General features: G+C 56.5%; 202 protein-coding genes and 4 pseudogenes (1 of these 206 cut by a window edge). 41 read left to right on the top strand and 165 right to left on the bottom strand.

Features of this window, described 5'->3' with window-relative positions; all coding sequences use genetic code 11:
- The coding region (locus E6C55_RS05765; protein WP_230986558.1) for an IS66 family transposase at positions 1 to 241 on the top strand (241 nt) is incomplete at its 5' end.
- 347 nt (positions 242 to 588) lie between these two features.
- Here the strand turns inward: E6C55_RS05765 and dnaI are convergent.
- Together dnaI and E6C55_RS05775 are read right to left on the bottom strand one after the other, a co-directional pair.
- Entirely contained in the window at positions 589 to 1,539 is a 951-nt protein-coding gene (gene dnaI, locus E6C55_RS05770; RefSeq protein WP_136368843.1) for a primosomal protein DnaI, read from the bottom strand.
- A gap of 21 nt (positions 1,540 to 1,560) precedes the next feature.
- On the bottom strand, positions 1,561 to 3,123 hold the full coding sequence (locus E6C55_RS05775; RefSeq protein WP_136368844.1) for a DnaD domain protein: 1,563 nt from the start codon (positions 3,121 to 3,123) through the stop codon (positions 1,561 to 1,563).
- Positions 3,124 to 3,317: 194 nt separating this feature from the next.
- Here E6C55_RS05775 and E6C55_RS05780 point away from each other — a divergent pair, with 194 nt between their 5' ends.
- Positions 3,318 to 3,803, top strand: a complete 486-nt coding sequence (locus E6C55_RS05780) for a GAF domain-containing protein (protein WP_136368845.1) — start codon at positions 3,318 to 3,320, stop codon at positions 3,801 to 3,803.
- On the opposite strand, the gene E6C55_RS05785 is transcribed toward E6C55_RS05780, so the two are convergent.
- Genes E6C55_RS05785 through E6C55_RS05795 form a run of 3 tightly spaced genes read right to left on the bottom strand, consistent with a single transcriptional unit; the run spans position 3,794 to position 5,452 of the window.
- Positions 3,794 to 4,690: an alpha/beta fold hydrolase gene (locus tag E6C55_RS05785; RefSeq protein WP_168735481.1), complete on the bottom strand. Its 897-nt coding sequence runs from the start codon at positions 4,688 to 4,690 to the stop codon at positions 3,794 to 3,796. The genes E6C55_RS05780 and E6C55_RS05785 overlap by 10 nt on opposite strands.
- Positions 4,691 to 4,748: 58 nt before the next feature.
- Positions 4,749 to 5,168, bottom strand: a complete 420-nt coding sequence (locus tag E6C55_RS05790) for a GtrA family protein (RefSeq protein WP_136368847.1) — start codon at positions 5,166 to 5,168, stop codon at positions 4,749 to 4,751.
- Positions 5,168 to 5,452 carry a YuiB family protein gene (locus E6C55_RS05795; RefSeq protein ID WP_136368848.1) on the bottom strand — a complete coding sequence of 95 codons (285 nt, stop codon included), beginning with the start codon at positions 5,450 to 5,452 and terminating at the stop codon, positions 5,168 to 5,170. Before E6C55_RS05795 ends, E6C55_RS05790 begins: the two co-directional genes overlap by 1 nt.
- Before the next feature lie 192 nt (positions 5,453 to 5,644).
- On the opposite strand from E6C55_RS05795, the gene hemQ reads away from it, so the two are divergent.
- Positions 5,645 to 6,391 carry a hydrogen peroxide-dependent heme synthase gene (gene hemQ / locus E6C55_RS05800; RefSeq protein ID WP_136368849.1) on the top strand — a complete coding sequence of 249 codons (747 nt, stop codon included), beginning with the start codon at positions 5,645 to 5,647 and terminating at the stop codon, positions 6,389 to 6,391.
- A gap of 1,378 nt (positions 6,392 to 7,769) precedes the next feature.
- On the opposite strand, the gene E6C55_RS05805 is transcribed toward hemQ, so the two are convergent.
- Together E6C55_RS05805 and E6C55_RS05810 are read right to left on the bottom strand one after the other, a co-directional pair.
- Positions 7,770 to 8,051 carry a hypothetical protein gene (locus tag E6C55_RS05805; protein WP_136368850.1) on the bottom strand — a complete coding sequence of 94 codons (282 nt, stop codon included), beginning with the start codon at positions 8,049 to 8,051 and terminating at the stop codon, positions 7,770 to 7,772.
- Positions 8,051 to 9,244: an NAD(P)/FAD-dependent oxidoreductase gene (locus tag E6C55_RS05810; RefSeq protein ID WP_136368851.1), complete on the bottom strand. Its 1,194-nt coding sequence runs from the start codon at positions 9,242 to 9,244 to the stop codon at positions 8,051 to 8,053. The genes E6C55_RS05805 and E6C55_RS05810 overlap by 1 nt, the downstream gene beginning before the upstream one ends.
- 326 nt (positions 9,245 to 9,570) lie before the next feature.
- Between E6C55_RS05810 and E6C55_RS05815 the strand changes: the two genes are divergently transcribed.
- The gene (locus E6C55_RS05815; RefSeq protein WP_136368852.1) at positions 9,571 to 10,578 is read left to right on the top strand and encodes an NAD(P)/FAD-dependent oxidoreductase; all 1,008 of its coding nucleotides are present in this window, start codon (positions 9,571 to 9,573) and stop codon (positions 10,576 to 10,578) included.
- 131 nt (positions 10,579 to 10,709) lie between these two features.
- On the opposite strand, the gene sda is transcribed toward E6C55_RS05815, so the two are convergent.
- From sda to E6C55_RS05835, 4 genes are all read right to left on the bottom strand, one after another.
- Complete coding sequence (gene sda / locus E6C55_RS05820; protein WP_136368853.1) at positions 10,710 to 10,859, bottom strand: sporulation histidine kinase inhibitor Sda; 150 nt, start codon at positions 10,857 to 10,859, stop codon at positions 10,710 to 10,712.
- A 241-nt stretch (positions 10,860 to 11,100) separates the two neighbouring features.
- A complete protein-coding gene (locus tag E6C55_RS05825; RefSeq protein ID WP_136368854.1) occupies positions 11,101 to 11,781 on the bottom strand; it encodes a YheC/YheD family protein in 681 nt (226 codons plus the stop codon).
- A 227-nt stretch (positions 11,782 to 12,008) separates the two neighbouring features.
- Positions 12,009 to 12,365, bottom strand: coding sequence for an iron-sulfur cluster insertion protein ErpA (erpA, locus tag E6C55_RS05830; protein WP_136368855.1), 357 nt, complete (start codon positions 12,363 to 12,365; stop codon positions 12,009 to 12,011).
- Between the two features lie 189 nt (positions 12,366 to 12,554).
- Entirely contained in the window at positions 12,555 to 13,013 is a 459-nt protein-coding gene (locus E6C55_RS05835; RefSeq protein ID WP_136368856.1) for a hypothetical protein, read from the bottom strand.
- Between the two features lie 280 nt (positions 13,014 to 13,293).
- Between E6C55_RS05835 and mqnE the strand changes: the two genes are divergently transcribed.
- Both mqnE and E6C55_RS05845 read left to right on the top strand, forming a co-directional pair.
- The gene (gene mqnE, locus E6C55_RS05840; protein ID WP_136368857.1) at positions 13,294 to 14,397 is read left to right on the top strand and encodes an aminofutalosine synthase MqnE; all 1,104 of its coding nucleotides are present in this window, start codon (positions 13,294 to 13,296) and stop codon (positions 14,395 to 14,397) included.
- A gap of 115 nt (positions 14,398 to 14,512) precedes the next feature.
- The gene (locus E6C55_RS05845; RefSeq protein WP_136368858.1) at positions 14,513 to 15,568 is read left to right on the top strand and encodes an NAD(P)/FAD-dependent oxidoreductase; all 1,056 of its coding nucleotides are present in this window, start codon (positions 14,513 to 14,515) and stop codon (positions 15,566 to 15,568) included.
- Positions 15,569 to 15,578: 10 nt separating this feature from the next.
- Here the strand turns inward: E6C55_RS05845 and E6C55_RS05850 are convergent, their stop codons facing one another.
- Complete coding sequence (locus E6C55_RS05850) at positions 15,579 to 15,845, bottom strand: YuzB family protein (RefSeq protein WP_136368859.1); 267 nt, start codon at positions 15,843 to 15,845, stop codon at positions 15,579 to 15,581.
- A gap of 86 nt (positions 15,846 to 15,931) precedes the next feature.
- Here E6C55_RS05850 and E6C55_RS05855 point away from each other — a divergent pair, with 86 nt between their 5' ends.
- On the top strand, positions 15,932 to 16,177 hold the full coding sequence (locus tag E6C55_RS05855) for a NifU family protein (protein WP_126960134.1): 246 nt from the start codon (positions 15,932 to 15,934) through the stop codon (positions 16,175 to 16,177).
- A gap of 127 nt (positions 16,178 to 16,304) precedes the next feature.
- Here E6C55_RS05855 and E6C55_RS05860 read toward each other — a convergent pair whose 3' ends face one another.
- Positions 16,305 to 17,087, bottom strand: coding sequence for an SDR family oxidoreductase (locus E6C55_RS05860; RefSeq protein ID WP_136368860.1), 783 nt, complete (start codon positions 17,085 to 17,087; stop codon positions 16,305 to 16,307).
- Between the two features lie 35 nt (positions 17,088 to 17,122).
- The gene (locus tag E6C55_RS05865; protein WP_136368861.1) at positions 17,123 to 17,833 is read right to left on the bottom strand and encodes a Cthe_2314 family HEPN domain-containing protein; all 711 of its coding nucleotides are present in this window, start codon (positions 17,831 to 17,833) and stop codon (positions 17,123 to 17,125) included.
- A gap of 340 nt (positions 17,834 to 18,173) precedes the next feature.
- On the opposite strand from E6C55_RS05865, the gene E6C55_RS05870 reads away from it, so the two are divergent.
- Both E6C55_RS05870 and E6C55_RS05875 read left to right on the top strand, forming a co-directional pair.
- Positions 18,174 to 19,406, top strand: coding sequence for an ABC transporter substrate-binding protein (locus E6C55_RS05870; protein WP_136368862.1), 1,233 nt, complete (start codon positions 18,174 to 18,176; stop codon positions 19,404 to 19,406).
- 54 nt (positions 19,407 to 19,460) lie between these two features.
- Positions 19,461 to 20,768, top strand: a complete 1,308-nt coding sequence (locus E6C55_RS05875; RefSeq protein ID WP_168735482.1) for an ABC transporter substrate-binding protein — start codon at positions 19,461 to 19,463, stop codon at positions 20,766 to 20,768.
- A 62-nt stretch (positions 20,769 to 20,830) separates the two neighbouring features.
- On the opposite strand, the gene E6C55_RS05880 is transcribed toward E6C55_RS05875, so the two are convergent.
- The 18 genes from E6C55_RS05880 to E6C55_RS05965 all read right to left on the bottom strand — a co-directional run bounded on the left by E6C55_RS05880 (position 20,831) and on the right by E6C55_RS05965 (position 41,079).
- Positions 20,831 to 21,733: a COX15/CtaA family protein gene (locus E6C55_RS05880; protein WP_230986559.1), complete on the bottom strand. Its 903-nt coding sequence runs from the start codon at positions 21,731 to 21,733 to the stop codon at positions 20,831 to 20,833.
- 275 nt (positions 21,734 to 22,008) lie between these two features.
- Positions 22,009 to 22,362 (bottom strand): thioredoxin family protein, encoded by a 354-nt coding sequence (locus E6C55_RS05885; RefSeq protein ID WP_136368865.1) that lies wholly within the window; start codon positions 22,360 to 22,362, stop codon positions 22,009 to 22,011.
- A gap of 67 nt (positions 22,363 to 22,429) precedes the next feature.
- Positions 22,430 to 24,037, bottom strand: a complete 1,608-nt coding sequence (locus tag E6C55_RS05890) for a stalk domain-containing protein (RefSeq protein WP_136368866.1) — start codon at positions 24,035 to 24,037, stop codon at positions 22,430 to 22,432.
- A gap of 180 nt (positions 24,038 to 24,217) precedes the next feature.
- Positions 24,218 to 25,873, bottom strand: coding sequence for a putative polysaccharide biosynthesis protein (locus E6C55_RS05895; RefSeq protein WP_136368867.1), 1,656 nt, complete (start codon positions 25,871 to 25,873; stop codon positions 24,218 to 24,220).
- Between the two features lie 11 nt (positions 25,874 to 25,884).
- Positions 25,885 to 26,604, bottom strand: a complete 720-nt coding sequence (locus E6C55_RS05900) for a ThuA domain-containing protein (protein WP_136368868.1) — start codon at positions 26,602 to 26,604, stop codon at positions 25,885 to 25,887.
- 12 nt (positions 26,605 to 26,616) lie between these two features.
- A complete protein-coding gene (locus E6C55_RS05905; RefSeq protein ID WP_136368869.1) occupies positions 26,617 to 27,096 on the bottom strand; it encodes a DUF456 domain-containing protein in 480 nt (159 codons plus the stop codon).
- 4 nt (positions 27,097 to 27,100) lie between these two features.
- Positions 27,101 to 27,847, bottom strand: coding sequence for a Cof-type HAD-IIB family hydrolase (locus E6C55_RS05910; protein WP_136368870.1), 747 nt, complete (start codon positions 27,845 to 27,847; stop codon positions 27,101 to 27,103).
- A gap of 199 nt (positions 27,848 to 28,046) precedes the next feature.
- Entirely contained in the window at positions 28,047 to 29,003 is a 957-nt protein-coding gene (locus E6C55_RS05915) for an ABC transporter ATP-binding protein (RefSeq protein ID WP_136368871.1), read from the bottom strand.
- Positions 29,000 to 30,010 (bottom strand): ABC transporter ATP-binding protein, encoded by a 1,011-nt coding sequence (locus E6C55_RS05920; RefSeq protein ID WP_136369021.1) that lies wholly within the window; start codon positions 30,008 to 30,010, stop codon positions 29,000 to 29,002. The genes E6C55_RS05915 and E6C55_RS05920 overlap by 4 nt, the downstream gene beginning before the upstream one ends.
- Positions 30,011 to 30,057: 47 nt before the next feature.
- Positions 30,058 to 30,987, bottom strand: a complete 930-nt coding sequence (locus tag E6C55_RS05925) for an ABC transporter permease (protein WP_136368872.1) — start codon at positions 30,985 to 30,987, stop codon at positions 30,058 to 30,060.
- A gap of 3 nt (positions 30,988 to 30,990) precedes the next feature.
- On the bottom strand, positions 30,991 to 31,926 hold the full coding sequence (locus tag E6C55_RS05930) for an ABC transporter permease (protein WP_136368873.1): 936 nt from the start codon (positions 31,924 to 31,926) through the stop codon (positions 30,991 to 30,993).
- 83 nt (positions 31,927 to 32,009) lie between these two features.
- Positions 32,010 to 33,692 carry a peptide ABC transporter substrate-binding protein gene (locus E6C55_RS05935; protein ID WP_136368874.1) on the bottom strand — a complete coding sequence of 561 codons (1,683 nt, stop codon included), beginning with the start codon at positions 33,690 to 33,692 and terminating at the stop codon, positions 32,010 to 32,012.
- 871 nt (positions 33,693 to 34,563) lie between these two features.
- Positions 34,564 to 36,630 carry a peptidoglycan D,D-transpeptidase FtsI family protein gene (locus tag E6C55_RS05940; RefSeq protein WP_136368875.1) on the bottom strand — a complete coding sequence of 689 codons (2,067 nt, stop codon included), beginning with the start codon at positions 36,628 to 36,630 and terminating at the stop codon, positions 34,564 to 34,566.
- Between the two features lie 84 nt (positions 36,631 to 36,714).
- Positions 36,715 to 37,848 (bottom strand): transglutaminase domain-containing protein, encoded by a 1,134-nt coding sequence (locus E6C55_RS05945; protein ID WP_136368876.1) that lies wholly within the window; start codon positions 37,846 to 37,848, stop codon positions 36,715 to 36,717.
- Positions 37,845 to 38,300 (bottom strand): hypothetical protein, encoded by a 456-nt coding sequence (locus E6C55_RS05950; protein WP_136368877.1) that lies wholly within the window; start codon positions 38,298 to 38,300, stop codon positions 37,845 to 37,847. Before E6C55_RS05950 ends, E6C55_RS05945 begins: the two co-directional genes overlap by 4 nt.
- Positions 38,301 to 38,383: 83 nt before the next feature.
- A complete protein-coding gene (locus tag E6C55_RS05955) occupies positions 38,384 to 39,955 on the bottom strand; it encodes a hypothetical protein (protein ID WP_136368878.1) in 1,572 nt (523 codons plus the stop codon).
- On the bottom strand, positions 39,952 to 40,695 hold the full coding sequence (locus E6C55_RS05960) for an ABC transporter ATP-binding protein (protein ID WP_230986560.1): 744 nt from the start codon (positions 40,693 to 40,695) through the stop codon (positions 39,952 to 39,954). Before E6C55_RS05960 ends, E6C55_RS05955 begins: the two co-directional genes overlap by 4 nt.
- Positions 40,696 to 41,079, bottom strand: a complete 384-nt coding sequence (locus E6C55_RS05965) for a GntR family transcriptional regulator (RefSeq protein WP_136368879.1) — start codon at positions 41,077 to 41,079, stop codon at positions 40,696 to 40,698.
- 195 nt (positions 41,080 to 41,274) lie between these two features.
- Here E6C55_RS05965 and E6C55_RS05970 point away from each other — a divergent pair, with 195 nt between their 5' ends.
- The 4 genes from E6C55_RS05970 (at position 41,275) to E6C55_RS05985 (ending at position 43,773) form a co-directional block, all read left to right on the top strand.
- A complete protein-coding gene (locus E6C55_RS05970) occupies positions 41,275 to 42,525 on the top strand; it encodes an MFS transporter (RefSeq protein WP_136368880.1) in 1,251 nt (416 codons plus the stop codon).
- Positions 42,526 to 42,653: 128 nt separating this feature from the next.
- Positions 42,654 to 42,752, top strand: coding sequence for a sporulation protein YjcZ (gene yjcZ / locus E6C55_RS05975; protein WP_168735483.1), 99 nt, complete (start codon positions 42,654 to 42,656; stop codon positions 42,750 to 42,752).
- Positions 42,753 to 42,872: 120 nt separating this feature from the next.
- A complete protein-coding gene (locus E6C55_RS05980) occupies positions 42,873 to 43,361 on the top strand; it encodes a hypothetical protein (protein ID WP_136368882.1) in 489 nt (162 codons plus the stop codon).
- Positions 43,362 to 43,416: 55 nt separating this feature from the next.
- On the top strand, positions 43,417 to 43,773 hold the full coding sequence (locus E6C55_RS05985) for a toprim domain-containing protein (protein ID WP_136368883.1): 357 nt from the start codon (positions 43,417 to 43,419) through the stop codon (positions 43,771 to 43,773).
- Between the two features lie 267 nt (positions 43,774 to 44,040).
- On the opposite strand, the gene E6C55_RS05990 is transcribed toward E6C55_RS05985, so the two are convergent.
- Together E6C55_RS05990 and cyoE are read right to left on the bottom strand one after the other, a co-directional pair.
- Positions 44,041 to 44,736, bottom strand: a complete 696-nt coding sequence (locus E6C55_RS05990; RefSeq protein ID WP_136368884.1) for an SCO family protein — start codon at positions 44,734 to 44,736, stop codon at positions 44,041 to 44,043.
- Positions 44,737 to 44,742: 6 nt separating this feature from the next.
- Positions 44,743 to 45,600 carry a heme o synthase gene (gene cyoE, locus E6C55_RS05995; RefSeq protein WP_136368885.1) on the bottom strand — a complete coding sequence of 286 codons (858 nt, stop codon included), beginning with the start codon at positions 45,598 to 45,600 and terminating at the stop codon, positions 44,743 to 44,745.
- A gap of 254 nt (positions 45,601 to 45,854) precedes the next feature.
- Here cyoE and gerQ point away from each other — a divergent pair, with 254 nt between their 5' ends.
- Positions 45,855 to 46,340 carry a spore coat protein GerQ gene (gerQ, locus tag E6C55_RS06000; protein WP_407923689.1) on the top strand — a complete coding sequence of 162 codons (486 nt, stop codon included), beginning with the start codon at positions 45,855 to 45,857 and terminating at the stop codon, positions 46,338 to 46,340.
- On the opposite strand, the gene E6C55_RS06005 is transcribed toward gerQ, so the two are convergent.
- On the bottom strand, positions 46,327 to 46,611 hold the full coding sequence (locus E6C55_RS06005; protein ID WP_136368886.1) for a hypothetical protein: 285 nt from the start codon (positions 46,609 to 46,611) through the stop codon (positions 46,327 to 46,329). The genes gerQ and E6C55_RS06005 overlap by 14 nt on opposite strands.
- A 69-nt stretch (positions 46,612 to 46,680) precedes the next feature.
- Here E6C55_RS06005 and E6C55_RS06010 point away from each other — a divergent pair, with 69 nt between their 5' ends.
- A complete protein-coding gene (locus E6C55_RS06010) occupies positions 46,681 to 47,664 on the top strand; it encodes a metal-dependent hydrolase (protein ID WP_136368887.1) in 984 nt (327 codons plus the stop codon).
- A 173-nt stretch (positions 47,665 to 47,837) separates the two neighbouring features.
- On the opposite strand, the gene E6C55_RS06015 is transcribed toward E6C55_RS06010, so the two are convergent.
- Positions 47,838 to 48,041 carry an alpha/beta-type small acid-soluble spore protein gene (locus E6C55_RS06015; protein ID WP_136368888.1) on the bottom strand — a complete coding sequence of 68 codons (204 nt, stop codon included), beginning with the start codon at positions 48,039 to 48,041 and terminating at the stop codon, positions 47,838 to 47,840.
- A gap of 96 nt (positions 48,042 to 48,137) precedes the next feature.
- On the opposite strand from E6C55_RS06015, the gene E6C55_RS33685 reads away from it, so the two are divergent.
- A complete protein-coding gene (locus E6C55_RS33685; RefSeq protein ID WP_168735484.1) occupies positions 48,138 to 48,314 on the top strand; it encodes a DUF5325 family protein in 177 nt (58 codons plus the stop codon).
- A 25-nt stretch (positions 48,315 to 48,339) separates the two neighbouring features.
- On the opposite strand, the gene trpS is transcribed toward E6C55_RS33685, so the two are convergent.
- Positions 48,340 to 49,344, bottom strand: a complete 1,005-nt coding sequence (gene trpS, locus E6C55_RS06020; protein ID WP_136368889.1) for a tryptophan--tRNA ligase — start codon at positions 49,342 to 49,344, stop codon at positions 48,340 to 48,342.
- Positions 49,345 to 49,963: 619 nt separating this feature from the next.
- Here trpS and E6C55_RS06025 point away from each other — a divergent pair.
- Complete coding sequence (locus E6C55_RS06025) at positions 49,964 to 50,974, top strand: permease (protein ID WP_136368890.1); 1,011 nt, start codon at positions 49,964 to 49,966, stop codon at positions 50,972 to 50,974.
- Between the two features lie 81 nt (positions 50,975 to 51,055).
- Positions 51,056 to 51,283 carry an alpha/beta-type small acid-soluble spore protein gene (locus tag E6C55_RS06030; RefSeq protein ID WP_136368891.1) on the top strand — a complete coding sequence of 76 codons (228 nt, stop codon included), beginning with the start codon at positions 51,056 to 51,058 and terminating at the stop codon, positions 51,281 to 51,283.
- 86 nt (positions 51,284 to 51,369) lie between these two features.
- On the opposite strand, the gene E6C55_RS06035 is transcribed toward E6C55_RS06030, so the two are convergent.
- Together E6C55_RS06035 and E6C55_RS06040 are read right to left on the bottom strand one after the other, a co-directional pair.
- A complete protein-coding gene (locus E6C55_RS06035) occupies positions 51,370 to 51,777 on the bottom strand; it encodes an O-methyltransferase (RefSeq protein ID WP_211093531.1) in 408 nt (135 codons plus the stop codon).
- A gap of 291 nt (positions 51,778 to 52,068) precedes the next feature.
- On the bottom strand, positions 52,069 to 53,868 hold the full coding sequence (locus tag E6C55_RS06040; RefSeq protein WP_136368893.1) for a M3 family oligoendopeptidase: 1,800 nt from the start codon (positions 53,866 to 53,868) through the stop codon (positions 52,069 to 52,071).
- 126 nt (positions 53,869 to 53,994) lie between these two features.
- On the opposite strand from E6C55_RS06040, the gene E6C55_RS06045 reads away from it, so the two are divergent.
- Complete coding sequence (locus tag E6C55_RS06045) at positions 53,995 to 54,234, top strand: hypothetical protein (protein ID WP_136368894.1); 240 nt, start codon at positions 53,995 to 53,997, stop codon at positions 54,232 to 54,234.
- Positions 54,235 to 54,335: 101 nt separating this feature from the next.
- Here E6C55_RS06045 and E6C55_RS06050 read toward each other — a convergent pair whose 3' ends face one another.
- Both E6C55_RS06050 and E6C55_RS06055 read right to left on the bottom strand, forming a co-directional pair.
- Complete coding sequence (locus E6C55_RS06050; RefSeq protein ID WP_136368895.1) at positions 54,336 to 55,043, bottom strand: DUF2225 domain-containing protein; 708 nt, start codon at positions 55,041 to 55,043, stop codon at positions 54,336 to 54,338.
- 58 nt (positions 55,044 to 55,101) lie between these two features.
- On the bottom strand, positions 55,102 to 55,473 hold the full coding sequence (locus tag E6C55_RS06055; protein ID WP_136368896.1) for a globin domain-containing protein: 372 nt from the start codon (positions 55,471 to 55,473) through the stop codon (positions 55,102 to 55,104).
- Positions 55,474 to 55,926: 453 nt separating this feature from the next.
- Between E6C55_RS06055 and E6C55_RS06060 the strand changes: the two genes are divergently transcribed.
- Together E6C55_RS06060 and E6C55_RS06065 are read left to right on the top strand one after the other, a co-directional pair.
- Positions 55,927 to 57,087: a nucleoside recognition domain-containing protein gene (locus tag E6C55_RS06060; RefSeq protein WP_230986561.1), complete on the top strand. Its 1,161-nt coding sequence runs from the start codon at positions 55,927 to 55,929 to the stop codon at positions 57,085 to 57,087.
- A 139-nt stretch (positions 57,088 to 57,226) separates the two neighbouring features.
- Positions 57,227 to 58,054 (top strand): NAD kinase, encoded by an 828-nt coding sequence (locus tag E6C55_RS06065; RefSeq protein WP_136369025.1) that lies wholly within the window; start codon positions 57,227 to 57,229, stop codon positions 58,052 to 58,054.
- A gap of 134 nt (positions 58,055 to 58,188) precedes the next feature.
- Here the strand turns inward: E6C55_RS06065 and E6C55_RS06070 are convergent, their stop codons facing one another.
- Together E6C55_RS06070 and lipA are read right to left on the bottom strand one after the other, a co-directional pair.
- Positions 58,189 to 59,313 carry a YutD family protein gene (locus E6C55_RS06070; protein ID WP_136369026.1) on the bottom strand — a complete coding sequence of 375 codons (1,125 nt, stop codon included), beginning with the start codon at positions 59,311 to 59,313 and terminating at the stop codon, positions 58,189 to 58,191.
- An 80-nt stretch (positions 59,314 to 59,393) separates the two neighbouring features.
- Positions 59,394 to 60,281, bottom strand: coding sequence for a lipoyl synthase (gene lipA, locus E6C55_RS06075; protein ID WP_136368897.1), 888 nt, complete (start codon positions 60,279 to 60,281; stop codon positions 59,394 to 59,396).
- Positions 60,282 to 60,424: 143 nt separating this feature from the next.
- Between lipA and E6C55_RS06080 the strand changes: the two genes are divergently transcribed.
- Entirely contained in the window at positions 60,425 to 61,441 is a 1,017-nt protein-coding gene (locus E6C55_RS06080) for a M23 family metallopeptidase (protein ID WP_136368898.1), read from the top strand.
- Between the two features lie 73 nt (positions 61,442 to 61,514).
- Here the strand turns inward: E6C55_RS06080 and rbsK are convergent, their stop codons facing one another.
- The 6 genes from rbsK to yunB form a co-directional block, all read right to left on the bottom strand.
- Entirely contained in the window at positions 61,515 to 62,444 is a 930-nt protein-coding gene (gene rbsK / locus E6C55_RS06085; protein WP_136368899.1) for a ribokinase, read from the bottom strand.
- Between the two features lie 106 nt (positions 62,445 to 62,550).
- The gene (gene kduD / locus E6C55_RS06090) at positions 62,551 to 63,309 is read right to left on the bottom strand and encodes a 2-dehydro-3-deoxy-D-gluconate 5-dehydrogenase KduD (protein ID WP_136368900.1); all 759 of its coding nucleotides are present in this window, start codon (positions 63,307 to 63,309) and stop codon (positions 62,551 to 62,553) included.
- Entirely contained in the window at positions 63,293 to 64,051 is a 759-nt protein-coding gene (locus E6C55_RS06095) for a DeoR/GlpR family DNA-binding transcription regulator (RefSeq protein ID WP_136368901.1), read from the bottom strand. The genes kduD and E6C55_RS06095 overlap by 17 nt, the downstream gene beginning before the upstream one ends.
- Positions 64,052 to 64,088: 37 nt before the next feature.
- Entirely contained in the window at positions 64,089 to 64,922 is an 834-nt protein-coding gene (gene kduI, locus E6C55_RS06100) for a 5-dehydro-4-deoxy-D-glucuronate isomerase (RefSeq protein WP_136368902.1), read from the bottom strand.
- Between the two features lie 162 nt (positions 64,923 to 65,084).
- Positions 65,085 to 65,252: a hypothetical protein gene (locus tag E6C55_RS33690; RefSeq protein ID WP_168735485.1), complete on the bottom strand. Its 168-nt coding sequence runs from the start codon at positions 65,250 to 65,252 to the stop codon at positions 65,085 to 65,087.
- A 96-nt stretch (positions 65,253 to 65,348) separates the two neighbouring features.
- A complete protein-coding gene (gene yunB / locus E6C55_RS06105; protein ID WP_136368903.1) occupies positions 65,349 to 66,299 on the bottom strand; it encodes a sporulation protein YunB in 951 nt (316 codons plus the stop codon).
- Between the two features lie 447 nt (positions 66,300 to 66,746).
- Here yunB and E6C55_RS06110 point away from each other — a divergent pair, with 447 nt between their 5' ends.
- Entirely contained in the window at positions 66,747 to 67,238 is a 492-nt protein-coding gene (locus E6C55_RS06110) for a C40 family peptidase (RefSeq protein WP_230986562.1), read from the top strand.
- Positions 67,239 to 67,364: 126 nt separating this feature from the next.
- Here E6C55_RS06110 and E6C55_RS06115 read toward each other — a convergent pair whose 3' ends face one another.
- The 8 genes from E6C55_RS06115 to E6C55_RS06150 all read right to left on the bottom strand — a co-directional run bounded on the left by E6C55_RS06115 (position 67,365) and on the right by E6C55_RS06150 (position 75,177).
- Positions 67,365 to 67,895, bottom strand: a complete 531-nt coding sequence (locus E6C55_RS06115; protein WP_136368904.1) for a YceI family protein — start codon at positions 67,893 to 67,895, stop codon at positions 67,365 to 67,367.
- A 1,259-nt stretch (positions 67,896 to 69,154) separates the two neighbouring features.
- A complete protein-coding gene (locus E6C55_RS06120) occupies positions 69,155 to 69,439 on the bottom strand; it encodes a Fe-S cluster assembly protein HesB (protein ID WP_136368905.1) in 285 nt (94 codons plus the stop codon).
- Positions 69,440 to 69,534: 95 nt separating this feature from the next.
- Positions 69,535 to 70,395: a formyltetrahydrofolate deformylase gene (purU, locus tag E6C55_RS06125; protein WP_136368906.1), complete on the bottom strand. Its 861-nt coding sequence runs from the start codon at positions 70,393 to 70,395 to the stop codon at positions 69,535 to 69,537.
- 74 nt (positions 70,396 to 70,469) lie between these two features.
- Positions 70,470 to 71,261, bottom strand: coding sequence for an ATP-grasp domain-containing protein (locus E6C55_RS06130; RefSeq protein ID WP_168735486.1), 792 nt, complete (start codon positions 71,259 to 71,261; stop codon positions 70,470 to 70,472).
- Positions 71,262 to 71,403: 142 nt separating this feature from the next.
- Positions 71,404 to 72,228, bottom strand: a complete 825-nt coding sequence (locus E6C55_RS06135; protein ID WP_230986563.1) for an alpha/beta hydrolase — start codon at positions 72,226 to 72,228, stop codon at positions 71,404 to 71,406.
- Complete coding sequence (locus E6C55_RS06140) at positions 72,225 to 73,247, bottom strand: ABC transporter substrate-binding protein (RefSeq protein WP_211093532.1); 1,023 nt, start codon at positions 73,245 to 73,247, stop codon at positions 72,225 to 72,227. The genes E6C55_RS06135 and E6C55_RS06140 overlap by 4 nt, the downstream gene beginning before the upstream one ends.
- Before the next feature lie 42 nt (positions 73,248 to 73,289).
- Positions 73,290 to 74,492, bottom strand: coding sequence for a helix-turn-helix domain-containing protein (locus tag E6C55_RS06145; protein ID WP_230986564.1), 1,203 nt, complete (start codon positions 74,490 to 74,492; stop codon positions 73,290 to 73,292).
- A gap of 55 nt (positions 74,493 to 74,547) precedes the next feature.
- Entirely contained in the window at positions 74,548 to 75,177 is a 630-nt protein-coding gene (locus tag E6C55_RS06150; RefSeq protein ID WP_136368909.1) for a TVP38/TMEM64 family protein, read from the bottom strand.
- 242 nt (positions 75,178 to 75,419) lie between these two features.
- Here E6C55_RS06150 and E6C55_RS06155 point away from each other — a divergent pair, with 242 nt between their 5' ends.
- Positions 75,420 to 76,568 carry a glycosyl hydrolase family 8 gene (locus E6C55_RS06155; protein WP_136368910.1) on the top strand — a complete coding sequence of 383 codons (1,149 nt, stop codon included), beginning with the start codon at positions 75,420 to 75,422 and terminating at the stop codon, positions 76,566 to 76,568.
- Here E6C55_RS06155 and E6C55_RS06160 read toward each other — a convergent pair.
- The 9 genes from E6C55_RS06160 to E6C55_RS06200 form a co-directional block, all read right to left on the bottom strand.
- Positions 76,543 to 77,031, bottom strand: coding sequence for a hypothetical protein (locus tag E6C55_RS06160; RefSeq protein ID WP_136368911.1), 489 nt, complete (start codon positions 77,029 to 77,031; stop codon positions 76,543 to 76,545). The two genes, E6C55_RS06155 and E6C55_RS06160, sit on opposite strands and share 26 nt — an antisense overlap.
- Before the next feature lie 568 nt (positions 77,032 to 77,599).
- Positions 77,600 to 78,994 carry a glycoside hydrolase family 28 protein gene (locus E6C55_RS06165; RefSeq protein WP_136368912.1) on the bottom strand — a complete coding sequence of 465 codons (1,395 nt, stop codon included), beginning with the start codon at positions 78,992 to 78,994 and terminating at the stop codon, positions 77,600 to 77,602.
- A 952-nt stretch (positions 78,995 to 79,946) separates the two neighbouring features.
- Positions 79,947 to 81,104 (bottom strand): glycoside hydrolase family 88/105 protein, encoded by a 1,158-nt coding sequence (locus E6C55_RS06170; protein ID WP_136368913.1) that lies wholly within the window; start codon positions 81,102 to 81,104, stop codon positions 79,947 to 79,949.
- A gap of 67 nt (positions 81,105 to 81,171) precedes the next feature.
- Positions 81,172 to 82,803 carry a type 2 periplasmic-binding domain-containing protein gene (locus E6C55_RS06175; protein ID WP_136368914.1) on the bottom strand — a complete coding sequence of 544 codons (1,632 nt, stop codon included), beginning with the start codon at positions 82,801 to 82,803 and terminating at the stop codon, positions 81,172 to 81,174.
- Positions 82,804 to 82,860: 57 nt separating this feature from the next.
- Positions 82,861 to 83,760, bottom strand: coding sequence for a carbohydrate ABC transporter permease (locus tag E6C55_RS06180; RefSeq protein ID WP_136368915.1), 900 nt, complete (start codon positions 83,758 to 83,760; stop codon positions 82,861 to 82,863).
- A gap of 15 nt (positions 83,761 to 83,775) precedes the next feature.
- Positions 83,776 to 84,759, bottom strand: coding sequence for an ABC transporter permease (locus E6C55_RS06185; RefSeq protein WP_136368916.1), 984 nt, complete (start codon positions 84,757 to 84,759; stop codon positions 83,776 to 83,778).
- A gap of 198 nt (positions 84,760 to 84,957) precedes the next feature.
- Positions 84,958 to 87,246, bottom strand: a complete 2,289-nt coding sequence (locus E6C55_RS06190; RefSeq protein WP_136368917.1) for an AraC family transcriptional regulator — start codon at positions 87,244 to 87,246, stop codon at positions 84,958 to 84,960.
- A 53-nt stretch (positions 87,247 to 87,299) separates the two neighbouring features.
- Positions 87,300 to 88,121 carry a TrmH family RNA methyltransferase gene (locus E6C55_RS06195; RefSeq protein ID WP_136368918.1) on the bottom strand — a complete coding sequence of 274 codons (822 nt, stop codon included), beginning with the start codon at positions 88,119 to 88,121 and terminating at the stop codon, positions 87,300 to 87,302.
- A complete protein-coding gene (locus E6C55_RS06200; RefSeq protein ID WP_407923690.1) occupies positions 88,108 to 88,836 on the bottom strand; it encodes a potassium channel family protein in 729 nt (242 codons plus the stop codon). Before E6C55_RS06200 ends, E6C55_RS06195 begins: the two co-directional genes overlap by 14 nt.
- A 198-nt stretch (positions 88,837 to 89,034) precedes the next feature.
- Here E6C55_RS06200 and sspI point away from each other — a divergent pair, with 198 nt between their 5' ends.
- Complete coding sequence (sspI, locus tag E6C55_RS06205) at positions 89,035 to 89,256, top strand: small acid-soluble spore protein SspI (protein ID WP_330999604.1); 222 nt, start codon at positions 89,035 to 89,037, stop codon at positions 89,254 to 89,256.
- Between the two features lie 63 nt (positions 89,257 to 89,319).
- Here the strand turns inward: sspI and E6C55_RS06210 are convergent, their stop codons facing one another.
- Genes E6C55_RS06210 through E6C55_RS06225 form a run of 4 tightly spaced genes read right to left on the bottom strand, consistent with a single transcriptional unit; the run spans position 89,320 to position 93,469 of the window.
- A complete protein-coding gene (locus E6C55_RS06210) occupies positions 89,320 to 90,411 on the bottom strand; it encodes an RES domain-containing protein (protein WP_136368920.1) in 1,092 nt (363 codons plus the stop codon).
- Positions 90,408 to 91,340, bottom strand: coding sequence for a sce7725 family protein (locus tag E6C55_RS06215; RefSeq protein WP_136368921.1), 933 nt, complete (start codon positions 91,338 to 91,340; stop codon positions 90,408 to 90,410). Before E6C55_RS06215 ends, E6C55_RS06210 begins: the two co-directional genes overlap by 4 nt.
- A gap of 2 nt (positions 91,341 to 91,342) precedes the next feature.
- The gene (locus E6C55_RS06220) at positions 91,343 to 92,233 is read right to left on the bottom strand and encodes a sce7726 family protein (RefSeq protein ID WP_136368922.1); all 891 of its coding nucleotides are present in this window, start codon (positions 92,231 to 92,233) and stop codon (positions 91,343 to 91,345) included.
- Between the two features lie 57 nt (positions 92,234 to 92,290).
- Positions 92,291 to 93,469 carry an alpha-D-ribose 1-methylphosphonate 5-triphosphate diphosphatase gene (locus tag E6C55_RS06225; protein WP_136368923.1) on the bottom strand — a complete coding sequence of 393 codons (1,179 nt, stop codon included), beginning with the start codon at positions 93,467 to 93,469 and terminating at the stop codon, positions 92,291 to 92,293.
- A gap of 268 nt (positions 93,470 to 93,737) precedes the next feature.
- Between E6C55_RS06225 and cptIN the strand changes: the two genes are divergently transcribed.
- On the top strand, positions 93,738 to 94,244 hold the full coding sequence (gene cptIN, locus E6C55_RS06230; RefSeq protein ID WP_136368924.1) for a type III toxin-antitoxin system CptIN family toxin: 507 nt from the start codon (positions 93,738 to 93,740) through the stop codon (positions 94,242 to 94,244).
- 82 nt (positions 94,245 to 94,326) lie between these two features.
- Here the strand turns inward: cptIN and E6C55_RS06235 are convergent, their stop codons facing one another.
- From E6C55_RS06235 to E6C55_RS06335, 21 genes are all read right to left on the bottom strand, one after another.
- Positions 94,327 to 95,913 (bottom strand): peptide chain release factor 3, encoded by a 1,587-nt coding sequence (locus tag E6C55_RS06235; protein WP_136368925.1) that lies wholly within the window; start codon positions 95,911 to 95,913, stop codon positions 94,327 to 94,329.
- 144 nt (positions 95,914 to 96,057) lie between these two features.
- Positions 96,058 to 97,587 carry an MDR family MFS transporter gene (locus tag E6C55_RS06240; protein WP_136368926.1) on the bottom strand — a complete coding sequence of 510 codons (1,530 nt, stop codon included), beginning with the start codon at positions 97,585 to 97,587 and terminating at the stop codon, positions 96,058 to 96,060.
- Positions 97,588 to 97,727: 140 nt separating this feature from the next.
- Positions 97,728 to 99,287, bottom strand: a complete 1,560-nt coding sequence (locus E6C55_RS06245) for an MDR family MFS transporter (protein WP_269145537.1) — start codon at positions 99,285 to 99,287, stop codon at positions 97,728 to 97,730.
- A gap of 67 nt (positions 99,288 to 99,354) precedes the next feature.
- Positions 99,355 to 100,041 carry a hypothetical protein gene (locus E6C55_RS06250; protein ID WP_136368927.1) on the bottom strand — a complete coding sequence of 229 codons (687 nt, stop codon included), beginning with the start codon at positions 100,039 to 100,041 and terminating at the stop codon, positions 99,355 to 99,357.
- Between the two features lie 33 nt (positions 100,042 to 100,074).
- On the bottom strand, positions 100,075 to 100,758 hold the full coding sequence (locus E6C55_RS06255; RefSeq protein ID WP_136368928.1) for a hypothetical protein: 684 nt from the start codon (positions 100,756 to 100,758) through the stop codon (positions 100,075 to 100,077).
- A gap of 32 nt (positions 100,759 to 100,790) precedes the next feature.
- Positions 100,791 to 101,417 (bottom strand): YhbD family protein, encoded by a 627-nt coding sequence (locus E6C55_RS06260; RefSeq protein WP_136368929.1) that lies wholly within the window; start codon positions 101,415 to 101,417, stop codon positions 100,791 to 100,793.
- A gap of 266 nt (positions 101,418 to 101,683) precedes the next feature.
- The gene (locus E6C55_RS06265; RefSeq protein ID WP_168735487.1) at positions 101,684 to 102,496 is read right to left on the bottom strand and encodes an urease accessory protein UreD; all 813 of its coding nucleotides are present in this window, start codon (positions 102,494 to 102,496) and stop codon (positions 101,684 to 101,686) included.
- An 88-nt stretch (positions 102,497 to 102,584) separates the two neighbouring features.
- On the bottom strand, positions 102,585 to 103,319 hold the full coding sequence (gene ureG, locus E6C55_RS06270; protein ID WP_136368931.1) for an urease accessory protein UreG: 735 nt from the start codon (positions 103,317 to 103,319) through the stop codon (positions 102,585 to 102,587).
- Between the two features lie 37 nt (positions 103,320 to 103,356).
- The gene (locus E6C55_RS06275; protein ID WP_230986565.1) at positions 103,357 to 104,109 is read right to left on the bottom strand and encodes an urease accessory protein UreF; all 753 of its coding nucleotides are present in this window, start codon (positions 104,107 to 104,109) and stop codon (positions 103,357 to 103,359) included.
- Positions 104,058 to 105,770 (bottom strand): urease subunit alpha, encoded by a 1,713-nt coding sequence (gene ureC / locus E6C55_RS06280; protein ID WP_136368932.1) that lies wholly within the window; start codon positions 105,768 to 105,770, stop codon positions 104,058 to 104,060. The genes E6C55_RS06275 and ureC overlap by 52 nt, the downstream gene beginning before the upstream one ends.
- Positions 105,760 to 106,146, bottom strand: coding sequence for an urease subunit beta (locus tag E6C55_RS06285; RefSeq protein WP_136368933.1), 387 nt, complete (start codon positions 106,144 to 106,146; stop codon positions 105,760 to 105,762). The genes ureC and E6C55_RS06285 overlap by 11 nt, the downstream gene beginning before the upstream one ends.
- Before the next feature lie 17 nt (positions 106,147 to 106,163).
- Positions 106,164 to 106,466 carry an urease subunit gamma gene (locus E6C55_RS06290; protein ID WP_136368934.1) on the bottom strand — a complete coding sequence of 101 codons (303 nt, stop codon included), beginning with the start codon at positions 106,464 to 106,466 and terminating at the stop codon, positions 106,164 to 106,166.
- Between the two features lie 31 nt (positions 106,467 to 106,497).
- Positions 106,498 to 107,517 (bottom strand): HoxN/HupN/NixA family nickel/cobalt transporter, encoded by a 1,020-nt coding sequence (locus E6C55_RS06295; RefSeq protein ID WP_136369033.1) that lies wholly within the window; start codon positions 107,515 to 107,517, stop codon positions 106,498 to 106,500.
- Positions 107,518 to 107,567: 50 nt separating this feature from the next.
- The gene (locus tag E6C55_RS06300) at positions 107,568 to 108,452 is read right to left on the bottom strand and encodes a hypothetical protein (RefSeq protein ID WP_136368935.1); all 885 of its coding nucleotides are present in this window, start codon (positions 108,450 to 108,452) and stop codon (positions 107,568 to 107,570) included.
- Between the two features lie 95 nt (positions 108,453 to 108,547).
- Positions 108,548 to 112,870: a M20/M25/M40 family metallo-hydrolase gene (locus tag E6C55_RS06305; RefSeq protein WP_230986566.1), complete on the bottom strand. Its 4,323-nt coding sequence runs from the start codon at positions 112,868 to 112,870 to the stop codon at positions 108,548 to 108,550.
- Between the two features lie 384 nt (positions 112,871 to 113,254).
- Positions 113,255 to 114,829, bottom strand: coding sequence for an L-glutamate gamma-semialdehyde dehydrogenase (pruA, locus tag E6C55_RS06310; RefSeq protein WP_136368937.1), 1,575 nt, complete (start codon positions 114,827 to 114,829; stop codon positions 113,255 to 113,257).
- Positions 114,830 to 114,846: 17 nt separating this feature from the next.
- The gene (rocF, locus tag E6C55_RS06315; RefSeq protein ID WP_136368938.1) at positions 114,847 to 115,746 is read right to left on the bottom strand and encodes an arginase; all 900 of its coding nucleotides are present in this window, start codon (positions 115,744 to 115,746) and stop codon (positions 114,847 to 114,849) included.
- A gap of 38 nt (positions 115,747 to 115,784) precedes the next feature.
- Positions 115,785 to 116,984, bottom strand: coding sequence for an ornithine--oxo-acid transaminase (locus E6C55_RS06320; RefSeq protein ID WP_136368939.1), 1,200 nt, complete (start codon positions 116,982 to 116,984; stop codon positions 115,785 to 115,787).
- Between the two features lie 106 nt (positions 116,985 to 117,090).
- Positions 117,091 to 117,813 (bottom strand): amino acid ABC transporter ATP-binding protein, encoded by a 723-nt coding sequence (locus E6C55_RS06325; protein ID WP_136368940.1) that lies wholly within the window; start codon positions 117,811 to 117,813, stop codon positions 117,091 to 117,093.
- Complete coding sequence (locus E6C55_RS06330) at positions 117,810 to 118,457, bottom strand: amino acid ABC transporter permease (RefSeq protein WP_136368941.1); 648 nt, start codon at positions 118,455 to 118,457, stop codon at positions 117,810 to 117,812. The genes E6C55_RS06325 and E6C55_RS06330 overlap by 4 nt, the downstream gene beginning before the upstream one ends.
- Before the next feature lie 19 nt (positions 118,458 to 118,476).
- A complete protein-coding gene (locus E6C55_RS06335; RefSeq protein ID WP_136368942.1) occupies positions 118,477 to 119,295 on the bottom strand; it encodes a transporter substrate-binding domain-containing protein in 819 nt (272 codons plus the stop codon).
- 392 nt (positions 119,296 to 119,687) lie between these two features.
- On the opposite strand from E6C55_RS06335, the gene E6C55_RS06340 reads away from it, so the two are divergent.
- Positions 119,688 to 120,332: a GntR family transcriptional regulator gene (locus tag E6C55_RS06340; RefSeq protein WP_136368943.1), complete on the top strand. Its 645-nt coding sequence runs from the start codon at positions 119,688 to 119,690 to the stop codon at positions 120,330 to 120,332.
- A 148-nt stretch (positions 120,333 to 120,480) separates the two neighbouring features.
- Here E6C55_RS06340 and E6C55_RS06345 read toward each other — a convergent pair whose 3' ends face one another.
- The 8 genes from E6C55_RS06345 to E6C55_RS06380 form a co-directional block, all read right to left on the bottom strand.
- A complete protein-coding gene (locus tag E6C55_RS06345; protein ID WP_136368944.1) occupies positions 120,481 to 121,083 on the bottom strand; it encodes a YdeI/OmpD-associated family protein in 603 nt (200 codons plus the stop codon).
- Positions 121,084 to 121,101: 18 nt separating this feature from the next.
- Positions 121,102 to 121,512, bottom strand: a complete 411-nt coding sequence (locus E6C55_RS06350; protein WP_136368945.1) for an NUDIX hydrolase — start codon at positions 121,510 to 121,512, stop codon at positions 121,102 to 121,104.
- Positions 121,513 to 121,664: 152 nt separating this feature from the next.
- Positions 121,665 to 123,740 carry an alpha-L-fucosidase gene (locus tag E6C55_RS06355; protein ID WP_168735488.1) on the bottom strand — a complete coding sequence of 692 codons (2,076 nt, stop codon included), beginning with the start codon at positions 123,738 to 123,740 and terminating at the stop codon, positions 121,665 to 121,667.
- Positions 123,741 to 123,816: 76 nt separating this feature from the next.
- Entirely contained in the window at positions 123,817 to 126,399 is a 2,583-nt protein-coding gene (locus tag E6C55_RS06360; RefSeq protein WP_136368947.1) for a GxGYxYP domain-containing protein, read from the bottom strand.
- A 14-nt stretch (positions 126,400 to 126,413) separates the two neighbouring features.
- On the bottom strand, positions 126,414 to 127,724 hold the full coding sequence (locus E6C55_RS06365; RefSeq protein ID WP_136368948.1) for an alpha-L-fucosidase: 1,311 nt from the start codon (positions 127,722 to 127,724) through the stop codon (positions 126,414 to 126,416).
- A 972-nt stretch (positions 127,725 to 128,696) separates the two neighbouring features.
- On the bottom strand, positions 128,697 to 130,376 hold the full coding sequence (locus E6C55_RS06370; protein ID WP_168735489.1) for an extracellular solute-binding protein: 1,680 nt from the start codon (positions 130,374 to 130,376) through the stop codon (positions 128,697 to 128,699).
- Positions 130,377 to 130,564: 188 nt separating this feature from the next.
- On the bottom strand, positions 130,565 to 131,461 hold the full coding sequence (locus E6C55_RS06375) for a carbohydrate ABC transporter permease (RefSeq protein ID WP_136368950.1): 897 nt from the start codon (positions 131,459 to 131,461) through the stop codon (positions 130,565 to 130,567).
- A gap of 17 nt (positions 131,462 to 131,478) precedes the next feature.
- The gene (locus tag E6C55_RS06380; protein ID WP_136368951.1) at positions 131,479 to 132,432 is read right to left on the bottom strand and encodes an ABC transporter permease; all 954 of its coding nucleotides are present in this window, start codon (positions 132,430 to 132,432) and stop codon (positions 131,479 to 131,481) included.
- Between the two features lie 688 nt (positions 132,433 to 133,120).
- Here E6C55_RS06380 and E6C55_RS06385 point away from each other — a divergent pair.
- Positions 133,121 to 133,330, top strand: a complete 210-nt coding sequence (locus E6C55_RS06385; protein WP_136368952.1) for a hypothetical protein — start codon at positions 133,121 to 133,123, stop codon at positions 133,328 to 133,330.
- Between the two features lie 50 nt (positions 133,331 to 133,380).
- Positions 133,381 to 133,950, top strand: a complete 570-nt coding sequence (locus tag E6C55_RS06390; protein WP_136368953.1) for a dihydrofolate reductase family protein — start codon at positions 133,381 to 133,383, stop codon at positions 133,948 to 133,950.
- A gap of 123 nt (positions 133,951 to 134,073) precedes the next feature.
- Here the strand turns inward: E6C55_RS06390 and E6C55_RS06395 are convergent, their stop codons facing one another.
- Both E6C55_RS06395 and zwf read right to left on the bottom strand, forming a co-directional pair.
- Entirely contained in the window at positions 134,074 to 136,461 is a 2,388-nt protein-coding gene (locus E6C55_RS06395) for a helix-turn-helix domain-containing protein (protein ID WP_136368954.1), read from the bottom strand.
- 847 nt (positions 136,462 to 137,308) lie between these two features.
- Positions 137,309 to 138,862 carry a glucose-6-phosphate dehydrogenase gene (zwf, locus tag E6C55_RS06400; RefSeq protein WP_136368955.1) on the bottom strand — a complete coding sequence of 518 codons (1,554 nt, stop codon included), beginning with the start codon at positions 138,860 to 138,862 and terminating at the stop codon, positions 137,309 to 137,311.
- A 186-nt stretch (positions 138,863 to 139,048) separates the two neighbouring features.
- On the opposite strand from zwf, the gene E6C55_RS06405 reads away from it, so the two are divergent.
- The 3 genes from E6C55_RS06405 (at position 139,049) to E6C55_RS06415 (ending at position 140,994) form a co-directional block, all read left to right on the top strand.
- Positions 139,049 to 139,423: a hypothetical protein gene (locus E6C55_RS06405; protein ID WP_136368956.1), complete on the top strand. Its 375-nt coding sequence runs from the start codon at positions 139,049 to 139,051 to the stop codon at positions 139,421 to 139,423.
- A gap of 126 nt (positions 139,424 to 139,549) precedes the next feature.
- Positions 139,550 to 139,849 (top strand): hypothetical protein, encoded by a 300-nt coding sequence (locus tag E6C55_RS06410; protein WP_136368957.1) that lies wholly within the window; start codon positions 139,550 to 139,552, stop codon positions 139,847 to 139,849.
- Positions 139,850 to 140,064: 215 nt separating this feature from the next.
- Complete coding sequence (locus E6C55_RS06415) at positions 140,065 to 140,994, top strand: glucosaminidase domain-containing protein (RefSeq protein WP_136368958.1); 930 nt, start codon at positions 140,065 to 140,067, stop codon at positions 140,992 to 140,994.
- 260 nt (positions 140,995 to 141,254) lie between these two features.
- On the opposite strand, the gene E6C55_RS06420 is transcribed toward E6C55_RS06415, so the two are convergent.
- From E6C55_RS06420 to E6C55_RS06460, 10 genes and pseudogenes are all read right to left on the bottom strand, one after another.
- On the bottom strand, positions 141,255 to 142,943 hold the full coding sequence (locus E6C55_RS06420) for an SGNH/GDSL hydrolase family protein (RefSeq protein WP_136368959.1): 1,689 nt from the start codon (positions 142,941 to 142,943) through the stop codon (positions 141,255 to 141,257).
- A gap of 1 nt (position 142,944) precedes the next feature.
- Entirely contained in the window at positions 142,945 to 144,372 is a 1,428-nt protein-coding gene (locus E6C55_RS06425; RefSeq protein WP_168735490.1) for an FAD-dependent oxidoreductase, read from the bottom strand.
- Positions 144,373 to 144,397: 25 nt separating this feature from the next.
- Entirely contained in the window at positions 144,398 to 145,174 is a 777-nt protein-coding gene (locus tag E6C55_RS06430) for an SDR family oxidoreductase (RefSeq protein ID WP_230986567.1), read from the bottom strand.
- Positions 145,175 to 145,195: 21 nt separating this feature from the next.
- A complete protein-coding gene (locus E6C55_RS06435; RefSeq protein ID WP_168735491.1) occupies positions 145,196 to 145,975 on the bottom strand; it encodes a sugar phosphate isomerase/epimerase family protein in 780 nt (259 codons plus the stop codon).
- Between the two features lie 83 nt (positions 145,976 to 146,058).
- Positions 146,059 to 146,790: an SDR family oxidoreductase gene (locus E6C55_RS06440; RefSeq protein ID WP_136368962.1), complete on the bottom strand. Its 732-nt coding sequence runs from the start codon at positions 146,788 to 146,790 to the stop codon at positions 146,059 to 146,061.
- Between the two features lie 128 nt (positions 146,791 to 146,918).
- Positions 146,919 to 147,494, bottom strand: a pseudogene (locus tag E6C55_RS34570) (chitinase N-terminal domain-containing protein); the annotation flags it as partial.
- A 207-nt stretch (positions 147,495 to 147,701) separates the two neighbouring features.
- A pseudogene (locus E6C55_RS35320) lies at positions 147,702 to 151,952 on the bottom strand (right-handed parallel beta-helix repeat-containing protein); the annotation flags it as partial.
- Positions 151,928 to 153,451 carry an ABC transporter substrate-binding protein gene (locus E6C55_RS06450; RefSeq protein WP_136368964.1) on the bottom strand — a complete coding sequence of 508 codons (1,524 nt, stop codon included), beginning with the start codon at positions 153,449 to 153,451 and terminating at the stop codon, positions 151,928 to 151,930. The pseudogene E6C55_RS35320 and the gene E6C55_RS06450, both read right to left, overlap by 25 nt.
- Before the next feature lie 84 nt (positions 153,452 to 153,535).
- Complete coding sequence (locus tag E6C55_RS06455) at positions 153,536 to 154,432, bottom strand: carbohydrate ABC transporter permease (RefSeq protein ID WP_136368965.1); 897 nt, start codon at positions 154,430 to 154,432, stop codon at positions 153,536 to 153,538.
- Positions 154,433 to 154,443: 11 nt separating this feature from the next.
- The gene (locus E6C55_RS06460) at positions 154,444 to 155,364 is read right to left on the bottom strand and encodes an ABC transporter permease (protein ID WP_230986568.1); all 921 of its coding nucleotides are present in this window, start codon (positions 155,362 to 155,364) and stop codon (positions 154,444 to 154,446) included.
- 368 nt (positions 155,365 to 155,732) lie between these two features.
- Here E6C55_RS06460 and E6C55_RS06465 point away from each other — a divergent pair, with 368 nt between their 5' ends.
- The 3 genes from E6C55_RS06465 (at position 155,733) to E6C55_RS35325 (ending at position 158,889) form a co-directional block, all read left to right on the top strand.
- Positions 155,733 to 158,078, top strand: coding sequence for a helix-turn-helix domain-containing protein (locus E6C55_RS06465; RefSeq protein ID WP_168735493.1), 2,346 nt, complete (start codon positions 155,733 to 155,735; stop codon positions 158,076 to 158,078).
- A gap of 458 nt (positions 158,079 to 158,536) precedes the next feature.
- Complete coding sequence (locus tag E6C55_RS06470) at positions 158,537 to 158,725, top strand: cupin domain-containing protein (RefSeq protein WP_136368967.1); 189 nt, start codon at positions 158,537 to 158,539, stop codon at positions 158,723 to 158,725.
- Positions 158,726 to 158,745: 20 nt separating this feature from the next.
- Positions 158,746 to 158,889 carry a helix-turn-helix domain-containing protein gene (locus E6C55_RS35325; protein ID WP_407923691.1) on the top strand — a complete coding sequence of 48 codons (144 nt, stop codon included), beginning with the start codon at positions 158,746 to 158,748 and terminating at the stop codon, positions 158,887 to 158,889.
- 353 nt (positions 158,890 to 159,242) lie between these two features.
- Here E6C55_RS35325 and E6C55_RS06480 read toward each other — a convergent pair whose 3' ends face one another.
- Both E6C55_RS06480 and E6C55_RS06485 read right to left on the bottom strand, forming a co-directional pair.
- Positions 159,243 to 159,557 carry a hypothetical protein gene (locus tag E6C55_RS06480; protein WP_136368969.1) on the bottom strand — a complete coding sequence of 105 codons (315 nt, stop codon included), beginning with the start codon at positions 159,555 to 159,557 and terminating at the stop codon, positions 159,243 to 159,245.
- Between the two features lie 114 nt (positions 159,558 to 159,671).
- The gene (locus E6C55_RS06485; protein ID WP_136368970.1) at positions 159,672 to 161,066 is read right to left on the bottom strand and encodes a catalase; all 1,395 of its coding nucleotides are present in this window, start codon (positions 161,064 to 161,066) and stop codon (positions 159,672 to 159,674) included.
- 361 nt (positions 161,067 to 161,427) lie between these two features.
- Between E6C55_RS06485 and E6C55_RS06490 the strand changes: the two genes are divergently transcribed.
- Positions 161,428 to 161,718 carry a transposase gene (locus tag E6C55_RS06490; RefSeq protein WP_136368971.1) on the top strand — a complete coding sequence of 97 codons (291 nt, stop codon included), beginning with the start codon at positions 161,428 to 161,430 and terminating at the stop codon, positions 161,716 to 161,718.
- Positions 161,719 to 161,741: 23 nt separating this feature from the next.
- Positions 161,742 to 162,602: an IS3 family transposase gene (locus E6C55_RS06495; protein WP_136368972.1), complete on the top strand. Its 861-nt coding sequence runs from the start codon at positions 161,742 to 161,744 to the stop codon at positions 162,600 to 162,602.
- A gap of 26 nt (positions 162,603 to 162,628) precedes the next feature.
- Here E6C55_RS06495 and E6C55_RS06500 read toward each other — a convergent pair whose 3' ends face one another.
- Positions 162,629 to 163,012: a hypothetical protein gene (locus E6C55_RS06500; protein ID WP_230986569.1), complete on the bottom strand. Its 384-nt coding sequence runs from the start codon at positions 163,010 to 163,012 to the stop codon at positions 162,629 to 162,631.
- 252 nt (positions 163,013 to 163,264) lie between these two features.
- On the opposite strand from E6C55_RS06500, the gene E6C55_RS35330 reads away from it, so the two are divergent.
- Positions 163,265 to 163,465 (top strand): DUF6444 domain-containing protein, encoded by a 201-nt coding sequence (locus tag E6C55_RS35330; protein WP_168735494.1) that lies wholly within the window; start codon positions 163,265 to 163,267, stop codon positions 163,463 to 163,465.
- Positions 163,446 to 164,045 (top strand): IS66 family transposase, encoded by a 600-nt coding sequence (locus tag E6C55_RS06510; protein ID WP_168735495.1) that lies wholly within the window; start codon positions 163,446 to 163,448, stop codon positions 164,043 to 164,045. Before E6C55_RS35330 ends, E6C55_RS06510 begins: the two co-directional genes overlap by 20 nt.
- A 341-nt stretch (positions 164,046 to 164,386) precedes the next feature.
- Here the strand turns inward: E6C55_RS06510 and E6C55_RS06515 are convergent, their stop codons facing one another.
- The 20 genes and pseudogenes from E6C55_RS06515 to E6C55_RS06605 form a co-directional block, all read right to left on the bottom strand.
- Positions 164,387 to 164,809: a hypothetical protein gene (locus E6C55_RS06515; protein ID WP_136368974.1), complete on the bottom strand. Its 423-nt coding sequence runs from the start codon at positions 164,807 to 164,809 to the stop codon at positions 164,387 to 164,389.
- A gap of 22 nt (positions 164,810 to 164,831) precedes the next feature.
- On the bottom strand, positions 164,832 to 165,506 hold the full coding sequence (locus E6C55_RS06520) for a transposase (RefSeq protein ID WP_136368975.1): 675 nt from the start codon (positions 165,504 to 165,506) through the stop codon (positions 164,832 to 164,834).
- Positions 165,507 to 166,252: 746 nt separating this feature from the next.
- A complete protein-coding gene (locus E6C55_RS06525) occupies positions 166,253 to 166,996 on the bottom strand; it encodes an RHS repeat-associated core domain-containing protein (RefSeq protein WP_136368976.1) in 744 nt (247 codons plus the stop codon).
- A gap of 108 nt (positions 166,997 to 167,104) precedes the next feature.
- Positions 167,105 to 167,732, bottom strand: a pseudogene (locus E6C55_RS35600) (hypothetical protein); the annotation flags it as partial.
- Between the two features lie 359 nt (positions 167,733 to 168,091).
- Positions 168,092 to 168,709, bottom strand: coding sequence for a group II intron maturase-specific domain-containing protein (locus E6C55_RS06535; protein ID WP_136369037.1), 618 nt, complete (start codon positions 168,707 to 168,709; stop codon positions 168,092 to 168,094).
- A gap of 103 nt (positions 168,710 to 168,812) precedes the next feature.
- Positions 168,813 to 169,826, bottom strand: a complete 1,014-nt coding sequence (locus E6C55_RS06540; protein ID WP_230986571.1) for a site-specific integrase — start codon at positions 169,824 to 169,826, stop codon at positions 168,813 to 168,815.
- 166 nt (positions 169,827 to 169,992) lie between these two features.
- Positions 169,993 to 170,733, bottom strand: coding sequence for an IS21-like element helper ATPase IstB (gene istB, locus E6C55_RS06545; protein ID WP_230986572.1), 741 nt, complete (start codon positions 170,731 to 170,733; stop codon positions 169,993 to 169,995).
- Complete coding sequence (gene istA, locus E6C55_RS06550) at positions 170,733 to 172,214, bottom strand: IS21 family transposase (protein ID WP_136368978.1); 1,482 nt, start codon at positions 172,212 to 172,214, stop codon at positions 170,733 to 170,735. Before istA ends, istB begins: the two co-directional genes overlap by 1 nt.
- A gap of 134 nt (positions 172,215 to 172,348) precedes the next feature.
- Positions 172,349 to 173,350, bottom strand: coding sequence for a tyrosine-type recombinase/integrase (locus E6C55_RS06555; protein WP_136368979.1), 1,002 nt, complete (start codon positions 173,348 to 173,350; stop codon positions 172,349 to 172,351).
- Positions 173,343 to 173,522 carry a tyrosine-type recombinase/integrase gene (locus E6C55_RS35335; protein ID WP_211093534.1) on the bottom strand — a complete coding sequence of 60 codons (180 nt, stop codon included), beginning with the start codon at positions 173,520 to 173,522 and terminating at the stop codon, positions 173,343 to 173,345. Before E6C55_RS35335 ends, E6C55_RS06555 begins: the two co-directional genes overlap by 8 nt.
- Entirely contained in the window at positions 173,494 to 174,582 is a 1,089-nt protein-coding gene (locus E6C55_RS06560; RefSeq protein WP_211093535.1) for a tyrosine-type recombinase/integrase, read from the bottom strand. The genes E6C55_RS35335 and E6C55_RS06560 overlap by 29 nt, the downstream gene beginning before the upstream one ends.
- Before the next feature lie 128 nt (positions 174,583 to 174,710).
- Positions 174,711 to 175,433: a reverse transcriptase domain-containing protein gene (locus tag E6C55_RS06565; protein ID WP_136368980.1), complete on the bottom strand. Its 723-nt coding sequence runs from the start codon at positions 175,431 to 175,433 to the stop codon at positions 174,711 to 174,713.
- Between the two features lie 566 nt (positions 175,434 to 175,999).
- Positions 176,000 to 176,323, bottom strand: a complete 324-nt coding sequence (locus E6C55_RS06570) for a hypothetical protein (protein WP_136368981.1) — start codon at positions 176,321 to 176,323, stop codon at positions 176,000 to 176,002.
- Between the two features lie 16 nt (positions 176,324 to 176,339).
- The gene (locus E6C55_RS06575; RefSeq protein WP_136368982.1) at positions 176,340 to 176,906 is read right to left on the bottom strand and encodes a hypothetical protein; all 567 of its coding nucleotides are present in this window, start codon (positions 176,904 to 176,906) and stop codon (positions 176,340 to 176,342) included.
- Between the two features lie 240 nt (positions 176,907 to 177,146).
- Positions 177,147 to 178,379 (bottom strand): IS110 family RNA-guided transposase, encoded by a 1,233-nt coding sequence (locus E6C55_RS06580; protein WP_136368983.1) that lies wholly within the window; start codon positions 178,377 to 178,379, stop codon positions 177,147 to 177,149.
- Between the two features lie 156 nt (positions 178,380 to 178,535).
- Entirely contained in the window at positions 178,536 to 178,820 is a 285-nt protein-coding gene (locus E6C55_RS06585; protein ID WP_136368984.1) for a hypothetical protein, read from the bottom strand.
- Between the two features lie 230 nt (positions 178,821 to 179,050).
- Positions 179,051 to 179,575 carry a hypothetical protein gene (locus E6C55_RS06590; protein WP_136368985.1) on the bottom strand — a complete coding sequence of 175 codons (525 nt, stop codon included), beginning with the start codon at positions 179,573 to 179,575 and terminating at the stop codon, positions 179,051 to 179,053.
- Between the two features lie 351 nt (positions 179,576 to 179,926).
- The gene (locus E6C55_RS06595; protein ID WP_168735496.1) at positions 179,927 to 180,481 is read right to left on the bottom strand and encodes a helix-turn-helix domain-containing protein; all 555 of its coding nucleotides are present in this window, start codon (positions 180,479 to 180,481) and stop codon (positions 179,927 to 179,929) included.
- The gene (locus E6C55_RS06600) at positions 180,459 to 180,689 is read right to left on the bottom strand and encodes a hypothetical protein (protein ID WP_136368987.1); all 231 of its coding nucleotides are present in this window, start codon (positions 180,687 to 180,689) and stop codon (positions 180,459 to 180,461) included. Before E6C55_RS06600 ends, E6C55_RS06595 begins: the two co-directional genes overlap by 23 nt.
- Positions 180,690 to 181,215: 526 nt before the next feature.
- Positions 181,216 to 181,485, bottom strand: a complete 270-nt coding sequence (locus E6C55_RS06605; RefSeq protein ID WP_136368988.1) for a hypothetical protein — start codon at positions 181,483 to 181,485, stop codon at positions 181,216 to 181,218.
- Positions 181,486 to 181,652: 167 nt separating this feature from the next.
- Here E6C55_RS06605 and E6C55_RS06610 point away from each other — a divergent pair, with 167 nt between their 5' ends.
- The gene (locus E6C55_RS06610) at positions 181,653 to 181,877 is read left to right on the top strand and encodes a helix-turn-helix domain-containing protein (protein WP_136368989.1); all 225 of its coding nucleotides are present in this window, start codon (positions 181,653 to 181,655) and stop codon (positions 181,875 to 181,877) included.
- A gap of 94 nt (positions 181,878 to 181,971) precedes the next feature.
- Here E6C55_RS06610 and E6C55_RS06615 read toward each other — a convergent pair whose 3' ends face one another.
- The 20 genes from E6C55_RS06615 to E6C55_RS06710 form a co-directional block, all read right to left on the bottom strand.
- Positions 181,972 to 182,352 (bottom strand): hypothetical protein, encoded by a 381-nt coding sequence (locus E6C55_RS06615; RefSeq protein ID WP_136368990.1) that lies wholly within the window; start codon positions 182,350 to 182,352, stop codon positions 181,972 to 181,974.
- A 5-nt stretch (positions 182,353 to 182,357) separates the two neighbouring features.
- Positions 182,358 to 188,168 carry an RHS repeat protein gene (locus tag E6C55_RS06620; RefSeq protein ID WP_168735497.1) on the bottom strand — a complete coding sequence of 1,937 codons (5,811 nt, stop codon included), beginning with the start codon at positions 188,166 to 188,168 and terminating at the stop codon, positions 182,358 to 182,360.
- A gap of 126 nt (positions 188,169 to 188,294) precedes the next feature.
- Positions 188,295 to 190,100: an RCC1 domain-containing protein gene (locus E6C55_RS06625; protein WP_136368992.1), complete on the bottom strand. Its 1,806-nt coding sequence runs from the start codon at positions 190,098 to 190,100 to the stop codon at positions 188,295 to 188,297.
- 407 nt (positions 190,101 to 190,507) lie between these two features.
- Entirely contained in the window at positions 190,508 to 192,385 is a 1,878-nt protein-coding gene (locus E6C55_RS06630) for a glycoside hydrolase family 5 protein (protein WP_136368993.1), read from the bottom strand.
- A 94-nt stretch (positions 192,386 to 192,479) separates the two neighbouring features.
- The gene (locus E6C55_RS06635) at positions 192,480 to 193,391 is read right to left on the bottom strand and encodes a carbohydrate ABC transporter permease (protein WP_230986573.1); all 912 of its coding nucleotides are present in this window, start codon (positions 193,389 to 193,391) and stop codon (positions 192,480 to 192,482) included.
- On the bottom strand, positions 193,388 to 194,287 hold the full coding sequence (locus E6C55_RS06640) for a carbohydrate ABC transporter permease (protein WP_136369040.1): 900 nt from the start codon (positions 194,285 to 194,287) through the stop codon (positions 193,388 to 193,390). The genes E6C55_RS06635 and E6C55_RS06640 overlap by 4 nt, the downstream gene beginning before the upstream one ends.
- A gap of 5 nt (positions 194,288 to 194,292) precedes the next feature.
- Entirely contained in the window at positions 194,293 to 195,648 is a 1,356-nt protein-coding gene (locus E6C55_RS06645) for an ABC transporter substrate-binding protein (protein ID WP_136368994.1), read from the bottom strand.
- Between the two features lie 138 nt (positions 195,649 to 195,786).
- Positions 195,787 to 196,965, bottom strand: coding sequence for a response regulator transcription factor (locus E6C55_RS06650; protein ID WP_168735498.1), 1,179 nt, complete (start codon positions 196,963 to 196,965; stop codon positions 195,787 to 195,789).
- Positions 196,966 to 196,970: 5 nt separating this feature from the next.
- Positions 196,971 to 198,812 (bottom strand): sensor histidine kinase, encoded by a 1,842-nt coding sequence (locus tag E6C55_RS06655; RefSeq protein WP_136368996.1) that lies wholly within the window; start codon positions 198,810 to 198,812, stop codon positions 196,971 to 196,973.
- A 138-nt stretch (positions 198,813 to 198,950) separates the two neighbouring features.
- Positions 198,951 to 201,815, bottom strand: a complete 2,865-nt coding sequence (locus E6C55_RS06660) for a discoidin domain-containing protein (RefSeq protein WP_136368997.1) — start codon at positions 201,813 to 201,815, stop codon at positions 198,951 to 198,953.
- Between the two features lie 521 nt (positions 201,816 to 202,336).
- Complete coding sequence (locus E6C55_RS06665) at positions 202,337 to 204,007, bottom strand: beta-L-arabinofuranosidase domain-containing protein (protein ID WP_230986578.1); 1,671 nt, start codon at positions 204,005 to 204,007, stop codon at positions 202,337 to 202,339.
- A 25-nt stretch (positions 204,008 to 204,032) separates the two neighbouring features.
- Complete coding sequence (locus E6C55_RS06670; RefSeq protein WP_136368999.1) at positions 204,033 to 207,929, bottom strand: discoidin domain-containing protein; 3,897 nt, start codon at positions 207,927 to 207,929, stop codon at positions 204,033 to 204,035.
- Positions 207,930 to 207,977: 48 nt separating this feature from the next.
- Complete coding sequence (locus tag E6C55_RS06675) at positions 207,978 to 209,765, bottom strand: type 2 periplasmic-binding domain-containing protein (RefSeq protein ID WP_136369000.1); 1,788 nt, start codon at positions 209,763 to 209,765, stop codon at positions 207,978 to 207,980.
- A 69-nt stretch (positions 209,766 to 209,834) separates the two neighbouring features.
- The gene (locus E6C55_RS06680; protein ID WP_136369001.1) at positions 209,835 to 210,719 is read right to left on the bottom strand and encodes a carbohydrate ABC transporter permease; all 885 of its coding nucleotides are present in this window, start codon (positions 210,717 to 210,719) and stop codon (positions 209,835 to 209,837) included.
- Between the two features lie 27 nt (positions 210,720 to 210,746).
- Complete coding sequence (locus E6C55_RS06685) at positions 210,747 to 211,691, bottom strand: ABC transporter permease (RefSeq protein ID WP_136369002.1); 945 nt, start codon at positions 211,689 to 211,691, stop codon at positions 210,747 to 210,749.
- A 15-nt stretch (positions 211,692 to 211,706) separates the two neighbouring features.
- On the bottom strand, positions 211,707 to 214,223 hold the full coding sequence (locus E6C55_RS06690; RefSeq protein ID WP_136369003.1) for an alpha-L-rhamnosidase-related protein: 2,517 nt from the start codon (positions 214,221 to 214,223) through the stop codon (positions 211,707 to 211,709).
- Positions 214,118 to 214,780 carry a beta-phosphoglucomutase gene (gene pgmB / locus E6C55_RS06695; RefSeq protein WP_136369004.1) on the bottom strand — a complete coding sequence of 221 codons (663 nt, stop codon included), beginning with the start codon at positions 214,778 to 214,780 and terminating at the stop codon, positions 214,118 to 214,120. Before pgmB ends, E6C55_RS06690 begins: the two co-directional genes overlap by 106 nt.
- A complete protein-coding gene (locus E6C55_RS06700) occupies positions 214,773 to 217,262 on the bottom strand; it encodes a glycoside hydrolase family 65 protein (RefSeq protein ID WP_136369005.1) in 2,490 nt (829 codons plus the stop codon). The genes pgmB and E6C55_RS06700 overlap by 8 nt, the downstream gene beginning before the upstream one ends.
- 30 nt (positions 217,263 to 217,292) lie before the next feature.
- Positions 217,293 to 219,125, bottom strand: coding sequence for a sensor histidine kinase (locus tag E6C55_RS06705; protein WP_136369006.1), 1,833 nt, complete (start codon positions 219,123 to 219,125; stop codon positions 217,293 to 217,295).
- Positions 219,126 to 219,127: 2 nt separating this feature from the next.
- Complete coding sequence (locus E6C55_RS06710; protein WP_168735499.1) at positions 219,128 to 220,747, bottom strand: response regulator; 1,620 nt, start codon at positions 220,745 to 220,747, stop codon at positions 219,128 to 219,130.
- 402 nt (positions 220,748 to 221,149) lie between these two features.
- Between E6C55_RS06710 and E6C55_RS06715 the strand changes: the two genes are divergently transcribed.
- Positions 221,150 to 222,193, top strand: coding sequence for an RpnC/YadD family protein (locus E6C55_RS06715; RefSeq protein WP_136369008.1), 1,044 nt, complete (start codon positions 221,150 to 221,152; stop codon positions 222,191 to 222,193).
- Positions 222,194 to 222,262: 69 nt separating this feature from the next.
- On the opposite strand, the gene E6C55_RS06720 is transcribed toward E6C55_RS06715, so the two are convergent.
- The 11 genes and pseudogenes from E6C55_RS06720 to nirB all read right to left on the bottom strand — a co-directional run.
- Positions 222,263 to 222,916: a response regulator gene (locus E6C55_RS06720; protein WP_136369009.1), complete on the bottom strand. Its 654-nt coding sequence runs from the start codon at positions 222,914 to 222,916 to the stop codon at positions 222,263 to 222,265.
- On the bottom strand, positions 222,876 to 223,943 hold the full coding sequence (locus tag E6C55_RS06725; protein WP_136369010.1) for a sensor histidine kinase: 1,068 nt from the start codon (positions 223,941 to 223,943) through the stop codon (positions 222,876 to 222,878). The genes E6C55_RS06720 and E6C55_RS06725 overlap by 41 nt, the downstream gene beginning before the upstream one ends.
- 14 nt (positions 223,944 to 223,957) lie before the next feature.
- The gene (gene liaF, locus E6C55_RS06730) at positions 223,958 to 224,599 is read right to left on the bottom strand and encodes a cell wall-active antibiotics response protein LiaF (protein ID WP_230986579.1); all 642 of its coding nucleotides are present in this window, start codon (positions 224,597 to 224,599) and stop codon (positions 223,958 to 223,960) included.
- Positions 224,600 to 224,782: 183 nt separating this feature from the next.
- On the bottom strand, positions 224,783 to 225,484 hold the full coding sequence (locus tag E6C55_RS06735; protein WP_136369012.1) for a PspA/IM30 family protein: 702 nt from the start codon (positions 225,482 to 225,484) through the stop codon (positions 224,783 to 224,785).
- Positions 225,485 to 225,489: 5 nt separating this feature from the next.
- Positions 225,490 to 226,029 carry a PspC domain-containing protein gene (locus tag E6C55_RS06740; protein ID WP_136369013.1) on the bottom strand — a complete coding sequence of 180 codons (540 nt, stop codon included), beginning with the start codon at positions 226,027 to 226,029 and terminating at the stop codon, positions 225,490 to 225,492.
- Positions 226,030 to 226,032: 3 nt separating this feature from the next.
- Positions 226,033 to 226,710: a PspA/IM30 family protein gene (locus tag E6C55_RS06745; RefSeq protein ID WP_136369014.1), complete on the bottom strand. Its 678-nt coding sequence runs from the start codon at positions 226,708 to 226,710 to the stop codon at positions 226,033 to 226,035.
- A gap of 39 nt (positions 226,711 to 226,749) precedes the next feature.
- Positions 226,750 to 227,052: a LiaF transmembrane domain-containing protein gene (locus E6C55_RS06750; protein WP_136369015.1), complete on the bottom strand. Its 303-nt coding sequence runs from the start codon at positions 227,050 to 227,052 to the stop codon at positions 226,750 to 226,752.
- Between the two features lie 262 nt (positions 227,053 to 227,314).
- Positions 227,315 to 227,953, bottom strand: coding sequence for a DUF975 family protein (locus E6C55_RS06755; protein ID WP_136369016.1), 639 nt, complete (start codon positions 227,951 to 227,953; stop codon positions 227,315 to 227,317).
- Positions 227,954 to 228,053: 100 nt separating this feature from the next.
- Positions 228,054 to 228,813 (bottom strand): annotated as a pseudogene (gene cobA / locus E6C55_RS06760) (uroporphyrinogen-III C-methyltransferase).
- A 16-nt stretch (positions 228,814 to 228,829) separates the two neighbouring features.
- The gene (gene nirD / locus E6C55_RS06765) at positions 228,830 to 229,141 is read right to left on the bottom strand and encodes a nitrite reductase small subunit NirD (protein ID WP_136369017.1); all 312 of its coding nucleotides are present in this window, start codon (positions 229,139 to 229,141) and stop codon (positions 228,830 to 228,832) included.
- Positions 229,142 to 229,153: 12 nt separating this feature from the next.
- Positions 229,154 to 230,686, bottom strand: partial view of a nitrite reductase large subunit NirB gene (gene nirB, locus E6C55_RS06770; RefSeq protein WP_136369018.1) — the 3' portion only. It continues 906 nt past the right edge of the window; the window shows 1,533 of its 2,439 coding nt (coding positions 907-2,439); its start codon lies beyond the right edge, outside the window — the gene reads right to left on this strand; its stop codon occupies positions 229,154 to 229,156.

The following is a 230,686-nucleotide window of genomic DNA, read 5'->3' on the forward strand; positions in this document are numbered from 1 at the left end:
AGAGGCGATTCTCTTGTTTCTTCGGCGACCCGAAATTCCGTTTGACAATAACCAGGCGGAACGCGATCTGCGGATGGTCAAGGTGAAACAGAAAGTCTCGGGTGCGTTTCGAACGCAAGCGGGTGCCGTCACGTTTGCGCGTTTACGGAGCGTCATCTCCACGTTGATTAAACAAAAACTCCCCGTTCTCTCCTCGTTAACCGACGCTTTTCGCGGCACACTTGTTATCCCCGGTACCTAAGTAGTAACGATTTTTCACATTCGCGACGGGGATTGGCGGCCGTTTTGGGGCATTCTATGTGGTTTTTCACATTTATTGCCCTCTCAATGAGGGCCAACTCCTGTTTTTATGCGATTTTTGGCATATAAACCTTATTTGTGCCGATTAAGCAGCGTTTGTATGTGAAATTTCGCATTCGTGCAGCGTGCAGGGGGAGGATAGGGGCCAGTCGGGCAAAAAACGGCTATCGAGGAGGGCTAGGCGATACGTGCGTTGTCGGCAATGCCGCGCGAGCGCTGCCGGGTCGCCGAAGGCGGAACCCCGGCGCGCGGAGCGCGCGCGTGTCGTCGGAGGCCGGCGATGCGCGATCACTGCCCCCGATGGTTCCGGCCGCGAACGTGGACGACGTCGACGAATGGCCGGATGCGGTCCATCAGCCGCTGCCCCTTGTGCAGCTCCTCGCCTTCCTTGTGCGTGAAGCTGAAGTGCTTCTCGAGCGAGTCGAGGTCGTGGTTCGACGTGTAGAAGGTCGGCTTGCGGTTCATCCGGAAGTTGAGAATCGCACCCAGCACGTGGTCCCGCACCCAGGGGCTCAGGTTCTCCGCGCCGATGTCGTCGAAGACGAGAAGATCGCATTCCTTCATGAGCGAGACGGTCTCCTTCAGCTTCTGCGGCTCCATCATCATGCCCTTAGCGTCCTCGACGAACTCCGGCATGTAGACGATGACGCCCGAGAGCCCTTCCTTGGCGAGCTTGTGGAGCAGGTAGCCGGCCATGAACGTCTTGCCCGTGCCGAAGCTGCCCATCAGGTACAGCCCCTTCGTGCCGAGGCCGACGGTCTTGGTCGCTTCGACGTACTGCAGCACCTTGTTCACGGCCATGGAGCGTTCCCCGTCCAGGTCCAGCATCTCCAACTCGTTGAAGCGGTCGTCCGAAGCGTCGACGTCGGCGTAATAGCTTGTGATCTGGCGGCGGATGCGCTCCTGCTGCTCGTGCGCAGTCCACTTCGAGCAAGGCGCCTTGCTGTCGAACAACTGCCACTCGCCGTTCACTTCCTCGCAAGTCAGCCGCGTGGAGTGGCCCTGCATGTCGTTCGGGCAATTGGCAAGCCCCGGACATTCCTTGCAGTTGCGGTACTCGACCGACATCTGGTACAGCTTGTTCATGTTGATCCGCAGCGTGCGTTCGGTCAATTCCGGGTACCGTTCCCGGAACTTCGCGACGAGCGGGTCGCGCAGCACGCGATCGCCGATCGCTTGCGGGTCCTGCCCGCCGGCGGCCTGCTTCCAGCCGCGAAGCGCTTCTCCGAGCGATTCCATCCTGTCTCCTCCTTCCTGACGTTACTGCGGGTTCTTCCCCTGAAGCTTGCGGGCCAGCTCGCGCATCTTCTCCCGGTCCTCGGCGGATACTTCCTCCGCAGGCCCGTCTCCGACGACCGGCATCGCCGGCTTGCGCGAGCCGCCGATGCCGCCTGCGCCGCCGCGTCTTCCTCTGCCGCCCGCTCCGTAGCCGGACGGCTTGCCCGCTGCCGGCTCGTCCTCTTGGCCGCGGCGCCTGCGCTCGAGCGTCTCGTTCAGCTTCTCCTGGCTGCGGACATAAGCAACCGCCTTCTCGTACGTATCAATACCCTTCGCGAGCATGTTCGACGCGATCGAGTCGATGAAGTTGTTCGTCAGCCGCTGCGTGTCCTCCATGCCCATGAGGTAATGGAACAGCACGTTCACAACCGGGTCCGGCAGCCCGTAATTAATGCTGATCTTCTCAAAAATATTCGAGAAAGAAGCCGGGACCGCCCCCGGGAAGTATCGTTCCTGCATCCGCGTGTACGGTTCGGTCCGAAGCAACCTGTTGTATTGTTCCTTCGACACCTTCGCCGGGAAGCGCGCGGGCACATCGAGCATCGCGGCTCCTGCCGTGAGCTCGCCCCCTGCCTCTTCCGCCTCGCTTGCTCCTGCCGAGGCCGCGCCGGCGCCGCCGGGAGAGTTCAGCCGAGCCATGTATCGCTCGCGCTCCTCGCCCCGCTTCCGGGTCTGCCGGTAGATCAGATTGGCACGGGCCTGAAGCGCATCCCAGCGCAGCGTCCCGTCCGCCTCGAAGCTGCCGTCTTCGTCGAGCAGGCGGCAGATCTCCGGCACCTCCAGGTCGAACTTGTAGGCGAGGTAATTGATCTGCTCCATCGCCTCGTCCTGAAGCGGCAGCCGCTCCACGAAGGCGCGGTTCGCCGAACCGCGCGGGAAGCGTAGCAGCATGTCGCTGTGCCGGATCTTCTCCGGCTTGCGGATTCGCGGCGAGGCGACCGCCTCCACCGCCGAAGCGCTCTCGGAGAGCGCAGCTTCCAGCTCGGGATCGACGGGCCCGGCGCTTAACCGGAACAACTCGTAGAACGGCACGGTCGCCTCTTCGCGGTTCATGAAGCGTGCGAGGCCGACCGGGCGCTCCGGCGCGAAGCGGCTCTTCAGCTCAAGAAGCGCAGGCTTCCCGATCTTGTCCCTCAGCAGCAGGCTCAGGTGCAGATTGGTGAAGAATTCCGCCGCGGGCAGAGGGCGAAGAAGCACGTATTCGTACAGCGTCTCTTCGTTCGCGGGATCATATTGCCGATACACCTGCAGCAGACCGACGGCTTCGAGCTTCGAGGAGCCCTCGATAAGCTGCTTGCGCCCCGCGTCGTTCGGGTCGAGATCGAGTCCGAGGAACAGCCTGCGCTGCGGCTCGGGAACGGTATAGCCAAGCCGCTCCTCCTCCAGAAGGTGGTAGAGCAGCGTATAGAGACCGACGGCGAACGCTCCGACCATCGGCTGATAGAGATGAGAGAGAAGAGTCCGGTCGAGACCGCTGAGCGCGAAGTCCCGATAGGCCACGTAACGGTGGTTCTCCGTGAATTCCAGGCGATTCGACACTCGCATAACGTAGATAACACTCTTTTCATAGAGAAAGTCTCTCTATTGTAGCACAAAGCTCAGCGCAACTGGATAGGGAAAAGAAAGCCCCGAGATGGGAGTCGCTTGCAGGAGAAACGGGAATGGGAGCTTGGCGATTCGGCCGCGATTGTACTATTCTAGAGGGACCACCACTCCACCCAGAAAGAAAGGGAGCTTCCATGTCATTCGAACGCCAAACGCTGTCCGGCAGCCGGGAAGAGAACGAACGCCTGCTGCTCGCCCAGCTCGCCAGCCTGATCGAAGGCGAACCGAGCCGCATCGCGAATCTGGCCAACGCCTCCGCGCTGCTGAACGTCTACCTGACCGATATCAACTGGGTCGGCTTCTATCTGCTCGAAGACGGCGAGCTCGTGCTCGGCCCGTTCCAGGGGCTGCCCGCCTGCGTGCGCATCGCCCTCGGGCGCGGCGTGTGCGGCACGGCCGCGCTGCGGCGCGAGACGGTCCGGGTGGAGGACGTCCATGCCTTCCCCGGTCATATCGCCTGCGACGCCGCCTCCAATTCCGAGATCGTCGTCCCGCTGCACGACAAGCTCGGCGAGCCGATCGGCGTCCTCGACATCGACAGCCCGCTCCGCGGCCGATTCACGGACGCCGACCAGCTCCTGTTGGAGCGATTCGTCCGCACGCTCGGCAATCACCTGTAATCCTTGAAGGTCGAATTGTCCTCTTCGTCCGCCGGCTCGTCCGGGTCGAAGCCGATCCCGTACGTCTCGGAACGGAATCCGTCTTCCCCGATGCGAGCCGCAACCGGGCGCGGGCCTTCCTCCAGCGCGGCGATCCAGTCGCGAATAAGCTGGGCGCAAGCGCCGGAGGAATGAATCGGCAGCCGCTCGTCCGCTCCGGGAATCCACGCGGTCGAGGCGCGGCCGAGCCCCCGCTGCAGCATCTTGGCATCGGGAGCGGCCTTGCGATCATTCTCTCCGAACAGAAGCAGCGCCGGCTTCCCGATGCGTCCGAGCCGCTCCGTCGCCCGGCAGTCGAGGCAGGCGGACAAGTATTCCTTCCACTTGTCCGGATCTCCCGCCTTCGTCTCCGCGCGCAGCCGATGGAACGCTTCGGCGTTGTCGGCATGTCTCCAGCCTCCTGCAAGCGCGAGCAGTTCCTTCGCCTTGAAGGAGGCGGCGAGCTTCATCGCCTGCGCCTCCAGCCGGCGCCTGCGGTCCGTCAGCTCGGACACGCCCGACAGCATGGCCGCCCCGCGGAACCGGTCCGGGTAGGCGAGCATCGCCTCCAGCGCCACAAGCGAAGCGGACGAATACGAGACGAGGTAAGCTTGGCTCAACTCCAACTCGTCCAGCAGCAGCCGAACATCTTCGGCGAGCACGGGAATTGTGATGCGTTCCCGCGAAGATGCGCTGCGGCCATGGCCTCGGAAGTCGAAGGCCAATACCCGATGATCCTGGGCCAGGTCGTTGCGCAGGTACGTGAACACGCGGCTGCCCATGCAGGGCGGATGCAGCAAGACAAGCGCGCGTCCGCGTCCCTGCAGGTGATAATGCGTCTCTACTCCGTTAATATGCAGCAAGGGCACGGTCCCACCTCCGGTTTGGTCCCCGTTAGCGTTCCCGCACCCTCTATCTTCCCATACGTCAGGCTTCCTCCTGCTTCCGCTGCGGCTCCCGGAATACCCACAGCTTGCTGCCCGCATAATTCGCCGCGAGCGAGGCGACGATCGAGACGAGCTTGGCCGCCAGCGGACTGAAGCCAAGTCCCTTCTCCATCCCGAGCAGCACGGCCATCGACACGCCGAACGAGACGGCGTTCACGATGCCGAATCGGAGAAGCTCCCCCGCGCTGGCTCGCTTCCCGGTGCGGAACGTCCAGGAACGATTCCAGACGTAGCTGTTCAGGAAGCCGCACAGGTACGAGATCGTCTGGGCCAGAGCCGACGCAGCGCCGAGCCCGTACACGAGCGCGGAGAAAACGACGAGATCGACCGCCGTGTTCATAACGCCTACCGTCGCGAACTTCGCCAACTGGTTGATTTTCCCCCGGGACCCTGACGTCATCAGAACATCCGATACCCGTTCTTGCGAAGCGACCGGATCGCCCAGCCGCTAGACAGCGCGCCGCCGATTCCGGCGAGGAACGGCCACAGGAACACCCCGATGAACGCCAGCCAGCTCAGCTCCGGGTCCCAGAAGTGCCACACGCCGAGCGGCAGCACGATTATGACATAGAGCCAGGTCGGCATCCATGTCGTCTTGATAAGCATATTGAGAATAAAGCCGATCCCGAAGAACAACACGTAGAACAGCAGGGTACCGACAACTTCTTGAATCAACTCTGTCATAGCTGCTTCCTCCCGACATCATATCACCTTACAGTTTACAAGATCGTTTTCGGCCTAGTCAATGTTCACTCGATGTTCACCTGATGTTCACCGCGCGTTCTTCGCAACCGTTTGCCCCCCCGGGGGCCAATCCGCTAAAATATAGAAGAGATACGTGGAGACCAAGCTATAGCGAGGAGAGACGACAAGAAGATGAGCGAAGCTGCACAAACATTGGACGGCTGGTACGTCCTTCATGATTTCCGTACGGTGGATTGGGCCGCCTGGCAGGATGCGTCGGAGGCGGAGCGCGAGAAGGCAACGCGGGAGCTGCTGACGCTGATCGGCGGCTGGGAGGAGACGGAGGCGCGCAAGGAAGGCAGCCTGGCGCTGTACAGCATCGTCGGCCAGAAGGCGGACTTCGTCTTCATGCACCTCAGGGAGACGCTGCAGGAGCTGAACGCGATCGAGAATTCGTACAACAAGTCGGCGTTCGCGCGGTTCACGAAGCCGGTGCACTCGTACGTGAGCGTCGTCGAGCTGAGCAACTACATGGGCCAGCCGGGCGTCGATCCGATGCAGGTGCCGGAGATCGTCGCTCGCCTGAAGCCGATTCTGCCGAAGGCGGAGCACATCTGCTTCTACCCGATGAACAAGCGTCGTCTGCTCGGCGACAACTGGTACATGCTGCCGATGGACGACCGCAAGGCGATGATGCGCAGCCACGGCATGATCGGCCGAAGCTATGCCGGCAAGGTCAAGCAGATCATCAGCGGCTCGGTCGGCTTCGACGACTGGGAATGGGGCGTCACGCTGTTCGCGGACGACGCGCTGCAGTTCAAGAAGCTCGTGTACGAGATGCGCTTCGACGAAGTGAGCGCCCGCTACGGCGAGTTCGGCGAGTTCTACGTCGGCAACCGCCTGACGCGCGACTCGCTGAGCGAATTGTTGAAGGTGTAACGTGAAGCAATAAGGACAAGGCGCAGGCTATCGGTGAAAAGCGTAGGCTATCGGTGAAAAGCACAGGCTATCGAGATGCAATGCGAAGCTATGGTGCACGCGCCGGCTATTAGTGCATACGCAGGCTGTCGATGCCGAACTCAACCCGCTCGTGCAAGAGCCGCCGACCTTCCGGCCGGCCCTGCATTGAGCGGGTTTTGTTATATCCCGGCCCCGTCCGCGCGCCTGTTGCCACTTCAGTTGGGTCGTGGTTACTCATCTGCACCCACCATACCTGTTCGGACTCCCGCACTTGAGTAATGGTGACTCATCTCGGTTCCTCCGCGCGCCTATCGCCGCTTCGGTTTAGTCGTGGTTACTCATCTGCACCCATCATGCCCGCTCGAACGCCTGCACTTGAGTAATGGTGACTCATCTCGGTACCTCCGCGCGCCTATCGTCGCTTCGGTTGGGTCGTGGTTACTCATCTGCACCCATCATGCCTGCTCGAACGCCTGCACTTGAGTAATAGTTACTCATCTCGGTACCTCCGCGCGCCTGTCGACGCTCCAGTTGGGTCGTGGTTACTCATCTGCACCCACCATGCCTGCTCGGACGCCCGCACTTGAGTAATGGTGACTCATCTCGGTTCCTCCGCGCGCCTAATGCCGTTTCAGTTGAGTCGTGGTTACTCATCTGCACCCATCATGCCTGCTCGGACGCCCGCACTTGAGTAATGGTGACTCATCTCGGTACCTCCGCGCGCCTATCGCCGCTTCGGTTGAGTCGTGGTTACTCATCTGCACCCATCATGCCTGCTCGGACGCCTGTACTTGAGTAATAGCTACTCATCTCAGTACCTCCACGCGCCTATCGCCGCTTCAGTTGAGTCGTGGTTACTCATCCGCACCCACCATGCCTGCTCGGACGCCCGCACTTGAGTAATGGTGACTCATCTCGGCACCTCCGCGCGCCTGTCGTCGCTTCGGTTGGGTCGTGGTTACTCTTCCTCCAATCGACGCTTTATCCCGGCTGTGTGCGCAGTCTTCTTATGGGATAACTTCCTCGCCCCCGACAAGCGATTCGCCCCCATAGTCCGATGTCTGTTGCGATTTTATGTGATTTTTCACATTCGTCAGCGCTGGATTGGAGGGAATCGGAGCGTTTTATGCGATTTTTAGCATATATACGGTTTTTCCGGGGGCAATTTTCTCCATGTATGTGGTTTTTCACATATAATCGCGCAAAGTGCCCGTTATTGTGCTCGCCAATGTGAATTTTCACATATATTCCTGCTGTCCAGCAGTATTGCCGCCTCCGATACGCCAATGCGCCAACACAAGCAAAACCCGGCCAAGCCTGTTCAGGCTTGCCGGGCTGTTCCTTCAATCCTCGATCCTTAATCCTCGTCCGATTCCGCCAGCTTCCTCATCTGGGCTTCCCACTCGGAGCGGCGAAGCTCCTCAAGGTACTCCTGCGTCATCCGGTCGCGCTCGCGGCCCTTCTCCTTCAGCCGCTCGATGCCGGGCTGGATGAGCAGGTCGACCTCCGCCTGGACGATGGCCGACAGGTCGTAGCGGCTCTGCGACTCGAGGTAGCCGCCGACCTCCATGAGCGCGTTGTAGCGATCCAGCTCGGGCCGGGTGAGCAAGCCCCGGACCTGCACGCTGCAGTGCCGCATTAGAGGAACTTGCCCTTGCGCAGCACGAGCGAGATGCCGCCGATGATGAACAGGTAGCGCAGGTCGATCGCCTTCTTCAGCCATGCGGCGACGCGTCCCTTGTACTTCTTGCCGAAGGCAAGGCCGATCGCTTCACCCTTGCCGAGCGAGGCTACGGTGCCCTTGTTCGAGAAGACGAACGCCTTAGGCGATTGATTGCGGATCGACGCGACGAGGTTATGCGCGCAGTTGACGCCTTGCTGCATCGCGATCTGAGCCGTCGGCGGGTACGGGCGGCCCTGCTCGTTGAACATGAGCGAGTTGTCGCCGAGCACGTACACGTTCTCGTGTCCCGGCGCGCGCAGGAACTCGTCCACCTTGACGCGTCCGCGCATCGTCTCGAAGCCGGCATCCTCGATCAGGCGGTTGCCGCGCACGCCGCCCGTCCAGATGACCGTCTGCGACTTGATCTCTTCCCCTTCGCCCACAACGACGCCGTCCGGCGTGCACTCCTTGATCGCCGTTCCGATGCGGAACGTGACGCCCTTCTTCTGAAGCACCTGCATCGCGTACTCCACGAGCTCCGGATCGAAGCCCGGAAGCGCCGTCGGGGCCGCTTCGACGTTGACGATCTTCACGAGCGAAGGCTCCACGTCGAACTGCTTGCACAGGTCCGGGATGCGGTCGGCCAGCTCGCCGATGAACTCGATGCCGGTGAAGCCCGCTCCGCCGATGACGAACGTCAGGTAGTCCGTGCGATGCGGCTCCCTCTTGTAGCGGGCGAATTGGTACTCGATGTGCTCGCGGATGAGGCGAACCGAGTTGATGCTGCGGATCGTAAAGGCGTTCTCCGCCAGTCCCGGAATGCCGAACGTCTCCGACTCGCCGCCGAGGCCGATGACGAGGTAATCGTACGACAGAGTCCCGTCTTCGAGGATGACCTTGCGATCCTGAGGGCGAATCTGCACAACCGTGGACTTCACGAAGTCGATCTTGAACTCGTCGATCAGCTTCGAGATGTTCACGCGCGCGTTGTCGGGGTGGTCCGTTCCCGCCGCCGGCATGTGCAGATGCGTCGTAATATAGTGATAATCGTGCTTATTCACCAGGGTAACGTCCGCTTCGTTATAATTCAGCTCTTTCTGCAATCGAAGGGAAGTCAGAATACCGCCGTATCCTGCGCCTAGAATCACGATTTTTGGAATGCTACTCATGGTTAATCCCATCCAATCCGAGGTTGTGTTTATATCTATTTATCAATTGTGAAAAAAGACACAATTCCTCTCTGCCCGATCTGAACCTATGCCTCTTCATTTTGAATTCTATCGGCTTTGCGCGCTGTTTTCAAGTTTACATCCTACGAAATTGTTTGGACAACTCCACAAAAATCGGGGTGAAGTTTTGCCCCTTGTTCCAACAATCGTTCCCAAGCCGTGCTCGGCTATTCCTCTCTCCCCCATTCGGGATTATAATTGAGAAAGATTCTCTGAAGGATTCCCATCCCGATGGAAAATGTTAACAACAACGGAGGTTGTCATACATGAGTGAGAATACGATCGATTCGACGTCCGCATTGTCCGATGTCCTTATTATCGGCGGGGGCCCTGCAGGCATGTTCGCCGCCTTCTACGGCGGCATGCGGCAGATGTCCGTCACCTTAATTGAAAGTATGCCCCAGCTCGGCGGCCAGCTCGCCGCTCTGTACCCGGAGAAATACATTTACGACGTTGCCGGGTTCCCGAAGGTTAAAGCGCAGGAACTGGTCGACAGCCTGAAGAAGCAGATGAACCACTTCAGCAGCAACGTCGTTCTCGAGGAGAAGGTGCAGTCCGTTCGCAAGCTGGCGGAGCGCCACTTCGAGGTCGTCACCGACAAGTCCTCGTACCAGGCGAAGTCCATCATCATCACGGGCGGCGTCGGCGCCTTCGAGCCGCGGAGATTGGAACTTCCTGAAGCGCCGAAGTACGAGGGCGTCAACCTTCACTACTTCGTCAGCGATCTCGAGCGTTACCGCGGGCAGAAAGTGCTGATCAGCGGCGGCGGCGATTCCGCGCTCGACTGGGCGCTTATGCTCGAGCCGATCGCCGAATCGGTCACGCTTGTCCATCGCCGCGACAAGTTCCGCGCGCACGAGCACAGCGTCGAGCTGCTTGAGCAGTCTTCCGTCAAGGTGATCGTCCCGTCCGAGATCGTTCGACTGCATGGCGAAGAGCGCATCGAGCGCGTCGCGCTGTCCGACGTGAAGACGAAGGAGGAGACGCTGCTCGACGTCGATTCGGTCATCGTCACCTTCGGCTTCATCAGCTCCCTCGGCCCGATCGGCGAATGGGGACTGAACATCGACGGCGGCTCCATCGTCGTCGACTCCCGCATGGAGACGAACGTCGAGGGCATCTTCGCCGCCGGCGACATCACGACGTACCCCGGCAAGCTTAAGCTGATCGCCGTCGGCTTCGGCGAAGCGCCGACCGCCATCAACAACGCGAAGGTATACGTCGATCCGAACGCGAAGCTGTCTCCCGGCCATAGCAGCAATATGAAGCTGTAAGCCGCCTTCGCCGCCTCCACCCCGACAAGAAGGGCATCCTCTTCGGAGCGAACCCGACTCGTGCAGAGTCCGGCTCCTGGAAGGATGCCCTTTTTCCCAATATGATGCCTGTCATGCGTTTATCTGTCTCATCACCCTGCAAGATCTCCCTCGTTCGGAAGCGACAGCTTGCGTCTCTTGATCTCGCTCAGAAGAAGCTCCAGAAATTCCGGATCGAGCTGAAGAAGAGTCGCATGGGTGTACGCTTCCAACAAGATCTCGTCGGACAGAATCGGAAGCATCGATATCCCTCTCTCATCCCTGCTATTGATCGGCTGTTCGCATCATAGCATGCGCCTCCGGGAGGGACAAGGGAGCCCGCTATCAACAACAACCCGTGTATAAGCTGTTGGCAGAATGTGGGTAATCATCCACACACCGCCCATAAGCGAGGGGATATTGTGGACGGAATTATACACAGGGCGTTAACTCCAATGGATTATAAAAAAATATGATGAATTTCTCACCGGTGAACAATTATGCTTATTGGGGGCGAGTGTTGACTTCGAGGATCCAGATTCGTCCGTTGCGGTCGATTCCGTAGTCGTATCCGAGCTGCCCGATACCGGGGAACCTCGTCTCCATAAGCTGGGTCGCCACACGAGTCAAGTTCCGCATCTCGCCCTTCTTCCGGCGCACCGCCCCGGAGGACAAGGACCGCCGTATCCCCTGCGCAGCCGTAAGCTGCATGCCCCCGCGGCACAGGTTCGTCACGAACAGCCCTCTGCGCGCCACCCTGCCGACCATGGAGCGGATCGTCCACACTCCGTTCTCCTTCACGAACTTCACGCGGTAATCGATCGGCCGCCCGGCAATCGTCGCGAGCCGAATTCCCTTCTGGATCAAGTACCTTCTTCCCCTGCGCTTGCGGTCGATATGCGACACCAGGCCGGAGAACGAGCCGAACGAATGCGTCCTGGCCATGTACGTGCTCCGGTAACCGCCGCCGCTGGCGCTGATCTTCATGACGCCCATGCCGCCGCCGCCGCGAACCGGCTTGATCACGACCGTTCCGTGGCTTAAGAGCATCGACCGAAGATTCGCAGCCGAATAAAGCCGAGATGGGGGGATATGCCTGGCGATGTAAGGGTTGGATCTCAGCGCATTCGTCTTCAGCCACTTGCTGGCAAGCTGGCGTCCCGAGGCAATCGAAGCCATATCCATCCGCATGGTCTCCTTTCTCAATCGTCTACTTATACATACTCGGACAGAAGGACAGGTTCTTGGATGAATGCCGCCGGAGATACGCCCGAATCGGTTCGAATCGGCGAGCTGCGCCAATGTGGTTTTTCACATAAAATCATAAAAAATCCATAAAGTAACAAAAGATTGCAACACAAAAACACCGCCCCCCGGTTAAGGAGAACGGTGTTCGAAGTCTGATCCGACGATCAGCAATCGCTGTCCGGCTTGCCGGCCGCCGTCTCCGTACGGAACGACGAGCCGCAGCCGCAGGTGCGCGTTGCGTTCGGATTGTTCATGGTGAAGCCCCCGCCCATGGCGGATTCCTTGAAGTCGATCTCAAGGCCGCGCAGGTAGCGCATGCTCTCCGAATCGACGACAATCTTCAGGCCGCGCACGTCGAGCACTTGGTCATCCTCGTGCTGTTCGTCGTCGAAGCCCATTCCGTATGAAAAACCGCTGCAGCCGCCTTCCTGTACGCCGATGCGCAAGAACAGGTTCGGCAACTCCTCTGCCGCAAGCATCTCTTGAATCTTCTCTCCTGCCGATTCGGTAATGGCAATCATTCGGATTCCCTCCTTCGTGCTGATCGACAATTCGACCGTTATGTCTCTAGTATACTCCGCAGGCAAATCTCGCTCAAGGGCTGTTTGCAGCCGTAAGTCGGCCTGTACGGGCATGGAAGCGGTACATTCGGGCACATTCGCTCATTCGCTGCTTCCCCCCGGCAGAGAATCACAGAAAAACCCGGGCCGTCAGGCTCCGGGTTCCTCTTCCTTCCATTCGGCTTCGGCTTGATGCGGAAGCGCCTTCAGTTCGATGCGACAGCGGAAGCGGCCGTTCTCGCTCACCAGGAACTCCGACAGCTTGCGGAATACTTGCGCCAGCTCGGGGCCAGACGAGTCGGTATCGATGCCGTAGCGGAACTGGTCGGCCGGCAGGCTTTTGCCCGGATGCCGATCCTCCTCGCGTCCTTCCGTCTCCTTGAGCCGGCGCCATTCCTTCGAAGGCTCGAATTTGTCCGCCTTGCGGACGAGCTGTTCATAAATGTGCTGCTTCTTGAGCCACATGTAATATTGGATCGGATTGGTCAAGCCCCATGCGTTGCTCAGATCTTTTATGGTGTAAGCAGCTCGATACTTCTGCAGCGTTGCAATCTTGTCGGCTTGCTCCATCTGTTCCAGCTCCGAGAGCGGGAGAACTTCGGGTTTCAAGAGAACACACCTTCCTTTTTCTACGGATTTAATGTTACTTTAAACATAACCATAAAATGTTTAATATTCAAGTTGATTCCCCTTTTTCGCATAAAATATACCTGACAAACTTTAGAGTTGCCGCGCCTTAGTTAGAAGTTTATACTAACTACAGTTGTTTGCCGAGGGCTTGGGTTGCTAAGTTATATTTTTCACAATCAAATGACAGTCATGGAACAATTATGCACAGCGATCATGCAACGATTAATTCGTGATGCACTCATTCAGGAGGTATGCCAAGATGACTCTTCTCTCCACAGCTTCCGACAGCAGGATGGCGGAGATCGCGGATAAAGTCAGAGCCGGCCAGCGACTGAGCTTCGAGGACGGCGTGTTCCTCTATAAGACCGAGGATCTGCTGACTCTCGGACAGCTCGCGAACGAGGTGAATCTGCGCAAGAACGGCAAGAAGGTGTACTTCACCGAGACGATGAGCCTCTACTTCACCAACGTATGCGAATCCCATTGCGCGTTCTGCAGCTTCCGCAAGGACCAAGGCGAGGAAGGCTCCTATACGCTTACGCCGCAGGAGATGTTCGATTACGTCGATCAGCACATTACTCCGACCGCGCGCGAGTTCCATATCGTCGGCGGCCACAATCCGAATGTCCCGTTCGAGTATTACGTCGAGTCCATCCGGTCGCTGAAGGAGCGTTACCCTAACGTTACCATCAAGGCTTATACGGCCGCGGAGATCGACTTCTACCACCGCATCTCGGGTCTGAGCTATCGCGAGGTTCTGGAGCGGCTGATGGCGGTCGGGCTCGAATCGCTCACCGGCGGCGGCGCGGAGATTCTGTCGGATCAGTATCGGAACAAGATGCGGGTGGAAAAGGCGGGCATCAAGCAGTATCTGGAGGTTCATCGCACGGCGCATCAGCTTGGCATGAGGACACCGACGACCATGCTTTACGGCCCGGTGGAATCGGTCGAAGAGCGCGTCCAGCACTTGATGCAGTTGCGCGAGCTTCAGGACGAGACGAACGGCTTCCAGGTGTTCATCCCGCTCTCCATGCAGCCGACGAGTCCGAAGGCCGGCATTCGCCGCCGCAATTCCGCATACGACGATCTGCGGGCGATTGCGATCGGCCGTCTGATGCTCGACAACTTCCAGCACGTGAAGGCGTACTTCATCAATATCGGCACGCAGTTGACTCAGGTCGCGCTGACGATGGGCGCCTCCGACGCCCACGGAACGATCGTGCGCGAACGCATCAGCCACGCCGCGGGCGCCCTGACGCCTGCCGGCATTACAAGGGAAGATCTGGTATGGCTGATTAAAGGGGCCGGACGTATTCCGGTCGAACGCGATACCCTGTATAATGAAGTGAAGGTTTATGAGTAAAGCGTGAATTCCGGCGTGAGCGGCTCCGTGGCCGCTCTTTGTTGTGCGTGCAGAGCCGCGAATTCGTCAATAATACGACAAGCGAAGGTCGTTTGGCAGAAGGAGAAGTGACATAGTGAAGAACATCATCGTCCTGGGCGGGGGCTATGGCGGATTGACGGCCGTGCAAGAACTTCTGACAGGCATTCCCGCAGACGTCAGAGTTACCTTGGTGGACCGGATGCCCTTCGGCTCCCTCAAGACGGAATATTATGCCTTGGCGGCCGGCACGGTATCCGAGCTGGAAGTCCGCGTCGGCTTCCCCTCTCACCCCCAGCTTCAGATCGTTTACGGCGAGATTATCGGCATCTCCTTCGAGGAGAGGGCCGTTTATCTGCTGAACAACGACCCGTTATTTTATGATTCCCTTATCGTCGCGCTCGGGTGCACCGACAACTATCACGGCATCCCGGGAGCCGCCGAATATACGGCCAGCGTTCAGACGCTCGCTTCGACCCGCCGCACGTACCAGCTCCTGAACGATGTCCGCCCGTACGGGCAAGTGTCCATCATCGGCGGCGGCTTAAGCGGCGTCGAGGTCGCATCCGAGCTCCGGGAGAGCCGGCCCGACCTCAATATCCGCATTCTCGACCGCAGCAGCCTGATGTCCGCGTTCCCGACGAGGCTGCAGAAGTACGTCGCCGAATGGTTCTCGGAGCATCACGTCGAGCTTCGGTCCGGCATCCACACGAGCCGGATCGAAGGCGGAATTATTTACAACGGCGATGAAGAGATCGTCGGCGATGTCGCGGTCTGGACGGCCGGCATTCAGCCCGTGAAGCTCGTCCAGGACCTTCAGCTTCCGAAGGACAACCAAGGGCGCCTGATCGTGAACGAATTCCACGAGCTGCCGGACGCCCCCGACGTGTTCGTCATCGGCGACTGCTCGAGCCAGCCGTTCTCCCCGAGCGGCCAGTTGGCGCAGGCTCAAGCTCATCAGGTTGTCCAGGTGCTTCATGCCCGTTGGCACAACAAGACGATCAAGCTTCCCCGCATTCAACTCAAGGGGACGGTCGGTTCGCTTGGCAAGAAGTCCGGCTTCGCTCTTATGGGCAAGACATCGCTCATGGGCCGAATTCCGCGCATGCTGAAGAGCGGCGTCCTGTGGAAGAGCCGCCGCCACTTCGGATAAAGAACAACCGTCAGAGATCGTCGAGGAGCTTGTCGAGGGCGGAACGCTCCGACTCTTGCTCCTTGATCGCTTCCTTGATTCGATCGTACAGCTCATCCGCCTCCGCGGCGAAGACGGACTCCCCGTTCACCATCGCATACGGGGACAGATAACATTCGCCGCAGTTGCCGAGGCAGCCGTACTCGATAACGTCGACATCCCCCTCGAGCTCCAGCTTCTCCATGACTTTATCCGTCCCATGATGCATATTGCTGACGCAGAATTCCACGATGTTCATGAGGAATCGTCCTTTCTTTTGCCGAACGTCCGTTTTAATTCGAACGAATGTGTACTATAATAGGGTTATGAAAGGAGGGGATGGCGATGAGTGAAACCGCACAAGACACGATTTACGATGAAGTGCTCGAAGTGCTCGACAAACTTCGTCCGTTCCTGCAGCGGGACGGCGGCGACGTGGAACTGGTCGACGTTGAAGACGGGATCGTTAAGCTGCGCTTGATGGGAGCTTGCGGAAGCTGCCCAAGCTCGACGATTACGCTTAAGGCCGGCATCGAACGCGCGCTGCTGGAAGAAGTAGAAGGTATCGAAGAAGTCGTGCAAGTATTCTAATGCTTGACGATGGCTATACAAGCTCATTCGGCCGCCTTCGCGGCCGATGAGGCGGGCCTTGCCGCACGGAATTCGTTCCGGTCGGCAAGGCTTCTTCTTTTGCTCTCCGCTGCTTTCCCCCTCTCGCTTACCCTCTCCGTCTCATGAGCCGCACGATCGGATCGAACCCTCCCGAGATCTCGATCGCATTCCCCGTCACGAAGTCCGACTCCGGCAGGCACAGGAAGCCGATCACCCGGGCCACGTCCTCTCCGGTTCCGGGCCGCCCGCGCTTGGCTTCTTCGTCCGTCATCCCGTGCGCGTCGGCGATTCCCATCTCCTTGAGCTCTCCGCGAATGTCTCCCGGGCATACCATATTCACCGTAATGCCGCCGATCGCTTCCTCCTCGGCGAGCGTCTTCGTGAACGAGACGAGCCCCACCTTCGCAGCCGCATACACCGCCCGGTGCGGCCACGACCTCGTCTCCGCCGCGCGTCCGAACCCGAAGTGGATGATCCGCCCCCACTTCCTCGCCCTCATGCCCGGCAGCACCCGATGGTCGAGCAGCATCGTGCCGACCAGATTGCCGTTCATGAGATAATGTATGTCGTCTACGCTATAGTCTGCGAACAGCTTGCGTTCCCGAATGAACGGGCCCGCGTTGTTCACAAGAATGTCCACGCCGCCAAGCTCCGCTTCCGTCGACCGGACCAGGCGTTCCGCCTGCTCCGCGATCGCGATGTCGCCTTGAAGCGCGACCGACCGCCGCCCCATGGCGCGGATCTCCCGGACGAGAGCCTGCGCTTCCGCCTCGCTGCTCACGTAATTGACCGCGACGTCGCAGCCGAGTGAAGCGAGCTCCAGCGCGGTTCTCCGCCCGAGCCCCTTCGCGCTTCCAGTCACCAATGCCGTTCTTCCCTCAAGCCTCATGATCGGTCGTTGCCCCTCCCCATGAGCATGTCCTGTCACGATTTAACGATCGGATACGCATATCGGAACGAGAGCGCAAGGGAGCGATAAACCATCTCCCAGCCCTCCTCCAGGTCTCGCAGGTTAAGCGTGATGTTCTCCAAGTAAGGGTCGATCCTCATCTTCTCGGAGTGCAGGCTCTGGAATAGATCGTCTTGCAGTTCTGAATTCATATGATGAATCTCCAGGTTGCGCCGCTTGCGCAACCGGTTCATGGCATCCCCGTACCGTTCCTTGAGCTCCTGGAGCCCGTACGCCAGCCTCGTGTGCTGATTCTTCTGCCGCATCGCCCGCAGCACCGTGAAGTAGGAGAATTGACGCTTCACCCGCTCCGTGCGAAGCTCAAGCAGATCGTTGAGCAGCGTGCCCAGCTTGTCGAGCAGAGAGAACACCCGGATGAAAGCGTTCTTGTCATAATAGACATGACGGTAATAATCCAGCCTCTCCTCCGCCGACATCTCCTCCAGCGTGCTTCGCTTCACTCGTTCGGCGTACCGTCCGGCCGCATACACGCTCTGCTCCAGCTCGTCCAGGGAGCGCAGCAAGCCCTCCGCCCATATCGCATACGTTCTCCGCTTTACGACCTGATCCCGATTCTGCCGTTCCTGCTCCTGCAGTAGCCGAATAAACCTCTCGACGGCCTGTACCGCCTCCAGTGGCTGCCCCTCCCATTGCCTGGGCGGCTCGCCGAATATCGATCGCAGCATGCGTCGCCTCCCGCCTTACGGTCCATTCTTGTATTGTAACTCACCAGCGCCCGGGGCTCAACCGATGGAAGGACTGACGGGAGCAAGGAGAGGACGACTGCGGAGATAAGACCCGCTGGCACGCTGCTGAGGAAGCGCTCGGAAGGTGAACGGCCGGCATCCGTTCCAAGAACGCTCCCCCTCCGCCGCTTCTGCCGTTGAATTAAATATGAAATATAACGCTGAGTCTTAACGATTCGGATCAAACCGAGGGAATACCTGAATATCCCACAATACTACTTGAATTGACATTTTTATGTTTTTTAAATACAATTATAAAAAAGGAAAATAAGGTGGTAAAGTGAAAAAATTACTTATCATGCTTTTTGGAGTAGTCATTTCACTATCGCTTTGTTTGACAGGTTGCAGAGATAACCAAACTCTTCCTCCCTATCATACTGAACACCAAAACATTCGAATTGGTTACACTTCTGAACATAATTTTAATCAACGATTTGGCAATCTCATTCAACAACAATTCCCTGACTACCGAACTGAAGTTATTCCTTTAATGGAAGCAATCAAGAGCAGGACACCGATAGAGGATTGGCTAAAATCAAATTCTGTCGATCTGATTTATGTAAATTCAAGTCAATTCCAGAGCCTTATTGACGATAATCTTTTGTCCGATTTAGGCAATCCTTTATCGAAAGATCCTTCTATAGAAGAGAGCATCATTCCGCAAGTATTCGAACTCACAAAGCTATTTGGTCAAGGCAAGGTTTTTGGGTTGCCCTCCAATTTTTACAGTCAAGCTATTATCTATAACCAAGATCAATACGATCAAGCCTCATCTCCTTATCCGGGAGATGGAATGAGTTGGGACGAGTTTTTAACCACCATTCCCAAAGAGGGCGGACTGTCCGTTCATGCAACCAGTCCATTTCATTTTCTTACTATGATTGGACAGTCTTCTAATCTTAAGATGATAGACTCTGCAACAGGAGAAGTGACCATTGACACCCCTGCTTGGAACAGAATATGGAAGATGACCATCGATGCCGTAAAGAACGGAAGTCTGCATTTGGATGCGGCCAACGACAATCCGTTTATACAAGGGAATCGCTCTGCCGCTTTGATTTCTTATGAAGAATTTAAAATATTTGAACAAGCAATGCCCGATTTTCGGTGGTCCATGACAACGATTCCTTCGGCTTCCGCCTCAAATGAGACAAACTCATCGATCGTAGCCGATGGTTTCTGGGTAATTCCGTTTGATTCTCCACATCCGCAAGAGGCATGGAATATCCTCACGTTTTTATTAAGCGACAAGGTCGCGAGATGGGGATATCGTTCTGCCTATGGATTCTCAACCCTATCTCGGCTATTCTCGCAGGATTCAACCTATAGCGAGATAATATCGGCATTCTACAGAATGCGCCCGCGTCTGGCATCGGCGTCATCCTGGCCAGATTCGCTCCCGGAGATTGTTAACAAGTATTTTGAAGAGATAGTATCGGATTCAACTACATTGGAGGCAGGATTAAAATCCATCCAGAGCCAAGCGGAAGCGCTGAATGACTCCAGTCCGTGATGCTCCGTGCAGACAATCCCATGGAGAAGATTTTGTTTAAGGGGAGTCGATTTTTTGCTGCAACGTTCATTCTCTCTCGTCGTTCTCGGCACAGCAGCATTAATTGTAAGCGGGTGCAGCGCGACAGCTCCTCAGGAGCCTATCACCCTAACCGTAAACTATCCATCCGCCCAGCAATTTTATAAGCTGTACGGATATGCTTTCGAGAACGCTAATCCCAATATATCCGTACAAGTTATTCAAGATTCGACTATGGATACGACAATGGCTCCATCTACGGATCTTGTTTACCTTGCCAGCCTGCCCGACCTTGAGACAAGAATCGAACATGGCGAATTGGTCGAGCTGGACTCCTTCATTCGGCAGACCAAATTCGACATCGACTCCCTCTCCCCGATTGTCCTGACCATGCTGCGTTCGGCCGGAGATGGGCAATTGTTCAGCCTGGCTGCTAATTTTCAGAGTGAAGCGCTCTATTACAATAAATCATTATTCCAGCAATACAATGTTCCTGTTCCCCACGATCAGATGACCTGGGAGGAGGTTCTTCTTCTGGCCATGCGCTTCCCGCCCGAGACTCCGGAAGGCGCGCCGCTGTACGGGATGCACATGAACTTCTACAAGAACGTGGAGCTCAATTATATATTGGATATGGGAGCGACGGAGGGATTAACCTACCTGAATGCCGACACTTATCAAATAACAATGAACACCGAGAACTGGGCGAAAATATGGGAATTAGCGGTTCGAGCATTCCAGTCCGGAGCTATCTACGATAAAGAGGAAAGCACGGATGCCGACGCCATGTTAAATCCCCCCTTCTACATGGGGCGAGCCGCTATGACCAAATCTTCCTTCCTGACGGCCTACAACTTCGAGCCCTTCTCTAAATATCCGAATGGCCAAACCACCGACTGGGGGATGGTCACGGTTCCCGTCGATTCACACTCCCCCTCGCTGTCCCGTTCGTACTCGATATTCGAGAATTATGGGATTGCTTCGTCCTCCGAGAATAAAGAAGCGGCGTGGAAGCTTCTGTCCTTCATTGCAAACGATCCAACGAACAGTACATATTTGGCGCAAGCCGCTCCGAATCGAGGGCTGCCGGCCAATTTAACTTATATGCAGCCGATTGCAGGACACGATCTATCCCCGCTCATTCGACTGGACCCGGCGCCGTATACCGTCAATCCATATCTCGTTTTCCCTGCATCCATCCTCGATGCCTTCGCGGATACGACTCAGAACATTGTGGATGAAGCCATTGCCGGTCGCCTCTCGATCCCGCAAGCTCTGGCGGAAGTAGAGACGCGCGGCCAAGCGGCCGTCGACGAAGCCCGAAATAAACTACTCAATGAATAAAAAGAGCCCGCTGTTCCCCGTGTAAAAATAATGGGGAACAGCGGGCCTTTTGCATTACATTCTTATTGCGATGCTCTCGACAATTGCTTGGCCCGAATCATCAGCAGGGACATCGAGCTGAACAGCGCCGTGATGATGATCGTATGGAGCAAGCTCGTGAACACGTAGGCGTCTTCGTTGCCGAGCGTCGCCGTCAGCAGCCAGCCGCTAAGCACTTGCGCCAGCACGAGTCCGAAGGAGACGAGCGCGAGGCGGCTCAGCTCGTGGGTTCGGCTCGCTTGCTTGCGGACGAAGAAGAACAGCGCGAGGATCAGGAAGAACAGCAGCGCGCCCGCAAGCCGATGGGCGAATACGATGCCGGTCGCTCCGTTGATCTCGGGCACGAACTCCCCGTTGCAGAGGGGCCAGCCGATGCAGCCGCCGGCCGAGTCGGTATGGCGAACGTAAGCCCCCAGATAGACGACGCCGTAGCAGTAAACGATGACGGCGAGCGTCGCCCGGAAGAGGGAGCCCGGAATGGATGCTGCAGCGGCTGTCTGCTTCCGTGCGGCATTGCCCGCTTCCTGCTCCTTCACCCGTCTTCTCGCCCAGGCGCTCAGCAGCCAAGTGAAGGTGAAGGCGATCATCGAGATGCCGAAGTGAATGGCGAGAACCGCGTCCGAGGTCGGCCAGATGACCGCCATCATGCCGAGGATCGCTTGCGCGACCGTGAAGACCAGCGCCCCGCTGGCATGGAACATCGCCTCCCCCGTCTCCGGCTTCGGCTTCAGCTTGAACGTGGCGATGAACACAATAAGAACAAGAATGCCTTCCAGGCCGCTGACGGCCCGATGGGTATATTCAACCATGGATTCAAGCGTGTAGGCGGGAATGAACTTCCCGTGGCACAGAGGCCAGTCGGTGCCGCAGCCGCGGCCCGAGTCCGTATTCGTAACGACAACACCGGCCACAAGTACGAGAAACATGCCGATGCAGCTCCAGAGAGCCAGAAGACGATAGCGTTTAGAGGTCATGCCCATCCCCGATTTCTAAATGAAAGTAAGCTCAACACGGCCTTCTTCATTATAACCAACCCCCCTGCACAAAACCATGTTCAAAGTGTGACGGTTTGACCGGGGCGCAGGCGCGTGAACAAACGGCGAATTCCCGCATGATTTCCACACTAAAGAAGAAGCCCGCCGCAAGCTCTCTTACGGTGGGCCCTTCGCGCAATCTCCTGCTCGGCTCCGAGTCGAGCCGCTTACTCCGCCGAGGACGGCAGCACGTTCGCCACCTCGAGGGCGCGATCGAGGAATTGCTCGATCTCCTCGCGGGACTTGCGCAGCTTGTTCACGAACCGAACAAGCTCCTTGCCGTCCCGGAACGCGATAAAGCTCGGGATGCCGAGAATGTTCAGCTCCTCGCACAGGTCCGCCAGGTCGTCGCGGTCGATCTCGACGAACGAGATTCGGCCCTCATACTTCTGCTCGACATCCGGCATAAACGGCTCGATAAAATGACAGTCCTTGCACCATGTCGTCTTGAAGACGGCCACCGTCAGCCCGGGCTTGCCGATCTGCTCGCGGAAGGCCGCGTCCTCCGATATCTTGCGCATGTCGAATCCTCCCTGTTGCCAGTCGTTCTCGCTTCGCTGTCGTTAGCGGTTATCGACCATTATACGACTACAGATCGCGCTCGATCAAGACGCCATAGACCTCGCCCGACTCGTCGTCTCCTATCAAGCTGATCTGTGCGCCGAGCAGCCCGAGCAGATCGTCCGCATGCGCGTAAGCAAGCCCGTCGATCGCGACGACCGGATGGCTCCACGTCGTCCAGGCTCCGTTGACCTTCACCTGGTCGCTGCCCACCGACAGGGCCGCTTGCAGGTAAGTCGCCTCGTCGTAGAAGCCCACCTTGCCGCCGCTGTAGGTTACGCTCGCCTCGAAGTTCTCCAGCGTCTGGCGCACCGGCAGCAGAATCTCGCCGTTCTCGTCTTCGTAATACGGGGCTTCCCAGTTCCAGACATCGACCGGGTACAGCATAAAGCTCGTATCGTCGATCGCCAAGTCGTTCTTGAGCAGGTCATAGATCAGGGAATCGCTGTTGAACTGGCGAAGCGCGCGGACCGATGTCATGCCTGCCAGCTCGTCCGCCCCGAGGGAACGCAGCGGCTTCTCGACATCGGGAATCGGAGCCGCGTCCTCGTCGACCCAATTCTCCTGGTCGAAGCGAATCGTGACCGATTCGAGCGGCACCGCTCCATAGCCTGCTTGTTCCGGAATCGCGATCGTAAGCTCCGCGGACGCCTTGCGGATGCTCAGGCTCGAGTCCACGTACAGGTCGGCGACCAGTGTCGTCGACTTCTCGAACCCCATATCCGGGTCTTCTTCAAGCTCTTCGAGGTACGCTTCGAATTCCTCCTTCATCTGCCCGAAGCTGTCGATCATCTCGCCGGAAGTCTCCGCAATATCTTCCTCGGACGGGAGATCGCTCTCCGTCAGCCCGAGCGCTTCCTGCAGCTCCGGAGGCAGCTCCCCGAGCCATGCGGCGACTTCGGTCAGCAGCTTCTTGAGGCCCTCCTCGTCGCTCGCCAGCGCGTCCAGATAGACGGGAACGAGGTCCGCCAGATCCTTGCCGTTCAGCTCGGCATGAACGGCGGTCACGTTCGTCTGCGTTCCGTTAAGGTCGATGCTCGTCCCCTTCGCTTCGATCGAAGGCGGGTTCGGCAGGTGGCCGATAAAGTAGGTCGCGACGGAGCGAACGAGGGTCTTGCCTTCCTCCGTGCCGGCCAGACCCAGCCATGGCGATTCCCCGACCATGCCGCCGGATGCAATGCCTCCGAGTCCGTCCGCTTCGCCAAGATCGAGATACAGCGGACGCTTCGCCCCTTCTACCTCAATCAACAGCGCGGACTCATCCGCATGGAGGCGGAACGGAATCTCTCCCTTGCCGAACGACAGCACGCCGGTCGAGAGCAGCCGGCCATCCCCATCCGTCCTCGTCCCGTTCAGCTTCAAAGTAACCGAGGACAGCCACTCCGTCCAGCGCTTTAACTGCGCCGCGTCCTCCTCGCTCTCGCCAGCGAGGTCCTCCGCCAGCAGCTCGTCGTTCCAATCCAGGCTGAATCCGATCGTCGTCGACGTCGTTTGTTGCGCATCTACGGACACCGATGCCACCGTCTTCTCCACCAATACCTTGTTCAGGTCAAGTCCTCCGACCGATTCGCAGCCCGCCGGAACGGCAGCCAGCAGCACGGCCATCGAAGGAACAAGCCATCTCTTAAATCCCACGCCCATCGTTACTCCTCGCTCTCTACTAAGTTGAATCGTTCTTGCTCTCCACGACTCCTAACATGGTTAGTTCGACAGACGGGATGGATATCCTTCCATGGAAGGGGAGTTTTGGGATATGACAAAAAGCGATGCCGAGCCCCGATCGCTCAGGGACGACATCGCTTCAGCTCTTCCGGCTTAAGCCGCCGACGAGCGCCGTGCGCGTCCGAGACGCCGGACGAGCGGGCCGAGCAGCTTGCGAATGCGCGCAGGATAACCGTCAAGGTCCTCCACGCGAATGACGCGGAAGAGGACAAGCAGAACGAGATACGCGACGCAGACGAACAGGCCGAGCACAAGCGTAACGATAAGATAAGGCCACTTCCAGCCGAGCGGTTCCGTCCACTCCAAGCCGTAGTAGACGAGCGCCGAACCGGCTGCCGCAAGGATAAGCACCGTGGATGCGAACCCGAACCAACGGTCTCCGAGCGCCCGGATGCCCGTCGCCTTGCGGATTGTTGCCATGTTCCACGCCGTCACGAAGATGAAGCAGACGCTCGTCGCGGCGACAAGGCCGTAGATGCCGAAGAAGGGCGTCAATGCGAGACTTAGCGCAAGCTTGGCCGCGACGCCTGTCAACGTGTGGACCATGGCGATCCGTTGACGGCTGATTCCGTTCAGAATCGAGTTGGACGTCATCATCGTAATCTGGAAAATCGTCCCTCCGCACAGCATCGCAACAACCGCGCTTCCCGTCGGTTCGCTGAAGAGAAGGCCGTTGACCGCGTGGGCGCCGATCGTCAGCACGAGCACAACCGGCATCCCCGTGAAGATCGCAATGCGCATCGCGAGCGTTCCTTGATGGCGCACCTTCCCTTCGTCCCTGGATGCATAAGCGGCAGCCAGCACCGGCAGAATGGACGTGCTTAGCGCAATCGCAAGAACAGGCGGAATTCCCGCGATCGATTGGGCGTTCGTGACAAGCCATTTTAACCAGGCGTCTACCTTCTCGGGACCGAACTTCCATTCGGACAGCGGCCCCAGAAGCGTATTATCGATAATATAAATAAGCTGCACCGTCATCGCCGTCAGAAGAATCGGGATGGAGATTCGCAGAATCGCTTTGTAAATCTCCATCGTCTTCGTCAGCACCGGCGGACCGCCGAAGGAAGCGGCTGCGGCCTGCGGCTCCTTGCGAGCCGTGCGACGATCGCTCTCATCCAGCTTCCGTCCATACCACAGCATCACGGCCAGCGCGGCCAAGCCGCCCAAGACGCTGCCGAATGCGCCGCCGGCCGCCATCATTCGATTGCTGTATCCGAGCCCTTGCAGCAGGAAGACGAGGCCGACCGCCGTTATTACCCGGGCAATTTGTTCGACAACCTGCGAGATTCCGCCGGCGATCATGAACTGTCGTCCCTGGAAGTAGCCGCGCATCATGGCAATAACGGGGAAGACGAGCAGCGCCGGAGCGATCGCTTGTATCGCAAGAGCGGCTTCCGGTATCTTCGAGAAGGAAGCATAAGCCGGTGCAAGCAGCAGCAGCAGAATCGTCATGACGATCCCCATCAGCACCCCGAAGCGAACGGCTGCCTTGTAGATGCCCTTGGCTTCCTCTTCCCGTCCGAGCTCGTATCTCTCCGAGACCATCTTGGAGATGGCGCTCGGAATTCCTGCCGTCGAGAAAATCAGCAACAGCAAATAAACGTTGTTCGCAACCCCGAAGGAACCGTTGCCGATATCGTCCATGACATATTCCAACGGAACCTTCTGGAAGATGCCAAGCACCCGGGCGACAAGCGCCGCTGCGGCCAGAATAATTGTTCCTTTAATCAACGAGTCTTTCTTCACCATGTCTTATCAGCTCATCCCAACGATTCTAACGGTTTATGATTGCCGCGGACCGGCTTCGCCGCGCCCGAAGGAGCCGCCCAGCGCACACCGTTCGCGATAACGCGGCGCACGAGCGGATGATAATAGGTCGGATACGTCTCATGGCCCGGACGGAAGTAGAAGATCCTCCCTTGGCCGCGCTTGTAGGTGCAGCCGCTGCGGAACACTTCCCCGCCCTCGAACCAACTGACGAACACGAGCTCGTCCGGAGCCGGGATGTCGAAGTGCTCCCCGTACATCTCCTCCGGCTTGATCTCGAAGTATTCCGGGAGATCGGCCGCGATCGGATGAGCGGGATCAACCACCCAGACGCGTTCCTTCTCGCCCGCTTCCCTCCACTTCAAGTCGCAGCTTGTCCCCATTAGTTTTTTGAAAATTTTCGAAAAATGGCCCGAGTGCAGCACGATCAGCCCCATCCCGTCCATCACCCTGCGGTGCACCCGTTCCACAATCTCGTCGTCGACCTCATGATGCGCCATGTGCCCCCACCAGATGAGCACGTCCGTGCCGTCCAGCACCTCCTGCGTCAAGCCGTGCTCCGGCTCGGGCAGCGTTGCCGTGCGAACGGACAGTCCGTCTTCCGCCTCGAGACCGTCGGCGATCGCGCGATGAAGACCGTCCGGGTACACCTCGCGCACCTCTTCGTGAATGTGTTCATGCCGGAATTCGTTCCAGACCGTCACTTTAATCAATGCGAATCCTCCTTAGATCAGCCAGATGATGAACAGTACGATCATGACAAGCTGAAGGACAATCTTCATGAACGTGCTCGTGAACAGCCCGACAAGCGATCCCCAGCCGACCTTAAGCGCCTTGTCGAACGGGGAACCCGCGATGAGCTCGCCGAGCAGCGCTCCCGCGAACGGGCCGATGATGAGGCCGAACGCCGGAATGACGAAGGGACCGATAATGACGCCGATCGTGCTCCCCCAGACGGACGCCTTGGAGCCCCCGAACTTCTTGACTCCCCAGGCGTTCACCACGTAATCCGCCACGATCAGCGCCAGGACAATAAGCGTCTGAATGCTCCAGAACCAGAAGCCGAACGGTTCGAACGAGAAGAAGAGCCCGTACACGAAGAACGCCGCATAGATCGCGAAGACGCCGGGCAGAACCGGGTACACCGCTCCGGCCATGCCGACGACGAACAGCACGACAATGATAATCCAGCCGAGTATATCCATACTCTCACACCCTCAGCACGTATTGGCGAATGACCTGGGCGACCCCGTCCTCAAGATTCGAGCCGGTGACGACGTCGGCGCCCGCCTTGACCTCATCCTGCGCATTGCCCATCGCGACGCCGAGTCCGACCGCCTTGATCGCCGCCAGATCGTTCAGGCTGTCGCCGACCGCTACCGCTTCCGCCATCGTGCAGCCGATGAGGCCGCACACTTCTTCGATCGCCGTCGCTTTGGTAATGCCCGCAGGATTCACTTCGATGTTGAAGGGCGACGAGTTGCTCAGCTCAAGCCCTTCCCAAGCTTCCAATTCCGTACGGATGGCGGCGAGCGTCTCCAGGTTCTCGTCGTAGTACCCGAACTTGAGCCAGTCGACCGCATAGGTATCGCCGATCCATCTCTCCTTATTATAGATGCCTTGCGTGGAATAGGCCCAGAACCACGCCTCCGGGTGCCGTTCCGCCAGGCGATGGAGCTTCATCACCTTCTCGTGCGACAGTGTTGTCCTGCGGTGCAGCTCACCCGGCTTACGCCAGATCTCGCCACCGTTCACGACGATCAGCGGCGATTCGCCAAGCCCGAGCCATTCCGCGAACGGAAGCGCGCTGTCGTACCCTCTGCCGGTCGACACGCACACCGTCACCCCGGCTTCCCTCGCCTTCGCGATCCATTCCCGATTCGTCTCGCTGATCTCGCTCCGGTCGTTCAGTGTCGTTCCGTCCAAGTCCAACGCCAGCAGTCGATAGTGTCCCAAGACTCTCTCATTCCCTCCTTCTCTCTGTACGGCCCATAGCCCATAGCTCATAGCTCATAGCGATAGCCCATAACCGATGACCAACATACCAACGACATTTTAACACAAATCCGGGCGGAGCACGAAGAAAGCCTCGGAGGTCCGAAGACCTTCCGAGGCTGTGCGCCCGCGCGAAGCATGAGCGCCATCCGCGCGGCTATTAAGCATAATGACAGGCAGCCAGGTGGCCGGGACGCGTCTCTCTAAGCTCCGGCACCTCCGCCGCGCACTTCTCCGTCGCCGCCGGACAGCGGGTGCGGAACGGGCAGCCGCTCGGCGGATTGATCGGGCTCGGCAGATCGCCGGACAGCACGATTCGCTCCTTCTCGCGCGCCGCGCTCGGGTCCGGCTCCGGAATGGCCGACAGCAGCGCCTTCGTGTACGGATGCTGCGGGTAATCGTACAGCTCCTCGCTGGAGGCGAGCTCGACGATCTTGCCCAGGTACATGACCGCCACCCGGTCGCTCACATACTTGACCATCGACAGGTCGTGCGCAACGAACAGGTAGGTAAGGCCAAGCTGCTTCTGCAGATCGATCAGTTGGTTGATGATCTGCGCCTGGATCGAGACGTCGAGCGCCGAGATCGGCTCGTCGCAGACGACGAATTCCGGGTTGACGGCAAGCGCGCGGGTGATGCCGATCCGCTGGCGCTGGCCGCCCGAGAATTCGTGCGGGTAACGGGAGGCGTGCTCCGCGTTCAGGCCGACGAGCTCGAGCAGCTCTTCGACGCGCTTCTTCCGCTCCGCCTTGCCGTGGGCAAGGCCGTGAATGTCGAGCGCCTCGCCGACGATGTCGAGCACCGTCAGCCGCGGGTTAAGCGAGGCGTACGGGTCTTGGAAAATCATCTGCATCCGGCGGCGATACGCCTTGAACTGCCGCTTGGACAGCTTCGCGATGTCGACGCCGTCGTATATCATGGAACCGGCTGTCGGCTCGTACAGGCGCATGATCGTTCGCCCCGCCGTCGTCTTGCCGCAGCCCGACTCTCCGACAAGACCGACCGTCTCGCCCTTCTTGATATCGAGCGTGAAGTTCTGAACGGCCTTGAGCTCGCGGCCGCCCCCAAGCTGGAAGTGCTTGCTGAGGCCGTTAATATCCAGCAGCGACTTGCTCATGCGTGCACCTCCCGTTGCTCTGCGGCTTGCCCGGCGCGCGGGTCCTGAAGCCAGCATCTTACCTGGTGGCTGCCTCCGAGCTCGGTCACTTCCGGATGCGTTGTCCGGCAGATGTTCATCGCGAACGAGCAGCGGTCGCAGAAGCCGCAGCCCTTCGGCGGCGCGATCAGATCGGGCGGCGTGCCGTAGATCGGCACAAGCGGCTCGTCCTTGCGCTGCGACAGCTTCGGCAGCGAGTTCAGCAGCCCTCTCGTATACGGATGGCTCGGGTTCGCGAAGATCTCCTCCGTCGTCCCGCTCTCGACGATCTGGCCGGCGTACATGACCATAACCCGGTCGCAGACATCCGCGACGATGCCGAGATCGTGCGTGATGAGAATAATCGAGGTGCCGAGCTGCTCCTGAAGCCGCTTCATCAAGCGAAGAATCTGGGCCTGAATCGTGACGTCGAGCGCAGTCGTCGGCTCGTCCGCAATCAGCAGCGACGGATTGCAGGCGAGTGCGATCGCAATCATGACGCGCTGGCGCATCCCCCCGGAGAATTCATGCGGGTACTGCTTGTACCTCGCTTCCGGCGTCGGAATGCCGACGAGCTTCAGCATCTCGACCGCGCGTTCCTTCGCCTCGGACTTGGACATTCCCTGATGCTTGACGAGGCCTTCGGAGATCTGCTTGCCGACCGGCATCGTCGGATTAAGAGAGGTCATCGGATCTTGGAAAATCATGCCGATCTTGTTGCCCCGAATCTTCTGCATATCCTTCTCGCTGAGCTTAAGCAGGTCTTGCCCTTCGAACAGGATCTCGCCGTTCTTGACCCGGCCGGGCGGCATCGCGATCAGACGCATGACCGTCTGGGCCGTCACGCTCTTGCCGCTGCCGGATTCGCCGACTATCGCCACCGCTTCGCCGTGCTTCACGTCGAAGCTCACGTTGCGGATCGCCTGGACTTCCCCTCCGAATACGTCGAAGGAGACGCTCAGGTCTTTTACTTCGAGCATCGTTGTCATATCTGGCATGGTTGTCATATCTGGGCCACTCTCCTTCCTTCGCGGGATTATTTCTTAAGCTTCGGATCGAAGGCGTCGCGAAGTCCGTCCCCGAATACGTTGAAGGCAAACATCGTGAGACACAGGAAGAACGCCGGGAAGAACAAGCGCCACGGGAAGATCGTCATCGCCCCGATGCTGTCGCTGATCATCGTGCCCCACGAAGCGACAGGCGATTGAACGCCCAGTCCGAGGAAGCTCAGGAACGCCTCGGTGAAGATCGCGCTCGGCACGCTGAGCGTAACCGTAACAATGATCGGCCCCATCGCGTTCGGGATCAGGTGGCGGAACATGATGCGCATATGTCCGGCACCGAGCACCTGGGACGCCAGCGCATACTCCTGGTTTTTCAACGAGATGATCTGCCCGCGCACGATCCAGGCCATGTTGATCCAGCCCGTAATCGACATTGCGACGATAATGGTCGTCAGACTCGGCTCCATGACGACGAGCAGCAGAATGACGACGAGCAGATACGGAATCGCGTACAGAATCTCCGACAGGCGGTTCATGATCTCGTCGACCTTGCCGCCGAAGTAACCCATAATCGCTCCGTAGATGATTCCGATGAAGAAGTCGATGATCGCCGCCATGACGCCGACGAACAGCGAGATGCGCGCGCCCATCATCGTTCGGACAAGCATGTCCCGGCCCAGATCGTCGGTCCCGAACCAATGCCCCCAAGTGGGAGCCTTGTTCTTGTTCACCAGGTCGTTCGAATAGTGATCGTGCACAGACAGCCATGGTACCAATATCGCAAGCGCGACAACGACGATGATCACCCAGAAGCCGAACATCGCCAGCTTGTTGCCCTTCAGTCTGTATCGGATATCCTGCCAAGCAGTCAGACTCTTGCGTGTAATCTTCTCGCCGGCCCCAGCCTCTCGCTGAAGGGGCGCGAAGGGATTGTCGTCTCTAGTCACAGCGCGGTTGCTCACTTCTTATGCACCTGCCTTTCCGCCTTTGAGGCGAATGCGCGGATCGACAAGCACGTAGGCGATATCGGCAACGAAGCGGCCGATCAGCAGAATTACCGCATAGAAAATTGTCGTTCCCATAATCAGGGGATAATCTCGGTCAACAATGCTGGATACGAAGAACTTGCCAAGACCGGGTATCGCAAAAATTTGTTCCACGACAACAGAGCCGGTAATGACGTTGGCGATCATGAAACCCAGATACGTCACGACCGGCAGCATGGAGTTGCGCAGCGCGTGACGCCAAACGATCATATGGCCGGCCAGGCCCTTGGCCTTCGCCGTCTTGATGAAGTCGCCGTTCAGCACTTCGACCATCGTCGAGCGAATGAGGCGGGCGATAACCGCAATGGACGATGCGGACAAGGCAATGGTGGGCAGGATGTAATCGAGCGGCCTCTTGAGGCCCGCCACGGAGAACCATCCGAGCTTCACGGCAAAGATGTACTGCAATAGCGGACCTAAGATCAGGCTCGGGACCGCCAGGCCGATAACGGCCAATGTCATGGAGAAGTGATCGAGGAATCTTCGGTGATAGAGCGCCGCCAGAATCCCGAGCACGCAGCCGCCGATAACGGAAGTGACGATCGAGGCGAGGCCGAGACGCAAGGAATAACCGAAGGAGCTGGAGATCATCCGCTCAACCGTCTGATACTTCTTCTTCATGGATACGCCGAGATCGCCGTGGATCAGGTTGTCCATGTAGTTGATGTAGCGCTCGAACATCGGTTTGTCCAGACCGTAATACGCTTCCAAGTTTTTCTTGACCTGTTCGCTTGTCGCTTTCTCCGATTGCAGCGGGCTCCCTGGGATGACATTCATCAGCACGAAGGTCAGACTAGCCAAGAGGAACAGGGTTACAACCATAAAAGAGACTTTACGAAGCACAAAAGCTACCACTGTTTATACCCGCCTCTCAAAAACAAGGGTATATATAGGCAATCTATATATACCCTCGAGCTATTTGTTCTCCTGACTGCCTGTTACTTCTTGCTGCCGAACACCCAGTCGATATGGCCGGAGTAGTCGGACGTTACGCCTTCGATGTCGTCCTTGACCATCGTTACCGTCGTGTAGTAGTAGAACGGCAGAACGGCCATGTCGTCGATCGCTTGCTTCTCGGCCTTCGCAATCAGATCCAGTCGAGTCGCTTCGTCGGTTGCGGCAAGCGATTCGTCAAGCCACTTCCCGACTTGCTCGTTGTCGTACTTGCCGTCGTTGTTGCCGGACTTCGGATGGATCAGGTCGTACGTGAAGTTGATCGCGTGGTTGAAGTCGGCGCCCCAGCCTGCGCGGGCAACGTCGAATTGGCCTGCGTCGCGAGTCTCGAGGAACGTTCCCCATTCCTGGTTCGTGACGGCAACTTCAACGCCGAGGTTCTTCCTCCACATGTCGGCTGCCGCTTCGGCAATCGCCTTGTGGCCTTCGCTTGTGTTGTAGAGGAGGGTGATCTTCGGCAATTGGGCAATGCCTTCTTCCGCCATGCCTTCCGCCAGAAGCTTCTTCGCTTCATCGATGTCTTCGGAGAAGTAGCCGGTGTCCGGATACATCTCGCGGAACAGCTTGCCGTCCGTGCCCGCGATGCTCGGCGGCACGAGAGCGTAAGCCGGCGTCTGATTCGCTTGGGTAATGTTGTCGATGATCGATTGACGGTCGATCGCCATCGAGAATGCCTTGCGGATCTTCACGTTGTTGAACGGCGCCTTCTGCGTGTTGAACACGTAGTAGTACGACGATGCGATCGCTTTGACTTGAGCGCTGCCGTCGGCGATAACTTGAGCCGTGCGGTCCGTCGGCACTTGGCCCGCTTGCGCGCCGATCCAATCGATGTCGTCCGATTGGAACATATTGTAGACGGTGTTGTTGTCTTCCACCAGGCTGATCGTTACCTTGCTGAAGTTAACCTTGTCCTTATCGAAGTAGTTCGGGTTCGGCTCGAGAACAAGCTTGTCCTCATGCGCCCATTCCTTCAGCAGGAACGGCCCGTTGGAGACGATCGTCGATGCGTCTGCCGCCCATGCTTCATTCGCTTCAACCGTCGCTTCGTGAACCGGCAGGTAGGTATAGTGGGATACGAGGGACGGGAAGTACGGAGTTGCCGACTTCAGGGTCACTTCCAGCGTCGTGTCGTCGGTTGCCTTGACGGCGACGTCGTCTGCGGAGCCCGTTCCGGCGTTGTACTCTTCGGCGCCCTTGATGTAGAACAGCATATATGCGTATTCGGAAGCCGTCTCCGGCGCAAGCGCCCGCTTCCAGGAGTAGACGAAGTCATTGGCGGTTACTTTGTCGCCATTGCTCCAAGTCGCGTCGTCGCGAAGCTTGAAGGTATACACGAGTCCGTCGTCGGACACATCGTAACCTGTGGCGATTGCCGGTTGCGGCTCGCCGGCGGAATCAAGACGATACAGGCCTTCGTAGAGGCCGGCCGCTACGATCGACGATTGCGCGTCGGTCATGAGCGCGGGGTCAAGGCTTGGCGGTTCGCTTGCGAGCGTAAACCGGAATTCTCCGCCTTTCTTGACGTCTGCGGAAGAACTGCTGCTTGCGGAGGAGGATGGAGCCGCGTTATTGCCATTGTTGTTGTTGGAGCAAGCCGACAATACGGCTGCCAGCATCATAACGACAACGAGCGGAAGCAATAACCCCTTCTTTTTGTCTACCTTCACACAATTCAACTCCTTTTTGTAATAAAAAACGACACGACAAAAAACAACACGTCTCAATTCATGACCGGCGGATCGATTATGACCTACAGATCAATAATGACCGCTGAAGATCAATAATGACCAATAGGCTAAACATGACCAACAGTACATGAACGGATGTAAACATTTATAACATCGAAAATTTCAATAGTCAATGGCCTCATTTTACTAATAAAATGAATAAAAAAAGGAAAATATAATGATATACATTCTCCTTTCATAAATTTAGCTTATGCATTTGCCAAAAAACCTTGCTGTCATGCGGAATTATGACCGTTGGTACATGAACATTCGTGCATATATATAGATTCATTTGTAACAATATTCATTCGTGGCAATTTGATTTTTTTTGAACGGGAACCCGATAGATTTCCCCTTGCTTGCCTGCATCTGTAATATGCCCGGCAACCGGGGCCTTCATTCGCAGCCGTGCTCCCGCGCCTCTCCCCCGGTCTACCTGCCGAAAAATGCAAAAAAGACGGCCCAAGGATAAGCTCCTTGAAGCCGTCTTTCTGCAAACTTGTCATTTTATATGGTTTTTCACATTCACAGGCTCGAATTGAAGGGAATCGCGGCGTTTTATGTGATTTTTCGCATATATACGGCAATTCGATCCGGAATTTCCTCCACGAATGTGATTTTTCGCATAAAATCGTCCAAAGTCCCCGTTATCGCGCCGCGCCAATGTGATTTTTCACATAAAATCACGGAAATCATCGGCTTCGGCACCTTAATCGGCGGCCCAGTCCCTCCTGAGGGGCTCGAACGAGCCCCCCCTCGACTCCGCCTATGGCTGAAAGGATAGAGATGCCGGCCGCCATAGATCAGGGCTTCACTCTGCAAGCGCCGCGCCTGCGTCCGTGCCGACGTCTGCGGCAGTCGCATCCTCCGTGGAGGAGACGGCGGCCTTGCGCGGCGTTCCGGTGAGGCCGACCTCCTCGTCGTAGGCATCGAAGATCTTGCGCGCGATCGGCGCCGCGCCCCAGCCGCCGTAGCCGCCTTCCGGCACGACAACGGCAACGGCAAGCACCGGATCTTCCGCAGGAGCGTACGCGATAAAGACGGCATTCTCGACGATCTTGCCGGCAACCTCCTGCTGCGAGGTCCCTGTCTTCCGGTTGTAGTTGTACGGGAAGTCGTCGAAGCCTTGGACATTAACCTGCGACATCCCCTTCTCGATCGTCTCCCAGTACGCATCCGGGAAGTCGATCGTATTCAGCACTTCCTTCTGGTAAGGCTGAACGAGGTTGCCTTCCGAATCCTCGATTCGCTCGACGAATTGCGGCTTCAGCCTCGTTCCGCGACTGGCCAGTGTCGAGGCGTATTGAGCAAGCTGCAGGGCAGTGTAGCGCCCCTGCTGTCCGAAGGAGGCGTAGATCAGTGCAGACTGCGCGCTGCCCCGCTTCACTTCCTCGTAGTAGTTGATCGCGCCCTTGGACTCGCCGGGCAGACCGCTTCCCGTCGTGACGCCGAGACCGAATTGCTTCATGTAGCTGTCCCAGACGTCCAGTCCGTCGGAGCCGTCGCGCAGGTAGAGCGCGTTCCCGATCATCTTCGCCATGAAGGCGTTGGACGACTTCGCGATCGCCTTCCATGGGGTCAGCTCGCCATTCGCTGCGCTGCTCGCATTCCTGACTCTGGTCTCGTAGCCCTTGCGGCCGAACTCGAAGTAACCGGGATCGTTAAACGTGGAGCTCGTCGTGATCAGCTTCTCGTTCAAGCCGAGCAGCACCGTCAGCGGCTTCTGCGTCGACCCGAGATTGACGAGCGACGACGGATGCTTCAACCGTTCCTTGTCATCCTCGTAAGGGGCCTGCACCTCGCGGATCGCGCCATTGCCCATGAAGTACTTGACCGCTTCGTAATCCTTCGAGCTGATGCCGCCCTGCCACAGATTCGTATCGTAATCCGGCATGCTCGCCATCGCGACGACCTTGCCCGTCTTCACTTCGATCGCAACCGCATAGCCTGTTTTGGCATTCTCCGCGCGCTCCGCCTTCAGCGTCGACGTGCGGATCTTCTCCAGGTGTGCCGTGATCGCATTCTGCGTCGCGAGCTGAATGTCCTTGTTGATCGTCAGGAACAGATTGTTCCCCTTGACCGGCTTCGTCAGCTCCATCGGACCGATGATCCGGCTCTCGTTATTGACCGGATAGGTCTTGAGGCCGTTGCGGCCGCGCAGCTCCTCCTGGTACATAAGCTCGATGCCGTCGAATCCGACATCTTCGGTATCCAGATATGTCAGCGTCGGATCTTCCTGATCTTTATTGATGTCCTTGTAGTAATTGAGCGATGTCGCTCCCGACAAGCGCTTCATATAGCCAATGAGTTGTACCGCAACCTGATCGGAGCTGTATTGCCGGATGCTCTCTTCCACAATATCGATGCCTTCGTACTCGTTCTTATGCTCGCTGAAGTAGGCGATCTCCTCTTGAGTCAACCCCGACTTGATGCGGCGCGGCTGATAAGGAAGATGAACCACTCCGCCAAAGTCCATGTCATCGAAGACGTCGTCCGCCGTCAGCGAAGTCGCGTTCTTATCCCCATACTTGTCGAATACCTGAACGAGCCGCTCCGCCAACGCCCGCCCCGTCTCTTCCTTCGTCCCCGACTCAAGCGTATAGTAGAGCGATTGCGTGGACGTGGAATAAGCGATTGCCTTGCCGGTAGAATCGTAAATATTGCCCCTTATCGGCGGAATGTACACATCCCGGGTGCCGGCCTGGTGCTCCTTCTCCTTCAGGAGGTCGCCCTCCACGAACTGAAGATAAGCAAGCCGCACGATCAGGGTCGAGAAGACAAAGAATGTGACGAAAAAAAATAAATTCAGACGGAAGCTGAAGTTGCGACGGTTGCGCAGCTCTCTTTTCTGGGCTTCCTCGGTGCGTTCATCGCTCACCGCATTTTCCTCCAAGCGCCTTATTTCGAATTCCTATTCGCATTGAGGCCGTCAGGCCTTCTTATGAGTTCGCTCTTATCGACATTATAAAGCTTCCCAGGCGTCCCGAACATGAGTATCTTCGAACCTCGGGGGATCGTACCAGTTGCCCGTCTTCGCCCAGGTCGAATCCAAGGGCAGCCAACGGCTCTCTTCCGACAAGTACACTTCGTTCCAGGCATGCGGGCCATAGCCGCCGAACCCGTCATACCCGAGCCCGGTCACCACCCGAACCTCCAGACCGACGGAACGGGCCATTGCGGCGTACAGGCGGGAGTAGTCGATGCATACGCCGAGCCGCGTGCGGAACGTATCCTCCGGCGTCTGCTCGCGCCATTCCCCGCGATTCTCGTAGGCGTCTACCTTATCGTAGTCGTAAGCGATCCGCGTGCCGACCCAGTCGTACAGCGCCCGGGCCTTCCCGTTATCGCTCGTCTCCCCCGACGCAATCTCCCGGGCGGCGAGCACGATGCCTTCCGGCAGGTCCGCGTCGATAACATCGTAGCGCTTCTGCCAGAGCTGGTCGAGCTCCCCTTGCATCTGCCTGGCGAAGACCGGAGCCTGCGCCGCCAGCAGATCTCCGGCGGCAGGCTCGAGAATGCGCGCAGCCGCCTCGCGGTACAGGCCGGACTGCTCCACATAATCCGCGTAAGGACCTTGAGGCGCCAGCGAGCAATACGCGAACAGGACGGCGGTCAGCACAATCGCCCTGCCGCAGCCGAGACCGGCGCCGATCGCGCCGCCGAAGAGGCGGCTGACCGCTCCGCCGCCCGGAACGAGCGCGAACGGAACGGCCCCGATTCTCGCGAGCAGGCTGCCGATCCGCCCGATCGCGAGCCGGATCAGCAGATAGCCGAGCAGGAACAAGACGGCGAAGCGAAGCAGCGGCAGGTCCCGGATGCCGGCATAGACCGTGTAGCCGAGCTGCGCGAAGCCGGACGAGTTCGCAGGCGGCTGCTCCCACTCCCGCGCCTGCAGCCATTCTCTTGCGGGCTGCGAGGCGGCGGAGGCGATCCATGCCGCCAGCGCGATCGAGCCGAGCGTCATCGCCGTGCTCGCCACGAACAAGAAGAGGCGCTTCGCGGAACCGGAAGCGCCTCTCCACACGCCTTGAAGCAAGGACACCGCCACGACGGCCAGAAGCGCCAAGGTAACGAGGTTGGTGTCCAGCGAGGTCATCGCGATGCTTCCCTGGCGGCGACGACGAATTCGCGAACCGCGCCGTCAAGCGGCACTTCCGGGAAGGTGACGCCCTTGTAGGTCACCTTGACCTTCCCCGAGTTCGCGATTCCGGACAAGGTAATGCTCTTCGTCTTGACCGTATAGCTTCCATCGTCGCTGAGCGTGTACTTCGCGTCCTGCGCTTCTCCCGCCATCGACGCGATCGCTTCGTCCAGCAGGGCGGCCGTCGCCTTGCTGCCGACCTCCGACACCTTGCTGCCGACTTCCTTCAGGTCGTTAACCGTATAGCCGCCGTAAGCGAGCAAGGCAATGACGATGACGGCGGCAAGTGCCCACTTGGCCACCGTCTTGACGACATTCACGACGATTAGTATCGCGACGAGCGCGATAACGATGACAACCCAGTGGTCCGTCGCGAACTGCTTCCAGGCCTCGATATCGAGATTCATTCGGTATCCTCCATGCAAGCTTGGATTAATCCTACTCTATTATACTGTACCTCTTTGCTCATAGTAAAACATAGACAAGAAGATTATTTGCCGACAACCCTCGATTGCCTGCGCCGGGCAAGGTCCTCCTGCGTATTCAGCAGGTACAGATGCACCCAGCGGGTGCCCAAGCGGAAGCCGCAGATAGCCAGCGGCACCAGCACGACGGCGAGCAGCGCCAGCCGCAGCCAATGAACGGGAGCCAGTCCCGATTCGTAGGCCTGCTCCGGGTAAATCCACTGGGTGACGATCATCGGCAGGAAGTAACCGAGAGAGGAGAGCGGCACGAACACCCAGTTGAGAGCTCTCGAGCGGTACGCCGCGGCCTGCCCGAGCATAATGAAGCCGAGAGCGACGCCGATTCCGAGATAGAGCGCCAAGAGATAGATCATCGTCGTCATGTCGTCCCAGCCCCGGAATTCGGTCTTCCCGAGCATAAGCCGAACCGCTGCAACCCCGAGCGCATAGGCGAGAAGCGCCCCGGCCAGCAGCTTCGCCGCAACCGCCCAGACGGCCGCCATCCTCGCAAGCAGCAGCTTGCTCCGGCTGTAAGGGAAGCAGAGCCACCAGCTTAACCTCTTCTTGTTCGCTTCCAGTTGGTTCAGCGTCAGGATAACGATACAAGGAACGAGCACGGTCGGCATCAGAGTCAACTGGAAGATCCCGATCAGATCTTCATGCCGGAGCGACATGGCGCCGCTGAGAACGGCATAACCGAGGAACAGAATCGAAGCGATCACCCGCACCGGCTTCATCCCCAGAAAATACCGATAGCGAGACGATTCGAGAGCATAGAGGGAGGCGAAGCCCGGTGGCGCGGCCACGCGCTGCTCCCGCTTCTCCGCTGCGGTCTGCGTCTTGTTCCCAAGGCTTCCGGAACGATAGACGGCCAGATCGCGAAGCCCGTGCCGGGCCGCGAAGCGCAGCAAGACGCGGTACGACGGCTTCGCCGGCAGCGCCGCCGCCAGCGCATAGAGAGCGACCCGATCCGCTTGCAGCCAGCGGTCCAGCTCCAGGGAAAATTCCCCAATCGCGGACAGCACGGCAACAAGAAGGGCGAAGGCCAGAATCATCGGAAGCAGCAGCCAGAGTCGACGTCCCGTGTACATACCGAGCATGGACCATCCGATGCCATAGAAGATCGGCAGCAAAGCAGCGTACAGCAGCAGATAAGCCAGCGAGTCCAGCGAGAACGTTCCCCAAGCGAACGCCTCCGGTCCGAGCTTACCCAGTCCCTGCCGAACAAGGCTGCTCGCGAGGCAGGTCAACCATATCGCCAGCGAGACGGCCGCCAGCAATCTCAAGCCTGCGGCCGCCTTCGTCTCCAGCAGCTTCTCGCGCGGGAGCGGCATGGAGAGCCACCAGATTCGGAACGGATTCTCCCATAGCATCATCGCCTGTCCGGCGCCAAACAAGAGGGCGGACAAGACGGAGAACACGGCCCCGATCGCGAAGACGGAGCGCGGAGTCGCGCTTGCGTCCAGCAGGTGCACCCCCGCCGCGACCAAGACGAGCGGGATTCCGAACCAGAGCGCCATGCCCCTTGCGTCCAGCGAAAGCCAGTGGCGAACCCGTCCCCATTCCAGCTCCAACAACCGATCGCGCGAGCGTCTCATGAGAACACGTCCCGGTAACAGGATTCGACGGAGCGGCCGCCAAGGCGAAGCTCTTCGACGTCGTGAACGCCGCGAATCGCTCCTTCGCCGATCAGCACGATCCGGTCGAACAGTTGCTCCATCTCGCGAATATCATGCGTCGCGATCAGGAACGTCCGCTGCCCGTCGGCCATCTCCGCGACGACCGCCGAGGCGATGCGCTCGCGGGAGATCATGTCGACGCCCGCGAACGGCTCGTCGAGAATGATGAGCGGAGCTTCCCGCGCCAGGCAGGTCAGCAGTTGCAGGCGGGCTTCCTCGCCCCGCGACATCGTGCCGATCTTCTTGTCCCGATACACGCCGAGTTCTCGGGCCAGCTCTTCTTCCCGCTCCCGGTTCCAGTCGGGATAGATGCCCGCAGCCAGGTCCAGCCATCCGCCGGCCGTCAGATGCGGGGGCAGTTGGCCCCGGTCCGGCAGGAAGCTCAGCTCCCCGAGCCTGTCCGTTCCCGCCGGACGGCCGAACAGCTCCACGCGGCCGCTGTCCGGCTCGAGCAGGCCGGTGAGCAGCCTCATCAGCGTCGACTTGCCGGCTCCGTTCGGCCCGAGCAGCCCCGTCAGGCTGCCGGCCGGAATGTCGAAGCTGATCCCGTTTAAGATCAGCTTCCGCTTGATCGCCACCTCCACATTGTCGCATTTTACGGCTGTCGCCTTTTTCTCCCCTGCTGCCCTTGCCCCGCTCGCCTGCGCCATCATGAACATTCACTCCTTCTCCCGCGATAACTCCCATAGCTCTTCCAGCGTAATTCCGATCGACCGCGCCGTCTCCTCAAGCCTGCGCACGGCTTCCTTCGCGAGCTGCCGGCGGGTCAGCCGAATCGCTTCCTCCGCTTGCGTCACGAACGTCCCCTGTCCCCGGAAGGTCACGATCAGTTCCAACCGCTCCAGCTCCTGATACGCCTTCATGACCGTCGTCGGATTGACGCGAAGGCTCGCCGCCGTCTCGCGAACGGATGGCAAGCGCGTTCCCGGCTCAAGCTCTCCCCTCGCGATCATCGCCCGAATCTGTTCGACGAACTGCTCGTAGAGCGGCCTGGAAGGGTCGATCTGGAAGTCCTGGGCCGTCCACCCTCGAATCGGCGGCATCGGCAACACCCGGCTTTCTGTTCAATGTGCCACGTGTGTGGCTACACACCATACACTTAACCTGCAGCAAGTGTACCACGGATCGCCACACACTTTCAAGGGGCATATTGAGCGGCGCAAGGGCGTACAAGTAGTCATAGACCAAGCCGGCGCCACGCTACCGTCCCCGCCGACTAGCCAGGAGGCGATTCCCCGTTGAAAATGGCCGTGTGGCTCTATCTCTTCCTCTTCGTCGCGTTCTTCGACCTTCATGCGCAGTACCCGATGCTGACTCCGTTCGCCGTCTCGCTCGGCGCCGCCCCGTCCTTCATCGGCCTCGTTATGGGTATGTATTCGCTCACGCACCTGCCGGGCAACCTGCTGGCGGGCTATGGCGTCGACCGGTTCGGCAGCCGCCTGTTCATCGCCGCCAGCCTGGCTGGCGCCGGCATTCTGCTGCTGTTCCAGGCGCAGGTGACCAACCCTTGGCACCTGCTCTATATTCGCTCGATCAGCGGCTTCGTGCTCGCTTTCCTGTCTCCGGCCTGCCTGTCGCTGCTTGCCAAGCTGGCTCGGGACCATATCCACCAAGGCCGGCTCATGGCCGGCAACGGCCTTGTGCACACGATCGCGTCCGTCGTCTCGCCGGCCGCCGGCGCATATCTCGCGGCGAAGATCGGCTTCGCCCAATCGTTCGCCATCCTCGGCTGGGTGCTGCTGGCGACCGGCATCGCCTCGCTCGTCTTCGTCCGCGAGCCGAAGGAGGCCGGCATGGCGCCGGGTCCCGCGGCGGGCTCTGCGGCGGGTTCTGCGGTTGGCTCTGCGGCGGCGGCTTCCGCTTCGGCAGCCGCGCCTGCGACCGCGTTCTCGCCGACGTCGCCCAAGTCCGCCGCCGAGGAGCCCCGCTTCCCTTGGGTCGTGTTCCTGCTTCCGCTTGCCGTCTCGTGCGCACAGGGCATTCTCTCCTTCGAGCTCCCTCTGCGGGCGGCCTCGGCGGATGACGTGCTTACGACCGGCATCCTGTTCTCCATCGTCAGCCTCGGGGCGCTCTCGACGCTTGGCCTCCTGTTCCTTCAGCGCTATCTGCCTTACGCGCGAAGCATCGCCGGCCTGCTGCTGATGGCTCTCGCTTACTACGGCCTCGCCGCCGAGTGGCCCTTCCCGATGATCGCTCTTCTGTTCGTCGTCGGGATGTCCAAAGGCGTGATTTTCCCGGCGATGACGTCCTTCCTGCTGCAGCTCAGCGGCACCGCCCGCTACGGCCGGACCTTCTCGTTCATGGCGATCGCCTCGTCGATCGGCTCGTTCCTCGGCCCCGTCCTCGCCGGACTCGTTCGCGGACACGTGTCGCCCTTCTTCGTCTCCTTCTTCGTCGTCATGGTGGCGCTCATCACGCTGATGCCCCGACCGCAATACTCCATCGGCTGGAACCCCAAGGCCGAGCCGCCTCCCCATGCCGGGCACTAGCCCAACTATTGGGCGAACGGCGGCCCGAACGCGGGCTTCTGCATACGATGTGTTAGGCGTCTCCCCAGCGCGGGGCGGCACACATCATTCGGCGCTGCGGCGCTATGCGCGGAAGGAGGTGTCCGGTCATGTCGCAGTCGCACGGAATCGTCTACGGGCACGGAGCCTCGACAACCATCATCATCGTGCTGTTCATCCTGCTCGTCATCGTGCTTAAGGCTCCTTGAGCAATATGCGAACGGGCACGAACCTTCAACGAGCCGGCGGCGGAGCTGCTTCCCTTCGTCCGCGGCCCCGATTCGGCTCGACTCGTCTGCGGGCAGACCTTCGATCGGGAAGGTCTGTTTTTGTCGGCCGATGTGTGGTACTCCATACCACACATTCGCCCGTTCCCCCGACTGCGCGCCGATGTATGGTACTCCATACCACACATTCGCCTGTTGTCCCGACTGCGCGCCGATGTATGGTACTCCATACCACACATTCGCCTGTTGTCCCGACTGCGCGCCGATGTGTGGTACTCCATACCACACATTCGCCCGTTGCCCCGACTGCGCGCCGCTGTATGGTACTCCATGCCACACATTCGCCCGTTGTCCCGACTGCGCGCCGATGTGTGGTACTCCATACCACACATTCGCCTGTTGTCCCGACTGCGCGCCGATGTGTGGTACTCCATGCCACACATTCGCCCGTTGCCCCGACTGCGCGCCGATGTGTGGTACTCCATGCCACACATTCGCCTGTTGCCCCGTCTGCGCGTCGATGTATGGTACTCCATGCCATTCTTCCGTCCGCACGTCATTCGTAACGCAATTATGCTACAATGTGCCTAAGAACGGCCCAGTCGACCGTTCGCCCCATTCTTGCGCCCGAAGGAGAGATCGCCGCATGGACATCGCCATTATCGTCGAAGGCAAGAACGATCGCAGCCGCCTATCACGAGTCCTCTCCCCCGAGGTTCCGATCCATTGCACGTTCGGCACCTTGAACACGGTGAAGATCGAAGCGCTTCGCAGGGCGATCGGCGACCGACAAGTGTACTTGTTCACCGATCCCGACTCTTCGGGAAGACGTATTCGCGGCATTCTGCACGACATCTTCCCGGATGCGGAGAACTTGTACACCCGGCGCGGCTACAATGGGGTCGAAGGCACCCCCGAGGAGTATCTAATCCAGCAGTTGGAGAAGGCCGGGCTCGAAGAATACATCATTTATCCCGAGCCGATCCCGGAATGGCCGGAATGAGTCGCCTCAACTCATCCCACGCCCAAACCCGGCCGGCCGCGGGCCCAGATGAGTCGCCTCGACTCATCTGACGCCGTCACCTGCCGCACGCATCCAAACTTCTCGATTCGATAACCTCCATTCGCCGCACAAGCGCGGAACCTCCGAACGGTGCTTGGCGACGGGCCATGCACTGTTCGGAGGTTCGTTATCTTCTCCCTACTCGGGTCTTTATCTCAACTTCCGTGCCTTACCTCAACTTCCGTTCCTTATCTCAACTTCCGTGCCTTACATCAGGCTCTTCATTTCCTTATACAGCTCTTCCGCCGACATGTCGCTCGGACTGCCGTTCGCTTGCGGGGAGATGAAGTCGCGGATGCGTCCCTTCTTGTCGACGACGACGATCAGGTTCGAGTGGCCGAAGTTGCCGTCATTGTCCTTGATGACCCCGAGCTGGTACTTCTCGGCAAGCTTGGCCGTCTCCGCCTCGTCGCCGCGCAGGAACTTCCAGCCGGTGTAGTCGGCGCCGAACTTGTCCCCGAAGACGCGCAGCGCCTCGGGCGTGTCGCGCACCGGGTCAATCGTAATCGACAGGAATTCCGCCTTCGTCCCGAAGTCGCCGTCCGCCTTCAGCATCTCCTGCACCTGCGACATCATGAACGTTGTCGGAGGGCAGACGTCGGGGCAATTCGAGTAGAAAAAGTAAACAAGGCGCACCTTGCCGTTCGTATCGCTCATCGTCACCGAGTTGCCGTCGATGTCCTGATACGTGAAGTCGGTCGCCGCTCCTTCATCCGCCAGCTTCGTCTCGTCCTTGTTGTTCGAGACCAGCAGGAACACGGCCATAATAATGCACAAGCCGAACAGGATCATCGGGAATGCGTACCTCTTGCCGAACGATTTTTTCTCCGCGACGACGGGTGGAACGATTACTCCCCCCTGCCCCTCTTCCGCCAGCTTCACTTCTTGGTTATTGTCTTCCATGCCGAATTACACTCCATTCGTGTCTAGGATCATCGCAATGAACATCACAAGCAAATAATTCACCGAGAACAGGAAGTCCGTCTTCGCCCACTTGGTCGTGTCTCTCGTGCGGAACCCCGATAATGCGTGAACGAGCCAGCAAGCAAGAATAATAACCGATAGGATGAGGAAAACAATACCCACATAGTCGTAAGCATACAGGAGAATCGAAGCGACGAGCAGCAAGGCTATGTACGGGATCATCTGGACCTTCGTCCGGAGCACGCCCTTCACGACCGGCAGCACGGGGAACCCCGCCGCCCGGTACTCTTCCACGCGACGAATCGCCAGCGACCAGAAGTGCGGAGGCTGCCACAGGAACAACAGGGCGAAGAGCAGCCACGCGCCGACATCGACCTCTCCCCTGACCGCGCAGTAGCCGATGACCGGAGGCATCGCTCCCGACACCCCGCCGATCGAGGTGCTCCAGGTCGAGCTTCGCTTCAGCCACATCGTGTAGACGACGACGTACACGAACATGCCCAGCAAGCCGAGCCAGCCGCACAGCACATTCACCCTCAGGAACAGCACAGCGAGGCCTGCGATTCCGAGCGCGATGGCGTACCCGAGCACCAGCGAAGGACGGAGCCTTCCGGTCGGAAGCGCCCGGTTGCGGGTGCGGTCCATCTTGGTGTCCATCTCCCGGTCCAGATAATTATTGAAGACGCAAGCCGAAGCCATCGTAAGGGTGGAGCCGATCAGCATCCAGACGAGAAGCCACCAATCGATCTCCCAGCGAGATGCCACCCAGAACCCGCCGAATGCCGCGAACAAATTCAATCGAATGATGCCCGGCTTGGTCAAGGCCACAAGATCTCTGAACACAAAGCTCCTCCTTTTAAACGCACAAAACCGAAAGTAAGACACGCTGTCATCACTCCATCATACCCCAAATCTTCGAATGTTGACAATGTCCGACTGTCACACAATGCCAGCTCCCGCAATAGACTGTAATGCGACAAACGCCCAGCACCCTTCGCTCCCGGGTGGGCGCAGTCTGAGCGATGCCTATCGTCTCGTTTACTAAGCCGGCGTACCGCCGCTCATTTTTAAGGAGGTTTTTCCACGTGTATAGCCAAATGCCTTGGCCCCCCGCGCAAGCCCAAACCGCCGTTCCCGCACAACAAGCCGTCTCCCCTGCCGCCATGAACGGGATGAACGGCATGATGATGCCGACCGGAATGCCTGCGACGATGCCATCGATGCCGACAACGACGGCCACGAATCCCCAGTTCGCGAACAACGGCTCCGTCATCACGCCGAGCGGCATGACGGCCGTTCCCGTGAACACGGGCACGGGCGAAGTGTCCTACGTCGAGAACATTCTGCGGATGAACCTCGGCAAGGTCGCCACGCTGTACATGACATATGAGAACAACAGCGAGTGGAACGCCAAGATCTTCAAGGGCGTGCTCGAAGCCGCCGGCCGCGACCATATCATCATCAGCGACCCGGTGACCGGCAAGCGCTACCTGCTGCTGATGCTCAACCTCGACTACATCACGTTCGACGAGCCGCTGAACTACACCCTCCCGTTCGGCACGAATCAGGCTAGACGCCGCTAACGGGGCGGAAGATCCAGACGCGAACTCCCGCAGCCCCGCGCTTCACCCAACTCTCCATCTCGCTCCATCCGGAACGCCCTTCGCGGCGTTCTTTGGCTATATTGTCGGCCTCCTGCTCGCTTCCTGCCCGCTGCCATTCCACGAACACGCCCGGTTGCGCCGTATTCTCCGCCAGCTCGACGTTCCGCCAACGCTCCGGCTGCGACCGGACCCAGCCCAAATACTTGTCCCGATACTCCTCTTGCACGACATATTCGCAGAATACGATCATGTCCTCCCGCCTCCTTGTACATCCTATATAGATAGGGCTCTTATTCCCGACAACGACTGGAGGTCACTTATGGACTCAGGAACCCATCTCGTCTTCGGGCTCGGACTCGGGGGACTCGCCCTCACCGATCCCGCTCTTGCCGCGGAGCCTTACGGACCCGTCGCCGTCCTGATCGGAACCGTTCTCGGCTCGCAGGCCCCGGACGCCGACATGCTGCTGCGCTTCAAGAGCAATGCCGATTATATCAAGAATCACCGCGGCTTGTCTCACTCGATTCCCGCCGTGCTCGGGTGGACGGTGCTGATCACGCTGGTGCTCGCGCTCGTCTTCCCGTCCGTCCCCTGGACACACCTCGGCGCCTGGGTGCTGCTCGCCGTCGTCGTTCACGTCTTCACCGATCTGTTCAATTCCTACGGGACGCAAGCCGCCCGACCGGTGTCGAAGCGCTGGATCGCCTGGAACATCATCCACATCTTCGATCCGTTTATCTTCCTCTCCCACGTGGCGGCCATCGTGCTGTGGGCGAGCGGCTGGGCGGAGCCGCGGGCGATCTTCCCGGTGCTGTACGTCATTGTGGCCGTCTATTATGGATGGAGAGCGTGGGTGCACCGCCGAATCGAAGCGAAGCTGCCTGCCCTGGACGAGCAGAGGCGCGAGGGCGACCGCTACTTCCTGCTGCCAACCTTGTCGCTGTATCGCTGGAACGTCGTCCGGGAATCGCAGGATTGCAAGTTCGGCATCGGCGAGTGGGAGAACGGCAAGCTGGTCTGGATCGAGACAACCTCCTGCGCGCAGCACCCCGCCGTCGAAGCGTCGAAGAACAACCGGGATGTCCGGTCGTTCCTCGCGATCACGCCTTTTCCATGCGGGCAAGTGACCTCCCATTCGTGGGGGTACGAGGTGCGATGGATCGACATCCGCTACCGGCATCGCCGGCAATACCCGTTCGTCGCCGTCGTCCTGATGGACACGAATTACGAATCGATCCAGTCCTATGTCGGCTGGCTGAGCGACGATCGGCTCCAGAAGCGTTTGCGAATGAATTCGTATTGACGGGGGGGAAAAAAAGGGAACAACGAGGAGCAGCGGACAAACGGGGAGACGGGGAACTATCGGGAATAACATGGGGACCAAGCCTCCTATTGACTAGGGGGCTTTCTTTGAGAGACAATATTAAAAGCCCGAGGGCGAGCCTCGGGCTTTCGGTCGGGACGATAAACGTCCTCTTAGCGACCGCCGGAAAGTTGTTGCTCTGCGATTTGCACCAGCTTCTTGGTGATATAGCCTCCGAGCGATCCAGCATCGCGGGAAGTGACATTACCATAGTAGCCGTCGGACGGGATTTGCACTCCCAAGGATTGCGCAGCCTCCGTTTTCATGCTGTTGAGAGCTGCTTTCGCTTGAGGAACGACCAGTTGTTGACCTGCCATGCCTGAATGCTCCTTTCGCCTTGCTGTAGTGGTTTGCAAGCTTGCCTCTGTAGTATGCAATGGCGAGAGAAAAATATGCTTAAGGAGAACAAATCCATGAACAAATCTCTGGGATTATTGTTTGCCGTCACTTCCATGGTCTGGATGACCGCTACTGCCATCTCGCTCGACTACAACGGATGGCTCGCTCTGCTGTTCTTCGTCCTGTGCATTCTGAACATCGGCGCGGGCTTCATGGTGAAGGCCCGGCTGCGCAAGAGCCGGGTCTCCTGAGACAGACGGAGCTATAGGCGCAAGCTTAGCGCTTCGCGCCCGGCAGCAGGAAGCCCATCGCTTCCTTCACCCGGCGCGTCGTCGCTTCCGCTACCGCCTGCGCCTTCTCCGCCCCATCCCGCAGGATGTCGTGAATCGCTCCCGACTCGCGGATCTCGCGGTAACGCTGCTGCAGCGGCTCCAGCGTCGCCACGACCTGCTCGGCGAGCTCTTTCTTGAACGTGCCGTAGCCTTGGCCGTCGAAGCGAGCCTGCACCTCTTCGAGCGACAGGCCCGAGCAGTTGGAGTAGATCGACATCAGATTGCTGACCTCGGGCTTGTTCTGAGGATCGAACACGATTTCCCGGCCCAGGTCCGTCTTGGCCCGGGAAATTTTTTTGCGGATGTCGTCCGGCGAGTCGAGAAGAGCGATATAGCTCCCGACGTTCGGGTTGCTCTTGCTCATCTTCTTGCTCGCGTCGTCAAGGGACATGATCCGCGCTCCCACCTTCGGGATGTACGGCTCCGGAACGGTCAGCGTGTCGCCGAACTTGAAGTTGAAGCGTCCGGCCAGATCCCGCGTCAGCTCGAGATGCTGCTTCTGATCGTCGCCGACGGGAACGAGGTTCGCTTGATACAGCAGAATGTCGGCCGCCATCAGCGACGGATAGACGAACAGCCCGGCTCCGACCGCATCCTTGCCTTCCGACTTGTCCTTGAACTGCGTCATTCGCTCCAACTCGCCCATGTAGGAGAGCGTCGTCATGATCCAGCCGAGCTCCGCATGCTGCGGCACGTGCGACTGCAGGAAGACGGCCGCATGCGCCGGGTCGATGCCCGCGGCGATGAACAGCGCCGCGACCGCTTCCGTCTGCTCGCGCAGCGCCGCCGGCTCCTGCGGCACCGTGATCGCGTGCAGGTCGACAATCATAAAGAAGCACTCGTATTCCTTCTGCAGAGCGACAAAATTTTTCATCGCCCCGATGTAGTTCCCCAGCGTCAGCTTGCCGCTCGGTTGAATGCCCGACAGAACTCGCAATGGCTTGCTCATGTTCTACTCCGCCCTTCTTGTTACGCATATTGGTCATCTGTGCCGCAACCCGACCGTTGCCGAGCCTCCCGGCGCGCCAAGCCGCCAACGACAAAAAGACCCCTTCGCCGCAAGGGACGAAGAGGTCGTGGTGCCACCCTTATTCGCTGCCATTCGGCGTCGATGCGGACGCGGAACGGGAACAGCCTTGGGTTCCGTTAACGGGGAACAGACGGGGAGAATGGGGCGATCTCCGCTCCGAGGAGGGCGACGCCGTTCCGCTCCCGGCTCCGAGCTCCATTCCGCTTAGCTAGACGTACCGGCTCGCAGCAATCGCCGGCTCTCTGGGAGCGTCCCGCTAAACGTACTTGTTCTCTTCACAGCCGATCGGTTGCAGCTTATTGTTCCCCATTGTACCCCCAGCCTCCGGCGCAAGTCAACCCGTCGGGCTCGGTGCGGCTTGTTGAGGTGGCGCTCCCGCTGCCGACCAATCTTCGTTACGGCCCTCGCGGCGTTCTTGTCCGGGCCGGTCAAGCATACGTTAGAGAAGTCGTCCTATGGGAGGTGTGCGCCCGTGTCCGCCTTGCTCGGCTCACGCGTCAGATGGTTCCTCGCAGCAATAGGGAGCTTGGCCCTCGCCATGCTCTGGATTCGCGCTCCCGGCTATGCCGGCAAGCTGTTCGAAGCGTTCGCATCCATTCTGTTCGACGCGCTTCCGTACCTGATCGCCGGTTCATTCGTCTCCGCGCTGCTGGATGCGTTCCTGAAGGACGAGCACGTCCGCCGCTTCGCGCCCGGCAACAAGCTCTACGGCGTGCTGTTCGGAAGCTTCCTCGGCTTGCTCGTGCCGCTGTGCGAATGCGGAATGGTGCCCGTCGTTCGCCGGCTGATTCGCAAAGGCCTGCCCGCCTACATCGGCCTCGTCTATATCGCCGCGGGTCCGATCCTGAATCCGATCGTCATCGCCTCCACCTTCTCCGCCTTCCGGGACGATCCGCGCCTGGCAGCCGCACGCTTCCTGCTCGCGCTGGCCGTCGCGATGGCGCTCGGCTTGCTGCTCTCCCTGATGATGCGCGGGAGTCCCCTCCGGGAAGATCGCGCATCCGGCCGACACGGCCACGACCACCACAGCCATCCCCACCATGCGCATCACCATCACCATCATCGCCATAGTCACCATCACGGCCACCATCATCACGGCCACTCGCATGATCACGACGGCACTTCCGGCGGAACCTGGAGGGAGAAGCTTCGCACCGTTCCCTCCCATGCAGCCGAGGATCTGTGGGATATGGGCAAGTACTTCCTCGCAGGCTCCCTCATCACCGCCTTCATGCAGACGTCGATCGATCGGGATGCGTTCGCGGCGATCGCGGGCCACGACCTGATCTCCCACCTGTTCATGATGGGCTTCGCCTACGCGCTGTCCCTCTGCTCCACCGCGGACGCTTTTGTCGCCGCCTCGTTCAGCCATCTCTTCCCAGCGGGGGCTCTTCTGAGCTTCCTTGTATTCGGCCCGATGGTCGACTTCAAGGGAACCCTCCTGATGCTGTCCGTCTTCCGCGCCCGAATCGTGCTCGCTTATGTGCTGCTTGCCGCCTGGCTAGTCCTCCTCGGCTCGCATATCTTCGAGAGAATGAACTGGCTCTGAAAAATTGTGTGGAAACGATTTCTTACCATGCATACGACTGCCCATTTCGTCCATACTATCCTTCAAAGGAGGTGAGCACAAATGGCAAGTTCCAATAACAACAACAGCAGCAACACTCTCGTCGTGCAACAAGCTCGCCAGGCACTGGAGCAAATGAAGTTCGAAGCCGCTCAGGAGCTGGGAATCCAAATTCCGCAAGACGGCTACTACGGCAATATGATCACTCGCGAAACCGGTTCGATCGGTGGACATATCACCCGTAAGCTCGTTCAGATCGCCGAACAGCAACTGGCGGGCAGAGGCTTCTAAATCACGGGTTAGAAAATAAGGCGGCTCGGACGACAAGTCCGCAGCCGTCTTATTCGCATTCTCCCGTTCTCGCGATTTATGTATGGTTAGTCGTTCACCGCATCCCGCCGATCCCGCTGCTTGGGATGGAGCCGGAACAACAGATTCGCCATGTTGTAGTTGGATTCGAATTGTACGCTGACGTATACCTTCCCTTGCCGCAGAACGAAGTCGTACGCAATCTCGCCGTGCGTCCAGCTCTTCTTGTGCGTCAGAGCCTCCACGGCCATCCGCCGGAGGGAATCCACCTGCGCGGATGTCATTCCCGGCTGCTTCTCTCCCGTTGCTGCCCTCTCTTCGCAATCCAGCGGCAGGTGCCGGATACCGAACTTCCCGATCACGTCATTGCGAATCTGCAGCACGATCGTTCCCGCAGACAGGCCGCGCAGCTCGTCCTCCAGTTTGCGAAGCGCCACATCCACTTGCCGGGCCAACGGAACCATCTCCTGAGACATCAATAATCCCCTCTTCCTACTGGATTGATATTTTGTACCTAAATATACTATATATGATATTTGTGTTATTTACTACCTTTTGTCGTTGGAAAATGTCTAATCATGTCGCAGCGCAAAGTCCGAGAGAAACGAAAAGCCGCTCCCCGCAAGGGCTTCGTCCAAGGACCAAGCTCTCCTGCGGCAGAGCGGCGTGTGCTTCACGACCGGATCGACCGATATTGCCATCATTATACATGAATGAACGGGATTCCACAATTGGAATATTTTCCGGAATATTGTTGCCTAATGGAATTATTGATTCTGTCCCGCTTCCGCGGCGTACTTCTCGAACAGCTCGACGTCGGACACCGCCCTGGCCACCGCCGCTTCCCAGAACTCCGGCTTGGTCAGATCGACGCCGAGATGCTTGCGGGCCAGTTCCTCGACGGTCATCACAGCCGTATCCTTCAGAAGCGCGTCATAGCGTTCGCTGAATGCCGGTCCTTCCTTCTCCGCAACGGCCAGGATGCCCGTGCTGAACAGGTACCCGAAGCTGTACGGGAAGTTGTAGAACGGAACGTCCGTGATGTAGAAGTGCAGCTTCGACGCCCAGAACGTAGGATGCCATGAAGCGAGCGCATCTCCGTACGCTTCCTTCTGCGCCTCAACCATCAGCTCCTTGATCTGCTCCGCTTCAAGCATGCCTTCCTTCCGCTTCTCATAGAAGCGGGTCTCGAACAGGAAGCGCGCGCGGATGTTCATGCAGAAGGCGACGGCGCTCTCGAGGCGAACGTCGAGCAGCGCAAGCTTCTGCGCGGCGGTGTCCGCCTTGCGCAGCAGCGCGTCGCTGACGATCGCTTCGGCGAAGGTCGACGCCGTCTCGGCCACGTTCATCGCGTAATTCTGCGCGAACGGCTCCAGGTCGTCGACCAGCGAGCTGTGGTAAGCGTGCCCCAGCTCGTGCGCCAGCGTGGAGACGTTGTCCATCGTGCCGGAATACGTCATGAAGATGCGCGTCTGCCCGTTCAGCGGGAAGTCGGTGCAGAACCCGCCCGGCCGCTTGCCTGAGCGGTCCTCCGCTTCGATCCAGCGCTCCGAGAAGGCGCGGTCGGCCAGCGCCGCCATCGACGGCGAGAATTGCGCGAACGCGTCGCGGATCAGCTCGGCGGCTTCTTCGTAGGCAATGACGGCCCCTTGCTCGCCGACCGGAGCGCCGACATCGTGCCAGCCCAGCTTCTCTCTGCCGAGCAGCTTCGCCTTGCCGGCCAGGAACCGCTGCAGCGGCCCGATGCTGCCTTCGACGGCGGCCCACATGGAATCGAGCGTCTCGCGGCTCATTCGGTTGATGCGCAGCGGCTCCTTCAGGACGCTGTCCCAGCCGCGCTTGCCGTACAGCTTCAGGCGGAAGCCCGACAGACGGTTCAGCACGTCCGCGGCGAGGTCCTGCTGCTCGCTCCATGCCTCTTCCCAGCGGGCGGCCATCGTGTCGCGAACGTCCCCATCCGCATGGCTCAGCTTGTTCGCGGCTTGGCCGACGGACAGCGACTTCGTCTCGCCGTTCTCCTCCCAAGGAATGCCGATTCGGCTGACGATCAGCGAATAGTGGTCTCCCCAGCCGTGGTAGCCGTTAATGGCAAGCTCGCTTGCCAGCCCTTCCAGCTCGGGAGACAGCTTCTCGAGCACTTCCGCGCGGCGCTCGGCGAGCGGATAGGCGATTCCCTTCCGCTCCTCCGCGGACACCCAGCGCTCCCAGCGATCGTCCGGAAGCTCCGCGAGCTTCACGTCGAACAGGTCCGAAGCTTGGGAGTACCCGGCGGATAGCGTCTGAACCTTCTCCGTCCAAGCCGCGGCCCGCTTGTCGGCCGTGTTCTGCGAAGTCAGGCACGCGGTGAAGGAATCCGCCTGGCGAATGCGCTGGCTTCCTTCCTGAAGCTTGGCGGTCCATTCCGTCAGCTTCCCTTCGTCCGCGGCTCCGCCTTCCGCCTGCAGCTCTTGCAGCAAACCCTGAATCAGCCGTTCGTTCTCTTCCATGAAGGACACGAACGCCTTCGACTCCGAGCCTCCGGGGAACAGAACCTCCAAATCCCAGGTTAACGATGGCGATTGACTCATCTATGATCCAACCTTTCTGTCGCAATAATGTAAAAAGCCCGATGCAAATAATGCTACAACATTGCGAAGCTCCGAACAACTGTTGTATCGTTAGAGTCACTTACGATTCGAACGGAGGGGACTTCCTTGATTCCGCTGCAGAACAGCTTGCCTTATGATATCCAGATGAACGAAGTTTTCGCGACCCAATGTCCCTTCTGCGGACAGGACCACGTCCCTCTGCCCCTGAAGCCCGAAGACATTCCGACGCTCAAGGAAGGCCGCCGCAAGCTGGCGATCGTCTTCCCGTGCTGCCGCAACCGGGTCCAGCTTGTCGACGCCGACTCGGATTATCTTCTCTCGGACAAGCCGCTGAAGCGCCGGTAATAAGCGATCGGGCGAACGGGGGAAGGAAACAGACCCGGACAAAAAAGCGCCGCCCCTCCCCTCCGCCTCATGGGCAGAAGGGAGGGACGGCGGCAGACAGCTTACGCCCCGCCCACCTTCATCTCTTCCGGCAACTCCTCGCCATTGCTTACCATATCTTCCCGCAGCACGGTCCATTGCTCGCGGGAAGCGCGAATCATCGAGGCGTCGGTAATCCGCCTGTCGTGAATGACCCGGGAGAACCAGCGAACCGCCTCATGATAGTGGCCGAGCCGGCGATTCAATTCCCCGATCAGGTAGAGAAGCCGCGCATTGTTGTACGAGTTCCGTTCGCCTTGATACACCTCGATGTAGGCTTCCAGGGCGAAGCCGAGGAACTTGTCCTCCATCGCCCGATTCCCGTCATAGCGATAAAGCCAGGCGATATGCTGGAGCAGGCTTGCGATGATTCGGCTGCTCTCCTTGACCGTCTGGGCGCTCAGCAGCGCCAGCTTGTACGTCTCCATGGCGACTTCCGGCGTCCGCTCGCCGCCGTAATCCCGGTGAGTCCAATGAACGCCGATCTTGTCCAGATAGGCTCTCTTCTCCCGGTCGGGAAGCTTCGGACGCGAATTCTCCGTCGAGGCGAAGCCGCAATACGGACATACCCGAACGACGTAGAAGTCCGGATTCACCTCCGCGAAGTAGCAGCAGAAGTCGGAGTCGGTGCGGATCGCCTTCTTCAGGCTCGGGCGAACTCGCGACGACGCGAAAGTCGCTTCGCAGCAGGGGCAGATGATTTTCGACGAATAAAGGGGTTCCATGGCCATGCCTCCGATTCGGTCCTGGGACGGACGGGTGTGAGCGGTATTCGAAGCGACAGCGGAATCAGGAATTCACGAAGTGATGCGCGGGCCCGGACAGCCGATTCAGAATGATCTCCTGCAGCTCCGGCGGAAGCGAGGTCTCCTCAAGCGCCCTTCTCATGCAGTCGAGCCAAGCTTCGGCGCGCTCCGTCGTCACCGGGAAGGCAAGGTGGCGTCCCCTCATCATCGGATGACCATGCTTGTCCGAATACAGACTCGGGCCTCCGAAGAACTGGGTCAAGAACTCGTACTGCTTCTCCTGAACCGGGCGGATGTCCTCCGGGAACAAGGGAGCGAGCAGAGGATGAGCTTGAACCTTCGGGTAGAACCGATCGACGATCTCCCGGATCGCGGGCGCCCCTCCGGCTGCTTCGTAGATGGTCTGGTAACTCATGCGGCAACCCTCCTGATGGTCTTTGGGCACAGGACCGACGTCCTTCTTTTCCACCATTATAGCACAATTGCCATGGAACATATCTCCACGACCAAACAAAAAAATCGCCCCAAAGGACGATGCGAATAGTCATGTGCGAACTGCCCGAAGCTTCGGAACAGCGGACTTTAGCCTTATCTTACTTCGTAGGAGACAACGATTCGCGAATGACGAACACGAAAGCGCAAACCAGAAAACCAGCCACGATGCCTGCCATCCCGCATCACTCCGCTTCCGAGAATTGTGAGCGGCCGTCTTGCTCGCCGAATCTGACCTTATTGTATCATAGTTGAACGTCGGCGACACTCGAATTCTGCAATCGTTTACATGAAAATTATTGCAAATATGCATCCCTGGCACCGCATATAGTGGACAAGAGCCCTCGCGGGCAATGTTGGCCAGGAGGCGATTGTCATGCAGCGTTCGGGACCGATTCACGGCACTCCTCTCATCTCGAAGCGGAATGGGCTGTTCGCCGCCGCGCTGATCGCGGCAGGCATTCTGCTGCTCGTCTCGCTGACGCTCGGGATGCCGAATGTCGCGCTGAGCGCGTCGCTCAAGGGGCTGGCGGTCTGGTGGGAGGTGCTATTCCCCGCGCTGTTCCCCTTCTTCGTCTTGTCCGAGCTGCTCCTGGGCCTCGGCATCGTTCACCTGACCGGAACCTTGCTCGATCCGCTCATGCGCCCCCTCTTCCGCATCCCCGGCGTGGGCGGCTTCGTCGTTGCGATGGGGTTCGCTTCGGGCTACCCGGTCGGAGCCAAGCTCACCTCAAGCCTGATGGAGCAGCGGCTCCTCAGTCGCAGCGAAGGAGAGCGGCTGGTCGCGATGACTACCTCCTCCGACCCCATCTTCCTGATCGGCGCCGTCTGCATCGGCTTCTTCGGCCGTTCGGACATCGTTCCGGTGCTGGCCGCCGCCCATTACGGGGGCGCGATGCTTCTCGGCCTGATGCTGCGTTGGACGGGCTCGCGGGAGGAACGGGAGCTTGCGGCTTCTAAGGCGAGTGTTCGGGGGGGAGAGGGCATTCGGGTAGGAAAGCGCGGTTCTCCCGGAATTCTGGCCCGCGCCCTGGCCGCGATGCGGCAAGCGAGAGAAGCGGACGGACGATCCTTCGCCGTCATGCTTCAGCAATCGCTCCAATCCTCGTTGCAGCTCATGATCGTCGTTGGCGGTCTTGTCGTTTTTTTCTCGGCGACGCTGGAATTGCTCCTTCACGGAGGGCTGCTGTCCGGCCTGCGCGAAGCGCTTGCCTGGGGCATGAACCTGGCCGGGCTCTCCCCCCATCTGGCCGACTCGCTCGTGAGAGGAACGTTCGAGGTGACGCTCGGGTCGAACGCCGCCGCCGATTCCGGTTCGCTGTCCAGCGCCTCGGCTCCGTCCCCTCCTCTGATCGATCAGGTGGCCGCCGCCGCCTTCGTGCTTAGCTGGGCCGGGCTGTCGGTGCACGCGCAGGTCGCCGGACTCATGAGCCGGACGAATTGGCGCTACCTTCCGTTCCTCCGGTCCCGGCTGATCCATGCGGCGCTCGCTGTCTCGCTTGTCTACCTGCTCTGGCCTTTCCTCTATCGCGCGTAACCCGCCACTTCTCCCTCCGAACGCTTCCGCTCCGGCCGGATTCCTCCCTTGAAGTCCCGCCGACGATTGTTTATGATCGTACTAGCATAAGAAGCGGAACGATGGTTCCGACTCGGGAAGGAGCACTCTCTTGGAGCCTCTGAGATACGCACTTCTGGATCGCGGAGACCGGCTGAGCCGGGAGCTGGCGGACCAATTCCACGACATGGCCGAAGCGAGGGGCATGGTGCGCGACGACAAGAGCCCCCGGATCGTCGTCTCGATCGGCGGGGACGGCACGCTGCTGCAAGCTTTCCACCGGTACCGGGATCAGGTGAGCAAGGTCGGCTTCGTCGGGGTTCATACCGGCCATCTGGGATTCTACGCGGATTGGAAAATAAACGAGTTGCCCGAGCTCGTCGAGCTCATGTCGAGCACGGAGCCTACAACGGTCAGTTACCCTCTGCTTAAGGTGGAGATTGTGACGAACGGCGGCACTTCGACTTATCTCGCTCTGAACGAATTCACGCTCAAGAGCGTTGTCGGGACCCTCGTCGCCCAGCTCAACATCAACGACGAGCCGTTCGAGATGTTCCGCGGGGACGGCATCGTCGTCTCGACGCCCTCGGGCAGCACGGGCTACAACAAGAGCGTCAACGGCGCGATCATCCACCCGCACCTGGAGGCGATGCAGATCGCCGAGATCGCGTCGATCAACAACCGCGTCTACCGGACGCTCGGCTCCTCGTTTATCCTGCCCAAGCATCATCATTGCGATATTGTGACCGACCCGGAGGCATCGCTGGCCGTCGGCATCGACCACCTCATCCTGCAGTTCCGCGAGGTGCGGTCGATCATCTGCTCCGTCGCCGAGGACAAAGTCCACTTCGCGCGCTATCGCCCGTTCCCGTTCTGGAACCGGGTGCGCGACGCATTCATCGGCTTCGACGAGAACGACCGCGAATCCGCCCGCAAACGCCCCCGGTAACGGCGCCGCTTGCGGGCGGGCAGCTTGAAGTCAGGAGCAACGGAAGCAGGGGCTATTCCTGAGTCAACGAAGGTTGACTTAAGAATAGCCCCTGCTGTGTTTGCACTCAGGCGTGCTGCGGAATGCGCGAGCGCTCAGCTCCGCTCGCCGCCCGAGTGGCCGCTGCTTGAGCCTGTGCCCGCGTCCGAACGGGGAGCGCCGCCGCCGCGCGGGGCGCCGTCCGGACGCGGGCGGTTCGGCTTGCCGTGGAAGCCGCCGCGCCGCCGGTTCTTGCCGGCCCAGCGTCCGCCACCGCCGCCGGGCGAACGGGAATCCCCTTCCGTCCCCGCTGCGACGCTTGCACGCGCCTCGACGCCATTATGGCGTTCATTCGTCTCCTTGCCTGCGGAGACCGGAGACGGCGAATGAGGACCGCCTTGCGAGTGGCGTTGGCGTTGCCCCTGACCTTGGCCTTGTCCTTGGCTGTGACCGCCTCCGCCGCTTCCGTGCTGCTTGCGGTCCTGGCCGTGCGGACGGCGGTCGGAGCCGCCGCCCTGGCCGCTCCCGTGCCGCGAGCCGCCATGACTGTGGCCGCCGTGGCTATGGTTGCCCTGGCCGCCGCCTCCGGAGCGGCGGTCGCGCCCGTGGGAGTCCGAACCTCCGGACTTCGAACGACCGCCGCCGTAACCGCCGTCGGAATACCCGCTTCGCCCGAACGAAGAGTCCGATCTCGATCCGTTCGCCTGCGCGGCCGCCGCCGCGCGGCGCTCCGCACCCTCGGAGACGGCCCGTGCGACCGCCGAAGGGCTTGTCCCGGGCACACGGCCGCCCGGACGCTCCTTAAGCGGCCAGCGCAGCAGGGGCGCGCCCGGAACGGGCGCCGCCGCAGTCGCTGCGGGCGCCTCGCCCGGCTCGCCGTCGTCCGCCGGCGCCGCTTCCACTCCTTCGCTTGCCTTCTCGGGCGGAGCTTCGACTGGCGCGGTATGAATCACCGCGTCTTCGGGAATGGCGCTCGGATCGAGCTTCTCCAGAACGAAGTAAGCACAGCCGAAGTTGCAGTATTCGTTGATGTAATCGATCAAGCTGGTAATGATCGCATCCTTGGAGCTCTTCGGCTGAGGCGCACGGAAGAAGCCCTTCAGCCGGAGCTGGTTGTATCCCCAATCCCCGACGACGAAGTCGTAGCGCTCCAGCACCTCGCTGTACCGTTCGCGGAACATCTCGGGATTCCACCCGTTCTTATAGTCGTGCACGAGCGTATATGCGGTTCCGCCTGCCATATAGATCACGAATGGTTCTCCTCTCGATTGCCGCTTGGGTCTATCCGCAGCGTCTTCTCGCCGGGCGGTGTAAGGAATGATCAGGAATGAATAAGATTGGCCGAAGCCGACTTCACTTGCTCATGCGCATGGTACGAGCTGCGGACGAGCGGCGCGGATTCGACGTGCGAGAACCCCTTGGCCAGACCGTCGAGCTTAAGCTGGGCGAACTCGTCCGGATGGACGTAGCGCTCGATCTTGATATGCGAGGACGAAGGCTGCAGGTATTGGCCCAGCGTCAGAATGTTGCAATCCACCGCGCGCAGGTCGTCCATCGTCTTGTGAACCTCTTCCAGCGTCTCCCCGAGCCCGAGCATGATGCTCGACTTGGTCGGAATGTTCGGCTGCATCTCCTTCGCCCGACGCAGAAGCTCCATCGTGCGAGGATACTTCGCCTTCGCGCGAACCCGGTTCGACAGCCGCTCGACCGTCTCCACGTTATGGTTCAGAATATCCGGCTTGGCATCCATAACCACCTTGAGCGCATCCCAGTTCCCTAGGAAGTCGGGAATAAGCACCTCTACGCTGCAGAAGGGCAGCTTGCGCCGAATCGCCCGGATCGTCTCCGCGAAGATGGACGCGCCTCCGTCCTTCAGATCGTCGCGGGCGACGGACGTCACCACGCAGTGGCGCAGGTTCATCTGGACAGCCGCATCCGCGACGCGCTCCGGCTCGCCCAGGTCGAGCTCCGTCGGCATGCCGGTCTTCACCGCGCAGAAGCGGCAAGCCCGCGTGCAGATGTCGCCGAGAATCATGAAGGTAGCGGTTCGGTTGGCCCAGCATTCGTATATATTCGGGCAGCGAGCTTCTTCGCAGACGGTGTGAAGAGTCTTGCTCCGCATCATGTCCTTGATCTCTTGGTAGTTGTCGCCAGTCGTCAGCTTGATTCGAAGCCAATCGGGCTTCTTGGGCTTGGAGTTCGAAGTCATCGATTTACCCCCTGTTTTCTGTCACCTTATTATAGCAGGTTTCACATAAAAACCAACGTTCTGCTAACTCTAACCCTCATACGCACAAGATGGGGAGGCTCGTGTTTATGACGTTCGGCTTACGTTGGAGAGGACTTCGCCGCATGCGAAGATTAAGTTGCGCCGTCCTCGCGGGATGCGTCGCGGCGGCATCGCCGCTGCCCGCGGCTTCGTCGAGCGCCGCGCCGCAGGACCCCGAAGCGCACAATCGCAAGCTTCAGGAGCTGTACGACCACATCGCGGTGCTGACCGGGCTCACCTGGCAATCGATCGCCGCGATCGACCGCTACGAGACGATGCTTTCGCGCGCTCACCCGAAGACGCGCCCCTTAAGCGAGCAGACAAGCGTCGGCATCTACATCTCTCCCGAGCGCTGGGCCGGGTATCTCAATCCCGATCCCGGCGACGGGAACCCGTCGTCGATCCGGGTGTTCGGCGGCATCGGGCAGGACGGCTCCGGGGACGGGCGGGCCGATCGGGAGAACGACATCGATCTGTTGTACACGGTAGCCGAACGGGTTCGGTCCCAGGGAAGCTCCGGGGACGACTTCGCCATCGGCCTCTGGGAATATTATCAGAACACCCGCGCCGTGCAGCGGATCGTCCAATTCAACCGTATCTACTCCTCGTTTAACCGCCTGGACTTGTCCGACCATGTTTTCCCCTTGCCGCAGAACTCCGTATACGCCTACCGAAGCACTTGGGGCAACAGCCGCGGATGGGGAGGAGCGCGCATTCACGAGGGAACCGACATCTTCGCCAGGCACGGAGTGCCGGTCCGAAGCACCTCTTACGGAATCGTCGAGGTGAAGGGCTGGAACCCGTTCGGCGGCTGGCGGGTCGGCATTCGGGATCTCGACAACCTGTATCATTATTACGCGCATCTCAGCGGCTTCGAGAAAAACCTCAAGATCGGCGACATCGTGAGACCGGGGCAGACGATCGGTTGGGTCGGCAACTCCGGCTACGGAAGGCCGGGCACCCAGGGCAAGTTCCCGCCTCACCTGCACTACGGCGTCTATCGGGACCGCGGCCTGGTGGAGTGGGCGTTCGATCCCTATCCGCTGCTGAAGCGCTGGGAACGGGCGGAGCAGCGGGCGAAGCGCGTTCACACGGACTAACCGCTCCTGCCGCTCGTCCGGCTTCTAATCGCGCTCCCCGACTTCCGTCGCTCTGGCCCGGCTTATGATCGAGCTATTCCGGCTTCCGGTCGTCCTCGGCCAGCTTCCGGTGGATCTCGTCGCGGCTCGGAATGGACGCCTGCGCTCCCGAACGGGTAACAGTAACGGCGGATGCCGCCGCGGCGAAGGCCATCGCTTCCGCCGCCCGCTTCCCTTCCGCCCCGGCGACGACAAGGGCCCCGATGAACGTGTCGCCCGCCGCCGTCGTATCGACGGCCTTCACCTTCCGCGCCGGTACGAACAGGCTTGCGCCATCCGCTTCGGCGTAGACGGCGCCCTTGCTGCCAAGGGTGACGACCGCGCTGCCCGCTCCCCGTCCGATCAGCACCTTGGCGGCGGCTTCGGCCTCCTCCGGCGAGGACACCGGAATGCCCGCCAGCCCTTCGGCTTCCGTCTCGTTCACGACAAGAAGATCGACAAGTCCGTAAGCTTCCTCGGGAATCGGACGAACCGGCGCCGGGTTGTACACAAGCCGGATGCCCCCGAGGCGGCGGCAAGCCTTCATGACGGCGAGATTCGTCTCCCAAGGAATCTCGTTCTGCAGGACAACGGCCGCCGCCCCCGCCAGCAGCGAGTCGCCCGCATCCTCCGGACGCACCTCTCCGTTGCTTCCCGCCGCCAGAATAATTTGATTCTCCCCGCTGTCCGCAACCGTGATAAAGGCCAGGCCCGAAGAGCCCGGCTTCTTCGCGACGCCCGCGATTCCGACCCCGTATCCTTCAAGAGAATCAAGCAGCGCGGAGGCGAAGGAGTCCTCGCCCACAGCGCCGACCATCTCCACCTGCCCGCCCGCGCGCGCTGCCGCGACTGCCTGGTTCGCCCCTTTGCCCCCCGGCAGGTACGCCACTCCTTTGCCCAGGATCGTCTCTCCCGGCAATGGGAAGCTGTCCACCCGATTCACGATATCCATATTGATGCTGCCTACGACCACAATTCGACTCATGCGTGCTCTGCTCCCACTCTTTTTTCCTCCATGTTACCATATTCCGACGCGTCATAAACAACAAAAAAAGCCTCTCCCAAGGGAAAGGCGATTGTTGCTGCCTCGCTTACCGCGCCATCCAGCCGCCGTCCACGACCAGCACGTGGCCGCTCATGTAATCCGAAGCGGACGAGGAGAGGAACACCGTCGGGCCGACGAGGTCGGTATTGAGCCCCCAACGTCCGGCCGGGATGCGCTCGAGAATCTGGCGGCTGCGGTTCTCGTCGTTGCGCAGCGCTTCGGTGTTGTCCGTCGCCATGTAGCCCGGAGCGATCGCATTCACCTGGATGCCCTTCGGCGCCCATTCGTTGGCGAACGCCTTCGTGAGGCCCGCGACGCCATGCTTGGCGGCCGTGTAGCCCGGCACGTTGATGCCTCCCTGGAAGGAGAGCAGCGAGGCGATGTTGATGATTTTCCCAGAACCTTGCTTCAGCATCTGGCGCCCGGCGAGCTGGGACAATACGTAGACGGAGTTCAGGTTGACGTCGAGCACCTCCTGCCAGTCGGCATAGGAATGCTCGGCGGCCGGGGTGCGGCGGATAATGCCCGCATTGTTCACGAGAATGTCGAGGCGGCCGAATTCCGCGACCGTCTGTTCGACGATCGAAGGAAGCTGTTCGCGATCGCCCACGTCGGCCGTCACGATCAGAGCGCGGCGTCCCTGAGCTTCGACGGCCTTCTTCGTCTCTTCCGCCGGCGTACGGTTCGTCACCAGCACGACGTCCGCTCCCGCTTCCGCGAGACCGACCGCGATCGCCTGTCCCAATCCGCGCCCCGCTCCCGTTACGATCGCCGTGCGTCCTGTCAGATCAAATAGCCCTTTCAATGGTCAGCGAGCCCCTCTCGTATCGACGCGCAGCCTCGATGTCCAGGCCCGCGTCGGTAATAATCGTATGGATGTCGTCCAGCGCCGCGAAGGTGAGCAGCGCCGCGCGATCGAACTTCGCATGGTCCGCCACGCAGTAAATCTCCTTCGCGCCGGCCATATAAGCCTTCTTCAGCTCGATCAGCTCGCCCGTGAAGACGGTCAGGCCGAACTTCTCATGGATGCCCGTCGTCGACAGGAACAGCTTCTGCACGTTCAGCTTGCCGATCCAATCGACCGCTTCGTTGCCGATCAGAACGTTCCGTTGGCGGTAGCCGCCCGGAACGACGAGACGAATTCGCTCCTTCCCGATCAGCTCTCTCATGATGAGAAGGTCGTTCGTCAGCACGGTCAGCGGCTCGTTCGGCAGCCGCTTGGCGATCTCGAGCGTCGTGCTTCCCGCGTCCAGGGCGATGATGTCGTCCTGGCGGATATAGCGAAGCGCCGCTTCGGCGATCGCTTCCTTCTCCGCCAGCCGCTTCGTGTCCGGAATCTGCAGCGGAAGCATCGCATCCGCTTCGTCGCCGGCAGGCACCGCCCCTCCGTGCGTACGCCGCAGAAGGCCCTTCTCCTCGAGCCTCTCGAGGTCTTCCCGAATCGTCTTGGGCGTTACGCCGAAGCGTTCGCTCAGCAGGGACACCTGAACCGCTCCGTCCTGCAGAAGCAAGTCCAGGATCGCCTGGTGTCGTGCGGCTGCCAGCATGCGCCAATGCCCCTTCCCGTTCGCGGGAGGCTCCCGCTTACTTCAGATCGCTCGCCTGCCGCGTGTCCATGTCGTCGAACGTGTAGTTCTCGCCGGCCATCGACCAGATGAACGCATAGTTGCTCGTGCCGACGCCGGAGTGGATCGACCACGGCGGGGAGATGATCGCTTGCTCGTTCGCCACGACGAGATGACGAGTCTCCTCCGGCTCGCCCATCATGTGGAAGACGCGGGCATCGTCGTTCAAGTCGAAGTACAAGTACGCTTCCATGCGGCGGTCGTGGACGTGGGAAGGCATCGTATTCCAGACGCTGCCCGGCTTCAGAACCGTAATGCCGAGCATCAGTTGGCAGGTGTTGATGCCGTCCGCGTGCAGAACGCGGTTCAGTTCCCGCTCGTTGGAGGTCAGTTGCGAACCGAGGTAACGCGTGTCGGCATCCGCGATGGCGAGCTTGCGCGTCGGGTAGGCGGCATGGGCGAGCGCCGAGCAGAAGTATAGCTTGGCCGGATTCGCGGCATCCTTGCTCTCGAGCTTGACTTCGCGAACGCCCTTGCCGACGTACAGCGTGTCGAGCTTGCCGAGCTCATGCTTCTCGCCGTCGACCGTAATGATCGCCTCGCCGCTGGCGATGTTGACGAAGCCGATCTCGCGGCGCTCAAGGAAGAACTCGGTCTTCAGCGTGTCCGGCTCTTCAATCGACAGCGCTTCCTTCGCGGGCTGGGCGCCGCCGATAATCATTCTGTCTTCGTGGGTGTAGACCATATGAACCTTGTCCGCCTCGAACAGCTTCTCAATCAGAAAATGGTTGCGGAGTTGAGCGGTATCGTAGTGCTTGGCATCGGATGGATGTACGGAATGACGAATTTCCATGGATGGAGCCTCCTCGGTTCGTTCGTTTGTTTTCGTTCGTTTTTATTATATCACACTTTTTCGAACATATAAGATCGTCTTTGAGCGAACAAACGAAATTCATAAAAAAAGATCCTGCCGCCCCATCGGCGAAGGATCTCGTTCGTTTCTCGTGCGTTTATTTCAACTTGTCGGATAGCGCCTGTTCTTGCGTGACTTGCGCGACTGATTGAGCTGCTTGCGGGGACCGAACCAAACTTTGTACCAAAGCGCTCCCTGATCGTCCCGCATAAAACGAATTCCGATCAGCTTGAGCGGTGTCCTTATCTCCTTGAAATAATAGTAAGGCAATCCTAATCCCTCCTACAGGATCTATAGGTCAAAGGTATAGGAAATGAAACTTATTGACTAGTGACAGTTGTCATTACTTTTGTCACATGACAGCGGTTACGGCTGCTGTTCGGCCTCGGCGGGAGCGGAGGTGGTAGCGGAGGTGGTAGCGGAGGCATCCGGAAGCGCGAGCGCCGGCGCTTGCGCCGCTCCGCTGCCGACCGGGTTCCCTCTGCCGTCGTAATAATAGGTTGGAACGTCGCCGACCACCATCATATAGGAGAGCGGAATGTCGGTCTCGAGCAGGCTCGGCTCCTGATCGAACGGGATGACAATTGCGATCTGCGTCGCGATATGAACGTAGATCTCCACCTGCAGCATGTTGATCCCCGCGCTCGTCTGCCTTGTCCGCACCTCCGCCTGCACGGCGCTGGCGGGATGAAGGCGAACCGACACGCTCGGACCGAGCGAGGAGAGCAGCGGGCTGTTCAGCGCGTGGCCGATCGGGATTTTCTCCTTGAGCGCTTCCTGGTCCTTCAGCACCGAATCGACCACCCGGATCGTCTCGGATGTAATGCGCATCTGTTCCTTGTAGTCGATCAGGAATCCGGTAATCTTGCCCGCGTCGTTCGTCTTCCACTGGATCATCTTCGCGGCGTCCGCGCCTTGCGCCAAGTTGTCGAGCATCGCCTGATTAACGGCCTCCGTCGCGCTCTGCATGACCTTGACCTTGGCCAGGAACATAAGCGGAACGCGCAGATGCTTGTCGAGCAGAGCCAAGGACTGGATCGTCACCAGCAAGCACACAAGCAGCATCAGCAGCCAGAACGTGCTCCGCTTCATCCGTCTTCTCGGACGCGTCACCCACCCTTGCGCGGAGGAGCCCGGAGACGCATAAGAGCTTCCCGCCCTCCCGCGTCTTCGCCCCCTCCAGCGCTTGCTTCGGGAGAACGAAGCCGAGAATGCGCTCGTGCCGCGCCTTCGCGCGCCCGCGCGGAAGCCGCGGCTGCGAACGGGCTGCGGCAGCTTCCAACGAATCGCGAACGGCCTCCCCCATCGTCTCCGCATGATCTTCCCTCCGATATCGCCGGCTTTTTGCGCCGCACCTTGCTTTTCCCATCTTCTCCATCCCTATGCGGCCAAGCGTCAAACTAGAAGACCCCGTCCCGCAGCATCGGCGTTGTCAACCCCTCCGCCGCGTTGGCGTTCAGGCACAGATGGCCTGTCTGTCCGGATTCTTCCTGAATTATTAAAAAAACTTAAAGAAGATCCTCCCTCATCAAGGCGTATTCTGCCATCCGCTAGGAGAAATCTGGAGGCGCGGCATGCCCGAATCCCGCTCCCGTAGCGGACAATAGGTCTTAAGATCCCCATTTCTAAGAAAATCCTAATCCGATCAGAAATTGGACATTTATTTCCTTCATTACCAATGATCCACTAACGAACAGAGTGAATTTTTATTGTAAATTAAGTTTTGTACACGGGCATTCGAGTCCGAATAATACATAAGGATGTGTGATTGCTCTGAAAAAACTTCTCGCAGCATCGGCTATCGCCCTGTCGCTCATGACCGCCGTCTCCACCGTCGCCCTGCCGGCTCCAACCGCTTCCGCGGCCGAGATCTACGCGACGAACGGCCACAAGTTCGTGAACACGGCTAAATCTTATATCGGCAAGGTAACGTACCGCTTCGGCGTCAACAATCCGTCCAAGCTCATCCTGGACTGCTCCGCCTTCACCAAGCTCGTATTCGCGAAGAACGGCGTCACCCTGCCGTGGGGCTCCAAGGCGCAAGCGAAATTCGGCACGAAGGTCAGCAGCAAGTCCAAGCTTGCGATCGGCGACCTCGTCATGTTCAGCGTCGGTACGCCCGGCGTCATTAACCACGTCGGCATCTATGTCGGCGGCGGCAAGTTCATCAGCAATACGAAGAGCTCCGGCGTTACGATCTCCAGCCTGACTTCCGGCTACTGGAGCAGCCGCTTCATCATGGGCCGTCATTATTGATTTGATTGCGATTTGCGGAAAAGAAAACCGGCACTCTCCGTCCGTCTGGACAGGGAGTGCCGGTTTGTCGTTGGCGGGGTTGCGCCGCTGTTGTCGTTATGCGAGGGTACGAGGGTGCGAGCTAGCTTATGCCGTCGCCGCTTCGAGCTCGATGCTGATCTTCACTTCGTCGCCGATCAGCACGCCGCCCGTCTCAAGCGCCGCATTGTACGTAAGGCCGTAATCGCTGCGCTTCAGGCTGCCCGTCGCGCTGAAGCCGACCTTCTGGTTGCCCCACGGGTCCTTGCCGGAGCCTTCGTAGCTCACGTTGAACGTCTCGGAACGGGTCACTCCGTGCAGCGTAACGTCTCCCGTTACGACATACTCGCCTTCGCCGTGGCTGACAATGTTCGTTGCCTTGAACACCAGCTTCGGATGGCTCTCGACATTGAAGAAGTCGGCCGAACGCAGGTGATTGTCGCGGTCTTGGTTGCGCGTATCGACCGATGCCAGATCGATCTGCACCTCGATGCTTGCCGTCGTCAGGTCGCTCGGGTCGGCTTCGATCTGAGCTTCGAAGCTGTGGAAGGAGCCCTTCACCTTCGCGATCATCATGTGCTTCACCGAGAATTCGATTGCGCTGTGGGATACGTCTACGTTCCAGTTCGTCTTTGCCATGGATAGTTCCTCCTCATTTTTGCTTGCTCGATTAATTGTAACTTACTTAATTTAATTAAATAACTCATTTATATTTGCTATGACCATAATATAAACCACATTTAAATCAGTGTCAATCCCTTAAATTTAAAATAATTTCCCTCCTCGGCTGCGCCCGAACGCGCCCGCTACCTCGACTTCTCCATTCAATCGCCGCCCGCGCAGACGCCCGTTCGAGGTATTCAACCGGAACCGCTGCAGCAAAAAAACACACCCATCTCTCATGCGGCTCCGGGCGACGATTGTATGCGAAAAACAACGATGACAACAAGGACAGTTGTCACCCCCTACCATGAAAATGATCCGTATGCGGCCATCCGCAGTGATGAAACTCCCCCATGCGTGTATTCCCTCTGGCGGCCTTAGGTCTCTTCTCCCTTTCGCTCAGGATAAGGAGGTGCAAGGGGAATGGGCAGTTCCAAGACCCAAGCGAATGATCGGCGAGCTAAGGTTCCTGAGCCAAGGGGAGAAGAGGCATAAGGGTTCAGAAGGGGGATAGCGCCTCTCTTGACACCACAATATGGTAATCAACTCGCCAACCTGCCAACCGCGTCGGGACGGTAGACGGTGGCGGGACTTTTCTGTCTCAATCCGGTACTGACCGCCATTAGCGGGACTTAATTTTCGTATTAAACCACATACATCCGCCTCCGCAGGGCTCCAGGTGCCGATTGTATGCGGAAAACCACATACATTCACCTCCGAAAGGGCTCCAGGTGCCGATTGTATGCGGAAAACCACATACATTCACCTCCGAAAGGGCTCCAGGTGCCGATTGTATGCGGAAAACCACATACATTCACCTCTGCAGGGCTCCAGGTGCCGATTGTATGCGGAAAACCACATACATTCACCTCCGAAAGGGCTCCAGGTGCCGATTGTATGCGGAAAACCGCATACATTCACCTCCGAAAGGGCTCCAGGTGCCGATTGTATGCGGAAAACCGCATACATTCACCTCCGAAAGGGCTCCAGGTGCCGATTGTATGTGGAAAACCACATACATTCCGGATTCGCCCTCTATTTCAGGAATGTTGAATGTGAAAAATAGCACAAATCCAGGGGAGGGGGGTTGCGGAGATACTGGATTCGCGAGGGTTCGTTGGGTTCGTTGGGGTTCGTTGGGTTGCACAAACGCCGAGAAGAAATAACCCCGGGGCAGCCGCGCGCGGCTGTTCCGAGGTTGTATGGATTTCCGAGGTTGTATGGATCCGTGCGACTTAGGAAGCGTCTCCGACCAGGAATACGATGTCGCCGTTTAAGCAATCGATCTTCAGTTGCTTCGAGTCGAGGAACCAGATGTCCTTGCTCTCCATGTAGAAGTTCACCCGGTCGGCTTCGACGATCGTGGCCGGGTCCATCGGGTCGTCCTTCATGATGCCGAAGCCGTACGGCTCCGTTCCTCCGCTCACGTATCGAACGAAGATGCGCACATGGTCTCCGCTGCTGTAACCCCATTCGTTCTTGAAGCAGGACACCGCAGTCGGCGATATGACAAGCTCCATCGGAGTTGCACCCCTCTCTCCGCTTTCTCGTGAAAGCGGTTGCTTCCTTATTATAAGGCCGGGCGGCCCCTCCCTACAAGATGAGGAGCCTGATCTTATTTGAAGACAATTGTCTTATTGCCGAAAATAATGACACGATTCTGAAGGTACCACTGAAGCGCACGGGCGATGACGGATCTCTCGACCATCCGGCCGACTCGCTTGAGCTCGGCGGCGGAATAATCGTGGCTGACGCGAATGATGTCCTGCTCGATAATCGGGCCGGCGTCCAGCTCCTCCGTGACGAAGTGGGCGGTCGCGCCGATGATCTTCACCCCGCGTTCGTATGCGCGGTCGTACGGCTTCGCGCCGACGAACGCCGGCAGGAACGAGTGGTGGATGTTGATGATCTTGTCCTTGAACGGTTCGATGAAGCCCGGCGAGACGATCTGCATGTACTTGGCAAGCACGATCACATCGATATCATGCTCCTTCAGCAGCTCGATATGCCGCTTCTCGACTTCGAGCTTGTTCTCCTTCGTGACCGGGAAGTGGTAGAACGGAAGCCCGAAGCCGGTCACGGCGGAGCGAAGCTCCTCGTGGTTGCTGACGACCATGACGATATCGCATTCGAAGTCGCCGGCCTTCCACTGCCAGAGCAGCTCGACCAGGCAATGGTCCTCCTTGGACACGAAGATCGCAACCCGCTTCTTCCGCGAATTCGGGAACAGGTTCCAATTCATTGCGTACTTGTCCGCAATCGGCTTGAAGTCTTCCTCGACCTGGGAGAGCGTCCAGCCCTCGCCCGGCAGCGAGAACTCGACCCGCATGAAGAACATGCCTTCCTGATAGTTGGTGCTGTACTGATCCGAGGAGATGATGTTGGCTCCCTTCTCGTACAGATACGTGGACACGGCCGCCACGATTCCCGGCTTGTCGATGCATGAGATGAGCAGAACGGCTTTATCGGTGAACATGCAGGAAGCTTACCCCTCTCCTGGTAAATTTATTTTATCTAATCAAACTTCCGGATCTAATCAAACTTCCGGATCTAATCAAACTTTAGGCGGAACGCATCCCGGAACAACCGGAACGCCTGCTCTTCCCTATCCGGTCTGCCCTTGATGAATTCGCTCAGGAACACGGAGCTGTTCACTTCGAGCACCTGCAGCCCGTCGGGCGTGTCCAGAATATCGACGCTGCAGAATACGAGACCGATGACGTTCGCGGCCGCCTCCGCCAGCTTGAACAGGGGGCCCTGCAGAAGTCCGTCCACCTCTCCGACAGAAGCCCCTTGGGACAAATTGTGCTTCCAGGAGCTTGTCTTGCTCTTCGAGAAGGCCAGCCGGGCTTCGCCATTCAGCACAACGATACGATACTCCAGCTCGGATGGCCGATAGGGGGAGATCGCGGCGTTCAGCTCGAGGGCGAACAGATGCTCAAGACGGTCCCTCAGCTCCTCCTTATTCCCGACGAGGAACACGTTCTCCCCTTGGGCGCCGTCATCGCGCTTCACCACGGCATTCGAACCGTACCGCTTGAAGAGCCGTTCGGCCTTGTCGAAGATGTCTTCCGTCGTATGCTTGGAAGCCGCATTCAGCAGGAACCGATGTTCGATGGACGGGACTCCTCCGGCAGCGAGCACGGAGTGCGTGGAGGCTTTGCTTCTGGCTATGTTATAAGATGAGCTGTCGTTCAACCCGAGGTCGACGTTGTACATCGCGAACTGCTTGCCGTTCTTGGAAGCAAGGTAAATCAGGTTGGCTTCAATCTCCCGGAACGAGATCCCCGCGCTTGCTCCCGCGTTCTGCACCATTCGCAGATAAGGCCTGACGGCGGTCATCCCATCCTTGCCTCCATCTCTGACGCTGATTGGCATATTCGTTTATTATACAATAGGTGATAAAAAAGCAACAAGCCGCCCGTCGGTTCCATCCCGACGAACAGCCTGCCTGCGTATACGACAGTTGGGAGAATCGTGCGAGTCAATCTCTCCGGGGGCCGCTTGTCGAGAGGAGCTTCGGCACGCGGCTTAGCAGCGACGGCAGCACGCTGGTGTGCTCCTCGCCCGGGAACAGAACCTTCTCCAGCCCGAAGCCTTCGCCGACAAGAGGAGCGGCCCTCTCGGCGACAAGCTCCACGCCCTCCAGCATGTCCTCCAGCTCTTCGGCGCCGATGGCGAGCAGCAGGCGAACGGAACATCCGGCCCGCCGCTCCCGCTTGAAGTGCTCCAGCTCGTTCAGAACCTCCTGATCGGCCCACCAGACCGAAGGGCTGCCGGCGACGTAGTGCGTGAACAGCCGCGGCCGGACGAACAGGGCGTGCAGGACCAGCAAGCCGCCGAGCGAATGCCCGACGATCGCCCGGCGCGCCGGATCGAGCCGCCAGCGCTTCTCCGCCCACGCCAGCACCTCCCGCTCGAGGAAGTCGAGGAAGCGGTCCGCCTCCCCGTGCGGAGGCCATTCGCGCCCGTCCGGGCGCTTCGGCAGCGTCGCTCCTTCCTTCAGCATCGTGAAGTCCCGGCAGCGCCGCTCCAGGTCGAACGGCTGCCGCGACGGGTAGCCGATGCCGACGACAACGATCGGCTCATACCCCTTCGGCTTGCGGGTCTGCATCCGAACCGTCTCCGCGAGCGTGCGGAATGTCGCGTCTCCATCCAGCGCGAAGACGATCCCGTATCCCGCTTCCGGAGGAGGCTCCTCCGGCTCCGAGAACAGAAGCCGGTATTCGAGCCCCGCCCCGGAGACGATCGTCAGCTCGAAGCAGCCGTCCGCCGTATGCGGAATAATGTCCGCAACCATCCTCATCATGGCGTCAGGAAGCCGACTACATCGTCGACGACCTTGCCTTGGGCAATGTAGCCGCCGCTAAGCCAGTAATCCGCGTTCGTCTCGAAGACGCGGCCTTCCTTGACCGCAGCCAGGCTGTTCCAGACGGCGCTGATCTTCAAGCTCTTAAGCGCCGCATCGCCGAGATGGCCGTCGTTGATCAGGAAGATGTAGTCGGCATCAAGCGTGGGCAGCGCCTCCAGAGATACCTCGAACGCCCCTTCGGTCACGAGGTTGCTCTCGCCAAAGCCCAACTCGTGCGTCAGCACATATCCGCTGAAGTAACCGCTGTTCATGAAGAACATCCCCTTGGCGTTAAACCGGATAATCGCCGCACGCTTCCCTTCGCTGAGCGAGCCGAGCTGCGTCTTCGCCGCTTCGACCCGGGCGGAATACTGCTGCTTGGCCTCCTCCGCCTTCGCTTCTTCGCCGAGCAGTTGCCCGAGCGTGCGGATCGCGCCGTCCAGATCCTCCGAGGCGCTCTTGAATGCGTAGGTTGGCGCGATCTTGCTGTACTGCTCGTACAAGCCTTCGTCGGCGTAATAGGAATTGTGCAGCACAATCAGATCGGGCTCCTGCTCCAGAATCGCCTCGAACGACGGCGATCCTTCGCCGTAGCTGATCTCCGGCACGCCGGCAAGCAGGTCCTGCAGGTAGTTCTGCGGCTCAACCCCGTTCGACCACTGAATGGCCGGCGTCACGCCGAGAGCGAGCAGCGAATCCTCCATCGTCGGCGCGAACACGCGCTCCGGCTTCGCCGGGATCGTGATCGTATGCCCGAGCTCGTCGGTCACGGTCAGCGGATAGGCGGACGCTTCCTCCGAAGCCGGCGCCGATTCCGCAGGCGCGGCAGACGTTGCCGCCGCGGCGCTGCCCGAAGCGCTCGCGGACGGAGAGACGGCGGACTCCGAGTTGGAGTCGTTGCCGCATGCGGCCAGAACGGACGACAGAATGAGCAGTTGGCCCAGTAGAAGAGCCTTGGTCTTCGTAGTGCTTGCCAATGTAAATCCCCCTTGACTGATAATTATTCTCACTAAAGGGGATTATAGCGGACGTTCGCCCAGCACTCCATGGACGGATTCAAGCTCTTTCGTTGGATTTTTCCCCGTCTGGAGCAGCAGCGTCTCCGCCACCATTCTCGCGATCGCAACGGCCGAATATTCGAACCACGGATTCGACAGAATCAAGCTGATCTGCCCGAGCTTGACCGCGCTCAGGCTCTTCCACTCGGCACTCTGGGACAGCTCCAGCCAATTCATCCGCGTGATCGCATCCGGGCAGACGAGCAGCAGAATCCGGTCCGGATCGAGCCCGCGCAGCTCCTCCAAGCCGATCGGCTCGTTGCTCAGCCCGCCCAGCCCGCAGCACGGGTTCGCTTGCAGGTCCCGGTACAGGGCGTCCCGAATGCCTCTGTTCGTATAGAGATGAAGCCGGTTCTCGGACATTCGCAGCGTCGCGAACGTCGCGTTCCCGATCGCCTCCCGCAACTGCCTGCGAGACTGAGCGGCGAAGCGCTCGTATTGCCCGAGCCACTCCTCCGCCTGCTTCTCCCGGCCCACCGCCCGCGCCGTCTCGATCAGCCCGCCGCGCCAATCGTCCGCTTCGATCCGCACGGCCTCGATGCCCGCCGCCTCCAGCTTCCTGACGTCGGAATCGTTCAATTCCTCCTGGTAGAGCACGAGATCGGGCTTCGCCGCCAGCAGGCTGCGGACGTCGAATTCGTCCAGCTCGTGTTCCGCCGAGCGCAGGTGCGTCGGAATCCGATCCTGATAGTAGTTGAAGTAATAGGGACTCCACTTCGGATGAAGAGGGGCGGCGACCGGCACGAGTCCCAGCGGGAGCACCTGTCCGATCAAGGAGGTGGTCAGCACGGCGACCCGCCCCTTGTTCTTCTTCAGGTAGACGGAAGGAGGAACGCCGACGACCTTCTTGAACTTGCGGCTGAAGTAGAACTCGTCGCCGTAGCCGGACCTTGCCGCGATCTCCCGCATCGTCAGGCCGGACTCGCGAAGCAGCCGCTTGGCCGTTCCGATCCGCAGCTCCGTCAAGTAGTCCGACGCGCTCCGTCCGAACGCCTTCTTGAACGACTCGCCGAAGGAATTCGGACTGCGTCCGGTCAGCCTCGCCAGCTCCTCGATCGGCAACGGCGAGGCATGACGATCTTCCATATAAGCTTTGACTTGCTCCAAGGACATCGGGACGCCGTCGTCCTCGTCCCGGGTACGGTTGCCAAGCTGGTCGCGCACGCCCTCATCTCCCGCTTCGAACGCTCCGTTTCAACGCTCCGTTTCTCTATTGAGATTAATTATCATTTTCATAGGAGGAACTGTCAAGAGCCGTTCGGGTAAAGCGAGACTCCAGCTTCTTGCTGACAATATAGGAAGCGAGCACGAAGAGCACGACGTAGCCCAGACGAAGCGGCTCCTCGGCGAAGCGCTGCAGATCGTACCCGATGTAGGAGACCGAGAGCACCATCACGGCCTTGCCGAACAGGATGGCGATGAGGAAGGAACGGAGCGGCATTCCGGCGAGCGCCGCCGCGATATTGATGATGACGAACGGTCCCACGGGGAAAAGACTGAGCAGGAACACGTAGCTGAACGAATTGCGCCGAATCCAGATCATCGCCTTGCCGACGCTTGGCTTGCTTGCCCACTTCCGGGCATAACGATGATTGCCCAGCTTGCGGAAGATCAGGAACGTCGTCAGGCAGCCGAGAACCATCCCCAGCCACGAATAAAGAAAACCCGGCCAGAGGCCGTACACCGCGGCATTCACCCCTACGATCACAAGCGTCGGCAGCGGCGGGACGAACGACTTGAGGAACGTCAGGGCGATTCCCGGCAGCGGGCCGAGCGCCCGGTATTCCCGAAGCCAGCGACGAATATCTTCTTCCGTCAGGGATGTCAGCGTGTCGATTAAGGTGGACATAGAACAGACTCCAATCGTATAGATCAAGCAGCCCGGCCGGACTCGGCCGATCGTGTCCATTCTATCATGAAGCCGCAGGATGCGCGAGATAAGCCCCGACGGATCGCGACCTCTCGCCTACTCGCTGTCTCGTGTTCCGGTCGGTTAACCTCTTTATTTTCTGAGGAAAATGCCTTAATTTCTTGGGGTTGCGGTGTGCTACCATAAAGTCGAATCGATGCGATGGGAGGATCAGAACAACGATGACGACGCAAGGCTCCGTGTTTACGGGCGAATATCGCAATCTCTTCCTGGAGATCGGCCGCTCGCCGGAAGAGATCGACGCAAGGCTGGAGACGGCATGGAACGATCTGTTCGCGGGAGCGGACGACGTGCGCATCTATTACCCGCTGGGCGACGACATGGGTTACGTTCTGGATACCGGCAACTCCGACGTCCGCACCGAAGGGATGTCGTACGGCATGATGATGGCCGTGCAGATGGACAAGCGGGACGTATTCGACCGGCTGTGGAACTTCTCCCGGACCTATATGCAGCATACGGAAGGACGATACAAGCACTACTTCGCCTGGCACTGCAAGCCGGACGGGACCCGGCTGTCCCAAGGACCGGCTCCGGACGGCGAAGAATACTTCGCTATGGCGCTCATCTTCGCTGCGAATCGCTGGGGCGAGGGGAAGGCTCCTTACGATTATATGGAGCAGGCGAGAACGATTCTTCGCGCTTGCGTGCATCAGGGCGAGGGCGGGAACGGGCAGCATGAGGGCGATCCGATGTGGGACCCGGAGACGAAGCTGATCAAGTTCGTGCCGGAATCTCCCTTCAGCGATCCTTCGTATCATCTGCCGCACTTCTACGAGCTGTTCGCTCTCTATGCCGACGAGCGGGACCGCCCGTTCTGGGCGGAGGCGGCCGAGGCGAGCCGCGCCTATCTGCACACGGCCTGCCATCCCGCGACCGGACTCTCTCCGGAATACGCGAACTTCGACGGAACGCCGGCGGAGCCGCAGCGCCACGGCGACTTCCGTCACTTCTACAGCGATGCGTACCGGGTGGCGCTCAACCTTGCGCTGGACTGGGAGTGGTACCGCAAGGACCCATGGCAGGTCGGCCAATCGAACCGCCTTCAGCGATTCTTCTCGGGGATCGAGGCGGACGACTACCGGCGCTACTGGATCGACGGCACGCCCTTCGAGGAGCCGGCGCTGCACCCGGTCGGCCTGCTCGCAACGAACGCTGCGGCCTCGCTCGCCGCAGACGGCCCGGACGCCGCGGCATTCGCGCGGAAGCTGTGGGACACGCCGCCGCGCACGGGAGTTCGCCGTTATTACGACAACTGCCTGTACTTCTTCAGCTTGTTGGCGCTTAGCGGGCGGTATCGGGTTTATTGAGGGGCGGGCGGCTCTCGGTACGACTCTTCGATACGATTCTCGTCGCCGTGACGACATAGCCCGTTCCCGTTCCCATACCATCGTTCCTCATATCCAGTTCCACCCGCTCTCCGTTCGGGCGGCAGATGCTGACCGTAATCTCGAAGAACTTCGCTCCGTGAACGGCATCGACCGGTCTCGCCGGATCGGCGTGCCGCTTCGCGGTACCCCGCTCGTTAATCGACGCGATTCGTTCGCACCCGAATTGGACGTATCGTTCGCGATACGTTCCGCGCAGGGACTCCACGATCGCCGGGTGGAGCTGCTGCAGCAGCGCCGCCTCCAGTTCGCGCTCGCGGGAAGATGGCTCCTGAACCGGAATTGCCGAGTTCAAGACGGAAGCGCCGGATGCGCTCACGGGCGGAGCCGCCGCCAGCGACAGGGCGAGGGTTCCGGCGAGGAGGATGGCTTGAAGGAGCTTCATTCGGCTTCACCTCCTTAATAGGGGATAGACCTGACTCTGATGGCTTGCTTCTGATTGTGCGCTTCATCCAAGGGTCCCCTTGTCGCTTACCGTTCATGCGGCAGCGGAAGAGACGACGCATAAAACCGTCAGGGAAGCTCCGGAAGCTGCCTGACGGTTCTTTGGGATTAGGGAATATTCGAATTGCCGCTCCAGGGATTCGATGGTTGCTGCTCTCTGGTCCGGTTTGTTGCCCTCTGGTCCGATGCCTTTGGCGATTTTATGTGGTTTTTCATATTCGTCGGCCTGGATGTGGAGGGGATGAGGTATTTTATATGGTTTTTCGCATATATCCGGAACTTTGGATCGGAATTTGCTCCATGAATGTGATTTTTCGCATAAAATGGGCCAATCGCCCGTTTTCGCGAGGCGCCAATGTGATTTTTCACATAAAATCCGGCGGCCACCGGTTTCGGAGATCGGCGTTTCGGCGCGGCAACGACGGCTTCACCGACTTTGGCGGCAGCCTCGGTCCTTCTCTCTTGTCGTCGCTCGAATGAGGTGCCGCAACCCAACCTATACTACGGTTTTAATCGATGGCTGTCGGCCTTTTTCCCCCAAGGTCCCCAAGGTACTCCGTCACCTCTTCCTTAACAACCCGGCAATTCTCAACGATATAGGAGTCCCGCGTGTCTTCCCGCAGCGCACGGAAGCGGAGGCCGTCCAAGACGAGCCGGTCGACATTCCGGATATCCATGAAGGTCGTCCGGCTCCAGGTCGGATAATAATTGTCCGCCGTCTGCTCCGGATGCTCGAGACGCCTGTCCCGCACCTTCGGGTAGTGCTCCGGAATGTCTTCCCTGGCCACGCCGCCGATAAAGGTATAGCCGATATTCCGCAAGGTCAGATCGCGAATGGGGGCGCTCTCGCACGCGTCGATTCGGATTCCGTTGAAGGAGGGACAACCCATCACATCGTCGGCGAACCGGTAATGCGTATGGCTCATCTCTTCGTCATCCGCAGCGATAATGTCCGACAGCGCAATTCGCTCCAGCGAGCCGATCTCCGGCATGGCCTCCAGACCGATCGAAGAGCCGATCCGATCCAGCCGATTATTGAGCAGGACGAAGATCGGCCGCGTCACATTCCGCATGACAAGCCCTTGCGCCACCACGTCCGTGATGCTGCCTCCCTCCGTGCACTCGATCTTGATCCCTTCGCGCCACACGTTCTCGAATGTGCAATTGTGGATTGCGACGTTGGAGATGCTCCCGATCGACTTGAGGCCAATCCGAATTCCCGCACAGATGGAGGTAAAATGGCAGTTCGAGATATGAACGTTCTTCATCGGGTACTGCTTGCTGCTGGCTTGAAGGCATAGATTGTCGTCCGTCCCGAGAATCTTGCAGTTGGAGACGAAGACATTCCGGCAGCCGTCATAGTCCAGGCCGTCGCCGTTGTACCTTCTATCGTTGCGAATGTCCAAGCCGTCGCACCAGATGTTCTCGCTGTCCAGGAACGCCGTCGTCCAGGCCGCCGAGTTGTGCAGCCGCAAGCCGCTGACCCGGATATGGCGGCACCGAAGGAACCGCATCATCATCGGCCGGTCGATGCTTCCCTCGTTCGGGAATCGCTCCGCGTTGCCGTTGATTGCCCCTTCCCCGACGACGCCGATATTCTCGGCATCCTCGGCATAAATCAGACACTTGTCCATGTCCTTCTCGTTGACATAACGGTTATAGTGCGTCCCGTCCGGATAATCGCGAATATCCGGATTGGCCAGCAGGACGGCCGACGGTTGAATCTGCAAATAAACGTTCGATCGCAGGAACAGCGTGCCGGAGACGAAGATGCCGCCTGCCAGCCGAACATGCCCGCCGCCGGCCTGCGAGCAGGCATCAATCGCCTGTTGAATGGCTCTTGTGTCGACGGCCGCCCCATCTCCGATCGCTCCGTAATCCTTCACATCGAATAAGTCTCTCATAACGTCTCCTCCATCGTTCCCATGTTCGCAATAGCGCGCATGATTAGCCTACCAGAAGCCCGGCTTCGATTCCGATGAAGTTTTTATAGAGGTTATGGCGTTTTTTTAAGGGAATGTCGAAGGGCATGTCGACGAGCATCGCATCCTCCGCTACTCCGTTCCCCCGCTCTTCCGCCAGCCCCCCAAAAAAAAGTCCGGACCGATAACGGTCAGGACTTGGGATCAAAGGGGACTTTTATGCGGTTTTTAGCATAAATACGGCTAGTCCACTTATGTTCGAGGCTGATGAATACGATTTTTCACATAAAATCGACGGAATCGCCCGCTTTAGGGCAGCCTGAATGTGATTTAATACGAAAATTAAGTCTCGCTAATGGCGGTCTGTACCGGATTTAGACAGAAAAGTCTCGCCACCGTCTAGCACCAGCTGGCGCGGTCGGCATTTTGGTGAGTCGGCGAGTTGATTTCCACATTATGGTGACAAGAAAGGCGCTATCCCCCTTCTTAACACTTATGCCTCTTCTCCCCTTGGGTCAGGAACCTCCGCTTGCCGATCATGCCCTTGGGTCTTAGGACAGCCCATTCCCTTGCACCTCCTTATCCTGAACGAAAGGGAGAAGAGACCTAATGCCGCCAGAGGGAATAGACGCATGGGGGGAGTGGGAAGCGATACCGGGCGGGATGGCAAGTGGAACGAACAGTCGATAGGCGGGTTTTCCTCTCATCTCCCTCTCCAACCGCCTCTTCGGAGCTCCGTTGTACAGGTTTCTCTACTAACTCCGCTCCTCCTGCCTCTCCGCAGTTGGCTTTTCATCACTGCGAATGGCCTCATACGAAAAATTTTCATTGTAGGGGGTGACAACTGTCCTTGTTGTCATAGTTGTTTTTCGTATAAATGTCGGATAGCCTGAGCACAATCGCGCGAACTTCGCCCGCGCTCCCGTTCCTTGTCTTACTCCGCCCCGTTCCCCGCTTCTTCCTTCTCCGCGGCTGCCTTCGCAGTTGCCTTCTCCGACGCCTTCGCACCGGCCTTCACGGCTGCCTTCGCAGAGCCTGTCGCTGTCTCCGCCTTCGTCGGGCCGTTCTCGATGACCGATGCGAGGAAGGCGAGCGCGAGCCCTTGGCCCCAGCCTTGCGCCCACTTGCGGTCGATGCCGAGATAGCCGGCGATGTCGTTCATGACGGCCGTTCCGCCGGACACGTTCAGCACCCGTCCGTTCGGGGCGACATTGTCCAGCAAGCCGTCAAGCGACTTGCGGACGTACTTCCCGTGCAGCGGATTGCCCTGCACGATCATCGCGGCGGCGATGCCGGCCGATGCCGACACTTCTCCGTAGGCATCCGGGCAGTCGAGCACGGTGCCCCACAGGCCGTCTTCCTTCTGCAGCTTCTTGAGCGCCGCAAGCTGGTCGCGCAAGGAGCTCCAGATATGCATCATCGGAGGATACAAATACGCTTCCGGAATGACGACGGCCGCGCGGGACATCGTGTAGGCCGCCCATGCGTTGGCACGGGCCCAGTGGATGCCGGACATATGATCCTTGTTGATGTTGTTGTAGCCGTGGTACCACAGCGCGTTGTCTTCATCCTGCAAGTAGTTGATGTGCCAGAAGAACTGGTGCAGGCCGTCTTCGATCAGCCGCTTCTCCTTCAGCGCGACGCCGACGCGAATCATGAAGTACGCCGCCATGAACAGCGTGTCCGCCCAGCATTGCTCCGGGAAGTCGTTCTTCGACGACACCGTATGCTGAAGAACCCGGTCTCCGAAGCGCAGCGCTTTGTTCTCCAGATAATCCACCTTGCTCAGGATCAGGTCGAGATACTTTCGCTCGTTCGTCTGCTCATAGAGGGTGAGCAGCATATGCCCCATCGCGCAAGTATTCACCGTCCATACTTCGGGAAGACCCGCTTCGATATATTCGTCGACCCACGCGATCATCCGTTCGAGATAGACGCGATCTCCCGTCGCTTCGAACAGCCGGCTGACGCCGTAGTAGGCGACGCCGCCCGGCCAGTCCCACGTCAGATCCATCCCGAATGTGTAGTCCGCCACGCGCCCGGCGATTTGCCGAATATTGTTCAATGCCGCTTCGTCTGTGTTCAGCTTCATATGGCCCTCCAATGATGGAGAGCCCCCGCTGCTGCAGGGGCTCCGTTAGTGTCGATGCGAGCGCGGATTAACGGTATTGACCTGCGTCGATCGCTTGCTGCTTCTCGTCGAGAATGTCTTGGTAACCGGCATCGAGGAACTTCTTCTTCGCCGCTTCATACTTCTTGTCGAACTCGGATTCCGGCGCAAGGACCACTTCCAGGTACAGCTCTTGGAAGAGCGAATTCAGGTCCGCCTTGTACTCGTTCAGCTCCTCAAGCACGACGGTGAACAGCGCGTCCGGCGTCCGGTATTCCGCCGTTTCATTATAGTATCTCACCATGTCCTCGGCAATATCTTCATATCCGGCCGGGGACCAGTTGCGCATGTTCGCTTTGAGCGTCAATTCCGGCGAGCCGTACGCCTGGGTCTCGGTCACCAGAGCCCAATAGTCCTTGTTGTTGTTCAGCGACAGTGCGGATTCGCCCGTGTAGTCCGCGTTCTTCACCGGAAGTCCGTCGGCATCAAGCGTATAGTTCTGTCCTTCTACGCCGTTCTGCAGGTAGAACAGGTTGTCCGGCTGGCTCATCCATTCGAGATACATCCACAACGCGGCGCGTTCCTCGGCTGTCGATTCGTAGTTCACGCCCATGATGAAGCCGAACGGCCAGTAAGCGCGTCCTTGCGGAACGTTGCCTTCCGGCACCAGCGCTTCCGGAGGGAGCACCGCGAACTCGGCAGTCGGGTTATTCTTCAAGGCAGCGGAGAAGAGGTCGGTGTTGTTGGTCAGATAGAAGCCGTACGTTCCCGTTCTTCCCGCCACGAACTCGGCCTTCGTCTTGTTGTCGTCGTCGCGGAGGTAGAATTCCTTGTCGATAAGGCCGTTATTGTATTCATAATTCAGATTGCGCAGCCAGGCTTCGGCATCCTTGGTCGTGAAGTCGGCTACGGCGAGATCCGAATAAAGAGCACGATACTCGGAATCGATCGGCCAGTCGCGATACGCGTAGCTGAAGTTGTAGGAGTTCCTGGTCAGAGCCGCGCCGCCGACGCCCAGGCCCGCTTCCTTCCACTTGCCGAGCATCTCGTTGTACTTCTCCAGCGAGGTCAGATCCTCCACCTTCATGCCGACCTTCTCCACCCAATCCTTGCGGATCAGCGTCACGAAGTTGTCCGTATCCGGACGCGCCGCGAAGAAGAATACATTTTCCCCGTCGATGTTGCCGTATTGCTGGATCGTCTCACCCATGTTGGCCCAGTACGTCGGAGCATAGTTCTTAATCTCGTTCAAGTCGAGCGGCTGCAGCACTTCTTCCCCGTAGTAAGCAAGCGCTTGCGGCATGTCATAGTGGAAAATAACGTCCGGAGCTTTATGGGCGGCCAGCAGTTGTTCGAAGTCCGTCACCTCGTTGCTGCGAGCGATCGGCACGAAGTTGAGCTTGATATTGTACTTGTCTCCGAATTCCTTCTGAATCCAGCGCGTATAGTAGTTGTCCTTCACGTTCCAGCCTTCGAACGCACGCTCATACACCGGAATATCGAGACTGACCGTCTCCGCGAAGCCTTGGGAATAATCGGCGTAGGTCCCTTCGGATGGCGTCGCAGCGGTGCTGCTCGGCGCTGTGTTCTCCTTGTTCCCGTTGTCGTTCGAGCAAGCGGCCAGCAGGCCGGAGAGCATGACAAGCGCCATCCCCAGCGAAGCGAACTTCTTCTGTTGCATCGTGTTGTAACCTCCAATAATATGATTAATTAATTACGGAGCGGCAAGCGCCAATGGCTACTCCTTGACCGCTCCGAGCATGACGCCGCGGACGAAGTACTTCTGAATAAACGGGTAGATGCAGAGAATCGGCAGCGTGGCGAAGACGACAACCGACGCCTTCAGCACCTCAGGATTGCTTAACTGCACATTCGTCGCTTCCAATTGGAAGCTCTCGCTCGCTTGCACGACCAGATAATACAGCTTAAGCTGGAGCGGCCGCAGCTCGACGTTCTGCTTGATGTAGAACAGGGCGTCCTGATAAGCGTTCCACCGCCCTACCGCATAGAACAGCGAGAGCGTCGCAAGAATCGGCTTGGACAGCGGCAGGACGATGCTGAACAAGATGCGGAAGTGGCCTGCGCCGTCGATTCGTGCGGATTCCTCCAGGCTTACCGGAATGCTGCTTGCGATCGAGCTTCTTAAGATCAATAGATTAAAGGCGCTGAACGACAACGGCAGAATAAGCGCCCAGAGCGTATCTAGCATTCCCAGATTGTTGATCAGCAAGTAATCGGGAATAATGCCGCCGCTGAAGTACAGGGTGAACATGAAGATCACCGTCAGGAACGTGCGGCCCTTGAGCTGCGGCCTGGAGAGCGGGTACGCCGCGAAGATCGTGACGATCATCCCGATGACCGTGAAGACCGCGGTAACAAGAACGCTTACATATAAGGACCGCAGGATGCTGCGATCGGCGAAGATTTTGCTGTACGCCTCCAGATTGATGCCTCGGGGCCACAGGAATACTTTCTGGGCGATGACATAAGCGTCTTCGCTTAAGGACTTGGCGACGACATGGACGAACGGCAGCAGGCAGACAAGCGAGACGATCACCAGTACGGCGTGAATCAGCACGTCCCAGACGTCCGCTTTGATTCGCCGTTTCGCGACTGCGCGGCTATTGGATATTTGCATGTTCCGCTTCCTTCCCTAGATCAATCCGTCTTCGCCCAGCTTCTTGGCGATCCGGTCGGCGAGCAGCACGAGGACAACCCCAATAACGGCCTGGAACAATCCGAGCGCTGTCGCGCGGCTGAAGTTGCCGCTCTCGATCCCCCAACGATACACCAGAACCGGAATGGTCGTCGTGTACTCGGTCGTCGCTTTATTCGACAAGGCAAATACCCGTTCGAAGGAGCCGCCCATGACGTTGCCGAGGTTCATAATAAGCAGCGTAACGATTGTCATCCGGATCGAAGGGAGCGTAATGCTCCGCATCTTCCGGAACCGTCCGGCGCCGTCGACGGTTGCCGCTTCGTACATCTCCGGATTGATTCCGCTCATGGCGGCCAGGTAAATGATCGTTCCCCATCCCATGCTCTGCCACACGCCGATGGCGATGTAGCTGATCAGCCAATGCGTGTCTTCTTGCAGGAACGGAACGCGATCGAGCCCCATCGCTTCAATCACGTTGTTGATCATGCCGCTTCCTTCGCCGAGCAACTGATACGCGATCGCTCCGATAATGACCCACGACAGGAAGTGCGGCAGATAGAGCAGCGTCTGATTCACGCGTTTGAAGGCAACGTTCTTGACCTCATTAAGCAGCAGGGCAAGAATGATCGGCGCCGTGAAGCTGAAGATGAGATCCGAGATGTTGAGCAGCAGCGTGTTGCGCACCGCACGGCCGAAGTCCGGCTTGGCGAACAGCTCCTGGAACACCTCGAAGCCGACCCAATCGCTTCCCCAGAATCCCTTGGCGATCTTGTACTCTTTAAACGCAAGCATGAGGCCGCTCATCGGCGCGTACTTGAACACCAGAACGAACGCCAAGGGGACCAGAAGCAGCGCGTAGAGCTGCCAGTCATTACGCCAATAAGCGAGGAACCTTCGACCTTTGCCGTTGCCGGCATTGGAATGAAGTGAAGCGGTTTCATTCCCGGCAGTCGCATTTTGAACCGTTTTCAAAGCCATGTTTCACCTCCGTATAAATAACCCTTTCGACCCGTTAATCATAGCGTTTTCATTTCCGACCGGTAAATCGCCAGATTTGATTCTGACGCGACACTTTTGATTACAAGCGCGTCAGATCGGGCTTCCGGCGCGGGTTGATCATCAAATCTGTCCGGCCATGATCAAATATGACCAAGCCCCCGAACGTCAAAAAAAACCTCACGAATGAGGTTCCTCCTGCGCGGACCTGGATCTCTCCGCCTTATAGCTGCTCGGCGCCATCCCCTCGAACTTGCGGAAGAAGCGATTGAAGCTCCGGACGTTGTTGTAGCCGATCTCGGACGCAATCTGCGTAATGGTCAGCCCGGACTCGGCGAGCAGCCGCTTGGCTTGCTCAATGCGCAACAGGTTCATGTAATCGATCAGGCTGCGGCCCGTCATCTCGAAGACGATCTTGCGCATGTACGAGTAGCTGATGCCGATCTCCTTCGCCATCTCCTCGAACACGATCTCCTCGCGATAATGCTCGTTCAAGTACTGAATGATGCGGTCTCCGTGGGTATTCGTCTCGCCGGGCGTACGCGCCAGGTATTGTATGATCTCGCCGTAGAAGTCGCGAAGATAGTCCTCCAGCTCGTCCAGCGTCTCAAGAGAAGCCAGCGCCGCATAAATATTGCCTCTTCCGGCGAAGATGCGAGCCGTGCTCACGTTGTTCTCCCGAAGATGCTTGATCGTGACGCCCGCCAACTGGTGATAAAGGAACATGATGTTGTCGTAGGAGACGTACTCGGCGGAACGAATCTCGCTGCCGATGAACTGCAGCTCCCGCAGAATGTTGTCGAGATCGCCTTGATCCAGGTAATTAAGAATGCGTCGTTCGCTGGTGACCGGATAGATGTACTTGCCTTCCCGGCCGTCCTCCTCCTGCCAATACGCAATCTCTCCGCTGCCCGAGATCATCCGATGCTTGATCGCTTCCATCGCTTCGACGAGACCGTTCGACACAAGGTCGCGATCTTCTGTCGGTCTGCTTACGCCTATCGTGACGGTATTGCCCAGCAGCTCCGACACGTTGTCGCGCAGCTTGACCAGCCTATCGTGAATGACGCCGTCCGGATCGCCCAACTCCACTTGCTCATAGTTGATCACCAGCGCGAAGCAGCCTTCTCCGTGGTAGACGCATTGGGTTTGCATATTTTCCGGGAATGCGGCTTCGCACTCCGTCATCACTTGATAGCGATGGTAGCTGCGCGTCTCGGGACTGTTGTTGCTGACGAACGTCCGGTAACGATCGATGGACAGCACCGCGACAACAAAACAAGCCGATGGGAATATCTCATCGATTGAAGCCGACCATTCATTGCGCAGCAGTTGATGAACCGCAAGACTTCGGGCATCCTTCTCGCGGGCATGAAGCAGCCGATTCAGCGCTTCTTCCTCTTCCTGCATCCGCTTGAACGCATCGTCGAGGAAGACGAGCTCGTTCTGGCGCTGAATTCCCAAGCCGCCCTTCGTCCTCAGCGTCCGCACCAGCTCTCTGGCAGGCTTGGACACCCAGATGGCGAGGAAGTACGTCAGGATGGTGCCGGCAACAATAATGGCAACGGTCAGAATAACGATATTCCGATGCATCGCCTGAGAGTTGGCCATCAACTCGTCCACCGAGTAGAGACTGACATACGTCCAATCCAGTTGCGTCGACCGCGACCAGGTGTAGAGCATCCGCTTGCCGCCCGCCTCGCGGAACATGTAGCCTTCCTCTTGGGTCTGCCCCAGGATGTCCCGAATAGCCGGATCTTCGTTGCCGTTCGTGTACAGCAGGCTTTTGTCCGCATGAGAGATGATCGTGCCGTCCCGGCTCATCAGCACGTATTCCTGCTGGCCCTCGCCCGAATTGCGCAAATACTGCTCGACCTGGCTCTCGTCCAGATTGAGGACAATCGTTCCGCGCGTTGTCGAAGTCAGCCGGTTGAGAGGCAGCACGTAAGAGATCACGGCGGCCCCCGACTTCAGCTTGCGAGGGTACCATACGCCGGCGATTCCGCGCTGCCCTTCAAGCGCATCGTCCAGCCATTCGAGGGATTCGTACCGGTCGAGCTTCGTAATTCCTTTATCGGTCGACACGACATAGTCCGAATCGCTCAAGTAGAAGAAGGAAGAATTCACGCCGTCGCTCATGTTGTTCATGCTCGTCAATTGCTGTTGAACACTTAATCCGTTGCTGATCGTGCTGTAGGTCGAATTGATCTCGGCGAACGTCTCGTAGTCGCGAATTCGGTCGAAGATGCGGCCGTCGGTCAGAAGCACTGTATATCGGGTCAAGTTGTTCAGCGCATTCTCGTTCAGGTTGCGATTGGCATTCAATCCCGCAAGCGAGGATTCCGCGATCGCGTGCTCGGAATTCCGCAAGATCTGCGCGCCGCTGTACCACGTTAAGATGACCGTCGGAATCGCCATGACGCAGAATAGAATAAATACCAGTTGCACCGTCATCGGAATCCGCTTCATTGCTAATCCAATCCTCCAGTATGGCTATGGTTGCTCGGCATTGCCGGGAATGATCATTCGCGCATCCCCCGCTGCCGCTGGCTCTCGAACAGGAGCACCGTCGCGGCCATGGCGACGTTCAGCGACTCCGCCTTGCCGGTCATCGGGATGATGATCGGCTGATCGACCAGCGCTTCCGCGGCTGCCGACAATCCGCTGCCTTCGTTGCCGAACAGCAGCCACGCATCGCGGCCGAGATCGACCTCGTAGCAGCTCTTCGTCGCCTGCAGGCTCGTGCCGAAGAGCGTCTTGCCCTGTCTGCGCGCTTCGGGCAGCAGCTCGGCCAGATCGGCTTCCAACACCGGTATGCAGAAAAGCGTGCCCATCGTGGAGCGGAGAGTCTTCGAGTTGTAGAGATCAGCCGTTCCCTTGCCAAGCACGACCGCGCTCGCCCCGCTCGCCGCGGCGCTGCGAATGATCGTGCCGACGTTGCCGGGGTCCTGCACGCCGTCGAGCACAACGATCGGCCCCGACCCGGCCGCGAACAGCGTCTGCCGATCGACGCTCTTGCGCTGCGCCACCGCGAACACCGGCTGCGGACTCTCCGTCTCGACGCACTTCGCAATGATGTCCGGGGAGACCGGAATCCAGGACGGAGCGGACAGCGTGGATACGCTTCCGTCCGCATACCCGCTCAGCTCCTCGGGAATTCCCATGTCCTCCTCGAAGACGACGCATTCCAGCGGCCACCCGGCGGCAAGCGCTTCCTCCACCAGGTGCACGCCTTCGAGCTTGAAGCGTCCTTCCTTCTCGCGCTGCTTGCGCTCGGACAGCTTCGCCCATCCCTTCACCCGGGGATTGGCGACGGACGTCAACGCCGGCTCAAGGTTCCGCATACACTTGCTCCAATCGCGTCAACTGCTCGTTGCGGCCGACGATTACGAGCACGTCGTCCCGGCACAGCGGCTCGTCCGCCGGGAAGCTGATGTTCATCTCGCCGTCCCGCTTCACGGCAAGCACATTGCATTGGTACTTCGCCCGAATGTCGAGCTGACGCAGGTTCTTGCCGCGCATGGCGGAAGGCGCGGTCATCTCGACAATGCTGTAGTCGCTCGACAGCTCGATATGCTCCATAATGTTGGGCGAGATCAGATGGTGCGCCACTCTCAGGCCCATGTCCCGTTCCGGGAACACGACCTTGTCCGCGCCGATCTTGTTCAGCACCTTGCCGTGCAGCTCGTTCTGCGCCTTGACGATGATTTTGCCTACGCCAAGATCCTTCAGAATCAGTGTCGTCAGAATGCTCGCCTGGATATTCTCCCCGATCGCCACCACGACCACATCGAAGTTGCGAATGCCGAGCGCGCGCATCGCTTCCTCGTCGGTCGAATCCGCCGAGACGGCATGCGTCACGACGTTGACGAGATCTTGCACCCGTTCCGCATTGTCGTCGATCGCCAGAACCTCGTATCCCATCTCGGACAGGAACTTGGCGACGCTGGACCCGAAGCGGCCCAAGCCGATAATTGCGAATTGCTTCTTATGCTTAGCCATTCCTGATGCCGGCTCCTCTCTCCATCGATCGTTCCGTGCTCCATATCCTTCTATTATAGCACGATCCGCATGGCGAGATCAGCGACGGGATCGAGATCAGCGACGGGATAATGAAGGGACGCTTCGGCGGATCGTCGCCGGGGATAGCCGGGAGCCGCAGGGGGAATGCTACGTGAAGCCGCGATTCGCGACGACCGAAGCGGCTCTTCCGTTCCGCCTTCATTCCAGGTTCTTCATTCCAGAGGAGGTACGCCCATGACACTGACGATGAGCTTGCGCGAAGCGATCCTGCACCGGGTTCGCGGCCTGAATCCGGATGAGCTTCGCAACGTTATCGAGGATTCGATCGGCAATGCGGAGATGGCGCTTCCCGGGCTTGGGGTGCTCTTCGAGATTATCTGGCAGCACAGCGCTCCGGACGATCAGCAGCGAATGCTTGAAGCGCTGCACAGCCAGCTTCAGCAGCCGTCGTCGTAACTGGAAGATAACTTGAAGAGCCGTCCACCCTTGAACGGGGGACGGCTTCTCCTGCAAGGCGATTCAACCTGGAATGACAGGCTCTACGCTATAATGAAGCTCCTGGACGTCGTGAACCTTCACCTCGACGCATTCGAACAGCTCGCCGCTGAAGGCCGCCAGGTTGTAGCCTCCCTTGTTCATGGTGCTCTTGTACTCGATGCCGCAGCAGGCGGAGCCGTCCTTGAACGTAATCGTCTTGATGAATTCGCATATGTACTGCGTCGGCAAATAATCAAGGGGACTGTCCTGCCTCCGGAGCGGCTTGGCGATCTCATTGCTCATCTTGATCAGGTTCGCCTTGTTGATGGCGTGCAAGGTGAAGTTGAGTCCGGAGAACGGACTGATCCGATCCAGCCCCGTCAAGTCGACAACGCTGATGTCCTCCTTCAGCTCGAACGCCGCGATGGAGACGTAATCGTGCAGTCCTGCCCTCACTTCGTTCAGCGTCGTCGTCCGGTCGTTGCCGAGGTACAAATAACTTATCCCTTCCGGATTCACCCGTCCCGCAGAGGCCAGACCGGCCGGAGGCGATCCCATCTGGGTCAGCGGGAACACCGTCGCTCCCGAGATTCTCGCTCGATAGAACAGCGTTCCCCGCTTGTACAGCTTCTTCAGATGGTCGAGGAATTCGTAGAGGACGGACGTGTTCAACTGCTTGCTGTGGAAGCGATTCTGCGTCTTGATTGACGATACGAAGTCCTCCCAATTGTATTCGCCAAGCAGAGAATAGCGGTCCATGTACTCCTGATCAAGCCTCTGGATAATGCCGATCCTCCGCTCGAACAGCTCCGGGTCCTCCATGAACTTGTTCTTGCAGATGTGCCTGATCAGCACATCGATCTTGTCCGGCGGCAGGCTGAAGATTGTCCAGTTCACAGCCAATTCATCCTTGAGCAGCCGCAGCTCGCTCTCGGGGTAACCGTCGGGCAGCACCGTTTCCGCCTTGTACGTGTCGAGCAGCGCTTCGAAGTCGTCCGTCAGCTCGGAGTCAATCTCCGTATCGTACACGTACACGTCCTCCGCCTCGCAGAAGCTGCAATGGCCGATTTTTCTCAGGTGCCGAATTCTCGATTTGATCGCCGGATCGTGGAAACATTCGACGCAGCACCTCATCGCACCGTTCCCCCGCCGAGGTATCGGCCCATCAGTTCGAGGTGGTGCATGATCGCCAGCTTCTTCACGGTTCCGAGCCCCGGATACGTCTCGTTCCGATGATGGGCGATCAGCTCGTTTAAGCCGTAGGTGCGAACGGGGTTCTCCCGGCTCCACTGAACCAGCTTGCCGACCGCTTCATAGAACTTGCCTGCAGGGTCTTGAATGTCGTCATTCGAATCCGAGACGAAGTGGATCACGCGGAGGTTGAGCTCCGGATCGAAGTAAACGATATGAATGGCGACCGCATACGGGGCGAACCCCCATTCCGAGTAGTCGCTGCCCGCGATGGAGAAGTCCGAGAAGCCGACATATCCCTCCTCCGAGTAGAACAGGTGGTCGTCGGAGAAGAGCTCGTCCTTGTCCTTGTAGTCGGCATTCTTCTCCAGCTTGTTGAACTTGTCTTCGAACAGAACCTTGTTGCTCGTGATCGTTCTGCGAATTGTCCTGTCCGCGGAGATCAGGTTGTACCTTCCGCCGCCGGCCCCGAACAATCGCTCATAGAGCGGGAGGCAGTCCCGGTCGGTCACAATGGTCAGCATCGCCGAGCGGTCGGCGCCCGGATCGCCAAGCTCTGCCAGCTCATCCTCGGATCGGCTGCCCGCGATATGCGCCTTGACGATAATGTCCCGTTGCAGGTGAGCTTCGTAGACGTCCTTAAGATGGCTTGTCTTCTCCGTCTCCAGCCCGAAGCTTCCGACCTTCGGATTATGGATCACCGCAAGCGCCTTGCCCGCCTCGATAAACTTCGCCATCGTGCCGGTCAAGGTGGACGAGAGCTTCACCGGCTCCACGATGGGAACGACGGCCGGATGCAAGAGACCCTTCTCCAACAGCTCGCGCAGGGCGATCAATTCGAACTGTCTTCCTCGAACATAAGGAAAGTACATGGCTACCTCCTGAAGGGCTGATTGAGGAACTCGGCTAGAGCTTCATAGTCTTCTGTTCCGTATTCCGAGAAGTAGACCAGCGACTTGATCTCATAGGGAACTTCCTGCAGGAACCTCGTCTTCTCCCGGACGACTATCCTCCGCTTCAACTGCGCAAGCATCGCCCGATAAGCGGAATCCAGGTCGATGGCGGCGAACCGGCTCAGGCACTCTTGGTATAATCTCACGGGTGTCGTTCGCGGGAGCTCTCCGTAACGGGCAAGGAGGATGCGTTCGTATTCCGGCTTCCTCAATAACTTGAACATGGAATGATGGCTGAGGAACGAGCGGTCGGCGACCGCTTCCTTGACGGTGCGAATGCCGTTCCTCTTCGTCAGCACGCAGAGGCCGGCATTCGTGTGCTCGAGCGCCGCCGACACGCTCCTGACGTTCGATTCGCTTGTCATCACGCACACGGTATCGAACGCCCGGTAATAATCCTGAAGCTGACTCCCCAAGCGGTCCAGGTTGTCCAGCTCCGTCTTGATCTCGTAGACGACGGCCCTCCCATTGATGAGGATGAAGTCTGCCTTCGACTTCTCGATCGGAACCTCCGCAAGCGCGGTCGTCGTCCCCAGGCTGTGCCTGCCGAGCAGCAGCTTGTTTAGCAACGTATTCTTATAGATGTACTCGTTCCTGTACGACTTGAGCATCGTCTTGTACAGCTCGGAGATGACGCTTCGATTCGACGTTCCCGCCCGGGTCTCCGTCCCGTTCTCCGCTTCAGCCTCCGCTCCGCTCAACTGCTCCCGCAAGCAATCGGCGAGCGCCGGGTCCTCCCCGCGGGCGACCCATTCCTGCAGCGCATTCCGGGTAAAGACGCGGCTCAGAAGCGCAGGGTTCGCAATCTGCATATCGGCACCTTCTCTAAGCCTTCTCTACGCCCATTGTAGCAACCCGGCCGATGCCGTTCAATGGCTTGACCGATAATCCCGGGTCGTCTGCACAACACGCCCGCCGACGACCGTCGTCTCCGCGACCGGGCAGCCCTGCACCTTGCGCACGACGAGCAGATCCGCAAGCTTGCCGGGCTCGAGCGAGCCGGTCGCGGCAGCGATGCCCATCGCGCGCGCCGGGTTGTGCGACGCCGACGCGACAGCGCGCTCAAGCGGAATTCCTTCGTCCGCCAGCAAGAACACGGACTCCAGCAGCGAAGCCGGATGGTAATCCGAGCAGACGATATCCGCCGCACCCGCCCGGATCGCATCGATGGCGGACAGGTTGTTATCGTGCGAGCCTCCCCGGACGAGGTTCGGCGCGCCGACGCACACGTGCACGCCTTGCCGCGTCGCGTATTGCGCCGTCTCCAGATTAAGCGGGAACTCGACGACGCTTGCTTCAAGCGAACGCGAGCGGTCTACCATTGCCTCGGAATCGTCGTCATGCGAAGCGATCGCGATTCCTCTTCCCCTCGCTTGTCCGGCCAGCGCCCGAAGCTCCTCCCAATCGATCCGGCTCCGCCGCTGCTGAAGCTCCTCGACGATGGCAGCCGCCTCGTGGAGGTCGACCCCTTGGTTCTTCATCACGTAGCGCTCGAACGCCCCCGGACGACGGTACTGCCCGATGCCCGGCGCATGGTCCATGAACGACAGATATTGGATCAGCCCTTCGTCGATCAGCCGTCTGGCCAGCGGCATCCCCGTCAGATGGGACACCTCGTAGCGCAGATGCACGCGGTGGCGAATCATCGCCCGCTCCCGCCGGCTCTGGGCGATATGGCGGATCAGCCGCTCCGTCAGATGCTCGCCCCGAAGGCTCAGACCGACGCCCAGCGACAAGGAATGGAACATCGTCGTGATGCCGTGCAGCGCCAGCTTGCGCTCGTATTGGACGAACGCCATGCCGAACGGGAACAGCGTGTTCGGGCGCGGCTCGACCTCCTTCTCGATCGCGTCGCAATGCAGATCGATAAGGCCAGGCAGCACCCAGGCTCCTTCCGCATCCAGCGCTTCCCCGCCGTCCTGCAGCCAGCGATCCGCCATGCCGGCTTCAATCGCCTCAATCCTTCCGTCCACCGCCAGCACATCCGCCCTGCTTACGCCGTCCGGCCCCACCACCTTGCCCTCGCGCACAATCAATCGATTCGGCATTGCCGCCCCTCCCCTGCGAATGTCTTGTTTTATATTATTTTTACATTATAATGGAATCGCTTAACAATGCCCAAATCATCTGGAATTCCCAAAATCTTTATTTGACTTCCTTTTTTTATTGTGTAAAAATAGGAATGTGGTCGGATCATTCCGCTATGCTTCAAATGTTTTCGCTCACCGACATGCGAATAACAAATGGTCGGTTCTCAAAGTGAACGAAGCCCCATTCCCCGAATGGGGCTTTATATTATGACAGGGAGTCAATAGGATGAGCGCAAATGGAATTGTGTCTGGCAACTTCTATTTTATCGAAGACAATTACTTTGCCGACTTCCCTGATCCTCAACTCATGTCCAACAAAGATTTGGCCGGGGACCAGGAACGCAATCGGCCTTGTTTCTATTCATTAAAGGATGAGGCAACCGATTTATATTGGATGATCCCCATTTCTTCTCAGATCGATAAATTTCAGCGACATTACGATAAGAAGCTCAAAAAGTACGGGGATGTTGATACCCTCGTATTTGGGTTTGTACTTGGAAAAAAGAAAGCGTTCCTCATCCAAAATATGTTTCCCGTTACCCGCGATTATATCAAAAACGAATATATTGATCGTGCGACCGCACAACCCGTTCGGATTAAAGCTTCTCTTCAAGAAGAACTTTTAAGAAAAGCTGCTGAGAAGAATGAATCAAAGCGCGATAAGGCAAATAGCGTCAACTTATCAAGCCGATTCGGAGACGAGCGATTGGTAAGCGAATATTCATCTCTGTAAAACACCCCTCCTGTCGGCCGAAGCCGCAGGAGGGGTGTCTTAGCTTGCCAAAGTTCCTTATCTTACACGCCGAGCCGCCCCGTCAAGGAGCCGTCTCGAGGAATTGCACGTCCGGCATTCTCTCCATCGCCGTGCGCATCGCGTACTCGTTCTCGAACAGCGCGACGTAGTTGTCGTTCTTGTCCTTGACGAGCGTCGAGTTGATGCGGAACTTCGTCGGGTCGATCTTGTCGGACACGATCCAGCGAGCGAACTGGAACGACGTGCGCGCGAGCTGGATGTCGACGCCGTATTCGTTCTTCATCCGGTACTCGAATACGTCGAACTGGAGCTGGCCGACGACGCCGAGATACGTATCCTCGAATATGCCCGCCGAACGGAACACCTGCACCATGCCCTCTTCCGTCAACTGGTCAAGCCCCTTCAGGTATTGCTTCTGCTTCAGCGCATTCTTGACCGACACCTTGGAGAAGATCTCCGGCGAGAACGTCGGCAGCTCGTCGAACACCAGATTGCCGCCTTCGCTCAGCGAATCCCCGATGCGGAAGATGCCCGGGTCGAACAGCCCGATGATGTCGCCCGGATACGCCGTGTCGACGATCTCGCGATCCTGTGCGAGGAATTGCTGCGGCTGCGCCAGCTTGATCTCCTTGCCCGCGCGCACGTGGCGCACGCTCATGCCGCGCTCGAACTTGCCCGAGCAGATGCGCAGGAACGCCAGCCGGTCGCGGTGGGCGGGATTCATGTTGGCCTGGATTTTGAAAATATACCCGGAGAACTTCTCCCGCTCCGGCTCGATCTCGCCGTCGGTGCTGCGGCGCGGCGTCGGTGCCGGGGCGAGCTGCAGGAAGTTCTCAAGGAACGTCTGCACGCCGAAGTTGTTGACGGCGCTGCCGAAGAACACCGGCGTCAGTTGGCCGGCAAGCACCTTCTCGTAGTCGAACGGATCGCCCGCAACGTCGAGCAGCTCGAGGTCCTGCGCCAACTGGTCGGCCAGGTAATCGCCCGCCATCTCGCGGATGCGCGGATCGTTGTAGTCCGCCACCGGGCGAACCTCGATCTCGGAGTGATCCTTGCCCTGGAACAGCTCGACCTGATTCTTCATCCGGTCGTACACGCCGCTAAGCTCGCGGCCCATGCCGATCGGCCAGTTCATCGGCACCGAGCGAATGCCGAGCACGCGCTCGATCTCCTCGAGCAGCTCGAACGGGTTCTGCCCCTCGCGGTCCAGCTTGTTAATGAAGGTGAAGATCGGAATGCCGCGCTTCGCGCACACCTGGAACAGCTTGATCGTCTGCGCCTCGACGCCCTTGGCGACGTCGATCAGCATGACCGCGCTGTCCGCCGCCGTCAGCGTCCGGTACGTGTCCTCGCTGAAGTCCTGGTGACCCGGCGTATCGAGAATGTTCACGTGCTTGCCGGCATATTCGAACTGCATAACCGAAGACGTGACCGAGATTCCGCGCTGCTTCTCGATCTCCATCCAGTCGCTTGTCGCATGGCGCGCGGCCTTGCGCGCCTTGACGGAGCCCGCGATGTGAATCGCTCCTCCGAACAGGAGCAGCTTCTCGGTCAGCGTTGTTTTCCCCGCGTCGGGGTGAGAGATAATCGCGAAGGTGCGGCGCTTGGCCACCTCTTGCTTCAATTCTTCGCGCAGCGTTTGGCTCATCGTGTTTGAAGTTCCCTTCCCTAGAAAAATGGCAGTTCTCATTATATCACATTGTTCCGCCGGAAAGGGAAAAACGAACCGCGAATGGGCGGTTCGTTCGGTTCGTTCGGTTCGTTCGATTCGTTCGATTCGTTCGCCGTGCGGCTATGCCGAGACTTCTCCCGCAACCCGCGCTTCGCCGGTCGGCTCCTCTTCCTTCTTCGAGAGCACTTCCTTCTTCAGGAACCAGACGATGACGAACGCCGCGACCGCGAAGCCGAGGCCGATGGCGAAGATGTTCTGGAATGCGTCCGAGAACGCCTCGTGCACCTTCCCGATGGTGTCTGCGGACAGCCCCTGCGGAATGTCGCCCTTCGCAATCGACTCGGCCGCGCCTTCCGGAAGCTGATCGCTTAAGTCCATGACGCCGGTGCGAATATTCTTCGCGAGCAGGCTGCCGAACACGCTCATGCCGATTGTCATCCCGATGGACTGGAACAGTTGGACGGTCGACAGCGCGATGCCGCTATGCTCCTTGGCGACGGATTCCTGCACGATCAGATTGTCGCCGCCGAACAGCGCGCCCATGCCGACGCCCAGAATGACGAACGTCACGATAATGTAGAGCACGGTCGTCCCTACGCCGATCTGTGTGAGCAGGTACATGCCGATGATCGGCAGAATAAACGAGACGATAAACAGCGTGCGATAAGGCACCCGGGTGATCAGGAAGCCGATCAGAATGCTGATCGGAATCGCGCCGGCCATGAACGCCAGGTTCAGATACCCCGAGCCGGTCGGCGACAGCCCCATGACGGTCTGGGCGAAGAACGGGAACGACGAGATCCCTCCCATCAGACCAAGCATCAGGACGAAGACGAACAACGACAGAACGACAACCGTACGATTGCGGAAAAGATGGAGCGGAATAAGCGGCTCCTTCGCCTTCCGCTCGATCAGCACGAGCGACGCGAACATCAGTGCCGACAGCGCGAGCAGGCCGATGATCCACGGCGACGACCACGCCAGCCCGCGGTTGTCGACCAGCACCGGAGCAAGCAGCAGCGACAGCAGGCCAAGCATCATTGTGAACGCTCCGGCCCAGTCGATCGACCGCTTCTCGTCCCCGAGCTTCTCCCGCATTCCGACGCCGATAATGGCGGCGGCCAGCAGGCCGACCGGAATGTTGATCAGGAACACCCAGTGCCAGTTGATATGGTCGACGATGTAGCCGCCGACGGTCGGACCGAGCAACTGCGGCAGGAACATGACCGGGCCGATCATCGCCTGAATCTTGGCGCGCTGCTCGAGCGGATACGTATCGCCCAGAATGACCATGGCGAGCGGCATAAGGCCGCCGGCGCCGATGCCCTGGATTCCCCGGCCGACGAGCAGCATCGGCATCGATACGGCGAGCCCGCCGACGATCGAACCGCCGATGAACAGCGCGATGCACGCCAGATAGACGCGCTTGCGTCCGAACAGATCGGCCAGCTTGCCGAGAATCGGCATGAACATCGTCATCGCCAGCATATAGACGCCGGTCACCCATCCGTACAACGACAAGCCGTGCAAGTCGCGGATAATCGTCGGCATCGCCGTCGAGACGACCGTCTCGTCGAGCTCCGCGAAGATAAGCCCGATCAGCAGGCCGGTAAGCACAAGCGCTTTGTTATTGCTTCTGGCAAGAACCATTGTTACACCTCTGATTTCTATCTCGATTACGGAAGCCCCGCGCTGCGAATCGCGAATCGCGAATCGGCTTCCCTTGCGGAGATCATCGTAATCGCGATAGATGAACTGAATATGAACGGCGCGCAGCAATGGAGGAACCGCTACTCCTTCGCCTTGGCCTGCGGAATTGCCGCCTTCGGATTGGCCGCCTGCGGAAGCTCCAGCTTCGCCTTGCCCATGAAGAGGACAACAACGATCGTCAGTACGGCCGGAACGAGCGCCCACTTGAACATGTGCGTAATCGACGACGACATCGCATTGATAATCTTATCCAGCACGTCCGGCGGAATCTGGGCCCGCTTCTCGGGCGTAAGCGACTCGCGCAGATTGCCCAGCGATTCGCCGCCCGCCGTCGCGGAGCCGTCTCCGCTGCCGCCTGCTAACGCCTCGCTCATCTTCGACGTAATCGAATTCCGCTGCAGAATGCCGAACACGGTAAGGCCGACCGTCATGCCGAGCGAGCGGACGAACGACGTCGTCGCGCTGGCCGAGCCGCGCTGCCGCTCGTCGAAGCTGTGCATGCTGGCCATGCCGAGCACGGAGAACGAGAAGCCGACGCCGACTCCCGTCACGATGAGGTAGGTCACGAGCAGCGCTTGCGACGTCTCCGGCGTAATCGTCGACAGCAGGAATGCGCCCAGCGTCAGAATAAGCGCCGAGACGATCATGACGCTGCGGTACGACGTCTTCATTACCGCGACCGCCCCGATCTGCGCGGAGACGACCGAGCCGAGCGTCAGCGGCAGCAGGATCAGACCCGAGTTCGTCGCCGAACCGCCATTGACCCCTTGCACGAAGATCGGAATGTACATCGCGAACGTAATGAACGCGGCCCCGTAGAACAAGCCGGCCAGCGTGCTCGACGCGAACAGCCGCTTGCGGAACATGCCGTACGAGATGATCGGATCGGACGCCTTCGTCTCGGTATAGAGGAATGTGCCGAGCAGAACCGCGGCTCCCGCGAAGAGAGCCAGAATGACGGCCGAATCCCAGGCGTACTCCTGGCCGCCGAATTCGAGCGCGAACATGAGGCAGACAACGGCGCCGACAAGCGTCGAAGCTCCCCACCAATCGATCCTCTGCTTCTTGTGCTCGCGCGATTCTTTATAATAGAAAATAATAAACGCCAGGGCGAGCAGCCCGATCGGCACATTAATATAGAAGATCCAGCGCCAGTCGATATGATCCGTAATGTAGGCGCCCAGCAGCGGTCCGATCAGGCTCGACGTTCCGAACACGGCGCCGAAGATGCCCGACATGCTGCCCCGCTTCTCCACCGGAACGACGTCGAACAGAATCGTGAAGGCGATCGGCATCAGCGCCCCGCCGCCGATCCCTTGAATGGCCCGATAGATGCTCAGCTCGACGATGCCATGCGCCGTTCCGCACAGAACGGAGCCGAGCAGGAACATCGTAATGCCGAAGACGAAGAACCGCTTGCGTCCATACATATCCGACAGCTTGCCGAAGATCGGCATGCCCGCCATCTCCGTGACCAGATAGGCCGAGGTCACCCAGACGATCTTGTCGTACCCGCCGAGATCCGATACGATCGTCGCCATCGACGTTCCGACGATCGTGTTGTCGATCGCCGCGACGAAGATTCCGAGCATAAGCCCCGCCAGAATAAATCCGATTCGATTCCCTTTGGCTGTCGCCACTTTATCCCACTCCCGCTCCGTGTCTGATTGCCGCCTTTTCCGCTTAATCGCTTGTTCGCTTCTCCACTTATTCGACTCGCGCCTGGCTGCCGACCTTCGCCTTCGCGCTCACCTTCAGCTCGCCGCGGTACTCGACCCGCCCGATCTCGCAGCCCGGCCCGATCGTCACCCGATTGCCGCGCACGACGTCCGCCGCCGTATGCTCAAGCTCGATCGTGTCTCCCTCAATCGTTCCAACCTTGATGGTCCCGAAGTCGTGCAACGAGAACAGCTTCTTGATCGCCAGCTTCTTGCTCATCTTGATAAGAATATGGCCGCCGCCGATCTCCGATGCCAGCGATCCGCCGAACAGCCGCAGCTCCATCCGATCCGCGCTCAGCAGCCCGCCTGCCCGAATCGCCCCGTACACCTTGATCTCCTCGAACTCGCAATCCGCACCGACGGCGAACTCGCCCCCTCGCACGTTCAGCAGATCGCCCTGGGCGCCGCCCTTCACGCGCGTCTCCCCCGTCACGGACACCGATCGCGCCTTCAGGTCGCCGGCGATCTCCAGCTCCCCGATCACCTTCAGCTTGCCGGCGGTCAGATCGCCGTCCACCTCCGAATTGCCCGTGCAGCTAAAACTCTCGCATTCCGTTGCCCCGTTCAGCTTGCTCTCGCCGATAATCGTGATTCTCCCGAACGTGCCTCCGTTCATCGTCGTCTCGCCGACCAATCTCATGTTCCCGTTATTCGCCGGAATGGCCATCGTCATCTTCCTCTCCTCCTTCGTTGTCATGCTCCGCGTTTAGATGCGTGCCTGATGCTCAACCTTCGCTTCCGGATGAACAACCAGTTGTCCCGTATATTCGACGCTTCCGATTCTGCAGCCTTTGCCGATATGGACCACCGAACCTCTGACCGCCGTCGCCGTCGTGTACTCCAGCTCGATCCGATCCCCCTCGATCGTCTCCGCTTCCGTCACCGCGATCAGCTTCGGAATGGCCCAGCCCCACATCGCCCTCCAGGCTCCGCTCTTCCGTCTCCGTGTCCGAATCGTCTCGCCGCCGATCTCCCGTGCCTTGCACCTTCCTTCGGCCGTAATGTCCACCTCGCCCGCGTTCAGCAGCCCCTTCACGTCCAGCGCTCCTCTGCACACAAGCCTCTCCGCCGACAGATCGCCGCCGACATCGATGAAGCCGTTCAGCTCGATCGCCTCCCCGCGGAACCTCCCCTTCACCTTGACCATGCCGTTCATCCGCGCATTGCCGGCATCGAGCAGCTCGCCCGCATTCAGCTTGCCGTCGAACGCCATCTCCTTCGCCTTCAGCGTCCCATGGGTCGACACCACTCCGTTAATGTGCAGCTTCTCGCATTCGATGTCCCCCTTCAACCGGCTGACGCCGTCGATGCGAACCTCCCCGTAGCTTCCGCCCGATGCCTGGCCGACCCCGTTGATCGTCAGATCGGGCAGCGCCTTCGTTCTCTCCATTCCCGTTCCCTCCTCGTATTGTAGTTCCAGGCTTACGTCAGCTTCAGCTTGAGCTGTTCCATATAGTCCGTCAGCGATACCTTGGCAACGACCTTCGCTCCATTCTCGAAGATGAGCTCCGAAGGCGAAGCCGCGAGCGCGAACACCGGCACGCCCATCTTCCGAATAAACAGCAGCTCGCAAGCCCGTCCCTCGAACTTCGCCCCATGCTCCTTCAGCATCATCAGCAGCAGCTCCCCTTCCTCCAGGCTCATCGCCCCCGATTGGAGCATCTGATCGACCGCGTAGTAGGCGAGAATCTGCTCGAAGGCGTACACCGTGTTGTCCGGGTCGCTGCCGCAGAAGCGGTCAAGCACCACCTTCGAAACAATGTTTCGTTTCCCTAGCTCATCCTTGCGCAGGGGGTGGTCGAACAGGAACGGAGACAGCTTATCCGCCAGCTCGTCGAGCGACAGGTCGTCCTTCATGTTCACGATCTTGTCGATGCGGGGCAGAATAAGCTCCTTGGGGAAAAAAGTTTCTTGCCCGGTAAACGTAGATTTGCGGATAAACCACTCTTCGGGGATCAGCTGCTTGCGCTTCCAGCGATACAGCTGCCCATAAGAGATGCCCGTCAGCTCGAGCAGCTCCTTCTTCGAGATCAGCTCTCTCTCCGACATCGTCCTCACTCTCCTTGATGAGAATAATGTAACATAACATTGTTACGTTGTTAAGAGCTAAACAACGTCAAGCTCGATTCAGTCCCGCCAAGACGTTTGTGTTCCGCGTCGGCGAACGTAAATTCAGCAGACGAATTCCTCCGGCAAGCCCGATACGCCGCTGGTCTGCGAATAAGCACGTGCGGGATGCCCGCATGTTGGGATTCCCCACGCAACGAAACAACCGCCCTGCATGGGCGGTTGTTCGTTTAAGATGGATTGATTCGCTAGCAATCGTCTCGCATCCATGACTCGCGGAGTAAGCGAGTCGGCGGAGATCCCAAGAATACCAGGCGAACCGCATCCCAAGCTTTGATGACCAGTCGTTGAAGCTGCCAGGTCTTCATGCCGGCTATTGTAACAACGATGCCGTAACGGGCCGTAAGCGCAACGTGCCATACGATTTTTTCATCAATCAGGCCCGCTTTCGTTTTCTCCGGTTCCAGCAACTCTTCGATTCTTGTCACGGCAGAAGCGTCCACTCGATCCGAGAAAACAGATAGCGTCGCCAGATGAGTATAGGACCCGAAACATCCCGGAGACTCAATTCGCAGGCGAGCCGGCTCGAACCTTTGCCTCTGATAATGGACAAGCTCTTGGTTGTATCGGACGCTTAGCTTGGAATCGTATAAGTCGAAGTCGAAAGCTTCTCCCCGGACGACCCGGCCCGGACATAGAAGGTCGGCTATCACACAGACGGAACCGGGCATCAGTTCAATATCGGTACAAACGCAATAGCGGGCTCCTCGAAACGGCATGACTGGTTCCGGCATCCATTCGAGCACCGCATCCCGTTCGAGCCGCAGTCGTTGACGAACGGTCGCCCCTTTTTCACGCGCCGGATGAACCCTCGTATACGCTTGATTGGTCACATATACGCTTGATCCTTCTTCCGCCGTCCAATCGAATTCGTATTCGTCTCCATCTAACAGCCCAGGAGATACGTCCATCTGGATGATGCCAAGCCGAGTTCCCGCTTCTTCTCTCATCATAAAGCTTTTGGCAATCTTGAGCGGAGCAGAATGGTATCGTTCGGCCAATACGGGAATTCCACCCCGCAGCCGCACGGTTGCCCGCAGCTCGGCCCGAACGCCCGAAGCGGAAGGTTCGCTAATTCCCACCGCCTTCTCACGTATCCGCATGGTTGCCCGCTTGCTCGACAACCCAAGCCGCGACTTCCGCCAGCCCGTCGTCTGCCTGAAGATTCGTAAACAGAAAAGGCTTGTCTCCTCTCATCCGCCTGGAATCCTCCTCCATTACTTGCAGGCTCGCCCCCACGAACGGAGCAAGATCGATTTTGTTGATGATAAGCAAATCGGAGCGGCTAACCCCCGGACCGCCTTTGCGCGGAATTTTCTCGCCTTGAGCGACGTCAATAATGTAGATGAACCGGTCTGCCAGTTCAGGGCTGAATGCGGCCGCCAGGTTGTCGCCCCCGCTCTCGATCAGTATCAGCTCCAGGCCGGGGAAACGGCCCTCCAGGTCCTCCACCGCTTCGAAGTTCATGGAGGCGTCCTCACGAATAGCCGTGTGGGGACACCCGCCAGTCTCAACCCCGATAATACGTTCGATAGGGAGGCATCCGCTGTCGTTTAGAATCCGCGCATCCTCTTTGGTGTAGATATCGTTCGTGATGACGGCCAGGTCGATTTTATCCTTCAAGGCGACCGCCAGTCGCTCCACAAGCTTCGTCTTGCCGGATCCGACCGGACCGCCAATGCCAATCCTAAGCGGTCGGCCGCCTGCGAATGCCGGCGTTTCCCATTCCAGATGCTCGTGCTCGTGATCAAGACGGTGGAACCGTCGTTCATTCCTTTCGAAGCGGCGATTAAATCGGTAAAATCGATCGTGAGCGTACTTCATGCTTGGACAGCCTCCCCATAATTGAAGATTTCTATAGTTAAGACATAAACAGTCTTGAATACAGGCTCTTATGGCCGATCATCGACATCTCCGCCAGCGGCATCGACGAGTAGGCTTCTTCGGGCTCCATCTCCCTGACGCTGCTCCATGCTTGCTCGACGACAGAGAACGATGCCGCCAGGAGTCGCTGGGCTTCGCTTTGTCCCAATGACATGAGCCGCAGCGCAGAGTTGACGCAATTCGACGCGCTAGCGTATAGATAGCCTTCGGCCGCTCGATCCAAAGGCACTCCATGCGCACGGCAAACCACGCCGAAGACCAAAGGGTAAGTTCCGAGAGAGCGGCCTTCTCTAAGCGCGGAAGTCAGCCCTTCAAGCGGCAAGTCGGGCCATAATGCGGTTGCCAGCCGAAGAAGTCGGCGTCCGGTTCTCTCTATCCCCTCTCGGGATTCCTCTCCGAGCCGTTGGTAATGAACCAGCCTTTCAACGTCATATGCGTATTCCAAATCGCAGTCTCCTTGGCATAGGTAAACCGCCTTTATCACCATGGCATCGGTGGTGGACCAGTTGAAGCGAAGCATCCCCGCCATGAACTCCCACAGATCGCGTCCGCTCCTGATAGCTCCTTCTTGAACAAGCGTCTCCAGGCCATACGAATGCGAGAAGTTTCCTATCGGCAAAGCGGAATCAAGCAATAATTGAAGCGTTAACCAAGAAGACTTGCCCTCTGCCCTTGCCATCAGAACAGAAAATAACGCTGCGCCATCGGAAGGCGCTCGGCGGGCTCGCAAACGGCAAGTTCTCCGTCGATCATCACCCGATACGTCTCTGGATCGACTGTGATTGCAGACGTAGAATCATTATGGATCATGTCCTTCTTGCCAATGCTCCGGCAGCCTTTAACAGGTTCTATATGTTTCTCCAAGCCCAGCCTCTCGGCGATTCCCGCATCATACGCGGCTCTGGATACGAAGGTGATCGAACTTCGGGCAAGTGACTTGCCGAAGGAAGCGAACATCGGTCGGCCGAATACCGGCTGCGGGGTTGGAATGGAAGCGTTGGGGTCGCCCATCTGAGCGAACGCAATGCTACCGCCTTTAAGAACGATATCCGGTTTGACTCCGTAGAAGGCAGGCGTCCAAATCGTCAAGTCCGCCCACTTGCCTACCTCGATGGAACCGACCAAATGCGAGATTCCGTGAGCGATAGCCGGGTTAATCGAGTACTTCGCCACGTACCGCTTGATCCGCACATTGTCCCGATACGGCCCGTCTCCGGGCAATGCCCCCCTCTGCGCCTTCATCTTATCTGCCGTCTGCCATGTCCGGAGGATCACTTCTCCGACGCGTCCCATCGCTTGGGAGTCCGAACTGATAATGCTGAATGCTCCGATATCGTGCAATATATCCTCTGCCGCAATCGTCTCGGGACGAATCCGGGAGTCCGCGAACGCCACATCCTCCGGAATTTGGCTATCGAGGTGGTGGCAAACCATAAGCATGTCCAGATGCTCTTCGATCGTGTTTACGGTATAAGGGCGCGTAGGGTTCGTCGAAGAAGGAATGATATTCGGTTCGGCGGCCGCACGTATGATGTCCGGCGCGTGCCCGCCTCCTGCTCCCTCCGTATGATACGTATGGATCGTCCGTCCTCCTACCGCTCTCAACGTATCCTCAACGAAGCCAGCCTCGTTCAGCGTATCGGTATGGATCGCTACCTGCACATCGTACAGGTCTGCGGCCCTGAGGCAGGCATCTATGGCCGCAGGCGTCGTCCCCCAATCCTCATGCAGCTTGAGTCCGATGGCCCCTGCTTGGATCTGCTCGATAAGCGGAGGCAGGAAGGAGGCGTTGCCCTTGCCAAGGAAACCAAGGTTCATCGGGAAGCCTTCGGCTGCCTCCAGCATCCTTGCCAAATGCCAGGCCCCGGGCGTGCAAGTCGTCGCGTTCGTTCCCGTCGCAGGGCCTGTTCCACCCCCGATCATTGTCGTAATCCCGGAAGACAGAGCGGTCTCAATCTGCTGGGGAGCGATAAAATGAATATGAGTGTCTATACCACCCGCCGTAACGATTTTCCCCTCGCCCGCTATAATCTCCGTGCTCGCGCCGACGATCAACTCAGGCTCTACCCCGTCCATAATATCGGGATTGCCGGCCTTGCCGATTCCGACGATTCGGCCATCCTTGATTCCGATATCCGCTTTGACGATGCCCCAGTGATCAATCAGCAATGCATTCGTGATAAGCGTATCGAGAACGCCATCGTCTCTCGTGGCCCGGCTCGACTGTCCCATCCCGTCTCGCACGACCTTGCCGCCTCCGAACTTGTTCTCGTCGCCGTAGATGGTGTAATCCTTCTCAACCACTGCCCACAGATCGGTATCGGCAAGCCGCACGGCGTCTCCGACGGTAGGACCGAACATGTTCGCATAGCTGTTGCGGTCAATTCTCATGCTCGCCGCTCCTTCCAACGCCCAGCCATTCTTCCAGTCTCCCAGACGCCTCCTCAGGTATCTGTCCCATCCGGGCGGACCCGCTCGCCAACCCGTTTAGCCCATACGATAGCTTGGCACCGCCAAGCTCTGTCAGAATAATCGGCTTTTCCTCGCCCGGTTCAAACCGAACCGCAGTTCCCGCCGGAATATCGAGCCTTGTGCCGTAAGCCGCCGCACGATCGAAGAGAAGCGCTCGGTTGACTTCAAAAAAATGAAAATGAGAGCCCACTTGAATCGGCCGGTCTCCCGTGTTGCACACAATAAGCCGAACGGTTGCCCTGCCTGCGTTCAGTTCCAATTCTCCCGGCGCTGTTCTGAATTCTCCGGGTATCATCCCTATCTCCCCCTTGTTTAAGCGATAGGCTTATGAACGGTCACCAACTTCGTGCCGTCGGGAAATGTCGCCTCGACCTGAACCTCATGGATCATCTCGGGAACGCCCTCCATCACTTGCTCCCGTTGCACCAGCTTTGTGCCATAGGCCATCAGATCAGCAACGCTTCTACCATCTCTCGCTCCTTCCATAATTTCCGAGGTGATCAGGGCGACGCATTCGGGATAATTAAGCTTGACGCCTCGCGCAAGACGACGCTTGGCCAACTCCGCCGCGACGGTAATCATCAGCTTTTCCTTTTCTCTCTCCGTGAGGTGCATGCCTTGAACTCCTTCTCCATAGGTTAGGGGATTAACCTGACAAGCGTTGCCCGATTCTCCCGTTTCGCCATACGCAATATGAGATGGCCCATGCACTCAATAGAATGCCGACCAAGACGAAACCGATCGATCCGAAATCCAGCTCCAGAATCCACTTTCCGGCACCATTCGTTGCCCCGGCATGGGATAGAAGGACTTGCGCCAATTCAAACCCGCCGATGACCAAGGCGGTAAGGACCGATAGTCCGGTAACGCTTATATTGTAATAAACTGTGCGAAGCGGATTCCGAAGCGCCCATCGGTAAGCTGAATTCATCAATATCCCGTCTGCCGTATCGAATAAGCTCATTCCGGCCGCAAACAGAATCGGAAGCGCCAATATTCCCGCAACCGGGACCTCATTCTGAGCCGCACTTGCCGACATCGCCAACAGAGCGATCTCGCTTGCGGTATCGAAGCCCAAACCGAACAAAAAGCCAATCGGATAGACATGCCAGCTTCGGTTTACGAACTTGTTTAACGGATTCAGCAGTCTGGACAGGAAGCCTCGCGTTTGAAGAATGCGCTCGAGTTTCTCTTCCTCATGTTCTTTGTGCCGCATCTCGCGATAAAGACGATAGAGGTTGATCAGAACAGCTAAATTGAACAAGCCCATTAGAAGCAGGAATATTCCCGATACCGACATTCCGATCGTTCCGCCGACTTCTTGCATCTGCGGCATATTTGCGGACGCCCAATCGATTACGAGCAAGGTGGCAACTGCCATGCAACAGACGACCGTAGAATGCCCCAGAGCAAAATAAAACCCGGCACCTGTCGCATTGCTGCCTTGTTGAACCAATTTACGAACGGTGTTGTCGATTGCCGCGATGTGATCCGCATCGAAAGCGTGGCGCATTCCCAACGTATAGGCTAAAATACCCAATCCCAGCAATGCAGGGTGATCTTGGTATGAGACTACCGCCAATAGGAGGCCAAGCACGTGCAAGATCAGCACCCAAATCCCGTAAGGAGTCCATGAAGATCTCTTTCCTTCACGATTCTCTACGATAGTCCCCTCCTCCCGGAGATCGAAATAAAATAGAGAGCCGGAACGGAGCCTTAACGAGGAACAACTTCCTTTGTCTTGGAGATCCGGTCCAGAATTTCTAGAATGCAATAAGCGGCCATAGGGCCCGTCGTCTCCGCTCCATCCTCGATCAAGTGGGCGATAGTCGTTCTGAAACCTGCGACTTCCCCTAGAATTTGCTTAAGAAGCCTATTGGGCATCTCCGCCCCGCTACTTCGTTGAACCTTCGTTGCTATAATTCCTTCTATCTCTCCCGCCAGCTCGGGAATGACTTCCGACATTCGGCTTCCTGATGAATTCCATTGCAGCTTTCGGTCGGTATCGGTTGCTAATAGTTTCATCAATTCGGACGGACATCTACCAATTTGCACAGCTTCCAGCCTTCTGATCCATTGTTGGAAGCGCTCGGGCTCGACTCCTGCCAACTCACATGCCGCTTGCCCCTTTTCCATCAAAGCCAACATGGCCAGTACGGAACTGATTCCCAGGAACATAGCATCAGGTTGTTCCAATGCGTCGTAAGTAACGGGGTCCAGCAAGGCGTAGTCCCCTTTGGATTCGCCGAGCAGTTCGAGAGCACGATTGATCAGAACCTCGTTCAAATTGTTTTGGTATGCCGTTCCCGTACCGTCCAAGGTCGGAAACGCTTTGATTTGGTCATGCCATCTACCCTGTTCGATCTCCTCTGCCGATCGTATCAGCAAGGAACCGACTCTACTTGGTATTTTCAAGCTATGGACGCTTAATCGAATCCAAGCTTTCTTCGTTTGAGAAGCGGCGACGACCCACTCCGGTTGCATTCTGTGATTGACGGAAGGATAAGCCGATAGTGCTCGTCGAGTCTGAATTCCATAATACGAATAGGCAGGCACGATGACCACGCCTTCCTCATCGGTCTCAACACGTGTCTCCTCCATGCTTTGCCTCCGATCCAAATTCCAGTAGTGATTGGACAAGACCCCGAGGTCGGGGCCTTGTCTGTTTATTTCTTTGCTTCAAGCATGCTTAAGAACTATTCCACACTCATCAGCTTGTAAACGATAACCGCTGCTTGGGCCCGGCTTGCGATTCCCTTAGGAAGGAACGTATCGGAGGAAACCCCGTTGATAACCCCCTCTTCCGCCAGCAACGCTATCGAATCCTTAGAATAGGCCGCAATACTTGACGAATCCTTGAACCTCTTGAGCGTGTCCTCAACATCTGCCGCTTGCTTGTCTTTGATCTGCTTCAAGATATTAGCGGCCATGATTGCCATTTCTTCGCGGGTAATCGGCCTGTTCGGATCGAATTTGCCCGACCCTACTCCCTGAACCAGATTCAATTGGACGGCTGTGGCAACGTAAGTGTAATACCAGCTTCCGCTGTTTACATCTGTAAAGGAAGCAACAGCTTGTTCATCGAGTAAGTCGAACGCGCGAACTAGCATCGTCAGGAACTCTGCACGGCTGACTTGTCCTTGCGGGTTGAATTGATTGTCGCCAATCCCCTTAACGATCCCCTTGGCAGCGAGGGATTGAATAGCGTCGATTGCCCATGGAGCTTGAGCCAAATCCTTGAATTCAGGAGTCGCGACCGGCTCCGTCGGCTCGGTCGGTTCCGTCGGTTCCGTTGGTTCGGTCGGCTCCGTCGGTTCCGTCGGTGTCGTTGTTGGAGGGGTAGTTGTCGGAGGCGTTGACGTTACCGGCGGGAGCGTAAGCTCCCCATCCGTCATCGAGTCCTCGGCCGCAGCCTCCGATGCCGCGTATACCGCCGTCGCCATCAGTCTGAATTGAGCCTGAGGATGGTCCTTATTGAAGGAATCGGAAGCGAAGATTGCCGCATCAACTCCGTCCTTCTTGTACACGATTGCCGCCGTCTTGCCTTGTGCAGCCGCGTTGGTTGGCCACCAACCCGCTACAAAGAAGTCGTCTGCGTCTTTAACGGTCGCGATGACTTCGGCGCCGTCCGGAACTGCCGTAATATACGATCCCGTATTGGTGTAGAGGTAATCCTCCGCTTCGTATGGCGACGTAAGGATGCTCTCTTGAGAGAAGACCGCTTTATACAAGCCTTCATAAGAACTTTCCGACTTGTAATTGAAGCCCGGAGCGGCATTGGCATTCTTGAAGAGACTCATCCCGCTTCTGCCGAAGCCAATGTAAGGAATGGACTTGATTTGATCGGCGTTGCCCGCATTAAGCAGAATATCCGCTTGAGCAAGCTCGTTCGTCACTGTAAAGCCGAGCTGATTAAGAACGAATTCCGCGTTGCTCTTGGCTGTTGTGCCAATGACAGCCGGCTTCAGTACCTTGCCGGAAGTATCGCCGTCCTTCGGGAATGGAACGACTGTCAGCATGTACTTGCTCGCAACCGTCACGAGGTTCGTATAGGAGACAAGGAAGTCTCCCTTCTCATAAGCGTTCGCCTCCGCACCTCCTCCGTTCTCGAGGAGAGTGACCTTTTTGTTGCCGGCAAGCAACTCGTTTACGGCTTGAATGGCCGCATTGTCGCGATTTCGAATGACATAATAATAAGAGCTGCCAGTAACAGGAGTTGCTGGAACATCAACCTGGGACTTGTCCGTAAGGACGGTAGTCATGTTTTTGAAGACATCCGCCGTTCGAACCTCATAGCTGTCGAACCCTCTCATCTCAGGGAAGCTTTGAATAATATCCGAGTACATCTCCGAGAAATCAGAGACATTAAATCCATCGTACAGGACCAGGTTGGCGAAGCCGCGGCTGGCCTGATGCATATTGACGATGTAGGTTCCCTTCGGATATACAGTCTCCCCGACGCGCACGCTCTGCAGAGTTCTCTCGACTTTGACTCCGTTATGAAGCAAATACTGCACCATCTTGTAAGCTTCCGACGGGCTCTTCTGGTGAGCGGCATCAACCGGAAGAACGTAATATTCCGGGAAGAAGTTCTCGTTCTCTCCGCGAGGACGTCCGATCGCCTCGTTGTTCGCGTTCAACAGATACTTGTCGACCATACGGTCGTCTTCATTGTTGAGACCGCGCTTGTAAATCTCCAATTGGTTCAGGAACAAACGATCCTTGTTGTCTGCCAAGTACTTGGTTGCCGCCATCGCGGTGTAGTAAAGAGCGTCGGTCGAATCCTGATTCAATTCGGGAATCTCGACCGTATGGCCCATTGCTCCATGATGCATCGCGAATACTGCTGTATAGGCAGGGGAAGCATCATCCCAGCCTGTCGCGTTGGCAATTGGCTTATACGAAGGATCCTCGGCCAGCTTCTGCGATTCCAGGTAAGGAATATGGAATGTGTCGTATTTGGTATTGGCGATTCCCGCTCGTCCCATAAGAGTGGCTTGCTCGACCATATTGTCGATAAGCAGGTCGTACTCAAAGTTCGGATCGTGCGGTGGCGTGCAAGGCTCGATCAGGAACTGGCCGACGAAGCCGTGGAAGTCAAGGAAGCTGGTCGGCATCCACTTCGCCAATTCTCCCATGACCTGCTGGGTTTCCGGTTGGGTCTGATAAGAGTTGTCGCGGTTCAAGTCGAAGCCCAACGAATTGGCGCGAGTGTTCAAGTATCGACCATCCGGATTCTCCGTATAGTCCAGAAGGAAGATTACATTATCGAGAGCTTTACCGATATCGAGCGTAATCGTCTGCTGCGCTCCGTTATCGTCCGTTGTATTGTAAGTGACGGTATTCTCGGTAACAAGCGATCGGAAAATATTGATGATGGCGTCAACGCCGGGTGCTTCGTCCGGATGAATGTTATTGATCCAGATCGGAACCTTGTAATCCTTGAGAGTTCCGTTGCGAATTTGCTTCTGCAGGCTCTCCGGATTGTTGAGCATTGCCGGAAGGGTCTTGTTCAGATAATCATCGACGGATTGAGCATCCTTCGCGACGATGGAGAACAGAATGTCCCTGCCTTGGACCGACTGCCCGATGACCTTGGTCTCAATATAGCGGTCCTTACGGTTCGGACTCTCCATGATCTCGTCGAGCGCCGGCTTGATTTCATCATAAGGGTGATAATCGTCGTAGACGTTGAGCGTGATCGGAGCTTGTCCGATGAGATTGCCGGTCTTGCCCGTTACGGCGAGGTCATACGTCCCCAAGAGCGCAGGGTAGCGGGAGCGGTTGGATGACAAGTTGGTTGTACCGAAGATGAGATCGAACGTAATCTTCGCCTTGAGCTTGCCATTCTCGACCACAGGAGTTCCCTCAACCGTAATGAACGGATCTCCCGTGAAGCCGCCGCTCTTATACTTCTTCCATTCCGAGAACGGCTTGCCTCCGAAGGTCCATTGCAAATCAGCCACCGCAGAAGTGCTTGGCATGTCGAATTCCACGTCGATCGTGCGCTTCTCCGTGATGGAGGCTTTGTCGTTGCTTAACGTTAGGGTCTGAGAAGCAGGTTCTTGAATTTCCAGAAGAATGTTCGTTAGGAGGGTCGTAAAGGTGCTAAGATGCTCCTCAATGCGACCCGGGTAATTCTGGGAGATGTAATCAAGGTTATCCTTGGAAGTGTGCCAGACCTCTCCGTCCTTCTCTGTCTGCGTATAGCCATCCAGATCGCCAAGATTCCAGTTCGTTGCCTCCAGATAAGCGTATGGGATGCCCGCGCTCTTGAAGGGAGCATGATCGCTCCAATCGCCGGTCGTTCCAGCCGGATATTTCGGATTCAAGCCTTGTTGCGTAGTGACTTGGAGATTCAAGCGAGCTGCGATATCCAACCCCAGATCCCGAACGAATCCGTCTCTGCCCTCGCTGCCGTAGATGTGCATGTTGTCGCCGACGGCAAGGCTATCCAGATTGATCATGGCGACGGCATTCTTGATCTCCTCGGCGCTCATGCCAGCCACGTAATTCTTCGATCCTCTAAGCCCCGATTCTTCAGAGCCGAAGGCGATGAACGTGATCGTATACGGAGTTGTCAGCCCGGCCAACGTCTTGGCCGTCTCCATCATGACGCCTACTCCTGAAGCATTGTCGTCCGTCCCCTTGCCTGCGCTTACGGAATCGTAATGAGCCCCGACATAAATGGTTTTCGACGAAGCGCCCGTCTTGGTCGCGACAACATTCGCAGTTTCATAGGTGACGCCCCTTGAGGTGAATTCGAAGGGAATTTTCGTTGGCTTGTAGCCCATTGCTTCGAACTGATCGTGGATATACTGGGCGGCAAGCGCATCGGCTTCGCTGCCAACTGTCCGTGTTCCTATCGTGGAGGAGAGGTACTGCATATAGCCGTATGCTGCATAGCCAACGGAGCTTTCCTCCAGCGGCGCAGCGAGTGCGGACAGGACAAGAGGCTCCTCCGACACCTCGGGATTCGCAACGAGCTCATCATCCGCAGTAGGAACTGCGCTCTCCAATACAGTCTCTTCCGATTGGAGAACAGGATCAGCACCGCCGGTTTCTTCTGCCCATGCGCTTGGCAAAATAGCCGATAGCATGAGGGTAAAAGCTAAAAGCATGGCTGTCATCTGTCTGTACATTTTCTTTTTCTGCATCTTAATCCTCCCGCTTCTGAGTTAGGATGAACGATGATAGACGTCAATAACTGCGTCGTTGCCTAGAGCATTAAGTCATCGAACATCACTCCTTCAACAAATGAATTATGTATACAATATTATGTACACAATATTCGTTACGTCTGCGTCATGAATTATAACATCGCCCGTAATTCTCAACAATCCTTATTTGCGAACACGGATGATTTTCGAGAGAAGTTCACATGTATCTAACGTTTATAATTGTTAATCTTCTTTACGAGACATCAACTTTGCTTGGGTAAAGAGCAACAGATAATCATGTCCCCCTGCCTTCGAATCTGTCCCGGACATGTTAAACCCTCCGAAAGGATGGACCCCCACCAATGCGCCCGTACACTTTCGATTCACATATAAATTGCCGCAGTGCATATCCCTCAATGCCGCTTCTATGCGATCCTCATCATGAGAGAAATAAGATCCGGTCAGGCCAAATTCGGTATCGTTATAGATACGAATCGCTTCCTTCCAATCTGTTGCTTTCGCAATGGCAAGCACAGGCCCAAAAATCTCTTCTTGCATGAGTTCAGAATCAGGATTCACATCTGCAAATGCAGTCGGTTCGATAAAATATCCTTCTCCGGCTCCTTTGCCTCCCCCAAATAAAAGCCTGTTCTTCCCCTTACCTCGTTCAATGTAAGAGAGTATTCTCTCATAAGAAGACTCGTCAATAACGGGGCCGATCGCTTTATTCTCCGTTGGTTGGCCCAACGACAATTTGGCCGTTAACTCGGCTATCTTTGCCAGCATCTCATCGTACACGGATTCAACGATAATGGCTCTGGAGCCCGCCGAGCATTTCTGCCCCTGGAAGCCAAATGCCGCCGATACGATAGCTTCCGCCGCCATATCCAAATCTGCCGTCTCGTCGACAACGGTTCCATCCTTGCCTCCCATTTCCGCTATGACTCTCTTTATCCAGATTTGTCCCTCTGCCGTCTCCGCTGCCAAGCGATTTATCCTCAACCCGACCTCCTTGGAGCCAGTGAAACTAATAAATCTGGTCTTGGGATGAGAGGTTAAATAATCGCCGATCTCAGCCCCGCTTCCCGGCAAATACTGAATGACGCCCGGAGGGATCCCCGCCTCGATCATCGTCTCGTAGAACCGATAGGCGATAATCGGCGTTGTGGAGGCAGGCTTCAACACGACACTATTACCTGCCACGACAGCTGCTGAGGTCATTCCCGCGCATATTGCCAATGGGAAATTCCATGGCGGAATCACGATCCCTACGCCTAACGGGATATAATCCAACCAATTTACCTCTCCCGTTAAACGAGTCAGAGGGTTTGTTTCATTGGTACGATTTAACCGAAGCATCTCACGCCCGTAATACTCCAGAAAATCGATGGCCTCTGCCGTGTCCGCATCCGCTTCCGTCCAGTTTTTGCCCGACTCTAGAATCATCCAAGCGGAATATTCATGCTTTTTGTCCCGGATGAGAGACGCTGCCTTGAACAAGCAGACAGCTCTTTCTTCGACAGGAGTCCTCTTCCACTTCTCGAACGCGAGCAACGAGGCTTCCATGGCCTTCTCAGCCAAGTCACGACTAGCTTTACTTACATAGCCCACAACTTGAGTCGGGTTTGCCGGGTCGACAGACACTGTCATATCGTCTGTATAAATGACCTCGTCCCCGATATGAAGGGGATACTTCTCCCCCTGTCTGCTTTTAATTAGCTTTATGGCGCTTCGCATCTCATTCGCGTTTGTTTCGTTGCCGAAATCTGTCAGTTTCTCGTTCACAAAAGCCCCGATGGCACTCAAATTCACTTGCATGTTGCTGTCCTCCTTAATCACAATATTCTTTTTCCTAACAATGAAGCGGTCAATTCTACGGCATGCCGCGCCGTTCTTCGATCGTTGTCGAGCACCGCATTAATCTCAACGACGTCTGCCGATCTCAAGAGCCCGGATTCCGCAATCATCTCCATGGCGAAGTGCGCCTCCCTGTAGCTTATGCCTCCGGGAACCGGCGTTCCAACCCCGGAAGCTATCTGAGGGTCCAACGCATCCAGGTCAAGACTGAAGTGTATGCCATCCGTCCCTTCTCCTGCGATCCGAATCGCCTTCTCCATCACGTTTCTCATGCCGTATCTGTCGATATCATGCATAGTAAAGCAAGTAATGCCCTCTTCGCGGATCAACTCCCGTTCACCAGGATCGATATCTCTTGCCCCGACAATGACCAGCTTATCTTTGGAAACAAGGTTAGATCCCTGTATATCCGTCAGCTTGAACCGTGCCCTTCCAAGAGCAATGGCGAGCGGCATTCCGTGAGCGTTCCCCGTCGGCGTCGTCTCCTCCGTATTCAAGTCCGCATGTGCGTCGAACCAAATAACACCAAGATTCCGGTAGTGCCCCGTCAACCCGGCCAATGATCCTATCGACACACTGTGGTCTCCTCCAAGAACCAAAGGAAAAAAACCGGACTGCAAGGCGCCAACGACTTGCTCGCTCACTTTTCTTGCCATGTCCTTGACTTCCGTGTAGTACTTAATGTCCCCGCTGCCGGCACTTCCCGAAGGATGACGACAGCAATCGATCTCGCAGTCTCCAACAATATCCATCCCTATGCCCTTGAGTTGACCAAGCAACCCGGCTGTTATCATGCTCTCCGGACCAAGCTCCGTACCGATCCGTCCACTGCCCATCCAGAAGGGAACGCGGATGATTCTTACTTTTTTGTCTATCATTTCTGTCTCCCTCATTCCAAGTAGCGTAGGACCCTGCGTCAATACGTCCCCTCCAATACAGATTCAACACGTGACAACGCCCAATCCAATTCCTCTTCGGAGATAATTAGCGGAGGAGCAAGCCGGATGATATTCTCATGGGTTTCTTTGCAGAGCAGGCCGCGCTCCATCAATGTCTCGCAGAAAGGTCTCGCCGGCCTATCCAGCTCTATCCCGACGAACAGCCCCTTTCCTCTGACCTCGCGAACAATCGGACTATTAAGATCTCGAAGTCTGTTTAACATCCTCTCTCCGAGAAGCGCGGACCTCTCATCCAGTTGTTCGTCCTCCATCGCCTCTAGCGCCGCTGCGGCCACCGAGCAGGCAAGCGGATTTCCTCCGAATGTAGAGCCGTGCGATCCCGGCTCGAAGACGCCCAGAATGGCATCACTTGATGCAACGGCAGAGATCGGCATTACCCCCCCTCCCAATGCCTTGCCCAGTATGATCATATCAGGAGACACATGCTCCCAGTCGCAGGCGAATCGCCGTCCCGTGCGGCCGAACCCGGTCTGAATTTCATCCGCAATGAACAGCACCCGATTCTTCTCGCATAGCTGTTTGGCTGCCGTAAGGAACCCTGCAGGGGGAATAACAATTCCGGCTTCACCCTGAATTGGTTCCAGCAGAAGCGCGGCAGTATTACGGTTCACCGCCAGTTCAAGCGCTTCAATGTCTCCATACGGTATTCGTTTGAATCCAGGCGTGAAGGGGCCGAAATCACGTTTGTACTCTTCGGAGGAAGAGAACGACGTAATTGTCGTCGTCCGGCCATGAAAGTTCCCCTCGCAAACAATGATCTCGGCCGCGTCAGCAGGAATTTCCTTGTACCTATATGCCCATCTGCGAGCGGCCTTTATCGCAGTTTCAACCGCTTCAGCCCCCGTGTTCATTGCCAGTATCATTGATTTGCCGGTATAATTCGCCAATTTCTCATAGAAGCAAGCCAACTCCTCGTTGTGGAACGCCCGGGAGGTCAACGTTACCCGATCGGCTTGTTCCTTTAACGCTTGGATAACTCTGGGATGCCGGTGACCCAAGTTAAGAGCGGAATAGGCGCTTAACATATCCATATACCGATTGCCCTCCGGATCTTCCACCCATACACCTTCGGCCCTGGCAATAACAATAGGCAGGGGCAAATAATTGCGTGCTCCGTATTTCTCAACTCTTGCGATTACCGTCCTCGAATAGTTCATTTTCCTCACCTTTAAAATATTGTATACAATATACAAATGATTTCAAAAAAAAGATTCTGCATCTCTCATATCTCATCGATTCAGAATCCTTCGCCCTTGCTCTGATTCACAACACCTTAGATAGAAACTCTTTGGTGCGCGGATGCCCGGGTTTTTCAAAAATATCCCTGGGTTTTCCCTCTTCGACAATCTTACCCCCATCCATAAACAGCAAGCGGTCTCCGACCTCCCTGGCAAATCCCATCTCATGGGTAACGATAACCATCGTCATTCCTCTCCGGGCCAACCCCTTCATGACGTCAAGAACCTCCCCAACCATCTCTGGATCCAGCGCCGAGGTGGGCTCATCGAACAAGATGACGTCAGGCTCCATTGCCAAGGACCGCGCAATTGCGATGCGTTGCTTCTGACCGCCCGACAGGCTGTTCGGATAAGCATGTTTTTTGTCTTCCAAGCCGACAGCCTTCAAGAGTCCGATTGCGAGCTCTTCCGACGAAGCTCTCGAGAGCTTCTTTAATTTCCTTGGAGCAAGCGTAAGATTCTCCATCACATTCATATGGGGAAATAAATTAAAGTGCTGGAAAACCATCCCCATCTTCTGCCGAATCGAGTTCAGCTCCGATTGCTTCTCGACAACCGGCCGACCTTCAAACATGATCTCACCGGAGCTTGGCTCCTCAAGACGATTCAAGCATCTCAGGAATGTGCTCTTGCCCGATCCGCTCGGCCCGATAACGACTACAACTTCCCCCTGATGAATGGTACAATCTATCCCTTTGAGCACTTCGTGCTTACCATAGGATTTGCGCAGTTCCCGGACCTTGATCATCTCGTTCTCAGCTTCCTTTCCAATGCACCCAGCAGCTTGGAGAGCGTGAAGGTCATGATAAAGTAGCAGGCGCTTACGACAAGAAGCGGCTCGAAGGTCAAAAAGAGCGAACCCTGAATTGTCCTTGCATTGTACAGAAGCTCTGCAATTCCGACGGTAGATACCAAAGAAGAATCTTTAATGATGATAATAAATTCATTGCCAATGGCCGGCAACATGTTACGGAATGCCTGTGGAAGCACGATGTGGTACATCGTCATTCCCCGCGGCATTCCCAACGATCTCGCCGCTTCCGTCTGCCCTTTATCGATCGCCTCGATCCCGCCGCGGAACACCTCGGCCATATAAGCCGAACTGTTGACGGTAAGAGCGACAACACCTGCCATAAAAGCAGACATGTTTATTCCGAACTCCGTAAGACCGTAGTAAATAAGCAATATTTGCACGAACAAGGGAGTCCCTCGGATTATTTCCACATAAGCCGAAGAAACGGCCTTTGCCACCCATACCCCCGACAACCTTAGCAAGGCCAAAAAAATTCCAAGCAGGGTGCCGAGTATGACACCGAAAAAAGAAAGCTTCAGCGTCACCCAGGCACCATGAGCAAACATCTGCCAGTGGTCCGTAAGAAAGGAGAAATTCATCGTAATCTACCTTTGCATTTTATTCTCCTGCCAATTCATTCGCTTCAACGACGAAACGATCAATGTCGCCATTATCCTGGAGCCGCTTTAGCGTCTCATTAATATCCTCCACCAGTTGTGCATCGCCCTTCTTCACCGCAATGGCGAAACCCGTCTCGTCCGCAGGCTGTTCAATGACAATATCCGACACCGCCGTAGAGGACTGCGTCTTGGCGTATTGCTCAGCCACAGGCTTCTCTAGAATCACAGCATCTACACGACCGCTAGTGATCTCCATCACCAACTCTGGTATTTTGGATAACGACGTTAGTTGAGCACCCTCGATTTCCTTGGCAAGATCCTCTTGAATGGTTCCTTTCTGAACGCCAATTTTTTTGTTCTTCAGATCTTCCGGCGTCTTATACTGATCAGCCGTTTCTTTGCTCACAAGAACCCCTTGCGATGCGTTATAGTAGATATCCGAGAAGTCGACCTGCTTCCGGCGTTCCTCGGTCGGATTCATACCGGAGATGACAAAGTCTACCTTGCCCGTATCCAAAGACAGAAGAAGTCCATCGAAATCGGTATCTGTAATCACTAGTTCAGCATTAAGATCCTGGGCGATCTCCTTCGCGATAGCAATATCGAACCCTACAATCGTATCCTTGCCGTCAATCGTCTTGTGGAACTCGAACGGAGCGTAATCTGCGCTTGTACCGACAACGATCTTCCCTTGCGATGCCGACGGGGACGGAGTTGAAGCCGGAGTTTCCGAAGCGGAATTATTCTCTTTGTTGCCACACGCTCCAAGTACCCCTAGAGCCATGACCGCCGTCAATGCAATTAACCTTTTCTTCATTCCCTCTGATCTCTCCTTTTCTCTAGGAAACAGAATGCGAGATGCGAAAACCTGACATCTCGTATACAATATACATTGTACAACACTCCGTTCGTGTAATGTATTATAACACCGAGAGGTGTGGACGACAATACCATTTAAGACAAAATTAAATACCCTAACCTCGCGTTATATTATGTAACATGGAAAACGCATTTTCGTATTATCTTAAAGTTTATTATTGTCGTCCATGCGTTCCAATGTTAGTATTAAAAATAGACTCATTACACCATCCGAGAAACTGACAGCATTGGATCAATCACTATTCGATTGGGACACATGCTGTTTAAGTATATGTTGGTATGCAATAATAGGATTAGGTGAGATTGTTGCGGTTCAGAGGAGGCACGCCGTTGGAACTACCTAAATACCAATCGCTAAAGGACCATGTCTATAATTATATAGTATCTAAGATCCAGGACGGCGCTTGGTCGCCGAATCAAAAAATCAACGAAGCCGAGATCTGCAAAACTTTGGATATTAGCCGAACACCCACACGAGAAGCCCTGTTCCAATTGACGAACGACAACCTACTAGAATACATCCCCAGACGAGGCTTTATCGTAAAACCTTTTCATCCTAAAGAAAAGTTGGACGTATCGCAAATTATTGGAGCTTTAGATGCACTTGCCGCTTCGCTCGCTATCGAGCACATCGGAGAGCACGAGCTTAGCAGGATGCAGAGTATTGTCGATAAGATTAACGATGACATCAACCGCAGGGACTTTGCGGAATATTATCAAGATCAGTATGATTTCCATGAGATTTACACGCTCAAATGCAACAACCCTACGCTGATCGAGAAAATTCATCAGTTAAAGAATGGCTTTATACGCCAGTCTTACATAAGCGAAGACAAGGAAAAGATGGCTCATGTGCTCCTGGAAGTAAATGCTGAACACCAACAGGTCATCGAATGCTTTATGAACAAAGACAAAGATCGCCTCGATTGCTTGCTGAAGTTCCATTGGCGGATCATCGATTCCGAGATGTTGTAATCGAAATCCAAACTTCGCTTCGCCTGCCCTGGGCGGCCCGCCGCTTAGCCGAACCATACGCCCGATCGAACCGCAGAGCTTGAGCAAGTGCGGACAGGGGCCTCAGCCCTGACCAGACGGTCAGGGCTTCTGTTCGTTCAATGACCGATCACGGAATAAGCTTCTCGCCCCGCTCCAGCATCTCGATGAACTGGCGAATCTTCCGCTCCCTCGTCTCCTGCTTCTTGACGTTCCCGATGCGGAACAGGATCGCGAAGCGGTTCGCCCCGTTTAACGTCTCGAAGAACGCCTTCGCCCGCTCGCTCTTGGCGAGCTCGGCCGCGAAGTCGTCCGGCAGCGTCATGCGGCTCTGCGCCTCATAGGCCCGGTCCCACTCGCCGCCTTGCTTCGCTGCTTCGATCGCTGCCAGTCCCGCTGGACGCATCCGCCCTTCCGCGATCAGGCGCTCCGCCTTCTCCTTGTTCACCTGCGACCAGATGCTCCGCTTCCCGCGCGGCGTGTAGCGCTGCAGCCAGGTTCGGTCGTCGTGCGCTTCCTTCTGGCTGTCGATCCAGCCGTAACACAGGCAGATCTCCAGCGCTTCGTTGTAGGTCAACGTCGCGACGCCCGACCCTTTCTTCGCGTGATGAAGCCGCACACCGGGCGACGAGGCATGCTCCTCCTCCAGCCACCGTTCGAACGACGGCGCGTCTTCGAACAACCGGATCGGCAGTGCCGCCGCCGGCTGCTTCTTCCCCGATGCAGAAGCCATTCGCTTCGCCTCCTCCGGCTAGTCCAGCAGCTCCGGACTCCTTCTCACCTGCTCGAGCATATGCCCGATATTCCCTTCGCCCGCGTACCGCTTCAGATCGAAGAAGTCCCGCTCGAGATCGGACCAATACAGATCGTTCTCGTCGCCGCTCGCCTCGACCTCCCGCCGCAGCCGGCCGACGTACACTTCGACGCAACAATTCTGCAAGTAATACGTGAAGTCCATCAGATGCCGCAGCCGAATATCGTCCCGCCCAATGCCGGTCTCCTCCCGCAGCTCCCGGTAGGCCGCATCGATTCCGGACTCTTCGCTCTCGATCTTGCCGCCGACCAGATTGCTTAATCCCTTGTACGGGTCCTTCCGCCTTCGGCACATTAGCAGCCGCTGCCTGTCGGGGCTGTAGACCATGATGACGTTGTATCCCTGCATAAGCGTTAATCTCCTTGTTGGCGCCCAAGTAACCCTTCCATTATCCCATGGATGCTGTCGCATGGGAAGCGCTCCCCTCCCTCTTCAAGCCCGCGCGAAAAAACCGCCCGCCGGACAACCCGGCGAAGCGGCCCTTCATGTTGCCGATAGAGCTACGAGCGAATGATCAGCGCCCCGTGAATGTCGAGCCTTGCGACGATCGCCTCCAGCCGGCCGTTCGCCCAGCTCCAGGCCGGCTCCTCGCCGTCCGGTTCCCAGGAGACGGAAGCCGGCGGGCTCTCCAGGCGAACGCTCAGCCGGATCGGCCCGATCGGCGGGACATAATCGGCGTAAGCCCGCCGATTCGATACCGGCATGTTCGCCAGGTTGAGCAGATGCACGCACAGCTCGCCGTCCGCGGTGCGGCGAAGCGAGAGATCGACGCAGGACGGCGCGTCGGTGCTCACGGCCGGGTCGGGGAACAGACGCTCCGCCAGCCGGCGAATCCATTCCCGGAGCGACGGGTGATGCGAATGGAAGTAGCGCTCGGCGACGGGGCCGTAGACGGCGGCGATCGCTCCCTTGCCGTAACGGTTCACCGTCGCGGCGATCGCTTCCTCGCGATGGCGCAGATGCTCGGCGGACACTCCTTCGCTTCTCGTATCCAGGTACGAATGGCGGCCGTGGACGCCGTCGCCATGATAGCGGACGGCGACGGCCTCGGCGGTTGTCGTCTCGACGCGCTGCCACAAGCCGGGACAGCCGACCTTGCCGACCTTGCCGACCTTGCCGCCGTTCCCGAGTTTCCCGGCCTCCCAGACATTCCGTTCCTCCCCAGACTTTCCAACCTGCCCGTCCGGCAAGACAAGCTGCGCATTCACGGCCTCCGGCTCGCCAAGCAGCTCCGCCCCGAGCGCTTCGCCGAACAGCCGCGCACAGCGCTCGCCGAGCAGAAGCAGCTTGCCCCCGCCGTCCACATAGGCGAGCACCCGGCGGCTGAACTCGTCGGACAGCGCGTGCGCGTCGGGAATGACCAGAAGCGCGAACTCCTCCAGGCGGTTCTCCAGCATATGCTCGGCCAGGATGTCGACCGAATAATGCGACTCCAGCAGGGCGTGCAGCGCCCCTTCCAGCTCGACAAGCGGCGTGCCCCACCATGTGAACACCCGGTCGGAGCGCTCGAACTGGCTCTCGCTCGAATGCAGCAGCGCCACCTGCGGCACCGAGACGCTGCGATGGGAGAAGCGCTGCCTTGCACGGCAGAAGTCCGCCACCTTGGCGGCGACGTCTTCGATCTGTTCGTTGATGTATCCCGATCGCGTGGGAAGGAAGTACATCATGAAGCCCCCGCCGTGCATCAGCACAACGCCCGCTTCCTGCTTGAGCTGCCACGGCGTCTTCAGCAGCTCCTCCTGCCCGGCGGCATTGTCGAAGCCCCATGCCTGAAGCTCCCAAGGCATGCCGACGTTGCTCAGGTATCGCGTCTCCGTCCGGGCGCGATCCGCCGACAGCATCGGGTCGAAGTCGCCGGAGATATAATCGATGCCGGCGGCGACCGGCTTCGGGCTCATCGTCGTGTACGCCCAGTTGCTGGCGACCTGAAGCGTCGGGAAGGAGCGGTGCAGCTCCTCCGTCCAATGCTTCAGATAAGCCTCGAACGCCGCCCGATGGAAGCTCTTCCACCTTAGCCACCGGGGATCGTCGCGGCTGACGGGCGCATCGTCCCAGCCCGTCTCCGCATGCCAGGCGGACAGGGCGGCGGGGGAATAATCAAGCTTCGCCCCCCAGCATTCGCCGTCCAGCCAGACGCTGTCCAATCCGTAGCGGGCAACGAGCTCCTTAAGCTGCGGGATCATCAGCTCGTCGGCATACGGGCCGAACACGCTTGTCGCTTCGGCATCCGGCCTCCCTCCGGCATCTTGGCTGGCCCATTCGGGATGCCGACGCACCGCGAGATGATCGACCACGCCGGAATAATGAATGCCCATCGCAATGCCGAGCTCCCGGGTCGTCTCGCGCCAGATGGCGAGCGAATCCCGCACGATACCGGGGGCCGCCCAGCCCGTATCGACCGGGCAGCCGACATAGCCGGGATGGCCCTTGCAATCGTAGTGAATGTAATCGGGACGAACGCGCCGCAGCAACTGCCCGACTTGTTCCTTCGTCACGTCCGCCCCCAGGCTGTCGTCTTCTTCCGTCGGATGAAGATCGAAGTGCAGCCCCAGGTAAGCCTCCTTGCGGTCCAGCATCGTATTCCCTCTCTCCTCGGCTTTTTCGCCCATTCTGTGTATTTATGAACTCCTGCGAGCTCCCGCTAAGCAAGCCTTACGGGCGCGACCAGACGACGCCGCTCTCGTGATCGGGATCGGCTCCCTCGTGGACATACACCTTGCCGTCGTCCTCGACCGAGAAGTAGCTCGCCCCGCTGCCTCCGGTGCCGCTCGACCACATATAGCCCTGGTTGTCCGCAGGCCCGGTGCCCTTGTAGACAACGAAGTTGCCGTCGCTCTGCATGATGGCGAAGTAGGAGCCGGTCGTGCCGGTGGCGCCGGATTGCCAGACGACGCCGGTGTTCTGCGCCGGATTCGGCCCGCTGTAGAGCACCAGATTGCCGTCGCTCTGCAGCGTCAGGTTGTAGCCGCCGGACGGGGCGACGAGGAACTGTCCCGAGCCAAGCTGCTTGCCCGCGGTCAGCAGCCAGCGATCCGCCGTCTGGGGAATGTCGCCGTTCACGCCGACGCCGAACAGGCTCGCGCCCCAGCCGTCCGTCGGGCTGGCGTCGCCGAAGCGCACGTAGACCGTCTTGTCCGGGTTGCTCGTCAGATACGAAGAGAGATCCAGATCGAGCGCAACGCGGTTGCTCGCGTCATGAATGTCCGCGGGAGCGACGGCTTCCGTCGTCCAATTCGCCGCATCCGTGGATACCTCCACCTTGTAGTTGTTGGCGATGTCGAGCTTCAAGTCCAGCGATGCGGCGGTGTTCGCCAGATCGAACCGGTACGTCCAGCTCGCCGCCCCGTCCGCCACGCGATGATCGCCGTCCGCGATGAAGCTGCCGTCGTCCGCATACAGATAACCGCTCTCGTCATGCGTGAAGCTGGCCAGGAAGCCGGCTGCGTCGATGTCCGAGAACGTCGCCTCGGCGTATTGCTTGTACAGATCGACCAGTTCGCCGGGCGATACGACAACGAAGCTCGCAGGCAGCGAATCGATATAGTCCGTCAGCAGCTCCGTGTTGACGTATTGCGCCGCCACGCTGAAGAAGGCGGGCCCGCCTCCGTCGTAGTCCTTGATCGCCTGCGCATCCGCGAAGGAATAATTGATGAAGACCGGCTTGCCGAGGTACATAAAGTTGGTCTCCGTCAGATCGGCGACCGACGGCCGCTGCGGATCGGCTCCCCCATAGCCCGCGAACACGCCTTCAACGCTCGGAATGGCGGTATAAGGGATCGCGTCGAACCGGTCGTAATTCATCGTCCGCAGCAGACGATAGCGCATGTAATCCATATAATCGTCCGTCAGGTCGAAGTAATCGTCCCGATAAGCAGCGGACGGAGCGTACTTCAGATAGCCGACACCGGTCACGGGATTGACGTAGGCGTTGTCCCCCCGCTCCTCCTCGTAGAATTGGCCGACGAGAGGGTCGATCTCCTGAATTGTCGAAGCCAGCTCCCATGCGATCGGATACTCCTCGCGGTCGGCCAGTCCGAACCAGTGCGGATACTTATACTGGAGAAAAAGCAGCGTGTCCCCGTCGGTTTCCGTGAAGCTGATGTAGGTTTTCGATGGGTCGTAGGTCAGATTGCGGTTGCTCTCGCTCGCGGAGGGGCGGACGGAGGGCAATCCGCTCGTCCAGCTCAGGTTGAAGCTCTCGCTGGTGACGAGGGAGAACTTGCCCTTGGGATTGAAGTAGCGGCCGAACGCATCTTCGTCCGTCGTTCCTCCCCACACGCCGATCACCGGCGTGTTCGGCCCGCTCCGATCCGCAATCTCGTCGGTCAGCGCCTTCTCGGCCATACTGAGGCCGGTACCCGCCGCCGGATCGCCCTTCAGATTGACGACAAAGATCTTGTTCGCGATCAGATAGTCGAACATGGCGAGGCTGAAGTTCGGGTTGTTCGCCACAATATCCGTCCGCATATCCTCATCCAGGTTGTCCATGGCGTAGTCGTAGCTTTTTTGCCACGTGCTCAGATCCAGCGTCCGGGTGTCGGCCAGCACCGGCAGCGTCACTCCGTAGTCGTCCTCCAGCTCGTCGAGCTGATCCTCCGTCAACGCGATCGCCCCATACTTGGCGCACAGCATGGCCGTTACGTTAAGCTGCGCCACGATCGTCTCCGCAGGCTGGTAGCTCTTGTTCGCCTCCGCATACTGGGAATCGTCGTCCGTCGTGTAGTAGAAGCTGCCGGCGTTCCCGTTCGCTCCCGGGGAGACGTCGAGCATATCCGGATCGTAGAGCACCGCTCCCACCAGCTCCGTCGCGAAGCTCTGAACGAGCTCCAGCGGGTCGGTATGCTGAACCTTCGTGTAGCCCGTCAGCCGGTCGAACCAGAAGTCGCGGCCGACCATCGTCGAATTCGCATCGAAGCCGGGGCCGACGTCATACATGTGCACCGGGTTCTTCAGCACCCAGATGCGCGGCTCCTCCCGGTTGACGATGCCCTGCAGCGACTCGACCGTCAGCAGATCGCCGAGCGTGAACGCGTCGTCCTCCATATCGATGTAATCGATCGTCTGGGACGGCTGCTGCGAAGCGCGCGGATAGACGGCGGCCCCGGCCGGAGCCGCCGCCGCTCCCAGCAGCGCCGCGGCGAAGAGCACCGCCGACAGCCTCCTGAGCGCCCTCGTTCCTCCTCTCGCCCCGCTCCGCTCCGATGTCCCGTTGCCTTCTGCCATCGTTATCATCATTGTGCTCCCCTCTCTTAATCGAATCGGACCACGTAAGCCTGACGGCACGGCAGCCGTTCCGGCGGCACAACCGGCACCTCCAGCGTTACTCCTTCCGCCGCCCCGCGACAGGTCAGCGGCTCGTCGAATCCAAGCATCCGCGCCCGCGTCTTGCCGGCGAGGCCGGGAGCCGTCAGCGTCGTCTCGCGTTCCGGCCAACGCAGGAAGATGGCGTATACGGCATCCCCCTTGACCGTATAGCGAACGCCGGCATCGGAGTCGTGTCGCTCCGGCCAATGGCTTGTTCCATAGATCGCCTCGCCGTTGACCCGCAGCCACTCGCCGAGCTGCGCCAAGCGCTCCTCCATAATGACCGGAATGAGTCCGTCCGCCGTCGGCCCGACATTGAGCAGCAGATTGCCGCCCCGGCTGACCGTGTCGACAAGCAAGTGAATGACATCCCGTTCCGTCATGTAATCGTCCAGCGTCTCGTTGCGGTTGTACCCGAACGAGGTGCCGATGCCCCGGTTCTCCTCCCACTTGCGCTCTCTGCTCATATGAAGCTCTTGCCCGTCCGGCCCGTAGCCGACCTCGCCGTATTCCGTCGTGAAGCAGCCTCCGTGCCGTCCCCGCGTCTCCCGTCCCCAGCGGTCGTTCACGACGATCTCCTCCCCGATGTCCGGGTGCGAGAACAGCCAGCTTAAGAACTCCGTGCTGTGCCACGTCTCGCTCGGGTGCTCCCACTCTCCGTCGGTGAACAGAACGGAAGGCCCATAGGCATCGACCAGTTCCTTCATCTGCGGAATCATATGGGTCGTCGCATACGCTTCGGGATCGCTCAGGTAGAGCGGATTAAACCACTCCAGCAGCGAATAGTACGCCCCCATCCGCAGGCCGCTCTCGCGCACGGCGGCCGCCAGCTCGCCGAACAGGTCGCGGTGCGCGCCGATGTCGACGCTGTTCCAGTTCCAGGCGTGCCGGCTCGGCCACAGGCAGAAGGCATCGTGATGCTTGGCCGTCAGCACGACGTAGCGGGCGCCTGAGCGGCGGAACAGCTCCGCCCACCGCTGCGGGTCGAACAGCTCCGCCCGGAAGCTTGGCGCGAAGTCCTCGTAGGCCGCACGCTCCCCGTACGTTCGCCGGTGGAAGTCGCGGTAAGCGCTTCCCTCCTGCCGCACAGCGCTGCCGTACCATTCGGCATAAGCCTCTCCCGACGTGTTCACGCTCTCTCGCTTCGGCCCCCAGGACGGCACGGAATACGGCCCCCAGTGAATAAAAATGCCGAATTTGACATCGTCGAACCAGGCCGGCACCGATCGTTCGTCCAGCTTGCTCCATGTGTTCATCCGTCTTCTTCCTCTCTCGCTCTATGCTTGCTTGCAACCGCCCCAGACGATCGTTTTATGCTAAAAACCACATACAATTGACGTCTAACCGCCCCGGACGACCGCTTTTATGCTAAAAACCGCATACAATCGGCGCCTAACCGCCCCCGGCGACCGCTTTTATGCTAAAAACCACATACAATAGGCGACCAACCGCCCCAGACGACCGTTTTTATGCTAAAAACCACATACAATCGGCGACCAACCGCCCCAGACGACCGTTTTTATGCTAAAAACCACATACAATCGGCGACTAACCGCCCCAGACGACCGTATTTATGCTAAAAACAACTATGACAACAAGGACAGTTGTCACCCCCTACAATGAAAATTTTTCGTATGAGGCCATTCGCAGTGATGAAAAGCCAACTGCGGAGAGGCAGGAGGAGCGGAGTTAGTAGAGAAACCTGTACAACGGAGCTCCGAAGAGGCGGTTGGAGAGGGAGATGAGAGGAAAACCCGCCTATCGACTGTTCGTTCCACTTGCCATCCCGCCCGGTATCGCCCCCCATGCGTCTATTCCCTCTGGCGGCATTAGGTCTCTTCTCCCTTTCGTTCAGGATAAGGAGGTGGGCTGTCCTAAGACCCAAGGGCATGATCGGCAAGCGGAGGTTCCTGATCCAAGGGGAGAAGAGGCATAAGTGTTAAGAAGGGGGATAGCGCCTTTCTTGTCACCATAATGTGGAAATCAACTCGCCGACTCACCAAAATGCCGACCGCGCCAGCTGGTGCTAGACGGTGGCGAGACTTTTCTGTCTAAATCCGGTACAGACCGCCATTAGCGAGACTTAATTTTCGTATTAAATCACATAAAACCATCGACCAACCGCCCCGGGCGCGATCGCGGAAGGGCGCGGCTTGCGCCCTTCCTTCGACCAACCTCATTGCATCCTTTTCCAAGCCCGCTTAATTCTCTGCGCCAATAACTCCGGCCTACATCTTGCCTTTGTATTGCCGGTCGTACGCCTGCTGCGTCAGCTCGGTCAGGCGGTCGTACCCGATCTTCTTCAGCTCGGTCAGGTACTTGTCCCAGTCCTTGTCCAGATCCATGCTTCCGGTAACGAACTTCGCCACGCTCTCGTCGAGGTACTGAATGACCGCGTTGTTCAGTTCCTCCCACTCGGTCGCCTCGTCCTCCGGCATCATGAAGGTGCCCGGCATCACCTGCTCCGGCCCCTTGCCTTCGTATTTGTTCTTCGTCTCGTCGTACAGAATCTTCTCGGAGTTCCACACTCCGGGAGTGACGACCTGGCCGTTGCGCCATTCGTTCGTCATGAACGTGTTGAGCCCGTTGCCCCATGTGAAGTTGTTCGGCTGCTCCCCGCTCTTAATCACGTTGTACTTGGCCGGGCTGCCGTCCAAGCCGACTTCTCCGTCCTTCGCCTTCACCCAGACGTCGCCCTCTTCCCCGTAGAGGTTGTAGTCCCCGTCGAGGTAGAGCTGGTAGATCGCATCGCCGAAGCGCATCGCCAGCTCCGGATTCTTGGCCGCCTTCGTGATCACGAAGTTGCCGACGCCCATGCCGAAGGCATATTCCTTCGCCAGCGAGACGCCTCCCGGTCCGGTCAGCGGCGGAACCGCAACATAGTCCTCCTTCACCGGATTGGCATCGCTCCAGTCGACCCAGCTCAGGCTCCCGCTCGCGACGGCGCCGACCTTGTTGCCCGCTTCCTCCGTGCCGGTCAGAATCTTGACCTTGTTGTCGTCCTCGAGCAGGAACTCGGGATCGATCAGCCCTTCGGCGTACAGCTTGTGCAGATAGGCGAGCCCTTCCTTCCATTCCGGCTGGACCGGCGCCTGCACGATCACGTCGTCCTGCAGCATCAGCCGGTTGCCGGCCTCGTTGTCGATGAAGGCGTTCATCAGGAAGTAGTCGATGCCGCCCTGCCACGAGCCGCGCGTCAGCGGGATCTCGTCCGCCTTGCCGTTGCCGTTCGGGTCCTGCTCCTTGAACGCTTTGAGCACCTGATAGAACTCATCGGTTGTCGTCGGCATCTCCAGTCCGAGCTTGTCGAGCCAGCTCTGGTTGAGCCACAGCTTGTGGCTGTAGGTGCAGTGGAAGCATTCGTTGATCGAGGGCAGTCCGTAGATGTTGCCGTCCGGAGCCGTGATCGTGCTCTTGATAATCGGATTGTAATCGAACACCTGCTTGGTAGCGGTGCCATACTTGTCGATCAGATCATTCAACGGTAGGAAAAGCCCCTGCGAGCCGTATGCGATCTGCTGAGCGTTGCTGATCCCCCAGGACAGAATGACGTCGGGCAGGTCGCTGTTGCTCGCCAGCAGCAGGTTCAGCTTGTCGCTGTAGTCCTCCATGTTCGCGCGCACCCAATTGATCTTGATGTTTGTCTTCTCCTCGAAGTACTTCGTGAACCAGTTGTCGTCCAGGTCCCCGATCCAACTCGGCGGACTTGCCCACACCGTCAGCGTCTCCTCGTTCTTGACGATCGGGAACGTGCCCGGCTCGTTGAAGTTGTCGGCCGCCGTCGTCGCCCCGGACGATGCGCTTGCCTCCCCGTTCCCGTTAGCCTTGTTGTTGGACCCGTTGCAGCCCGCCAGCAGCATGGCCAGCGCCATCAGTGCCGCCGCGAGCGTCATTAATCTTTTTCTCATCGTCCGAACCCCTCCGTTTAATGGAATTATTCCCGTGTGTGCTCTCCTCATCTTACCTCTTCATGCAGCCAACTTCATGCAGCCAACGCGTATCCCCCGAGCTTCGCGATGCGGGGTAGCCTCACCTCCTTAACGGAATGGAATGCCCGGCGAGCGGCAGGATCGATGCCCGCATCCGGCTCTAGATGCTATCCCTTGATCGAGCCGATCATGATCCCGCGGACGAAGTAGCGCTGCACGAACGGATACAGCAAGATAACCGGCAGGCTGGACACCACGATCAAGGCATACTTCAGTTGCTCGCGCAGGTTCGCCCGCTCCGCCAGCGCCTTCGTGTCCATCGATGACGTCATGCTCGGGTCGATCTGGTTCTGGATCAGGATCGAACGGAGAATCATCTGCAGCGGCATTTTGTCATTGTCCTTCAGGTAGATCAGCGCGTTCTGGATATTGTTCCAGTAGCCGATCGCGTAGAACAGCGCGTTGACCGCCAGAATCGCCCCGGCCAGCGGCAGCGCGATGCGGCGAAGGAACGTGAAGTCGTCGCATCCGTCCAGCTTCGCGGCCTCGAGCAATTCCGGAGGAATGCCCGTCTGGAAGAAGGTGCGGGTGATGATCAGGTTGTACACGGCCAGCGCCGACGGCAGAATGATGGCCCATCTCGTGTCGTACAGCCCCAATTGGTTGACGAGCAGATACGTCGGGATCAACCCTCCGCTGAAGAACATCGTCAGCGTGAACAGGAACAGAATCGGGTTGCGCGCCTTGAAGTCCGGCCGGGAGAGCGGGTACGCGGCCAGCACCGTCAGCGCGACGCTGATCAAGGTCCCTCCGACCGTGTAGATCAGCGTATTGTAGAAGCCTTGCCAGATTCCGGCGTAACGGAACACGGCCGAATAGCCTTGCAGGCTCGGATGAACGGGCCACAGCCACACCTTGCCCGACGTCACCGCCGACGGCGAACTGAAGGACGAACTGACGATGTAGACGATCGGGTAGAGCGTAACGACAAGAGCGACAGACAGCAGAAAATACACGGAGAACGCAAACCAGCGGTCCCCTCCCGTCTCGCGGACGTTGTTCATCGGACCAGCCTCCTTGGCTACCATAGACTCGATTGATTGATGCGCTTGGCGAATTGGTTGGCGGCAATCAGCAGTGCGAAGTTGATCGCCGAATTGAACAGGCCGATGGCGGCCGCATACGAGAAGTTCGGCAGCGATGCCGCGAGACCCGTCTTGTACACGTAAGTCGAGATGACCTCGGAGCGGTCCAGGTTCAGCGAGTTCTGCATCAGGTAGATTTTGTCGAAGAAGCCCAGATTCATGACCTGCCCGATCGCCAGAATGAAGGTGATAACGACGGTCGGCATAATGCCCGGCAGATCGATGTGGCGCACCCGCTGCAGCCTCGACGCCCCATCCATGACCGCCGCCTCGTACAGCGACGTATCGATGGACGACAGCGCGGCGATGTAGATGATCGCGTTGAAGCCCGCCCCCTGCCAGATGTTCGACCACGAGTAGATTGTGCTGAACCATCCCGGCTCCGTCATGAACAGAATCGGATGGCCGCCGAAGAAGACGATGATGCGATTGATAATTCCGTAATCCTGCGTGGACAGGAACTGGTGTAGCATGCCGACGACAACCGTGACCGAGATGAAGTACGGCGCGAAGGTCGACATTTGAACCGCTTTCCGAAAGCGCTTGCTATTTGCATTGTTCAGAAGCAGCGCCAGCAGCACGAAGATCGGGAATCCGGCGAGCAGCGTGTAGAAGCACACTTCTATCGTGTTGAGCACGATGGAGGCCGAATCGTATGCGTGGAAAAACTTGCGGAAGTACTTCAGCCCCGCCCACGGGCTCCCCGTAATGCCGTCGACTGCACGGAAGTTGCGGAACGCGATCTGAACGCCGTACATCGGCACGTACATAAATACGATCAGCCAGATAACAGGAACGGATACCATCGCGTAAAGTTGATAGTTGGTCCGGAGCTCCCTCCATGTCCGGGCGGTCCGCCCGGGCCCGGATGCGGCGCTTGTGTGTCTCATGTTCTTCGATCCTCCTGTCGGTCTTCGGGAACGGCGCTCCCGTTCCGAGCCCAACGTACCACGGCGAACGAAGCCGCCGAAAGTGGATATCGGTCGGACGGCATGACGATATCCCGATTCCGGGCCCGGAATCCGTCCTCCCGGCCGGAATAATGCCCGAATCCGGCCAAGGAACGAAGCAGGAGCCGCCCTCAAGTCGATGACTTGGGGAGCGGCTCCGGTGGATGGGGTCTATGAGATGGCATCTATGAGGCAGCTATATTGTAGTCGAAATTTCAGGCTTATTCGTTCGTTTTTGGTCCAGACTGCGAAATGTAGTCGAAATTTCATGCTTATTCGCTCGATCCGGCCGCAGATCGCAAAATGTAATCGAAATTTCAGGCTTATTCGCTCGTTTTGGGTCCCGGCCGCAAAATGTAGTCGAAATTTCATGCTTATTCGCTCGACCCGGCCGGCGGGGCTAATATGCTAATACGCGAATTGTTGCAACCAATAATCGCGCGGCTGCCGTTATTCACTAAAGGGCAGGCCAAATCTATTATTGGAGTGGTCATTATCGGAGTGGTTCAGATTGCGGAATATCAATGAGTTACTGAGGTTGTTAGGCGAGATGAGGATTTTAATCGATTCGCCAACTACCAATGTCATATAGTCGCAATTCGATTCCGTCGAGAATGTGCTCAAAACATTGGATGAGCTCAAAGATTGGGTCGAACTTGGAGATAATAAAGTAATATCTGAACTTAACATTTTGTTCGCTCCAACGGGCTCATTCCAAGAAATATCCATTGCCAGTGGTTGGGGCGAAAAATTTATTGAGTTAGCTGCTCTATTCGACGAAATTACTAAAAATAAATTCGCATTCCCCTTGAACCTTACGCAACGTAATGATTTATAGTGTATGTATCGGCAGGACAAGATAAATTCGAAATCGGAGGAGAAACGGACATGAGAAAACTCGTATTGTTCATGCATGTGTCGCTGGATGGGTATGCGTCAGACTCGAACGGAGGACTGGATTGGATTCCGTACAACGAGGAATTGGAGAAATACGCCGAGGAGGTCGTGGCCGAAGTCGGATCTCCCGTTTACGGACGTACGACGTATCAGATGATGGAGAGCTACTGGCCCATGGCGCTGGATGATCCCAATGCGTCGAAGCACGATATGGAGCATGCTCAATGGCTGCAGGATGTTAAGAAGATCGTCATCTCCAGCACGATGGACAAGGCCGAATGGAACAATACGATGCTGATCAAGGACAACATCGCAGCGGAGATCAAGGCGCTCAAGGAGCAGCCTGGCCAAAATCTCGTTATCTTCGGCAGCCCGGGAGCTGCGAAAACGCTGCTTGAGCTTGGACTGATCGACGAATTCTTGCTGACGATATGTCCGGTCGTCTTGGGCAGCGGAAAATCGGCATTCGACGGCGGCATCGAGAAAATCAGGCTCAAGCTGCTGACCAGCCGAACGCTCAAGTCGGGCATTATCGCGACCCGCTATGAGTTGGAGAAATAATTGCGCCGTACCAAGTGTTCCACTCGAACGAAGACGTCGGTTCACCAAAACAGCGACAGTCCAGGGCTCTGTCTTCTCTCCCTGACTGTCGCTATTCCTATGGGATATCCCCCGCAGACACCTTCACTCGCCCGGCATGTTCTCGCGGTACACGCTGGGACTGACGGAGAAGCGGCGCTTGAATGCCTTGTAGAACGTATTCGGGTTCGCGTAGCCGCACATGCGGGAGATGTCGCTCACGGAGACGGCGGGGTCCCGCAGCAGCCGTTCCGCCTGCTCCATTCGCTGCAGCTCCAGGTATTGGCTGAAGCCGTGCCCCGTCAGATCCTTGAACAGTTGGGACGCATACTTCTCGGTCATGCCCAGCTCCTCCGAGAACTTGTACAGCGACCAATCGTCCTCCGGGTAATGCTCCTCGACCAGACGCAGCATCCGCTCGGCAAGCGCCTTCTGGCGATCGTTCTTCTGCTCGCCGACCCACGCGCACATCGCGAAGAATAGGGCTTCCGCCCGACCGAACAGTTCGTCGATCGAGAGGTCGCCGCGCAAGCTCTCGATTGACCAATCCGGCCGGTCGCGATCCCGGTCGCGATCCCGGTCGCGGTCCCGGTCGCGGTCCCGATCGCGGTCCCGGTCGCCTCTCGCCGGAATCGCGGCGAGGCTCTTCCTGAGCTTGACGGCCGTCCCCCTCATCTCGAATGCGAGCTGCTCGATCGTGGCGGCGACGGCGCCGCCCGAGGCGAGCTCGACGTTCTTCCTCCGCAACTGGTCGAGGACCGCCTCCGCTTCGGGCCGGTCTCCCGCCTTGACCAGATTGATCAGGCGAGTCTCCACGTCGAGAGGGTAATAATAGTCGTCCTTCTCCCGCTCCAGCTCCACATAGAAGGACACTGTCCCCGGCGGACCGTCGCTCAGCGTATCCAGCGCCCGGGACGCTTCCTCGAACGAACTGCGGATCTGGATCAAGCCCGGACAAGGGCTGCCGATGCCCACCCGGATGTCCATGCCGCAGGAACGCCGCAGCAGCTCCGCCGTCATCTGGACGGCGGCGGCCAGCTCCCCGCGCACGTTCTCCCACGCCAGCCCCTCCGTGCTGAGAAGCACCGCCAGCTTGTCGTGATCGATGCTGTAATCCTTCAGCGGACACGCCAGCTTCTCTGTGAGCAGGTGTCTGACGAGCACCTTCGCCGTATCGAGCCGTTCGAGCAGCCCGTGCGAGACGTCCGCCTCTCCGCCGGCATCGATCGCGATCAGGACCGCCAGACACTCTCCCTCCGGCAGATCGAACCCGATGTACGAACGAACGCTGTCGATCTCCTTCTCCCTGGAGAAGCCTCCGCGCAGCAGCCGTTCGAGGAAGGTCGCCCGGACAAGCTCCTGTTGCTGGGTCAGATCGGCCCGCATCGCCTCGCGGTTGGCCAGCAGTTGCGTAATCGTGCCTTCCAGGAAGCCGTATTCCGACTTGTCCGAAGGAGCAGCTCCCTCCATTCCCTGCTTCAGCTTGCGGATAATCTGCAGGATCGGCCGGCTGCTGCTGTACGAGAAGGCCACGGCGATAAACAGACCGGCCACAATCGCGACAACCATCGTCGTCTGGTACATCGTCTTGATATAGTGCACATTGCGGATGATCGATTCGTATGGCACCGCAGTCACGAACTTCCAGCCGCTCTGCTCGGACACGGCGTACATGACGAGCATCTTCTCGCCCTGCCAGCGGCGCACGACGTAGCCGCGGTCTCCCTCCGGCAAGCGCAGGCTCCCGCTCTCGCTTCCGGGCCGATTGAATTCCGTGACGACAGCACCGTCCGCGTCCTCGACATAGGACCAGCCTTGCCCGTCATCCACGACGGTAGCCAGCAGCTTGCGAACCTCGTCGGCGTCGATGAGCGCGACAAGAGCCCCCTTGTACGTATGCACGGCCCCGATGGGAACGGATTGCACATAGGTGAGCGTCTCCGAGCGGTCCTGGACAAGCTGCACGCCGGTCTCCGGCCAGTATTCGGAATAATGGTACGCGCCCAACAGCCGTTCCCGCCAGCCCTCGTAGTCCACTCCGTCGTACGTAAGCAGCTTGCCGTACAGAATGGACGGGTTCGTCGTCGGCAGAATCGAGGAGATCAGCGTCTCATTGTTTAAGTAGAGGAAGATGTCGCGAATAAGCCGGTTGCTGATCTTGTAGGTGGCCAGGCTGTCGGAGATCTCCTTGATCCGGAACATATCGTCCCCGGAGTAGGGCTGCTTCGCGCTGAGAAAATGTCGGATGCGAGTGTCCAGCGACAGTTGCGTAATCAAGCTCTCGACTTCCTTCAGCCGGGTATCGACGAGCTCCTGGCTCTTCTCCAGCTTCGCAATGCCGGATTCCATCTCTTCTCTCTCCGCATACTGCACAGAACGATGGTAGAGGAACGCTCCCACGCACGACAGAACGAGCAACAGGATCACGTAATGGATAACGAATCTCGCGAAGACGGTCCTGACGCTCGGGAATCGAGCCTTGACCAGACGCATCGGAATGCCCCCTCAACATGTAAGCCTTTTCATCTATATAGGTAAGCTTTATCTTAGTATCCGTCGCCCCTCTTGCCAACCGTTTCGGCACCGCCAAGAGCAAAATTCGGAAAATTTCATTCCGAACCGGACATTTTCCACCTCCGCCTCCTCCCGTTTGATTCCTTTTTCGCTTTTATATGGTTTTTCACATTCATCGGCGCGGAGGGGAGGCAAACGCGAGGCTAATGGCGGTCTGTACCGGATTGAGACCGAAAAGTCCTGCCACCGCCTAGCACCGGCCCAGCGCGGTCGGCATGGCGGCAAGAGGGTTCCATATTATGGATATCACAAAACTTGATCCCCCTGCTAAACCCTTATGCCTCTTCTCCCCTTGGATCAGGAACCTCCGCTTGGCGATCATGCCCTTTGCTCTTGGGTCAGCTTGTCCACCTTGCATCTTCTTATCCTGAACGAAAGGGAGAAGAGACCTAATGCCGCCAGAGGGAATAGGGCGCAGGCGGGAGGGGCGCTGGCGGGATGGCAAGTGGAATGAATAGTCGATAGGCGGGTTTTCCGCTCATCGGCTCCGCTAACCGGCTCGTCGGGGTCGTTGTACACCTCTCCGCTCCCCCCACCCGGCTTCTCCCATCCAGAATTCCCGTCATCCGGCAACATCCAGCGATACCCACCGGACATTCACCGCCATCGCCATTCACCGATGTCCACCGCCCCCGCCGCCATCCCGCGATATTCAGACGAAAAAGAGCCGGCATCCGCCGACTCCTTCGACTCCGAACGATTATCTACCGAACGCTTCGTTTCCGAACGATTCTCTTCCGAATGCGTCCCGCCCCGCGCGTACCCTTCACTTCCCCGCGTTGCTCACCCAGATGACGTTGTCCTCCTCCTGCCCGTTCACCGGCCACCAGAAAAACCCGTCGTCCTCGAGCAGCTTCTCCGCTTCCTTCGGTCCCCACGAGCCGGCGGGATAGAAGCGCAGATCGTCCGTCCCCTTCTTCCATGCCGCGGCGATCGGGTCGACAAGCTTCCAAGCGACCGCCAGCTCGTCCCAGCGGGTGAAGTACGTGTGGTCCCCGCGCGCAGCGTCGTAGATCAGCCGCTCGTACGCTTCCGGCGTGTTGATGCCGATCTGGCAGCTCTGGCAGAACTCCATCGCTACCGGCTGCACCGTCATGTCGTTGCCCGGTTTCTTCGCGTTGATCTTGATGTAGATGCCTTCCATCGGGTTGACGCGGATGACGAGCAGGTTCGGCCGAAGCTCCTGCTTGCGGGCAAACAGAATGCCGCTGGGCACATTCTTGAACTCGACGACGATCTCCGTCGACTTGACCGGCAGCCGCTTCCCCGTGCGCACGTAGAACGGAACGCCGGCCCAGCGGAAGTTGTCCACGAACAGCCGGGCGGCGAAGAACGTCTCGGTCGCCGAGTCCCCCGGCACGGAGTCCTCCTCCCGATAGCCCTTGATCGGCTGTCCGCGCGACGCGCCTTCCGAATACTGAGCCCGGACGACGCGCTCCCCGACCTCCGCCTCCGAGCCGAAGCCGCGGATCGAACGCAGCGCCTTCACCTTCTCGTCGCGGATGTCCTCCGGATCGAGCCGGCTCGGCGGCTCCATCGCGATCATCGTCAGCATCTGCAGCATATGGTTCTGCACCATGTCGCGCAGCGCCCCGGACTTGTTATAGTACGCGCCGCGCTCCTCCACGCCGACCGTCTCGGCCAGCGTAATCTGCACATTCGCGATGTAGTTGCTGTTCCACAGCGGCTCGAAGAACGAATTGGCGAACCGCAGCACCTCGATGTTCTGCACCATCTCCTTGCCGAGATAGTGGTCGATGCGGAACACCTCATTTTCCCGGAATACTTGGCGTATCTCTTCGTTTAAGCTCTCCGCCGAAGGATAATCGTAGCCGAACGGCTTCTCGATAATGAGCCGATGCCACCCCTCGCTGTCCAGCAGGCCGCCGTCGCGAAGGTTCCTCGACACCGTGCCGAACAGCTCCGGCGCCAGCGCCAGGTAGAACAGCCGATTGCCCGGAATGCGGTAGCGGGACTCGAGCTCCTCCGTATTCTCCTTAAGCCGGCGCATCCCCTCCACGCTGCCGATGTCGAGCGACTGGTAGCTGAACCGATCGGCGAACTCCCTCCAGGCTTGTCCCTCTTCGGCCTTGTAGCGGCAGAACTCGCGAATCGATTCCAGCACGTCCTCGCGGAACTGCTCGTGAGTGCGGGGCCGCCGCGCCAAGCCGACCACCGCGAACTTCTCGCCGAGCTTGCCTTCCTTATATAAGCTGTACAGAGCCGGGAACAGCTTCCTGCGCGCCAGGTCGCCCGTCGCTCCGAAGATGAAGAAGACCGCGCCGTCGGCGGCTAAGGCTTCCATGCCCTTGTTCGTCATCGTCCACATCGTTCCTTAGTCTGAGGATTGAATTGCACCTTGAGTTTACCATAATGCCCCAGTCATTGCTATTTGGAACCAGGAACAAGGGCCCGATTGCCGCTGTGAGAATAGGTTCGTGTCCATACGCATCCGCCCCCGGGTGAATATACTGCTTCTGAACAATAAGCGAGGGGGGTGGAAGCGATGTTTGACGATTACATGCCTGCCGACGAGGAACACCTGCTCCAGCTCCGCGGCTTGCCGGTGTGCGTCGTGATGAGCGACGGGACGCGCCACTTCGGCACGCTCACGGGCTGCTCGAAGGATAAGGTTACGCTGAACGGGCAGTTGTTCGACGATTCCGGCGAGGACGCCGAGCCCAGAGCCCGGCCGAAGTCCCGCAGGAACAGCCGTTCCGGCAAACGGGTCCGCGGGGCCTCCAGGCCCCAGACGAAGACGGCCGAAGCCTACTCGGAGCCGGACGTCCCGGAAGCGCCGCTGTGGGCATTCGACGAGCCGATCGTGAGAACGAAGGTCATCCTGCCCCTCGAGCCGATTCAGGCGGTGCTGCTGCTCTGATCGTTCCTCCCCGGCCGGCGCCGCCCCTTCTTTTCCCCCGAATCCAATGATTCATCCCGCACCTTCTGTGGTAAAATATGTTTAACTTCTCTTGCGAAAAATGGACCAAGCAAAGGGGGAACTCGAATGTGGTGGCGCCCGCGGCAAGCGGACCTCCCGATTGATCGGGTCGCTCCGCTCTATTCGGTTTATTCGTTCGTCGAGGAAGATCCGCTTCCGAGCGGGGAGAAGCGTTCGAACAGGGGGAACTCGCGGCGGCAATCCCGTTCGGCGCAATCGCCGTTCCCGGATGCGACGCTCCCGGACTCCGTGCGGCAATCCCTGCTGAACGAGGAAGGGCGGCGGCGATTCGCGATCTATACCTCGTTCCGCCTGAAGCTTTATGCCGATCCGCCGGTCGGAGCGCTCCTCGACACCAGAGCGTAGCCTGCGCCCGGAGCCGCGCACAAGCCGCACACGAGTCGTATAAATGAGAAAGTTTTAATGAGCAAATCTCTCTCCCTCGACGTCTTCGTCGGGGGATTTTCGGTTTTGCGACAAGATTAGCCGGAATCGCGAACGAGGCTTTGACAAGCTTTGCATCCGCCTCGCCTTACAATCAGGGTAGCTTGTCTCCCAATCCAACCGCGAGGAGTGTTCGAATGCTAAGAAGCGACAGCCTCGGCGATAATGCCCCGGCACGATACGCCTTCGTTATCCTTGTCTCGCTGATTGTTCTCTTATTCGCCCACGCTCGCGCCGCCGGCGCCGAAACGACCGATTCCGCGGGATCGGCCGCCACGTACCTGACGACCGTTAACCTTCTTAACGTCCGGGAAGCCCCCAACGCCCAAGCCCGAATTGTCAAAGTCGTAAAGCAAGGAACCGTGCTGAAGGCCGACGCGACCGTCAACGGAGGCTGGCTCAAGCTGTCCGGCGGCGCCGGGTACGTGAACGGCGCCTATGCCCGGCTCGTCGCAGCAGCGAAGCCCGCCGCGGCGGTCAAGACGCTGTCTTATACTGTTGCAGCGGCGGCGGGTTCGGGTTCAGGCTCCGGAGGCGGCAAGCCGGCGGCGACCGCTGCGGCCGGTTCCGCCGGTTCGACCGGTTCGGCCTCCGGAGGCGGCAAGCCGGCAGCGACGGCAATCAGCGTCTCCCTCCCCCTCTCCGAGGTCGAGTCCGCTTCCGGCCTCACCGCGGATGCGATCGAACTCCTCTTCGGCAATACCGAGCTGCTCGGCCACGGCCTCGAGAAGGCCATCCTCGCGATCGAGGAGGATTACGGGATCAACGCGTTCTTCACAATCGCGGTCATGAAGCTCGAGAGCGGCAACGGAACAAGCAAGCTGGCGGACCGCAAGAACAACCTGTTCGGCCTGAGCAACGGCAAAGGCGGCTACCTCAGCTTCAAGACCAAGGCGGACAGCGTCCGCCGGTTCGGCAAGCTCATCTCCGACAATTACATCGGCGACGGCTATTCGACCATCGAGGACATCTCCGGCAAGTACTGCCCTCCCAACAAGGATTGGCCGACGCTGATCCGGAGCATCATGAAGCGCGATTACAAGCGCTTGCTCGGGGAGAGTGCGTGAGGGCGCGAGGGCGTGAGGGTTACTCTTGCGATTTTATGCGGTTTTTCACATTCGTCAGCTTGGATCGGCGGAGGATCGCAGCGTTTTATGTGGTTTTTCGCATACATACGGCAATTCGAGCCGGAATTTTCTCCATGGATGCTATTTTTCACATAGAATCAACCAAACTGCCCGCTATCGTGCCGCGCCAATGTGGATTTTCACATCTATTTCGAGGCGCCTCACCCTCTAGAGTGGGGCGGCACAACGATTCCATGTCCCTAATCGAGCGGCTCCTGCGCCGAGTCCCGCCGCAGCGCTTCGGCGAAACCGCGCAAGATCGCGTTGGCAACGGCTTCGTCGAAGTCCCCCCAGCGGGGATCGACGTTGCCGTAAGGGTGGTTGATCATATTCCCTTTGAGCTCGGTCAGGAAGCAGCGGCCGAAGTGCTCCAGCTTCTCGAATAGAGCGTAACCTCCGGCGAACGCGCAGCCTTCCTCGTCGGCGATCCGCTCGTACAATTCATGGTAGCTTCTGAAGCTGCGCGCGGAGCCGTTGGCCGAGAACAGCGGATTCATCCCGTTGTGGGTCGCGATCAAGCAATCCGCCCCCGTCGCTGCGATGCGGCGGACTATGCCGCGCATCGCCTGCTCCGACTCGTTCGGCCGGCCGAGAGTCGCGTCGTTGATCATATATTCCACGATGACCAGGTCGGGCCGACGGCTCAGCACCTCGGCTTCCAGCCTGCCGCTGCCGCGAATCGAGTTCTCGCCGCCGACAGCCGCATTAACCGTCATCACACGGGACGAGCCAAGCTTCTCCAGCCCGTCGCGCAGCGCATAGGGCCAATGCCCCCAGCGGGTTGTGCTCTCGCCGAACAGCGCGATCAGCACCGGCTCGCCCGTCGCCAGCTTGCCCAGCGTCCGCCGCAGCCGATCGAAGCCGCGGATGGGAATGGCGCCGACAGGATCGCTGCCGCCCGGAAGGGCCAGGTTGTAGATCATCCGCGGCTCGGCGCGAACGATGAAGCGGTCGCCCGGCATCGTGTCCGGCCCCGGGCGCAGGCCAAGTCCCCAATCGGCTGTTCGGCCGTAGGCGGTAACAAGCAGCAAGGGCAGCTCCTCGCCGCGATCGATCGTCGCCGGAGCGGCCATTCTCCACACCTGCTCCCCGCCCCGGAGGACCGGGCCGTAATCTTCGCCGCCGGCTGCAATGACCGCCGTCAGCCGCCCGGCATCGACGGCCGTCACCTCCACCTCGTAAGTGCGGGGCGTCATGTCGCGGTAAACGCCGGTCACTTCGGCACCGGCACTGGCGCCTTCCAGCGCAATGCGCCCGGACGTGATCGCCTCTCTCCCCCAGCCGGTGAACACATGCGCGAGCACGATGCCGTCCGCCGCACGAGGCGGGTCCGGCAGAAGCAGCTCCCGCTGCTCCTGCGGCTCCGTGGAGCCTTCGACGATGCGAACGCTGCCGTCCTCGGCCAGCACCACCGCGTCATAGCGGCAGAGGTACGCTTCGTAGTCGAGCGACAGCGGCGTGCCTTCGGCCAGCTTGCCGCCGGCCCGGGCCTTGATCGTCCCCCAGTAGGAATCGCCGATGTAGTCCTCGCCCTCGATGCAGAGCTCGCCGCGTTCCCGGTCGCGGACGACAAGCGAGCCCGGCACCATTCGCTGGTAAGGCGCTCCGCCGCTGCCCCTGAGATCGTCGCCGTTCCACCCCGCCGGCCCGGCTTCGGCCGTTCCTCTCAGCACATATTGCTGATTGCGATGCGAACGGGCGCCGCCGGGGCGAATCGGCAGTATCGCCTCCTCGCGCAGCTCCGCCCGAACCCCCTCCGCCGTAACCAGCCAGCCGGGCTCGACGCGAACGGCGAGCGAGGCCGGAGACGTCTCGCGCACCGTCAACCCTTCCCGCTCCCGCACCGCATCGCCCGCTCCTGTGGCGAAGGGGGAAGCGTCGACTGCCATCTCAGACCAGCCCCCATTCCCGCTTCAGCTTCTCCTCGAACGCGGGCAGTTGCAGCCGTTCCCGGATCAGACCCGCGTCTGCCGCCGAATACCCCGTCCCTGCCTCAACCGCAATTGCCGTGGCGATCCCGGCGGCTTCGCCAAGCGCCATCATCGTCCGCGACAAGCGGCACGACGCGGCGGCAATATGCGTGAAGGAGGCGCCGCGCGTAGCGACGATCAGATTGTCGAGCTCTTGCGGCAGCAGGCAGTCCAGCGGAACGCCGTACGGCATGGCCAATTCCTTCAGGTTCGGGCCGTCGATATGAGACTCCCCGTGCGTGTCCAGCGCGTGATCGGCATAAGCGATCAACTCCTCCCGCCTGTCCTGGCGGAGAAATCCCGCCCGCACATCCTGCTCGCGAAGCACGTGCCGGCCGACCAGCCGATGAGATTCGCGGATGCCCGCCAGCGGGAATGTCTCCCGCAGCCGATAATCCGCGAAGAAGTCGAGCTTGCGCAGCTTCTGCCAATGCGCCCCGATCCGCCGGCGGCAGATGTCCATCGCTTCCTCATAGGAGAGCGAGTGGAACTCCTGCCCCTGCATAACAGGCAGCACGTTCACATTCCAATCGCCGTTCGGGTACGCGCCGATCGCGGCGACGGGGCGCATGCGCTCCATCCAGCTCCGGGCTTCTTCATCCGCCTGCGGCTCGGGCTGCGCGGCGGCCGGAGCCTCCCGCTTGGTCAGACGATAGAGGAGCGTAACCCCGTTGACCACCCGACTGGCCGACGCGGGCGCCGACGGCTCGCGATAAGCTTCCTTGCTCTCCTCGCCGTAAGCTGTCCGGCAGCCGGCCATTCTCGCCAGATGCACGCCTCCGGTGCAGTCGATATAATAGCGGGCCCGGTACTCCGTCGTCTCCCCCGTCCGCAGATGAACCGCCCGAACGGATTGAATAACGCGTCCGTCCCGCACGGCGTCCGTCAACCTCGTCCCGTACAGAATAGCGACATTGCCGCTCTCCCGCAGCATGGTCTCCATCATTGCGCCCATCGCGTCCGGCTCGAAGTGCACCCGGCGCCACTCGGCACCGTCCAGCGCTGATCGCCGCAGCGTGCGCTCGTAGCTTCCGTCCGGCTCGATCAAGGACAAGCCGTAAGGCTCTGCCGCCGTCGGCGCATGCTCGGACTTGCCAATGCCGATCTTCGCGGCTTCCCGGGCCAGGCGCTCGTACAGCTCGTAATGAATGCCCGGACCGCCCACGCCCGGCTCCCAGCAGTTGACGCCGCCGACGGTAGAGCTGCCGCCGAACCGATTCATCGCCTCCACTACGGTAATCGACAGGTCCGGATTGGCCCGGGCAAGCCGAATGGCCGCTCCGAAGCCCCCCGATCCCGCTCCGGCAATGAGCACATCCGTCTGAATCGTCTGCATCGTTCTCTCCATCTCCCTGATCTCAAATTCAGCGATCTCAAATTCCGAACGTCTTGCCGCCATTGACGGCAAGGCATTGTCCCGTAACGAATTTGGCGGCGTCGGAAGCCAGGAAGGCCACCGCCGCGCCAATATCCGCCGACTCGCCCATATGGCCGAGCGGCACGCCGGCGGCATACGCATCCAGCTCCTCGGACGAGGTCCCTGCATGGCGCTCCACCGGTATCCATCCCGGCGCGACCAGATTCGCGGTCACGCCGCTGCGCCCCAACTCGTTCGCCCAGGACCTGGTCATGCCGATCATCGCGGACTTAGCGGCGACATAACTCGAGAAGTTCGCGTTGCCGAGCTGCACCACCTCGCTGCCGATATTGACGATGCGGCCGTATCGCTGCGACTTCCAATGCGGCAGCAGCGCCTTGACCAGCAGCAGCGGCGCCTTCACGAAGAAGACGAGCTGGTCCATGTAATCCTGCCATTCGCTGTCTTCAAGCGGCAGCATCGGTTGCGGACCGGTGGCGTTGTTGACGAGAATGTCCGCCGGTCGTCCCAGTTGCCGTTCGATCCGCTCGGCCAGACCGGCGACCTCCGCCTCGTCCGTCACATCCGCCCGCAGAGCCGTCGCCAGGCCTCCACGGCTTGCGATCCTATCGACAACGGCCTGAGCCTGAGCCTCATTCCGAGCATAATTCACGAGTACATGCGCGCCCTGCTCCGCCAGCGCGGCCGAGATCGCCTGGCCGAGTCCCCGCGAGCCTCCGGTGACAAGCGCGATTCTCCCGCGCAGCCCCTGCTCTTGTCCTTGCATATTCATGTCCCTTCCTCCCGCCGCGCGTCAGCGCATGCTTACGGTTCGCAGCTTGCGAAGATGGTTCAGGCTGCGAACGATGCCGTCTTCCACATCGTGCGTCGGCTCGTATTCGATCAGATAGACGCCGTCGTAGCTCATCGCGGCCAGAAGCGCGTCCCAGTCGATATCGTCGTCGCCGACGCCGCACGCCGTCCAACAGTCGCCGGTTCGCTTCCAGTCCTTCAGGTGGCAGTAGTTGATCCGGCCGTCGAGCAGCCGGGCATAGTCGGTCAGCGGGCGGCCGCCGACCGGCTTCAGGTTGCCGGGATCGAAGTTGATGCCGATCCGCGGCGGCAGCTCGCGCAGCAGCCGCTGCAGCGAGCCCCAATCCGTCGACGTCGTGTGCCGGTGGACGAAGCCTTCGCCTTCGGGCGTCAACTGCCCATGCGTCTCGATCGCGATCTCGATGCCGAACGAGGCGCACAGCGCCTCCGCTTCGCGGAACGCCCCCAGCAGCCAACGCCACCTGTCCTCCGTCATCCGCTCTGCAAGCTCGAACCCGGTGAACAGCCGGACATGCGTCGCCCCCAGCTCATGACAGAGCGCGATCTCCCGCTTCGTGCGCTCGATCATCTCCAGCAGATCCGACCGATCCTCCAGCGTGAAGTCGTTCTCCAGGCAGACGAACGGCGCCGTCAAGCCGTAATCCTTCACGCACTCCTTGACCCGATGCGCGTCTGCCGGGCTCATCTCCCGGCTGAGCCTCCCGGCATAATCGCCGCCGATGCCCAGCTCCAAGTAGCAGAATCCAAGCGCCGAAGCCATTCGGCAATGTTCCTCCACAGGCAATTCGCGAAACCCCCATTCGCCTACTCCGACCCGCATTGCTCGCTCCCCCGTTCCTCCGCTTACAGCGGAATGACCTCTTGGTTGGTTCCCCAGATCATCAATTCCTCGATCATCGCGCGCTGCGGCAGAGAGGCCATCAAATAAGCGGCCTCCGCCACATCCTCCGCCTTCAGCGAGTCGCCCTCCAAGCCGTAGACGGCGTCGGCCGCCTGCGAGAACTCGGTCGGCGCGGCGCCGGGAATGAGCGTTCCTACGCGGATACCGTGCGGGCGAAGCTCGCCGTACAGGCAGCGGCTCAGCCCCAGAACGCCCATCTTGGCCGCCGTATACACGCTCCAGGACGGCCACGCGTGCTTCGCGCATGCGGACGCGACGTTCAGAATCACGCCGAAGCCTTGCTGCTTCATAAGCGGAATGACCGCCCGGCAGCCATGGATCGCCGTCATCAGATTGGCGCTCACCAAGGTGTCGATCTCCTCCGCCGTATACGTGTCGAACGGCGCAATCCGCACGCCGCTGCCGGCGTTGTTGATCATAACGTCCACTCGGCCCCACCGTTCCATCGCCCGGGCCGCCATTGCCTCCGCATCTTCGCCGCGGCACATGTCCGCCCGAATCCATTCCGCGTCGGCGGCGGGATCGCCTGCGCGAATGGCCTCGGCGACCCGGCGCAGCGGCTCCGGCCGCCGCCCCGAGATCAACACCCGGCAGCCCGCCCGCGCGAACCGCACGGCCATCGCCTTGCCGAAGCCCGAGCCGCCGCCGCTAATCAGCACAACCTTATCCTTCAATGTCTTCCCCCCCCCTGTTCCGCTGCCTCGAATTCCGAGGATTCGAATTCCGAGGTCTCAGGCTCCGAGGCCTCGGATTCCGATGAATGGCCCACCCGGCACCGCTTGACCTACGGTGACCTACGGCATTACGGCCGATTCACCGTCACGGTTATCGTGTCGCTGGACACCTCTCCCGCGTCATTCGCAAGCTCGGTCCGATACGCGTACGTTCCCGGCGTCCTCCCGGCAATCGCGGTCGATGCCGATTGCGCGTTCGGCGTCGCGGCTGTCAGCGGCTGCGAATCGATCAACTCGCCGTTCTCATACAGCCGATATACCGTCCCGTTCGTCCCCCACCACAGATTCATCGTCACGGTGTAGCTGCCGTCGCCGTCCCAGTTGTCGGCGGACAGCACCGGCTTGCCGGGAGCCGCATCCGTCACCGCAACGGTTAAGGGATCGCTGCGGACGGAACCGTGCGCATTGGTCACCTCGGCCACGTATTGATACGTGCCATTCCGTCTTCCTGCAATCGAAGTGACGGCGGACTGCGCATCGGGCGAATGCTCCGCGAGAGTCTGCGTGTCGATCAGCTCGCCGTTCTCATACAGCCTGTATGTGCCGCCGTTGTTCCCCCACCACAGATTCATGACGATATTGTAATCGCCGTCCGCAAGCCCGGTGTCGTACCCGTTGTCGGAGGACAGAACGGGCCGGGCCGGCGCGTCCGAAGCCGACGCCGCCGACTCGCCGGCGGCCGCCGTGGCATCGAGCGCGTCCTGCCAGATCTGCTCGACATCCACCTTCTCCCACGTCGAGATCTGGAAGCGGTCGATATCGAAGCTGCCGGTATACGATCGGCCCTCCGGCGTATTGCCTCCGGCCGTCAGCACAAGCGAGTTCAGCACGTTGACCGTACTGTAGATGCTGTCGAACGCCCGGCCGGCGACAAGCTGCTCTTCATTGATATAGATGTCATACGTCATCTGCAGCAGATCGACGACATAGCGAATATCGTACCAGTCGCCTGCCTCGTAAGCGCGCAGATCAGGTCCAAGATTGAAGCCGTTGACGCCCAGATAAATATTGCCGTCGTAGTTGAAGGCGATATAGACCGGATCGCTGGAGCCTCCGCTGCGAAGCTTGATGTTGAGCACGGCGTCCGTCTGCTCCGGCTTGATCCGGTAGTCGACCACGATTTTGCCGTACGTGTTGTCGAACGTTCTCTGCACGACGGCATACTTATCGGTCGAATCGTCCGTGACGATCAGCGCCTTGCCCTCCGCCCCTGCGCTCAGCCCGACCGCGACGTCCCGAATGACCGTATCGGTGCCCGGCGTCAGAACGTAGCCGAAGCCCGCTCCTCCCTGTGTAACGGAGGGCGACGGGAAGGCTCCTTCCGCGTCGTCATCGAAGGTGTCGTTCACCGTCAGATCGCCGGTCGCGGAGTTCAGGAACAGCGCGGCCGCGTTCTGCAACTGCTCCACCGCCGTCTTCGCTTGCTCCTCATCAAGCGCGTTGTCGCTTAACGCCCCGTTGGCATCCGCGATCGCCAGCGCGAATCGCTGCCTGCTGTCGGCCGAATAGCCGCTGTCCGACTCCCGAGCGTCGTATATCCATTCGGCCGCCCTTGTCATCGAAGCCAGCGCGGCCGTCGCCGTCACCGTGCGGAAGGAAGAGATCGCCGACGCTTCTGCCGGAGGCTGATACGATCGGCTGTCGGACTTCGCCTCCACCCTCCAGTAATAAACCCGATCGTAATCGTTAAGCTGCACCGTCGTTGCGGCCGCCCCGGTCGTCCGATCATACAGCGGCTCCGAGAGGTCGGCATGCGCGGAGACGACAACGCGGTATTCGTCGGCCATCCCGGAAGCCAGCCACTTCAACAGCACGTTGCCGGGTCTCGTCGTCGCGCTCTGCGCCTCGGGCAAGAGCGGCACGGGCGTATCCATCGCGATGGAAGCCGTTCGGTACGAACCGTCCGCGAACACCCCGATTCGGTTGAAGTCGAAATTCCGATAGGATGGAATTTGCGCGAAGACGACCGATTCCGGGCGAAGCCCGAAGTCAAGCTGCTGCGGATCGTTAAACGCGATGCCTTGATCCGAAGTCAGCGTCGGATTGTGCTCCACTATGCCGTTCGTCGTCACGGAAGGCATCAGGTTAAGCGGATGATGATCGACAATGACATTGTTGCGCACCGCATTCCGCTTCGGCGTCGGCAGATCCTCGCTGAGCGCGTTCGTCAGCTCGGGATACGTCGAGCGCCAAGGCTCGCTTTGGAAGGGGACGGCGGCGAGCGTGCTGTAGATGCCCTGCCGGCTGCGTTCCCACCATGTGCCCTGATCCTGATAGACCTCCTGGCTGAGTCCTCGCTCATCGAACGTAATCGAAGGAGCCGAAGGATCGGTCGATTGGACGATCAGATTGTTCTCGATGATTTGATCGCTGCCGCCACCGATCAATAGCGGCTGTTTGACCTTATAAATCACATTGTCGTAGACGTTGTTGCCGGAATTCATATCGTCCAGGTAGATGCCCTGGGCGTTCGGAATGTCGTGAACGAAGTTGTTGCGGATGTGGGTTCCCCTGTTGGTTATGTTCTGTCCGCCGCCGTAGATCCCGCCGTAGTCGTTGACCATCTGAACGACATTGCTGATCTCGTTGTGCTCAATGAGGTGCTCGTTCCCGGTGAAAACAATGCCTCCGCCCCCGCCGTTGTGAATCGTGTTCCGGGAAGCGATATTGCCGACTCCTCCGATCTGCACCGCAGCCGACTTGCCGATATCCCCCGAAGACCCGAAGTTGAAAATATGATTGTTCTGCGCGAAGTTGCCCGCCTTCTCCAGCGTAGCGCGATCTCCCCCGGTCAGATCGATGCCGCGGCCGACTATATTGCCGATATCGCAGCCGTAGACACCGTTATGTCGTCCCGAGACGACGATCGCGTTCTGGGCGACATTGCGGATCGTGCAGCCGGCGATCAGATCGTTCTCTCCTCCGTCAATGACGATCGCATCGGCACGAACCGCTTCGATGCCGATTCCTTCGATTCGGACATCGGAGACTTGATTCATCCGAATGACGGGGCCGTCAAGCAGCGAATATTGTATCGTGCTGCCCGGCAGCGCTTCGGGCGGATACAGATACAGCTTGCCTTGATCGCGATCCAGGTACCACTCGCCCGGCGTATCCAACTCTTCGAAAATATTAAAATAGTAATAGTTCAGGCCGGCGACGGCACCGTAAGGAGCGGGCTGCTCCGTCGTTATCGTGCGGTTCGTCGGATCGATATCCGCAATTCGAATGCGGCTGATCGCCCATTCCCGCGACCATGCCCCCTCCATCCACAGATCGCCGGTATTCGCCCAGCCGAGCGGCCGATCGTTCGTGAACTTGAACGTGAAGCCTCCGGGGGCCGCATCCCCGAAGCCGGGCGCCGGTCCCGGATCGACGATATCGCCGGTAATCTCGGTGCCCTCGTTCGGCCAACGGGCAAGCGTTGTCGGCCGGCCGTCGACGTACAATCCGCTGGCCGGCGTCACCGCCGGGAACAGGAAGCCGCTCGGCTGCAATTCCCCGTAATCCGTCACGTTCAGCGCGTGCAGATCGACCTGCAGCACCTTGCTGCGGGCGGCCGGCCTCAGCCGATTCAATTGGTCGGTATCCGTGACAGGCTCGAACAGCAGCGGATCAATCGCGAAGCCGCCGATCAATACCGCTCGTTCATCCGGATACGCCTTATAGACAATCGGCGCTTCCGGCGTTCCCGAATCTTGCTGCTCCAGGACGAATGACGCATCCATCGGATACTCTCCGCCTCGAACGTAAACCGCAATTCCGCCAATTGGAAGACCCGCTCCCGCCTTGAGAGACCGAATCGCCTCCCGCGCTCCCGCCAGCGTGCGCAAGGGCTGCGCCAGCGTTCCGGGATTGCCGTCGTTCCCGTCAACGGCCACATACAGCTTCAGCCCCGGTTCGGGAAGAGCCTCGGCCAGCGTCGGCACTTCGGGCGGAATGACCAACGTTCGCGGAGGCGTCTCGGTCGGATTCTCACCGTCGGCCCGCGTGATCGTATACGTCTTCTGCGCAACGCCGTCCTCGGCCGTCACGATTACCCGGAAGGACATAGGCTGATCCGACAACGGGGCCTCCTCCCGATAAGGGTGATCGGCAGGCAGACGGTCGGCAAGGTTCCACTTCTGTGCGAGATAGCCTTCCATGCGCTGGCGGTCGGCATCGCTCACCTCGCCGCTCACGTAGACGATCTCGCCGATCTCGCCATTATAGGTCAGTTGATTCCCGGCACGCGATGCGATGTAAGGCGATCCGGAGCCCGACGCCGCCGACGATGCGGCGGTCAATTCGGCGCCGTTCAAATAATAGTGATAGTTAGCCGCGTAGGTGTCGGCAGCCGAGATGTACGTATCGGCAGAGCTTAGCGCGGCATTCAGACGGTAATCCGTGTTGGCGCCGTTGATGCCCGCGCGGAACATGGCGCCTCCGGCTGTCTGCGCGAACCAGTTGATGTTGCCGACACCGCTCACCAGAGCGTGGTAATCAACATCGCCGAGCAGGTTCGGCTTCCAGACGACAAAGCTTGTTCCTCTGGCGGTGAACGTATCCGCCGGAAGCTGCAGCGCAGTTGTGCCGTCGAACGCAATCGCGCCCATGCCGTCCATGCCCTCGCCTGCATACACGGGAGCAGTCGCTGCCGAGAGCGGAGCGGCATTGCGGCCGTTGCCGCTGCGGTCGTTCCATGAGTCGACCCGGCCGGCTGTCGTCGACGGGACGGATGCGGCGACGGATGCATCCAGCCACAGCACCGGGTCGAGTCGGGAGGGAGCCCACGGCTCTCTCTCTCCTTCGACAACGACAGCGCTTGCATTCGGGTCCGCAAGGATAAATCCGATATCGGACAGAGCCACTGGCTCGCTGCCATTCATGGTATAGTCCGTTCGAGCCGGATCGAACCCGCTTACCGGCTGTCCCTTCACGGTAAGACTGCCCAGATCGGCATTGGAGGCCGGCATGTCATCGGCATATCCGCTTGACGGCGCCACGGCCGGGGAGAGAATCCCCAGCAGCAGCGTACAAGCGGCGATTCTCGCGATCGCTTGAACGAAGAACTTCATCGATGCACCTCCCGAATACGTTATTGAGGGTTGCTCGCCCGCCATGCATCCAATTGCTTCTTAATCTCCGCAATAACTTTGTCGCGTCCGGAAGCCGCCATTTTCTCATCCCTCTGCTTCAGAATCTTCTCCGGATCATCCAGCCCGTTGCTTAGAATCGGGGAGAACTGCGTCCGCGTCGAGTTGATCAGCGCAATCTCGTTCTCCACCGGCGTACGATCGAAGCTGAAGCTGATGAGCGGATCGATCAGGGCCGAATCGTTCGCCTTCTGCGTCTGCTCCCACAGGTCGTCCGGCTGGCCGGGGAGCAGATAATTATTGAAGACGTTCCCCAGCAGCCAACCGGATACCCGATACGTGCCGTCGATTTTCTCAATATGGTTGTCGGACACCTTCGTGTAGTCTTCGCCTTCGATGCCGTATGTCAGCAGATTGAATAATTCCTTGTTCGTGTTGACGAGGTTGATCAGCATCATCGCCCGATCCGGGTTCGGCGAAGTGGCGCTGATCGCCGTCAGGCCCGCCGTTACCGCATCCCGGTTGATTACGGGCGTGCTGACCGGATAATCCACCCATTCATAGCCGTACTTGCCCAGCATCTCGGCCGCATTCCCCGGCTTCATCCGCGCGGAGAAGCTGAAGATTTGCCCCGCTTTGAGCAATGGCTCGAAGTCCTTGAGGGTAGCCACGTCGGGCGGGAAGAAGCCCTTCTCGTTCCATTCCTTGAAGAGCTTGTATTCGTCGAGATTTTGCGCCTCCCGATCGTAGACCTCCCCGGTGTCGGTGTTGACCGCAAACCCTTCGACCGTCGATACCACCGGATCGAACACGAACGAAGCGCCGGTCTGAAGCGGAATGATGTCGGGCTCGTTATCCTTGATCTTCTGAAAGATCGGCGTCAGATCCGTCCCCGACTTCACCGTGCTGAGGTCGATGCCGTACTTGTCCACCAGGCTCTTCATAAATACGAAGCCGACATAATTGGTCATCGTCTGGTTGTTGGGAATGGCATACAGCTTGCCTCCCACCCTTACCGCATCGAGAATACCCGGCTGGAAAAGACTCTTCGTATCGGGATACTGCTCCAGCAGATCGTCAAGCGGAACATAGGCGCCTCTGCTGACATTGTCGAAGTAGTTGTTCGACCAGGAGGACGTGAACGCGAGATCGTAAGCTTCCCCCGATGACATCACCAGTTGCATTTTCTGCACATAATCGCCCGGTTCGACCCACTTCATCTCCAGCGTTGCGTTAATCTCCTTCTGGATGATCTCATTGGCCTTCGCCAGCACCTTGTCCGCGTTCGTCGGTTCGGCCGTCCGCATGTACCAGACGAGCTTGACCGGCTTCAGCTCCGATGCCGCCGGCGACGAATCGGCGCCGCTCTGGCTCGGCTGCTGCGATTCGGATGAGCCGGGGGAGCCGTTGCTGCCGTTGCTGCCGTTGTTGCTGCCGTTATTCCCGCTGCAGCCGGCGACCAGCAGACAGATGCCGATCGCCAACGCGAGCAGCGTCGTCCATTTGAAGCGTTTGTTTGCTTGCATGTTGGTGCCTCCCTTGTATAAATCATCTATTATTATCTTAAAATTGGCCGAAGCCAATCTTAATTCGAGGTTCGAGTCTCTCCCTTACTCCTTGACCGCGCCAACCGTCAGTCCCTTGGCGAAGTATGACTGGAAGAACGGGAATACGAACAGCATCGGTCCGACCGCCAGCACCGCCATCGCCATCCGCACCGATTCCGTCGGCATCGCCGACAACGCCTCGTAATCGGTCGGCATATAATTCATCTGTTTCGTAATCTCCTCAATGTTCTGCAGCATGACCTGAAGCAAATATTGCAGCGGATACTTCTCCTTGTCGGAGATGAACAGGAGCGCCTGGAACCAGGAATTCCAATAAGTCAGCAGCTTGATGAGGCCGACGGTCGCCAGCACCGGCTTCGACAGCGGGATGATGATCGAGAAGAAAATCCGCGCTTCCCCCGCGCCGTCAATAATCGCCGACTCGACGATCGACTCGGGCAATTGCGAGAAGAACGTGCGCATGAGGAATACATAGAATACCCCTCCCAGCACCGGCAGGATCAGCCCCGCATATGTGTTCTGCACATGGAAGTACTTGGTCATCAGAATATAGTAGGGAACAAGCCCGCCGTTAAACAGCATCGTGAAGAACAGAAAGTAGGTAATGGCTTTGCGGTAAGCGAAGTCCTTGCGGGCCAGCGCGTAGGCGCAGGTGGCGATAAGCAGCAGCGAGAGCAATGCCCCGGCGAACGACATGACAGCCGTAACCCGGTACGAATCGAGAATAACCAGCGGGTTCTTGAGAATGTATTGATAAGCCGTAAAGTCGAGCGGTCGCGGAATCAGGCTGTACCCCGCCTTCACCAGCTTCGTCTCGCTCGACAACGAGATCGCCGCAATGGCCCACAACGGCACGATAAACACCAAGCTGAGCAAGATAAAAAACGTGTGAATGCCGATTTTCGCCCAATCGAATCTAACTGCGCGCGCTTTCAACATGGAAGCCTCCTCTAAAATAATGCGTTGTCGGGATTCATTCGGCGCACCAGCAAGTTGACGGCCACCACCATCGCCAGACCGACAACCGACTTCACCAGCCCGACCGCGGCCGAGACGCCGATGTTGCCCATCTGCGTCAGTGTCCGATAGATAAACGTGTCGATGACGTCCGTCGTCGGAAGCAGCACCGGCGAATTCATCGGCAGTTGGTAGAACAAGCCGAAGTCCGCTTCGAAGATATGCCCGACCGCCAGAATCGTCAGAATCGAGATGACCGGATACAGGAACGGCAACGAGATCTTCGTCATGATCCGCCAGCGGCCGGCGCCGTCAATGCGAGCCGCTTCGAAGTAGGATTGGTCGATGCCCACCAGGCCCGCGTAATAGATGATCGCCGAGAAGCCGATCTGCTTCCACAGGTTCGCGATCGGGAAGATCGCCGTCCAAGGCCCCGGTTCGGTGTACCAGTTGATCGACGGCCAGCCGAACCATTCGAAGAGCTGGTTCAGCATCCCCGACCGCGGGTTCAGGAAGGCGTATACCATGTAAGCGACGACGACCCATGACAGGAAGTACGGGAAGAACATCACGGTCTGATACAGCTTCAGCCACTTGCGGCTCGTCAATTCGAACAGCAGCAGCGCAACGAGAACGGAGAATACCAGATCGAGTGCAATGAACAAGGCGTTGTAGCCGAGCGTATTGCGGACAATCCTCCACAAATCCGGCGTCTGGAACAGAAATTTAAAGTTGGTCATGCCGATCCACTCGCTGCCGAGAATCCCTTCATTGAACTTGTAGCGCTTGAAGGCGACAATCGCACCGAACATGGGAACGTAGCTAAAGACCAGTACAAATAAAATCATGGGCATGGCCAGCCCGAGCATAAACCTGTTTTTCCGGAACCTTATCCCCATTCTTCCGAATTCCATTCCAAGTCCTCCCTGCCAAACTGTTGTCTGTTGCGCTTGCCTGTGTCATCGCCGGTTGTCGTTGCCTGTCTGAACCCATCGTATCCGAGCTGGCCGCCGGCAGATAGTTCAAAAAGGCCGAAACCGTTCAAACCGCCGGTGCAAATCGACGATCAACGTTCACGGCCTTGCGGCGGCGCAGGTTCAATAACTCCGTATTTGTTCAAACTGCCTCCGGGAGGCCGAATGCTGCGGTTCGAATTTGCGATTGACGTTTACATTTGCGGAAATCCCCGCCTTCCGCACTCAATCGAAAACATTTTCATGTATACTCGAATTACATGACAGCCTTCGGCCTGAAGGCTTGTCCTAACGAAGCAGGTGACGCCATGAACAAGTTTGTGCCCAACTTCCGCTCCTACTTCACCAACCTTTTTGTCAAAATCACCTTTCTCGCTTCGTTAATCGTTCTGATCTTGACCCTGCTGATGCTCTATACGTTCAAGTCCGCCGCCTTGAACTTGCTCGGCGAGAACAACGAGAAGCTGATCGGCCGCCTGCTCGACAATGCCGTCCAGATGGATGAGGCGGCCAAGATCTATATGTATTCGCTGTTCCGCAATCCCAGCGTGACCGAACTCATGTACGACGATCAGCCTTCGGTGCTCGATCAGTTGACCAGCATCCGCGCGTTGGACGCTTCCTACAACAGCACGCCGTTCCTGCATTCGATCTACATCTATAACGGGCGTTCGGATACGTACTACAGCATCGGCAAGCAGGACTTCATCCGCAAGGGCGAATTCGAGGATCGGGACGTTGTGAGCCTGCTCCAACAATCGCGCAGCGCCGGCAGCATGAGCATGCCGATTCCGCGGACGCTGCCGGACGCCGACTCGGGGGCGACGCAGGTCCGGGTATACACGTACCTCTTGTCGGAATATTATTTGAACGGCCAAATCAAGAATGCGGTGGTCATCAATGTTCGCGCGGACTGGATTCTCCAGTCCATCCGGCAGGGGGAGCAACAGGATTCGCTGACCGGCAGCCTTGTTCTGCTGAACGGACAAGGGCAGGTGATCGGCCAATCGGCCGGCGATTCGGAATGGCAGGGGAGCGAGCAGGAGCCCTATATCCGACAGATTCGCCAATCCGAGAAGACGTCCGGCTACTTCCTGTCCGACGTCAACGGGCAGAAGTCGTTTATCTCCTTCTCCCGATCTCCGTCCCCGGAATGGACATTGATCAACCTGACCCCTTACCGGCATATACAGGACAAACTGCGCAGCATCGAATATTTTACGGCGATTATCGGTGCCATTACGCTTCTGCTCTGCCTGCTGACGACCTTCCTGCTGTCTCGCAATTTGTACTCGCCGATTCGCAGCTTGTACATGCAGACCGTGCAGCTTAAACGGCGTTCCTCCGATTCGTTGTCCGGGGCATCCGGCAGCGAGGTCGAATTCATCGCGGATTCGCTTCTCGGCTCGCTGCATAAGCTGGAGCGTCTCGAATCGTTCCGCAACAGCAACCTGACCAAGCTGAAGCAGAGTGAATTGCGAAGCTGGCTGTTCGGCAAATATCCGGTTGACCGCAACATCGAAGAACAATTCGCCCAGCATGCCGTCAAGCTGAAGCCTTTCGAGGGACAACTGGCCATCCTGTTCCGGATCGACCGATTCGACGAGTTCGAGCTCCGGTTCCACGAGCGGGACCGTTCGCTGCTCAAGTATGCGCTGCTGAATATTGCCGACGAGACGTTCGGCGCCCGCTATCGATGCGAATCGATCGACGCGGGCAGCGATCATATCGTCACCGTCCTGAACCTGGAATTCACCGGCGACGAACCGCCCGAGCTGCCGCAAGTCGTGCAGGCCGCACGCAGCGTACGGGACTTCTATTCGAACTACATCGGCTTGTCCTTGTCGGTGTTCGTCAGCTCCGGCGGCGAGAGCATTCGCAAGCTGCCTCAGCTCTACGAGCAATTGACGGGCATGATGGCCAATCGGCTTGTGCTTGGACACGGCTGCACGGCGACGCCAGGCGATATTCGCAGCCTGGAGCTGCGCGCAGAGCCGATCGACTACGCCTTGATCGACAAGCTGACGGAGGCACTCAAGCAGACCAAGCCGGAGGAAGCGGCGGGCTGCCTGCGCGTCATCATCGACGAGCTCAGAACGAGGAATCCCGACAGCATCCTGTACTCGCTGTCTTACTTGTCCCTGTCGCTGTTCCAGACCGTACAACTGATCGAAGCGAACAAGAGAATCGCCTTCGATCTGGACTTCTCCTCCTTCGAACGGCTCAAATCGCTGGAGACGCTGGACCAGATCGAGGAGCAGACGGAGCTGCTGATCCGCGGCATCGCGGCCCGAATGAACAACGAGAAGAACCACAAGATGGAGCACGTCATCCAGCACGCCGAGCGCTTCGTGGAGGAGAATTACATGAATCCCGCGCTCTCGGCCACGTATGTGGCCGATACCTTGCATCTGTCCGCCGCTTATCTGAACAAGACGTTCCGGGAGCATAAGCTCTATTCGCTGTCGGAGTTCATTACGGAGGTGCGTATTGCCAGAGCCAAGCAACTGCTGGAGGAGACATCGTGGGGAATCGAGGATATCATCGAGCGGATCGGGTGGGAGAACAAGAAGTACTTCTATGTTGTCTTCAAGAAGAGAACAGGCATTACGCCAGCCGAGTACCGGCTGAAGCGGTCGATCGCGGCTCCTTGAACGGCAAGAGCGCCCGCGAAGGCGCTCTCCTGCTTGGCATTATTCAGGGGCGGCGCACGGAACGAGCCGGCTCGAAGCCGAAGTCGGCCTTCATTCGTTCCATCGCGTACAGCGGCTTGAATTCATGGCCGGGCTGCCGATAGTAGGATACATCGACTTCGGCTCCGCGTTCCCGCAGATGAGGACCCAGCAGCTCCGCCGTCGGGACTCCCGCGCCAAGATCCGGGCCTGCCAGATTGTAAGCCGTACACGAACGGCGGCTCGCCGTAGTCCGCTCGATGGCCTTCGGCGATCCACATCTCCGTACCGATGCTGATGCCCGAATATACGGTTTTAATTACAATCGAATTGTCGTCTGCCCGCGGACGGGGCACCTCCGTCAGCTCCGCTTTTTGGCCCAATTCCGCGACATCCAGCGCTCTCATCATCGTCATTTGCAGTCTTGGGAGGCGATTGGGATGAGGCACAACGCAGCCTATCTGGGAGATCATTACTTCAGAGACGGGGAAGCCTTCAGCATCGTTCAGTTTCCGGAACCGGACAGAGAGCGGATGCAGTTTCATACCCACGATTTTGTGGAGATCTGCTATGTCTGCTCCGGCTCCGGTTATCACGTAATGAACAACCTATCCGCCGCAGAAGAATAGAGCATGCCTGCAGACTGATGATGGCGGACACAAACGCGCCCTTGATCCGGATTGCCCATGAGGCGGGCTATGCCGACTACAAAGCGTTCTACCTTGCATTCAAGAAAGCAACGGGCTGTTCCCCGCACCAATATAAGCTCCTCCATTCCTCACGAAGCCGTTGAAGCTCGAGTGCAGGCAAGAGCGCCCCCTGGTCCGGGGGCTTTGGCGATTTACTTTTGCGTTACTTTGCGATTTTATGTGAATTTTCACATTCATCGCCTTGAATTGGAGGCAATCGCAGCGTTTTATGTGATTTTTAGCATACATCCAGCAACTCGGGCCGGAATTTCCTCCATGTATGCTATTTTTCACATATAATCACCCAAACCACCCATTATCGTGCTGCGCCAATGTGATTTTTCACATAAAATCCGTCATCCAACACCGTCGGCCGCCCCCCACCCCATCTATCGGCCCCCCACCCAAGCTAGAACGTCAGCGCACCAGGTGTTTGACCGTCATATCCGATGATTTATCAAGCCAACATATCTTCGTCATAGATATGGAGCAGAGAAATGCGCAGCTTGGATAATTCATTCATAAATCTATCACTGTAGCTATCATACTTGGCTTCTAATACCATAGAGCTATAAAGGTAGAATAATTTCCCGGCCATCGAACGGCTCAATACCTTCGAATCGTGTATTTTATTTTTATACTCGTCCAGCCTCTCATATAAAATTCTGAACGTATCCGGATTTATTATTTTTTGAGGCCGTATATCAAATATTATTTGTTTGATCAGAACCGATATATCGTTTTCGATTTGCTCCAAATTATTATCGTCCATCGAACATCCCCCATTATCGCAGATGGATTAGTCTGCTTTGGAATCTGCTTTGGAATCCCCTTCCATCACATCCGATAGGAGGAATTATACAGGAAACCAACGGCAATACAACCGCTATCCCATCCCGTTGGTCCCGATTTGTCGGGCGACGCTCTCCCCCAGTTCTGGGCTCACTTGGGCCAGATAGCTTAACACCGCCTGCTGCAGCTCCGGCACGGCAGCGCCAAGATCGGAAGCAATGTTGTGGACCAAATGCGCCTGGAGATCAGGCGTCAACGAGTTGTAAAATTGCCTCGGCTGCGTGAAGTCATCCCCTTTGGGAGGTGCAGTGCGCTCAAGCCGCCCTGCCGCATAGCTGCCGGTGCCGCTTGTTACCTCGTCCGATGGCTTCCAGTTCGCCTGATGATTGATCGGGATGCTGCGGAAATCCGGTCCCAACCGGTAACGCTGTGAATCCGTATAAATATTGGCGCGGCCTTGAAGCACCCTGTCGAGCGAGAACTCGGCGCCCTCCAGCATATTGGACGGGGAAAAGGCCAGCTTCTCCACCTGATCTTTATAATTGTCGGGATTGCGGTTCAGCACCATCTTGCCGACCGGCAACAGCGGATACTGCCGCACATCCCACACCTTCGTATCGTCCAGCGGATCGAACGGCAGCGCAGCTTCATCCTGCGGGTTCATGAGCTGTACATATAGCCCGTATTCCACCGTCTTGCCTTGAGCAATCGTGTCATAGAGATCCTTGCCCGCATAATCCGGGTTCTCGCAGGCAAGCCGCGCCGCTTCCCGGCTATCGATATACTGCGCTCCGGCGAACGGAACCCAGTTGTACTTCACATAAGTACGGACACCTTGCCCATTTTTCCAAACATAAGTGCTCACACTGTAACCCGGAATGTGACGGAAGCTCTTGACCGTTCCCAGGTCGGAGTACAGTTGCAGCACGAAATGCGTCGCCTCCGGATTGTGCGCGTAGAAGCTCCAGAACCGATTGGGGTCCATCAAGTTGTTGACGGGCGACGGGTTGAAGGCGCTGACCGTCTCTACGAACCGCATGGGGTCCCGCACCGTAAACACGGGAAGATGGTTGCATATCAAGTCGAAGATGCCTTGCTCGGTATAAAATTTAGTCGAGAAGCCGCGAACATTGCGCAAAGTGTCCGGCGTCCCCCTGTTGCTGGCTGCCAGCGAGAATCGGACGGCAACGGGCACTTGCTGGCCCGGGTGCTGCAGGAAACAAAGCTTCGTATAAGCCGCCATCGAGTTGACCGTCTCGAAATAACCGAAGGCTCCGAAGCCCTTCACATGCAAAGGGCGCTCTCGTATGGTCCCATGGATAAACGTTTCGTTTTTCTCGTGCAGCATGGTGTCTTGTTCCACAATCGGGCCGCGCTCTCCTACCGTCTGCGAGTATCGCTCCGACCGCGGACCGCCTGTCCATTGCGAAGGAGCGGCGCCTTGCCAGCCTTGATTGGTTGTCTGATTGCGGCCGTTCTTGTCGTCCATTCCCCAGCCTCCCCTATCTGCATTCTCACCCATATGTATGCATGTCTATAGGGGGTTATGATCCCGCACCTTGTTAAGGTTGCATACTAGCATGCCTCGCCGGGCATAACGCTTGTCGGAACAAGAGTCCGCTCCGAGACAACCTACCTATTCACGAATCGGAAGGAATGAGTTTGTCCGCTTCTCGCAAGTTGTTGGCTCCAAAGGCCCATATGTCTTTATGGATTGCCTCCAATCGCGCCTTTCCCAAAAGCTTCAGGACCATGGAAGGATTCGGGGGTATGGAGTGCTACGATAAAGGTGCAGTCGAAAAACGCCCTCATATGAAATAAAATGAAAGCTAACGAGGGGACGGGAGACAATGAAACGGTACGACAAAGCATTCAAAGAAGAAGCAGTCAGATTAAGCGATGAGATTGGACTGCAAAAGGCTGCCGAGCAGTTAGGCGTAGCCTACTACACCTTACAAGGATGGAGAAAGCAACGAACCCTGCATGGCGACGGCGCGCATATCGGGAGCGGACGGGCTTATGCATCCGCCGATAAGACGGCGCGGGAAATTGAACTGGAGAGAGAAAACAGTGAACTGCGCCGCGCGAATGAAATCCTCAAGGACGCACTCGGTTTTTTCGCAAAAGACCGGAAGCGGTAAAGGCATGCCAACTCTATGCGTACATCCGTGAACGACGAGATCGATGGACCGTCAAGGAGATGTGCGAAGCGCTTGCAGTCAGCGAGTCAGGCTATTACCGTAGCCTAAAGCCCGCCCCCATGCAGGAGAGACAGCAACGGCTTCTGGTTAGCATGAAAGCCATTATCAGCGAACATGAGGACAATCGGAATTACGGTACCCGGCGCATGCTGCTGGCGCTGTCGCAAATAGACATCCACACCAGCTACAGCACCGTCTATCGCCTCATGAAGAAGCACGGGCTGCTGCAGAAAGCGAAGCGTCACCCGAACGGTATTACACGCGAGGATGCCGCAGCTCAAAAGAGCGAGAACCTGATCCACAGAGACTTCAGCGCCTCGGCACCGAATCAAAAGTGGCTATCGGATATCACCGAAGTTCCTTGTTCAGATGGCAAGCTCTATCTGTCCGCGGTGCTGGATTGTTACAACGGAGAGATCGTCGGCCTTGCCATGGACGACAACATGCGCAAGGAGCTCTGCATCCAAGCCTTTGAGAACGCGTGCAAGGCAAGAAACGCGCGCGGCATGATTTATCACAGCGATCGCGGCAGCCAATTCACAAGCCAGGCATTCCGAGCGTGTCTGGCCAAACGCGGTGCCATTCAAAGCATGAGCGGCACAGGGCGCTGCGATGATAACGCAAGAATGGAAAGCTTCTTTGCTACGCTAAAGAAAGAAAAGCTGTACAAGATCAAAACGGAACACTACCCGATGTCGCAGATCAAATCGATCATCTTCAGATACATCATGGTCTACTACAACAGGCGGCGGATCTACACCACGAATCCTGGGGGCTGGCCCCCAACGATTTATCGTGAAAGAATGCTGTCACAAGTAGCGTAGCAACAGGTTTCTTCATGAGGGTGTTTTCAAACTGCACTTTTCTTGACAACTCCATACTTCTGCAAATCGCCTTTTACTAAGTCTAGAGCAACCGCCAACTTAATTTGATTCATTTTACTCAGTCCTTTTTTATACTCATTAATCGGCTGAGAACTAACAAGAGGTTCCGACTGAGCATCATGCCTTGTAATTTCAACTCTAAGCACTAGTTCACCATCTATCAAGATTGTATATATATCTTCTTCTTGCTCTGGTATCCAATTCAATACATAAGCAGTCCTTAAATTGGGGTTAAACTTTTTTATCGCAGATAGCAGTTGTATTTTCCCTACTTCCTCAAATAGAGATTTGTTAGAAAGAATTAAACTCTGTCTAAATTCCTGTTCTGTTTTACTACCACTGAGTTTCAAATCGTCACTCTCCCTTAATTAATCAATCCAGCTGTCGCTGTAACTAAGTTCCCATACTTATCCATAAGAATCGTCATTGTTAAAGTAGGTAAGAAATTATTGAATTTATCTAGTCCAATTGGATTGTTGAGATTAATTGTAACTGCTCAGCCCTCTGAAAAGCGCCAAAAAAAGATACATCCAAATAAATGAAACTGGCCCATGATGTCGAATAAGGGTTTAGAAGGCCGAATTGGGACGGGAGATGCGAACATGGAGATGACACCCGAGCAAGTCATGAAGATCTGCAAAGGCGATGAAGAAATTGCGGTCTTCTTCCATGCGCTTCTGGCGAATATCACCACGCTTGAAAAGCGGATTCAGGAGTTGGAGCGACGACTCGGGCAGAACAGTTCCAACAGCAACAAGCCGCCTTCAAGCGCATTGGCTGAGCATGAGCGAGCATCCGGATGAAGTGATTACCTATGAGATCAAGCATCACAGAGAAGCGCTTCTTCAGAGCGGTCTCCCGTGTATGCCGTGGGAAGACCTCGCTGCATTTGAAGACCGATATCGGACGCTGATTCGCATCGGACTCGCGGAAAATCTGCAGCCACCGTCGCCGATCGAGAAGAAAAAGGGGAAGGGGAAGCAGACCAAAACCAAAAACTTGCTCGACCGCCTCCACCTCCATCAAGAGGCGACGCTGGCTTTTATGCATGATTTCCGGGTGCCTTTTACCAACAATGAAGCCGAGCGGGCCATTCGGATGATTAAGAATCAGCAGAAAGTATCGGGCTCCTTCCGCAGCGAAGAAGGGGCAAAGTCCTTCGCTCGTATCCGCGGGTTCGTCTCCACTCTCCGCAAACAGGGGCGTCCTGTTCTAAACACGCTACGGAACATCTTTGACGGGATATCGGTGATTGCTATTGTGGTGACTACTTTTTACCACATGGAACGCGCTTTGTCTCTATTCTTTTTTGATTTTACAGTTTACTGGAAGCGAATTTACTCATTTATAGCAGTCAATTATATTCCCTTCATTGCTCCATAAACAGCATAAAGATAAAAAATAAATATTCCAATACATACACAAACGTAAGATAGATTCAAAATGAGCGATACAAGAAACATCTTTTTGGTAATTTCCCGTTTCATTCTATTATTTATTCCTTTTGTGGTTGCGATAAGCGATAACACAAAACAAACAAATTGAATTAAAACAAGAATTAATACTACAATTTGTTCAGCAGTTGAAACTCTATTTGAAATGATTCTATTTGAGATCACCTGTAAGACTGCTGCTGTGGTAATAAGGGCTATCCAACTTATTGTTCCAATTATAAGTATTGATTTATTTTTCAGTGAACACCACTCCTTAATAATACGATTTCATTAATTTCCTGAAGCCTTAAGTGCTGCCGCCTTTAGTGTTACCCAGAACTTGGTCCATCCTGGAGTTGTATCATAGGAAGCATTTCCGAGTATATAGTAAGGTATAACATCATTATAAGCATGTAGAGCAAAATCAGACGGAGGAGAAAAATTGTATGTTCCAACATTGGTTATGTCTCGTACCAGTGTACCATCAGAATAATAAACTGCTTCTAAATGTCCATCAGCAGAAGTATATTTTAAATTCCCTTCATTACCTATTCCTAATTGATGATATACGGACTCTGATGGTTTGAGCTTTATCCATCCCATTTTAATTGCTTCTTGCTCAGTGCTTGGAGCACTATTTAATACATTTCGCGAATAATGTAGCGCAATTACATAAGGTAATGGGTCATTCAAATTCATATAAAGTTCTCTCATGACATCATCTCGATATTGAGAGCTAGCATAGCTTGCTTTGGTAGTACGCCAGCAATGCCGGGTTTCTCGGCTCTCTCTTGCCTTTCGTCACCGCCAGTTGCCTGATGGCCAAGTCGTAGAACAACCCATGCAAGTGACGATCGCCCAGCTTGCTCTTCTTCACGTCCTCTCGACTCCCGGAGCTGTTCTCGTAGGGCGCGATTCCTGCATACTTCGCCAATTTATCCGCGTTCTTGAAGCATCTGATATCCCCAATTCGTGCGATGAAGTCCGCCGCTGTCACAAGATCGATGCCTGTCATGGATTCTAACTTATAATCGAAGGTACTCATCAGGCTCTGGAGGTGGTCTTCCACCAGTGCAACTTCCTTCTTCAGGAAGTCAACCTGCCGAACATAGCTGACAATCATCGCGTCCTTCACCGCCTGATTCCCACCTGTCGTGTCTCCATCCGACTCTATACAGCCGACTATTTCTCTTGCCTTCCCGAGTGATAAACAGTTATTGCTCTGTTTCCGGAGAAATTCCGCCAATTCCTCTACCGCCACTCCCTTCAAGCCATGAGGAGACGGGTACTCCTTCCAGAAGGCCAATGCTGTCTTCCCCGTGAGATCGGTGAAAAACTTCTTGTAGCTCGGATAGTGATAGCTTAGTTCATTGTGGAGCTGCTTCTTCGTCTTCGTCAGTTCGCCAACCAACGAGTCCCGCCGATTAACGCAATGCTTTAACGAGAAATAGACATCTTGGGGCTTTGCATCCGGTAGATCATCCAACTCGTCAAGCAGTATTTTCGCAACTATTCGAGCATCTCAATGGTCTGTTTTCTTGGGCTGTGGATTGCTTTTACGCTTGTCGTTCGCAAGCGAGGGGTTGACCGACTTCACCGAATACCCTTCGCCCGTTAGATAGATCGATAAGCCTCGACCATATCCGTTAACATCCTCCAGACCGAATACAGTGTTGCCGCTCACGTACTTTGTCGGTGCAATAATCACCGTCGTTGACGTGAGCGGCAACAATCTATCTCTTCAATTTCCTTACTTTTAGATTGTTTCTAATCCGAAAAACACAAACAATTAATAGTCCCGAATTAATGAGTAACAGACTCCAATATAAATAATGTGCATAATCATAGTAACCAAACAACCATACTCCACCCAATAATATAACAATTAAGACTATTAGGTAAATTAATACTAAGAATATAAAACACACTAATTCCGACAATGAATTTGGGGTTTGGACCATTATTAAAAGATAAGTCAATAACACTGATAAACCGGCTAGCGCAAGTAGAACAGTTAAGAATTTATTAGGATCATATTCCATTAATGACTGTCCCATATAGTCTAGCAATGTGATAAACTCAAGAAATTCATACAGGATACAAAATATCAACGACACGAATATCAAGAATTTAGTAATTGATCGTAACTTAATCATATCAAGCTCCCAACAGTATAGAGATATATGGCATATACTGCATTACCCTCATAGCATAATTATTTCCTAGTTGAATAGCCTCAGGATTTGACATTGACGAATTGTAGTATGGTATAACCTGTGACCAAGAACTATCAGAAGTAATATCAATACTATGGGTATCTGCCTTATCATATAAAACAAGTCCTATTGTAACAATATTAAACGTATTATCATTTGTAAGTTTCTTCGCTAAATTATAAGTGCCGTCTGGGAGTTCATCCTCCCATCCCATGTTTACCCATGCATTCCTAGCCGTACTTGGGAATATTGCCCCTAAACCTACGGAATGCTCAACCCCTCTTATTTTAGTATCATAGTTAAGGACATCGTCATCCATTTTTCGAGTAGCCTGTTCTCTGAATATAATTGCCCCAAGCAATGCTGGAGGAATATTGACTGCTCCTCCCACTGCGTTTATTGTTGAAGCGTTATTTACTACCGCACTTATAGGATCATTCATTATTGCAGAATACACCATTTTTGAATTACTAGACTCTTCGAAAAGCAAATCAACCAATTTGTTTTTGGCGTAAGTTACATCATCGACATATTTCGAACCGCCTACATCATGGAATACTTCCGTGTTACCGGTTCCGTAACATCCTCCTGCATGCGAGTATTTCCCATCAGCCGATGTACACCAGTGCCCCGTAGGATCAGCATAAATCAAAGGATTATTATGAACATACGTATAAAGATTCAAACTCAGCGGATTAGTGATCTGCCCCTCATACGTATCCTAGTTTATAAAGCGTAATTCCTGTTAACGTTAGGGCGGTGACTGCTTTCGCAATTCCTCCCCTTCATTGTATCACCCGGTATTGGGACTGGATACATTTGGAATGACATAGACCGCCTTTGTTCGCATCAAGTAGTGAATGATGTTCACCAGTTTCCGCATAATGCAGACAATTGCCTGCTGCTTCGTCTTCCCTGCCTTCAACTTCTGTTCATAGTATTGATGAAAATACGGGTTACGCGGCTCTTTCTTCGTCCGAGTTGCGAATATCTTGAACCAAACTTCGGACGATGAAATCCCGTTTGTCCTGAAAATCTAGCTTCGTATCCTCGTCCATCTCGACGAGTTCCTTAATTTGAACGGCTTTCTTAGTCGATAACCCATTATGACTCAACACACGAAGGAATTTGGCTAACTCTTCTTCCGTTGTCTCTTGCGAATGATGAGGTGACGGGAATCGCCACCAGAACACCAACTCCGTCTTGCCGTCCACCTCGGAGAAAAACTTCTTGTAGCTCGGGTAGTGATACCCCAGTTGTTGATGGAGCTTCTTCAATGTACCCGACAAATTCTTGGCTACCCAACGCCGTTGATTAACCAATTGACTAATCGCTCAATACAAATCAATGGGCTTTGCATCCGGTAAGAACGGCAACTCGTCCCGAAGAACCCGCGCTACATTCTCAGCATCCCAGGCATCCCCTAGTCTCGACCTACTGGTACGAATGTCAAATTTACTGAGCGTATCCACAGATCATCTATTATTTGGTGTTGAGGAAGACACAATCGAGAATAGGACTGGTCAAATTCAAAAGCTCTTTCTAAAATTGAGTGAATCAGGACGTGTTGCGTTAAATAATATTGGACAGGAACTGCTCAAGTTAGAACAACACTTGCAGGAAAAAGCTTAACCGCAATTGTCGAGGTTAGGCTTTTATTTATGAACAATTTCAAAAGTAGAGTGGGGGACTGGTATCCCAGTCCCCCCTGCATCAAACCGTACGTGAGGTTTTCCCTCATACGGCTTTCCGATGTTCTTCTTTCTTGTGCATGCGACAATTATCCGATTGCAACTCTCTGTAATCCCGACCACTTGGCTATTCTCGCAATTACCCGCATCTCGCCATGCTTGTTTCGCTTACGATGCTTCTTATTCCAGAATAGCGTCAACCTCACTCGAACATAAACGTCAATCTTCCTAAGTATGTTGCCTGAGAACGGGTCGAGACGGTAATAGTTCCTCCATCCTCTAATCATTGGATTGAGTTCCGCCACCATTTTCCCCATGCTCCAATACAGTCGATTGCGCGGTGCTGTTACTTCTTTAATCTTACCTCGCATACTCCGCATGGCTTTCTGAGATGGGTAACTCCTTAAACTATAGAATAAGCCGTACTTTCCCTTCACTCCGACTTTCTTGTGATGCATACCTAGGAAATCAAATCCAGCTTGATCGTTTGTAAGGTTGACCAGTCGTGACTTCGCTGTATTCATCTCAAGTTCTAACTTTCCACATACAGCTTTCAATACATGAATCGCTTCCAACGCGTGTGTTTGGGTTTTACAAAGGATCACAAGGTCATCCGCATATCGGACTAGGGCACCCAGATGCAAAAACTTCTTTTCCCATATTGTATCCAGGTAGTTGAGGTAAATGTTCGCAAGCAGCGGAGATATGACTCCGCCTTATGAGAAGTAACTCGTTATGCAAAGTAAACAGCACAAACCCAGGGAAGATCAGGGGGTAGCCTTAATTTACTTTGCATAATATCAGGTCAAGTTAAAGACTGGACAGCCACTCGATGAGGTCTTCGTCTTGGTTCCATTGGGGAAGCCCCTCCGCCACCATGTTGGGATAGGCCTGCTCCAACGCCTTTCGTTTTAACTCTGTATCTGCACGTGCATACACCTCCGTTGTCGCAATATCCACATGTCCGAGCAGGTCTCGAATGTAAATTAGATTTACCCCGACCTGTAATAAATGCATCGCTTTGGTGTGCCTCAATACATGAGGAGTCACCTTATCCGGAATGGCTGAAGAGACTGCACGCGCACGAGCAACATATTTATCCAAGATAAAGGCGACACCTTCCCGCGTCATCTTCCTGTGCTGGCGGTTACAAAAAAGCGGCCGGTCTTGCGCGCCATTGTGTAACAAGCGGTTCTCCGCCATATACTGCCGGAGTACGACCTCCGTGTTCGACATAATAGGGACATGCCTTGTCTTTCGTCCTTTGCCAGTCAGACTCAGAACTGGCGGCGGGTCTAAGCGAACGTCCCGGACACGAAGATCAACTAATTCCTGCACCCGTGCTCCCGTGTCGTACAAGACGGATAGCAGTGTCGCATCTCTGCGGCCTCCGGACGTTGCCGGATCGGGCTGCGCCAGGATGAGTTGCAACGAATCGGGGGTAAGATGGTTTACCGTCGGCTTTGGTGTCTTTTTCATTGGAATGGCGAGGATCTTCTGGTAGGTGACTAAACCGACAGGATGTTCCGTCTGTACATAGCGGAAAAACGCATGAATGCAAGCCAGACGTTGGTTCCGCGTAGAAATGCCGTTGTTTCTTTCCTCTTCGAGCCACTTTAGAAAGGCGAGAATGAGTGCTTCATCCACTTGCGCCAGGGTAAGCCGTTCAATCGAGAGTCCGTTCTGTTTGCAGTACGTGAGGAACAGCTTAAACGTATCGCGGTAGGAAGAAATCGTATTCGGACTCACGTTCCGCTGCCCTGGAAGATAAACGGATAAATACTGGGATAGCGCCTTGGCAAGGTCAGTCGGCTTCAGAACCATCGCCTCCCATAACCGGTATCACGTGGCCTGTGTTTTGTCAAGTAGAATTCCCTGGTTTGGTCATCGCTTTTTCCCTGGTCTAATCATCCACTTTTCCTTGGTGTAATCATCAAGAATTCCCTGGTTTAATCAATGGGATTCGCCACTGAATTTCCAGTTATATCGGTCATTTTTGGCGCATGAGCGCGTGCTTCAGGCGGTAGCTCTCCCCCTCGAATACAACGAGCTGCCCGTGGTGCGCCAACCGGTCTATCATGGCTGCCGCCATCTGGTCGTCCGTAAAAATGCTCCCCCATTTCGAGAACTCGAGATTGGTCGTCAGCACGAGGCTCCTGCGCTCATAACTCGACGTTATCACCTGAAACAGCAGTTGGGCTTCCTCTCGGTCCATCGGCAGGTAACCCCACTCGTCTATAATCACAAGCTCCGCCTTCTCCAAGTCTTTCATGGTTCGCTCTAACGTGCCTGCCCTTTTGCTCTCGCTCAGCCGCGTGACTAACGTCGCCGCCGTGAAGAAGCGCGTTATCATCCCCAACTCGCACGCTTTCACACCCAACGCAATCGCCAGATGCGTTTTTCCCGTGCCGACTGGACCGAACAGAACGAGATTTTTCTTGTCGCGGACAAACTGACACGAGGTCAGTTCGTCCGTGCCAAGCGTCGTCGGCAGACGTAGGGCGTGGAATTCATAGCCTTCCAGCGTCTTGCGAATCGGGAAGGCCGCTCGTTGGAACAAGCGGGCTTTACGAAGGCGCTCGCGGTGCTCCAGTTCTTCTCGGAACACCTGGTGCAGGAACTCTTCCTGCTTCGGAGTCGCCTCCAGATCGCACAGCCGCACGGCATTCTGGCTTAGAATCAGTTGTTTACAAAATTGAGAGATCTCACTCCGAATCTGGCTTCGGTCCATCATAGGCCTCCTGTCGGCATCGGCATCAGTGCGTCGTCGTACAACCGCATGTCCGGCCCTGGTGTCGCTGCCGTGTCCAATCCGTAGCCGGCAATCCGCGCGGCAATCATGGCGGTATTTGCCGAGATGCCGTCCGCTCTCCGGCGCACAATCGTCTCTTGCAGGCTCGTCACCGCAACGTCCAGGCCATAGCGTTCGGAGAGGTCCTTCACCATGCGCAGCGCCTGCCTGAGGCCACTGCGATCCAGATCGTCCATGTAGTCGCGCACGTCGTAGGACATCTGAGAACGCATCGTGCTGTTTTTCCACGCGCCAGGCTTGGCAATCAACGAATCGAGCATTGTCAGCCAGTCCACCGTGTCCGTGCGGACACTTCCGAACTGCCGAGGATGACGGGAGATGGCTTCCCCTGCAGCATCGAGCGGCTCCACGTAGTGGGCACCCACACGAACGACAATCTCTTCCTCGGCGTACATCGGTGACGAGGTATACGTATGCTTGCCATCGAGCACGAATTTGCCGTACCCGTTCGTCTTCAGATGCTCATACCGACAGGCTTCGAACGGAAGGCGAGGCAAGGCTCGAAAGGCACGGCGGTCCGCCTCGAAAAGCTCACAGATCGGCGTGTCCTTCTTGTAATGCTCGCGAAGGTTGTCCAGATCGCACATTTGCAGCAGATCTGTATTCCACTCCACGAGCGACGGAGCGGAAGGCAGTGGCACGAAGTAATTGCGGCGAACATAACCAACCTTATTCTCGACATTCCCCTTCTCGTGCCCGCTGGCCGGATTGCAGAAGGTAACCTCAAAGCCGAAGTGCGCTTGGAACCGCTGGAACAGTTGCGTCAACCTGACGGTATCGCCAATCCGTCTCCCTGCACCTGTGGCGTTGTCGAGCACCAGGCGTTGCGGCACACCGCCGACATGGTGGAACACATCCATAAGTCCCTGACAGAGGCATTCTGCCGTCTCGCCGAGGAAGCACTGAACGAAGGCAGCATTGCTCTGTGGGAAGGACACGACAAGGTAGCGACAAGCGCTACGGGTTCCGTTCAGGATCACGTCGCATTCCCCAAAGTCGGCTTGCGCCTCGCCTGGATGCCACACCAACGCCAAGAAGCCGTCTTTGCTCAGCTTATGTTTCTGCCGCATCTCACGGACGAAGCGAACAACGGTTGGATAGGAGCAATCGAAGTCGGCATGCTCTCGGCAGAGCCTGTCGTATACCCGCTGAGCCGTGTGGCGTTGTTTGTAACGGTTTTTCTCATCTGCCTTCAGCCAGTCCTCAATCGTCGCTTTGTACGGATCGAGCTTGGATACACGCGCTTCCGCTATCGGCGCTTTCGGAGAGAAGTCCTCCTGCCCCATATACTTACGAACGGTCTTCGGATCCATCCCCAGTTCCTTGGCGATCTGGTACGGCCCCATCTGTTGCAATTGCAGTTCTTTGATCCGGTGAATCTGCTCCATGCTCTTCGTCATCCTTTCTCCTCCTTGTTGCTGTACAAGGAGATTTATCGGCTCAGCGATGACGACGCAGGGGAGTTCCCTCACCAAGAGAATTTCCAATTCCGAGCCAGGAATTCCTGATGATCGGTACAGGGATTTCCTGTTGATCACATGAGGGAATTTCTATTGATCGAAACCTCCATTTCTATTTGATCATAAACAACGTGGCCGAAAGCATGCTCCACCTTTGCCGTAATATCCGGGTAGAGTTCCGCGGCTAGTCTCAAGTATTGGGATGTATCGCTAAACGAATGGTGTCCCAAGTATGTTTTAAGGACCGGCAGATAGGCGGTTAGATCCTTTCCTTCCAGAACCCAGCGGCGCAGGCAGTGAACGGCAAACGTATGGCGGAAGTCGTGGATGCGCGGTCCCTTTCCCCACCCGCCGTGGGAAATTCGAGCCCTCCATAAGAATTTTCGAAAGTTCTTGTACACGTTGTTGTGAGTGACCGCTTGTCCGTTCGGATTCGGGAAAAAATAGGCGTCGGCACCCGAAAACATATGAACCTGCTTCACATAGGCATGGCATCGCTGAAGAAGTTCTTGGGACAGAGGGACGAGCCTGTCCTTATTGAATTTCCCATCCCGAATGGTTAACACACCATCATCAAGGTTCACATCCTGCATTTTAAGATGAAGGGCCTCTGAAATCCGCAGACCACAGCCGTACAGCATACGAAACAAGAGCGGCATAATCCACTGTCTGTTGGGAACCTCGGGACGGTAATGACAAGCATCAGTTTGCCTAAAAAGCGCCGCGAGTTCCTCATTGCTGAATATATGTGGGATGTATCGGGGCTCCTTTGGCAAGGTATTTTTGGGAAGGACGTAAGCTTGGATGCCAAGCCGACTCATATACAACGCTAACTGCCGGACCACCACGACTCTGTTCCGGAGGGTTGCCTGGGCTTCACTGGGCCTCTTCTGGTTCCAGGCTTGAACGAGTTCTTTAGAGAGTACAGACTCGGTGCAGCCATACTCCAAACAGAATTGGTCGAATTTGTGCAGGGATCGGGCGCTACTGTCATATTTGTAGCCGAGCGACTGTTTTTGGCGGATCACTTCCCGAATGTAGGTTTGGAATGGACTGCTGTAGATGTATTCAGGCATGGGGGAGCACCCCCTCGGGGTTCAAGGCACACTCTCGCAGCATTTCTACGTCAACTTTCAGATAAACAGCTGTCGAGTCCGAACTCACATGCCCCAGTATGTCTGAGATGACGGACAATGGAGTATTCTCTTGAAGAAGGCGGCTAGCCAGCGTATGCCGTAAAGAATGCATACCTCTTTTCTTCTGGGGGCTTATTTGGAATCTTAGCTAGCTTCATGTATTTCTCAATGATCCGGTGCAGATGATGTTCGTCTGCAAAAGGCTCGAGCGGCGCAAGATGCCGTAAGAATACAAAGGGAGAATCCACTTTCGGACGCCCGTATTTGAGGTAGTCAATAATCGCCCAACCGACATCCGACAAAAGCGGTAAATGAAGCTCTCTCGAAGTCTTCGACTGCATAAGCGTGATGCGATTCTCTTGCCATTTCAGATTCTCCAGCTTCAGCCGTTTAAGGTCAATGGATCTTAGACCCAAGCGAGCAACGATGAGAATCATGGCATAATCCCGTTTTCCGGCTGGGTTGCCTCTGTCAATTGCCTCAAGCAATTTCGTCACATTTTCTGGTGACCAGACGGAAGGAATCCGGTTTTGTTTTCTCGCATTTATGGACGGGATAGCTTCAGTCAGATCCAGCAGATGAATCTGGTTGTTGTGAAGGAAACGAAGAAAAGAACGAAGCGCGCAAAGTTGTTGCTCGACCATCTTGTAACTGTATCCGAGAAGGGTGGTGATGTAGTCATTCAAGTTACCGACGGAGATAGCCGCACAGTCTTGAATACCCTTAGATTCCAGAAAGCTCAAAAATTTTTCAGAGGCTTTCCTGTAATGATGCTGTGTTGCCTTTGAATAATCTTTCATTTCGCAGTGCATGGAGTAGCGTTGGAGCATTTCTTCGTAAGCCGCGTTCTGTATTAGCTTCTTCTGCTTGTAATATCTGCGCAGAATGCAGCCATGCAGTTGGTAATCTCCAAGCATTCTAACTACCCGGGAGACGTTGATGATGGACTGTGTAAGGTTCCCGGCTTTTTCGAGTTCGAAATAATTGTACTCCCGTTCGAGAAAACGAAGTCCGGCCTCCTCGGAGAAGTGGTTGGTGCCTTCCGACTCCAAAAGGCTGGCAATTCGTCGCCACATTGATCTGTAGTACGTGATCGTTTGCTCGTTGTAGTGCAGACGATACAGTTCTTTCTCAAGTTGGATCGTTAACTCCCGAAAAGCTAAGACTTCCATGACGATACCCCCGAAATGTGTAGTGAGAAGCTTCTTCTCCTACTAAACATTTCGGAATATTATGCAAAGTAATCTGAAACAAATTCCTTTCCTGTCAAGGCTTCGTGGGTTTTACTTTGCATAACGAGTTACTTCTCATAAGGCGGATTATGCAAAGCTTTGCATAATCCACCTTGTGGCGATCCGATTTCGGTTTTGTGCAGCTGACCGTCTTTAACGAAGCCTGACTTTAGCCATTGTCCGATAAGCTTAAGAATACGCCGATCACTGATTCGTTGCCGAATAAGTGTCATAAGTTTGTCGTGTGGGATGTTGTCAAAGTACCCTCGAATGTCTACATCGACTACCCATGAAACCCCTTTTCGAATGGTTTGCTGAATGCACCGTATGGCTCCTTTGGCATCCCTTTTCGGTCGAAATCCATAGGAACACGCTTTAAAATCAGCCTCAAAAATGGGCTCAATCACCATTTTCGTTGCCATCTGCACGACTCTATCTCTTACCGTAGGAATACCTAATGGACGCAGCTTTCCATCCGCCTTCGGAATCTCATGACGGCGAACCGCTTGCGGGTAATACATCCCCTCCCGAAGCTGTTTGCCGATCTCTTCTAAAAACCGCTGTTCCCCGTATTCTTGCTTTATAAAACCGATGGTTACTCCGTCTATTCCGCCACTTCCACGATTAGCTTTAACCCGTTCCCATGCTTCCAATAAGACATCCTCGCGAAACACCTTGTCATACAACGCATGAAATCTTCGTTTCGGATTTGCCTTGGCAACAAGATATAGGGTCGATTGGAGTTGTCGAGCTTTTTCTTTGGCGTCGTTAGCAGATTTCACTGCATTCACTCACTCTTACCTCCGCTCTCCCATGAACAAAGTAAGGGCGCTTCCCTCCGCAAGGTTGTGTTGTCCTTGCATCCAAGGTACTATCTCCCTCTCCGACTCCCTTCTCGCAACTTACCATTTCACCCTTTCGAGGTTTATAGGTTCGCTTTTTACAGCTCTTCCGCTGTGCGAGGGAGGGTCTCCCTAGTTCCAGATACAACTTTCAGAACATACCGTTCCCCTTACACCGGAGAGTTCTTCCGTGCTGCATTCCAAGCTCTTTGCACGTTCCATGGTCTTCGCCTGGTTTCTCAAGGCTCGACTCTCTCTTGTCCCTTTCGGGCCCATGTGACGATGCGGCAGAATTCACTTGATGTTACGGTCTGAACTTTTGCTCGCAATCCGTATGGAATGCTTTGTCACAGGGCTTCAACCTTAGGATTTCTCCACCAGTTGCCTGTCAGCTACAAGGCGACTTGGCTCTTACCTTGGCCGGACTTTCACCGACGAGTTGTACCTAGCTTTGCTAGGCGCACGAAAACCACATGGAGTTGTTAGACTCGCATGTGGTTGAAGCAAATAAGTCTTCATTTATTTACTGATTCTTGCAGCACCATTTTTGCATTAAATCCGAGTAGTCCCGGTTCACTGGTTAGATTGTTTAAAACTGTGACCGCTTCATCTTTTGCATTATCTACCCTAACAAGGTAACTCCCAGACCATAGTCGAACATAAGGATTTTCATGTCTTAATAACAATGTAAAAGTCTCGATTTCTTTTAATAAATTAACCGCAGATTTATGAATCTTCTTATAGCTCTTATTCGCCTCCTTATGATCTCCCTTATTTGTTGCTTCACCATGCTTAATCGAAGAAAGTACAAATTGGTCAACTGTCGAACTCTTATCCATCTCTCGAACTCCTTTCTCAACTATTCGGAGTAAATATCCACCCTTTTTCAGTTTGAGTTACTGTTCCAAATCTCTTTAAGACATTCAGCCCAAAATCAAATTGCTTTTCGAAGCTTTGTCCTGCAAGCCAGTTTCTTACTGTTAGCCCATTAGTAAACGGTTGAATTGAACTATAGTAACCACTGATTTGGGAATGAACACTACCACTATAACCTGACGGGATCGAAATTACATTATTAATATTTTGTATGTCTTCTGCTTTAAATCCTGATCTTTGAACTTGGCTTTGCTCGACAATATGATGCCACGCTTTATTTTCACCAGCCGACCCAAGTACTTTCTTTAAATCATCAAATGATTTAAAACCTGTAATTATTTCATCGCTATTTTTACCGACTATAATAAATAAATGGGCTATCTTTCCCGCCGCAAACAGTTTTCCCCATGGTGTGAGACTCGCTGCTGAAATTGCTTTTTCGTACCCGGACGAATTATCCGAGGTAAGAGTACGGACATCATTTAAGACAAGTAAATCGGCAACTTCTTTAGAGCGTTGACCTATATGTGTAACATCGTACCACATTCGGTTACCCGCAATAGACGCAGCATTTTTTATGTTACCCCAGGAATACATACTAAGTATACTTTTTAAACTATTCCCTGTTGGATCATAATAGATTAGCGGATTATTTTGCACATACGTATAAAGATTCAAACTTAACGGATTATCAATCTGCCCCTCATACGTATCCTAGTTAATAAAGCGTAATTTGATTTAATGTAAGGACGGTGACTGTTTTAACAATCCCGCCCCTTCATTGTATCACCCGACATTATGGCTGGACACATCTGGAATGATATAGGCCGCCTTTGTCCGCATCAGATAGTGAATAATGTTCACTAGCTTTCGCATGATGCAGACAATGGCCTGTTGTTTTGTCTTCCCTGCCTTCAGTTTCTGTTCATAGTATTGATGGAAATACGGATTGCGAGGTTCCTTCTTCGTTCGGGTAACGGCAATCTGCCGGATGGCCAACGCCTTGATAATGTCATGCAGTTCGCGATTGCCTTGTTTACTCTTGTAATTGCGCGACTTACCACCTGACCCTACCATAATCGGCGCGACACCGGCGAAGCGCGCCAGTTTGTCTGGGGTCGCAAAACGATGAATATCTCCTATCTCTGCCACAAGGTCCGCTGCGGTGACCAGATCAATCCCTGTCATCGTCTCCAACCGGAATCCTAATTGAACCATCATCTCTTTAATCTCGCTCTCTACACGTGACAGATTGCTCTCAGAGCTTCGGATGTCTCGAACCAAGCTTCGGACGATGAAATCCCTTTTGTCCTGAAAATCCCGCTTGGTATCGCCGTCCGACTCAACGAGTTCCTTGATTTGAACCGCCTTCTTGGTCGATAACCCATTGTGGCTCAGCACTCGAAGGAATTTGGCTAACTGCTCTTCCGTAATCTCTTCCAAATGATGAGGTGACGGGAAGCGCCACCAGAACGCCAACGCCGTCTTGCCATCCACTTGAGAGAAAAACTTCTTGTAGCTCGGATAATGATAGCCCAGTTGTTGATGAAGCTTCTTCAACGTGCCCGACAAATTCCTGGCTACCCATCGCCGTTGATTAACCAGTTGACTAATCGCCCAATACAAATCAATGGGCTTCGCATCGGGCAAGAACGGCAACTCGTCCCGGAGAACCCGCGCTACATTCTCTGCATCCCAAGAATCCGACTTATGGACCGTGACATGGCTCTTTCTCCTTGCATTCGCCAGCTTCGCATTAACTTCCTTGACCCAACAGCCGCTCTCGGATAGATAGACCGCTAAAGCTCGCCCATAGCCGCCGATATCCTCCAGACCATAGACCGCCTTCATTTCCTTTGATAAATGCTTCTTTACTTCTTTTATAAGCGTTGGAAACGCAGTTGGCTTGTTGTCAAACTTAATCTCGCCTAACTTCTGATTCCAACAGTCGATGATCACGGCCGTATGATGCTGCTTATGCAGGTCAACGCCGACATAAATATACTGTTGTGGGTTCATGTGATCGCCCTTCTCTTTATTCCACCCGATAACCATCTCGTTCATGAAACAGACGAAAAGCGTAAGGTTGCATCCTCAGTTCGAGCGGACGAGCCGCAAAGATACGCCAGCAAAGCCTTACGCTTTCTTATGTCTGATTTCTGTTTTACTTCCCGGTTACTTGGTCAAATGATCGGTAATAAATTGTCGTTCTGCCTTCTTCAAATAACGAAGCGAGTTATGGAAGGTGTACAGGTAGCCTTCTCTCAGCGAAAAAAGTCGCTCCTTATCTCCCGCCGCAATCGCTTCCTTAATCGCCGGAATCAGTTGTCTGTTTGTCACGCCAAAGCGCCCCGGCTTCACCAATGCTTCCTCTTGCCGAGGTTCCGCCTTCACCGTCTCAGCATTCACTGGAATCTTCTCTTCTTGTACCTGAATTTGTTTAACCGTCTTCTCGCTCAACGATACGACCTCCATCTGATTTGTCCTTTACGATGGCGATCGTATCAAGTCGTGTTGCTCTCGTACACGGTTCATTTAAACCTTCCAGGGCTTCAGCGTGTATCTCAAGCGATGTGTAAACTATTGCTGACTATCGAAATTGACACTTTTTCCACTTCGAGTGTTCATTCGCATCGCTTGTTAACAGATCATTTACACAGCCGTGTTAAGGTTAACAATCGTATCCAACATCAACATCGGGAAGTAGTCATCGTCGTATGGCAACTCGAATCTAAAAGTGTTACATGCTCACCTCGGAGGTTCAGTTCGATTAAAGGTAAAGGAACATAGTATCCGGGTTTGCACAGGATATCTGCGGTCACTACCGAATCAAATACATCTTGGGATAAAGACGGAATCAACCTTCGTTGAATACCCAGTTCAATCGCTCGATGCAATTGATTCTGATTCCAGTTCCGAAATAGGGTAAACCGAGTAAAGAATGCGTTTAAAGCTGAAAACTCTGAATCGTCATAATACCAAGGGTTACCTGCCCCTTGGTCGTAATCGCGATAATATAACGTCCCCTCGACCATGCATAACGTATCTTTCAAGGTTCCTTGAATGCTTCTCATCATCACTACCGCCTCTCGGACAAGTTTGTTCTCTTCGCCTAAATGCATACGAATCTGTTGAATTTCATCTTCAGAAGAGGGGATGTCATTTCTTACAATCATTCGATAATCAATTATATTGCGAAGTGTTTCATCTTTCATCGTTTAGCCGCCAGCCTTTTGATGTTATTGATCTTTTGTTGTGATTTGAGAATGAATTATTCTACTCAAAATCGCTTCGAACATTAAACATGACTTAAATAATATTCATGTATCACGAAGTAAACTCGAAATTTCACCTAAGCACGAAGTAAATATAATCCCAAAATGCACATGGTTGAATCCCAGAGTGCCCACATTACTAAATATATTATCTAAATATAGTACTATTTCTCACCAAGGTTCGAAATAGTAGCAGCGAGTTGCCTCGCTGCATCTACTTCGCTTTCTTTTCTTCTATCCTGGATAATGCCATTTATTCATTAGTTTCGATTAAAGCAGCTCACGGCTGCATTAATTTTCAAGTTGACGCTCATGAATGAGCGTGATTTGAGAATCATCGCGAACATAATCGATATAACCAGCCCGTCTTAATCCTCGCTTTAATTTATCAATGTGGTTAGTTGAACAACCTACTTCCTCCGCCAATTTATTCTTGTCCATCCAGCACGTAAAATCCTGTTTATTCAAGTCGGTATGTCGCTTCAACGCGCAGTACGTCATTAGTTCCAACGCGGATAATTTAAGGTCAAAAGCGATTTCATAAGGGATGGCGGCATAATAGGTTTCATCGCACTTGATTGTGTACTCGTTGCTACCCCACGCGTCTTTCCCATGGATGATCTGTTTACGTGATAACATATTTGAATCGCATAAGGTTCGAATATGCTTCTTCACCTGGCGCTCCTTCAACCCCGCTCGTTCGGCAATCTTTTGGATTTTGACCCTGATCTGTTTATTGGTACCATCCCGAGAATGCAAAAGTGCAAGATAAACTCTCTTCGCCTCGCTGGGAATCGTTAAGGTAAGTAAAACATAAGGTACTCTAATATGTTGACGCTTTGCCATCATCAGCCGCCAAGTATCCCTTCGTACCAGTTAGCCATTTTTTCTCCTCGGCTTTCATTTTATTTTCAGTTTTCAAAGAGCATTTTTTATTTTTTCTCCTTTCACAATCAATATGATATATAATGCATCCTCGAATTTTGACAAAAGAAATGACCGCCACTTCAAAGAAGAGACGGCCAGCTTGTTTGGCTCCTATTGTATAAATCATCCCAGCATGAAGCTCGTGATTCGAGCACCATTTCATCTCATCCAGATGGAAATCGTCTGTTTTTTAATCGCTTTTTACAGCCATGCTTCATTAATCATGAATGACTACAGGTGTAGAAGCGCCCTTCCCACAACTCGGACATGCATTGGTGCCATATCCGTCACAATGAAAACACCATCGCTTGCCGCAGGACGTGCATTGATTAATCGTGAGCGGCGAGACGTCATTCGGATTTTGATTACAGCTTGGACATTTAGGCATATTGGATTCCACCTTGAAAGAAATTTGATAACTTGCATCAATTGTAGCCGTTAATACAGCGCACCAACGACTTTAAGTAAGACTAAGGTGATGACCAGCCCAAAAGCTAATAATACAACGATCCCTACAAATACAGTGCCAATGGACTGTTCCTCCTGCAGATTGGCCCCACAATTTGGACAACTTGTTGCCGTCTCAGCAACTTGATGTTGACATACTTTGCAGGGTAATAATCCAGGCATATCGTACACTCCAATCAATAAATTCAGATTTTTCGGTTTGGAATCGATACGGCAATAATGAACCCAGCGACGACTGTCGTTCCCATGATGTATTTGAACCTTGTTCGTCGCTCATCTCCATGTTGGAAGTCATCTAGTTCATCCTCGAACAATTGTTTCATTTTAGCGTCGTCGTTGAGAATTCCCAATGTCAGTTCAGGCTCTTTAGGCGGTTGGAGAAGGAGCATGTAGTAGCCGACTTCAAGAACAATGGCGAGTGCAAGTAAAGTCATAGCGAGCTTCCGTGTGGTCAAGTCGTACCTCCTCTCAACAATATGGAAGGACTGATCGATCTTATCAAAGAAAAACGGTCCAATACATGGAAATCCCTCTTCATTATGTTACGCATTAACGTACCAGTTGACAAGAGTTAACATGATACGCTTTTGCGTAATAACTGAAAATAAAGCAGGGATGTCCCTTGACGAAGAAGGTCGTGTTGAAAATTCCTGAGTTACTCAGAAAGCATGACATCAGTTTACGTGAGCTTTCTCGATTAACAGACATACGACATGCGGCGCTCAGCGAACTCGCCAATCATAAACGTCAAAACGTTAATTTCGGGCATATTGAGCGTATTGCCGAGGCTTTAAATATCTCGGATATTCGTAAGATTATTGATTTTAATGATGTTGAAGATGAATAAAGACCGCCTCGTTAAGGGCGGTCTTTACTTTGTTTTCGGCGAAAAGAAAACCACATGGAGTTGATGCACTCGCATGTGGTAATTGAAGATTAATTCATATCTTCCCAGCTATATACAGATCCCAAGAAATGATTTCTATTACATTGTCTTGCAATGGAATAATATAATGCTTAGATTTATCTAGAAATGAAGCGCTCGAATCTGTATTTTTTAATGTAATCCTTAATAGGTTAATCCAGTCCGAATCAATAACCTCAAGAACTTGATTGCTTTTTTTATCGTTTATTAAAAATGGAGCAATATCTATACAGTCAATCGTTGTTACTCTTAGAGCCTGATATGGCGAGAATACTAACCGCCATCTTTGCTCATCTGTATCGTCTACATTTACAACAATTTTTGCACCTTCTAATTGAACCTGCTCAAGTGGCGTGTTATGAATATAAAAACCAGTGTCGATTACCTTAACCTGCAATAACCTCATCCTCTCACCTTAATTGAAACACCTTCGTTTTTGGTTGTAAACTTCCAGGCATCCTTTGTGATTTCTTCTAATGTAGCTAATACATATTTTATTTGAGTCCCCGCCTGTTGAGCTGCATAAAGTCTCCTGTTATCAAGTGTAAACCAATTCCCATTCATATTGAATATGCGAATTTCAGGTAAATCATTAGGATCTAAAACACCAGATTTTAATGCTTTAATAGTGTCGTCTAGATTAACTCCATTTTTAAAGACCTTACTGATACTATCCTGTGTGAATCTAATTACACCTGAATCCATTAAACCTTTAGCGGCAATTCCCCCTCCTTTACCCTGTGGAGAGAGTTCAGAAAATAAAAACCCTGCCATAGCCCATTGTTCTACTGACATCGGCTTTTCTTTACTTACTTCAATATAATCCTTAATTTCTGAAACCTTTCCGAATGTCCAATAGTCTACAGCACTCCCCCATGAAGAGTGTATTTTAACCAATTCATTCCATTGGCTTTGAGTATATCCTGATACATTATCCCACGAGTTTATTATCGAGTCTTTTACGGAGTCTAAAGCTGCTTCGCAATATTTTTTTCCTAGCCATTCAGTGAAGCAATGACCTGACGGGTCAGTATAACGTAATGGATTGTTGGCCGTATAAGTATACAAATTCAACGTCAGAGGATTATCAATCTGCCCCTCATACGTATCCTCATTCATAAACCGTCCAATACTTGGGTCGTACCATCTGGCGCGAAGGTATTGCAGTCGAGTCGTGCTATCCCATAGTTCACCTGAATATCGGAATGGGTTATACACACTTTCCTGCTCTGCTGCCGGGGTTCCCCACATATCATACTCATAGCTGTTTAAGAGAGCTCCGCTCGAACCTCTTAATTCAACAATATCCCCATGTCCATTGTGCAACACATAGGCTTTCTCTCCACTGCTATACTGAATGGCCTCCAGTTGATTCCCTCTTATATAACGTGCCTTCAATTCGGGAACGCCATTGACTACCTTGGCTTCAGCAATGATTTGATCGCCATCATAGTAATATCTTGTCGTCTCGCCATTCTCTATCCGTTCAACTAATAATCCGTCCCCGTCGTACCGATAATTTACGGTTGAACCCGACGTCGTTACTTCGATTAACTCGTTCTCAATATTAAATTCGTTTGTCATCTCCCGAATATCCGGCAAAACCATCGTCTCTAATGTCAAACGGTTGCCTCTCATATCGTAAGTATAACTCTCTCCAACTGATGCTGCTGCTATTCGATTTAGCTCATCATACGCATAGCTATCCAGTTGCCCATTTTGGATTCGTTCGCTTATATTCTTGTTGTCATCGTATCCATATTTAAGCTCATTTACGGTTTCAACAGGGGTGAATTGCGTTAATTCCTTTAACAACTGTCCTTTGTAAGAATAAGAGGATACGATACCATTGCCGGATGCCTTCTGGCTTAACAAGCCGTTTCCGGTATAGGAATACACAGCATCCGCATTGCTTGAATCCGTACCTACCGAATGCAAACGATCCCTTGCATCATACGTATACGATAGGACTCCGCCAAAAGGATCCGTCATCTGAATCCGATTGCCATTCAAATCGTATTGATCAACGGTTAATTGCAAACCATCCGGGTACTCCTTCTCGGTTAATTGACCCGTGTAGGCATCGTACGTGTACTGAGTCTCTCCGATGGAATCCGTCATCCACAAGCGCTTGCCGGCATCGTCATACCCATAGCCCACCGTCTTATCAGTGCTGATTTGTCCTGTCAGTCGGTCACGGCTATCATATTGATAGTTCACCTCATTTCCATTGCGATCGACTACTCTTGTCAAGTTCCCGTTCGCGTCATAGAAGCGCTTCTCCGCTGCCCCCGCTTGATCCGTTGACTTAATAAGTCGACCAATCTCATCATAAAGTTTCGTTTTCTGACTGCTATCCGGGTTTGTAATCCCTGTCATATTGCCAAGCCAATCGTACTGATACGAAGTTGTCTCGTTTTTGGCATTCGTAACGGATGACAAGTTGTTCCACATGTCATAGCTGTAATACGTGTTCTGCGATTTGGCATCCGTTCGCCTCACTACCTGACCGCTGATTGCATCGTAAACACTGCTCTCCACGCGGACAGATGCAGCATCTCCCACATTCAATTCGTCCACCGTAACTAATTGACCAAGCGTATTATATCCATAGAACATCTTATTCCCGGCTCCATCTACATTCGTCACAGAGCGTGATGCGTCGTCGTAGATGACGGTCTCCAATGATTGATCTGCATAGACGGTTGTCGTTAATCGGCCCCAATTGTCATACCCATAATAGGTCCGATATCCTTTGGCATTCTCCGACCAAATAAGACGGCCATAATCGTCGTAGCCATATCGGAGCTTTGCTTTATAGCCTTGACTGTCATAAATCCCTTCTTCTACCTTTAGGCCAAGGGCATTCCATGTGGTTTTTGTTTGAATCCCGACTTCATCCGTTACGACTACCGTGTTGTTGGTATCATCATAGGCGGCCGTGACTATCTTGTTTCCAGGTTGGGTAACTTGAATCACTCTTCCAAGGGCATCGTATTCGTATTCGGTTGAGTGATTATTCCCATCCGTCCATGTCTTTACCTGCCCGCTTAAAGAATCGTATGTCGCTTTGTTCGCAATCGTGCTTGCGTGCCCATCCGCATCAGTCACGACAACCGATTGTCTGGTCATGAAGGCGGACAGATACAAATCACTATACTCGAACGTTGTCGCGATGTTCTTGCCATTGTTCTGAACGATTTGGCTCTTGACGTTCCCATAGCTATCGATTTCCGGATAGCTCACTTGATTGATTGCCGCCCCGTTCTGATCGTTCGCCCTCACGACAATCTGCGTCACGTCTCCGAACGAGTTTCTTGTGAACGCTGTATAGTTCCTTCTGTTCTGATCAATCGGTTCGCTAATGGACTGGATCAAGTGCTTATTGTCATAGGTGTATAACGTATTCGCTCCGTTCGGCGCCGTTTCGGAAGTCACATTGCCGTAGTCATCATAGGAGTACGCTGTCGTCAGTACATCCGAATTCAGGTTGTTTGACGCTGTGATCGTGGTCGGCGCAGGTGCCGAGTACGTATTCGCGCCTACTTTTTTTCCATACGTATAATCCGTTATCTTCGACAAGCCATTTGCAGCTTCTACTTGTCTGTTCAAGTAAAACTGTACAGGCGTGACATCGTCAATGTAGTCCTTCCCATACGTATAAGTCGCCTGGTTCAAGCCACTGTCAACCGTAACAGAGAAGCTTATATCCTCATTATAAGAACTCCCCATGTCCGAATTGCCATAGCTGAAGGTCTTGCGATTATACGTTTCCGTTTGTCCTCCTTCATACAGCAATTGATCGTAACGGGATTGAAGCCGATACACCTGATTGTAAGAGGAAGTTCCGGTATACCGTTTCACAGGAGTAGATTCATAATTGTATTGAGAGACCGCCCCCGTGGGATGTTGAATTCCTGTCAGTAAGGCATATGGATTAGACATGGCACGGTCAGCGTAATCCGCCATCAGGTTGAATTGGGCAGAGGCTAAGGTGTAGGAGTATACCGTCTTTCTTCCCGCAACATCCGTCACGGAATCCAACAACTCTTTGCCTTGCTCCGTATGCTTCTTATAGGTAACCGTCTGCTCGCCGTTGGTAAGGACCACTTCGGAGGCCGAATACGTGATGTCAATCGAGTTGCCGATGATATCTGTCACATGACTCAGTAGTTTGCGCCCATAATTCGCATTGTCGGAATACGAGAATCGAAGGGTATTGGAATGCGCATCCGAAACCTGCAGCAATCGACCATCCGCAGTAAAATGCTGCTTCATATTTCCATCCGCACTGGTTAGTACGTATTGAGAAGCCTCTCCGTTCACCGTGACCGAAGTATCCGTGTTAAAGGACAAGCCTTGCCATGCGTATCCCTTAAGCTGACTTCCCTCCACTTGATACGTGCCGCCGTCAGCAAGATGGACAAAGGTTTTGCCATCCTTCATAACCAGATAAGGAAGTTGCCATGACCAGCCTTTGCCAATAGGATATAGCTGCTCCTCAAGCGGGATTGTTGTTTTGTTGGAGTACGTCGTATAAGATGAAGAGCCGACCGGAACGGATACGATAGTCGCATTCGGCTCACTGGAAACATAATATTTGTATGTTCCATCTGTATCGATATAGCTATTCGCTTGGATTGTGCTCTGGTAGGCTAATGCATCGGTATAGCTGCTATAGTAGTTGGAGCTTAGCAGTGCCGGACTCCCCGCTCCTTCATAAGAAGAGGTTTCTATCCATGGACTCCCGCTAATCTGGTATGCATAGCGCCAGCGAATTCCGTTGCTTGACGTCCATGCTCCATATTTCGTTGTTCCTTGGGAATTATCGGCTGGTTTTTGAATATAACCATCATAATTCTGACGATACACTCGCGTGTCGGAGGCCGGCTTGGTTACGGTTCCCGAGTATTGGGCTTGCCACTCTTTCGTACAAGTATATCCAGCGTATTGAGGAGAAGGAGATGGGCATTCCTTCTTGATTATGGTATCCACCCGATTTAATGTACCGGTAAACCCGCCGGAATCATACGTCTTCGACAACGGACAAGACGTCGCTGTTCCGGTCGCGGACCATACGCCTTGCGAATTATACTGTCCCGCCAAAGTAGTTGTGCATGTATCTGTTTCTGTTCTCGAAGCCGCCGCCGTATAAGAGCCTGAAGAGACAAAAGGGGAACCCGTCTTGTACAAGTTACCGCTATAACCATTTTGAGCACGATAAATCGAAGCGGGGAAGCTAGTCGTCGTGCTGCTGGTTCGATAATCTGTCATATACAAAGAATCGGCAGGCATTGTACTGGGATACTTCACCCCACTTGCCTTAGCCGCCAGAGCAGCGGCTTCGGTGTCATATGAATTATACGTTACTGTACTGGACTCAAGAATACTTGTTTCATAGTCAACAGCCCCATCACTATCATTATCCTGTTGCACCCACTTATTTTCTTTATACTTTAGATTATATTGCGTTAGAATCGGCCTTAAAATTCCAGAGAACACAACTGCATAATAATACACCGTATAAGGATACGTTGTGGCTTCATAGGTCATATCATAGAATTGGGAGGCTTCTGATGTATATTGCCGAGTTAATGCAAAAGAAAGCCCTCCTCTGCCGGGCAATTGCATATCGGATTGCGTAATGGACATTCCACCAGATAACGTCGAATAGGATTCTCCATTATCTCCAACCGAGTACGGGGCTTTGCTAATAGAAGTCATGTTATAGACTGGCGGATTTTCTAAAATGGGGGGTTCTTCCATAGCGAGACTTTGCAGTCCCTGAGAATGACCGTAGGTTGCGTCTTCTACGGAGGAGTCAACTGATGAGTCCTCCGTGGAAGCCTCATAAATCACGCTCGCCACGCTGAATTCTTCCTCGGTCAATACCCTAATAGGATTTGGTTTGCCCGACATAGCAGGCAACTGATTATATACTGCGCCTGTAGCCGATTGGGATAAATTCAAAGCAACAGGGAACAGCGCACGAACTGCCTCCTCGTAGCTGATATTATCCAACTGAGCTTTCCATAATGCACTATTGATCTGATTTAATGTGTAACCTGCCTCGATTTGTTGCTGCAAGAAGACCTCTGTCACATTAAATTGATTCATGATTGCCGCTTCAATCGTGACAGTATCCTGAATAGCTTCTGTTCCTTCGAAGGGTGATGCATCATCTTCTGCAAGCGCCAGGTTAGCCGTCGTCATCTCCATAGTACTTAACAAGATGACGCCGATTAGCAATAACGATACTAATCGTTTAAGTGAACTGGATATCAATGAACTCGCCTCGTTTCTGTATTCTCTGTTGTTTAATCTGCATAGGATTCGTTGTTAGGAACCTACTTCTACAATTGATTTTGATAACAAATTTCCATTTGCGTCGTAATTCATTCTGATTTCGAATACCTGATCTTGAAGCGAGTAACGTATTGTTTCTAAACGCCCCGCTTGATCGTAAATATAGGTTATATTATTGCTTGGAGTCTGCCCCCATACGGTTTGTACTGGAAAATTACTGAATACAGAATTCTCTATTCCTAATTGCCCGCTACTATTAGATCCCCAAGTTAAAACCTTTTTATCATTTGTGAGAATAACATTGTGATAATCCCCTGCTGAAATAGACTGGACTTGTTGGAGAAATCCGGAACCATTTACACCTTGCACTTGTACGGGAGTCGAGCGGGATACTAAGGTTCCATCTCCTAATTGGCCATAAGAGTTGTTTCCCCAAGTCCAGACGGTTCCATCCGAGCGTAGTGCCAGTACGTGCTTCGCGCCGCTGCTTATCGCAATAATATTAGATAACACTCCAGTTCCACCTGGACCTTTGACTTGAACTGGAATAGAGCTGTCTATTAAAGTACCGTTGCCTAATTGGCCAAATGCGTTACTCCCCAGCCCCCAAACCGTCCCGTCTTCCTTTAAAATGATGGTAAAATCGTATCCCGCACTAACTCCTTTAGCATCCATAATATCCCATCCATACTCGTCTACAATGGGAATTGCTACGAGTGATTGGCCGGAAACGTACTCTCCAAGCTGCCCTTTATTGTTACTCCCCCAGCCTAACAACCTTCCGCCATATTGAATTGCTACCGTATGTGCTCCTCCTGCTGAAATTGCTGTTACACCCCCAAGCTCAAAACCAAATTCATCCTCCACTGAAACAGCAATGTGTTTAGCGAATTCCAGACTTCCCGCACCTAATTGGCCTTCTGTATTAAATCCCCACGCCATGACTGAACCGTCAGTAAGAAGCGCGACGGAATGGAAATCCCCTGATTCTACAGCAGCAACATCGGTTAACGGCCCAAACGAGGTTTGAACCGGAGTTGGATTATTTACAGAGATAACGTTCGAGCTTCCAATTCCCAAAATTCCCAGAGGGTTGTATCCCCAAGTCCAAACCGATTTATCAGATTTCAGTGCAACACTTCTGCTGGCACCGCCAGATACGGCTACGGTTGGAAGATTAGTTCCTAAGGTAAGAACCGGATTAAACGTACTAGTAGAAGTTCCATCTCCTAATTGCCCATACGAATTACTTCCCCAGCTCCAAACCGATCCCGTAGAACTTATAATTCCACTATGAGCACCACCAGCAAATACTTCTCGCACAACAACATTACTCGTACTAGCCACATTCGCAGTCATAGTATCAAAGGAACTTACGCTTTGAACTGCGCTTGAAGCTGATGTCATTTTATTGGGGAAATTAGCCTCGGACGAGGAAACGTTAAAAGACAAATCATATTCATTTTCTAGCCAGTTACCATTTAAGGATTGGACAGCATCCATAGGAAGGAACAAGGTGTACCTGCCTTCCTCCAAAGATTGCAGCGGAGCTACTTCTAAGCGACTCCCTTGAATCGATACGCTAATGGGCACCGATTGTTGAGTGTTTAAACGATCTACCACTAACGTTATCAATTTATAAAATCTTCCTTCTTTGATGCTTTCATCAAAATTTAAACTTATGACATGATCACCAATAGCAACTGTGGCATTGTTCTCCGGAACAGACGAAACAATTTTAGGGCCAACTTTTCCATCAGCTTTTACGGAGTTAATTGGTTGAAGCGCAATTATAATGCTTAAGCAGATTACTAGAGACAATAACCTTTGAAAATTCATTTAATTGCTCTCTCCTTAATTCTCAAGTAATAATCCTGTTGGTAATAAACACAGAACTTGATAAATGGTGAATAAAAATAACGTCCACGCAACAACCAGGTTTTTATTTCTTTTTCTCCCACAATCTCTTGCACTTAGCTCTCAAGCAACACCTTCCTCCACAACATCAATATTAATGATTATCATTATCAATTGATGTGCAAAAAAATAACCCAACCTCCTATTTGTCACCTCGGCTGGGTACAAAATACAAAGTTAGGTTAACGATTGAATATGAACGGAGAATGAACAAAAGATTACATTTTCCATACAATTCCTGCATAAACTGACTCGACTCGAAGAACCTATGCAGTCGAACTATATATATGATAATAACTTCTCTATGAAAAAACTCCTCTCACGCCCCCTCAATCCGCCTGAACAAGCAGCCACTTTAACCCGATTGGCGCGCCTTCCGAGCGAATAACGATGCGGTTGTCCCCGCGGACCAGCGGGAGAGCGCCGGGCAGCGCCAGCTCGCTCCATTCCCGATCGGAGACCTGCACTCTTCCTGCCTCCGAATCGTTCAGGGCTACCGCAACATATGCCGATGAGTACGCAAGCAACGATAAATCATCCCTCGCCCCCTCCGGTTCCAATCTCGCGCACAGCTTAAGAGAGCAACCGCCCTCCATATGCGGCACCCGCTCCGCCGCAACTGCACCACCAACCGCGACTCCGACCTCGGCTCCGACTCTCGCACCCGCTCCGACTCCGACTTCGACTCCATACGAGAGCCACTCGCCCGGGTGCAGACGCACGTACAGCCAGTCCTCTTCGCTCCATGGCTCCCCGCCCATGTGGCGGAAGTTCGCGGTCCCGCTTCGGCCGGAAACGAAGCGAATGTCGACGCCATCCTCCGCACGGAAGCCGACTCCTTCACCTTCTACGACACCTTCACCTGCTTCGACTCCTTCCTCGGCGCCCGGAGCCGCGACTTCCGCCTCCTCCGCCGCTTCGGCAGCGGCAGCAGCCCCCCGGCCATAGCCAATCCCCTCGCCCCCACAGCCGTAGAAAATAGCCGGGATACGCACCGGAACCCGGCGCAGCAGCGCCCGAGCGACGTCCGGCCGGTAGTCGCAGCGCTCGAGCGGCAGCGAGTCCAAGTACATCTGCAGGATGCGCTCCGCCTCGGCAGCTTCAAGCTTTATTCCTCGCTCGCCCGGCGCCTCTTCCTTAAGCTCCGCCAAGCCCGCCGCATACGCCGCCAACCGCTCCCACCCTGCCGGCTTCCGGATCGAGCAGGGGGAGTTGCTCGTGTCGAGCTTTTTCCACGTCCAGAAGTTCCAGGAGATCCGGTGCTCCTCGAACAGGCGGAACGCGCCCGCGTACCAGTCGGGGTTGTTCTCTCCGCCCTCCCCCATGAAGATCGGAACCTGCTTCGCTTCCCTGAACTCCAGGTACGTTCGGATGCTCGCCGTGTCGGGATTGTTCCAATACTTGTGGAATTGCAGCATCATGTTGCCGTCGATCGTCTCCGTGAAGATGGACCAGTCCGTCGCCCAATGAACGCCTTCGAGGATGATCAGATGATTGTTGTCCACCGCCCGGATCGCGCGGACGATGTCCTGGTACAGCGGCATGACACGGTCGTTGTATTCCGCGAACCAATCGGGCAGCGGCTCGTTGAGCAGGTCGTATCCGGCGACGATCCGTTCGTCCTTGTAGCGCTCGGCCAGCAGCCGCCACAGCTCGACCGTCTGGCGCCGATAGCGCTCATCCAGGAACAAGTCCGGCCGGTCGCGCTCCGAATCGTCGATGTTCGTTCCCGTCTGCCCGCCGGGCGCCCCGTGCAGGTCGAGTATGACATATACGCCGAACTCCCGGCACCACCCGATCGCCCGGTCGATCAGCCGCAGCCGATCCGCGCGAACGAGCTCCGCCGCCGCTGCGTCCGGCGATTCCGCGCCCCCGGTCAGGAAGCGCCAATTGATCGGAACGCGAACCGAGTTGAAGCCCTCCTCCGCGATCCGCTCGATGTCCCCCCGGCCGATATAGCGCTCGAAGTAGACCTCCCAGAACGCCTCCGCCTTCTCCGGACCGATCAGCTCCCGGATCATCCGCTCGATGCGGCGCGGCCGGTCGCCCCCGTCCGGCATTCTCCACATGTACCCTTCGGGCAGCAGCCAGCTTCCCAGGCCGACTCCCCGAAGGAGAATCTCCTCGCCGTCCCCGTCCACGAGCCTCGTACCGTCCGCCCGAATGAAGCCCCGCACCGCGGAAGCTCCTCTCGCTTCGTTGCTCATCTTCGTATCCGCCCCTTTTTCCACACTTGTCCCTTTTCCACACTTGCCCCTTCCGTCCCCTCTTGCCTTCTCTCCCCGCCATTCGCCGCTCCGCTCATCCCTTGATCGCTCCGTCCGCGATCCCGCTCAGAATGTACTTCTGCAGCAGCACGTACAGGAGCAGCACCGGCAGCATCGTCAGCACGAGGGAAGACAGAATGGCGGACCAATCGTTGTTATACTCGCCGAAAAGCATGTTGGTGGAGATCAGAAGGGTGTAGTCGCGCGAATCCGTCAGCATCATAAGCGGCAGCAGGAAGTCGTTCCACATCCATAACACGTTCAGGATCGCAACCGTCGCCGTGATCGGCAGCAGCAGCGGGAAAATAACGATGGCGTACAGCCGCAGCTCCCCGCAGCCGTCGGCGATGGCCGCCTCGTCCAGCTCGCGCGGAATCGACTTCACGAAGCCGTGATACAGGAACACCGCCAGCGCAACGCCGAGCCCGACGTAGATGAGTCCCAGCCCCAGAGTGGACCCTTGAGCCTTCAAGCCCTTGGAGATCTGAACGAGCGTGATGACGATCGAGTGGAACGGGATAAGCGACGAGATTGCGAACAGCAGGAACAGCGACTGGCTGAACCTCCCTGGCGTGCGCGACATTTTGTAGCCTGCCATCGAAGCGAACAGGACGATCCCGACCGCGCCGACGACCGTCACGAGCACCGTGTTGCCGAAGCTTCGCGGGAAGTCGATCTTGCGGTACGCGTCCGCGTAATTCGCGAAGTCGAACGACGACGGCCATGCCAGCACGTCGCTCAGCATCTCCCCCGCCGATTTGAAGGAGTTGAGCAGGGCCATATAGATGGGCAGAAGAGTAAAGACCGAGCAGCCCAGCAGGAGCAGCAGGATCAACCCGGAGACGAATCGCGAACCGACGGCACGGCGGCCAGGCGGGCGGGCGGAAGGCCCAGGGCCCTCCTGCCTGCTCAAACTCTCCATAGACATTCCGCGTGCCGGCTTCATGCCTCCACCTCCCTTCTCTTCATGAAGCGAAGCTGCAGAAGCGTGATGACGAGCACGATCAGGAACAGGATCATCGCCTTCGCGCTGGCGTAGCCGTAGCGGTTGCTGAAGCTGAACGCTTCCTCGACGATGTTGAGCGAGATGACCTGCGTCGCCCGCCCCGGTCCCCCTCCCGTCAGCGCGTACACCGCGTCGTACACCTTGAAGGACGAGCTGAGCGTCAGGAACACGCCGATCGTGAGCGCCGGGTAGATGAGAGGCAGCGTGACATAGCGGAAAATCCGAAGCCCGTTCGCCCCGTCGATCGCAGCCGCCTCCTTGAGCGCCGGCTGCACTCCCTGCAAGGCTGCGATGTAGATGACCATCAGGTAGCCGACCCCGCCCCAGAGCGACAGGATGAGGATCGCATAGAACGACCAAGCCGGATCGCCGATCCAGGAACGGTCCAGCCAGGCCGCTCCCGTCCTCTCCGCAAGTTCCGGCAGCACCTTGGTGAAGACGAACACCCACATGTAGCCGCCGATGATGAGGCTGAGCATATTCGGAGTGAAGAAGATCGTCCGGAACCAGGTCCGGCTGCGCCGCCGGGTCTCGATAAGCGCCGCGAGCAGCAATGCGATCGCATTCTGCAGCACGACCATGAAGAGAACATACTTCATCGTGAAGAGGATCGAGCGGACGAAGGCCGGATCGTCCGCCAGCGCCTCCTTGTAATTCGCGAAGCCGACGAGACGATAGGAAGGGTTGAGCCCGTTCCAGTCCGTCAGGCTGTACCACGCCCCGCCGAAGGCGGGGGCGATGGTGAAGATCAGGTAGAACAGCAAGGCGGGCGAAGCGAACAGCAGCAGCGTCAACACTCTCTTGGTGGAGGTCTTGCTCACGGAACCGTGCCTCATTCCGCTTACTTCGCCGCGGCGGATGCCTTGATCGCGTTCGCCCACGTGCGGTCCATCGTCTTGATGAAGTCCTCCTTGCTGACATCCTTGGCATAGTAGCTCTGAAGCTGCTTCGCCTGCTCATCCGTCACCCCGTTCGGCAGCTTCAGGTCCTGGTACGCTTTGCCTTGGGACACGTAAGCGGAAGCTTCGTCCACCCATGGGAACGCCTCGTAATGGTGTACGGAAGAGATCGGGTTGAACTTAAGCTGCTCGAACAGCGCCGACGAATCCTTCTCGTCCAGGATGTAGTTGAGCAGATCAAGCGCAGCTTCCTTGTTGCTGCTCGACGGGGACAGAGCCAGCGTCGTCGAGGTGGACAGGTTGATCATCGTGCCGGCCGGATCGTTGCTGACCGGGAGCGGCGCCACGCCGAACTCCATGTCCGGATTGACCTTCAGAATCGTCTCGGCATTCCACGGTCCTTGCACCCACATCGCCGCCTTGCCGTTCGCGAAGTCCGTGGAGCCCGCTTCGTTGCCGACCTCGAACGCCTTCGGCGTGCCGTTCTCCATAATCAGATCGATGATGTCGAAGACGTCCTGCACGTCCGCATAGGACGCTTCTCCCTTGTTCATCTTCTCGATCCAATCCGGGTGCTCCGAGGAGACGATGCCGCCGAGCGAGAGCGCCATCATAAGCTGCGGAACCCAGGACTCCTGGAACGCCAGCAGGAACGGCGTCTGCTTGTTCGCCTTCAGCGTCTCGATCGCCTGCTTCATCTCGTCCAGCGTCTGCGGCGGCGCGATTCCCGTATCTGCGAAAATTTTCTTATTATACAAGTATCCCCACGACAGGCTCTCGAGCGGAAGCGCAACGACCTTGCCGTCGTAGATGACCGTCTGCTTGACGCTGTCATACAGCGAGGCGACGGCCGGCTGATCCGTAATGTCGCTAAGGTATCCCGCATCGTAATAGGTCGGAATATCGTTCGCGTGCACCGTGAACAAGTCGGGCGCGTCGTTCGAGGCCAGCCGCGTCTGCAGAATCTGCTTCGCCTGGTCGGGATTCGGCATCTCCAGCTTCACCGTGACGTCGATGTTTTTCTCCGCCAGCTCCTTCGCCTTGAACTGCTCGAAGTATTGCTCGAACTGCTCCTTGAACCTCGGGAAGCTCATGAACACCTTCAGCTCGACCTTCTGCGGCGATGCCTGCGGGGAGACGGAAGGCTCTGCGGACGGAGACGCCCCGGAGGAGGCCGGACTGCCGGCCGAAGGACTCGAGCTTCCCGGCGAATTCTCGTTGCTCGAATTCGAGCTGCAGGCGGACAGCACGGTGATCGCAGTCAGCAGGGCAAGACTGGTATAAAGCGCTTTCTTCATTGGGTGGTTCCCCCTCTTCGAATGGATGCAGCTTCATTATAGGGGAGCCTTCGCATCCCTTCTTCGCAGGATATTAGCTTCGCGGATTGCACAATATTGACATCGCCCGCTCCCGCTTCCGCAGCCGCACCCCGCGCCTCACTCCCGGCTGCCCGCGCCCCGCAGCTCTCCCGGAGGATAGCCGAACTGCTTCTTGAACACGCGATAGAAGTACGCCAGCTCGGGATAGCCCGTCATCTCCGCCGCCTGCTTGATCGAGATGCCCTCTGCGCCGATCAGCTCCCTCGCCTTCTCCATTCGCTTGCGAATAACGTAGTCGGTCAGCGTCTCCCCGACATGCGCCTTGAACGCCCGGCTCAGATGCTCCTTGCTGACGAGGAATTGTTGGGCAACCGATTCGAGCGTGACCGGGTCCAGGTAATGCCGGTCCAGATAACCGCGGACATCCTCCAGATCCAGACGGCCGCGGCCTCTGCGCCTAGCCTCGATCGAAGAGATCGTCGCGGCGTACAGCCGGCTCAATTCCGTTGTCATCTCGCCCGGGTTCCCCCATTGGCCGAGGTGCGACTCCTCCCGATGCCGCTCGTTCGCCGGCATGCTCTCCGGCCCGTTCGCCGGCCTGTTCTCCGACAGGGGAGCCTCCGCCTCCAGGGCAAGGGCATTCCCCGCAATCCCCTCCGCTGATGCGAACTCCTCCAGCCGCTGCAGGAAGTCCCTGCCGATGGCCGCAAGCCGGCGCGGATCGTCCGCCGCCGACAGCTCCCTGCGCAGCAAGGCCTCAAGCTGCCCGAAGGCTGCGCCCAGCGCGACCGGATTCATCTCCTGAAGCAGTGCATGGATTCGCTTCCGATGCTCGATGTAGCGCTCCAGCCCCGACGGCTCCCGGAACAACTGCGGCGTTCGCCAGCCGAGCATGCCCGGCGCGCCCCGTTCCGCCTCGCGCCGCTCCAGCTCCGCCGCGCACCTCCCCAAGGCGGCGTTCAGCTCCTCCGGATCGAGCGGCTTCAGCAAGTAATCGACGGCCCGCGAGAGCACCGCCTGCTTCAGATAGGCGTAATCGTCGAACCCGCTCATGACGACGAGCAGGAGCGAAGGATAGCGCTCGTTCAGCTCCCTCAGCAGCTCCACCCCGTCCTTGCCGGGCATCCGCATATCCGTGATCACAATCTGGGGCCTCAGTGCCTCGATCGCGGCCATTCCCTGCCGTCCGTCCTCCGCTTCCCCGACGACCCCAAGCCCGAGCGCCTCCCAATTCCCCAGCGCCTTGACAACCTGCCGGGACCAAGGCTCGTCGTCGATAATCAGCACCTTGCGCATGTTCCTCATCCCCCTCTCATCGGCCGATACGGCAGCAGCGCGACGACCAGCGTCCCCTCGCCTTCGCGGCTGTAGATCCGAAGCCCGTATTTGCCGCCGAATTGCAGCTTGATTCTCGAATCCACGTTTCTCAGGCCGATCCCTCTTCGGCGATTCGCAAGCGCGGCGGCTTCCTGCTGCGGCTGTGACTTCGATTGCGATTGCGATTGCGATTGCGATTGTGACTGCGGTTGCGGCTGCGGTTGGGACTGCGGTTGCGGCCGCAGGGACGGACCACCCCGCAGTTCCTCGCGGATCGCCTTCAGCCTGCCCGGCTCGATGCCGACTCCTTCGTCCCGGACGGCGATGACGAGCCGACGCCCGATCCGGCGAATGCGAACCTCAAGCCGCCAAGCTCCCTCCCGCTTCTGCAAGCCATGTTCAAAAGCATTCTCGACAAGAGGCTGCAGCGTGAACCGCGGAACGGCCGAATCCTCGCATTCCTCCGCCGCTTCGATCGTTATCGTACATCTTCCGGCGAAGCGCTGCTCCTGGATAAACAAATAATTGCGCGTATGGACCAGTTCGCTGCGAAGCGGAACGGTCTCGCCGTCCTGGCTGATGGAGTAGCGCAACAGATCGCCGATCCCTCTCGTGATCCGATAGATCTCGGGAGCGCCCTTCGCGAGGGCCATTCCCCCGATCATATGAAGCGTATTGTTCAGGAAGTGCGGGTTGATCTGGGCCTGCAGGGCGAGAAGCTGCGCATTCTTCACCTCGATCTCCCGCTGGTACTCGTTCTCGATCAGCTCCTTGATCCGCTGCATCATCAGATTATAGCCGTGCTGCAGTTGACCGATCTCGTCGCGCTTGCCGACGGAGGTCATCTCGAAGTTGCGGATGTGCGTCATTCGCATCGTTCGGGCGAGCTGAACGAGAGGACGGCTGATTCGCAGGGAGAACAGAATCGCCAGCAGCACGGAGACGGCGGCGAACAGCAGCCCGGTCCACACCCCGGCCTTCCTCGTCTGCCGCGCACTCTCCATGACCTTGGCGATCGGAATCGTCTTCACGACCGTCAGTTGCCCGTCCGCCACCCGCTTGATGAAGATATAATCCGTCTTCGTCCGTTCGATGCGAAGCTCGGAATTCGGAAGCGGATGGCTCAGCAGGCTTGCGATCAGCCCCGCAGAGTCCGTCCCGGTCGAACCGGTCAGCGGCTCGCTCTCGTCGTTCAGCAGCAGAACCGAGCTGTCGTCCTCCGACTGAAGGATGTGCCCGACCTCCTCCCACACCTTGCGGTTGATCCGGACGGAGACGCCGCCGAGCAGCTTGCGATCCTCGAACCGGTTGATGCTGTGGTAGGCGTGGATGCCGCTCGCATCCTGCTTGAAGTACATGTTGATCGGCGCCTCCGCGATCCGTCTCCAAGGCCCGCTGCCGATATCCAGAATCGAAGCGAGCCCGCTGCTCGCGTAGTTGACCGTAAGAGCCTTCCGATTGGCGTGAAAATAAAGAGTCAAATCGTCGATCTTGCGAGAGTTCGAGTAGAAAACGGACGTCAGCGTGTCCCGAATGTTCTTCTGTGTGCGGAATTGCTCCCCCCGGTCGGAGCTGTCCGTCTCGATGACGGCGTTCATCAGGGGCTCGTTGATCTGGAGCGTGTAGAACAGAATATCGATCTGCTCGATGAGCTCCTCCAGGTACTGGTCCGCCCACATCAGCCTCGACTTGTTGGCGTTCAGAACCTCCTTCTCGACGGAGCTCTGCATGTTGCGGGTGGCGATCCAGGTGACCGTAACGACCGGCAGCGTGGTGAGTACAATCATAAGCAGCATTAATCGAAACCGGATGCCGGTCCGTCTCATGGCCTCAACCCTTCTTCAGCGTGATTTTGCCCCTATTGTCGGTCATGGGAGCGCTCTCGTCAATGGGGAGTTCGAGCGCGGAAGAGCAGCCCCCCGCGCGGAAGAGCAGCCCCCCGCCCGGCAGGCTGCTCCCGTCCGTTATTCGTACACCTTCAGGTCGGCGATCGACCACCAGCTTCCGGAGCTTCCCGTGAGCTGGAACCTCAGGTACCTCGCCTCCACGATCGGGAAGTTGACCGTCGTCACCTGGCCGGTCCCGAACGCGCTGGCGATCGTCGTCCAATTCGCCCCGTCGGCCGACACCTGAACAAGGAAGCTGCGCGGATAGTCGGTCGGACTCGCGGTGCCGGAATCCATCACGATATGGTTAAACCATTGCGAGGAGCCGAGATCGACCCGGTACCATTGTCCGCTCGCCTGCGCCGCCCCGCCGCTCCATCTCGTGCTCAGGCTGCTGTCCAGGGCGTTCGCCGCCGAGCCCCCCGGTTCCGTCGAGGACGCGGTTGCCGTCCAGCCGGTCCGGCTGCGCTCAAGCTCCCCGTACACATTGAGTTCGGCAATGGACCACCAGCTCGCGGCGGTTCCCGTCTGCACGATCTTCAAGTACCGGGCGACTTGAACCGGGAAGTCGACGACGAGCCCGGCGCTGGTGCCGGAACCGGAGGCGACCGCCGTCCAGGTGCTCGCGTCGTTCGAGACTTGGATCTGGTAGCCTCTCGGATAATCCGAGGTCGACGTTCCGAGATCAAGCGAGAGACGGTTAAACGTCCGACTCGAGCCCATGTCGACCTGGTAATACTGCCCGTTCGCCTGGGCGGCGCCGCTGCTCCAGCGGGTGGCGGCATTGCCGTCCAACGCCCCGGATGCGGAGCCGCCCGACTCCGTCGAAGACGCGGTTGCCGTCCAGCCGCTGCGCGACACCGGCTGTTCGTTGAACACGTGGAATTCCGCAATATTCCACCAATAGACGGTGCTGCTGCCGGTCTGGGTCACTCGGATGTACTGCGCGAATTGAGTGGCGAGCGGAATGACCATTTTGTGCCCGAAGCCCGCTCCCGTTGCAACCGTCGTCCAGGAGGAACCGTCATTGGACACTTGAACCTGGTAGCCGACCGGATAATCGCCCGTGTTGGTCGCATCCGTCTCCAGCGAGATCTGGTCGAAAACCTTCTTCGAGCCCATGTTCACCTGGAACCATTGTCCGCTCGCCTGCGGAGCTCCCGTGCTCCAACGGGTCGACGAGTTCCAGTCGATCGCATTCGAGGCGGGCGTTCCCGAGCCGCTTGCGGAAGCCGTCGCCGTCCAACCCGTCTGGTCGATCGGAACGGTCGCCATCCACGGGCTGCTGCCCGTATGCTTCTTCACCGCGTTAATCAGGTTCGTATTCGCGAGGAAGTTGCCCGTGCCGAATTGACTCCACTTGGAAGCGATTGTCGCCGAGCTGTCATTGTTCACGTCCGGCACCGGATTCGTGTTCGTGTTGTAGAAGCCCCAATTCGCTCCGCCGGATTCCGACACCGTGCCCGTCACCTTGTACGTCCAGTTCGTCCAGGACGCATTCAGCGCGTTCAGGCCGGACACCCACTTTTGCCAGAGGTCGTAGAAAAAGTACAGCGAATATTCCCCGGCGAATACCGGAACGTTCCACTGCTGCTGGTATTGCGCCAACGTGGCGAGCGCATTGTCGATCAGCGTGTTCTGCGCGTCCCAATCCTTCGCGTTCGGCATGTCGTACGGGTGAATCTCGTAGACGACGTTCGTCCATCCGTACGTGGACGGAGACGCGATCTTGTCGAACCCGAAGAACGCGCCGATGAAGATCGCATGATCCGGGTCGATTGCCCGGACCGCGTCGTAGAGCCGGTCGTACACCGCGCTCTTCGTCGCCACTTCCGCCGTCGTCTCGCTGTAGCTGAGCAGCGGCTCATTGATGAGGTCGTAACCCGCAATCGCCGGGTTGCCCTTGTAGCGATCCGCGATCCCTTCCCAGATGTCGACCGTCAGGTCCTGGTTCGCCGTGTCCGTCCAGAACCCGTTCGGATTCGGTCCCGCCTGCCCGCAGCTTGCCCATGGACATCCTCCTCCCGGCATCACGTGAAGATCGAGCAGCACGTATATATTCCGCGCGGAAGCTTGGCTGACGACCCAGTCCAGTTGGGTGAAGGCCCCCGACTTCCAGGTTCCGTCCGCATTCACAAGCTCCTGCCAACTGATCGGAACCCGGATGACGTTCATTCCCATATTCTGAATGTTGTCGAGGTCCGCCGCTGTGATCCACGTGTTCTGGTAGCCGTCCAGCAGCGTGTCCGCCGCCGACACCCCGAAGCGGTTGTACAGCGCCGTTCTCATGCTGTAGTCGTCCGCCTGGTACACGTTCAGCTCGGCAATCGACCACCAGTTCGAGCTTGTCCCCGTCTGGATGAGCAGGATGTAGCGCGCGGTGTACACCTGGTCGAGCGTCAGATACCGGAGCTGCGAATTGCCGCTGTCCTTGATCACGCTGACCGTCGTCCAACTGGTGCCGTTCGTCGACACCTGAATGAGCAGGCCGGCCGGCGAGTCGCCGGTGAACGAAGTCGCGTCGATGGACAAGTGGTCGAACGTGCGCTGGCTTCCCATATCAAGCTGGAACCAGTTGCCGCTCGCCGTCTGCGCGGTGCCGTCCGTCCACCTCGTCGCCGGGTTGCCGTCGAACGCATTCGCATAGCCGCTGCTTCCCGAGCCGATCGCACTCCAGCCGCTTCGGCTGAGCGCGCCTTCGCCCAGCGGCGACATCCACTGCTCAAGCGTCAGCCAGCCGCCCAGGTTCGTCCCGCGCAGATTAACGATTGAGCCCGCCCCCGAATTGTTCCGCAGGACGGTTCCGCTCGCCTTGAGGAAGTCCCCCGTCCCTAGCGCGGCGCTTGCCGACCTCGGCTGACCGCCGATGCCGGCGAGCAGCCCGAGCAGCAGAGCCAAGACCAAACCTAACGCCGTCCCCCTTCTTCCCAGTTGAACTCTCATCACGATTCCTCCCTTTTGGCAGATGAGATAAGCGCCCACCTGGAATGGTAAGCGCTTTCCTTTAGCTTTACTATAAAGACTCGCCCCGCGAATATCGTTCGACTGGATTAGCATCGGCTCTTGCAAAATATTGATCCGGCGGCCGGACGGGATTTGATAAGAGCGAGCTGCGGGCGAGGGTTGGGTATGAGGGGGCTATGGCGAGGGTTCTACATCAGAAACATGCGGGAACCGCTCAACGTTGGTGAGATAGGGAGCGGGAGATAGGTGGTCAAAGTGAGACAGGAGGTCGCGGGTGCGTCTCGAACGCAAGCGGGCGCCATCGCGTCTGCACGTTTGCGGAGCGTCATCTCCACGTTGATTAAACAAACACTCCCGATCTCTCCTCGTTAGCCGACGCTTTTCGCGGCACTGACTCCTCCGTCAGATCTTACATCGCCAAGTACAGGAAGAAGATCGCCCCCCCAATCGGCCGGGAAGGCCATAAGGGATGGGCGATCCTCTAAATAATCCAGAAGCTCTTAGAACAATACCTGCTTTCTGTTTCGGACTGCTTCCTCCTGCGGCTTATCGATCAAATTATTGATCGGCGTTAACTTCGTGCCTGTCGCTGCCATTGTGTATGCGCCTCCGCCGAGCGCCACAATGCCCGCGTCCCGCTCAAGCGCAAGCGGCGACTCGACATTGTCGATCCCTAACACTAGAACGCCGTGCCTGTATGAGACAGCATCATGCACACTGTGGCCGCCGGCGCCGGACGCATATTCCTGACGAAGGACAATGCCGAAGGTTAACTCGATGGCACACCCGGCTTCCAGTTTGGCGGTCAGGGTTACGAATCCGTCTCGCACCACGACACTTCTTGCTTCTCCATCGACCCTCAACCCGATCGACGAAGCCTCCGTCCACGGCGGCACGAACAGCCTTAGGATGACTGGCTTGGCAATCGTCGATTCGATAACCTCGAGACGTACAAGCCCTTCATACGGGTACTCGGTATACTGTTTAATAACGAGTTGCCCGTCTTCCATACTGAACCTCCCCCGGGTTTCAGTATAGAAAGGCACGGTTATCTGATCTTCATGCACCAGATAGCTATATTCGACCGCGCGAGCCAGACCTTCTCCTCCCCGCATCGTGCAGCACCAGAACGCTTCGAACAGTTCTGGCGATTTCGGTGCAAGCATGGTTTCGCCGTTAGCCCCCGTACAAACATCGCAGCCGAATCCGCCATTGGGACGCTGTCCGTATCCCAGACCGTTATAATAAATATGATGGGCCGTATTGAGATACTCCGCCTTGCCGGTATGTTTCCAGAGCGAGAAGGCGACGATGAAGGAGTCGACGACCGCACAGCTTTCCGTCCATTCCGGTCGGCCAAACCAGTTGTAATTGGCATAAGTGGCGGTCATGCCCGCATTCATATATAGCGCAAACACCTCCTCTGCCCTGCGAAGAAGCGATTGCTCGCGGGTCGTCTCGTAATGGCGCAGCACGCCTCTTAAGGCCGACAAGGTCGCATGCGTCTGGAAGGATAAGCCTGCCAAATCGATGGTTTTAAATTTGGCGATCATTTCATCGATCAACTCGCCCAATTCCGGTCGCGGGACGATTTGATACGCTTGCGTAGCGCCATCCAGCATGATAAAGGCGCAGCCGATGTCGGTAGACAGCCTCCATGCGCCGACCCGCTCTTGCTGCAGTTCACCGATTGCGTCCCCGGCGAATACACGCTGCTCCGGCAATACCGGGTATTCCCTGTAGTGGCCGCTTGCAGGCAGCAGCAGATGCCGGGTGATTTGCTCGACGATCGACAGGGAGAGATCATCCCTTTTCCATCTGTAATGCTCGACCATGGCCCGGAGAAACCAACTGTTGCCCGACAATTGCTGCTCGTCAACCGTCCCCGCTTCATGGCAAGGACCGAAGTATCCATGCTCATTAAGGTAATTCGGCAGACGTTTCATAATCTCCGTCAGATGCTTCGGCTCCCGCTGCGTAGCCTGTGCCAGCAGCACTAGCGCCAATATCGTCCTTCCCTCCCAATCGCCCGGCCACTCGTAATCGGGCGCTTTAAAGACCGTATCGGGTTCGTACGGTTCCGTCTCCAGGCGATCAAAGCTCAACGATGCCCGTCTGCGCAACTCGCCAGCCGTCTTAAGATCATGCCATGGGATCGTTTCGCTGACCATCAAGCCCCAGCCTCCTTCTCTTGCTCTATTCCGTATACTGGATCTGCGGGATCCACGTCGTACTGTCGCTCGTGATGGTGTTATATCGATTTACGTAAAATTTCAATTCGTCGCCTTGACGCACATACAGCAGAACGTTCATATTAAGCCCGGTCGTATCGTTCCTGGCAATGAACTGCCATCCTCCCGCGCTAGGCCAGATAGTCTCGTTATTTCGGAGAATACGAACCTGCACGCCGTCCCCGCCCGCGGCACTCTTCCTGACATTCCCCGCGGCGGTGATCTCAACCATGCCGTCCCTCGGCGCTTTGAATACCCTTACCGCGTCCTGGCCGGCATCCGGGTGCTGCCATTGATTCGTGATCAGGCTGTAAGTCGCGCTGCCATTCCACCGTCCATTGGCGTTGTCCCAGGTCATATTGCTTAGAATCCCTCCCGCTTCTTCCTCATAGAACCAGTTCTTGGTCCCCTGAGTGGATGAGAAGTCGGTGTCGCCATTGTAAGTATCTACAAAAGCGATCTGGGGCGCCCAATACGTCGTATCGGAATTGCTGTTTCCGTTATTGTTGACGACAAAGCTGAATTGGTCGCCCTCATTGACCGAAGTAACCCCCTGGAAGGCAACGCCGGTAATATCCGTGATGGTCTCATATCCGCTTGAAGGCCACCATGGCGATCCGTTTTTTAGAATCTTGACCTTGATTCCATTGCCGCCGCTATAGCGAAGCCGTACGACACCGGTCACTTTGACCGTTCCGGCTTGCGGAACCGTATAGATGCGCACGGCCTCGCGGTTATCGTCCGGGTGCATCCAGCCGCTGCCGATCAGGCTGTAGTCCGATGTGCCTTGCCATCTGCCGCCGACCCAGGTCATCGGATTTACCGTCATCGTGCCGCCGTTCCACAGCCATTCCTGGTAATTCCAATTGTTGACGCTTTGCGTATTCGTGAAGCCTGATGTCGCCTTGAACTTCTTAATGCCGGGCTCATTCATCGTCGCGGCGACAGCATACGGCTGCAGCTCCGCTACTTGCATGGCATAGCTGGCACCATCGGCCCCCAGACGGGTCGCATGCATCCGAATATACCTGGCCAGTACGGGCGCATTAAACATGAAGGACTGCGTCGCGGAGCCCGGATTGACGTAATTGCTGTAATTGGCGCTCGGCACGTCGAACCATTCGATGCCGTCCAGGCTGGATTGGAACTTGAAGTCGATCGGGAATCCGCTGCCGCCGCTTCTCGGCGTGACCTGAACCTGCTTCACCGCGGTATTGGCGCCCATATCGACAAATATGGATTCCGTATGCCCGGCATCCGCATATGCGGCGCTGGACCAATATGTGGCCGCGTTGCCGTCGATGGCTTTGGCGGATGTTTGCGTCCCGCTGACCGTCGAAGCGCCGCTGCCGCTGCGGGACGTCGAAGTCCCTGTTCCCATATCGTCGGAAATCGTGACCGTACGTGCCCCGGCGGCCGTAATGTTATAGGTCACCAATCCATTCGCATCGGCTGTGCGCGAATAACTCGTTCCATTGTCATTGATGGTATAGGCATAACCGGGCTTCATATTGTTCCACATAAATCTGACGGTTTCCGCACCGTCATTTAGCATGATCGTTCTGCTTAATTGTCCGTCGTAGCGAATGCGGTATTGATGGCCCCGCATATTGTAGTTGATCTCCGTCCCGAAGAGAGAGGAATCCAGGACAGGATTCACCTCCAAAGCGTCGTACTTCGGCTTGATCCCCAGAATGTCCGTAATCAGCGTGGCGCCTGCTTCCATATTGACGTCCATCTTCGTGTACATACCGAATATGCCTGTCATTTGCCAGGTGAATACGTCCTGCGCCCAATAGGGATCTCCGGGCTGATAGTAGACATCGATAATATTTTTAATATATTTGAGCGGAAGCGCGCTCCCCGCTCTTGCATAGGCCCCGACCATTTCTCCTGTCGTCTGGGGAAATACGTCTCCGTTCTCCCAATCCGGGAACGAAGCGGTAAAGGTCGGATTGACCTCCGTGCCGTCCATCGGATAAAGATTGAGCGGGTAAGCCTTTGCCTGATTCCGGACCATCCAGTCATCCAGACCCTGATAGGTGTCGAAGCCCCCGTACAGAATGGACTGCATGCGCTCCTTGTTCGCGACGCCGTACTTGATGGCCGCCGAATCCACATGCACGTACTTCACATCGGCCTTCATCGTGCCGTTCATATTCCGCCAACCGATAAAGCCTTGATTCGTATTGGACCATAGTCCGCCATAGATCAGGTCCTTATTGTACGCTTCCTTCAGCTTGCCGGCTTTGTCCCTGTAATACTGCGCCTTGGCCGAATCCCCGATAGCCTTCTCTTCTATGTCGGCCCATTGCGTCAACGCGCCGTACATCAACGCATTGATATAAGCGTCTTCTCCGCCCAAATAAACTTGATCGAGATAGGCCTGCGCGCTTAATCCCGTGTTGGTCGCGAGCGTCGCTTCGACGAGTCCGTTCCCGTTCGAGTCCTTGGATAGACGGAAGTCCAGCGCTTTGCGGATTCCCGTCTTGACCGTATTCGCCCAAGCCGCATCTCCGGTTGCGTTAATATAGGCTGCTGCGGCCAGCGGAATCGCCTCGTCCGCCTCCGAATCTTCCGGGAACTCATACACCTGCCCGCCCGCTACGCCTCTGATATGTCCGTAGGAATCTTGCACGGCAATAGCCATCTCCGTGTTTTTCCTTAGCGCCTCGAGCGCAATCCTGTTGCTGGCGGAGGTCTGCATGGCCAGCATGGCGTCAATGCCCCACTGAATCTCCATCAACCCGGAATATTCGGGCCGCAGCGCGTTCCAAGCGCCGCCGACCCCTAACAAATCAACGATGGAGTCCCGTCCGAATTCCGTTATGAACCGCGCGAACTTCTCTTCATTGATGCCGGAAGCGGCTGGGAAGCTTCCGATATCGTAATAATCGTCCAGACTTAATTGGGCGCTTATCGTATAGGTGATAGAGTCGGACTGCAAGTCGGCGATCTCCACCGGGTCATAAGCGTGCCTGTTGTTGACGTTGGCTGCCACGGGCGAGAACAAGTGGAAGTTCACGGTTTTGTCCGGGTTGTGCAACGTGTGGACGAATTCCGGCAAGCTTAATTTATGATCCAGTTTAAAAGAATAAGGCGCGGTGGCGCTGCGATAAATCTCGGATGAAATATAGCGATTGGAGGCTGTGCGGATCTTGAGCAGGAAGGAATTGGTCTCACTCAATAAATCCATGTCGCCCCCGATGTAGCCGAAGCCGGCTTCCGCTTCTTCGCCGTAATATTTATCCCCTGGCGTCAGACTCCGCAAGGTGATCCCGTCCGCAGGCGAGATTAACGTATTCGACCCGCCGTCTCCGCGGTAAGCCGTATTAAACATGCTCTGTTTAAAGGTAAAACCGAGCGACTTCATATCCACCGTCGTGTAGGTGCCGGATATCCAATCGTTCGTCTTATCCACCTTGACCTCCACGTCATCCGTGTTGGCCGTAAACGTCCATGTTTCCTTAACCTTCAGATAGGCATTCTGATACGAGATCCCGCTGACCACTGCCGTGTTGCCGCTTACAGAAACAGTCGGGCTGCTCGTCAGAGAGGCTGTTGTAACCGGAGTACTCCCTCTCGGCACCTCGAAGCTGGAGAGAATGCCGTCTGTATCCAGCGTTTCGACCGAATTGATCTTCAGCGAATCGATTTTGCTTTTGAGATTGTAATCAAGCGACAACTCGACATTGCCGCCGCTCACGGTTAGTCGCTTGTTCAGCGTATCGTTCGTTATCGCCCCCGCTGCCGCAGCAGGTTGGGCCTGCAAAGGACCCCATACCTGACTGGACAGCAAAGCGATACAAAGGGACAGCAAGGCGGAGATCGTCACGATTAGCGCTTTCTTCAATGGATTCATGGCTAATTCCTCCAGAAGATAATGAATTCGATTAGCGATCGCTCATTGCTATTTTCCTTGAAGCACCCGGAAATAGTCCGACATGTCCTCTTTGGCCGCCTCATATTTATCGGCCTTGAATTCATTTAATACCGAATCGAAGGCTTGATTTAGTTCGGTATCGTCCTTGGCTGTGAGAATTTTAGCCACCTTCTGTGCCACGAACTCTCCCCAGAACCAGTTCCCGACTTCGCTTGCGTTCTCGCCGTATGGAGCGACATGCGATCCGTCGATTGCCAGCTTCTCCACGGCTACCGCGTGTCTCGCCGTTTCAAAGGCATCCATCTGCACCGGATAGCTCTTCTGCCAGGTTACCGGATTATAGCCGAATAATCCGACCGCAGTGCGCAAAGCTTTGGAGGTGAAGCCGTCGCTGTAGAACGGATCGTAAAGACCGTAATAGCTTGCCGACTTCCCATCCGCCGTTTTTTGCCCGCTTGCGATCGCCTGACCAAAGGCCTCGTCCTTAAATACGCGTTTGCCGTCTTTCTCCGTATAAAGTCCGGCACTCTCCGGTCCCCATGTCATCAGCTCCATCGCTTCGTCGGAATAAAGCCAGTCGAAGTACTCCAGCAGACGCGGCAAGTCTTTTACCTTTTTGCTGATCATGACATTATAGAAACCGCTTGGATACGTGGCATCCACGTATGTTTTGCCGCTTGCCGCCTTCGGCCAAGGAATCGGTCTCAGATCGTACTCGGGATTGATCTGCTTCAGGGATTCCCTCGACTTGGACCAATTATCCGAATAGCTTGCTACCGCAATTCGGCCGGAATTGAGCTTCTCCATATACTGCTCGGTCTTCTGAATGACATAATCATTGTCCAGCAGCTTGTCGGCGTACCATTGATTGATGGTCTTGTAGTAATCCCTCATGCCCGGATTATCCAAGAATCCGCTTACATTTCCGCTCCCATCAATCATCCAGCCGGGATTCGTATACAATGTACTGAAGTGATAGATGCTCCAGTTCATCATGCTCAGCGGAATGACCGGCTTGTCGCCTTCGACCAAATTCAGGTCTTTGATTTGCTGAAGCAGCTTAGTGAATTCCTCGACGGTTTCGATTTTCGGATCAAGCGCCAGTTCATCCGCCGTATAATTGCGAGGGTTCGCATTGAGATCCTTTTCGATTTCGCTCATGGTTTTAAATTTATATCCCAGTTTTTTGAGGATATCCTCCCTTACGACCAAGCCCATGCTCGTTTGCCCTTTGTAGAAAATATCGTCGTCCGGAATGTTCGCTCCAACTTGCGGATCGCTCTTGAACGGCGTTGAATTAGGCAGTGCGATAATATGTCCGTCTTGGTCCTTCAACATGTTCCAGGCCAGCTCCGACGTCCACTTTTTAATATTGGGCAGTTGGTCGATATATTCGTCTAGCGCTACGAATTTGTCGCTCGCATAAAATTTGCTCACATTCGGATTATCGACCAATACCACATCGGGAAGCGTATCGGAAGCGACCAACAAATTAAATTTCTCTTCCGGTCTCATTCCGGACGCCGTAATGATCTCGCTTACCTTGATCTTGAATTTATTCTCGATATACGGCGTAACGACATCGTTCGGATTGTTGTAGAAGTCCTGCGGCGTGCTGTGAACGGCATCGAAGAAGCTATATTCCATCTCCTCCAGCGGAGCTTCCGAAGAAGCGCCGGAGGCCGGGCTCGAACCCTCGTTCTCCACCACGGTGTTTGACGTGTCATTGTTGCAACCGGCCAAAGCCGTCGATACCGCCAAAGTGCCGATCAGCGCGACCGTATGCCATTTGCGCTTCCATCCTGCCAAGTTCATAGATCTGTCTCCCCTTATTTAGTAGTTAATATATCTATAGCCGCGCTGCAGTCGCGGGTATATTCGCAATCAGGCTTTAACTGCGCCCATGGTTACGCCTTTGACAAAATACTTCTGCAAAAAAGGATAGACGCAGACGGCCGGCACCACCGAAACGATCAGAGTGCTCATCTTAATGGCTTCCGGCGTTACATTGCTTTTTCCCTGAGACATTAACGCCATTTGTTGAAAATCCTTCGCTTGTGCCTCGAACATAATTTTATATAACAGCGTTTGCAGCGGATGCAGCCTGGTATCAGTCATATACAGGAACGCGTCAAACCACGAATTCCATTGCGCCACCCCGACAAATAATGCGATCGTTATAAAAACCGGTACGGACAGCGGAACGACGATCTTCCTGAATATCGTCAAATCACCGGCTCCGTCGATTTTCGCCGATTCCTCCAGACTTTCCGGAAGCCCTCTTAAGAAAGTGGCGATAATAATCATATGGAAAGTGCTAAACATGCCTGGCAGGATATACACCCAGAAGCTATTCATCAGATGCAGCTTATTGATCAGAATATAGGACGGAATCAGGCCGCCTGCTACGAACATAGGGACCATAAAATAGAGCATCAATCCCTTCTTGCCGTAAAGATCATCCTTGGAAATCGCATAAGCGGCGAGCCCGGTAACGATGAGGTGCAGAAGCGTACCGGTCAGTGTCCGGGCAACCGATATCCCGAATGCGTTGACGATCAGATCGTTCGAGAATACGGCTTTATAGTTTTCGAAGGTCGGATGACTTGGCAAGAAGGTAATGATTCGGCTGGCCGATGTCGTTCCGTCGCTAAAGGAATAAGCCAGCACATATAAGAAGGGATAAACGGTAATCGCGCAAAGAGAGAGCAATAGGACGACAATAACCGTATTGGCACTCTTTTCATAAATGTGATGTTTGGGATACATGCGCTTCCTCCATTATGGATCGCAGAATCAATATAGGCCGTAGCCATTCACTTTCTTGGACAAGCGATTAGAGAGTACAATTAAAATTAAAGCAACAATGGATTGGAAAAGGCCGATGGCCGATGCATACGAATAGTGGGCATATTGCACACCGATCTTGTAAACCAAAATGTCGAGGTTGTCCGAGGCGCTGCTCACCATTGCATTTCTGAGGTTAAATAAGGTTTCAAAGTTTGGTGTCATGGTGCCGCCTACCGAGAAGTTGACGCTCACGATACTTCCCGTTGTCAGAATGAACAGCACGATAATCGTCGGGGCGATTCCCGGCAGCGTAATATGCCAAATTCTTTTGACGCGACCCGCACCGTCCACGATGGCCGCTTCATAGAGCTGCTGATCGATCGCGGTGATCGCGGCCAGATAAATAATCGAGTTCCAACCGATCTCCTTCCAGATCGCCGATCCGATGGCAATTCCCCAGAAATAATGCGGTTCTCGCATAAAAGCGATGGCCTCGCCTCCAAAGACGGAAGTAATGATGATGTTAACAATTCCCGTGTCTTGATCGAGCAACCGGTAGACGATTCCGCCGATGATGACCCAAGAAATAAAATGCGGCAAGTAAGTGATGGATTGCACGGTCTTCTTGAACCGCCCTTCCCTCAGCTCGTTTACCATTAAGGCCATCAGAATAGGCATCGGGAACCCGATCAGAATCGCAAACACGTTGATGCCCAATGTGTTCTTTAAGGAATCGTAGAAGTCGGGGTTGTCGAACATGGCGGCAAAGTGCTTGAATCCGACAAACGGGCTGGAGAGAAAGCCTTGGGAAACCGTGTAATCCTGGAAAGCGATAACGATGCCTAACATTGGCAAATAGTTAAATATAAATACGGCAGCTACCGCTGGAACTAAGAATAGGTACAGCGTTTTTCGCCGCTTGACTCGTTTCCAAACCTGCCTTCTTTCCATTGCTGACGCTCCTATCTACTTGTTGATGATGAGATGGATCTGTCCCTTCAACGAACTCGATTGTTCCACGCGGGCCCCATGCACGAATGGCGGCGGAACTTCCAGCAATACGTTGTATCTCTCCGGAACATGGGCTATAAGCTCAAACCGGCTTTCCGTTTGGTGCCATTCGACGCTAATCGTGCCTCCCTGGCAGATCAATGTTCCTTTGCACCATTTTAATCCGCAGGGATGAGGGGCGAGCCTAACCGTACGATTAAGCTCATCGGGCGCGTGCAGGCCGAGTATGTCGCGAACGAGCCACACGCCGGCGTGCGAAGCAAATCCGTGACACACGCTGTCCGAGCTTACCGTATGCTCCCACAATGTTCCGGGTCCGTTGTCGATCATGTACGAGAATAAGGCCTTCATTTCTTGCAGCAGACGACGATGTTCTCCCCAACCTGCCAGAAGATCGAAGCGAAGAAAATAACCGATGAATACGTTGGCGCGCGCCAGCGCGACATCCGAAGCAAGCTGAGGGGCAGACGGACCGTGCGCTTCGATTAATCGGCTGACCATCTCGGCCCGATCGGACCGATCGGATACGGCAAACCTGAGCACATAATATTGGACGGCTTCGGAGCAAAGAGATCCCGGTGTCAGCCCGCGCTCCGAATCATGGGCAAGCGAATCGGCATACCAGCTTCCGGTAAAGGAGCTGCCAAGCAATAAGCGCTGCAAACGATCGGCTTTGTCCGCCCACTCCGTATTCCGATAGATTTCGCCTGCGCGTTGCAACACATAGGCATAGAGCGCGTTCGTTCCGACAGAGATGGGAGATTTGTATTCCGGCAGGTTGGCGGACGACCATTCTACGAACACATAGCCCGGAAGGTTCTCCAGCAAGCCTGCCAAGTTCTCATAAAGAGCGAACTGACCGATCAGGTCTGCTACCGTCTGTCGATAATCCGCCAGCATTGAAGTGTCACCCGATCTGCTAACGTATTCGTCCAGCTCCAGGATAAGAAACAAGGGCCAATTCGGAATAAAACAGCCTTGATTGGCGAAGCCGGACGGATAGCAGACCGGGAAAAAACCTTCGTCTAGCGGCGCTTGATCCGAGCGGAGAAAATTATCGAGCATCGCCCGCTCCACGGATGTATCGCCGAGCATCAGCAGCGCCGCTCTTCCGGACCAGTAGGAATCGCACAGCCATCCGGCCCGCTCCCTTCCCGGACAATCCATGAATACGTCCAGCGTATTCATGATCAGGGTTTGCTCCGCCGCATCATAAATCCGGTTTAATTCCCCGTCATTACATAAGAAGGCTTTGTGCAATGGCGGCTGAAATTGATATAAAACCGTAAATAAATCATGAATCGTAAACGCTTGGCCGCGCACGATCAGCTTCACATAACGGAAGGCGTGGGGCTCGAAGACTACGAAGGTAAACCGGCCGGGCTGGCTATTCAAACGAATGACGCAGTTGCTTCCCGAGCGCCTCGGATTGAAGGTTCCCCGATCTTCAAGCAAATCTGTGAATACCAGATCCAAAGTGCCCGCTTCCAGGCATGTATATTCGATCCCGATAAAACCGCTGTTCATCTCGCCGAAATCATACGCCAAAGCTGCGGCTCTGCCCGGAGCAGGTTGAATCGTACAATGGTTGTCCCGATCCATGCGCTGGATGATTCCGGTAAAGGGAAGCGGAAGCTCTCTGCTGCATGCCACGGAAGGGCGGTCAACGATCGGAGGGAACGTATGAAAATAATTCGTTTCCTCCCTAAAATGCGGGTGCGGGGCAATCGCCAGATCCGGGTCGACTTCCGTATCGTGAACGGATATGAGCCTGGCGTTTCTCGTCACGCGCATATCCGGCAATGGCACGACTCTTGGCAGCAATACGGGCCGCTCATCCAGTTCCTCCACTTCCGTCTGTCCCACCGGCTCCTCTCCGACATTCGTACGCCAATCGATAAAGGACCGATCCATGTCATAGGTTTCGCCCAGACATCTTGCATGGGAGAAGGCTTCGGTCAGTTGTCGCCGTTGATAAAGTCTGAAGCCTTGCCAGCTATGATCCGTATAAGCCAACACGGTATCGCCAACCGTCAATTCAGCCATCAGGAAGCTGGATTCCCCCGTTACGTACACATTCGGATCATTGTACCCGGCCAGTTCGACCGCCAGCGTATGCTCCCTTCCCTCGGTCATAACAGCCGTAATGTCCAGCACATCCACTCTGGCGTGACCGTGAGCGGCACGCGCAGGTCCATGCCCCATTAATCGACCGTCGACATATAGCCTATAGAAGGTTCGTGCCGTAATCTTCAGCAAGCAAGCGCCATCCGAAGCTTCCGGCCGCCTGACGACTTTGCGAAATCCAGCTTGTATGTTTTTCTCCAGGTACAGCCCCTTCAAAAAAATCGGCTTAGCCAGCTTCATCAAGGAAATGCCTCCTTGTATGCCGTGGAGGAAAGCAGCTCCTGCAAATCGCTTACGACCAGATCCGCCTCTTGCAACACTTGCTTGTCGCCTATTCCAATGCATGGCATGCCGGCGTTTCTTGCCGCTTGAATTCCCGCAGTTGAATCCTCCAGCACGAGGCAGAACTCAGGCTGTACCTGCAACAAATGTGCGCACTTCAGAAAAACCTCCGGATCCGGCTTCGTATGCGCTACCATGTTTCCGTCTACAGCAGCATCGAACCACTTCTGTATGCCCAAGCGCTCCAGGATTATGCCCGCGTTTCTGCTGGAGGTGCCCAACCCGATTCGCACCCCTGTCTTTTTTAACGAATCCACGTACAATCGGGCACCCGGCAAGAGATGAGACTCGTTTAAGCCGGATAAATATTCGAGATACCATGCATTCTTCCGCGAAGCCCACTCCCGTTTTTTGTCTGCCGGCATGGCCTTATTTCCCTTTAGCAGCAGATAATCCAGAGATTGCGCCCGGCTGACGCCTTTCAGCCGTTCATTGTCTTCTATAGTAAAAGGAATGTCGAGCCGCTCCGCAACGCGTCGCCACGCCAGATAGTGATATTGGGCCGTATCAACCAGAACCCCGTCCAGGTCGAATATCGCCGCTTTTAACACATTATCCATTGACGCTCGCCTCCCGTCGGTTGGGGACGGAGATGCGTTCGCCTGAATGTTCAGCACGCCACGCATACAGTTGTCCCCATATTTTGACCTGGAAGGTGCCTTCCCGAATCTCAGGAAGCGTAATGTGCAAGCGCTCGGGCTCGGCTTCAATGACCAGCCTGTACCCTCTCCATTTGATAGTGAAGGCAAGAGACCTCCACGCCCTCGGAAGCGAAGGCGCAATCTCCAGAATGCCGGATGACTCGTCAGGCTGAACGCCGCCAAATCCGAATAGCAGAACCTGCCAAACCGCTCCGGTCGCAGCCGCATGAAGACCTAAGCCTGCATTGCCATGACGGTCCATGAGGTCCGTTCTTGCCGTTCTCAGCCACAGGTCGTATGCCTTTTCCGTGTCTCCAAGGCGCTGAGCCATTAAGGCATACATGCCCATGCTTAGAGAGGATTGATGCCAAGTGCGTTTCTCGTAATATTCATAATTCGCTTTAACCGTCGCCGGATCGGCCAACCCGCGCAGCAGCAACAGCAGCATGACCGTATCCGCTTGCTTGATGATCTGGGTTTGCTCCAATTCCGCCAATTGCGGATTGCCGGTATAGACAGGCATGCCGAGAGGATCGAATGCCGTAAATTGATAATCCTTTTTCTGAAAATAACCGTCGAACTGCTCGATCAAAAGCCGATCTTCGTCGCGCGGGATATACATGAGAGCCGCTATTTTTCTCCATTCGGCAATGTCGTCCGGCCGCCATTCCAGCCGCGCCAACAATCGGCTCACTTCTGCGGGAAACCGCGCTTGATAGTCCGTCAGCATATCGGCTGCCTGGACTAAATTATGGGCTGCCATCGCATTCGTATAGGCATTGTTGTCCACGCGCTCATGGAATTCGTCTGGTCCGATCACGTTCAGAATGACATATTGCCGGCGCTCCGAATGGAATTCAACCCGGGATTGCCAGAAGCGCGCCGTCTCGATCAGCAGCTCCAGTCCATATTCCAGCATAAATACCGGATCGTCGACGACGGATACGTATTGGCACACAGCATAGGCGATGTCCGCCGTCACATGATCCTCAATCTTGCCCATCCACAGCGGCTGCGGCGCGCCATGCTCGTCATACGAGAATGGCGGTATTTCTTCCTGGCCGCTGGCGGCGGATTGCCATGGGAACTTGGCGCCCGCATAACCGGCTATTCTCGCATTTTCTCGCGCGCCATCAAGCTTTTCATATCTATATTTCAACAGGGATTTTGCCAAGTCGGGGAACGTATACATAAAGAAGGGCAACATAAAGATTTCCGTATCCCAGAACACATGGCCCCAATAGCCTTCGCCATGAAGCCCTTTAGCCGCAATGCTAACGGCAGGCGAACCGGAATAGGCCGTGCTCATCAGATGAAACAGATTAAACCGGATCAGCCGATTCTCATCCTCGCCGCCCGCGATTCGTATGTCCGCATCCTTCCACATCTCTGCGTAACGGTCCGCATGCCTCCGCAGCTCCCGCGTCCATCCTTCGGACCGATAACGCTCCAGATTGCGATGGACGGCATCCCGCAGACAATCCCCATTTAGCTCCAGGGCTTGATAAATGACAACGAGCTTATCCAACTGCACCGTTTCCCCTCGGCCTATACGGAACTCGCAATATTCCGCGCATTGCTCACCGTCGTTTGAGAATTTGTGAGAGATCGTCGGCAACGGCGCTTGCTGGCCTAAGCGGGAAAGTCCATGAATAGCGGCTCCATATCCGATATGGACGGCTTCATCCTTTGTGACCGCTTCCAAATAAAGTTCTTCGAAGTCCGCATCTTCGGCAGCGATGAGATGATAATGTTTGGCGCGGAACTTCGGATTTGTTCGCCAATTGACTGCCGACCCGTCAATACGGCTCTCTACGCCGAACACGCCTTCATGATTAAGCGGGGTTATGAACAATCGGATCCCGGTACGATGAACGTTATGGCGGCTTACAAATCGGCATGTCCCTACCGCTGTTTCATGGCCGGCGGAATCTCTGTAAACGCTCTCGCTAATAAGAAGGCCCTGCTTCATATCCAGAATGCGGCAGAATCGTATGACCTCGCAGGTTTGCGCGTTTAACGGGCTTGCATCCTCTGCATAACGAAGGGCATTGCGGTTCGCGAATACGGATATGCCGTGCCAATGGGGCAAATTAACCAATTCTCTGACCGGTCCGTCTCCTTTGTTGAAGACACCCGCCAAATAAGTTCCCGGCATCTCCGGGACGGCCCCTTGCTCGCAAGCTCCGCGCGTTCCCATATACCCGTTCGTCAGCGTAAACAGGGTTTCATACTTCAGGTTGTATTTCGGATCATACGTGCTTTGTACGATCAGCCAGTCGTCCTCGCTCAGCAACTGATTAAGAGACTCATGATAAAAATACGCAGCCAAGTCGCTCTCTCCCCCAAACGTTTCTTTCGTTTTTATTATAGGGGGGAGGAAAGACTCGATAACAGACACGGAATGAACGATAAATATACGAAACGAACGCTATTCCATGCTCAAACGATCGGCAAAGTGAAAAAGCCTGGAGATCTCATCCTTGGTCATAAAAGGCAGTATAACCGTAACGACGGTTCCGTTCCCGTAAACGCTCTCGATCGAAATGCCGTAGGCCTCTCCGAAATACAGCTTAATGCGCTTCATAATATTGCTTAATCCGTATCCGCCGGAGCCGTCCAGCATAGCTCTGTTCAGCCCTTCCAATTGTTCGTCAGGGATACCCGCGCCGTTATCCGTCACTTGGAATATGACGTTCTCTCCCGAACGATAGCCTTTAATAGTCAGTCTCCCATCCGTATCAACGGGGCGAAGTCCGTGTACAATCGCATTCTCGATGATCGGTTGCAGAAAAAGCTTAATGGTATAACACGGCTCCATGCCTTCCTCGATTTGAAAAATCGCCTCAAATTGAACATTATACGTAAACTTCAAAATTTCGATGTAGTCGCGAATCATGCCAATTTCCTCGGATACGCTTGTAATAAGCTCGCCATTATGAAGAAAATTTCGGTAAAAGAAAATCAGCCTTTCCGTCGTCTGAAAGATGTCCTCCGCTCCCAAACGCTTTGCTTTTCTTTTAATAAGAGCCAGAGTGTTATATAGCAGGTGGGGATTGATCTGCGCTTGCAGCAGCTCAACCTCCATGCTTCTGGCCACTAACTTCGATTTGTAGTCGTGCTGAATCAGCTCATTGATCCTTTTGGTCATTTGCACAAAGCTATTATCGAGCACGCCGATTTCATCATTGCCGCTTACGGAACGGAGTTCTTCCCCATCCACGCTATTGGCCTGGAATCTGCGAATTTTGGAGACAACCTTGGATATCCGCTTGGTAATCGCAGAGGAAACAAAAAAAGTCAAAATAAACGAACAGAGCAACGTCAGGATCAAGACAACGAGCGTAATCTTCGTAATGGGGGCCAGCTTCTCTGCAACCAGATCCGTTCGGTATAACGATACCAGCCTCCATCCCGTCACGTCAGAGGTCGTATAAGCTGCGATATAATTATCGCTGCCGTTTCTATATTTGAAGTAGCCCTCTTTGCCCGCCCAAGCATGAGCGCTTAATTCCCCGGTCTGAAAAGAGGCGGGCTTATCCGGATAAGAAAAAACCGTTTGTCCCGTTTCGTCAAAATAAAAGATTCGTCCCGACACGAACTGATCGTTGCGGCTGAATATTCCCTTGAAAATATCGGTGGAAATATTCAAATTTAACATGCCTAACTGCTTTATCGTCTTGAAATCCATCAATTTTCGGTTCAACGAAATATACGTCGCTTGCTCCGATTGATTGGCCATCCAGTAAAAAGTTTTTTTGGAGGACAGGAATGTCGGGTACCAAGCTTTAGCAGCCATTTCCTGCATGTCCCTGATCCCCCCGCCATCCTTGGGCAGGGAGTCGTTGTCGACGTAGATCACTGGGATTACCGCTTCAGCCGAAGTAGCCGACTTCGTCGTGAAGCTGCCCTCGGTATACCCGGTCTCCTCGAATATGGAACGGATCACTTTGTAGATTACATTGGCGTAAGCATTCGAGACCATATCAATGTCCGTATATGTCTGGGCCAAGGTTTCCTGAAACAGCGTGTTATTAAACAAGATATCGCTTTTCTTCATATAAACGGTAAGCTGGAAGTCCATTACATTGCTGGCTTGCTGCAGATTTCTCAGCAGCCATTTCATTTCGTTCTGCTCTACGTACTTGGCTGCAATGGAATAGGAGGATAAGCTGATCGGCAATATCGCGCAAATCAAAATCGTCGTGAAACTGAACATTACCTTTTTGCGCAAGCTTATGTCATGCAGCTTCGGCCATCTCATCGTTAGATCCTCTCCCGAAATTCTTTGGGACTATAGCCAGTAAGCTCTTTAAATTTGCTTCTGAAGTGCACCTCGTTCACATAGCCGATACTTTCCGAAATTTCATAAATTTTAAACTGGGGATTCGCCAGCATTTCTTTGGCCATATCTATTTTTTGCTGGATGATATATTCGGAGATGGTCGTTCTCATTTCCCGCTTGAATAAACTGTTTATATAATTGGGGCTGTAAAAAAACGCGCTGGCAATCGATTTCAGGCTGAGCTCTTCGCGAAGATTCTGCTTAACATAGACTTGTATCTCATGAATGAGCCTCGTATTTTTATTTTGCTTCTTATGATCCAGATAAGCGGCAATCTCTATCAGACATTGCTTTAACCAGGCTTTCATCTCTTCGACCGTTTCGAATAAGGTCCATTTCTCCCAGATCGGTCGATTTAACTCTACGATATTTTCAAATTCTTCGTTTTCCTCCATGAGCATGAACTGAAGGCAGGTGACAATTCCGTAAAAAATGCTTTTAATCTGATCCGCTCTGGTATCGGTACCCGAATGCTCCAAAAATCGCTCCACAAAACGGTCGATCTCCTGCGAATTTCCCGAATGAATTAAAAATTTCAGTTCCTTTTGGAGTTCGGGTAATTTCCAATCGTTCTTTGCTGATGCCGATTTTTTCGTTTCTACATCGCGAATATGAATGATCTCCTGCTTGCCCAAATGAAATTTAAACTTCAGCGCAAATAACCCCTGCTCGCACAAATCGCTGACGCTAAGAATTTGGTCGCTGATATCGCTTAATCCCGCAGAGCAGCTTATGCCTTGCGAGTGAAGCCCCTCTATAAGAGTGGAAAGCAAATCCTCAGTCTGCTCCAATAGTTTGCTTGGCCCCATGGCGCTGTCATAGCTGAATAACACGCCGTAATGAGATTCGTCAAGACGTGTGGTCAGGACCGAAGCCTGCGTCGCCAGATGGTTCTCAACCGTCTGCAGGATGTATAAAGACAACAATTGTTTATCTTCCATGGATTTATCTGCCGCCAGGTTTTTGTAATCGTCCACCTCCAGCACGCAGACCATATAGATGGCTCTCTTCAAATCGATCTTGAAGAAATCAACCGTCTCCCAAAGCGCCTTCTCGTCTTTAAATTGCTTGGAAAAAAGCTCGGCGCTGAACTTTTCAACTAAAGCGGGCATGCTTTTGGACAGCATGGCCTTTAGCTTCTCCTGCTCCGTTCTCTTCTGAATCTCGCTATTCAACAGGTTTATGGTCCGATTAAGGACCTCAACCAATTCAGCGGGCACGATCGGCTTGAGCACATAACCGTGAGAAGACAGATCAATCGCTTTTTTCACATATTCGAATTTATTATAAAAGCTGAAGAAGATCATCTTAATCGCCGGATATTTTTGTCTGACGATTTTAGCCATCTCAATCCCGTTCATCAAAGGCATTTCAACGTCGACCAGAATGATGTCGGGTTGCTGCGACTCAAGCATCCGCAAAGCTTCCTTGCCATTTGTCGCTTTCCCGAATATTCGGAGCGGAAGTCCCGCTTCTTCAATAATCTCCATCGCTTCTTCTCGTTCCACTTCAAAATCGTCAACGATCAATAGGCTCAGCATCGAAGCGCACCTCCACATACCGCAACTTTCATAATATTGTAAGCCTTTTCTTATTGAGAATCTATTCCTTTTGAAGCCAAAGGCTTGAGACTCCGAACGCTGAACGATCCTGGGAACCACTATTGTACGCCACGTAAAGGCAAAGTGAAGCAAATGGTTGCCCCCATTGGTTGCAAGAACATATTGAATGAATCAGTTGGAAGCTCTCGAAGCGGGCAAGATTGGAAATTCGAGGTTGCGCATCGGACTATCCCATGATAGGCTAGTGTAGCTTGGACAAATTCCAACCATATTCAACCATAAATTGAGTGAAGCACACTCCAACAGACGTCGCAGATGACGCTCCTGGGGTGTGCTTTTTTGGCATTTGAATGTGGTGAGAATGGAGGGAAATGGCGTATAATGAAGAGAAAAGAACAGTTGAAGCTGGATCAATTGCTGCGCTTGTTGTTCAAGCTGTCGAAGCGTTCAACGATTGATCTGATCAATGGATTGTTCGGCGATTCGTTCGCGTATGAGGATGTCCCGTCGATCCACTACAGTAATGTCGAGATGATCGCAGACGATCTAAGCCGACTAATCGGCGACTTCCATGTGAAGCTTGTGACGACAAAGGGCACCTACCGCTACCACGTCGAGTTTCAAACATTAAACGACCAATCGATGGCGATCCGCATGTTCCGCTACGGCTTCGAAATGGCGCTCGAGAAGGCGGCGACGGACGACAAGGGCGATGCCTCGACGCAGGACCCTCGCCTGCCGCTGATCGTCTTCCCGCGTCAGGTGGTCGTGTTCCTCGAAGAGAACGATGCGATCGGTGAATCGGTCGCGTTCCGGCTGCAGTTGCCGGATGGGCAGGAGGTCGTGTACGAGGTGCCCGCTGTCCGCTACTGGCAGTGGTCGTTGCAGGATTTGCGCAAGAGCCGAATGTATGCACTGCTGCCCTTGCAGGTATTCAAATCGCGCAAACAAATTAGAAGTATCGCGGACAGCCGCAAGCCGGAAGAAGAGAAGCGAAGGCTGATCGAGCGTTGCTTCGCCGACCTGAAGGAAGTCGTGCGTCAGACGGTTGCGATGATCGCGGAATTGCACGATCAAGAAGTGCTGCCGACAAGAGATATGGACCGATTGATTAGAGCCATGAGCACCATCCTGAATTACTTGTATCGGAAGTATGGAGAGCCCTATCATCAAACCGAGAAAGAGGTGTTTGTATTGATTAAGTCGTTCTACGATCCGGAGATCAGGAAGCAGGCCAGAGAAGAAGGCAAGAAGATTGGTCTTGAGGAAGGTCGGTTGGAAGGTCGGTTGGAAAGCAAGTTGCTGGTTGCACAAAGAATGTTGTCGCTGAATATCGACTTGCAACTTATTGTTCAGGCGACCGAGTTGTCGGTTGAGGAAGTCGAGCGGTTACGTCATGTCGATAACAACGGTTCGGAAGAATAATCGGATGCTGTCCGCAAATAGGAAAAAAGACGCGCCTCCGCATCTTTTCCCCCTTGCCTAAGTATGAACTTACTCTGCCAACCCGTGCCGGTGAGCATAGATCGCCGCTTGCGTGCGGTCCTCGACGCCCAGCTTGCCGAACAGGTTGGTCATATGATATTTGACCGTCTTGATGCCGATGAACAGCTCGTCCGCAATGTCCTGGTTGGACTTGCCTTCCGCCAGCAATTGCAGCACTTCCATCTCCCGGTCCGTCAGCTCCTCGTGCGGGAGCGCGCTCTCCTGCGCCGGCTTGCGGAAGCGGTTCATCATCTTCGATGCGACCTGCGACTCAAGCACCGATTGGCCGCGCGCCGCCGCGCGGATCGCGTCAGCGATCTCGGATGCCCGCGACGTCTTGAGCAAGTAGCTGAACGCCCCCGCTTCAATAACCGGGTACATCTTCTCGTCGTCGAGGAAGCTCGTCAGCACAATAACGCGGCAATCCGGCTGCTCTTCCAGCAGTCTCCGCGTCGTCTCGATGCCGTCCATCCCATCCATGACCAGATCCATCAGCACGACATCCGGCTCATACGCCTTCGCCAGACGCAAGCCTTCCATCCCGTTCCCCGCCTCGCCCACAACCTCGATGCCGTCTTCCGTTCCCAGCACGGCGGCGAGTCCGATTCTCACCATCTCGTGATCATCCACCAACAGGACTCGGATTGGCTGTTGCTCCGCCATCTTCCCACCCTCTCTCTTCGGCCATGATCGGCACGCGAATCTCGATCCTCGTTCCCTTGCCCGGCGCGCTTGCCACATTCAAGGAGCCGCCCAGCTCGTTCACCCTCTCCTCCATCGTCACAAGCCCGTAGGAGGTCTGCTTCTTCGTCTGGACGTCGAAGCCGATGCCGTTATCCCGAATGGCGAGACGAACGGTCTCTCCGCGCTTCTGCAGCGCAATATCCATCTTCGTCGCCTTCGAGTGCCGCAGCGTATTGGAGAGCGCCTCCTGCACCATGCGGAACAAGTGATTCTCCACGCCCTTATTAAGCGGGAGATCCTCGTCCATATCGAGGGTGATGTCCATGGCGACCTTCGCCCGCATCTCTTCGATCAGCTCCGGAACGGCTTGCGACAAGCGCTTGCCTTCCAGATGCACCGGCCGCAAGTGCAGCAGCAGCGCCCTCATCTCCGATTGCGCAACGGCGGCCATCTCTTCGATCAGCTCCACCTGTCGCTTGGCGCGTTCGAAGTCGTGATCGAGCGTCCGCCCGACGGCCGTCGCGGTCATCGAGATTGCGAACAACTGCTGGCTCACCGCATCGTGGAGCTCACGGGCCAACCTCTGCCGCTCTTCGACAACCGCACTCATTCTTGCTCTGGCCGCCAGCTCCGTATTGTTGGTGGACAACCGCTGCAACGACGCGACCTGCTCCTCCCATTTGCGGCCGATTCGCGAGAACTGCTCCGCCAGGCTTCCGATCTCGTCCTTACCCATATTCGGCAGAGCAGGGATCGGCCGCCCCTTCTCCATCATCAGCATGGCGTCCGTCAGCACCTCCACCCGGTTCCGAAGCGGATACGTCCGGTACATGCCGAAGGCGATGCCCGCCAGCACCAGAATGCCGATCGCCGACAAGCCGAACGTGATGATGGAGGACCAAGACTCGAAGTCCCCGGCCAGCCCTTGCGTCTGAAGCAGATACACGATCACGATGCCGACACCAAGGGAGAACAAGACGGATTCGCCGATATGACGCCATACCATTTTCCATTCCCCCTTCAGATCGGTCTTATTCTTATGTTGCCTACGAGGTAAACGAACTGGAGCTTCAACCGCTGTTCCTTCAGCTCATAATCGGGGGAACGCCATACGACCCGCTGGAGACCGCCGCCCCGTTGAGTCCCGTTCCAGACGATCTGGCCGAGCAAGACCGATGCCTCCAGCTCGATTCCGTATTCCTCGGGAACGATCAGATCGATATCCCCGATCAGGCCTTGAAGCACGAACGAACTCGTCCGCTCCTCCGGAATCGCCATCGTCAGGTCCATTCGCACATCGCCTAACGCGTGCCAGGAGCTGAACGAAGGGAGCACCCACGATTCCCGATCCTTCCTGAGCTTGAGGAAAAACCTTGCCCGACCTTCCCCGCGATGATGCGAGGAGGGACGCGCCTTCATATAGTAGAGACCGAGCGAGACCAGCACGATAAGGAGCACGATGGCGATCTGGTTCGCAATAAGCACGAATGCGCTGATCGCGATCACGATAAGCGCGAGCCGGCTCCGATCCTCCCGGAAGCGCAGAATCCCGATATAGAGAAGAAGAACGGCGTTAATCGTCGCGTATCCCGCCATCGCTCCGAGCGCGAGATACAAGCCCGCGGCGACGAACAACATGGCGTGGCTGGACATTCGATTCATCACGGACTGCACCCCCTTGGCGAGACACCCGTTCCTTGCGCGGAGAAAGCCATAACGGAATCGTCCGCTATGGCCTTTGACGCATCTTTGTTAGCATACCACATCTACCCATTGCCTGGAATGCATCTCTTCGGATCTTAGGGTCTCGCACCTTCAGCCTGCGGCAGCTCTCCGCTGCACCGATTAATCCAGCGAAGTCGGAGTCGACGACGCAGCGGGCGGCTGGAGCCGGTTCTTCAGAGCGGCCAGCTCTTGCTCGACGCGGAAGTTCTTCTCCGGGTCGATGCTCGGCGACGAGGCGCGCAGCGGCGATCCCGGCAGGCGGACGACATCGGCTTCCGCTTCCAATTGAAGAATCTTCTCTTCCATGCGCTGGAAGCCGCGGGATGCGTTGCCGCTCTCGATCGTATGGAGCGAGCTCACTTGCGCCATCTGCTTGCGTGCCTTGGCCATCTGGGCCCGGGCCGACAGCTCGTTGCGCTTGTTGCGCAGCTTGTAGTATTCGTCCTTCATCTCATGCAATTGGACGGTCAGCTCGCTCACTTGAGCGTTCGCTTGCTCGTGATGGCCGAGCAGCTCGGTCGCTTGCTGATTGTAGTAGATCTTCTCTTCCAGCAGCCTGCGGGCAAGCGCCTCGTTGCCTTCCGCCAGCGCCCGCTCGGCTTGGGTCTCGCGATCGACGCCGATGCGCACCGCTTCATCCAGCCGTTGCTTCAGACGGCGCTCCGAAGCCATCTGCTTCGCCACCGTCACCTCCGCATCGCGGATCTCCGTCTCCATGTCGCGCAGATATTGGTTCAGCATGACGATCGGGTCTTCCAGCTTATCAAGCAGCTCATGAATCGATGCCTTCGTCATATCCTTTACTCGTTGAAATACTCCCATTGTCGTTATTCCCCTTTCGGTTCCTTGGATTGTTGTTCTTCGAATCGGTTGAGGCGTGCCTTAAGGTCTTCGATCTCTTGCCGAAGCGCCTTCTTCTCGATATCTTCCATCATGGCGTCCAACTCCGAGCGAGCGGCGCCGCTCGCCGCCGCGGAAGCTTCCGCGGTTCCCGCCGAGCCGCCGAAGCCGCCGCGTGCCCCGGCCGTTCCTCCGGATGGAGGCGGAGCCTGGGTTCCTTGTCCCGGCGGAGTCCAGGCGTTGTAGCCGCCGCCGTTCCCGCTGCCGTTCCAATTCCCGCCCCAGTTGCCGCCCCAGCCGCCCGCTCCCCGATAAGGATCGGCGCCGAGGCCGCTTCCGAAGTTCGGTTCCTTCGGAATGATGAAGCCGGCGAGGATGTAGACCAGGATGATGGAGCCGCCGGAGAACACCGCCACAATGACGGTCAGAATCCGAAGGATCGTCGCATCCAGCCTGAAGTACTCTGCCAATCCTCCGCATACTCCGAAAATTTTACTATCGCGGGACGATCGGTACAATTTGCGCATTCCTTACCCTCCTTGTTCCTGCTGCAGCTTCCGCTTCAATTGCTGAAGCTCCCGCTCAATGACTTCCTGCACGGCCGTTCCCGCCGTGTAGAGCATCTCCTGGCCCATCCGGCGCAGATCGCGCAGGCTCTTCGTCTCGAGCTCCATGTCCGTCAGCCGGTCGTCGAGCTGGCGGAACATCGTTCCCGGATTCCCTTGGTACCCGCTCTCCCCAAGCCTTGCGTTCAGGCGCTGCTGCAGCCGAAGCGACTCCATCCGAGCCACGTAGAACTGCCTGCGGTCGTACACCGAACGGTACTCGTCCCTCAGCTCCTGGAGCAGCTCCGTCAGCTCGTTAAGCTCGGCCTGGCTCTGCTCGTACAATCCGCGATAACGCTCCGCCTTCTCTTCATGAATGACCTTGTCCTGCAGGGCGAGCTTGGCGGCCGTCTCTTCGCCGGCCTTAAGCGCCGTCAGCGCTTGCTGCTCGCGCCGCTGTCTCCATTGCTCGGCTTCCTTCCATTGCTTGAACAGGCCCTCCGTATGAACCGCGTACTGCCTGTGCAGTTGCTCGCTCTTCCCGATCTCCTGGTGCGTTGACCAGAGGAATTGATCGATCAGCTTGACCGGATCTTCCGTCTTCTCGAGCCGGTCATTCAGCGTCGCGACCGACATGTCTCTTACCCGTCTCAGGACGCTCATTCTTCCTATCCCCCTCAATAGCGCATAGTGGCTGAAAATTTAGTAACGATTCCTGCTCTTCAGCATCGACACTCCGTATACGATGATGGCGATCGCCGCTACCCAGAAGATGACGGTGGACAACCGACCGAGCAGCATCAGGGCGCCGATCACGCCAAGCACGCCGCCAACGACCTTGTTCCCTCTCCTCCAGGCCATAACCCCGAGCGCGATAACCAGTACCGGAATGAGCAATCCCAGGAGGAAGCCGATCAGACTCCCCAGGAAGCTTCCCAGCTTGCCGAACAGCAGCAACGCTCCAACGACGATCAGTACAACCGCTAACCCATTGCCTTTTTTCAAGTGTTCCTCACCTCTTTTCCGACGGTCGCCCTTGTGTCTTGCCCTTGCTCCAGGCGCCGTTCCCTTGACCTCATGTACCCATTGTAAACCGGATGCCCACTTGGCAGAACAGACCCGCGCACGGAATTGACCCTGGACCGAAGTCGGGGGCCTTCACCGCCCGCAGCCCTTGCGCTGCGCGCCGGAAGACCGGGCACAAGCGCCAAGCGGCGCCGGGACCAGGCCCGACGCCGCTTGGGAACGATATTTGGGGGAATGCTATTTAGGAAGTGAAGGAAGTGAATTGGTATTCGACAGGTGCCGGAGGCTCCGGCGTTCTGCCCGAGATCTCGTCGTAGAAGTGCGCCTGCGTAACGATCACGTAAGGAGCGAGCCACAGATAGCCGATTCCGAGCGTTATTATGCAGAGCAGCGCCCAGCCGATGAACGTCAGGTGCAGCACGAACAGCTTCCCCTTCTTGCCGGCCATCAGTTCCTTGCTGCGGCGGATCGCTTCGAGCGGGGCGATCTCCGGATTATCCTTCAGAATGTAGTAGGCTTGCGAATAACGATAGGCGGCGATAATACCCGGAATGACGAGCAACAGCATCCACAAGATTGTGAAGATCGCTATCAGAAGGTTAAGCAGGAACGCCTTCCAGAATTGCGGGAACCCGCTGAATATCCGTTTTACACTCGGATTCTCGGCTCTCGCAAGCTCCAGGAAAAACGTGACGACCCCGAGCGTCAACGCGCCGCCGACCAGCAGCGAGATCACGTTGCCAAAAGTAGAAACCTCGTTGAGCCCCCCGATCACAGCCTCGATCACGAAGAGAATCAACATCGCTCCTACCGCCTTGCCCCAATTCCCCTTCAAGCTCTGCCTTGCCTTGTACCGCAATTCCGAATACGACGACGTCAAATTAAACAGGCCTCCTTAAGTAATTGTTAAATGCAAGCATTTAAGGTTACATTAAGGTATTCTGCATAATTTGTCGTAATTCCTCCTTTGTCCGAGATCTTTATCCAATTCTCTCTTCCGCCTCCGCCTTCAATTGAAGCAGGCGTTCCCTTACCCGAACCGCTTCGCCGATCACGATCAGCGCCGGATTGCTCAGCTTGATCGCTTCGGCCAGCTTGTGAATGTTGGCCAGCGTTCCCGTGACGACCCGTTGCTTCTCCGTCGTTCCTCTCTCGATAAGGGCGACCGGCGTCTCCGGCGGCTTCCCGCCGGCGAGCAGCGCTCCCCGAATGGTTCCAAGCTCGCTGACCCCCATGTAGACGACAAGCGTCTCCACCGCTTCCGCCAGCAGATCCCAGCGCGGCGGCACCTCGTTATCGTGACACCGGCTGCCGGTGACGAAGGCGACCGAAGCGCTGCTTCCGCGATGAGTCAGCGGAATGCCGGAGCTCGCCGCAGCTCCGAGCGCGGAAGTGATGCCCGGCACAACCTCATACGGAATCCTTCTCTCCGCCTCGGCCGAAGATGAACGGATCTCCGCCCTTCAGGCGAACGACCTTCTTGCCTTCGCGGGCCAGCAGAACGAGCAGCTCGATAATCTGGGCCTGAGGCATCGAATGCCGCCCCGGCGCCTTGCCGACATAGAGCAGCCGGGCTCCCGCCTTCGCGTGCTCGAGCAGCCGCTTGTTCACGAGCCGGTCGTACAGAATGACATCGGCGGCCTCGATTCGCCGCAGCGCCTTAAGCGTGATCAGCTCCGGGTCTCCCGGTCCGGCACCGACGATCGCCACGATGCCGAGCGTTCTCTTCCCTTCAGCCATAGGAATCCCCTCCGGATTACAGCGTGATGTAGATCGCTCCGCTCGCAGGATCGACTTCGGTCTCGTACGTCTCCACACAGCCTTCGTCCGGCTCGTACGCATTCCCGCTCTTGAGGTCGATCTTCCAATCGTGCAGCGGACAATGAACGGCAGTTCCGCACACCATGCCCTCCGCGAGCTTGCCGCCCTTGTGCGGACAACGATTCTCGACGGCTCTGACCTCGCCGTCGCTCAATCGGAACACCGCGATCTCCACGTCCCGGTACCGAACGGTTCTGGCGCCCTTCGCGTCAATATCCCCAACATGCCCGATCAGCACTTTAGCCATATCCGTTCCCCCTTAGTTCTGAACCGCTTGCGCCGGGACGAGCGATTCGAAGTTCTTGCGAAGGTCCCGACTCTGCGTAATCTCTTGCCACGGATCGGCAATCTGGTCGATGGACGTCCGGATTCGGCCGTACAGCGCCTTGCGCTCCTCCGCGTTCTCGAGCGCCTTCTTGATATAATCCAGCCCGACTCGCTCCACCCAGATCGAGGTCCGTTCATTCCATGTCGCATTCTCTCTATATAATTGTAGGAACGCGCCCGCCCACTCCACAACCTCGTCGTCCGTCTTCACGACGCACAGCAGATCCGTCGCCCTGACGTGGACACCGCCGTTGCCGCCGACATGAAGCTCCCAGCCGCCGTCGATCGCCACGATGCCGAAGTCCTTGATCGTCGCCTCCGCACAGTTCCGCGGGCAGCCCGATACCGCAAGCTTGACCTTGGCGGGCGCGTTCATCCGCTCGAATTCCTTCTCCAGCCGAATCCCCATTCCCATGGCGTCCTGGGTGCCGAAGCGGCAGAACGTGTTGCCGACGCACGTCTTAACCGTCCGGAGCATCTTGCCGTAAGCGTGGCCGGAAGGCATGTCGAGCTCCTCCCACATCCTCGGCAGATCCTCCTTCTTCACGCCGAGCAAGTCGAGCCGCTGCCCGCCGGTGAACTTGACGAGCGGCACCTCGAACCGCTCGGCCACCTCCGCAATCTTCTTCAGCTCCGACGGAGAGGTCACCCCTCCATAGATCCGCGGAACGACGGAGAACGTGCCGTCCTTCTGGATGTTCGCGTGGTAGCGCTCGTTCGTGAAGCGCGATTCCTTCTCGTCCTTGTATTCGATCGGCCACAGCATGCCGAGATAATAATTGAGGGAAGGCCGGCACTTGGAGCAGCCCTCCGGCTGGCTCCATTCGAGCACGTTCATGACCTCCTTGACCGTCTTGAGGCCCATCCGCTTGATCTCGGCAACGATCTCGTCCCGGTTCAAGGTCGTGCAGCCGCAGATTCCTTCCTTCACCGGCGCGGCCGCCGCGTCGCCCAGGTACAGCTTGAGCAGCCCTTCAACCTCCGGCTTGCAGCCGCCGCAAGAAGCGGATGCCTTCGTGCACGCTTTGATCGCGCCGACGCTGTTGCAGCCCTTCGTCAGGATCGCTTCCGCAATCGCTCCCTTGGTGACGCCGTTGCAGCCGCAGATGACCTCATCGTCCGCCAGCTCCGCGAGATGATCCTCCTTGCCGGAGCTCGCCGCGCCGCCCGGAGCGAAGCCGAGCAGCAGCTCCTTCTCCCGCCCCCGTACACTCTCCCCCTTGCGGATAAGGGAGAACAAGGAAGCGCCGTCCCCCGTCTCGCCGAACAGCACCGCTCCAACGAGCTTGTCGTCCCTCAGGACGATTTTCTTATACACGCCTTCCAGTTCGTCCTGGTACTTCATCGATCGGGTTCCGGGCGGCTCGTCGTACTGTCCCGCGGAGAACACGTCGACCCCCGACACCTTCAGCTTCGTGGACGTGATCGAGCCGGTATACCCTTCGGTGTCGACGCCGGCAAGCCG

The sequence above is a fragment of the Cohnella fermenti genome (assembly GCF_004801405.1).
Classification (GTDB): domain Bacteria; phylum Bacillota; class Bacilli; order Paenibacillales; family Paenibacillaceae; genus Cohnella; species Cohnella fermenti.

Excerpts from the sequence above, each read along its gene's own strand:
- E6C55_RS05950 (WP_136368877.1), bottom strand. The coding sequence starts at position 38,300 with ATGAATCTCGATATCGAGGCCTGGAAGCAGTTCGCGACGGACCACTGG.
- E6C55_RS06660 (WP_136368997.1), bottom strand. The coding sequence starts at position 201,815 with ATGAGAGTTCAACTGGGAAGAAGGGGGACGGCGTTAGGTTTGGTCTTG.
- E6C55_RS35325 (WP_407923691.1), top strand. The coding sequence starts at position 158,746 with ATGGCGGACACAAACGCGCCCTTGATCCGGATTGCCCATGAGGCGGGC.
- E6C55_RS06570 (WP_136368981.1), bottom strand. The coding sequence starts at position 176,323 with ATGGATAAGAGTTCGACAGTTGACCAATTTGTACTTTCTTCGATTAAG.
- E6C55_RS06630 (WP_136368993.1), bottom strand. The coding sequence starts at position 192,385 with ATGAGCAACGAAGCGAGAGGAGCTTCCGCGGTGCGGGGCTTCATTCGG.
- nirD (WP_136369017.1), bottom strand. The coding sequence starts at position 229,141 with ATGGCTAAAGTGCTGATCGGGCATGTTGGGGATATTGACGCGAAGGGC.
- E6C55_RS06735 (WP_136369012.1), bottom strand. The coding sequence starts at position 225,484 with ATGGGAGTATTTCAACGAGTAAAGGATATGACGAAGGCATCGATTCAT.
- zwf (WP_136368955.1), bottom strand. The coding sequence starts at position 138,862 with ATGACGAACAAGGGCATGGAAGCCTTAGCCGCCGACGGCGCGGTCTTC.
- E6C55_RS06260 (WP_136368929.1), bottom strand. The coding sequence starts at position 101,417 with ATGTCGGAGAGAGAGCTGATCTCGAAGAAGGAGCTGCTCGAGCTGACG.
- E6C55_RS06720 (WP_136369009.1), bottom strand. The coding sequence starts at position 222,916 with ATGGCGGAGCAACAGCCAATCCGAGTCCTGTTGGTGGATGATCACGAG.
- E6C55_RS06010 (WP_136368887.1), top strand. The coding sequence starts at position 46,681 with ATGGACTCAGGAACCCATCTCGTCTTCGGGCTCGGACTCGGGGGACTC.
- E6C55_RS06450 (WP_136368964.1), bottom strand. The coding sequence starts at position 153,451 with ATGCAAGCAAACAAACGCTTCAAATGGACGACGCTGCTCGCGTTGGCG.
- E6C55_RS06485 (WP_136368970.1), bottom strand. The coding sequence starts at position 161,066 with ATGGACGACAAGAACGGCCGCAATCAGACAACCAATCAAGGCTGGCAA.
- E6C55_RS06690 (WP_136369003.1), bottom strand. The coding sequence starts at position 214,223 with ATGCATTGGAATAGGCGACAAGCAAGTGTTGCAAGAGGCGGATCTGGT.
- mqnE (WP_136368857.1), top strand. The coding sequence starts at position 13,294 with ATGACTCTTCTCTCCACAGCTTCCGACAGCAGGATGGCGGAGATCGCG.
- E6C55_RS06710 (WP_168735499.1), bottom strand. The coding sequence starts at position 220,747 with ATGCTGAGCCTATTGATCGTTGACGATTTTGAAGTGGAACGAGAAGAA.
- E6C55_RS06425 (WP_168735490.1), bottom strand. The coding sequence starts at position 144,372 with ATGGAGAGAACGATGCAGACGATTCAGACGGATGTGCTCATTGCCGGA.
- sda (WP_136368853.1), bottom strand. The coding sequence starts at position 10,859 with ATGCTTCCGATTCTGTCCGACGAGATCTTGTTGGAAGCGTACACCCAT.
- E6C55_RS05795 (WP_136368848.1), bottom strand. The coding sequence starts at position 5,452 with ATGACAGAGTTGATTCAAGAAGTTGTCGGTACCCTGCTGTTCTACGTG.
- E6C55_RS06410 (WP_136368957.1), top strand. The coding sequence starts at position 139,550 with ATGTGGTGGCGCCCGCGGCAAGCGGACCTCCCGATTGATCGGGTCGCT.
- E6C55_RS06365 (WP_136368948.1), bottom strand. The coding sequence starts at position 127,724 with ATGAACACATGGAGCAAGCTGGACGAACGATCGGTGCCGGCCTGGTTC.
- dnaI (WP_136368843.1), bottom strand. The coding sequence starts at position 1,539 with ATGGAATCGCTCGGAGAAGCGCTTCGCGGCTGGAAGCAGGCCGCCGGC.
- E6C55_RS06015 (WP_136368888.1), bottom strand. The coding sequence starts at position 48,041 with ATGGCAGGTCAACAACTGGTCGTTCCTCAAGCGAAAGCAGCTCTCAAC.
- E6C55_RS06335 (WP_136368942.1), bottom strand. The coding sequence starts at position 119,295 with ATGAAGAAAAGGTTAATTGCATTGACGGCGGTCATGGCTCTAGGGGTA.
- pruA (WP_136368937.1), bottom strand. The coding sequence starts at position 114,829 with ATGCAAGTGAATTTGAGTGCCATCGGGGCTTTTGTGAACGAGAAACTG.
- E6C55_RS06225 (WP_136368923.1), bottom strand. The coding sequence starts at position 93,469 with ATGCCGAATCGATTGATTGTGCGCGAGGGCAAGGTGGTGGGGCCGGAC.
- E6C55_RS06555 (WP_136368979.1), bottom strand. The coding sequence starts at position 173,350 with ATGCCTGAATACATCTACAGCAGTCCATTCCAAACCTACATTCGGGAA.
- E6C55_RS05780 (WP_136368845.1), top strand. The coding sequence starts at position 3,318 with ATGTCATTCGAACGCCAAACGCTGTCCGGCAGCCGGGAAGAGAACGAA.
- E6C55_RS06745 (WP_136369014.1), bottom strand. The coding sequence starts at position 226,710 with ATGAGCGTCCTGAGACGGGTAAGAGACATGTCGGTCGCGACGCTGAAT.
- E6C55_RS05860 (WP_136368860.1), bottom strand. The coding sequence starts at position 17,087 with ATGAGGCTTGAGGGAAGAACGGCATTGGTGACTGGAAGCGCGAAGGGG.
- kduI (WP_136368902.1), bottom strand. The coding sequence starts at position 64,922 with ATGGAAATTCGTCATTCCGTACATCCATCCGATGCCAAGCACTACGAT.
- istB (WP_230986572.1), bottom strand. The coding sequence starts at position 170,733 with ATGGACCGAAGCCAGATTCGGAGTGAGATCTCTCAATTTTGTAAACAA.
- E6C55_RS05965 (WP_136368879.1), bottom strand. The coding sequence starts at position 41,079 with ATGCCGCCGATTCGAGGGTGGACGGCCCAGGACTTCCAGATCGACCCT.
- yjcZ (WP_168735483.1), top strand. The coding sequence starts at position 42,654 with ATGTCGCAGTCGCACGGAATCGTCTACGGGCACGGAGCCTCGACAACC.
- E6C55_RS05880 (WP_230986559.1), bottom strand. The coding sequence starts at position 21,733 with ATGTTTCTCGTACTTGTGGCCGGTGTTGTCGTTACGAATACGGACTCG.
- E6C55_RS35330 (WP_168735494.1), top strand. The coding sequence starts at position 163,265 with ATGGAGATGACACCCGAGCAAGTCATGAAGATCTGCAAAGGCGATGAA.
- E6C55_RS06030 (WP_136368891.1), top strand. The coding sequence starts at position 51,056 with ATGGCAAGTTCCAATAACAACAACAGCAGCAACACTCTCGTCGTGCAA.
- E6C55_RS06460 (WP_230986568.1), bottom strand. The coding sequence starts at position 155,364 with ATGGAATTCGGAAGAATGGGGATAAGGTTCCGGAAAAACAGGTTTATG.
- E6C55_RS06080 (WP_136368898.1), top strand. The coding sequence starts at position 60,425 with ATGCGAAGATTAAGTTGCGCCGTCCTCGCGGGATGCGTCGCGGCGGCA.
- E6C55_RS06415 (WP_136368958.1), top strand. The coding sequence starts at position 140,065 with ATGCTAAGAAGCGACAGCCTCGGCGATAATGCCCCGGCACGATACGCC.
- E6C55_RS06120 (WP_136368905.1), bottom strand. The coding sequence starts at position 69,439 with ATGGAGCTTGTCATATCGCCGACTGCGGTGTCCTGCTTCAAGAACGAA.
- E6C55_RS06150 (WP_136368909.1), bottom strand. The coding sequence starts at position 75,177 with ATGTCCACCTTAATCGACACGCTGACATCCCTGACGGAAGAAGATATT.
- E6C55_RS05850 (WP_136368859.1), bottom strand. The coding sequence starts at position 15,845 with ATGAACATCGTGGAATTCTGCGTCAGCAATATGCATCATGGGACGGAT.
- E6C55_RS06160 (WP_136368911.1), bottom strand. The coding sequence starts at position 77,031 with ATGAAGCTCCTTCAAGCCATCCTCCTCGCCGGAACCCTCGCCCTGTCG.
- E6C55_RS06255 (WP_136368928.1), bottom strand. The coding sequence starts at position 100,758 with ATGGAGAGAACGAAGGCGCTGCCCGATCTGACGATCAACGGGGTCGGC.
- lipA (WP_136368897.1), bottom strand. The coding sequence starts at position 60,281 with ATGACTTCGAACTCCAAGCCCAAGAAGCCCGATTGGCTTCGAATCAAG.
- E6C55_RS06740 (WP_136369013.1), bottom strand. The coding sequence starts at position 226,029 with ATGCGCAAATTGTACCGATCGTCCCGCGATAGTAAAATTTTCGGAGTA.
- E6C55_RS06380 (WP_136368951.1), bottom strand. The coding sequence starts at position 132,432 with ATGAGACACACAAGCGCCGCATCCGGGCCCGGGCGGACCGCCCGGACA.
- E6C55_RS06175 (WP_136368914.1), bottom strand. The coding sequence starts at position 82,803 with ATGCAACAGAAGAAGTTCGCTTCGCTGGGGATGGCGCTTGTCATGCTC.
- ureG (WP_136368931.1), bottom strand. The coding sequence starts at position 103,319 with ATGAAGTACGCTCACGATCGATTTTACCGATTTAATCGCCGCTTCGAA.
- E6C55_RS05855 (WP_126960134.1), top strand. The coding sequence starts at position 15,932 with ATGAGTGAAACCGCACAAGACACGATTTACGATGAAGTGCTCGAAGTG.
- E6C55_RS35335 (WP_211093534.1), bottom strand. The coding sequence starts at position 173,522 with ATGCATTCTTTACGGCATACGCTGGCTAGCCGCCTTCTTCAAGAGAAT.
- E6C55_RS06390 (WP_136368953.1), top strand. The coding sequence starts at position 133,381 with ATGAGAAAACTCGTATTGTTCATGCATGTGTCGCTGGATGGGTATGCG.
- E6C55_RS06580 (WP_136368983.1), bottom strand. The coding sequence starts at position 178,379 with ATGAACCCACAACAGTATATTTATGTCGGCGTTGACCTGCATAAGCAG.
- liaF (WP_230986579.1), bottom strand. The coding sequence starts at position 224,599 with ATGAATCGAATGTCCAGCCACGCCATGTTGTTCGTCGCCGCGGGCTTG.
- E6C55_RS06435 (WP_168735491.1), bottom strand. The coding sequence starts at position 145,975 with ATGGCTTCGGCGCTTGGATTCTGCTACTTGGAGCTGGGCATCGGCGGC.
- E6C55_RS06640 (WP_136369040.1), bottom strand. The coding sequence starts at position 194,287 with ATGAGGCACGGTTCCGTGAGCAAGACCTCCACCAAGAGAGTGTTGACG.
- E6C55_RS05915 (WP_136368871.1), bottom strand. The coding sequence starts at position 29,003 with ATGAGCAAGTCGCTGCTGGATATTAACGGCCTCAGCAAGCACTTCCAG.
- E6C55_RS06375 (WP_136368950.1), bottom strand. The coding sequence starts at position 131,461 with ATGAACAACGTCCGCGAGACGGGAGGGGACCGCTGGTTTGCGTTCTCC.
- E6C55_RS06135 (WP_230986563.1), bottom strand. The coding sequence starts at position 72,228 with ATGATGAGGATGGTTGCGGACATTATTCCGCATACGGCGGACGGCTGC.
- E6C55_RS06405 (WP_136368956.1), top strand. The coding sequence starts at position 139,049 with ATGTTTGACGATTACATGCCTGCCGACGAGGAACACCTGCTCCAGCTC.
- E6C55_RS06600 (WP_136368987.1), bottom strand. The coding sequence starts at position 180,689 with ATGATTTATACAATAGGAGCCAAACAAGCTGGCCGTCTCTTCTTTGAA.
- E6C55_RS06510 (WP_168735495.1), top strand. The coding sequence starts at position 163,446 with ATGAGCGAGCATCCGGATGAAGTGATTACCTATGAGATCAAGCATCAC.
- E6C55_RS06005 (WP_136368886.1), bottom strand. The coding sequence starts at position 46,611 with ATGATCGTATTCTGCGAATATGTCGTGCAAGAGGAGTATCGGGACAAG.
- E6C55_RS05920 (WP_136369021.1), bottom strand. The coding sequence starts at position 30,010 with ATGACAACGATGCTCGAAGTAAAAGACCTGAGCGTCTCCTTCGACGTA.
- E6C55_RS06705 (WP_136369006.1), bottom strand. The coding sequence starts at position 219,125 with ATGAGATGGCCGAAGCTGCATGACATAAGCTTGCGCAAAAAGGTAATG.
- E6C55_RS05810 (WP_136368851.1), bottom strand. The coding sequence starts at position 9,244 with ATGAGTAGCATTCCAAAAATCGTGATTCTAGGCGCAGGATACGGCGGT.
- E6C55_RS06290 (WP_136368934.1), bottom strand. The coding sequence starts at position 106,466 with ATGCACCTCACGGAGAGAGAAAAGGAAAAGCTGATGATTACCGTCGCG.
- E6C55_RS06635 (WP_230986573.1), bottom strand. The coding sequence starts at position 193,391 with ATGAAGCCGGCACGCGGAATGTCTATGGAGAGTTTGAGCAGGCAGGAG.
- E6C55_RS06050 (WP_136368895.1), bottom strand. The coding sequence starts at position 55,043 with ATGGCCATGGAACCCCTTTATTCGTCGAAAATCATCTGCCCCTGCTGC.
- E6C55_RS05885 (WP_136368865.1), bottom strand. The coding sequence starts at position 22,362 with ATGCGCAAGATATCGGAGGACGCGGCCTTCCGCGAGCAGATCGGCAAG.
- E6C55_RS05945 (WP_136368876.1), bottom strand. The coding sequence starts at position 37,848 with ATGACCTCGCTGGACACCAACCTCGTTACCTTGGCGCTTCTGGCCGTC.
- E6C55_RS06240 (WP_136368926.1), bottom strand. The coding sequence starts at position 97,587 with ATGGTTCTTGCCAGAAGCAATAACAAAGCGCTTGTGCTTACCGGCCTG.
- hemQ (WP_136368849.1), top strand. The coding sequence starts at position 5,645 with ATGAGCGAAGCTGCACAAACATTGGACGGCTGGTACGTCCTTCATGAT.
- E6C55_RS06455 (WP_136368965.1), bottom strand. The coding sequence starts at position 154,432 with ATGTTGAAAGCGCGCGCAGTTAGATTCGATTGGGCGAAAATCGGCATT.
- E6C55_RS06025 (WP_136368890.1), top strand. The coding sequence starts at position 49,964 with ATGCTCTGGATTCGCGCTCCCGGCTATGCCGGCAAGCTGTTCGAAGCG.
- erpA (WP_136368855.1), bottom strand. The coding sequence starts at position 12,365 with ATGATTGCCATTACCGAATCGGCAGGAGAGAAGATTCAAGAGATGCTT.
- E6C55_RS06155 (WP_136368910.1), top strand. The coding sequence starts at position 75,420 with ATGACGACGCAAGGCTCCGTGTTTACGGGCGAATATCGCAATCTCTTC.
- E6C55_RS06070 (WP_136369026.1), bottom strand. The coding sequence starts at position 59,313 with ATGGCAGGCGGAACCGCATATACGCTCGTGCACGACTATAAGAACGGG.
- cptIN (WP_136368924.1), top strand. The coding sequence starts at position 93,738 with ATGAGCGCAAATGGAATTGTGTCTGGCAACTTCTATTTTATCGAAGAC.
- E6C55_RS06395 (WP_136368954.1), bottom strand. The coding sequence starts at position 136,461 with ATGCGTCTGGTCAAGGCTCGATTCCCGAGCGTCAGGACCGTCTTCGCG.
- E6C55_RS05895 (WP_136368867.1), bottom strand. The coding sequence starts at position 25,873 with ATGGTGAAGAAAGACTCGTTGATTAAAGGAACAATTATTCTGGCCGCA.
- E6C55_RS06645 (WP_136368994.1), bottom strand. The coding sequence starts at position 195,648 with ATGAAGAAAGCGCTTTATACCAGTCTTGCCCTGCTGACTGCGATCACC.
- E6C55_RS06330 (WP_136368941.1), bottom strand. The coding sequence starts at position 118,457 with ATGAATTTCTCCTTTCTTACGGACCACTGGCAGATGTTTGCTCATGGT.
- E6C55_RS06060 (WP_230986561.1), top strand. The coding sequence starts at position 55,927 with ATGCAGCGTTCGGGACCGATTCACGGCACTCCTCTCATCTCGAAGCGG.
- E6C55_RS06215 (WP_136368921.1), bottom strand. The coding sequence starts at position 91,340 with ATGTACTTTCCTTATGTTCGAGGAAGACAGTTCGAATTGATCGCCCTG.
- E6C55_RS06620 (WP_168735497.1), bottom strand. The coding sequence starts at position 188,168 with ATGACGACGGCTAACCTGGCGCTTGCAGAAGATGATGCATCACCCTTC.
- E6C55_RS06190 (WP_136368917.1), bottom strand. The coding sequence starts at position 87,246 with ATGAAGCGGATTCCGATGACGGTGCAACTGGTATTTATTCTATTCTGC.
- E6C55_RS06040 (WP_136368893.1), bottom strand. The coding sequence starts at position 53,868 with ATGAGTCAATCGCCATCGTTAACCTGGGATTTGGAGGTTCTGTTCCCC.
- E6C55_RS05905 (WP_136368869.1), bottom strand. The coding sequence starts at position 27,096 with ATGGATATACTCGGCTGGATTATCATTGTCGTGCTGTTCGTCGTCGGC.
- E6C55_RS06210 (WP_136368920.1), bottom strand. The coding sequence starts at position 90,411 with ATGAGGTGCTGCGTCGAATGTTTCCACGATCCGGCGATCAAATCGAGA.
- E6C55_RS06250 (WP_136368927.1), bottom strand. The coding sequence starts at position 100,041 with ATGACGATGGCCATTCCGGCGAATAACGGGAACATGAGATTGGTCGGC.
- E6C55_RS06185 (WP_136368916.1), bottom strand. The coding sequence starts at position 84,759 with ATGGCTTTGAAAACGGTTCAAAATGCGACTGCCGGGAATGAAACCGCT.
- trpS (WP_136368889.1), bottom strand. The coding sequence starts at position 49,344 with ATGAGCAAGCCATTGCGAGTTCTGTCGGGCATTCAACCGAGCGGCAAG.
- E6C55_RS05955 (WP_136368878.1), bottom strand. The coding sequence starts at position 39,955 with ATGAGACGCTCGCGCGATCGGTTGTTGGAGCTGGAATGGGGACGGGTT.
- E6C55_RS06685 (WP_136369002.1), bottom strand. The coding sequence starts at position 211,691 with ATGGAAAGAAGGCAGGTTTGGAAACGAGTCAAGCGGCGAAAAACGCTG.
- pgmB (WP_136369004.1), bottom strand. The coding sequence starts at position 214,780 with ATGGATAATGTGTTAAAAGCGGCGATATTCGACCTGGACGGGGTTCTG.
- E6C55_RS05825 (WP_136368854.1), bottom strand. The coding sequence starts at position 11,781 with ATGGATATGGCTTCGATTGCCTCGGGACGCCAGCTTGCCAGCAAGTGG.
- E6C55_RS06560 (WP_211093535.1), bottom strand. The coding sequence starts at position 174,582 with ATGGAAGTCTTAGCTTTTCGGGAGTTAACGATCCAACTTGAGAAAGAA.
- sspI (WP_330999604.1), top strand. The coding sequence starts at position 89,035 with ATGACACTGACGATGAGCTTGCGCGAAGCGATCCTGCACCGGGTTCGC.
- E6C55_RS06345 (WP_136368944.1), bottom strand. The coding sequence starts at position 121,083 with ATGGCTTCTGCATCGGGGAAGAAGCAGCCGGCGGCGGCACTGCCGATC.
- E6C55_RS05775 (WP_136368844.1), bottom strand. The coding sequence starts at position 3,123 with ATGCGAGTGTCGAATCGCCTGGAATTCACGGAGAACCACCGTTACGTG.
- E6C55_RS06625 (WP_136368992.1), bottom strand. The coding sequence starts at position 190,100 with ATGAATTTTCAAAGGTTATTGTCTCTAGTAATCTGCTTAAGCATTATA.
- E6C55_RS06675 (WP_136369000.1), bottom strand. The coding sequence starts at position 209,765 with ATGAACTTGGCAGGATGGAAGCGCAAATGGCATACGGTCGCGCTGATC.
- E6C55_RS06595 (WP_168735496.1), bottom strand. The coding sequence starts at position 180,481 with ATGGCAAAGCGTCAACATATTAGAGTACCTTATGTTTTACTTACCTTA.
- E6C55_RS06715 (WP_136369008.1), top strand. The coding sequence starts at position 221,150 with ATGAAGAGAAAAGAACAGTTGAAGCTGGATCAATTGCTGCGCTTGTTG.
- E6C55_RS05960 (WP_230986560.1), bottom strand. The coding sequence starts at position 40,695 with ATGTTCATGATGGCGCAGGCGAGCGGGGCAAGGGCAGCAGGGGAGAAA.
- E6C55_RS06465 (WP_168735493.1), top strand. The coding sequence starts at position 155,733 with ATGAACAAGTTTGTGCCCAACTTCCGCTCCTACTTCACCAACCTTTTT.
- E6C55_RS06590 (WP_136368985.1), bottom strand. The coding sequence starts at position 179,575 with ATGAAAGATGAAACACTTCGCAATATAATTGATTATCGAATGATTGTA.
- purU (WP_136368906.1), bottom strand. The coding sequence starts at position 70,395 with ATGTTCACCGATAAAGCCGTTCTGCTCATCTCATGCATCGACAAGCCG.
- E6C55_RS05790 (WP_136368847.1), bottom strand. The coding sequence starts at position 5,168 with ATGACGTCAGGGTCCCGGGGGAAAATCAACCAGTTGGCGAAGTTCGCG.
- rbsK (WP_136368899.1), bottom strand. The coding sequence starts at position 62,444 with ATGAGTCGAATTGTGGTCGTAGGCAGCATCAATATGGATATCGTGAAT.
- E6C55_RS06195 (WP_136368918.1), bottom strand. The coding sequence starts at position 88,121 with ATGCGGAACCTTGAGCCGGCGTTGACGTCCGTCGCCAATCCCCGGGTG.
- E6C55_RS06670 (WP_136368999.1), bottom strand. The coding sequence starts at position 207,929 with ATGAATCCATTGAAGAAAGCGCTAATCGTGACGATCTCCGCCTTGCTG.
- E6C55_RS06725 (WP_136369010.1), bottom strand. The coding sequence starts at position 223,943 with ATGGTATGGCGTCATATCGGCGAATCCGTCTTGTTCTCCCTTGGTGTC.
- E6C55_RS05865 (WP_136368861.1), bottom strand. The coding sequence starts at position 17,833 with ATGCTGCGATCGATATTCGGCGAGCCGCCCAGGCAATGGGAGGGGCAG.
- E6C55_RS33685 (WP_168735484.1), top strand. The coding sequence starts at position 48,138 with ATGAACAAATCTCTGGGATTATTGTTTGCCGTCACTTCCATGGTCTGG.
- E6C55_RS06420 (WP_136368959.1), bottom strand. The coding sequence starts at position 142,943 with ATGGCAGTCGACGCTTCCCCCTTCGCCACAGGAGCGGGCGATGCGGTG.
- E6C55_RS06285 (WP_136368933.1), bottom strand. The coding sequence starts at position 106,146 with ATGATACCCGGAGAATTCAGAACAGCGCCGGGAGAATTGGAACTGAAC.
- E6C55_RS06665 (WP_230986578.1), bottom strand. The coding sequence starts at position 204,007 with ATGGTCAGCGAAACGATCCCATGGCATGATCTTAAGACGGCTGGCGAG.
- E6C55_RS06300 (WP_136368935.1), bottom strand. The coding sequence starts at position 108,452 with ATGGAGGAGACACGTGTTGAGACCGATGAGGAAGGCGTGGTCATCGTG.
- gerQ (WP_407923689.1), top strand. The coding sequence starts at position 45,855 with ATGCCTTGGCCCCCCGCGCAAGCCCAAACCGCCGTTCCCGCACAACAA.
- yunB (WP_136368903.1), bottom strand. The coding sequence starts at position 66,299 with ATGCGGAGACGATGGGGGAGGCCGTTCGCGATTCGTTGGAAGCTGCCG.
- E6C55_RS06540 (WP_230986571.1), bottom strand. The coding sequence starts at position 169,826 with ATGGTTCTGAAGCCGACTGACCTTGCCAAGGCGCTATCCCAGTATTTA.
- E6C55_RS06480 (WP_136368969.1), bottom strand. The coding sequence starts at position 159,557 with ATGGACGATAATAATTTGGAGCAAATCGAAAACGATATATCGGTTCTG.
- E6C55_RS06680 (WP_136369001.1), bottom strand. The coding sequence starts at position 210,719 with ATGTATCCCAAACATCACATTTATGAAAAGAGTGCCAATACGGTTATT.
- ureC (WP_136368932.1), bottom strand. The coding sequence starts at position 105,770 with ATGAGAATTGACCGCAACAGCTATGCGAACATGTTCGGTCCTACCGTC.
- E6C55_RS06575 (WP_136368982.1), bottom strand. The coding sequence starts at position 176,906 with ATGTGGTACGATGTTACACATATAGGTCAACGCTCTAAAGAAGTTGCC.
- E6C55_RS05815 (WP_136368852.1), top strand. The coding sequence starts at position 9,571 with ATGAGTGAGAATACGATCGATTCGACGTCCGCATTGTCCGATGTCCTT.
- E6C55_RS05985 (WP_136368883.1), top strand. The coding sequence starts at position 43,417 with ATGGACATCGCCATTATCGTCGAAGGCAAGAACGATCGCAGCCGCCTA.
- rocF (WP_136368938.1), bottom strand. The coding sequence starts at position 115,746 with ATGATAGACAAAAAAGTAAGAATCATCCGCGTTCCCTTCTGGATGGGC.
- E6C55_RS06325 (WP_136368940.1), bottom strand. The coding sequence starts at position 117,813 with ATGATCAAGGTCCGGGAACTGCGCAAATCCTATGGTAAGCACGAAGTG.
- E6C55_RS06350 (WP_136368945.1), bottom strand. The coding sequence starts at position 121,512 with ATGCAGGGATACAACGTCATCATGGTCTACAGCCCCGACAGGCAGCGG.
- E6C55_RS06055 (WP_136368896.1), bottom strand. The coding sequence starts at position 55,473 with ATGAGTTACCAGACCATCTACGAAGCAGCCGGAGGGGCGCCCGCGATC.
- E6C55_RS06470 (WP_136368967.1), top strand. The coding sequence starts at position 158,537 with ATGAGGCACAACGCAGCCTATCTGGGAGATCATTACTTCAGAGACGGG.
- E6C55_RS06655 (WP_136368996.1), bottom strand. The coding sequence starts at position 198,812 with ATGAGACGGACCGGCATCCGGTTTCGATTAATGCTGCTTATGATTGTA.
- E6C55_RS06095 (WP_136368901.1), bottom strand. The coding sequence starts at position 64,051 with ATGCTGGCAGCCGCACGACACCAGGCGATCCTGGACTTGCTTCTGCAG.
- E6C55_RS06370 (WP_168735489.1), bottom strand. The coding sequence starts at position 130,376 with ATGAGAAAAAGATTAATGACGCTCGCGGCGGCACTGATGGCGCTGGCC.
- E6C55_RS06220 (WP_136368922.1), bottom strand. The coding sequence starts at position 92,233 with ATGCAGATTGCGAACCCTGCGCTTCTGAGCCGCGTCTTTACCCGGAAT.
- istA (WP_136368978.1), bottom strand. The coding sequence starts at position 172,214 with ATGACGAAGAGCATGGAGCAGATTCACCGGATCAAAGAACTGCAATTG.
- E6C55_RS06130 (WP_168735486.1), bottom strand. The coding sequence starts at position 71,261 with ATGACCGCCGTCAGGCCTTATCTGCGAATGGTGCAGAACGCGGGAGCA.
- E6C55_RS06360 (WP_136368947.1), bottom strand. The coding sequence starts at position 126,399 with ATGATGATAACGATGGCAGAAGGCAACGGGACATCGGAGCGGAGCGGG.
- E6C55_RS06035 (WP_211093531.1), bottom strand. The coding sequence starts at position 51,777 with ATGTCTCAGGAGATGGTTCCGTTGGCCCGGCAAGTGGATGTGGCGCTT.
- E6C55_RS05805 (WP_136368850.1), bottom strand. The coding sequence starts at position 8,051 with ATGCGGCACTGCAGCGTGCAGGTCCGGGGCTTGCTCACCCGGCCCGAG.
- E6C55_RS06515 (WP_136368974.1), bottom strand. The coding sequence starts at position 164,809 with ATGAGAGAACTTTATATGAATTTGAATGACCCATTACCTTATGTAATT.
- E6C55_RS06430 (WP_230986567.1), bottom strand. The coding sequence starts at position 145,174 with ATGAATATGCAAGGACAAGAGCAGGGGCTGCGCGGGAGAATCGCGCTT.
- E6C55_RS06180 (WP_136368915.1), bottom strand. The coding sequence starts at position 83,760 with ATGCAAATATCCAATAGCCGCGCAGTCGCGAAACGGCGAATCAAAGCG.
- E6C55_RS06235 (WP_136368925.1), bottom strand. The coding sequence starts at position 95,913 with ATGAGCCAAACGCTGCGCGAAGAATTGAAGCAAGAGGTGGCCAAGCGC.
- E6C55_RS06320 (WP_136368939.1), bottom strand. The coding sequence starts at position 116,984 with ATGAACTATTCGAGGACGGTAATCGCAAGAGTTGAGAAATACGGAGCA.
- E6C55_RS06355 (WP_168735488.1), bottom strand. The coding sequence starts at position 123,740 with ATGCTGGACCGCAAGGAGGCTTACCTGGGGCTGCACTTCGATCTTCAT.
- E6C55_RS06650 (WP_168735498.1), bottom strand. The coding sequence starts at position 196,965 with ATGCGCAAGGTGCTGATTATCGACGACGAGCCTTGGTCCCGGCAGGTT.
- E6C55_RS06170 (WP_136368913.1), bottom strand. The coding sequence starts at position 81,104 with ATGAAGCTGAACACAGACGAAGCGGCATTGAACAATATTCGGCAAATC.
- E6C55_RS06165 (WP_136368912.1), bottom strand. The coding sequence starts at position 78,994 with ATGAGAGACTTATTCGATGTGAAGGATTACGGAGCGATCGGAGATGGG.
- E6C55_RS06490 (WP_136368971.1), top strand. The coding sequence starts at position 161,428 with ATGAAACGGTACGACAAAGCATTCAAAGAAGAAGCAGTCAGATTAAGC.
- E6C55_RS05990 (WP_136368884.1), bottom strand. The coding sequence starts at position 44,736 with ATGGAAGACAATAACCAAGAAGTGAAGCTGGCGGAAGAGGGGCAGGGG.
- E6C55_RS06115 (WP_136368904.1), bottom strand. The coding sequence starts at position 67,895 with ATGGCAAAGACGAACTGGAACGTAGACGTATCCCACAGCGCAATCGAA.